This is a genomic window from Streptomyces sp. SN-593 (assembly GCF_016756395.1).
Taxonomy (GTDB): Bacteria; Actinomycetota; Actinomycetes; order Streptomycetales; family Streptomycetaceae; genus Actinacidiphila; species Actinacidiphila reveromycinica.
In genome coordinates, this window is sequence record NZ_AP018365.1 from 1,785,632 (window position 1) to 2,016,317 (window position 230,686).

195 protein-coding genes, 1 tRNA gene, 6 pseudogenes and 2 riboswitches (2 of these 204 cut by a window edge) are annotated in these 230,686 nt (G+C 73.4%); of the genes and pseudogenes, 81 read left to right on the plus strand and 121 right to left on the minus strand.

The window, feature by feature from the left end; all coding sequences use genetic code 11:
• On the minus strand, positions 1-562 hold the 5' portion of the coding sequence (locus RVR_RS07475; RefSeq protein ID WP_237404621.1) for a LuxR C-terminal-related transcriptional regulator. 422 nt of this gene lie to the left of the window's left edge; only the first 562 of its 984 coding nucleotides appear in the window; the start codon lies at positions 560-562; the stop codon falls past the left edge of the window.
• A gap of 214 nt (positions 563-776) precedes the next feature.
• Between RVR_RS07475 and RVR_RS07480 the strand changes: the two genes are divergently transcribed.
• Positions 777-1,286 (plus strand): SDR family oxidoreductase, encoded by a 510-nt coding sequence (locus RVR_RS07480; RefSeq protein ID WP_202233100.1) that lies wholly within the window; start codon positions 777-779, stop codon positions 1,284-1,286.
• Positions 1,287-1,468: 182 nt separating this feature from the next.
• Positions 1,469-4,243: a helix-turn-helix domain-containing protein gene (locus RVR_RS37405; protein WP_237404622.1), complete on the plus strand. Its 2,775-nt coding sequence runs from the start codon at positions 1,469-1,471 to the stop codon at positions 4,241-4,243.
• Between the two features lie 97 nt (positions 4,244-4,340).
• Here the strand turns inward: RVR_RS37405 and RVR_RS07490 are convergent, their stop codons facing one another.
• Positions 4,341-5,090, minus strand: coding sequence for a transcriptional regulator (locus RVR_RS07490; protein ID WP_202233101.1), 750 nt, complete (start codon positions 5,088-5,090; stop codon positions 4,341-4,343).
• A gap of 107 nt (positions 5,091-5,197) precedes the next feature.
• Positions 5,198-5,272, minus strand: a tRNA-Leu gene (locus tag RVR_RS07495).
• Positions 5,273-5,376: 104 nt separating this feature from the next.
• Between RVR_RS07495 and RVR_RS07500 the strand changes: the two genes are divergently transcribed.
• Positions 5,377-6,015 carry an ANTAR domain-containing response regulator gene (locus RVR_RS07500; protein ID WP_202233102.1) on the plus strand — a complete coding sequence of 213 codons (639 nt, stop codon included), beginning with the start codon at positions 5,377-5,379 and terminating at the stop codon, positions 6,013-6,015.
• 162 nt (positions 6,016-6,177) lie between these two features.
• On the opposite strand, the gene RVR_RS07505 is transcribed toward RVR_RS07500, so the two are convergent.
• The 6 genes from RVR_RS07505 to pyk all read right to left on the minus strand — a co-directional run bounded on the left by RVR_RS07505 (position 6,178) and on the right by pyk (position 14,082).
• The gene (locus RVR_RS07505) at positions 6,178-6,894 is read right to left on the minus strand and encodes an ABC transporter ATP-binding protein (protein WP_202233103.1); all 717 of its coding nucleotides are present in this window, start codon (positions 6,892-6,894) and stop codon (positions 6,178-6,180) included.
• On the minus strand, positions 6,891-7,883 hold the full coding sequence (locus tag RVR_RS07510) for an ABC transporter ATP-binding protein (protein WP_202233104.1): 993 nt from the start codon (positions 7,881-7,883) through the stop codon (positions 6,891-6,893). Before RVR_RS07510 ends, RVR_RS07505 begins: the two co-directional genes overlap by 4 nt.
• An 8-nt stretch (positions 7,884-7,891) precedes the next feature.
• Positions 7,892-9,802 carry a branched-chain amino acid ABC transporter permease gene (locus RVR_RS07515; protein ID WP_202233105.1) on the minus strand — a complete coding sequence of 637 codons (1,911 nt, stop codon included), beginning with the start codon at positions 9,800-9,802 and terminating at the stop codon, positions 7,892-7,894.
• Positions 9,803-9,807: 5 nt separating this feature from the next.
• Complete coding sequence (locus tag RVR_RS07520; RefSeq protein ID WP_202233106.1) at positions 9,808-10,737, minus strand: branched-chain amino acid ABC transporter permease; 930 nt, start codon at positions 10,735-10,737, stop codon at positions 9,808-9,810.
• 123 nt (positions 10,738-10,860) lie between these two features.
• A complete protein-coding gene (locus tag RVR_RS07525; RefSeq protein WP_202233107.1) occupies positions 10,861-12,075 on the minus strand; it encodes a branched-chain amino acid ABC transporter substrate-binding protein in 1,215 nt (404 codons plus the stop codon).
• A 570-nt stretch (positions 12,076-12,645) separates the two neighbouring features.
• Positions 12,646-14,082 (minus strand): pyruvate kinase, encoded by a 1,437-nt coding sequence (gene pyk / locus RVR_RS07530; protein ID WP_202233108.1) that lies wholly within the window; start codon positions 14,080-14,082, stop codon positions 12,646-12,648.
• A gap of 314 nt (positions 14,083-14,396) precedes the next feature.
• On the opposite strand from pyk, the gene RVR_RS07535 reads away from it, so the two are divergent.
• A complete protein-coding gene (locus tag RVR_RS07535; protein ID WP_202233109.1) occupies positions 14,397-16,226 on the plus strand; it encodes a bifunctional metallophosphatase/5'-nucleotidase in 1,830 nt (609 codons plus the stop codon).
• Positions 16,227-16,231: 5 nt separating this feature from the next.
• On the opposite strand, the gene RVR_RS07540 is transcribed toward RVR_RS07535, so the two are convergent.
• The 3 genes from RVR_RS07540 to pepN form a co-directional block, all read right to left on the minus strand.
• Positions 16,232-17,668: a lysine N(6)-hydroxylase/L-ornithine N(5)-oxygenase family protein gene (locus RVR_RS07540; RefSeq protein WP_202233110.1), complete on the minus strand. Its 1,437-nt coding sequence runs from the start codon at positions 17,666-17,668 to the stop codon at positions 16,232-16,234.
• Positions 17,665-19,050, minus strand: a complete 1,386-nt coding sequence (locus RVR_RS07545; RefSeq protein WP_202233111.1) for a pyridoxal phosphate-dependent decarboxylase family protein — start codon at positions 19,048-19,050, stop codon at positions 17,665-17,667. Before RVR_RS07545 ends, RVR_RS07540 begins: the two co-directional genes overlap by 4 nt.
• A 356-nt stretch (positions 19,051-19,406) precedes the next feature.
• Positions 19,407-21,911, minus strand: coding sequence for an aminopeptidase N (pepN, locus tag RVR_RS07550; RefSeq protein WP_430393109.1), 2,505 nt, complete (start codon positions 21,909-21,911; stop codon positions 19,407-19,409).
• A gap of 250 nt (positions 21,912-22,161) precedes the next feature.
• On the opposite strand from pepN, the gene RVR_RS07555 reads away from it, so the two are divergent.
• On the plus strand, positions 22,162-23,088 hold the full coding sequence (locus RVR_RS07555; RefSeq protein ID WP_237404624.1) for a hypothetical protein: 927 nt from the start codon (positions 22,162-22,164) through the stop codon (positions 23,086-23,088).
• Between the two features lie 277 nt (positions 23,089-23,365).
• Here the strand turns inward: RVR_RS07555 and RVR_RS07560 are convergent, their stop codons facing one another.
• From RVR_RS07560 to RVR_RS07610, 12 genes are all read right to left on the minus strand, one after another.
• Complete coding sequence (locus tag RVR_RS07560) at positions 23,366-24,829, minus strand: glutamate synthase subunit beta (RefSeq protein WP_202233113.1); 1,464 nt, start codon at positions 24,827-24,829, stop codon at positions 23,366-23,368.
• The gene (gene gltB / locus RVR_RS07565; RefSeq protein ID WP_202233114.1) at positions 24,822-29,384 is read right to left on the minus strand and encodes a glutamate synthase large subunit; all 4,563 of its coding nucleotides are present in this window, start codon (positions 29,382-29,384) and stop codon (positions 24,822-24,824) included. The genes RVR_RS07560 and gltB overlap by 8 nt, the downstream gene beginning before the upstream one ends.
• 451 nt (positions 29,385-29,835) lie before the next feature.
• Positions 29,836-30,573, minus strand: coding sequence for a VIT1/CCC1 transporter family protein (locus tag RVR_RS07570; protein WP_202233115.1), 738 nt, complete (start codon positions 30,571-30,573; stop codon positions 29,836-29,838).
• Positions 30,574-30,752: 179 nt separating this feature from the next.
• On the minus strand, positions 30,753-31,793 hold the full coding sequence (gene lgt, locus RVR_RS07575) for a prolipoprotein diacylglyceryl transferase (protein WP_202233116.1): 1,041 nt from the start codon (positions 31,791-31,793) through the stop codon (positions 30,753-30,755).
• 96 nt (positions 31,794-31,889) lie between these two features.
• Complete coding sequence (locus tag RVR_RS07580) at positions 31,890-32,714, minus strand: DsbA family protein (protein ID WP_202233117.1); 825 nt, start codon at positions 32,712-32,714, stop codon at positions 31,890-31,892.
• A 252-nt stretch (positions 32,715-32,966) separates the two neighbouring features.
• Positions 32,967-33,785 carry a tryptophan synthase subunit alpha gene (gene trpA / locus RVR_RS07585; RefSeq protein ID WP_202233118.1) on the minus strand — a complete coding sequence of 273 codons (819 nt, stop codon included), beginning with the start codon at positions 33,783-33,785 and terminating at the stop codon, positions 32,967-32,969.
• Positions 33,782-35,035: a tryptophan synthase subunit beta gene (trpB, locus tag RVR_RS07590; protein ID WP_202233119.1), complete on the minus strand. Its 1,254-nt coding sequence runs from the start codon at positions 35,033-35,035 to the stop codon at positions 33,782-33,784. Before trpB ends, trpA begins: the two co-directional genes overlap by 4 nt.
• 52 nt (positions 35,036-35,087) lie before the next feature.
• Positions 35,088-35,231: a tryptophan biosynthesis modulator TrpM gene (gene trpM / locus RVR_RS39075; protein ID WP_402445462.1), complete on the minus strand. Its 144-nt coding sequence runs from the start codon at positions 35,229-35,231 to the stop codon at positions 35,088-35,090.
• 69 nt (positions 35,232-35,300) lie between these two features.
• Positions 35,301-36,110, minus strand: a complete 810-nt coding sequence (trpC, locus tag RVR_RS07595) for an indole-3-glycerol phosphate synthase TrpC (protein WP_202233120.1) — start codon at positions 36,108-36,110, stop codon at positions 35,301-35,303.
• A gap of 160 nt (positions 36,111-36,270) precedes the next feature.
• Positions 36,271-36,795, minus strand: a complete 525-nt coding sequence (locus tag RVR_RS07600) for a DUF2752 domain-containing protein (RefSeq protein WP_430393110.1) — start codon at positions 36,793-36,795, stop codon at positions 36,271-36,273.
• A 152-nt stretch (positions 36,796-36,947) separates the two neighbouring features.
• The gene (locus RVR_RS07605) at positions 36,948-37,208 is read right to left on the minus strand and encodes an HGxxPAAW family protein (protein ID WP_202233121.1); all 261 of its coding nucleotides are present in this window, start codon (positions 37,206-37,208) and stop codon (positions 36,948-36,950) included.
• Between the two features lie 130 nt (positions 37,209-37,338).
• Positions 37,339-37,947, minus strand: coding sequence for a TIGR02234 family membrane protein (locus tag RVR_RS07610; RefSeq protein ID WP_202238455.1), 609 nt, complete (start codon positions 37,945-37,947; stop codon positions 37,339-37,341).
• Between the two features lie 417 nt (positions 37,948-38,364).
• Between RVR_RS07610 and RVR_RS07615 the strand changes: the two genes are divergently transcribed.
• Both RVR_RS07615 and RVR_RS07620 read left to right on the plus strand, forming a co-directional pair.
• The gene (locus RVR_RS07615; RefSeq protein ID WP_237404625.1) at positions 38,365-39,606 is read left to right on the plus strand and encodes a S53 family peptidase; all 1,242 of its coding nucleotides are present in this window, start codon (positions 38,365-38,367) and stop codon (positions 39,604-39,606) included.
• A gap of 173 nt (positions 39,607-39,779) precedes the next feature.
• Positions 39,780-42,716 carry a helix-turn-helix transcriptional regulator gene (locus RVR_RS07620; protein ID WP_202233122.1) on the plus strand — a complete coding sequence of 979 codons (2,937 nt, stop codon included), beginning with the start codon at positions 39,780-39,782 and terminating at the stop codon, positions 42,714-42,716.
• A 198-nt stretch (positions 42,717-42,914) separates the two neighbouring features.
• Here the strand turns inward: RVR_RS07620 and RVR_RS07625 are convergent, their stop codons facing one another.
• From RVR_RS07625 to hisI, 3 genes are all read right to left on the minus strand, one after another.
• Entirely contained in the window at positions 42,915-46,793 is a 3,879-nt protein-coding gene (locus RVR_RS07625) for a carboxypeptidase regulatory-like domain-containing protein (RefSeq protein WP_202233123.1), read from the minus strand.
• Positions 46,794-47,100: 307 nt separating this feature from the next.
• Positions 47,101-48,609, minus strand: coding sequence for an anthranilate synthase component I (locus RVR_RS07630; RefSeq protein WP_202233124.1), 1,509 nt, complete (start codon positions 48,607-48,609; stop codon positions 47,101-47,103).
• Positions 48,610-48,716: 107 nt separating this feature from the next.
• Positions 48,717-49,067 (minus strand): phosphoribosyl-AMP cyclohydrolase, encoded by a 351-nt coding sequence (gene hisI / locus RVR_RS07635; protein ID WP_202233125.1) that lies wholly within the window; start codon positions 49,065-49,067, stop codon positions 48,717-48,719.
• A gap of 127 nt (positions 49,068-49,194) precedes the next feature.
• Here hisI and RVR_RS07640 point away from each other — a divergent pair, with 127 nt between their 5' ends.
• Positions 49,195-50,163, plus strand: a complete 969-nt coding sequence (locus tag RVR_RS07640) for a hypothetical protein (protein ID WP_202233126.1) — start codon at positions 49,195-49,197, stop codon at positions 50,161-50,163.
• A 107-nt stretch (positions 50,164-50,270) separates the two neighbouring features.
• The gene (locus RVR_RS07645; protein WP_202233127.1) at positions 50,271-50,903 is read left to right on the plus strand and encodes a TIGR03085 family metal-binding protein; all 633 of its coding nucleotides are present in this window, start codon (positions 50,271-50,273) and stop codon (positions 50,901-50,903) included.
• 264 nt (positions 50,904-51,167) lie between these two features.
• Here the strand turns inward: RVR_RS07645 and RVR_RS07650 are convergent, their stop codons facing one another.
• The 10 genes from RVR_RS07650 to hisD form a co-directional block, all read right to left on the minus strand.
• Entirely contained in the window at positions 51,168-52,445 is a 1,278-nt protein-coding gene (locus tag RVR_RS07650; protein WP_202233128.1) for an MFS transporter, read from the minus strand.
• 268 nt (positions 52,446-52,713) lie between these two features.
• Positions 52,714-53,349, minus strand: a complete 636-nt coding sequence (locus tag RVR_RS07655) for a winged helix-turn-helix domain-containing protein (RefSeq protein ID WP_202233129.1) — start codon at positions 53,347-53,349, stop codon at positions 52,714-52,716.
• Between the two features lie 149 nt (positions 53,350-53,498).
• Positions 53,499-54,254 (minus strand): imidazole glycerol phosphate synthase subunit HisF, encoded by a 756-nt coding sequence (gene hisF, locus RVR_RS07660; protein ID WP_202233130.1) that lies wholly within the window; start codon positions 54,252-54,254, stop codon positions 53,499-53,501.
• Complete coding sequence (locus tag RVR_RS07665) at positions 54,251-54,757, minus strand: Rid family hydrolase (protein ID WP_202233131.1); 507 nt, start codon at positions 54,755-54,757, stop codon at positions 54,251-54,253. Before RVR_RS07665 ends, hisF begins: the two co-directional genes overlap by 4 nt.
• Positions 54,754-55,479, minus strand: coding sequence for a bifunctional 1-(5-phosphoribosyl)-5-((5-phosphoribosylamino)methylideneamino)imidazole-4-carboxamide isomerase/phosphoribosylanthranilate isomerase PriA (gene priA / locus RVR_RS07670; protein WP_202233132.1), 726 nt, complete (start codon positions 55,477-55,479; stop codon positions 54,754-54,756). The genes RVR_RS07665 and priA overlap by 4 nt, the downstream gene beginning before the upstream one ends.
• A 149-nt stretch (positions 55,480-55,628) precedes the next feature.
• The gene (gene hisH, locus RVR_RS07675; RefSeq protein WP_202233133.1) at positions 55,629-56,273 is read right to left on the minus strand and encodes an imidazole glycerol phosphate synthase subunit HisH; all 645 of its coding nucleotides are present in this window, start codon (positions 56,271-56,273) and stop codon (positions 55,629-55,631) included.
• A 12-nt stretch (positions 56,274-56,285) separates the two neighbouring features.
• A complete protein-coding gene (locus RVR_RS07680; RefSeq protein ID WP_202233134.1) occupies positions 56,286-56,438 on the minus strand; it encodes a hypothetical protein in 153 nt (50 codons plus the stop codon).
• Positions 56,435-57,028 (minus strand): imidazoleglycerol-phosphate dehydratase HisB, encoded by a 594-nt coding sequence (hisB, locus tag RVR_RS07685; RefSeq protein ID WP_202233135.1) that lies wholly within the window; start codon positions 57,026-57,028, stop codon positions 56,435-56,437. The genes RVR_RS07680 and hisB overlap by 4 nt, the downstream gene beginning before the upstream one ends.
• Positions 57,025-58,182, minus strand: coding sequence for a histidinol-phosphate transaminase (locus tag RVR_RS07690; RefSeq protein WP_202233136.1), 1,158 nt, complete (start codon positions 58,180-58,182; stop codon positions 57,025-57,027). The genes hisB and RVR_RS07690 overlap by 4 nt, the downstream gene beginning before the upstream one ends.
• Positions 58,179-59,486, minus strand: a complete 1,308-nt coding sequence (gene hisD, locus RVR_RS07695; RefSeq protein WP_202233137.1) for a histidinol dehydrogenase — start codon at positions 59,484-59,486, stop codon at positions 58,179-58,181. The genes RVR_RS07690 and hisD overlap by 4 nt, the downstream gene beginning before the upstream one ends.
• Before the next feature lie 187 nt (positions 59,487-59,673).
• On the opposite strand from hisD, the gene RVR_RS07700 reads away from it, so the two are divergent.
• Complete coding sequence (locus RVR_RS07700) at positions 59,674-60,390, plus strand: LON peptidase substrate-binding domain-containing protein (protein ID WP_202233138.1); 717 nt, start codon at positions 59,674-59,676, stop codon at positions 60,388-60,390.
• A gap of 19 nt (positions 60,391-60,409) precedes the next feature.
• Positions 60,410-60,919, plus strand: coding sequence for a Cys-tRNA(Pro) deacylase (gene ybaK / locus RVR_RS07705; protein WP_202233139.1), 510 nt, complete (start codon positions 60,410-60,412; stop codon positions 60,917-60,919).
• Here the strand turns inward: ybaK and RVR_RS07710 are convergent.
• The 4 genes from RVR_RS07710 to RVR_RS07725 all read right to left on the minus strand — a co-directional run bounded on the left by RVR_RS07710 (position 60,893) and on the right by RVR_RS07725 (position 65,068).
• On the minus strand, positions 60,893-61,630 hold the full coding sequence (locus RVR_RS07710) for a hypothetical protein (protein ID WP_237404626.1): 738 nt from the start codon (positions 61,628-61,630) through the stop codon (positions 60,893-60,895). The two genes, ybaK and RVR_RS07710, sit on opposite strands and share 27 nt — an antisense overlap.
• Positions 61,631-61,675: 45 nt before the next feature.
• Positions 61,676-62,494 carry an ABC transporter permease gene (locus tag RVR_RS07715; protein ID WP_202233140.1) on the minus strand — a complete coding sequence of 273 codons (819 nt, stop codon included), beginning with the start codon at positions 62,492-62,494 and terminating at the stop codon, positions 61,676-61,678.
• Positions 62,491-63,501 (minus strand): ABC transporter ATP-binding protein, encoded by a 1,011-nt coding sequence (locus tag RVR_RS07720; protein ID WP_202233141.1) that lies wholly within the window; start codon positions 63,499-63,501, stop codon positions 62,491-62,493. The genes RVR_RS07715 and RVR_RS07720 overlap by 4 nt, the downstream gene beginning before the upstream one ends.
• A gap of 340 nt (positions 63,502-63,841) precedes the next feature.
• On the minus strand, positions 63,842-65,068 hold the full coding sequence (locus RVR_RS07725; protein WP_202233142.1) for an NYN domain-containing protein: 1,227 nt from the start codon (positions 65,066-65,068) through the stop codon (positions 63,842-63,844).
• 227 nt (positions 65,069-65,295) lie between these two features.
• On the opposite strand from RVR_RS07725, the gene RVR_RS07730 reads away from it, so the two are divergent.
• Positions 65,296-65,469, plus strand: coding sequence for a hypothetical protein (locus RVR_RS07730; RefSeq protein WP_202233143.1), 174 nt, complete (start codon positions 65,296-65,298; stop codon positions 65,467-65,469).
• 79 nt (positions 65,470-65,548) lie between these two features.
• Here the strand turns inward: RVR_RS07730 and dnaE are convergent, their stop codons facing one another.
• Complete coding sequence (dnaE, locus tag RVR_RS07735) at positions 65,549-69,112, minus strand: DNA polymerase III subunit alpha (protein WP_202233144.1); 3,564 nt, start codon at positions 69,110-69,112, stop codon at positions 65,549-65,551.
• Positions 69,113-69,275: 163 nt separating this feature from the next.
• On the opposite strand from dnaE, the gene RVR_RS07740 reads away from it, so the two are divergent.
• Positions 69,276-69,956, plus strand: coding sequence for a hypothetical protein (locus tag RVR_RS07740; RefSeq protein ID WP_202233145.1), 681 nt, complete (start codon positions 69,276-69,278; stop codon positions 69,954-69,956).
• A gap of 81 nt (positions 69,957-70,037) precedes the next feature.
• A complete protein-coding gene (locus RVR_RS07745; protein WP_202233146.1) occupies positions 70,038-70,844 on the plus strand; it encodes a thioredoxin domain-containing protein in 807 nt (268 codons plus the stop codon).
• Between the two features lie 58 nt (positions 70,845-70,902).
• Here the strand turns inward: RVR_RS07745 and RVR_RS07750 are convergent, their stop codons facing one another.
• Positions 70,903-71,478 carry a dienelactone hydrolase family protein gene (locus tag RVR_RS07750; protein ID WP_202233147.1) on the minus strand — a complete coding sequence of 192 codons (576 nt, stop codon included), beginning with the start codon at positions 71,476-71,478 and terminating at the stop codon, positions 70,903-70,905.
• Positions 71,479-71,606: 128 nt separating this feature from the next.
• Between RVR_RS07750 and RVR_RS07755 the strand changes: the two genes are divergently transcribed.
• The gene (locus RVR_RS07755; RefSeq protein WP_202238458.1) at positions 71,607-72,659 is read left to right on the plus strand and encodes a mechanosensitive ion channel family protein; all 1,053 of its coding nucleotides are present in this window, start codon (positions 71,607-71,609) and stop codon (positions 72,657-72,659) included.
• A gap of 36 nt (positions 72,660-72,695) precedes the next feature.
• Here RVR_RS07755 and RVR_RS07760 read toward each other — a convergent pair whose 3' ends face one another.
• The 4 genes from RVR_RS07760 to RVR_RS07775 form a co-directional block, all read right to left on the minus strand.
• The gene (locus tag RVR_RS07760; protein WP_202233148.1) at positions 72,696-74,288 is read right to left on the minus strand and encodes a Na+/H+ antiporter; all 1,593 of its coding nucleotides are present in this window, start codon (positions 74,286-74,288) and stop codon (positions 72,696-72,698) included.
• Between the two features lie 20 nt (positions 74,289-74,308).
• A complete protein-coding gene (locus RVR_RS07765) occupies positions 74,309-75,250 on the minus strand; it encodes an RluA family pseudouridine synthase (protein ID WP_202233149.1) in 942 nt (313 codons plus the stop codon).
• Between the two features lie 44 nt (positions 75,251-75,294).
• The gene (gene lspA, locus RVR_RS07770) at positions 75,295-75,903 is read right to left on the minus strand and encodes a signal peptidase II (RefSeq protein WP_202233150.1); all 609 of its coding nucleotides are present in this window, start codon (positions 75,901-75,903) and stop codon (positions 75,295-75,297) included.
• A gap of 275 nt (positions 75,904-76,178) precedes the next feature.
• Positions 76,179-77,156, minus strand: coding sequence for a TraR/DksA family transcriptional regulator (locus tag RVR_RS07775; protein WP_202233151.1), 978 nt, complete (start codon positions 77,154-77,156; stop codon positions 76,179-76,181).
• Positions 77,157-77,748: 592 nt separating this feature from the next.
• Here RVR_RS07775 and ileS point away from each other — a divergent pair.
• Positions 77,749-80,886 (plus strand): isoleucine--tRNA ligase, encoded by a 3,138-nt coding sequence (gene ileS / locus RVR_RS07780; RefSeq protein ID WP_202233152.1) that lies wholly within the window; start codon positions 77,749-77,751, stop codon positions 80,884-80,886.
• Between the two features lie 162 nt (positions 80,887-81,048).
• Here ileS and RVR_RS07785 read toward each other — a convergent pair whose 3' ends face one another.
• From RVR_RS07785 to mraZ, 17 genes are all read right to left on the minus strand, one after another.
• Positions 81,049-82,332, minus strand: a complete 1,284-nt coding sequence (locus RVR_RS07785; protein ID WP_202233153.1) for a DivIVA domain-containing protein — start codon at positions 82,330-82,332, stop codon at positions 81,049-81,051.
• Positions 82,333-82,378: 46 nt separating this feature from the next.
• Entirely contained in the window at positions 82,379-82,666 is a 288-nt protein-coding gene (locus RVR_RS07790) for a YggT family protein (protein ID WP_202233154.1), read from the minus strand.
• Positions 82,667-82,758: 92 nt separating this feature from the next.
• Complete coding sequence (locus RVR_RS07795) at positions 82,759-83,376, minus strand: cell division protein SepF (RefSeq protein WP_202233155.1); 618 nt, start codon at positions 83,374-83,376, stop codon at positions 82,759-82,761.
• 95 nt (positions 83,377-83,471) lie between these two features.
• Complete coding sequence (locus RVR_RS07800; protein ID WP_202233156.1) at positions 83,472-84,191, minus strand: YggS family pyridoxal phosphate-dependent enzyme; 720 nt, start codon at positions 84,189-84,191, stop codon at positions 83,472-83,474.
• A gap of 6 nt (positions 84,192-84,197) precedes the next feature.
• Positions 84,198-84,965, minus strand: a complete 768-nt coding sequence (gene pgeF / locus RVR_RS07805) for a peptidoglycan editing factor PgeF (protein ID WP_202233157.1) — start codon at positions 84,963-84,965, stop codon at positions 84,198-84,200.
• Between the two features lie 31 nt (positions 84,966-84,996).
• Positions 84,997-86,256, minus strand: coding sequence for a cell division protein FtsZ (ftsZ, locus tag RVR_RS07810; RefSeq protein ID WP_202233158.1), 1,260 nt, complete (start codon positions 86,254-86,256; stop codon positions 84,997-84,999).
• A gap of 261 nt (positions 86,257-86,517) precedes the next feature.
• The gene (locus RVR_RS07815) at positions 86,518-87,309 is read right to left on the minus strand and encodes a cell division protein FtsQ/DivIB (RefSeq protein WP_237404627.1); all 792 of its coding nucleotides are present in this window, start codon (positions 87,307-87,309) and stop codon (positions 86,518-86,520) included.
• A 104-nt stretch (positions 87,310-87,413) separates the two neighbouring features.
• A complete protein-coding gene (murG, locus tag RVR_RS07820) occupies positions 87,414-88,502 on the minus strand; it encodes an undecaprenyldiphospho-muramoylpentapeptide beta-N-acetylglucosaminyltransferase (protein ID WP_202233159.1) in 1,089 nt (362 codons plus the stop codon).
• A gap of 5 nt (positions 88,503-88,507) precedes the next feature.
• On the minus strand, positions 88,508-89,803 hold the full coding sequence (ftsW, locus tag RVR_RS07825; RefSeq protein WP_202238460.1) for a putative lipid II flippase FtsW: 1,296 nt from the start codon (positions 89,801-89,803) through the stop codon (positions 88,508-88,510).
• 583 nt (positions 89,804-90,386) lie between these two features.
• The gene (gene murD, locus RVR_RS07830) at positions 90,387-91,886 is read right to left on the minus strand and encodes a UDP-N-acetylmuramoyl-L-alanine--D-glutamate ligase (RefSeq protein WP_202233160.1); all 1,500 of its coding nucleotides are present in this window, start codon (positions 91,884-91,886) and stop codon (positions 90,387-90,389) included.
• Entirely contained in the window at positions 91,883-92,947 is a 1,065-nt protein-coding gene (gene mraY, locus RVR_RS07835; protein WP_202233161.1) for a phospho-N-acetylmuramoyl-pentapeptide-transferase, read from the minus strand. The genes murD and mraY overlap by 4 nt, the downstream gene beginning before the upstream one ends.
• Positions 92,944-94,392, minus strand: a complete 1,449-nt coding sequence (locus tag RVR_RS07840; protein WP_202233162.1) for a UDP-N-acetylmuramoyl-tripeptide--D-alanyl-D-alanine ligase — start codon at positions 94,390-94,392, stop codon at positions 92,944-92,946. The genes mraY and RVR_RS07840 overlap by 4 nt, the downstream gene beginning before the upstream one ends.
• Positions 94,389-95,963, minus strand: coding sequence for a UDP-N-acetylmuramoyl-L-alanyl-D-glutamate--2,6-diaminopimelate ligase (locus tag RVR_RS07845; protein WP_237404628.1), 1,575 nt, complete (start codon positions 95,961-95,963; stop codon positions 94,389-94,391). The genes RVR_RS07840 and RVR_RS07845 overlap by 4 nt, the downstream gene beginning before the upstream one ends.
• Before the next feature lie 113 nt (positions 95,964-96,076).
• On the minus strand, positions 96,077-98,254 hold the full coding sequence (locus tag RVR_RS07850; protein ID WP_488165666.1) for a peptidoglycan D,D-transpeptidase FtsI family protein: 2,178 nt from the start codon (positions 98,252-98,254) through the stop codon (positions 96,077-96,079).
• A 4-nt stretch (positions 98,255-98,258) separates the two neighbouring features.
• Positions 98,259-98,993 (minus strand): cell division protein FtsL, encoded by a 735-nt coding sequence (gene ftsL, locus RVR_RS07855; RefSeq protein WP_237404629.1) that lies wholly within the window; start codon positions 98,991-98,993, stop codon positions 98,259-98,261.
• Positions 98,990-99,958, minus strand: a complete 969-nt coding sequence (gene rsmH / locus RVR_RS07860; RefSeq protein WP_202233163.1) for a 16S rRNA (cytosine(1402)-N(4))-methyltransferase RsmH — start codon at positions 99,956-99,958, stop codon at positions 98,990-98,992. The genes ftsL and rsmH overlap by 4 nt, the downstream gene beginning before the upstream one ends.
• 344 nt (positions 99,959-100,302) lie before the next feature.
• Entirely contained in the window at positions 100,303-100,743 is a 441-nt protein-coding gene (gene mraZ / locus RVR_RS07865) for a division/cell wall cluster transcriptional repressor MraZ (protein ID WP_346731440.1), read from the minus strand.
• 196 nt (positions 100,744-100,939) lie between these two features.
• On the opposite strand from mraZ, the gene RVR_RS07870 reads away from it, so the two are divergent.
• From RVR_RS07870 to RVR_RS07885, 4 genes are all read left to right on the plus strand, one after another.
• Positions 100,940-101,497: a beta-class carbonic anhydrase gene (locus RVR_RS07870; protein ID WP_202233164.1), complete on the plus strand. Its 558-nt coding sequence runs from the start codon at positions 100,940-100,942 to the stop codon at positions 101,495-101,497.
• Positions 101,498-101,648: 151 nt separating this feature from the next.
• On the plus strand, positions 101,649-102,698 hold the full coding sequence (locus RVR_RS07875; RefSeq protein WP_237404630.1) for an AAA family ATPase: 1,050 nt from the start codon (positions 101,649-101,651) through the stop codon (positions 102,696-102,698).
• On the plus strand, positions 102,698-104,407 hold the full coding sequence (locus RVR_RS07880) for a DUF58 domain-containing protein (RefSeq protein WP_202233165.1): 1,710 nt from the start codon (positions 102,698-102,700) through the stop codon (positions 104,405-104,407). Before RVR_RS07875 ends, RVR_RS07880 begins: the two co-directional genes overlap by 1 nt.
• Positions 104,404-106,797 (plus strand): transglutaminase TgpA family protein, encoded by a 2,394-nt coding sequence (locus RVR_RS07885; RefSeq protein ID WP_202233166.1) that lies wholly within the window; start codon positions 104,404-104,406, stop codon positions 106,795-106,797. Before RVR_RS07880 ends, RVR_RS07885 begins: the two co-directional genes overlap by 4 nt.
• 457 nt (positions 106,798-107,254) lie before the next feature.
• On the opposite strand, the gene RVR_RS07890 is transcribed toward RVR_RS07885, so the two are convergent.
• The 3 genes from RVR_RS07890 to RVR_RS07900 all read right to left on the minus strand — a co-directional run bounded on the left by RVR_RS07890 (position 107,255) and on the right by RVR_RS07900 (position 109,354).
• A complete protein-coding gene (locus RVR_RS07890) occupies positions 107,255-107,671 on the minus strand; it encodes a DUF3040 domain-containing protein (RefSeq protein WP_202233167.1) in 417 nt (138 codons plus the stop codon).
• 247 nt (positions 107,672-107,918) lie between these two features.
• A complete protein-coding gene (locus RVR_RS07895; protein ID WP_202233168.1) occupies positions 107,919-108,701 on the minus strand; it encodes a methyltransferase in 783 nt (260 codons plus the stop codon).
• A gap of 119 nt (positions 108,702-108,820) precedes the next feature.
• Positions 108,821-109,354, minus strand: coding sequence for an SAV_6107 family HEPN domain-containing protein (locus tag RVR_RS07900; protein ID WP_237404631.1), 534 nt, complete (start codon positions 109,352-109,354; stop codon positions 108,821-108,823).
• Between the two features lie 167 nt (positions 109,355-109,521).
• Between RVR_RS07900 and RVR_RS07905 the strand changes: the two genes are divergently transcribed.
• From RVR_RS07905 to RVR_RS07915, 3 genes are all read left to right on the plus strand, one after another.
• Positions 109,522-110,145: a TetR/AcrR family transcriptional regulator gene (locus tag RVR_RS07905; RefSeq protein ID WP_202233169.1), complete on the plus strand. Its 624-nt coding sequence runs from the start codon at positions 109,522-109,524 to the stop codon at positions 110,143-110,145.
• Between the two features lie 207 nt (positions 110,146-110,352).
• A complete protein-coding gene (locus RVR_RS07910; RefSeq protein WP_202233170.1) occupies positions 110,353-111,876 on the plus strand; it encodes a phytoene desaturase family protein in 1,524 nt (507 codons plus the stop codon).
• A 187-nt stretch (positions 111,877-112,063) separates the two neighbouring features.
• Positions 112,064-114,340: a terpene synthase family protein gene (locus RVR_RS07915; protein ID WP_202233171.1), complete on the plus strand. Its 2,277-nt coding sequence runs from the start codon at positions 112,064-112,066 to the stop codon at positions 114,338-114,340.
• On the opposite strand, the gene RVR_RS07920 is transcribed toward RVR_RS07915, so the two are convergent.
• The 5 genes from RVR_RS07920 to RVR_RS07940 form a co-directional block, all read right to left on the minus strand.
• Entirely contained in the window at positions 114,334-115,398 is a 1,065-nt protein-coding gene (locus RVR_RS07920) for a hypothetical protein (protein ID WP_202233172.1), read from the minus strand. The genes RVR_RS07915 and RVR_RS07920 overlap by 7 nt on opposite strands.
• A gap of 23 nt (positions 115,399-115,421) precedes the next feature.
• Positions 115,422-116,342 carry a methylenetetrahydrofolate reductase [NAD(P)H] gene (gene metF / locus RVR_RS07925; protein ID WP_202233173.1) on the minus strand — a complete coding sequence of 307 codons (921 nt, stop codon included), beginning with the start codon at positions 116,340-116,342 and terminating at the stop codon, positions 115,422-115,424.
• 256 nt (positions 116,343-116,598) lie between these two features.
• On the minus strand, positions 116,599-117,264 hold the full coding sequence (thiE, locus tag RVR_RS07930) for a thiamine phosphate synthase (RefSeq protein ID WP_202233174.1): 666 nt from the start codon (positions 117,262-117,264) through the stop codon (positions 116,599-116,601).
• 98 nt (positions 117,265-117,362) lie between these two features.
• On the minus strand, positions 117,363-117,737 hold the full coding sequence (locus tag RVR_RS07935) for an Rv2175c family DNA-binding protein (protein WP_202233175.1): 375 nt from the start codon (positions 117,735-117,737) through the stop codon (positions 117,363-117,365).
• 112 nt (positions 117,738-117,849) lie between these two features.
• On the minus strand, positions 117,850-119,061 hold the full coding sequence (locus tag RVR_RS07940; RefSeq protein WP_272933064.1) for an NAD(P)/FAD-dependent oxidoreductase: 1,212 nt from the start codon (positions 119,059-119,061) through the stop codon (positions 117,850-117,852).
• 98 nt (positions 119,062-119,159) lie between these two features.
• A riboswitch (TPP riboswitch) is annotated at positions 119,160-119,272 on the plus strand.
• On the opposite strand from RVR_RS07940, the gene thiO reads away from it, so the two are divergent.
• The 5 genes from thiO (at position 119,269) to RVR_RS07965 (ending at position 124,880) form a co-directional block, all read left to right on the plus strand.
• Positions 119,269-120,552, plus strand: coding sequence for a glycine oxidase ThiO (thiO, locus tag RVR_RS07945; RefSeq protein ID WP_202233176.1), 1,284 nt, complete (start codon positions 119,269-119,271; stop codon positions 120,550-120,552). (Overlaps the previous riboswitch by 4 nt.)
• The gene (thiS, locus tag RVR_RS07950; RefSeq protein WP_202233177.1) at positions 120,549-120,755 is read left to right on the plus strand and encodes a sulfur carrier protein ThiS; all 207 of its coding nucleotides are present in this window, start codon (positions 120,549-120,551) and stop codon (positions 120,753-120,755) included. The genes thiO and thiS overlap by 4 nt, the downstream gene beginning before the upstream one ends.
• Before the next feature lie 95 nt (positions 120,756-120,850).
• Positions 120,851-121,594: a thiazole synthase gene (locus tag RVR_RS07955; RefSeq protein ID WP_202238467.1), complete on the plus strand. Its 744-nt coding sequence runs from the start codon at positions 120,851-120,853 to the stop codon at positions 121,592-121,594.
• Between the two features lie 360 nt (positions 121,595-121,954).
• Positions 121,955-123,946: a Stk1 family PASTA domain-containing Ser/Thr kinase gene (pknB, locus tag RVR_RS07960; protein ID WP_202233178.1), complete on the plus strand. Its 1,992-nt coding sequence runs from the start codon at positions 121,955-121,957 to the stop codon at positions 123,944-123,946.
• Positions 123,947-123,995: 49 nt separating this feature from the next.
• The gene (locus RVR_RS07965; RefSeq protein WP_202233179.1) at positions 123,996-124,880 is read left to right on the plus strand and encodes a deoxyribonuclease IV; all 885 of its coding nucleotides are present in this window, start codon (positions 123,996-123,998) and stop codon (positions 124,878-124,880) included.
• Between the two features lie 40 nt (positions 124,881-124,920).
• On the opposite strand, the gene RVR_RS07970 is transcribed toward RVR_RS07965, so the two are convergent.
• Complete coding sequence (locus tag RVR_RS07970) at positions 124,921-125,535, minus strand: sulfite oxidase-like oxidoreductase (RefSeq protein WP_202233180.1); 615 nt, start codon at positions 125,533-125,535, stop codon at positions 124,921-124,923.
• A gap of 178 nt (positions 125,536-125,713) precedes the next feature.
• On the opposite strand from RVR_RS07970, the gene bfr reads away from it, so the two are divergent.
• Positions 125,714-126,193: a bacterioferritin gene (bfr, locus tag RVR_RS07975; RefSeq protein WP_202233181.1), complete on the plus strand. Its 480-nt coding sequence runs from the start codon at positions 125,714-125,716 to the stop codon at positions 126,191-126,193.
• A 37-nt stretch (positions 126,194-126,230) separates the two neighbouring features.
• On the opposite strand, the gene RVR_RS07980 is transcribed toward bfr, so the two are convergent.
• Positions 126,231-126,536, minus strand: coding sequence for a (2Fe-2S)-binding protein (locus tag RVR_RS07980; RefSeq protein ID WP_202233182.1), 306 nt, complete (start codon positions 126,534-126,536; stop codon positions 126,231-126,233).
• Between the two features lie 173 nt (positions 126,537-126,709).
• A complete protein-coding gene (locus RVR_RS07985; RefSeq protein ID WP_202233183.1) occupies positions 126,710-128,059 on the minus strand; it encodes a class II 3-deoxy-7-phosphoheptulonate synthase in 1,350 nt (449 codons plus the stop codon).
• 315 nt (positions 128,060-128,374) lie between these two features.
• On the opposite strand from RVR_RS07985, the gene RVR_RS07990 reads away from it, so the two are divergent.
• Entirely contained in the window at positions 128,375-130,429 is a 2,055-nt protein-coding gene (locus tag RVR_RS07990; RefSeq protein WP_202238468.1) for an anthranilate synthase family protein, read from the plus strand.
• Positions 130,430-130,537: 108 nt separating this feature from the next.
• On the opposite strand, the gene RVR_RS07995 is transcribed toward RVR_RS07990, so the two are convergent.
• The 4 genes and pseudogenes from RVR_RS07995 to RVR_RS08010 all read right to left on the minus strand — a co-directional run bounded on the left by RVR_RS07995 (position 130,538) and on the right by RVR_RS08010 (position 134,636).
• On the minus strand, positions 130,538-131,167 hold the full coding sequence (locus RVR_RS07995; protein WP_202233184.1) for a uridine kinase family protein: 630 nt from the start codon (positions 131,165-131,167) through the stop codon (positions 130,538-130,540).
• Between the two features lie 318 nt (positions 131,168-131,485).
• The gene (locus RVR_RS08000; protein ID WP_202233185.1) at positions 131,486-132,226 is read right to left on the minus strand and encodes a response regulator; all 741 of its coding nucleotides are present in this window, start codon (positions 132,224-132,226) and stop codon (positions 131,486-131,488) included.
• A 349-nt stretch (positions 132,227-132,575) separates the two neighbouring features.
• A pseudogene (macS, locus tag RVR_RS08005) lies at positions 132,576-133,703 on the minus strand (MacS family sensor histidine kinase); the annotation flags it as partial.
• A 192-nt stretch (positions 133,704-133,895) separates the two neighbouring features.
• A complete protein-coding gene (locus RVR_RS08010; RefSeq protein ID WP_202233186.1) occupies positions 133,896-134,636 on the minus strand; it encodes a lysophospholipid acyltransferase family protein in 741 nt (246 codons plus the stop codon).
• 138 nt (positions 134,637-134,774) lie between these two features.
• Here RVR_RS08010 and RVR_RS08015 point away from each other — a divergent pair, with 138 nt between their 5' ends.
• Together RVR_RS08015 and RVR_RS08020 are read left to right on the plus strand one after the other, a co-directional pair.
• Entirely contained in the window at positions 134,775-135,554 is a 780-nt protein-coding gene (locus RVR_RS08015) for an alpha/beta hydrolase (RefSeq protein ID WP_202233187.1), read from the plus strand.
• A complete protein-coding gene (locus tag RVR_RS08020) occupies positions 135,547-136,059 on the plus strand; it encodes a hypothetical protein (RefSeq protein WP_202233188.1) in 513 nt (170 codons plus the stop codon). Before RVR_RS08015 ends, RVR_RS08020 begins: the two co-directional genes overlap by 8 nt.
• A gap of 25 nt (positions 136,060-136,084) precedes the next feature.
• On the opposite strand, the gene RVR_RS08025 is transcribed toward RVR_RS08020, so the two are convergent.
• From RVR_RS08025 to RVR_RS08050, 6 genes are all read right to left on the minus strand, one after another.
• Complete coding sequence (locus tag RVR_RS08025) at positions 136,085-136,828, minus strand: endonuclease/exonuclease/phosphatase family protein (protein WP_202233189.1); 744 nt, start codon at positions 136,826-136,828, stop codon at positions 136,085-136,087.
• Positions 136,829-136,991: 163 nt separating this feature from the next.
• Positions 136,992-137,933, minus strand: coding sequence for an ROK family glucokinase (locus RVR_RS08030; RefSeq protein ID WP_202233190.1), 942 nt, complete (start codon positions 137,931-137,933; stop codon positions 136,992-136,994).
• Between the two features lie 54 nt (positions 137,934-137,987).
• Positions 137,988-138,374: a DUF5304 family protein gene (locus tag RVR_RS08035; RefSeq protein ID WP_202233191.1), complete on the minus strand. Its 387-nt coding sequence runs from the start codon at positions 138,372-138,374 to the stop codon at positions 137,988-137,990.
• A gap of 737 nt (positions 138,375-139,111) precedes the next feature.
• Positions 139,112-140,302 (minus strand): ArsA family ATPase, encoded by a 1,191-nt coding sequence (locus RVR_RS08040; RefSeq protein ID WP_202233192.1) that lies wholly within the window; start codon positions 140,300-140,302, stop codon positions 139,112-139,114.
• Between the two features lie 2 nt (positions 140,303-140,304).
• Entirely contained in the window at positions 140,305-140,823 is a 519-nt protein-coding gene (locus RVR_RS08045; RefSeq protein WP_202233193.1) for an SRPBCC family protein, read from the minus strand.
• A gap of 100 nt (positions 140,824-140,923) precedes the next feature.
• On the minus strand, positions 140,924-141,685 hold the full coding sequence (locus tag RVR_RS08050) for a metallophosphoesterase family protein (protein WP_202233194.1): 762 nt from the start codon (positions 141,683-141,685) through the stop codon (positions 140,924-140,926).
• A gap of 142 nt (positions 141,686-141,827) precedes the next feature.
• Here RVR_RS08050 and RVR_RS08055 point away from each other — a divergent pair, with 142 nt between their 5' ends.
• Positions 141,828-143,624: an AMP-dependent synthetase/ligase gene (locus RVR_RS08055; RefSeq protein ID WP_202233195.1), complete on the plus strand. Its 1,797-nt coding sequence runs from the start codon at positions 141,828-141,830 to the stop codon at positions 143,622-143,624.
• 187 nt (positions 143,625-143,811) lie between these two features.
• Here the strand turns inward: RVR_RS08055 and RVR_RS08060 are convergent, their stop codons facing one another.
• Positions 143,812-144,399, minus strand: a complete 588-nt coding sequence (locus RVR_RS08060; protein WP_202233196.1) for a TetR/AcrR family transcriptional regulator — start codon at positions 144,397-144,399, stop codon at positions 143,812-143,814.
• Positions 144,400-144,500: 101 nt separating this feature from the next.
• Between RVR_RS08060 and RVR_RS08065 the strand changes: the two genes are divergently transcribed.
• Positions 144,501-145,460 (plus strand): NmrA family NAD(P)-binding protein, encoded by a 960-nt coding sequence (locus tag RVR_RS08065; protein WP_202233197.1) that lies wholly within the window; start codon positions 144,501-144,503, stop codon positions 145,458-145,460.
• A 165-nt stretch (positions 145,461-145,625) separates the two neighbouring features.
• Here the strand turns inward: RVR_RS08065 and RVR_RS08070 are convergent, their stop codons facing one another.
• The 7 genes from RVR_RS08070 to RVR_RS08100 all read right to left on the minus strand — a co-directional run bounded on the left by RVR_RS08070 (position 145,626) and on the right by RVR_RS08100 (position 154,017).
• Positions 145,626-146,756 carry a glycosyltransferase family 4 protein gene (locus tag RVR_RS08070; RefSeq protein WP_202233198.1) on the minus strand — a complete coding sequence of 377 codons (1,131 nt, stop codon included), beginning with the start codon at positions 146,754-146,756 and terminating at the stop codon, positions 145,626-145,628.
• 220 nt (positions 146,757-146,976) lie between these two features.
• A complete protein-coding gene (locus RVR_RS08075) occupies positions 146,977-148,254 on the minus strand; it encodes a M48 family metalloprotease (RefSeq protein ID WP_237404633.1) in 1,278 nt (425 codons plus the stop codon).
• Positions 148,251-149,507 carry a hypothetical protein gene (locus tag RVR_RS08080; protein ID WP_202233199.1) on the minus strand — a complete coding sequence of 419 codons (1,257 nt, stop codon included), beginning with the start codon at positions 149,505-149,507 and terminating at the stop codon, positions 148,251-148,253. Before RVR_RS08080 ends, RVR_RS08075 begins: the two co-directional genes overlap by 4 nt.
• A 95-nt stretch (positions 149,508-149,602) precedes the next feature.
• On the minus strand, positions 149,603-150,649 hold the full coding sequence (locus RVR_RS08085) for a C40 family peptidase (RefSeq protein ID WP_202233200.1): 1,047 nt from the start codon (positions 150,647-150,649) through the stop codon (positions 149,603-149,605).
• Between the two features lie 255 nt (positions 150,650-150,904).
• Positions 150,905-151,936: a C40 family peptidase gene (locus RVR_RS08090; protein ID WP_202233201.1), complete on the minus strand. Its 1,032-nt coding sequence runs from the start codon at positions 151,934-151,936 to the stop codon at positions 150,905-150,907.
• A gap of 350 nt (positions 151,937-152,286) precedes the next feature.
• Positions 152,287-153,639 carry an NYN domain-containing protein gene (locus RVR_RS08095; RefSeq protein WP_202238470.1) on the minus strand — a complete coding sequence of 451 codons (1,353 nt, stop codon included), beginning with the start codon at positions 153,637-153,639 and terminating at the stop codon, positions 152,287-152,289.
• Between the two features lie 117 nt (positions 153,640-153,756).
• Complete coding sequence (locus RVR_RS08100) at positions 153,757-154,017, minus strand: hypothetical protein (protein WP_202233202.1); 261 nt, start codon at positions 154,015-154,017, stop codon at positions 153,757-153,759.
• Between the two features lie 167 nt (positions 154,018-154,184).
• Here RVR_RS08100 and RVR_RS08105 point away from each other — a divergent pair, with 167 nt between their 5' ends.
• Both RVR_RS08105 and RVR_RS08110 read left to right on the plus strand, forming a co-directional pair.
• A complete protein-coding gene (locus tag RVR_RS08105) occupies positions 154,185-154,964 on the plus strand; it encodes a rhomboid family intramembrane serine protease (protein ID WP_202233203.1) in 780 nt (259 codons plus the stop codon).
• Positions 154,961-155,242, plus strand: a complete 282-nt coding sequence (locus RVR_RS08110) for an Lrp/AsnC family transcriptional regulator (protein WP_202233204.1) — start codon at positions 154,961-154,963, stop codon at positions 155,240-155,242. Before RVR_RS08105 ends, RVR_RS08110 begins: the two co-directional genes overlap by 4 nt.
• Before the next feature lie 71 nt (positions 155,243-155,313).
• Here the strand turns inward: RVR_RS08110 and RVR_RS08115 are convergent, their stop codons facing one another.
• The 6 genes from RVR_RS08115 to ctaE form a co-directional block, all read right to left on the minus strand.
• Complete coding sequence (locus RVR_RS08115) at positions 155,314-156,633, minus strand: aminotransferase class V-fold PLP-dependent enzyme (RefSeq protein WP_237405262.1); 1,320 nt, start codon at positions 156,631-156,633, stop codon at positions 155,314-155,316.
• 302 nt (positions 156,634-156,935) lie between these two features.
• A riboswitch (SAM riboswitch) is annotated at positions 156,936-157,053 on the minus strand.
• Between the two features lie 88 nt (positions 157,054-157,141).
• The gene (gene trpD, locus RVR_RS08120) at positions 157,142-158,209 is read right to left on the minus strand and encodes an anthranilate phosphoribosyltransferase (protein WP_202233206.1); all 1,068 of its coding nucleotides are present in this window, start codon (positions 158,207-158,209) and stop codon (positions 157,142-157,144) included.
• Positions 158,210-158,352: 143 nt separating this feature from the next.
• Positions 158,353-159,993 carry a cytochrome bc1 complex cytochrome b subunit gene (qcrB, locus tag RVR_RS08125; protein WP_202233207.1) on the minus strand — a complete coding sequence of 547 codons (1,641 nt, stop codon included), beginning with the start codon at positions 159,991-159,993 and terminating at the stop codon, positions 158,353-158,355.
• Complete coding sequence (gene qcrA / locus RVR_RS08130) at positions 159,990-161,054, minus strand: cytochrome bc1 complex Rieske iron-sulfur subunit (protein WP_202233208.1); 1,065 nt, start codon at positions 161,052-161,054, stop codon at positions 159,990-159,992. Before qcrA ends, qcrB begins: the two co-directional genes overlap by 4 nt.
• The gene (gene qcrC, locus RVR_RS08135; protein WP_202233209.1) at positions 161,051-161,860 is read right to left on the minus strand and encodes a cytochrome bc1 complex diheme cytochrome c subunit; all 810 of its coding nucleotides are present in this window, start codon (positions 161,858-161,860) and stop codon (positions 161,051-161,053) included. The genes qcrA and qcrC overlap by 4 nt, the downstream gene beginning before the upstream one ends.
• A 108-nt stretch (positions 161,861-161,968) precedes the next feature.
• Positions 161,969-162,589, minus strand: coding sequence for an aa3-type cytochrome oxidase subunit III (gene ctaE, locus RVR_RS08140; protein ID WP_202233210.1), 621 nt, complete (start codon positions 162,587-162,589; stop codon positions 161,969-161,971).
• 177 nt (positions 162,590-162,766) lie between these two features.
• On the opposite strand from ctaE, the gene RVR_RS08145 reads away from it, so the two are divergent.
• Complete coding sequence (locus tag RVR_RS08145) at positions 162,767-163,189, plus strand: response regulator transcription factor (RefSeq protein ID WP_202233211.1); 423 nt, start codon at positions 162,767-162,769, stop codon at positions 163,187-163,189.
• A gap of 67 nt (positions 163,190-163,256) precedes the next feature.
• Here the strand turns inward: RVR_RS08145 and RVR_RS08150 are convergent, their stop codons facing one another.
• From RVR_RS08150 to ctaC, 4 genes are all read right to left on the minus strand, one after another.
• Complete coding sequence (locus RVR_RS08150) at positions 163,257-164,588, minus strand: L,D-transpeptidase (protein WP_202233212.1); 1,332 nt, start codon at positions 164,586-164,588, stop codon at positions 163,257-163,259.
• A gap of 133 nt (positions 164,589-164,721) precedes the next feature.
• Positions 164,722-165,120, minus strand: a complete 399-nt coding sequence (locus tag RVR_RS08155) for a cytochrome c oxidase subunit 4 (RefSeq protein ID WP_202233213.1) — start codon at positions 165,118-165,120, stop codon at positions 164,722-164,724.
• Complete coding sequence (gene ctaD, locus RVR_RS08160) at positions 165,117-166,862, minus strand: aa3-type cytochrome oxidase subunit I (RefSeq protein ID WP_202233214.1); 1,746 nt, start codon at positions 166,860-166,862, stop codon at positions 165,117-165,119. The genes RVR_RS08155 and ctaD overlap by 4 nt, the downstream gene beginning before the upstream one ends.
• On the minus strand, positions 166,859-167,851 hold the full coding sequence (gene ctaC, locus RVR_RS08165) for an aa3-type cytochrome oxidase subunit II (protein ID WP_202233215.1): 993 nt from the start codon (positions 167,849-167,851) through the stop codon (positions 166,859-166,861). Before ctaC ends, ctaD begins: the two co-directional genes overlap by 4 nt.
• 346 nt (positions 167,852-168,197) lie before the next feature.
• Here ctaC and RVR_RS08170 point away from each other — a divergent pair, with 346 nt between their 5' ends.
• Positions 168,198-169,763 (plus strand): cysteine desulfurase/sulfurtransferase TusA family protein, encoded by a 1,566-nt coding sequence (locus RVR_RS08170; RefSeq protein WP_202233216.1) that lies wholly within the window; start codon positions 168,198-168,200, stop codon positions 169,761-169,763.
• Positions 169,764-169,799: 36 nt separating this feature from the next.
• On the opposite strand, the gene RVR_RS08175 is transcribed toward RVR_RS08170, so the two are convergent.
• Positions 169,800-170,777, minus strand: coding sequence for a carbohydrate kinase family protein (locus RVR_RS08175; protein ID WP_202233217.1), 978 nt, complete (start codon positions 170,775-170,777; stop codon positions 169,800-169,802).
• A 195-nt stretch (positions 170,778-170,972) separates the two neighbouring features.
• Here RVR_RS08175 and RVR_RS08180 point away from each other — a divergent pair, with 195 nt between their 5' ends.
• Positions 170,973-171,173 (plus strand): hypothetical protein, encoded by a 201-nt coding sequence (locus RVR_RS08180; RefSeq protein ID WP_202233218.1) that lies wholly within the window; start codon positions 170,973-170,975, stop codon positions 171,171-171,173.
• Positions 171,174-171,307: 134 nt separating this feature from the next.
• A complete protein-coding gene (locus tag RVR_RS08185) occupies positions 171,308-172,786 on the plus strand; it encodes a hypothetical protein (RefSeq protein ID WP_202233219.1) in 1,479 nt (492 codons plus the stop codon).
• Positions 172,787-172,899: 113 nt separating this feature from the next.
• On the opposite strand, the gene RVR_RS08190 is transcribed toward RVR_RS08185, so the two are convergent.
• Positions 172,900-173,253, minus strand: a complete 354-nt coding sequence (locus tag RVR_RS08190) for a HesB/IscA family protein (protein ID WP_202233220.1) — start codon at positions 173,251-173,253, stop codon at positions 172,900-172,902.
• A 269-nt stretch (positions 173,254-173,522) separates the two neighbouring features.
• Between RVR_RS08190 and nadA the strand changes: the two genes are divergently transcribed.
• Complete coding sequence (gene nadA / locus RVR_RS08195) at positions 173,523-174,695, plus strand: quinolinate synthase NadA (RefSeq protein WP_202238471.1); 1,173 nt, start codon at positions 173,523-173,525, stop codon at positions 174,693-174,695.
• A 58-nt stretch (positions 174,696-174,753) separates the two neighbouring features.
• Entirely contained in the window at positions 174,754-175,626 is an 873-nt protein-coding gene (locus tag RVR_RS08200) for a GNAT family N-acetyltransferase (RefSeq protein ID WP_202233221.1), read from the plus strand.
• Positions 175,627-175,711: 85 nt separating this feature from the next.
• Here RVR_RS08200 and RVR_RS08205 read toward each other — a convergent pair whose 3' ends face one another.
• Together RVR_RS08205 and RVR_RS08210 are read right to left on the minus strand one after the other, a co-directional pair.
• Positions 175,712-176,773, minus strand: a complete 1,062-nt coding sequence (locus tag RVR_RS08205; protein ID WP_202233222.1) for a nicotinate-nucleotide--dimethylbenzimidazole phosphoribosyltransferase — start codon at positions 176,771-176,773, stop codon at positions 175,712-175,714.
• A 353-nt stretch (positions 176,774-177,126) separates the two neighbouring features.
• Positions 177,127-178,350, minus strand: a complete 1,224-nt coding sequence (locus RVR_RS08210; protein ID WP_202233223.1) for a bifunctional adenosylcobinamide kinase/adenosylcobinamide-phosphate guanylyltransferase — start codon at positions 178,348-178,350, stop codon at positions 177,127-177,129.
• Positions 178,351-178,574: 224 nt separating this feature from the next.
• On the opposite strand from RVR_RS08210, the gene RVR_RS08215 reads away from it, so the two are divergent.
• Entirely contained in the window at positions 178,575-178,847 is a 273-nt protein-coding gene (locus RVR_RS08215; RefSeq protein ID WP_202233224.1) for a hypothetical protein, read from the plus strand.
• Positions 178,848-178,859: 12 nt separating this feature from the next.
• Here RVR_RS08215 and RVR_RS08220 read toward each other — a convergent pair whose 3' ends face one another.
• The 3 genes from RVR_RS08220 to RVR_RS08230 all read right to left on the minus strand — a co-directional run bounded on the left by RVR_RS08220 (position 178,860) and on the right by RVR_RS08230 (position 181,616).
• Complete coding sequence (locus RVR_RS08220; protein WP_202233225.1) at positions 178,860-179,969, minus strand: S1C family serine protease; 1,110 nt, start codon at positions 179,967-179,969, stop codon at positions 178,860-178,862.
• A 142-nt stretch (positions 179,970-180,111) separates the two neighbouring features.
• Positions 180,112-180,885 carry a class I SAM-dependent methyltransferase gene (locus tag RVR_RS08225; protein ID WP_202238472.1) on the minus strand — a complete coding sequence of 258 codons (774 nt, stop codon included), beginning with the start codon at positions 180,883-180,885 and terminating at the stop codon, positions 180,112-180,114.
• Positions 180,886-181,025: 140 nt separating this feature from the next.
• Entirely contained in the window at positions 181,026-181,616 is a 591-nt protein-coding gene (locus tag RVR_RS08230) for a DUF3043 domain-containing protein (RefSeq protein ID WP_202233226.1), read from the minus strand.
• Positions 181,617-181,811: 195 nt separating this feature from the next.
• Here RVR_RS08230 and RVR_RS08235 point away from each other — a divergent pair, with 195 nt between their 5' ends.
• The 18 genes from RVR_RS08235 to RVR_RS08320 all read left to right on the plus strand — a co-directional run bounded on the left by RVR_RS08235 (position 181,812) and on the right by RVR_RS08320 (position 203,053).
• A complete protein-coding gene (locus RVR_RS08235) occupies positions 181,812-182,603 on the plus strand; it encodes a PspA/IM30 family protein (protein ID WP_202233227.1) in 792 nt (263 codons plus the stop codon).
• A 43-nt stretch (positions 182,604-182,646) separates the two neighbouring features.
• Positions 182,647-182,925 (plus strand): PspA-associated protein PspAA, encoded by a 279-nt coding sequence (pspAA, locus tag RVR_RS08240; RefSeq protein ID WP_202233228.1) that lies wholly within the window; start codon positions 182,647-182,649, stop codon positions 182,923-182,925.
• Positions 182,926-183,170: 245 nt separating this feature from the next.
• The gene (locus RVR_RS08245; protein WP_202233229.1) at positions 183,171-184,670 is read left to right on the plus strand and encodes a sensor histidine kinase; all 1,500 of its coding nucleotides are present in this window, start codon (positions 183,171-183,173) and stop codon (positions 184,668-184,670) included.
• Between the two features lie 9 nt (positions 184,671-184,679).
• Positions 184,680-185,396 carry a response regulator transcription factor gene (locus RVR_RS08250; RefSeq protein WP_202233230.1) on the plus strand — a complete coding sequence of 239 codons (717 nt, stop codon included), beginning with the start codon at positions 184,680-184,682 and terminating at the stop codon, positions 185,394-185,396.
• A 203-nt stretch (positions 185,397-185,599) separates the two neighbouring features.
• Positions 185,600-187,093, plus strand: a complete 1,494-nt coding sequence (locus tag RVR_RS08255; RefSeq protein WP_202233231.1) for an arabinofuranosidase catalytic domain-containing protein — start codon at positions 185,600-185,602, stop codon at positions 187,091-187,093.
• 108 nt (positions 187,094-187,201) lie between these two features.
• Complete coding sequence (locus RVR_RS08260; RefSeq protein WP_202233232.1) at positions 187,202-188,098, plus strand: hypothetical protein; 897 nt, start codon at positions 187,202-187,204, stop codon at positions 188,096-188,098.
• Positions 188,099-188,223: 125 nt separating this feature from the next.
• Positions 188,224-188,457: a hypothetical protein gene (locus RVR_RS08265; protein WP_202233233.1), complete on the plus strand. Its 234-nt coding sequence runs from the start codon at positions 188,224-188,226 to the stop codon at positions 188,455-188,457.
• 125 nt (positions 188,458-188,582) lie between these two features.
• Entirely contained in the window at positions 188,583-188,852 is a 270-nt protein-coding gene (locus tag RVR_RS08270) for a hypothetical protein (RefSeq protein ID WP_202233234.1), read from the plus strand.
• A gap of 91 nt (positions 188,853-188,943) precedes the next feature.
• Positions 188,944-189,738, plus strand: coding sequence for an adenosylcobinamide-GDP ribazoletransferase (locus tag RVR_RS08275; RefSeq protein ID WP_237404634.1), 795 nt, complete (start codon positions 188,944-188,946; stop codon positions 189,736-189,738).
• A 170-nt stretch (positions 189,739-189,908) separates the two neighbouring features.
• The gene (locus RVR_RS08280) at positions 189,909-191,423 is read left to right on the plus strand and encodes a leucyl aminopeptidase (protein WP_202233235.1); all 1,515 of its coding nucleotides are present in this window, start codon (positions 189,909-189,911) and stop codon (positions 191,421-191,423) included.
• Between the two features lie 268 nt (positions 191,424-191,691).
• On the plus strand, positions 191,692-193,080 hold the full coding sequence (gene lpdA / locus RVR_RS08285) for a dihydrolipoyl dehydrogenase (protein ID WP_202233236.1): 1,389 nt from the start codon (positions 191,692-191,694) through the stop codon (positions 193,078-193,080).
• A gap of 50 nt (positions 193,081-193,130) precedes the next feature.
• A complete protein-coding gene (gene sucB, locus RVR_RS08290; RefSeq protein ID WP_202233237.1) occupies positions 193,131-194,930 on the plus strand; it encodes a 2-oxoglutarate dehydrogenase, E2 component, dihydrolipoamide succinyltransferase in 1,800 nt (599 codons plus the stop codon).
• Positions 194,931-195,122: 192 nt separating this feature from the next.
• Positions 195,123-195,761, plus strand: coding sequence for a GntR family transcriptional regulator (locus tag RVR_RS08295; RefSeq protein WP_202233238.1), 639 nt, complete (start codon positions 195,123-195,125; stop codon positions 195,759-195,761).
• Between the two features lie 303 nt (positions 195,762-196,064).
• Positions 196,065-198,749, plus strand: coding sequence for a pyruvate dehydrogenase (acetyl-transferring), homodimeric type (gene aceE / locus RVR_RS08300; RefSeq protein WP_202233239.1), 2,685 nt, complete (start codon positions 196,065-196,067; stop codon positions 198,747-198,749).
• Positions 198,750-198,930: 181 nt separating this feature from the next.
• A complete protein-coding gene (locus tag RVR_RS08305; RefSeq protein ID WP_202233240.1) occupies positions 198,931-199,926 on the plus strand; it encodes a GNAT family N-acetyltransferase in 996 nt (331 codons plus the stop codon).
• A 112-nt stretch (positions 199,927-200,038) separates the two neighbouring features.
• Positions 200,039-200,551, plus strand: coding sequence for a DUF4240 domain-containing protein (locus tag RVR_RS08310; RefSeq protein ID WP_202238474.1), 513 nt, complete (start codon positions 200,039-200,041; stop codon positions 200,549-200,551).
• 31 nt (positions 200,552-200,582) lie between these two features.
• Positions 200,583-201,488 (plus strand): TIGR01777 family oxidoreductase, encoded by a 906-nt coding sequence (locus RVR_RS08315; protein ID WP_202233241.1) that lies wholly within the window; start codon positions 200,583-200,585, stop codon positions 201,486-201,488.
• Between the two features lie 299 nt (positions 201,489-201,787).
• Positions 201,788-203,053, plus strand: a complete 1,266-nt coding sequence (locus tag RVR_RS08320; protein WP_237404635.1) for an FAD-dependent oxidoreductase — start codon at positions 201,788-201,790, stop codon at positions 203,051-203,053.
• A 44-nt stretch (positions 203,054-203,097) separates the two neighbouring features.
• Here RVR_RS08320 and RVR_RS08325 read toward each other — a convergent pair whose 3' ends face one another.
• Positions 203,098-204,744: an NsdA family TPR-like regulatory protein gene (locus tag RVR_RS08325; RefSeq protein WP_237404636.1), complete on the minus strand. Its 1,647-nt coding sequence runs from the start codon at positions 204,742-204,744 to the stop codon at positions 203,098-203,100.
• Between the two features lie 300 nt (positions 204,745-205,044).
• Between RVR_RS08325 and lipB the strand changes: the two genes are divergently transcribed.
• From lipB to RVR_RS08345, 4 genes are all read left to right on the plus strand, one after another.
• Positions 205,045-205,821, plus strand: coding sequence for a lipoyl(octanoyl) transferase LipB (lipB, locus tag RVR_RS08330; RefSeq protein WP_202233243.1), 777 nt, complete (start codon positions 205,045-205,047; stop codon positions 205,819-205,821).
• Positions 205,822-205,984: 163 nt separating this feature from the next.
• A complete protein-coding gene (gene lipA, locus RVR_RS08335; protein WP_202233244.1) occupies positions 205,985-206,968 on the plus strand; it encodes a lipoyl synthase in 984 nt (327 codons plus the stop codon).
• Positions 206,969-207,293: 325 nt separating this feature from the next.
• Positions 207,294-207,476: a hypothetical protein gene (locus tag RVR_RS08340; protein ID WP_202238476.1), complete on the plus strand. Its 183-nt coding sequence runs from the start codon at positions 207,294-207,296 to the stop codon at positions 207,474-207,476.
• A gap of 33 nt (positions 207,477-207,509) precedes the next feature.
• Positions 207,510-208,190 (plus strand): DUF4191 domain-containing protein, encoded by a 681-nt coding sequence (locus RVR_RS08345; RefSeq protein ID WP_202233245.1) that lies wholly within the window; start codon positions 207,510-207,512, stop codon positions 208,188-208,190.
• A gap of 120 nt (positions 208,191-208,310) precedes the next feature.
• On the opposite strand, the gene RVR_RS08350 is transcribed toward RVR_RS08345, so the two are convergent.
• Positions 208,311-208,778 (minus strand): RDD family protein, encoded by a 468-nt coding sequence (locus RVR_RS08350; RefSeq protein WP_202233246.1) that lies wholly within the window; start codon positions 208,776-208,778, stop codon positions 208,311-208,313.
• A gap of 253 nt (positions 208,779-209,031) precedes the next feature.
• Here RVR_RS08350 and glnA point away from each other — a divergent pair, with 253 nt between their 5' ends.
• Positions 209,032-210,441 carry a type I glutamate--ammonia ligase gene (glnA, locus tag RVR_RS08355; RefSeq protein ID WP_202233247.1) on the plus strand — a complete coding sequence of 470 codons (1,410 nt, stop codon included), beginning with the start codon at positions 209,032-209,034 and terminating at the stop codon, positions 210,439-210,441.
• Positions 210,442-210,583: 142 nt separating this feature from the next.
• Here glnA and RVR_RS38865 read toward each other — a convergent pair whose 3' ends face one another.
• From RVR_RS38865 to RVR_RS08365, 3 genes and pseudogenes are all read right to left on the minus strand, one after another.
• On the minus strand, positions 210,584-211,258 hold the full coding sequence (locus RVR_RS38865) for a tyrosine-type recombinase/integrase (protein ID WP_346731441.1): 675 nt from the start codon (positions 211,256-211,258) through the stop codon (positions 210,584-210,586).
• Between the two features lie 189 nt (positions 211,259-211,447).
• A pseudogene (locus RVR_RS38870) lies at positions 211,448-211,831 on the minus strand (tyrosine-type recombinase/integrase); the annotation flags it as partial.
• 54 nt (positions 211,832-211,885) lie between these two features.
• Positions 211,886-212,104: a helix-turn-helix transcriptional regulator gene (locus RVR_RS08365; RefSeq protein ID WP_202233248.1), complete on the minus strand. Its 219-nt coding sequence runs from the start codon at positions 212,102-212,104 to the stop codon at positions 211,886-211,888.
• Between the two features lie 639 nt (positions 212,105-212,743).
• On the opposite strand from RVR_RS08365, the pseudogene RVR_RS08370 reads away from it, so the two are divergent.
• Positions 212,744-213,062: pseudogene (locus RVR_RS08370) on the plus strand (hypothetical protein); the annotation flags it as partial.
• A 189-nt stretch (positions 213,063-213,251) separates the two neighbouring features.
• Here RVR_RS08370 and RVR_RS08375 read toward each other — a convergent pair.
• Positions 213,252-213,574: pseudogene (locus RVR_RS08375) on the minus strand (transposase); the annotation flags it as partial.
• 46 nt (positions 213,575-213,620) lie between these two features.
• On the opposite strand from RVR_RS08375, the gene RVR_RS08380 reads away from it, so the two are divergent.
• Both RVR_RS08380 and RVR_RS08385 read left to right on the plus strand, forming a co-directional pair.
• The gene (locus tag RVR_RS08380) at positions 213,621-214,388 is read left to right on the plus strand and encodes a transposase (protein WP_202233249.1); all 768 of its coding nucleotides are present in this window, start codon (positions 213,621-213,623) and stop codon (positions 214,386-214,388) included.
• A 141-nt stretch (positions 214,389-214,529) separates the two neighbouring features.
• Positions 214,530-215,426: an IS982 family transposase gene (locus tag RVR_RS08385; protein WP_202233250.1), complete on the plus strand. Its 897-nt coding sequence runs from the start codon at positions 214,530-214,532 to the stop codon at positions 215,424-215,426.
• Here RVR_RS08385 and RVR_RS08390 read toward each other — a convergent pair.
• From RVR_RS08390 to RVR_RS08400, 3 genes are read right to left on the minus strand one after another with little or no spacing between them, the layout of a single operon-like run.
• Entirely contained in the window at positions 215,395-216,030 is a 636-nt protein-coding gene (locus RVR_RS08390; protein ID WP_272933138.1) for an IS5 family transposase, read from the minus strand. The genes RVR_RS08385 and RVR_RS08390 overlap by 32 nt on opposite strands.
• Complete coding sequence (locus RVR_RS08395) at positions 216,027-216,887, minus strand: NmrA family NAD(P)-binding protein (RefSeq protein ID WP_202233252.1); 861 nt, start codon at positions 216,885-216,887, stop codon at positions 216,027-216,029. The genes RVR_RS08390 and RVR_RS08395 overlap by 4 nt, the downstream gene beginning before the upstream one ends.
• 53 nt (positions 216,888-216,940) lie before the next feature.
• Positions 216,941-217,564 carry a TetR/AcrR family transcriptional regulator gene (locus RVR_RS08400; RefSeq protein ID WP_237404637.1) on the minus strand — a complete coding sequence of 208 codons (624 nt, stop codon included), beginning with the start codon at positions 217,562-217,564 and terminating at the stop codon, positions 216,941-216,943.
• 374 nt (positions 217,565-217,938) lie between these two features.
• Between RVR_RS08400 and RVR_RS37415 the strand changes: the two are divergent.
• Together RVR_RS37415 and RVR_RS37420 are read left to right on the plus strand one after the other, a co-directional pair.
• Positions 217,939-218,634, plus strand: a pseudogene (locus tag RVR_RS37415) (transposase); the annotation flags it as partial.
• 82 nt (positions 218,635-218,716) lie between these two features.
• A complete protein-coding gene (locus tag RVR_RS37420) occupies positions 218,717-218,965 on the plus strand; it encodes a transposase family protein (protein ID WP_237405483.1) in 249 nt (82 codons plus the stop codon).
• Between the two features lie 90 nt (positions 218,966-219,055).
• Here the strand turns inward: RVR_RS37420 and RVR_RS08410 are convergent, their stop codons facing one another.
• On the minus strand, positions 219,056-219,283 hold the full coding sequence (locus RVR_RS08410; protein ID WP_202233253.1) for a DUF397 domain-containing protein: 228 nt from the start codon (positions 219,281-219,283) through the stop codon (positions 219,056-219,058).
• A complete protein-coding gene (locus RVR_RS08415) occupies positions 219,280-220,152 on the minus strand; it encodes a helix-turn-helix domain-containing protein (protein WP_202233254.1) in 873 nt (290 codons plus the stop codon). The genes RVR_RS08410 and RVR_RS08415 overlap by 4 nt, the downstream gene beginning before the upstream one ends.
• Positions 220,153-220,374: 222 nt before the next feature.
• On the opposite strand from RVR_RS08415, the gene RVR_RS08420 reads away from it, so the two are divergent.
• The 10 genes and pseudogenes from RVR_RS08420 to RVR_RS39080 all read left to right on the plus strand — a co-directional run.
• On the plus strand, positions 220,375-220,863 hold the full coding sequence (locus RVR_RS08420; RefSeq protein WP_237404638.1) for an ATP-binding protein: 489 nt from the start codon (positions 220,375-220,377) through the stop codon (positions 220,861-220,863).
• Complete coding sequence (locus RVR_RS08425; protein WP_202233255.1) at positions 220,860-221,300, plus strand: DUF6302 family protein; 441 nt, start codon at positions 220,860-220,862, stop codon at positions 221,298-221,300. Before RVR_RS08420 ends, RVR_RS08425 begins: the two co-directional genes overlap by 4 nt.
• A gap of 32 nt (positions 221,301-221,332) precedes the next feature.
• Complete coding sequence (locus RVR_RS08430) at positions 221,333-221,521, plus strand: DUF5999 family protein (protein WP_202233256.1); 189 nt, start codon at positions 221,333-221,335, stop codon at positions 221,519-221,521.
• Positions 221,518-222,237, plus strand: coding sequence for a hypothetical protein (locus RVR_RS08435; RefSeq protein ID WP_202233257.1), 720 nt, complete (start codon positions 221,518-221,520; stop codon positions 222,235-222,237). The genes RVR_RS08430 and RVR_RS08435 overlap by 4 nt, the downstream gene beginning before the upstream one ends.
• A gap of 309 nt (positions 222,238-222,546) precedes the next feature.
• Entirely contained in the window at positions 222,547-222,717 is a 171-nt protein-coding gene (locus tag RVR_RS08440; protein WP_202233258.1) for an FxLD family lanthipeptide, read from the plus strand.
• Between the two features lie 79 nt (positions 222,718-222,796).
• The gene (locus RVR_RS08445; RefSeq protein ID WP_237404639.1) at positions 222,797-225,886 is read left to right on the plus strand and encodes a lantibiotic dehydratase; all 3,090 of its coding nucleotides are present in this window, start codon (positions 222,797-222,799) and stop codon (positions 225,884-225,886) included.
• Positions 225,883-227,151, plus strand: coding sequence for a lanthionine synthetase C family protein (locus RVR_RS08450; protein ID WP_202233259.1), 1,269 nt, complete (start codon positions 225,883-225,885; stop codon positions 227,149-227,151). Before RVR_RS08445 ends, RVR_RS08450 begins: the two co-directional genes overlap by 4 nt.
• A gap of 23 nt (positions 227,152-227,174) precedes the next feature.
• Positions 227,175-229,241 carry a methyltransferase, FxLD system gene (fxlM, locus tag RVR_RS08455; protein ID WP_202233260.1) on the plus strand — a complete coding sequence of 689 codons (2,067 nt, stop codon included), beginning with the start codon at positions 227,175-227,177 and terminating at the stop codon, positions 229,239-229,241.
• 85 nt (positions 229,242-229,326) lie between these two features.
• Positions 229,327-230,469: a hypothetical protein gene (locus RVR_RS08460; protein ID WP_202233261.1), complete on the plus strand. Its 1,143-nt coding sequence runs from the start codon at positions 229,327-229,329 to the stop codon at positions 230,467-230,469.
• Positions 230,470-230,647: 178 nt separating this feature from the next.
• Positions 230,648-230,686: pseudogene (locus RVR_RS39080) on the plus strand (helix-turn-helix domain-containing protein); its annotated part runs 147 nt beyond the window's last position; the annotation flags it as partial.

The following is a 230,686-nucleotide window of genomic DNA, read 5'->3' on the forward strand; positions in this document are numbered from 1 at the left end:
ACTCGCGGGTGGTGCGGTCCCGGGCGATGCTGTCCAGGTAGAGGGTACGGAAGCGCACCCCGCGGTCCAGGGCCCGCTCGTTGAGCGGCCGACCGGCCTCGATGGACTCCTCGGTCAGCGCGCCGTCGGGGTGGAAGGCGAGCGACTCCTTGGCGCACCCCATGGCCAGCGACTCCAACCGGGACCGGATCGCGTCGATGCCGACCACCGCCTCGGAACGGTCCAGCCCGCCGCTGCGCGTCTGCGCCGTGTACTCCGCGGCCAGCGACGCCAGCGCCGACCGGCTCTGTTCGATGCGCTGCTGCCGCTCGGCGAGCTCCTGCCGCTCCCGCTGGAGCATCACCCCCAGCCCCACGTCCGGCGAGACCGGCCGCAGCCGGCCCGGCTCCTCCCAGGACGGCGCCAGCAGCGACAGGTCAGCGAGCCGCTCCACCGCCTCGGCGACCCGCTGCTCCGGCAGGTCCATCATCGCGGCGAGACCGGCGGCGTCCGTCCGGTGGTGCAGCAGAACGGCACGGTAGACCGCGAGTGTTTCCTCATCTAATTCCACCTCGTCGGGCAACGGCCGACCACCCCTCTGATCTCTCCGGCGCCGCACGACGGTCCCCAGGGTTCAGCACACACGCATCGTGAATGCTATCCGCGGGCGGCCGGCGATCCCCGGGAATCCCGCACACTTCCCCGGCCGCCCGGGGAAAACTCCGCGGTCAATTCTCCCGTGCACCACAACAACCACTTCCTGACCACCCGTTCGCCCTTCTGGAATCGGAGCCATTGTGTCGGACACCGAAGTTCCCCCGGCCGGCCCGCCGCCCCGCGTCGCCCTCGTGGTGGACGGTGCCGTCGGCGCGGGCCGCACGGTCGGCATCCGGCTCGCCGACGCCGGAACCGCCGTCGCCGTGACCGTGGCGGGCCACGGCACCGGCCGGGCCGCGCTGCTCGCAAAGGAGTTCGCCGACCGGGGACTGACCGCCCTCCCCTACCGCATGGACCCCGACGCCCCGAACGCCCTGGGCCGCGTGGTCGCCGCGGTGATGCGGGACCTCGGCCCCGTCGAACTCCTGGTGTGGGCCCCGCGCCCGGCGCTGCTGCCGCTCCTGGACGGCCACGCGGTGGACCTGCTGGGCAGGTCCGGCCGGCCCGCGCGCGTGGTCGCGGTGACGGCCACGCCCGCCGCCCTCCCCCCGGGCTCCGGCCCCGTCCAGGTGGCCTGGGTCGCCCCCGCCGAGGACGAACACGCGGTGGCCGAGGCCGTTCTGGCCGCCGCGCTGGGCCCTGTGCCGTAGGGCCTGTGCCGTAGGGCCTGCCCGGACGGCGGCGGCCCGGCCCCGTAGCCCTTCCCGTACGCCTCCCCCCGGCCGCCCGGTCCGGCGTCCCCGCCTCGCCCCCACCTCCACCGCACCCCACCCCTCGCACCACCGCACTTCCACTGAACCGTCACGAACACCCTTTTCCCCAGGAGGAGTTCATGATCAGCGACGACGCGGTGCGCCGGCCGGCACAGATCCGGGCCACCGGCTCCGGCGGACCCACGAGCCGGCCCGGGACCGTGACCGGCCCCACCCCCCCAGCGCCTCCCACCGTCCCCACCGGAGCCGTCGCGGACGCCGGAGACACCGGAGCCGGCGGAGGTCCCGGAGCCGGCGGGATCGCCGCGGCCGGCGGAGTCGCCGCGGCCGGCGGAGTCGCCGCGGCCGGCCTCCCGGCCGTCCCCGCCGACGCGGACTCCCGGGGAGGGGCGAACGGCCGGCCGTTCGCGGCACCGCCTCGCCCGGCCGACCCGGAGGAGGACCTGCGCGCGGTCCTGGCGCTGCTCACCTCGCCGGACCTGCGGACCGTGCGGGTGAACGGCGTCGCGGGCACGGGCGCGGGTCGGTCCTGCCCGGCCCGGGCGGTGGCCAAGCGGTTCCCGAGCCGCGTCATGACCTGGCGGCCGCCGCTCCCGCCGGCCACCGGCGCCCTGGTCCCCGGCACCGCCACCGCGTGCGGCACCGGCCCGCGGGAACTCCCCCCGCCCCCCACCCTGGAACGGGACCGCCCCGGCACGGACACGTCCGCCCGGCCGCCGGAACCCCCGGACCCGCCGGGGAGCGGCCGCGGACGGCCGCGGCACCCGCACGGGCTCTCCGCCGACGGCGAGGACGAGGGCGAGGGCCGGGCCGATGACCGCAGCGGCGTCATCGGATGCGGATGCGGATGCGGCATCAGCGTGGACGTGGGCGAGGGTGGGGACGTGGACCACGGCGTCGGCGTCGACTTCGACTTGGGCTTGGGTTTGGGTTTGGGCTTGGGCTTCGGGAGGGGCATCGACGTCAACGGGGGCGCCCTCGCCGGCTTGTGCGGCGCCCACCCCTGCGACGACTGCGACGACTGCGGCGGCGCCGGCGGCTTGGACCGGGCCGGGAACGCGCGGCAGCACCCGGTGCTGCTCGTCCTGGACGGCACGGACCGCCTGGACGCGCAGCACCCGCTGAGCGCCGGCCGCCTCCTCGACCTGCTGCTCGACGCCTCTCCCGCGCACGCCGAGCGCGTCCTGCTGGTGCTGGGGCACCCGGCCACGGACCCGTGCGAGGACCTCGAACGGCCCCGGCCCGTCCCGCGCGACGCGAGCGCCCCGGCCACGGCCGCCTCCGCCCCCATGCCCCTCGTCGCCCCGCGCCACGGCCAACCCGCAGGCCCGCCAACGGACTTCCCCCTCGATACAGCCGGCCGTTATCCCGTCGCCCGGCTCCGCGCCGCCCTCGACGGACCATCCGACGCCCTCACCCGCGCCGCCCGCACGGCCTCTTCCGAGGGCCTGGAGACCTCCTCCGCCGCCCCCGATCCCCTCGACCCCGCCGATCTGCGCGCCCTGCTCGACGTCTCCTCCCGCCGCCCGGCCCCCGCGCCCTCCCCCGCCCCGGGCGCCGGACCGACCGCCGCCACGCGGGGCCGGCGGGACAACCGGTTCCCGAAGCAAGCCCGTTCGCAGGGAACGCCCTCCGTGGCGGTGACGGGGACCGTCGGCGGCACCGCGCTCCGCCCCGTCGGCCAGGCGTACACGGCCACGGTCTCCGCCCCCGCCGACCCGGCCCCCGCCGGCGGGGAGTTGAGCAGCGGCGCCCTGCAACTGCTGCGCGCCGCCGCGGTGTTCTCCGGCGGATGCGGGATGGAGGCGCTGCGCGAGGTGGCCGCCTCCTACGGGGGGCAGCCCGGGCCCGGAGCGGTGGAGGAACTGCGGGCCCGCGGCCTGCTGGTCATGTCCCCCCTGCCGTCGGGCACCCTCGGCGGCATCGCCCGGGTCCGCGGGCATCTGACGTCAGCCGCCCGCACCCTGCTGCGGGCCGACCGCGGCGACCTCGGTCCGGCCCGCGGCGCGCACGCCTGCCACTACGCACGGCTGGCCGCGGCCGCAGCCCGGCGGATCCGGTCGGGCGACCAGTACCACGGGCTGGCCGCCGTCCAGGCCGAGGAGGCCAACCTCGCCGCCGCGCTGGCCACCCTGCTCGCGGCGCCCACCGGCTTCGCGCGGGCGGTCTCCCTCACCGAGGACATGTGCCACTTCTGGCGCGCGATCGGCGCCCCCTTCGCGTGGGCGGACCTCCTGGTGCCGCCGGCCGGCACCTCCGAGCGGGAGCCCGCGGCCGTCCGGGCGGCGCTGATCCGGGCCGAGGACCTGGCCCGGTCGGGCGCGCCGGAGGCAGCGCGCGGGCCGGCCGCCCGGGGCGCGGACGCGGCCAGGCGGGCCGGCGCGCCCCCCGGCGCCGCGGACCTCGCGGCGGGCCGCTCCACCCACCGGGGGCCGCGCGTGCCGGGCGACCAGGACGTCGCCGGTGCCCCGCGCGCGGAAGCCGCCGGCACGCCCTCGACACGGAGGAATCCGTCGGCCGCCCCGCGCACCGTGGAACCGTCCTCCGCCCCGGCGACGCCAGGAGCGACGGCGACGGGAGGGACAGCGCCAGCGGCAACGGCAGGGACCACGGCAGGGATCGGGGCAACCACCGTGACGGGGCGGGGCCACCGGCAGGACCCGCTGCTCCCGTCCGGCCTCGACGGCGTGCTGACGGCACGCCAGTCGGAGGTGTGCGTCCTCGTCAGCGAGGGCCTGAGCAACAAGCAGATAGCCCGCCGGCTGAAGATCTCCGAGTGGACGGTCGTCAACCACATGCGCGAGATCATGCGGCGGCTCCACTGCACCTCCCGCGTGGCGGTGGCCCACCGCGTCCTCACCCTCCGCACCGCCGCAAACCCCCACGCCCTCTGACCGGGCCGCCCCGGTACGGAAGCGGGAGCCCCGCCGACGGGCGCGCCCCGCCGACCGCTCCCGCCCCGGGAAGGGCCGACCCTCCCACCGCGGCCCCTCAGTACTTGGGCCCGACGTGCAGATCCATGAGCGCCACCGCCTCCCGCCGCGCGACGGAGACGTTCCGCGCCGGGCCGCGCCGGCGGCTCTCGGTCCAGGAGACGCCGACGAGGTCGAGCGCGTCGGTGAACAGCCGACGGATGTCGGCCGAGGTGTTGGTGAAGAAGTACCGCGGGTATTCGTAGCGCTTCCGGAACCCGGACACCGTCCGCTCGGTCCAGTTGGTGACCCGACAGCCGTCGGAGTGCACCAGACCGCGGACGAAGTCCCACGGGTGCGCGGCCACCGCCTCCTGCTGCCACTCCTCAAGGGCGATCGCCCGCTCGTGCTTGCGGCCTGGACCGTGCTGCGGGAAGACCACCGGCCACTGCTTGCTGGTCGAGGTGACCTGCACGCAGCCCTGTTGCGGCACGCGGAAGACGGCACCGCCGGGGCGCACCGCACGGATCGCCGTCTCGCAGGCGTCGATGAGCCCCGGCCACGCGGTGCCACAGGCGATACGCAACGCGTAGACGCCCCGGGCGTTGCCGCTGATGTGGCCGTCGCCGAGGTAGAGGCCGAGCAGGTACGGGTAGGCGGCGCCGTCCGTGCGCAGCGGGCTCGCTCCCCGGCTGACCGGCTCGATGCCGTGGTCGCGCCAACTCCTGAGCGCGGCGCGCGATATGCCGGTGGCCCGGCTCACGGAGTTGAGGCTGCGGCCGGCCGCCAGGTGCGCCAGCGCGTGGCGCCGGGTCGCGGAATCGTACATGTGAACCATGATCGGCGCGCGGCTCGATCATGGGAGCGCGCACCGGAAGAGTTCACCCGGTCGGAGCAAAGGGACGATGCGCCCCGACCTTCAATTCAAAGGTAAAGTGCCCCGAGTCGGACTCGAACCGACACTGTATGGGTTTTGAATCCATTGCCTGCTGCCAATTGGGCTACCGGGGCCTTCAAAACAGAGACCAGCATACCACCTCTGTGTTCAAACTCTACCCGAGCTAGGTAGGCTCAGGTAGCAGGATCCGACGCCATGACCCGAGGAGCACCGCACCGTGAGCGCCCCCGACGAGCCCACCCCCGCGCAGGACGACGCCTCCGCGCACGTGCCGCCCGTGACCACGCGTGTCGTCATCGCCGAGGACGAGGCGCTGATCCGCCTGGACCTGAAGGAGATGCTGGAGGAGGAGGGGTACGCCGTGGTCGGGGAGGCCGGCGACGGCGAGACCGCGGTGAAGCTCGCCCAGGAACTCCACCCCGACCTGGTGATCCTGGACGTCAAGATGCCCGTGCTCGACGGCATCAGCGCCGCCGAGCGGATCGCCGGGGAGAAGCTGGCCCCCGTCCTGATGCTCACCGCCTTCTCCCAGCGGGAACTGGTCGAGCGGGCCAGGGACGCGGGCGCGATGGCGTACCTGGTGAAGCCGTTCACCAAGAGCGACCTGGTGCCGGCGATCGAGATGGCGGTGAGCCGCTTCCAGGAGCTGCGTGCCCTGGAGGCGGAGATCGCCGACCTGTCGCTGCGGCTGGAGACCCGCAAGCTGGTGGACCGGGCGAAGAGCGTGCTCCAGACCAAGTACGGGCTGACCGAGCCGGCCGCCTTCCGCTGGATCCAGAAGACGTCGATGGACCGGCGGATGTCGATGCAGGCGGTGGCGCAGGCGGTCATCGACGAGGTGACGGAGAAGGACTGAAGGACCCGGCGCACCCTCCGGTCTGCCGCGCGGCGGACCGGGGGCCCGTGCGCGCGGCTTCCCGCGCGGCTCCGCACGGTCACGGCACCTCGCACGGGTGGGGCCCGCACTCCTTTCCGGAGTGCGGGCCCCACCCGTGTGGTGCGACCGGTCGCGGCGGGGTCAGTCCTCGCCGAGGTAGGTCTTGCGGACGCCCTCGTCGTGCAGGAGGTCCTGGCCGGTGCCGGAGATCTTGATGCTGCCGATCTCCATGACGTGGGCCTGGTCGGCGAGGGAGAGGGCCGCCTGGGCGTTCTGCTCGACGAGCAGGATGGTGGTGCCCTGGGCCTTCAGCTCGACGATGGTGGACATGATCTTCTGCATCATGATCGGCGAGAGCCCCATGGAGGGTTCGTCGAGCATGAGCAGCTTGGGCTGCGACATCAGCGCGCGGCCCATGGCGAGCATCTGCTGCTCACCGCCGGACAGGGTGCCGGCGGCCTGCTTGCGGCGCTCCCCGAGGATGGGGAACAGCTCGTAGGCGCGCTCGACGTCCTTGGCGATGCCGGCGGCGTCCCGGCGGAGGAAGGCGCCGAGCAGCAGGTTCTGCTCGATGCTGAGCCGGGGGAAGATGTGCCGGCCCTCCGGGGAGTGGGCGAGGCCGAGGGAGACGATCTTGTGCGGGGGTACCCGGGTGAGCACCTTGCCGTCGAAGGTCACCCGGCCGCCGACCGGTTTGAGCAGGCCGCTGAGGGTGCGCAGGGTGGTGGTCTTGCCGGCGCCGTTGGTGCCGATGAGCGTGACGACCTGGCCGGCCTCGACCGAGAACGAGATGCCCTTGACGGCCTCGATCTTGCCGTAGGCGACCCGGAGGTCCTCCACTTCGAGCAGTGCGGTCATCGGTCGTTCTCCTGCTCCTGCGCGCCGGTTCCGGTGCCGGTCTCGTTGTCGCCCGCGGCCTCGGGCGCCGGCGTGGCGTCCGCTTCCGGTGCCGCCCCGGCCTCCGCTTCCGCCTCCGGTGCCGCCCCGGCCTCCGCTTCCGGTGCGGCCTCCGGTGCCGGTGCGGCCTCCGCCTCCGGCTCGAACGGCTCGCCCAGGTACGCCGCGACAACGCGCTCGTCGCTCTGGACGACCTCGGCGGTGCCCTCGACCAGTTTCTGGCCCTGGACGAGGACGGCGACGCGGTCGCAGAGGTTGAAGATGAACCGCATGTCGTGCTCGATGACGAGGACGGCGATGCCCTGGTCCCGGATGGCGAAGACCAGTTCCTCGGTGGCGCGGGTCTCCTGCGGGTTCATGCCCGCGGTGGGCTCGTCGAGCAGGAGCAGCCCCGGCTCGCTGGCGAGCGCGCGGGCGATCTCCAGCTTGCGCTGCTCGCCGTAGGGGAGGTTGCGCGCGAGGTGCTCGGCCTTGTGCGCGAGGCCGGTGAACTCCAGCAGTTCCATGGCGCGTTCGCGGGAGCGCGCCTCGGCCTTGTGGTAGCCCGGTCCGCGGATGAGGGCGGAGAGCAGGCCCTCGCGGGTGCGGGTGTGCCGGCCGACCAGGACGTTCTCCAGCACGGTCATGTTGGCGAACAGCCGGATGTTCTGGAAGGTGCGGGCGACGCCTGCCTTGGTGACGAGGTGGGGCTTGGGCGGCAGGACGGTGCCCTTGTAGCTGACGGAGCCCTCGGTGGGGACGTACAGCCCGGTGAGGCAGTTGAAGAAGGTGGTCTTGCCGGCGCCGTTGGGGCCGATCAGGCCGACGATCTCGCCGCTGTTGACGGTGAGGCTGACGTCGCGGACGGCGGTGAGGCCGCCGAAGCGCATGATGACGCCGCTGGCCTGGAGCAGCGGTGTGCGGTCCGGGGCGGCCGCCGGGGCGGCGGAGGTGCTGGTGGTCGTGGTCATGGTGTCCTTCACGCCCCTGCCGCGCCGGCGGCCGCGCCGTCGTCGCCGACGGTCGGCTGTGCGGGGACCAGGGCTTCGTCCTGGGCCGGGGGTTCGTCCTTGTGGAACTCCAGTTGGCGGCGCCGGTTGGCGATGATGCCCTCGGGGCGGAACCGCATGATGAGCACGAGGGTGACGCCGAACGCGAGGAGTTCGTAGCGCTGGAGGAAGCCCAGCTTCTCGGGGATGAGGTAGAGCATGGCCGCGCCGAGGACGGGTCCGGTGACGGTTCCCATGCCGCCGAGGACGACGGCGGCGAGCAGGAACGCGGAGTTGGGCGGTGCGGCGCCGGAGAACTGGTACGGGTTGGGCACCACGCTGTAGGTGACGTGGGCGCTGACGGTGCCGGCCAGGCCCGCCAGCGAGGCGCCGAGCGCGAACGCGATGAGCTTGACCCGGAAGCCGTTGATGCCCATGGCGGTGGCGGCGGTCTCGTCCTCGCGGATGGCGATCCAGGAGCGGCCGATGCGGGAGTCGGAGGCGCGGGTGAAGACGAGCACCACGATGATCGTGATGACGAGCATCAGCAGGTAGTAGTTGGCGAACCGGCCGAGGGTGATGGAGCCCATGGTGTGGGGCTGGCCGAGGTTGTAGCCGAAGACCGACAGGTCGGGGATCTGCGAGATGCCGTTCGGGCCGTTGGTGACCTTGGGGCCGGAGACGCCGTCGAGGTTGTTGACCGCGATGCGGAAGATCTCTCCGAAGCCGAGGGTGACGATGGCCAGGTAGTCGCCGCGCAGCCGCAGGGTCGGGGCGCCGATGAGGACGCCGAAGACCAGGGAGGCGGCCATGCCGGTGAGGGCGGCGGCCCAGAAGGGGAACTGGACGCCGGACCAGATGGAGTACTCGGAGCCGGAGACCAGGGCCGCGGCGTAGGCGCCGACGCCGAGGAAGGCGACGTAGCCGAGGTCGAGCAGGCCGGTGAGGCCGACGACGATGTTCAGGCCGAGGGCGACGGTGCCGAAGATGAGGATGTTGACGCCGAGGTTCGCCCAGTGCTCGTTGTTCTGCACGAACGGGTAGGCGATGGCGGCGAGGATGCCCATCAGGATGGCGAACGGCCGGTGGTCGGCGGTGATCTTGGAGAACTGCCGGGTGAGTCCGGCGGCGTTGAACGACCACAGGGTGAAGGCGACCAGGATGAGGTAGCCGACGAACAGCTCGGTGTAGCCGGTGGCCAGCCCGTAGGTGAGGACCTTCACGCCGGCCGCGGCGACCACGACGATGGTGAGGTACTGCACCCAGGCGGGTGCCCGGGCCGGGTCCGGTACGGACAGCTCGCTGTGGTGGAGGCGGGCCTGGCGCAGCCAGCGGTAGCCGCCGCGGGCGGCGCCGTTCTCGCTCAGCCGGCCGAGTTCGTAGTACTCGGAGTCGGCGGGGTCCAGGGGCTGGCGGTCGATGGGCAGGCCCAGGGTGCCGGCGAACAGGACGAGCGAGGCGACGGCGGCGACGAAGCCGCCGGGGTTGAGGTTGGCCAGGCCGCCGAGTTCCTGCGCGATGGCGATGACGGCGTACCAGGTGGTGGCGAAGGTGCCGGCTGCCAGCAGCAGGACGGCGTTGTTCGAGCGGTTGGGCACCAGCCAGGTCAGGCCCTTGACGCCGAAGGCGCCGAGGGCGAGCAGGCCGGTGAGGACGGCTCCGATCAGGGTGAGGACCTGGAGGCCGCCGGGGTAGCCGTTGACGGTGAGGTCGCCGGGGAAGTCGGAGGTGTAGGTCCACGACATGAAGGTGGAGGCCACGGTGCCGACGGCGCCGACGAGCGTCGCGATGCGGGCGGCGCCGGGCGGCAGGCTGATGTAGGAGTCGGCGCGCGGCGCGTCGGGGTTGGTGGCGCCGAGCGGGGCGGGCTGGAGTGCCTCGGTGGTGGGGATGTCGGTCATGCGACTCACGCCCTGTCCGCTACGCGTTCACCCAGCAGGCCCTGTGGTCGGACCAGGAGGACCACGATGAGCAGTACGAAGGCCCATACGTTGGCCCAGCCCTGTCCGCCGAGCTGGTGCATGCCGGGGATGTTGGCGATGTAGGCGGTGGCGCACGCTTCGGCGATGCCGAGGACGAGTCCGCCGAGCATGGCGCCGTAGATGTTGCCGATGCCGCCGAGTACCGCGGCGGTGAAGGCTTTCAGGCCGGCCTGGAAGCCCATGTTGTAGTTGATCTGGCCGTACTTCAGGCCGAAGGCGACACCGGCGACGGCGGCGAACAGGCCGCCGATGGCGAACGCGATCACGATGATGCGGTTGGTGTCGATGCCCATGAGCTGGGCGGTGTCCGGGTCCTGCGCGGTGGCCTGCATGGCGCGGCCGGTGCGGCTGGTGCGGACGAAGGCGGCCAGGCCGATCATGCAGATCGCGGCGGCGACGACGAGGAAGATGTCGTTGCGCTGCACGCTGATGGAGCCGATGTGGTACGGGTGGGTGCCGAGCTGCGGGAAGTTCTTGGCGTTGTCGGCGCCGGGGTACCAGACGAAGATCGCCTGCTGGAGGGCGAGCGAGAGGCCGATCGCGGTGATGAGCGGCGCGAGGCGGGGGGCGCCGCGCAGCGGCCGGTAGGCGAACCGTTCGGCGCCTACCGCTATGAGCACGGAGACGAGGGCGCCGCCGATGAGCATCAGGGGCAGTGCGGCCCAGATGTTCATGCCGTCGGGCAGCACGTTCCATACGGTGAGCGCGCCGAAGGCGCCGGTCATGAAGATCTCGCCGTGGGCGAAGTTGATGAGCTGGACGATGCCGTACACCATCGTGTAGCCGATGGCGATGAGCCCGTACATCGAGCCGAGGAACAGCCCGTTGGCCAGCTGTTGCGGCAGGGTGTGCACCGCATGGCCTCCATGTCGCTGGGAGCAGGTGGGTCGGGGACGGGTCGAGGGGGGTGGTGCGACAGACGGCGGGCCGCGCGGCCGGGGTGACCGGCCGCGCGGCCCTCGGTGGTGGGGGGTCGGTCAGCCCGTGTAGACGCCGCTCTTCACAGCGGTCCACTTGCCGTTCTTGACCTGGTAGACGGTCAGCTGCTTGTTGGTGGTGTCGCCGTACTGGTCGAAGGCGACGTGGCCGGCGATGCCGTCGAAGTCGGTCTTCTGGACGGCGTCCACGACCTTGGAGCGGGCGTCGTTCATGGACGGCAGCTTGCCGCCGTTGGCGTCCATGACGGCCCCGACGGCCTTGATGATGGCGGTGGCGGCGTCGTAGGAGTAGCCGCCGTAGGTGCCGTAGTCACCGGGGTACTTCTTGGCCTTGTACGCCTTGATGAAGTTCTGGGCGGCCGGGAGGGTGTCGACGGGCACGCCGACGGAGGTGGCGAGGTCGCCGGTGGCGGCGGCGCCCGCGGTCTTGATGTACGTGTCGGAGTACATGCCGTCGCCGCCCATGAGCGGGATGTTCACGCCGCCGGCCTTGAGCTGCTTGGTGATCAGCTCGGACTCGTCGTACTGGCCGCCGTAGTAGAGCATGTCGGCGTGCGACTGCTTGATCTTGGTGACGAGGGCCGAGTAGTCGGTGTCGCCGGTGTTGACGTGGTCGGTGCCGGCGATCTTGCCGCCCAGGGAGGCGAACTTGCTCTTGAAGATCGAGGCCAGGCCGGCGCCGTACGCCTGCTTGTCGTCGACGACGAAGACGTCCTTCTTCTTCAGGGTGTTGTAGGCGTAGTCCGCCGCGAAGCCGCCCTGGTTGGCGTCGGTGGTGGCGGTGCGGAAGTAGGTCTTGAAGGGGCGGACCTTCTTGCCGGTCGCCCAGTCCTTGCCCTGGGTGAGGTCGGGGTTGGTGTTGGCCGGCGAGATCTCCACCATGTTGGCGGTGGCGAAGACCTGCTGCATCGATTCGGCCACACCGGAGTTGAGCGGGCCGACGGCGCCGATGACGTTGCTGTCCTGCACCAGCGCGGTGGCGTTCTGCTGGCCGGTGGCCGGCAGCGCCTTGTCGTCGAGCGCCTTGACCTTGAAGGTCACGCCGGGCACGAGCTTGTTGGCGTTGGCGTCGTCCACCGCGAGCTGCGTGCCGTACTGCAGGCCGAGGCCGGTGGCGGAGTTCTGGCCGGTCAGTGGCGCGTCGACGCCGATGGTGAGCGTGATGTTGCTGCCACCGCCGTCGTCGCCACTGCTCTTCTTGCTGTCGTCGCTGCGCGAGCCGCAAGCGGTCAGTGTGAGGGCTCCTGTGGTCATTACGGACGTGAGCAGCAGCAAAGAGCGGTGTCGCACAAGCGGTCCTTTCCCCTGGCTCGACCGGTCCTCGTGGACGGCCGAAGTCGCGCGCGGAAGTCCGATCGCTAATTCGGAAGCGCGGTGACTGGCCGTGACTCTAGGCGCGTCGTGCGGCGTCGGGGAGCGGTAAGGCGAAGAGTGTGACTGTCTTGTTATGCCAATCGTCCTTTCTTGAGCTTCCCCTGAGGTTTGCCGTGCCGTTTGGGCGCTTTGAGCGGGGTCCGCATGATGAGAACCCGCACTTCCAGTGGGCGCGGCCGGCTGCCGGCGGCGGTACACCGCCATTTCGGACAAGATCACCGGAATGGGAATACGGGGGCGTCCGCCCAGGGCGGCGGCGGGCGCGCCGGGGCCACCGATTGGGTATTGCAGGCAGGTAACAGAGTGTTAATAGCGAGGGTTCGACGTTTCCGCCACTGACCGAAAACCGACGGGCCCCGCGGACGGATCGTCCCGCGGGGCCCGGTAATGGAGAAGGGGGCGCCGACCGCTCCAAGCTGGGAAGTCAGCACCATCGCCGGCAATTACGCGTTACCTCTTCGGGGAGTCGTCCTCGCCGATGTGATGGACCCGGACCATGTTGGTGGTGCCGGGCATTCCGGGCGGCGAGCCGGCCGTGATCACCACGACGTCACCCCTCTTGCAGCGGCCGATCCGCAGCAGTTGCTCGTCCACCTGCTGCACCATCTCGTCGGTGGTCTGCACGGTCGGGCCGAGGAACGTCTCCACGCCCCAGGTGAGGTTGAGCTGGGAGCGGGTGGCCTCCTCCGGGGTGAAGGCGAGCACCGGGATCGGCGAGCGGTAGCGGGACAGCCGGCGCACCGTGTCGCCGGACTGGGTGAAGGCCACCAGGTAGGAGGCGCCGAGGAAGTCGCCCATCTCGGCCGCGGCGCGGGCGACCGCGCCGCCCTGGGTGCGCGGCTTGTTGCTGCCGGTCAGCGGCGGCAGGCCGGCGGCGAGGATGTCCTCCTCGGCGGCGGCCACGATCCGGGACATCACCTTGACCGTCTCGATCGGGTACTTGCCGACGCTCGTCTCGCCGGAGAGCATCACCGCGTCGGTGCCGTCGATCACCGCGTTGGCCACGTCGCTGGCCTCGGCGCGGGTGGGGCGGGAGTTGTCGATCATCGAGTCGAGCATCTGGGTGGCGACGATGACCGGTTTCGCGTTGCGCCGGGCGAGCTTGACCGCGCGCTTCTGGACGATCGGCACGGCCTCCAGCGGCATCTCGACGCCCAGGTCGCCGCGGGCGACCATGATCCCGTCGAAGGCGTCGACGATGTCCTCCAGGTTCTCCACCGCCTGGGGCTTCTCGATCTTGGCGATCACCGGGACCCGGCGCCCCTCCTCCTCCATGATCCGCAGCACGTCGTCCATGTCGCGCCCGCTGCGCACGAAGGACAGCGCGATCACATCGGCGCCGGTGCGCAGTGCCCAGCGCAGGTCGCGGATGTCCTTGTCGGACAGCGCCGGGACGGAGACGGCGACGCCGGGCAGGTTCAGGCCCTTGTGGTCGGAGACCATGCCGCCCTCGATGACCATGGTGTGCACGCGCGGGCCCTCGACGTCGGTCACCTCCAGGGTGACCCGGCCGTCGTCCACGAGGATGCGCTCCCCGCGGGCCACGTCGGCGGTCAGCCCCTTGTAGGTGGTGCCGCAGATCGCCTGGTCACCCTCGATGTCGTCGACGGTGATGGTGAACTCGTCGCCGCGTTCAAGCAGTACCGGACCTTCGGCGAAACGTCCCAGCCTGATCTTCGGACCCTGAAGGTCGGCGAGGATGCCGACGCTGCGCCCGGTCTCGTCGGCGGCCTTGCGGACCCGCCGGTAGCGGTCCTCGTGCTCGGCGTAGCCGCCGTGGCTGAGGTTCAGGCGGGCGACGTCCATTCCTGCCTCGACCAGCGCCTTGATCTGGTCGTAGGACTCGGTGGCAGGACCCAGGGTGCAGACAATCTTGGCTCGACGCATGTATCGAGCGTATGACTTACTCGTTGGTAGGGAGCTTGGTGACGCCAACAGCCCAACGACGTTCGGATTAACGGTTGTTGACAAGTGTCGAAGTGTGCAGCGGCCCGCTCCGATGAGCACTTCGGTCACCCTCGGTGGCGGAGGCGCCGCTCAGCGGCGTGCGCGGCCGCGCGGCCTGGGCGCGCATCGTGTACGAGCGGCGGACCGTTCATCCCCCGGGGGTGTTGCGGGCCCCCTCCCCTGGTCCAGAATCTACGCGCGTCGCCATGGCCACTCCGGCCCGCCGTGCCGCTCGACCCCCAGGGAGAACCCAGATGCCGCTCAACCGCAGGGACTTCATCAACCGATCCGCCGCGACAGGTGCGGGCGTCGCGCTCACCGGCGCGGCCGGCGCGGTGGCGGCGACCCCGGCGCAGGCCTCCGACCACCGCCCCTCCCCCGGCCACGGTCCCCGGCCGAAGACGTACAGCCTGCGCGTGCTGGGCACCACCGACGTGCACGGACACGCCCTGAACTGGGACTACTTCACCAACGCCGAGTACGACGACGCCACCCACAACGACGTCGGCATGGCCAAGCTCGCCACCCTCATCGAGGACGCCCGCGCCGAGAAGGGCCACGACCGCACCCTGCTGGTCGACGCCGGCGACATCATCCAGGGCACCCAGCTCTCGTACTACTTCGCGCGGGTCGAGCCGATCACCGGCGCGAAGAAGGGCCCGAAGCACCCGATGGCGCTGGCGATGAACCACATGCGCTACGACGCCGCCGCGCTCGGCAACCACGAGTTCAACTACGGCATCCCGCTGCTGCGCGCCTTCCAGGACCAGTGCGACTTCCCGCTGCTGGCCGCCAACGCGGTCGACGCCAAGACGCTGCGGCCGGCGTTCCCGCCGTACCTGGTCAAGGAACTGCGGGTGGAGGGCGGCCCGAACATCAAGGTCGGCATCCTGGGACTGACCAACCCCGGCATCGCGGTGTGGGACAAGGCCAACGTGCAGGGGCAGCTCTCCTTCCCCGGACTGGTCGAGCAGGCGAGGCTCTACGTCCCCAAGCTGCGCGCGCTCGGCTGCGACGTGGTCTTCTGCACCGACCACTCCGGCCTGGACGGCAGCACCACCTACGGCGACGCGGTCCCCTACCCGGAGAACGCGTCCTCGCTGGTGGCCGCGCAGGTGCCCGGCATCGACGCGATCCTGGTCGGCCACACCCACGTGGAGCGCCCGCAGACGCTGGTGGTCAACGAGGAGACCGGCCGGACCGTGGTGCTGTCCGAACCGCTGATGTGGGGCATGCGGCTGAGCGTGTTCGACATCGACCTGGAGCTGGAGCACGGCCGCTGGAAGGTGACCTCCGTCCAGGCCGGGGTGCGCAACGCCAACACCGTCGCCGAGGACCCGGTGGTCGCGGCCCTGGTGCGCGCCGAGCACCAGAAGGTCGTCACCTACGTCAACCAGGTCGTCGGCACCTGCACCGAGGCGATGTCCGCGGCGGAGTCCACCTACAAGGACACCCCGATCATCGACTTCGTCAACAAGGTCCAGTCCGACACCGTCACCGCGGCGCTGGCCGGCTCGCAGTACGCCGACGTGCCGGTGCTCTCGCAGGCGTCGCCGTTCTCCCGCACCGCGGCCATCCCCGCCGGGCAGGTCTCGCTGCGCGACGTGGCGGGCCTGTACGTCTACGAGAACACGCTGGACGCCAAGCTGCTGACCGGCGCCCAGGTCAAGGACTACCTGGAGTGGTCCGCGGAGTACTTCGTGCAGACCGCGCCGGACGCCCCGGTCGACGTCACGAAGATCACCAACGCGAACAACACCCCCGACTTCAGCTACGACGTGCTCAGCGGGGTGTCGTACGACATCGACATCGCGCAGCCGGCCGGGTCGCGGATCGCGAACCTCACGCACGGCGGGGCCGCGATCGACCCCGCCGCGCAGTTCGTGCTCGCGGTGAACAACTACCGCTCCAGCGGCGGCAGCAACTACCCGCACATCGCGACCGCGCAGTCGGTGTGGTCGAACTCCGACGAGATCCGCAACACCATCATCGCGTGGGTGCAGGCGCACGGCACGATCGACCCGTCGGACTTCGGCGGCGACCAGTGGCGGCTGACCCGCGACGGGGCGCCGCTGTTCGGCTGACGGTCTCAGCCGCGGGTGCGCAGGTCGGCCGCGGGCGCCGGCGCGCTCCGGCTGTCGGAGGGGACGCCGAGGCCGAAGGTGGTGAAGGCGGTCCGCTCCGGCAGCCGGTAGTGCTCCTGCCCGGTCAGCAGGGCGGTCAGGTCGTTGAGCACCACCGCGGAGCGCCACGCCGCGAGACCCAGGTCCGGGGCGCCCACGCCGTGCGAGTGACGCTCGGCGTTCTGCACGTAGACCCGGCCGGAGACCGACGGGTCCAGCCGCATCCGGTAGCGGGCGTCGATCCTCGGCCGCCCCGCCTCGTCCCGCTCGACGTACGGCGCGAGCGGGTCGAGCAGGCGGTCGAGGGGGCGCTCCTCGTAACCGGTGGCCAGCACCACCGCGTTGGTCACCATCCGGGTGCGGCCGCCCTGCTCGGCGTGTTCCAGGTGCAGTTCGACGCTCTGCGTGCCGAGCCGGCCGGCGGTGCGGACGCTGACGCCGGGGGTGAGCACCGCGTCGGGCCAACCGCCCTCCAGGGAGCGGCGGTAGAGCTCGTCGTGGATCGCGGCGATCGTCTCGGTGTCGATGCCCTTGTGCAACTGCCACTGCTGCGGCACCAACCGGTCCCGGACCGGTTCGGCCAGGCCGTGGAAGTAGCGGGTGTAGTCGGGGGTGAAGTGCTCCAGGCCGAGCTTGCTGTACTCCATGGGCGCGAACGCGGGGGTGCGGGCCAGCCAGGTCAGCCGCTCCCGGCCGACCGGGCGGTTGCGCAGCAGGTCCAGGAAGACCTCCGCGCCGGACTGCCCGGAGCCGATCACCGTGATGTGCTCGGCGTCCAGCAGCCGGGCCCGCTCCTGGAGGTAGCGCGAGGAGTGCACGACCGGCGCCGCCGGCGAGTCCGCCAGCGGCCGCAGCGGCTCGGGGACGTGCGGCCGCGTGCCGACGCCGATCACCAGGTGCCGGGCGTGGGTGCGCGCCAGCGCCTCCGCCTCGCCGTGCGCGTCGACGTGCGTGTGGTCCACCTCGAACAGCGCGCGGGCCGGGTTCCACCGCACGCAGTCGACCTGCTGGCCGAAGTGGGTGGTGGGCAGCGACTCGGCGACCCAGCGGCAGTAGGCGTCGTACTCGGCGCGGTGCACGTGGAAGCGCTCGGCGAAGTAGAACGGGAAGAGCCGGTCGCGGCTGCGCAGCCAGTTCAGGAACGTCCAGTTGCTGGTGGGGTCGGCGAGGGTCACCAGGTCGGCGAGGAAGGGCACCTGGAGGGTGGCGCCCTCGATCAGCAGCCCGGGGTGCCAGCGGAAGTCGGGGCGCTGCTCGTAGAAGGCGGCGGTCAGGCCGGGGACGCCGTCGGCGAGTGCGGCCAGCGACAGGTTGAACGGCCCGATGCCGATGCCGAGCAGGTCGAGGGGTTCCTCCGCGGGCGCGGGCGTGGCGCCGTCGGCGCCGGACGGGGTGGGGTTCATCGTGCCGTGGTGCCTTCCGTGGTGAGGTTCAGCAGCGTGTCGAGGTCGTCGGGGCGCAGGTGCGGGTTGAGCAGGGTGGCCTTGAGCCAGAGCCGGCCGCCGGCGCGGGCCCGGCCCAGCACGGCGCGGCCCTCGTGGAGCAGGCGGCGGCGCAGTTCGGCGGTCTCCTCGTCGGTGGCGGCGGTCGGGCGGAACAGCACGGTGCTGATCGCGGGGGGCGCGTGGAGGGTGAGCGCGGGGTGGCGCTCGATCCGGTCGGCGAGGTCGGCCGCGAGGTCGCAGACGCGGTCGACGAGGTCGGCGACGCCCTCGCGGCCCAGGGCGCGCAGGGTGACGGCGAGTTTGAGGACGTCGGGGCGGCGGGTGGTGCGCAGCGAGCGGCCGAGCAGGTCGGGCAGGCCGGCCTCGGTGTCGTCGGTGGCGTTGAGGTAGTCGGCCTGGTGGGCCAGCGGGCGCAGCGCGGTGCCGTCGGGCACGGCGAGCAGGCCGGCGGCGACGGGCTGCCAGCCGAGCTTGTGCAGGTCGAGGGTGACCGACACCGCGGACTGCAGGCCGTCGAGTTTGGCGGCCTCGCGGCTGCTGAACAGCAGGGGTCCGCCGTAGGCGGCGTCGACGTGGAGTTCGGCGCCGTGCCGCCCGGTGGCGTGGGCGATCGCGGGCAGCGGGTCGATGGCGCCGCTGTCGGTGGTGCCGGCGGTGGCGACCACCAGGGGGCGGCCGGGCAGTTGGTCCAGGGCGGTGGCCACGGCGGCCGGGTCGAGGACGCCTGCGGGGGTGTCCAGCACGATGGGCTGCGGCAGGCCGAGCAGCCAGGCGGCGCGCTGGACGCTGTGGTGGGCGTTCGCGCCGCACACGACCTGGACCCGGGGGCCGCCGGCGGCGCGTTCGCGGGCGAGCAGCAGGGCGAGTTGGTTGGACTCGGTGCCGCCGGTGGTCACCAGGGCGTCGGGGGCGGGCAGGTCGGGGTAGACGAGGGTGGCCAGGGCGGCGGTGACCCGCGCTTCCAGGGCGCTGGCGGCGGGGGCCTGGTCCCAGGAGTCCATCGACGGGTTGAGCGCGGAGGCGGCCAGGTCGGCGGCCGCGGCGACGGCCAGCGGCGGGCAGTGCAGGTGGGCGGCGCACAGCGCGTCGGCCGGGTCGGCGGCGCCGGCGGCCATCAGGTGCACCAGGGTGGCGAGGGCTTCGTGCTCGCCGGTGCCGGCCAGCGGCAGGACGTCCGGGGCGGCCTGGTCGACGAGCCGGGCCACGCCCTCCGGGCCCCCGCGCGGCACCGGTCCGCCGCGGTCGCGCGCGCCCTCCGCCAGCGCGCCGCACACGGTGTCCACCAGGGGCCGCAGCGCCTCGGCGGTTCCGCGTCCACCGGCAAGTCCGGGCATCGGCATGGTCGTTCCTCACTCAGCGGGAATGCGACGCGGTGCGGGCCGGCGCCCGCCGGCACGCACGACTGGGGCACCGTGTCCAACGACCCTTGACCCGAATGGGTACGTCCCCCGACCGCCGACGGCCTGCTGGCAGGCTACCTGGCCGCGTGCGGCCGCGCGGGCGTTCCCGGCCACGTCACGCGCCGTCGCCCCGCGCGCCGGCCGCGCGTCCTTGACGCCCGCCACCCCGGTACCCGGCCGGGCGCCGGCCCACCGCGGCGCGCCCCACCCCGACGGGCGGCCCCGGCCGGGGTGTCGGCAAGGGCCGCGCTGCCGGGCGGTGGGGTCGCCGTGCGGGCGGCGCGGGGCGCTCCGGGTCAGCCGCCGAAGACCTGGCGGACGCGCAGCGCCCGTGCGAGGTCGTCCAGTTGGTCGGCGAAGGAGCGGCGCAGCGCCGGGGTGAGCGCGGGGTCCTCCAGCGCAGCCCGGCCCAACGCCAGTGCCTGCGGGGTGACTTCGGCGACCGGGAAACCGCGCCGGGCGACCGCGTCGGAGACGGCCGGCCCGCGCCGGGCCGCGACCGTGATCGCGTCCGGGTAGTAGCGCGGCAGGTAGTCCGCGAGCAGGTCCCGCTGTTCGGGCTGCCAGAAGCCCTCCGCAGCCGCGCCGAGCAGGTGGTTGGACCGCGACTCGTGGAAGATCGCCTGCCAGGCGGCGGCCTTGGCGTCGGCGTCCGGCAGCGCCGCCCGGCAGCGTGCGGCGGCCTCGTGTCCGGCGGCGCCGGGATCGCGGGCCAGCTCCGCGTCGATGTCGGCGGGGCCGGCCGCGCCCAGCACGGCCAGCCGCCCGAGCAGCAGCCAGCGCAGTTCCTGGTCGGGGGCGCCGTCACCGCCGGGCGAGGCGTCCTTGTCGTACCAGGCGCGCAGTTCGGCCGCGTCCTCGTCGCCCAGCGCCGAGACGACCAGGGCGCGGGTGGCGGTGAGCCGGTTGCCGGCGTGGCCCTCGGCGAGCAGCGCGCGGGCGGTCGCGGCGAGGCCGGCGAGCGCGCCGGGCCGCGCGCGCGGGTCCAGGTAGCGGTCGGCGACGGTCACCCGGGCGAAGGTGAGCACGCCGTGCACGATCGACGGGTCGGACTCGGCCGGCAGGTGCCGGGCGACCAGGTCCAGGTAGTCGGCCGGCGCCAGCCGGGCGTCGCGCACCAGGTCGCGGGCGGCGTTCCAGGCCACCGAGCGGGCCAGCGGGTCGGGGATGCTGCCGAGGGCGTCGCGCAGCGCCTCCCACGAGCGGTCGTCGAACCGGACCTTGACGAAGCTGAGGTCGCCGTCGTTGAGCAGCACCAGGTCGGGGCGGGCGCCGTCGAAGGTGCGGCGCTCGACCGCGGAGGTGGCCGTGATGTCCACGGTGGCGCGCTCGCGCAGCACCAGGCGCGCCGGGTCGTCGGCCGCCCGGTCGTACAGCCCGACGTCGATGCGGTGCGGGCGCTCGCCGCTGTGGCCGATCTCCAGCCGCCAGCCGCCGGGCGCGGGCGAGGCGGACGGGGTGAGGGTGTCCACGCCGGTGGTGCGCAGCCACGCCTGCGCCCAGGCGGGCACGTCGCGTTCGGTGGCGGCGGCCAGCGAGTCGATCAGGTCGGCGAGGCGGGCGTTGCCGAAGCGGTGCCGGGCGAAGTGCGCGTCGAGTCCGGTCAGGAAGTCCTCGCGGCCCATCCACGTGACCAGTTGGCGCAGCGCGGAGCCGCCCTTGGCGTAGGAGATGCCGTCGATGTTGGTCAGCGCGGAGGCGGTGTCGGGGACGTCCTCGGGCAGCGGCGCGACCGGGTGGGTGGAGGGGCGCTGGTCGCTGTCGGACCCGCGGTACTTGCGGTTGGCGCCGTAGTCGGTCCAGGCGCCGGCGAACTCGGGGTCCTCGGAGACCACCTGGTAGCCCATGTACTCGGCGAACGACTCGTTCAGCCAGATGTCGTCCCACCAGCGCAGGGTGACCAGGTCGCCGAACCACATGTGGGCCATCTCGTGCGCGATGACCACCGCGCGGTTGCGCAGTTCGGTGGGGGTGGCGTCGGAGCGGTGGACGTACTCGTCGCGGAGCACCACCAGGCCGGGGTTCTCCATCGCGCCGAAGTTGAACTCGGGCACGAACACCTGGTCGTAGGAGTCGAACGGGTACGGCTCGGCGAACATCTCGCGGTAGCGGTCGAAGCAGCGGAAGGTGAAGGCGAGCAGGTCGGGTGCGGCCCGGTCCAGGTGGGGGGCGAGCGAGCGGCGGGCGTGCAGGGCGAAGGGCAGCCCGGCGTGCTCGGCGCGCACCGCGTGGTACGGGCCGGCGGCGACCGCGACGACGTACGTGGGCAGCGGCGGGGTGGTGGCCATCTGCCAGCGGCCGGGCGCGGTGCGGGTGGCGACGCCGTTGCCGAGCACCGTCCAGTGCTCCGGCGCGGTGACGGCCACGTCGAAGCGCGCCTTCAGGTCGGGCTGGTCGAAGGCGGCGAAGACCCGTCGCACGTCGGCGAGGAACATCTGGGTGTACAGGTACGTCTCGCCGTCGGCGGGGTCGGTGAAGCGGTGCATGCCCTCGCCGGTGCGCGAGTAGCCCATGTCGGCCTCGACCCGCAGCTCGTGCGGGCCCTGCGTGAGCCCGGGCAGCGGCAGCCGGTCGCCGTCGACCAGCGCGGTGTCGATCGGGACGCCGTCGAGCAGCGCGCGGTGCAGGGCGGCCGGCTCGATCTCGGCGAAGCTGTCGCAGTCCCGCAGTGCCGTGAAGCGGATGACGGTGGTCGAGCCGAAGTGTTCCTCACCCTGGGTGAGGTCGAGGTCGACCGCGTAGTGCGCCACGGCCAGGTCACGGGCACGGGTCTCGGCTTCGGCGCGGTTGAGGGCAGGCATGCCCTTCATGCTGCCCCACGAAAGCCGCTGGTGGAACGCCTTCGACGATCATGGATGCGGTGGCGGTGCCCACACCCGGGCCGCACCCGCGCCGCACCCTGGCCGCACCTGCGCCGCACCCGGCCCGCGCCCGGCCCGCGCCCGGCGCCCGCACCCGCGCCCGTGCGCGCCGCCCGGGCCGCTCCCGGCGCGCGGCACGGGCCGGTCGCGCCCCGCAGGGGCTACGCTCGCAGGGGCGGGGAGGTGGTTCATGGGCGAGCCGACCGAAGGCGGCGGGATGGGCGCCGGAGGGCCGATCGTGCACGGTTTCCCGCACCTGGAGACCGTGCACAGCGCGCTGACCGCGCTGTACCGGCGGCTGTCGGCGGACGGGGTGGCCCGGTACGCCGCCAGCGTGCGGCCGGAGCTGGTGGACTTCCCCGACGACGAGGACCCGTACCTGGGCGCGCTGCGGGTGGCCCGGGTGATGGTGGGGCACCTGCGGCTGCCGGACGCCCGGATGGTGGTGGGCTTCCGCGACATGGCGCACGCCGGGAACGTCGAACTGGCCGCGGGCCCGGAGTACTTCGTCGAGCTGCACTCCCGGTTCCGGACCGACCGCAGGGACGTGGGCGCCGTCCTCGCCCACGAGGTGGCGCACGTCTGGCTGCACCGGCTGGGCCTGTCCTTCCCCGGCACCCGCGACAACGAGATCCTCACGGACACCGCGACGGCGTACCTCGGCGCGGGCTGGCTGCTGCTGGACGCCTACCGCCAGGAGCCGGCGATGCGCGGCGAGCGGATCACGACGGCCGCCTACAAGCTGGGATACCTCACACCCGAGGAGTTCGGGTACGTCCTGGCGAAGCGCGCGACGGCGCTGGGCGACGACATCGAGCCGTGGCTGCGCAGCCCGCAGGCCGCCGACGCCTACCGGGCGGGGCTGGACCGGGCCCGCCAGGACCTGCGCCGGCCGCCGCTGGACGCCGCGCCGTGGGCGGCCCGCCGCCTGTACGCGCGGCACCGCCGGGCCGGCGCCGCCCCGGACCCGGCCGGCTACGCGTTCACCGGCTCCCCGACCGACCTGCGGGTCTCCTTCCCCTGCCCGACCTGCTTCCAGCGCATCCGCCTGCCCTGCAAAGGACGTCTGCGCGCCCGGTGCACCCTGTGCGGGACGGAACTGGAGTGCGACACGTAGGGGGAAGGCGCCGCGTGGCGGCCAGGGACGCGGTGTGCGGGGCGGGGGCGCGGTGTGCGGGAGGAGGGCGACGCCGGTCCCGGTCGGCCGCGCACCCGGCCGGTCCCCGGGCGGCCATGCGCCCGGACAGCGCCCCCGTACGGCGTCCCGGCCCGGAAAAGGCGCAACGCCCGCCTCCTTGGTCGGGGAACGGCGAGCGTTGCGGGTGTTGCTGCGTACCGCACCCCTTTGTGCGGGACATCTCGGGGCCGGGCGGGGCCCGGCGCGGGGTGGCCGGTCAGACGGTGAGCGGCCGGTCGGTCGGGCGGATCGGCGCGGGCAGCGCCGAGGGCACCCCGGTGAGGTAGGCGTCCACGGCCTTCGCCGCCGAGCGCCCCTCCGCGATGGCCCAGACGATCAGCGACTGGCCGCGGCCGGCGTCGCCGGCGACGAAGACGCCGTCGACGTTGGTCGCGTAGGAGCCGTCCCGCGCGATGTTGCCGCGCGCGTCCAGCTCCAGGCCGACCTGCTCGATCAGGCCGTTCTTCTGGTCGGTGCCGGTGAAGCCCATCGCGAGGGTGACCAGGTCGGCCGGGATGACCCGCTCGGTGCCCTCCTGCGGCACGAACTTCCCGTCCTGGAAGACCACCTCGACCAGGTGCAGCTCGCGCACGTGGCCGTCGGCGTCGCCGGTGAACCGCACGGTGTTGACCGCGTAGACCCGCTCGCCGCCCTCCTCGTGCGCGGAGGTGACCTTGTAGACCATCGGCATCGTCGGCCAGGGCTGGTGCGAGGGCCGCTCGTCGGACGGCCGCGGCATGATCTCGAGCTGGGTGACCGACAGCGCGCCCTGACGGTGGGCGGTGCCGACGCAGTCCGCGCCGGTGTCGCCGCCGCCGATGACCACGACGTGCTTGCCCTCCGCGGTGATCGGCGGGGCGACGAAGTCGCCCTCCTGCACCTTGTTGGACAGCGGCAGGTACTCCATCGCCTGGTACACGCCGGTCAGTTCGCGGCCCTCGACCGGCAGGTCGCGCCACTGGGTGGCGCCGGCCGCGATGACCACCGCGTCGTAGCGCCGGACCAGCTTCGCGGCGTCGAGGTCGGTGCCGATCTGCACGCCGGTGCGGAACTTGGTGCCCTCCGCCCGCATCTGCTCGATGCGGCGGTTGATGTGCCGCTTCTCCATCTTGAACTCGGGGATGCCGTACCGCAGCAGGCCGCCGATCCGGTCGGCCCGCTCGTAGACCGCGACGGTGTGGCCGGCCCGGGTGAGCTGCTGGGCGGCGGCCAGTCCCGCGGGGCCCGAGCCGATCACGGCGACGGTCTTGCCGGACAGGCGCTCCGGGGGCTGCGGCGTGACGTCGCCGTTGTCCCACGCCTTGTCGATGATGCTGACCTCGACGTTCTTGATCGTCACCGGCGGCTGGTTGATGCCGAGGACGCAGGCGGACTCGCACGGCGCCGGGCACAGCCGCCCGGTGAACTCCGGGAAGTTGTTGGTGGCGTGCAGCCGCTCGGACGCGGCGGTCCAGTCCTCGCGGTAGGCGTAGTCGTTCCACTCCGGGATCAGGTTCCCGAGCGGACAGCCCTGGTGGCAGAACGGGATGCCGCAGTCCATGCAGCGGCCGGCCTGCTTGCTGACGATCGGCAGCAGCCCGCCGGGGACGTAGACCTCTTTCCAGTCCTGGCGGCGCTCCTCGACCGAGCGGGTCGGGTTGTTCTCACGCGGGGTGGTGAGGAAGCCCTTGGGGTCAGCCATTTGCCGCCTCCATCATCTTCGCGGTGGTCTCGGACTCCGAGAGTCCGGCCTGCTCGGCGGCGTTCTTGGCGGCGAGCACTGCCTTGTAGTCCCTCGGCATGACCTTGCCGAAGCGGGTGAGGGCGCCGCCCCAGTCGGCGAGCAGCCGCTCGGCGACGGTGGAGCCGGTCTCCTCGAAGTGGCGGCGCACCACGTCGTGCAGCCACGTGATGTCGTCGGCGGTGAGCTGCTCGACCTCGACCATCCCGGGGTTGACGCGGTCCGGGTCGAGGTCCAGCAGGTAGGCGATGCCGCCGGACATGCCGGCCGCGAAGTTCCGCCCGGTGGCCCCGAGCACCACCGCGCGGCCGCCGGTCATGTACTCGCAGCCGTGGTCGCCCACGCCCTCGGCCACCACGGTCGCGCCGGAGTTGCGCACGCAGAACCGCTCGCCGGTGCGGCCGCGCAGGAACAGCTCGCCGCCGGTGGCGCCGTAGGCGATGGTGTTGCCCGCGATGGTGGACTCCTCCGCGAGGTGGTCCGCGCCGCGGTCCGGGCGGACGATCACGCGGCCGCCGGACAGGCCCTTGCCGACGTAGTCGTTGGCGTCGCCCTCCAGCCGCAGCGTGATGCCCCGCGGCAGGAACGCGCCGAAGGACTGGCCGGCGGACCCGGTGAACGTAATGTCCACGGTGTCCTCGGGCAGGCCGGCGCCGCCGTACTTCTTCGTCACCTCGTGGCCGAGCATGGTGCCCACCGTGCGGTTGACGTTGAGGATCGGCACCTGCGCGCGGACCGGCGCGCCGGACTCCAGCGCGTCGGCGGCCAGCCGGATCAGCTCGTTGTCGAGCGCGCGCTCCAGCCCGTGGTCCTGGCCGGTGGTGCGGTGCAGCGCGGCGCCCTCGGGCAGCTCGGGCACGTACAGCAGCGGGGCCAGGTCCAGGCCCTGCGCCTTCCAGTGGTCCACCGCGCGGCCGGAGTCGATCAGCTCGGCGTGGCCGACGGCCTCCTCGATGCTGCGGAAGCCCAGCTCGGCGAGGATCTCCCGGACCTCCTCCGCGATGAACTCGAAGAAGTTCACCACGAACTCGGGCTTGCCGGAGAACCGGTCGCGCAGCACCGGGTTCTGGGTGGCGACGCCGACCGGGCAGGTGTCCAGGTGGCAGACCCGCATCATGACGCAGCCGGAGACGACCAGCGGCGCGGTGGCGAAGCCGAACTCCTCGGCACCGAGCAGCGCGGCGATCACCACGTCCCGGCCGGTCTTGAGCTGGCCGTCGGTCTGCACCACGATCCGGTCCCGCAGCCCGTTGAGCAGCAGCGTCTGCTGGGTCTCGGCCAGGCCGAGCTCCCAGGGGCCGCCCGCGTGCTTCAGCGAGGTGAGCGGGGAGGCGCCGGTGCCGCCGTCGTGGCCGGAGATCAGCACCACGTCGGCGTGCGCCTTGGACACGCCCGCCGCGACGGTGCCGACGCCGACCTCGGAGACCAGCTTGACGTGCACCCGGGCCCGGGGGTTGGCGTTCTTCAGGTCGTGGATGAGCTGGGCGAGGTCCTCGATGGAGTAGATGTCGTGGTGCGGCGGCGGGGAGATCAGGCCGACGCCCGCGGTGGAGTGCCGGGTGCCGGCGATCCACGGGTAGACCTTGTGGCCGGGAAGCTGGCCGCCCTCGCCGGGCTTGGCGCCCTGGGCCATCTTGATCTGGATGTCGTCGGCGTTGACCAGGTACTCGGAGGTGACGCCGAACCGGCCGGAGGCGACCTGCTTGATCGCGCTGCGCCGGGCCGGGTCGTACAGCCGCTCCGGGTCCTCGCCGCCCTCGCCGGTGTTGGACTTGCCGCCGAGCTGGTTCATCGCGATGGCCAGCGTCTCGTGCGCCTCGCGGGAGATCGAGCCGTACGACATGGCGCCGGTGGAGAACCGCTTGACGATCTCGGCGACCGGCTCGACCTCGTCGATCGGGACGGCCGGGCGGTCCTGCTTGAGGCCGAACAGGCCGCGCAGCGTCATCAGCCGCTCGGACTGCTCGTTCACCCGCGAGGTGTACTGCTTGAAGATGTCGTAGCGCCGGGTGCGGGTGGCGTGCTGGAGCCGGAAGACGGTGTCGGGGTCGAACAGGTGCGGCTCGCCCTCGCGGCGCCACTGGTACTCGCCGCCGATCTCCAGCCGGCGGTGCGCGGCGGGGATGCCGGAGACCGGGTACGCCTTGGCGTGCCGGGCGGCGACCTCCCGCGCGACGACGTCGATGCCCGCCCCGCCGATCTTGGTGTCGGTGAGGTGGAAGTAGGTGTCGACGAACTCCGCGTCCAGGCCGACCGCCTCGAAGACCTGCGCGCCGCGGTAGGAGGCGACGGTGGAGATGCCCATCTTGGACATCACCTTCAGCACGCCCTTGCCGAGCGCCTTGATCAGGTTGCGCATGGCGGTCCCGGCGTCGACGCCGGGCAGGAAGGTGCCGGCCCGGACCAGGTCCTCGACGGACTCCATGGCCAGGTACGGGTTGACGGCCGCGGCGCCGTAGCCGATCAGCAGCGCGACGTGGTGCACCTCGCGCACGTCGCCGGCCTCGACGATCAGGCCGACCTGGGTGCGCTGCTTGGTGCGGATCAGGTGGTGGTGCACCGCGGAGGTGAGCAGCAGCGACGGGATCGGCGCGTGCTCGGCGTCGGAGTGCCGGTCGGAGAGCACGATCAGGCGGGCGCCGTCCTCTATGGCGGCGTCGGCCTCGGCGCAGATCTCCGCCAGGCGCGCGGCGAGCGCGTCGCCGCCGCCGGCCACCCGGTACAGGCCGGAGAGCGTGGCGCCCTTCAGGCCGGGCAGGTCGCCGTCGGCGTTGACGTGGATCAGCTTCGCCAGTTCGTCGTTGTCGATCACCGGGAACGGCAGGGTGATGTTGCGACAGGACGCGGGGCTGGGCTCCAGCAGGTTCCCGGACGGGCCGATGGTGGAGATCAGCGAGGTGACGAGTTCCTCGCGGATGGCGTCCAGCGGCGGGTTGGTGACCTGCGCGAAGAGCTGGGTGAAGTAGTCGAAGAGCAGCCGCGGGCGGTCGGACAGGGCGGCGATCGGCGAGTCGGTGCCCATCGAGCCGATCGGCTCGGCGCCGGTGCGCGCCATCGGCGCGAGCAGGACCCGCAGCTCCTCCTCGGTGTAGCCGAAGGTCTGCTGGCGGCGGGTGACCGAGGCGTGGGTGTGCACGATGTGCTCGCGCTCGGGCAGGTCGGCGAGGTTGATCAGCCCGGCGTCCAGCCAGTCCGCGTACGGGTTCTGGGCGGCCATCTCGGCCTTGATCTCGTCGTCCTCGACGATGCGGTGCGAGGCGGTGTCGACCAGGAACATCCGGCCCGGCTGGAGCCGGCCCTTGCGGACGACCCGCTCGGGGGCGATGTCGTGCAGCACGCCGGACTCGGAGGCGAGCACCACCAGGCCGTCGTCGGTCACCCAGTAGCGGCCCGGGCGCAGCCCGTTGCGGTCCAGGACCGCGCCGGCGACGGTGCCGTCGGTGAAGGTGACGCAGGCCGGGCCGTCCCAGGGCTCCATCAGCGTGGAGTGGTAGCGGTAGAAGGCGCGGCGGGCCGGGTCCATCGAGGTGTGGTTCTCCCACGCCTCGGGGATCATCATCAGCACGCTGTGCGGCAGCGAGCGGCCGCCGAGGTGCAGCAGCTCCAGCACCTCGTCGAAGGACGCGGTGTCGGACGCGCCGGGGGTGCAGATCGGGAAGATCCGCTCCAGGTCGGTGTGGCCGCCGGCGCCCGCGAACAGCTCGCTGGCAAGCTGCGACTCCCGTGCCCGCATCCAGTTGCGGTTGCCCTTGACGGTGTTGATCTCGCCGTTGTGCGCCACGAACCGGTACGGGTGGGCGAGCGGCCAGCTCGGGAAGGTGTTGGTGGAGAAGCGCGAGTGGACCAGCGCGATGGCGGTCGCGAAGCGCTCGTCGGACAGGTCCGGGAAGAACGGTTCGAGCTGGCCGGTGGTGAGCATGCCCTTGTAGACGATGGTCCGGGCGGACAGCGACGGGAAGTACACGTCGGCCTCGCGCTCGGCGCGCTTGCGCAGCACGAACGCCGGCCGGTCCAGGTCGATGCCCGCGCGGCCGGCGGCCTGGTCGGCGACGAAGAGCTGCGCGAAGTACGGCATGGTGGAGCGGGCGGTCGTCCCGAGCAGGTCGGGGTCGATCGGCGTCTCGCGCCAGCCCAGGACGGTCAGCCCCTCCTCGGCGGCGATCCGCTCGATGGCGTCGACGGCCTTGGTGCGGTCGTCGTGCTCGTGCGGGAGGAAGGCGAGGCCGACCGCGTAGCGGCCGGCGGCGGGCAGCTCGAAGTCGACGGCCGTGCGGAGGAACGCGTCCGGGATCTGCAGCAGGATGCCGGCGCCGTCGCCGGTGTCCGGCTCGGCACCGGTGGCGCCGCGGTGTTCCAGGTTGCGCAGGACGGTGAGGGCCTGCTGGACGAGCTGGTGGCTCGCCTCGCCGCTGAGCGTGGCGACAAAGCCGACGCCACAGGCGTCGTGCTCGTGGCGGGGGTCGTACATCCCCTGCGGGGCGGGGCGCCCGTCCATGAACGCGGAACGCGAACGCATGGCTCTCCCGTCGTCGTCATGTGGCTGGTTTGCATCGCCCGTCATGGGCATGCGCAACAGGGACGACGTTGGCCCTCTGCGATTTCGTGCAGGTTACATGATGGACGAATGTTCGAGAAGTGGATACTCGATTCCATCATGTGGACATACGGGGTGGGGTCGTGCGGGGTGGAACGACTACTTCAGGCCAGCGTCGTGCCGCGGGGGGTTCACGGACGATCCGGGCGCCGCGTGCGGGGGTGCCCGCGCGCGACTCGCCGAGCCCTTCGGGAAGGCTCCGCCGGTTGCGTTACCGAGTGATGCCCCGTGCGGCCGGCGCTGAAACGAAGAGGAAACAGAACCTTCTGCGGAACCGTCGGCGCGGTTCCCCTTTCGATGGTAAGGCCGCCCGTCAAGGGGCGGTCGGGCCCGACCGGCCGGGCCCGACCCGGGGGCGCCGCCCCGCGGGCGGTCAGCCCACCGCGGAGCCGATCAGGGCGCCCAGCCCGAAGGTGACGCCGCCGGCGGCCGCACCCAGCGTGAGCTGGCGCAACCCGCCGTACCACCAGGAGCGCGCGGTCACCCCGGCCACCGCGGCGCCGCAGCCGAAGAGCCCGGCCATCACCAGCGCCACCGCCGGCCACAGCGCGGTGGCGCCCAGCAGGTAGGGCAGCACCGGCAGCAGCGCGCCCAGTGCGAAGCACACGAACGAGGAGGCGGCCGCGACCAGCGGCGACGGCAGGTCGCCGGGGTCGACGCCCAGTTCCTCGCGGGCGTGGACCTCCAGGGCCCGCTCCGGGTCGGCGGAGAGCTGCCGGGCCACCTCGTGGGCGAGCCCGGGCTCCACCCCGCGCGCCACGTAGAGCGACGCCAGCTCACGCAGCTCGGCCTCGGGGTGGCGGTCCAGCTCGGCACGTTCGACCGCGAGCTCGGCCCGGACCAGGTCGCGCTGCGAGGCGACCGAGGTGTACTCGCCGGCCGCCATCGAGAAGGCGCCGGCCGCCAGCCCCGCCAGACCGGTCACCGCCACGGTCCGCGCGCCGACGTCACCGCCGGCCACCCCGGTCATCAGCGCGAAGTTCGACACCAGGCCGTCCATCGCGCCGAACACCGCCGGGCGCAGCCACCCGCCGTTGACATCGCGGTGCGTGTGCTCGGGCGCGGGGTACGGAGCCGCCGCACCGGTCGGCTCCACGGTGGCCGTCGTCATGTCCTACCCCTCCCCCGGGCGCCCCAGCGACCCGTGCACGTCTGCCCAACGGTTCGACCGTACGTGGCATTCCGGGTCGCCGCCAGCAAGGGAAGGCTGCCCTGACCTGCGGTTTCGCTGTACAGCTTCGGGGAGGGGGACCAACCGGGGGTGAGGGTCGGGGAACGTTCAGGTGACGGTCAGGAGGACGGCTCGGAGGTCGCTCCGGCCGGCGCGGCGCCCGCGTCGGCGGCCTCGGGCCCGTCGGCCGCCCTGGCCGCCCCGGACGTCGTCGACTCCCCGGCCGCTCCCGGCGCGTCGTCGTCGGCGTCGGCGTCCGCGCCGTCCGCGGACGCGGTGGCGTCACCGGCCGCGCCGGGCCCGGAGCCCTCCGCGGCGTCGCCGTCCGCAACGGCCGGCGCCTCGGCGCCGGGCTCGACCACGGCCTCCCGGCCGGGCCGCATCCGGGACGACAGCACCATGTAGACGACCGCGCAGAGGAAGACGATCATCGCCGTCCAGTCGTTGAGACGCAGTCCCAGGATGTGGTGGGCGTAGTCGGACCGCATGTGCTCGATCCAGCCGCGGCCCACGCAGTACGACGCCACGTAGAGCGCGAAGGCGCGGCCGTGGCCGAGCCGGAAGCGCCGGTCCGCCCAGATCACCACGAACCCGACGGCGATGCACCACAGGCACTCGTACAGGAACGTCGGCTGGTAGATGCCCGGCACCCGGTCGCCCGCGGTGCTGGTGATCTTCAGGCCCCACGGCAGGCTGGTGTGGTTGCCGTACAGCTCCTGGTTGAACCAGTTGCCCCACCGGCCGACGGCCTGGGCGAAGGCGATGCCCGGAGCGATCGCGTCGGCGTAGGCGGGCAGCGCGATGCCGCGCCGGCGGCAGCCGATCCAGGCGCCCAGGGCGCCGAGCGCGATGGCGCCCCAGATGCCCAGACCGCCGTCCCACACCTTGAAGGCGTTCACCCAGTCGTTGCCGCCGGTGAAGTAGAGCTCGTAGTCGGTGATCACGTGGTACAGGCGGCCGCCGACCAGGCCGAACGGCACCGCCCACACCGCGATGTCCGCGACGGTCTCCCGCTTGCCGCCGCGGGCGATCCACCGCTTGTTGCCGAGCCAGACGGCCACGAAGACACCGATGATGATGCAGAACGCGTAGCCCCGCAGCGGGATCGGTCCGAGGTGGACGACGCCGCGCGACGGGCTGGGGATGTATGCGAGTTCCATGGCAGTGCCGACGCTACCTTGCCGGGCGGGTGGTACGGCAACCCGCCCGGCTACGTCTGGATAACGTCCTCGCCCCTGGCCGGCGCCGCGCCGGGGTCAGGACGGGCCGGCCGTCGGGGTGACCTTCCCGGGCTTCTTGCCCTTGTTGGCGGCCTGGACCATCTGCTTGAGCGAGTCGGGGGTCAGCGCCGTGGAGCCGTAGATGTTCTTGCCGTTGAGCAGCACCGTCGGGGTGGAGCCGAAGCCGGCGGAGTCGAACGCCTCGTTCGACTTCTTCACCCACGCGTCGTGGGTGCCGTTGTCCACGCAGGCGGTGAAGGAGGCGTTCTTCAGGCCGGGCACCTTGGCCGCCAGCGTGAGCAGGTTCTTCTTGTCGCCGAACCGGTCGTCCTGCTCGTCGGGCTGGTTGTCGTAGAGCACGTCGTGGTACGGGCGGAACTTCCCCTCGTCCTGGGCGCAGGCAGCGGCGTTCCCGGCGTTCAGCGAGCCGTCGCCGCCGAGGTTGCCGTCGATGAGGGTGACCAGGTGGTACTCGGTGCGCAGCTCGCCGCTGTCCTCCAGGCCGTGGATCGTCGGCGTGAAGGTCTTCTCGAACTCGTCGCAGGCCGGGCAGCGGAAGTCCTCGTACACGGTCAGCGTGGACGGCGCGTCGGCCGCGCCGACCGGGATCACCAGGTCGTCCTTGCCGGCGGCGCCGCGCGGCGCGGTCACCGAGCCCGCGGAGTCGCCCGAGCCGGTCTTGGTGCCGCTGTCGCGGTCGGCCACCGCGATGGAGATGCCGGCCGCCGCGGCCAGCACCACCACCACGGCTCCCGCCACCGTCAGGGTGCGCTTGCGCTTGGCCCTGGCCTTGTCCCGCTCGCGCTGTGCCTGTAGCGCCTGGCGTGCGCTGGTCTTTCCGTTCCGGTTCTTCTCGCTCACGCCGTTCCAACGCGCCACCGCCGCGCGCGGCTCGCGCCCCGGGGGTTTTTCGCCCGCCCGGGTGACGTTTCACCCCCGTGAGGGTGACGGAACCCTCCGGGGTGGGTGGGTGCGCGCTGTTCCCCGCGCCATCGAGGGTGCGCGGCGTCCGTCCGCGGAAGGAGCCGCGCACCTCCAGAGGGCGCGGGGAACGGCGCGCGACCGTCCACCGGGTGGTGGTCCCGGAACCGACGGCACCGGCCCGCCCGGGGGTCAGGGCGCCCGGCGGACACCCTCCGCCAGGTCGGCGGCGAGGGACCGTACGGCGGCCAGGCCGTCGGACAGCTCCTCGTGGTCCAGCAGCCGCTGGACGAAGGCCGAGCCCACGATCACCCCGTCGGCGAAGGACGCCACTTCCGCGGCCTGCTGGGCGTTGGAGACGCCCAGCCCGACGCAGACCGGCAGCGCGGTCGTCGCCCGGGTGCGGGCGACCAGCCCGGCCGCCTGCTCCCCGACGCTCGCCCGGGTGCCGGTGACGCCCATGAGGGAGGCCGCGTAGACGAAGCCGCTGCCGGCCGCGGTGATCCGGGCCAGGCGCTCGTCGCGGCTGGAGGGGGCGACGACGAAGACGGTGGCGAGGCCGTGCGCCTGGGCCGCCTTCCGCCACACATCGGACTCCTCCACGGGCAGGTCGGGCAGGATGCAGCCGGCCCCGCCGGCGTCGGCGAGGTCCGCGGCGAACCGCTCGGCGCCGTACCGGTCGACCGGGTTCCAGTACGTCATCACCAGCACCGGCTTGCCGCTGGCCGCGTGCCCCTCGCGGACGGTGCGCAGCACGTCGGCGATGCGGACGTGGTTCTTGTTGAGCGCGATGTCGTCGGCGGTCTGGATGACCGGTCCGTCCAGCACCGGGTCGCTGTGCGGCAGCCCGACCTCGACGACGTCGGCGCCGCCCTCGAACGCCGCCTTGACCGCCTCGATGCCGCCGTCCACGGTCGGGAACCCGGCCGGCAGGTAGGCGACGAGCGCGGCCCGGTGCTCGGCGCGGGCGTCGGCGATGGTCTGTTCCAGAAGCGTGATGGTGCCGCTCACTTCGCGTCCCCCTCGTCGTAGAGCCCGAAGTAGCGGGCGGCGGTGTCCATGTCCTTGTCGCCGCGGCCGGAGAGGTTGACCAGGACCAGGCCCTCCGGTCCCAGCTCGCGGCCGATCTCCAGGGCGCCGGCGAGCGCGTGCGCGCTCTCGATCGCGGGGATGATGCCCTCGGTGCCGGACAGCAGCCGCAGCGCCTGCATCGCGGCGTCGTCGGTCACGGCGCGGTACTCGGCGCGACCGGTGTCCTTGAGGTAGGAGTGCTCCGGTCCCACGCCCGGGTAGTCCAGGCCGGCCGAGATCGAGTACGGCTCGGTGATCTGGCCCTCGTCGTCCTGGAGGACGTACGACCGGGAGCCGTGCAGGATGCCGGGCTCGCCGACGGTGAGGGTCGCCGCGTGCTCGCCGGTGGCCACGCCGTGCCCGGCCGGCTCGCAGCCGACCAGCCGCACGGAGGCGTCCGGCAGGAACGCGTGGAACAGGCCCATCGCGTTGGAGCCGCCGCCGACGCAGGCTACCGCCACGTCCGGCAGCCGGCCGGCGCGCTCCAGCAGTTGGCGCCGGGCCTCCACGCCGATCACCCGGTGGAAGTCCCGGACGAGCGCGGGGAACGGGTGCGGGCCGGCCACGGTGCCGAACAGGTAGTGGGTGCGGTCGACGTTCGCGACCCAGTCGCGGAACGCCTCGTTGATCGCGTCCTTCAGCGTGCGGCTGCCGGACTTCACCGCGATCACCTCGGCGCCGAGCATCCGCATCCGCGCCACGTTCAGCGCCTGGCGCCGCGTGTCGACCTCGCCCATGTAGATCGTGCACTCCAGGCCGAACAGGGCGCAGGCGGTGGCCGTCGCCACGCCGTGCTGGCCCGCGCCGGTCTCCGCGATCACCCGGGTCTTGCCCATGCGCCTGGTGAGCAGCGTCTGGCCGAGCACGTTGTTGATCTTGTGCGAGCCGGTGTGGTTGAGGTCCTCCCGCTTGAGGAAGACCCGGGCGCCGCCGGCGTGCTCGGCGAAGCGCGGCACCTCCGTCAGGGCGCTGGGGCGGCCGGCGTAGTTGACCATCAGGTCGTTCAGTTCCGCGGCGAAGGCCGGGTCGGCCTTCGCCTTCTCGTACTCCGCGGCGACCTCGTCCACGGCGGCGACCAGCGCCTCCGGGATGAACTTGCCGCCGAAGGGGCCGAAGTAGCCGTCCGCGGAGGGCACGGAGCCCTCCGGGTCGGGCAGGAAGTAGGTGTGTTCGTCGGGCGTGTCGGACATACGTGTCCCCTGGGGGGTGGTGGGGTGGTCGGGCTGACGGCTGCTGCGCGGCTCAGCCGCGGCGCCATCGCCTCCCGTTCACCTGACCCGGCTCGCACCCGATCACGTAGCGCACGCGCCGCCCCAGCACCCGCCGTGCGGGGGCACGGCACCCACGGGGCTTGCACCCGGGTGCGAGACGTTGCGCGATGGCCATGCCCGGAAGTCTAGCGGGCCGCGCGGACCCTCCCGGGCGGGCGGGTCCGGCGGGCCGGCGGGGACGGGGTCAGTCGCGCCCGTGCCGCAGGGCGGGGTGCGCGCCGGCGGCGACCAGGTCGGCGACGGCCGTCCGCGGATCGCGCCCCGTGACCAGCGACTCCCCCACCAGCACCGCGTCGGCGCCGTCGTGGGCGTAGGCGATGAGGTCGTGCGGCCCGCGTACCCCCGACTCCGCGACCTTGACGATGTGGTCGGGGATCTCGGGCGCGACCCGCGCGAAGGTGTCGCGGTCGACCTCCAGCGTCTTCAGGTTGCGCGCGTTGACGCCGATGATCCGGGCTCCCGCGTCGACCGCCCGCACGACCTCCTCCTCGTCGTGGACCTCGACGAGCGGCGTGAGCCCGATGGACTCGGCCCGCTCGACGAGGGAGACGAGCGCGGGCTGGTCGAGCGCGGAGACGATCAGCAGGGCCAGGTCGGCGCCGTACGCGCGGGCCTCCCAGAGCTGGTAGGCGGTGACGATGAAGTCCTTGCGCAGCACCGCGGTGTCGACCTTGGCCCGGACCGCCTCCAGGTCCGCGAGCGACCCGCCGAAGCGCCGCTGCTCGGTGAGCACGCTGATCGCCGCGGCGCCGCCCGCCTCGTAGTCCGCCGCGAGGGCCGCCGGGTCCGCGATCGCGGCGAGCGCGCCCTTGGACGGGCTGGACCGCTTCACCTCGCAGATCACCTTGACGCCCTCGCCGCGCAGGGCGGCCACGCCGTCGCGGGCGTCGCGCGCCTTGGCCGCGCGCTCCTTGAGGTCGTCGAGGGAGACCCGGGCCTGTCGCTCGGCGAGGTCGGCTCGTACTCCGTCGATGATCTCGTCGAGCACACTCACGCGAGAACTTCCCTTCCGGCCGGGTCGAACAGCGAAATGATCAAGCCAGTGGCGGTTGACCGCCGGCACTCCGATGGTATCGGGCGGGGGGCGCACTACCCGAATCGCGCCGCCGGCGATCCCACCACCTGGACGAACGCGGTCGGAGCGGCTTCGCAGGTCACGGGGCGAGCGCCGCGCCGAAGGGCAGGTTCCGGACAACCGTGAAGACGAGTACGAGCCCGCCGGCCGCCCACCGCCACGCCGGCCGCACGGTCGGCTCGAAGGGCCTGCCGCGGACCGCGTGCACCACCCACAGCACCCAGACGACGGCGAAGACGGCGTACCCGGCGACGGCCACCGCGTTGCAGCCGAGCGCGGTGCGCAGATGGCCGTGCGCGAGGGCGTACGCGCCGCGCAGCCCGCCGCAGCCGGGGCAGTACACCCCGGTGTAGTAGAGCAGCGGGCAGGCCGGGTAGTGCCCGGGCGTGCGGGGATCGACGGTGCCGACGTAGGCGAACGCGGTCGCCACGCAGCCGAGCACGCCGAGCGGGACGGCGGCGCGGCGCAGGACGCCGGGGCCGGGACCGGGGCCGGGGTGCGGCGCGCCGGCGAGGTCCCCGGCGCCGCGGGGGGTGCCGGAGATCCCGGCGGTGGCGGCCGGGGCGCCGGGGGTCGTGGCGGTCTCGCGCGCGAGGTGGGTCACGGCGCCGATTCTGCCCGCGGACGCACGAAGGCGCAGCCGCGCGGACCGGGGTCCGGGATGCTGCGCCTTACGGGGTACCGCGTACCGCCCCGGGGGAGCCGTCGGCCGGGCCCGGGAAGGGCGTTCGGCCGGTCGGGGCCCTGGGCGGCGGTTCAGACGCCCGCGTGGGCGCCGGACTGCTCGCCGGAGGTGCTGCCGCCGGTGCGCGCGATGGGCTCGTACGTCTGGCCGAGCCCCATCAGCTTCATGACCCCGCCGACGACGACGCCGACGGCGACGATCGCCATGCCGACCCAGAAACCGGGCGTGTTCGCCGCCACCATGAAGCCGCCGGCCACGCAGCAGCCGATGAACGCGATGATCACGCCGGTCCAGGCGGCGGGGGTGTGTCCGTGGCCGTGCTGTGCCGCCATGAGTGCTCCCTGCTCAGTCGGGTCGGGCGTCCTGCGCCGCCCACTTCGCCCCCCATTGTTGCGCGTGCGGGACATGGGGCGCGCACCGGGGGGTTGTACGGCGCGGCCGGCCCGCCCCGGCGGGGGCACCCTAGGGGGCCGTGGGGTCCTCGCCGCGGTCGAGGGCCTTCCAGAGGTCCTCGGGGCGGTCGGGGTCGATGGCGGGCGGGGCCGCGGCGCGGCCGGTGGGGCGGTCGTAGCGGCTGGACATCGCCGGCCAGCGCGAGCCGTAGCGCAGGGCGGTGAGGCCGGCGATCAGGAGCAGCAGCCCGCCGGCGACGGAGACGTAGGGCCAGCCGGTGGTGCTGGTGTGCGCGGCGGTGGCGTGGGTGAGGCTGGTCGCGGTAGCGGCGGCCGCGTCCAGGGCGCCGTGGTCGCCGCGGCGGGCGAGCGCGGTGGCGGCGGCGCCGAGGCCGCTGAGCGCGAGCAGCGCGGCGACGGTGTAGCGGCCGATCCGGCGCACCGCGAAGATCGCCACCAGCGAGGCGAGCCCGACCAGCGCGAGGGCGCCGGGCAGCGCGGTCATCTGGCTGCCGCCCGCGTGCACCGGCATGGCGTGCCCGGCGGAGGAGGCGGTGCCGCGGGCCCAGGTCTTGCCCGCCGCCAGCAGCACCAGGCTCGCGCCGACGACGCCGCAGCCGAGCGCGACGGCCAGGGCCCGGTAGGCGGTGCGGCGCGCGGGGTCGGTGCGGCGCACCACGCCGGGCGCGGCGGGATCGTCGGGGACCGTGGGATCGCCGGACGCCGCGGGGCCGTCGGGCGCCGCGGGATCGCCGGACGCCGCGGGGTCCGGCCCGGGGGCCGGGGCGGGCGGTTCGGTGGACGTCGCGGAGTGCTCAGGCGCGGCCGGTGACGTGTTCACCCCTCCACTATCCCCTGCCCGCGCGCCGCCTTTGCGGCGGGGGCCGGTCGGGGGCGCGGGGACGGGGGGATCACGCGTGGGTCATGCGGAGCCCGCGCGTCCGCTACGTGAAGGTAAAGCGGAGATCGCCGCGGGCTCCTTGTTGACGTGCGCGGGTCACCCATAGCGTTCCGCACGTCCCAACGATCCCAGAACCGAACAGAAGCAACAGCTTTCCCACACTCCTCAGTTCCCCCCACCACAGGAGGAAGTCGGTTGCGCTTCACCCTCGGCAACTTCACATCCATATCCCTCCGTACCGGCCTCGCCCTCACCGCAGCGGCGGGGCTCGCCGCGTCCGGCCTCGCCCTCGCCTCCTCGGCCGAGGCGGCCCCGGCGGCGAACGGCCTGCGGACCGCCCACTCGTGCGCCGCCGCCACGAAGGCCGGCCAGATGGCCTGTCAGGCCGTCAAGGTCACCAGCGGGGCGAGCACGCTGGCACGCTCCAGCGGCGCCGTGGACCCGGCCGCGGCCCCCTCCGGCTTCGGTCCGGACGACCTGCACGCCGCCTACAACCTGCCCACCACCGGCGGGTCGGACGCGACCGTGGCGATCGTCGACGCCTACGACGACCCCAACGCCGAAGCGGACCTCGCCACGTACCGCTCCACCTACGGCCTGCCGGAGTGCAGCACCGACAACGGCTGCTTCAGCAAGGTCGGCCAGAGCGGCAGCGCCTCCTCGCTGCCGAGCGCCGACGCCGGCTGGGCCGAGGAGATCTCGCTCGACGTCGACATGGTCAGCGCGACCTGCCCGCAGTGCCACATCCTCCTGGTGGAGGCGGACAGCTCGTCCATGAGCGACCTGGGCGCCTCGGTGAACACCGCGGTGTCGCTCGGCGCGAAGTACGTCTCCAACAGCTACGGCGGCGGCGAGTCCTCCTCCGACGCGTCCTACGACAGCTCGTACTTCGACCACCCGGGCGTGGCGATCACGGTCAGCGCGGGCGACTCCGGCTACGGCGTGGAGTACCCGGCCGGCTCGCAGTACGTCACCTCGGTCGGCGGCACCTCGCTGACCGCCGACTCCTCCGCCCGCGGGTGGAGCGAGTCCGCCTGGGACGGCTCCGGCTCGGGCTGCTCGGCCTATGACGCGAAGCCGAGCTGGCAGACGGACAGCGGCTGCGCGAAGCGCACCGTGGCCGACGTCTCGGCGGTGGCCGACCCGAGCACCGGCGTCGCGGTCAACGACACCTACGGCGGCGACGGCGGCTGGGAGGTCTTCGGCGGCACCAGCGTGTCCTCGCCGATCATCGCCTCGGTCTACGCGCTCGCCGGCACCCCGTCGTCCGGCTCCACGCCGGCGTCGTTCCCGTACGGCCACACGTCGGACCTGAACGACGTGACCAGCGGGTCGAACGGCTCCTGCAGCACGTCCTACCTGTGCGGCGGCGCCAGCGGCTACGACGGCCCCACCGGCCTCGGCACCCCGAACGGCCTCGCGGCCTTCACCGGCTGACACCGGACGGGCCCGCCAGGGCGGCACGGTGATCGCGCGGTTCCCCGCACCCCGAAGGCACGGGTGCGGGGAACCGCGCGTTCCGCCGCCCGGACAACCCCTGGCGTACCCGCAGGTCGCGGCGGAGAATTGGCCGGTCGGACGGGGGCGTCGGCTGGAGGGGTGGCTCGGGGGTGGCGGAACGCTGGCTCGGCCGGACGCGGTTCGTGGGACGCGACCGCGAACTCGCACGGGTGGTGGAGGCGTTGGCGCGCCCGCCCGCGCTCGTACTGATCGAGGGCGAGGCGGGCATCGGCAAGAGCCGGCTCGTCCGGGAGGCCGTGGCGGCCACCGACCGCGACGGCGCGCGGACGCTGCTGGCGGTGTGCCCGCCGTTCCTGGAGGCGTTCACCCTCGGGCCCGTGGTGGACGCCGTACGGGAGGCCGCACCCGACGTGGCGGCCCTCGGGCTGACCGCCGTCGCGGGCGCGCTGCGCCCGCTGTTCCCCGAGTGGTCGCAGGACCTGCCGCCCGCGCCCGAACCGCCGGCCGACGCCGGGGTGGCCCGCCACCAGCTCGTCCGGGCGCTGGCCGAACTGCTCGACCGCGCCGGCGTCGAGGTGCTGGTCGTGGAGGACGTGCACTGGGCCGACGCCACCACGCTGGACTTCCTGGTGTACGTCGCCACCCGCCGGCCCCGGCCGCTGACCCTGGTGCTCACCTACCGGCCCGAGGAGGTGGCGGCGGACTCGCCGCTGCTGCGGCTGACCTCGCGCCCGGCGCAGGACGTGTGCCAGGTGCGCGCGACCCTCGGCGGGCTGCCGGTGTCCGACGCGGCCGGCCTCGCGTCGTCGATGCTCGGCGGCGACCGCGTCTCGGCCGGCTTCGCCGCCTTCCTCCACGACCGGACCGAGGGGGTGCCGCTGGCGCTGGAGGAGTGCGTACGCCTGCTGCGCGACCGCGACGACCTCACCTGCCGGGACGGCGAGTGGGCGCGCCGCGGCCTGGACGAGATCGCAGTGCCGCCGACCATCCGCGACTCGGTGACCGAGCGGGTGGCCCGGCTCGGCGCGGACGCCCGGCGGGTGCTGCTGGCCGCGGCGGTGCTCACCGACCCCGTGGACGAGCGCACCCTGGCGGCCGTCACGGGGCTGCCGGTCGGCCGCTGGCCCGCGGCGCTGCGCGCGTCCCTCGGCAGCGGCCTGCTCGGGGAGACCACCGCGCGGCCCGGCGGCGGCCTGCCGGCCGGCCGGACCGGGATCGCCTTCCGGCACGTGCTGGCCGCGCGGGCGGTGTACGACCGGGCGGCGGCCCACGAGCGCGCCGCCGCGCACCGCCGGGCGGGCGAGGCCCTGGAGACCGCGGTACCGCCTCCGGTCGGCCGGCTCGCCCACCACTTCCGGGAGGCGGGGCTGACCCGGCGGTGGTTCGCCTACGCCCGGCAGGCCGCCCTGCTCGCGCTCTCCTCCGGCGACCACCGCACCGCGGCGGGACTGCTGCACGCCCTGATCACCGAGCCGACGCTGCCGCCCACCGAGGTCGCGGCCCTGGCCGGGCAGGTGTCGTCGCACGCGTTCACCGGCGACCCCAGGGCCGGGGAGATCGCGCGGACCCTGCGCGCGGTGGTGGACTCGGGGCGGCTGGGCCGGCGCGACCGGGCGGCCGTGCGCGCGCAGTTGGGCCGGATGCTGCTGACGGTCGGCGAGTACACCGAGGCGGCCGCCGTCCTCGAACAGGCCATCCCCGACCTGGCCGACCACGGCTACCCGGTCGCGTCGGCGATGACCGTGCTGGGGCTGCCGCTGCACGACTCCTGGCCGGTGGCGACGCACCTGCGCTGGCTGGAGCGGGCCGAGGCGGTCGCGTCGTCGTCCGAGATCGGCCCGGTGGACCGGTTCGAGCTGCGGCTGGCCCGGATGACCGCGCTGTTCGAGCTCGGCGAGGAGTCCGGCTGGGAGCTGGCCGGCCGGATCGACGCGGACGAGTCCAGCCCGCAGGCCGCCGTCCTGACCGCGCGGTTCCACCTCAACGCGGGCCACGCCGCGATGAAGTGGGGCCGGTACGCCGACGCCCGCCGGTACCTGGCCGCGGCGGTGGACGTCGCCGGCCGGCACGGCTACCAGCGGTTGCGCGACCTGGCCCTGGTGACCGCGGGCCACCTGGACTGGCTGACCGGCGCGTGGGACGGCCTGGACGAACGGCTGGCGGCCTGGCAGGAGGTGGACGGCGAACCGCTGATCCGCATGGACGCCCTGCTGGTCGGCACCCAGCTACGGGTCGCCCGCGGCGGTCCCGACGAGGAGGCGCGGAAGGTGCTGGCTGCGGTGCGCGAGGAGAGCGTACGGCGGGGCACCACCGACCTGCCCGCGGAGGCCGCCGGCGCCCTGGCCAGGGTCGCGGCGGAGCCCTCGGCGGACCACACCGCCGAACCGGTCGGCCGCCTGGTCCGCAAGGGCGTCTGGCTGTGGGCCGGGGAGGTGCTGCCCGAGCACCTCGCGGCGCTCACCTCGGCCGGCCGCCGGAGCGAGGCGGAGGAACTGGTCGCCGCCTTCGAGGACGGCGCGCGGGGCCGGGACGCGCCGGTGCTCGCCGCCACCCTCGCCTCCTGCCGCGCCCTGCTCGCCGAGGGCCGCGGCCGCCCCGCCGCCGCGGCCGACGCCTGGGAGGCCGCCGCGAGCGCCTGGCGGGCCCTGCCCCGCCCCTACGACGCGGCCAAGGCCGGGGAACGGCGGGCCCGGTGCCTGCTGCGCGACGGGCGCCGCACGGCCGCGCTCGCCGCACTGCGCGCCGCCCACCGCGAGTTCACCTCGCTCGGGGCGCGGTACGACGCGGACCGGGTGCGGCGGGCCCTCGACGCGCAGGGTGCCGGGGCCGAGGGCCCCTGGCGGCCCGGCCGGCGCGGCTACGGCGACCGCCTGTCCCCGCGCGAGCTGGAGGTGGTCCGGCTGGTCGCCACCGGCCTGACCAACCGGGAGATCGCCAAGGCGCTGTCGCGCTCGCCGAAGACGGTGGCGACGCAGCTCAACTCCGCGATGCGCAAGCACGGGGTCTCCTCGCGGACGGCGCTGGCGGTCCGGGTCACCCAGGCGGGGTACGACGCCGGCGCCGAGCCCGGCCCCTCGCCCGCCTGACCCTCGCGCCGATTCGCGCCGCCCCGCCCCGTACCCCGCGCCGCCCCGCGCGGCGCCCACCGGTGGAGCCGGGGTCGCGCCCTTCGGTGCGGACGGGACCGGGGCCGGGTCCGGGTCCGGGCCGGTCGGCCCGCGGCCCCGCGCCCTCGCGTGCGTGCGAGGGGGCGGGGCCGCGGCCTCGGTCGGGTGCCTTCCGGGTCAGTGGTGTCCCTTCTTCGCGGTGACGGTGAAGGCGACGGGGACCGCCGGGCGCACGTAGGGGGAGTCGGTGACCAGGGAGAGGCCGGCGGTGTAGCGGCCGGCCGCGGGGACGTGCGAGGCGTCCGCGGTGACCAGGAGGTCGGCGGAGTGCCCCGGCTTGATGGTGAGGGTGGTGCGCTGCTCGGTCAGCCAGCCCACGTCGTCGCCCCCGCACTGGTCGAAGCCGGGGAGCACGTCGGCGTCGGCGGTGCCCACACCGAACGACAGGCCGTTGGCGTAGGCACCGCCGACCTGGTACATCCCGCATCCGCTGCCGCCGCCGCGCAGGAGCGCCAGCGGGGTGTCCGGCAGGTCCGTCCACCGGTCGGTCACCGGGTCGAACTGGACCGTCCGGTCGGTGGCGCCCGACGTGCTGTAGCCGCCGGCGATCTGCAACTCGCCGTTGGCTCCGCTGGAGGCCATGCCCCAGACCGGGTAGGGCAGGTCCGGCAGCGGGGTCCAGGCGCCGGAGCGGGGGCTGTAGGCGTAGGCGGTCGCCAGCGCCTGGGTGCGCCCGGCGTTCGTGCTCGCTCCGCCGGCGCACACCACCTCGTCGGAGATCCCCGCGCACGCCTCGCGCTGCACGGTCGTCGGGTAGTCGGCGGCCTTGGTCCACCGGCCCGTGGCCGGGGTGTACCGGTAAACGGCGGCCTGGGTCTGGTCGCAGCCGTCCGCGCAGCCGCCGACCACGTAGAGCGCGCCGTCCAGGACCGCGACGGCCCCGGTCTCCTCGGGCGCCGGCAGGCTCGCGAGCGTCGTCCAGGTGTCGGTGGCGGGGTGGTAGGCGTAGACGGAGGACCGGACCTGGACAGTGCCGGCGTCCGCGTCGCCGGTCCAGCCGCCGATCACGTACAGCGTGCCGTCGAGGAAGGCCGCCGAGGCGCCCGCCAGCGGTTCGGGCAGGTCGGCGATGCGCTGCCAGGCCGCGCCCACCGGGTCGTAGACGTACGCCTCGGCCAGCGCGGTGCCGCCGACGACCTGGCGGATGCCGCCGACCGAGTACGCCCGGCCCTGGTAGTCGGCCTCGGCGTTGTCCAGCACCGGTTCCGGCAGCGCGGGCAGGCGCTGCCAGTCGTCGGAGGAGGCACCGGTGGCGGCGGTGTAGCCGCCGCTCTGCTCGCCGACGGTGACGGTGATCGGCGCGCCGCCGGTGTTGGTGAGGGTGAGCTGCCGCACGTCCCGCTTGCCGAGGACCGCGCTCGCGGTGACCTTGCCCGGGGCCACCGTCAGCTCGCCCGCCGCGAGGGCGGTGCGCGCCGTGGTGACGGCGTCCCTGGTGGTGGCGACGGTCCTGGTGGCCGTGACGTAGCGGTTGGCGGCCGCGGTGTAGGTGTGGCGGCCGGCGCCCTTGGCGAACAGCCAGTACCAGCCGTCCGGCAGGGCCGGGTCGTCCGGGGTGGCGGTGGTGGCGGTGGTGGCCTCCGGGTCGGCGGTGTCGGTGACGACGGCGCCGTCGACCGCCTTGCCGGTGTTCGCGTCGGTGACGGTGCCGGTGACGATCCCGCCGGGCACGGTCGCGCAGGTGCCCACGGTCACGTCGTCCAACTGCCAGAGCGTCGTGCCCTGTCCGGTGAAGTGGAAGCGCAGCTCGACGTCGCTGCGGCCGTAGGCGGCGGTGAGCGGCACGCTGACCGCGGTGACGAGGTCGCCGGTGCTCTGGTGCCACACCGAGGTCCAGGTCTTCCCGCCGTCGGTGCTCAGCCCGACGTCGGCGGAGGTGTCGGACGTGCCGAGGTAGGCGGTGTCGAAGTGCAGCGCGGGGTCGGTCTGCCCGCTCAGGTCCATCACCGGAGTGGTCAGGGTGGTGTCCTCGGCGGCGCCGCCGTGGTCGTAGGGATCGGCGGTGGCGAAGTTGCCGCTGCCGCCGGTGAGGTTCCACATGGTGGAGTCGAACTGCCAGGTGTCCCCCGCGGCCGCGCCGGTGACGGCCCATCCGCTCCTCGGCGCGGTGGACCAGTCCTCGAAGTCCGCCGCCGCCGGGTACGCGTAGCCGGGTGCCGCGCACCCGGCGCGGTCCGCGGTGAGCGGGACGTCGTGGCGCACGTCCGACGCGCCCAGGGAGACGGTGGCGTCGGACTGCTCGTAGCCGGGGTAGACCGACGCCACGTGCAGCGTGTAGGCGGCGTCGCGCGGCAGTTCGACGGAGTAGGCACCGGTCTTCGGGTCGGTGTGGATCGCGCCGGACGGGTAGCCGTCGATGGTGATCCTCGCGTACAGCGGGTAGCCGTGGCCGGAGCCGTCGGTGACCTTGCCGCTGAGCGTCCGGGTGGGCTGCTTGGTCAGGGCGAGGTCGGTGGTGGCGGACTGGCCGACGGACACGGTGACGCCGGAGGCGCGGGCGGTGTCGTAGCCGAAGTCGGTGGCGGCGGCGGTGTACGTACCGGCCGGCAGGGTCAGCGCGTAGGCGCCGGAGGTGTCGGCGGTGGCCCGGTAGGTGAGGGTGCCGTCCTCGGCCGTGAAGGTGATCACGGCGCCGGGGAGCCCGGCGCCGCCGGAGGCGTCGGTCAGGCGGCCGGCGACGGTGCCGCCGGGCTGCTGGACCAGCGCGGACACGCCGTCGGGGGTGCCGAGGCCGGTCGGCCCGTCCCAGCCGGCGCCGGCCGTGCACAGCACGCCGCCGCAGCTTCCGTCGCTGCCGGCGGTGACGTCGAAGAGGTGGTTGCCCTGGTCGGCGTAGGGATAGGTGACCGGGTAGGTGCCCGCGGCGGGCGTGCCGGCCAGCGCGTACATGGCGGCCGTCAGCGGGGCGGACAGGCTCGTGCCGCCGACCTGGAGCCAGCCGTCCTGGCCGAGCGTGTCGTAGATGCCCAGTCCCGTCTGGGGGTCGGCGTCGGCGGCGATGTCGGCGGTCGCCCGCCGGGCGCAGCCGGTGGCCAGGCCGCTCTGGTAGCCGGGCTGCGGTTCGTACAGCGAGCAGCCGCTGCCGCCCTCGGACCAGGCGGACTCGCTCCAGCCGCGGTCGCTGCCGGCGTCGGCGGTCAGCGTGGTGCCGCCGACGGCGACCACGTCCGGGTCGGACGCCGGCCAGTTGACGATGTTGCCCTTGTCCCCGGTGGAGGCGGTGACCACGACGCCGGGGTGGTCGTAGTGGGCGGAGTAGGAGGTCTCGATGCTGCTCTCGCCGGACAGGCCGTAGGAGTTCGAGACGAACTTCGCGCCCAGGCTCACCGCGGTGTCCGCGGCGGCGCCGAGGTCGCCGAGGGCCGCCGAGTCGCCCTCGACCAGCAGGATGTGGCACTGGGGGCACGCGGAGGACACCGCGTCCAGGTCCAGCGCCGTCTCCAGGGCCCATCCCGCGTCGTCCGCGGGGTAGCCGGTGCCGCCGCGCTGGTCCACCTTGCGGAAGCAGCCGTCGGAGCTCCCGCACGCCGGGAGGCCGTACTGCGCGCGGAAGGCGGCGAGGTCGGACTCGGCTGCGGTGTAGCCTCCCGCGTCCACCACCGCGACGGTCTGCCCCTTGCCGGCGCCGGCCGGCAGCCGGTACGCCTGCTGGATGTCGGTGGGGGTCAGCGCGGTGGCCGGCGGCCCGGAGGCGTCCGCCCTGACGGTGTGGCTGGTGCCGGTGCTGATCAGGGCGTCGCAGGTCGCGACGGGCTGACCGGCGCCGGCGTCGGCGGCCGCGCAGCCGGCGGGGGTGTAGTGCGGCAGGTCGTCGGCGAGGGCCGGCGGGATGTCGGGCTGTCCGGTGGCGCTCGTGGCCGCGGCGGTGGTGGCGGTGAGCGGGGAGGGCGGAGTGGCGGCGGCGCTGAGGTCCTGGCCGGTGGCCAGCGTGCAGAGCGCCGCGACGGCGGCTATGAGCAGCGGGACTGGCGCGCGCGTGCGCCCGCGTCGGAACATGGCGGAGGTCACCCTTTCGTCGGTCCTGACGACTCGTCGGCCGCGCGCCGGCGCGCCCGCCGTGCGGGTAATCGTCGAGGGAGGCGCGCCCAGTATCGGTATGACCGGGGCGCGTTGACGATCGGGCAGATGACCTAAACAAACCCCCCACCCGCCACTTCCGGCACGCGGCAACCGCCCGCCGGCGGCGCGCGGCGCCGACCCGAGCCGGTGCTGCCGAGCGGCAGGGCAGCGGCGCGGCGGGGCACGGCCGGAAGCGGCGGGGAGCCCGGGGGGCCCGACCCGGCCGCTCCTCCGGGAAGGCGCCTCAGGCGTGGAGGCGGTTGGCGGTGTTCACCGCCCGCAGCACGGCGGCGGCCTTGTTGCGGCACTCCGTGTCCTCCGCGACGGGATCGGAGTCCGCGACGATGCCGGCGCCCGCCTGGACGTAGGCGGTGCCGTCGCGCAGCAGCGCGGTGCGGATCGCGATCGCGGTGTCGGAGTCGCCGGCGAAGTCGAGGTAGCCGACGCAGCCGCCGTACAACCCCCGCCTGGCGGGCTCCAGTTCCTCGATGATCTGCATCGCGCGGGGCTTGGGCGCGCCGGAGAGCGTGCCGGCGGGGAAGCAGGCGGTGAGCACGTCGAAGGCGGTGCGGCCGGGCGCGACGCGGCCGGTGACGGTCGAGACGATGTGCATCACGTGCGAGTACCGCTCGACCGACATGAAGTCGACCACCTCCACGCTGCCGGGCTCGCAGACCCGGCCCAGGTCGTTGCGGCCGAGGTCCACCAGCATCAGGTGCTCGGCGCGCTCCTTGGGGTCGGCGAGGAGTTCCTCGGCGAGCGCCGCGTCGGCCTGCGGGGTGGCGCCGCGCGGGCGGGTGCCGGCGATCGGGTGCACCATGGCGTGCCCGTCCTCGACCTTGACCAGCGCCTCGGGGCTGGACCCGACCACGTCGAAGCCGCCCTCGGCGCCGCCGTCCTCGCCGGGGAAGCGCAGCAGGTACATGTACGGGCTCGGGTTGGTGGCCCGCAGCACCCGGTACACGTCCAGGGCGCTCGCCGCGCACGGCGTCTCGAACCGCTGCGAGGGCACCACCTGGAACGCCTCGCCGGCCCGGATGCGCTCCTTGACGTCCTCCACCGCGTCCCGGAAGTCCTGGCCGCCCCACCGGGTGGTGTACTCCGGCAGCTCCGAGCGCGGCAGCACCACCGGGGGGTGTTCGACCGGGCGGCCGAGGTCGGCCTCCATCGCGTCCAAGCGCGCCACCGCGCCGGCGTACGCCTCGTCCACGCCGGTGTCCCGGTCGTTGTGGTTGATCGCGTTGGCGATCAGCAGCACGCTGCCGTCCCAGTGGTCCAGCACGGCCATGTCCGAGGTGAGCAGCATCGTCAGCTCGGGCAGCCGCAGTTCGTCGCTGCCGTGCTCGCCGATCCGCTCCAGGCGCCGGACGATGTCGTAGCCGAGGTAGCCGACCATGCCGCCGGTGAACGGGGGCATGCCGCCGGCCAGGTCGCGCGGGGTGTGCAGCGCCTCCACGGTGGCCCGCAGCGCGGCCAGCGGGTCGCCGTCCACCGGGACGCCCACCGGGGGCGTGCCGAGCCAGTGCGCCTGCCCGTCGCGCGCGGTCAGGGTCGCGTCCGAGCGGACCCCGACGAAGCTGTAGCGGGACCACGCCTTGCTGTCCTCCGCGGACTCCAGCAGGAAGGTGCCGACGCGCTCGCCGGCGAGCTTCCGGTACAGGCCGACCGGGGTGTCGCCGTCCGCGAGCAGTCTCCTGGTGACCGGGATGACGCGGCGGTCGACGGCGAGCTTGCGGAAGGTAGCGAGGTCCATGGCCGCAGAGACTAGCCGTCCGGGGCGCCCCCGGCGCACCCGGTGCCCGCCGTGCCAGCCGGGGGACCACCTGCCGGCGGGGCGGGGCGCGGCGGCCGGCCGGGCCGCTACCCCTCCAGGAGGACGTCCTGGTCGAAGCAGGTGGGGGCGCCGGTGTGGCAGGCGGCGCCGGTCTGGTCGACGCGGACGAGGATCGTGTCGCCGTCGCAGTCCAGGGCGACGGACCGGACGTGCTGCACGTGGCCGGAGGTGTCGCCCTTGACCCAGTACTCCCGGCGGCTGCGGCTCCAGTAGGTGCAGCGGCCGGTGGTGAGCGTGCGGTGCAGCGCCTCGTCGTCCATCCACCCGAGCATCAGCACCTCACCGGTGTCGTACTGCTGGGCGATGGCCGGAACCAGACCGTCGGGGTTGCGTTTGAGGCGCGCGGCGATCGCGGGGTCGAGCGAGGTCGAGGGCATGGGCCCATTCTGCCGCCGATCCCCCCGTAACGAGAAAAGCCGCATTGTCCGGCAAACGCCGCAAGAGGGCTGTCCGCCATGCGGTAGCAGCTCGCCCAGTGTCACCCGTATGGGGCATCCTTTCGCCATGGGTTTTCCTCCGCCGCCGCAAGATGGTCCACCGCCGCCTCCGGAGCAGGGCGGCGGTTTTGGGCCGCCGCAGGGTTTCGGGCCGCCCCCTCCCCCTCCCCCGCCGGGTGAGGGCGGCTACGGCGCCCCCCAACAGCCGGGCGGCGGCCAGTCGTACGGCTACCCGCAGCAGCCCGACGGCCAGCAGCCGTACGGCTACCCGCAGCAGGGCCAGCAGGGCGGGTACGGCCCGCCCGGGCAGCCCGGCCCGCCGGCGCCGCCCGCCGGGTACGGCTACGGCTACCCGGGCGAGCAGCCGGGCTTCGGCTACCAGCCGCCCCCGCCGCCCCCGAACAACACCAAGCGCAACGTGTGGATCGCGGTCGGCGCGGTCGTGGTGATCGGCGCGATCATCGGCGGAGTCGCGGCGGCCAGCGGCGGTGGCGACGACAAGAAGCAGGCGGACGACAAGCCGACCGGCAGCGTCAGCATCAGCGGACTGCCGAGCGGCCTGCCCACCCCGAGCTTCACCCTGCCGAGCGACCTGCCCACGGACGACCCGTCGCTGGACCTGCCCACCGACCTGCCGACGGGCGACGACGGCCTGCCGACCGACTCGTCCTCGCCGGACGAGAAGCTGGTGCCGTACGTCTCGCTGTCGCCGGGCACCTGCTTCGACGCGCCGTCGCTGACGCCGTCGGTCTCCGAGGTGACGAAGAAGTCGTGCACCACCGCGCACGACGCGCAGGTGGTCGCGAACGAGACGCTGAGCGGCACCTTCGACACCGACGCGGACATCCAGACCAAGGCGCTGTCGCTGTGCCAGACCGACGCGCGCAAGCACCTGCCGCACGACGGCCGGGAGTACTACCCGTACGCGCTGTTCCCGAAGCTGGTCACGTACGAGTTGCAGGGCAAGAAGACGGTCACCTGCTCGCTGACCCGCAACAACGGGACGAACGGCACGAAGCTGTACAGCAAGCTCTGACCGCCGGGGGTGCGCGGCGACGGCGCGGCGCGCCCGTTCGCGGCGACGCGCGGCGATCCGCGCGGCCGGAGGCGGATGAAACCGCCGCCGGTGGTTAGCCTTCCGGTATGACGACCCATGCGCAGCGTGAACGTCTGCTCCTCGCCGATCTGCTGGAGCGTTCGGGGCCCGACGCCCCGACGCTCTGCGCGGGTTGGACCGCCAGGGACCTCGCCGCCCACGTGGTGGTCCGCGAACGCCGCGGCGACGCGGCCGTGGGGGCGCTGGTGCCCCGGCTGGCCGACCGCCTGGAGCGGGTCCGCAACGAGTACGCGGCGAAGCCGTACGCCGAACTGGTCCAGCTGATCAGGACCGGCCCGCCACGGCTGTCCCCCTTCTCCCTCAAGCAGGTTGACGAGGCGTCGAACACGCTGGAGTTCTACGTCCACACCGAGGACGTGCGCCGCGCCGCGCCGGACTGGACGCCGCGGACGATCGACCCGGTCTTCGCGGACGCGCTGTGGGCGCGGCTGGAGCGGGCCGCGCGCCTGCTCGGCCGGCGCAGTCCGGTCGGGCTGGTGCTGCGCTGCCCCGACGGGCGGACCGTCGTCGCGCACAAGGGCACGCCCGTCGTCACCGTGACCGGGGAGCCGGCCGAGCTGACGATGTTCGCCTTCGGCCGGCAGGCCGCGGCGAAGGTCGAGACGGAGGGCCCGGAGGAAGCGGTCACGAAGGTGCGCGAAGCGTCCCTGGGGGTGTAGCCGCCCCCGCCCCGCCCGGTCGCCCCGTCCCGTCGGCCCACCCCGCCCGGTCACCCCGTCCCGCCGACCTGGGTACCGCCTGCCGGTGGAGGCCGCCCGCGCCGTTCGCCGCCACCTCGGGCGGTGCCCTCAGTGATCCTCGCCGGGGTCGCTGCTTCACCGGAGGGAGCCGCACCGCGCGGGGGCGCGGGGGACGGCGCGACAGGCCCACCCGTCCAGCACGGGGTCCCGTGACCGGCGGGCGGGGCACCGCGGCGGGTTCGCTCACCGCGCGGAGCGCACCGCCGGGGAGGCGAGGCCGACCAGGCCCCCCAGCATGCCGACGGCGCTGCTGGCGAGGAAGACGGGGGCGGGGCCGAAGGCGGAGACGGCCGCGCCGAACGCGGGGTAGACGAGGGGCGCGATCCCGAAGCCGGTGAGGCTCATGACCGCGGTGACCCGGCCGAGGTAGGCGGGGTCGGCGGCAGACTGGACCATCGCGACGGCCAGACCGCCGCAGACGCCGCAGACGATCCCGGAGAGCAGGCCGAGTCCGACCGCGGCGCCGAGTACGGGGGCGGTGCCGATGAGCCCTATGGACGCCGAGCCGGCGAAGAGCGTGGCGATCTGGACGACGCCGGGCCGCCGCACCCGGCCGCGCACGGTGAGCAGGAGCGCGCTGGCCGCGGCGCCGGCGCCGAACGCCGCGATGATCCAGCCGTATCCCCCGGAACCCCAGCCGCGCTGCCGGGCGAGCAGCACCATCCCGATGTTGAGCGGGCCGACCAGGCCCAGCTCGCTGAGGGCGCCGGACAGGACGAGCGGCCCGACCAGCCGGTGCCGGCGCACGTAGCGCAGCCCGTCGCGCAGTTCGGCCCAGGTACCGGAGGAGGCGGCGCGGCCGGGCCCGTCCCCGTCGACGTCGGCCTCCGGGCGGCTCCGCTCCAACACGCCGATCCGGGTGGTCAGCAGCAGCGGCACGGACAGCGCGAACAGGCCGCCGGCCACGGCGAAGGCGGCGCCCGCGCCGCCGAGGCCCATCGCGAGCCCGCCGAGCGGCGGCCCCGCGATGTTCCCGGTGCGCACGGCGAGCGCGCGCATGCCCTGGAGCCGGACGAGCTGGTCGCCGGCGACCAGCCGCGGCGGCAGCGCGCCGACCGCGGGCATGAACAGCGCGTCCACGACGCCGAAGACGAGCGAGACGGCCACCAGCAGCCACAGTCCGGGCGCGGCCGTCGCGAGCACCACAGCCGCGGCGAGGATCAGCACGCAGCGCACCGCGTCGCTGCCGATCACCACCCGGCGCGGCCCGAAGCGGTCGGCCACCACTCCCCCGCCGAGCATGAGCAGGGCGCGCGGCACGGCGCCGACGGCCATCACCACGCCCACCTCCGCCGGCGGCACGGTCTTCGCGGCGGCGAAGCCGAGAGCAAGGAAGTAGACGCTGTCGCCGAGCAGGGACGCGGTGTACGCGGCCAGCCAGCGCAGCACGTTCGGGTCCCGGTGGGCGGAGGCGGCGGTGGCGGGTGGAGCGGTGCGAGCGGTGCGAGCGGTGCCGATCATGGCGGGCGGTCCTTTCCGGTGGGCGGATCAGGGAGGCGCACAACAGTTCGAAAAGGCGGAGCGCGGAGTGGCGTGCGGGCGTGCGGGATCTCCCCGCGGGCCCGGAGGCGTCAGGCCGGGAGGCGTCAGGCCGGGGGCGCCAGGCGTCAAGCGTCAGGGCGTACGGCCCCCGCCGACGGGCGGAACCGCGGGCGCGCGGGCCGATCGGCTGTCGGGAACTTCGGGAACGGGGCGGAAGAAGCGCTGGGGCCTGTCCGGCGGACAGGCCCTAATCGCGGTGGGGGAAGCCGTACATGTGGACCGCGACGTGTTCGCGGCCCTCGGTGTCGCCGGCCTCCTCCGCCGCCCTGCCGCGCTCGGTCCAGCGCCACATCAGGTCGCCGATCTCCTCGGCCATCTCCTGGAGTTCGGCCGCGGTCAGGCGCGGCATGTACTCGCTGGAGAACGCCGCCTCCGTCCACCGCCGGGGCCATGCGGCCTGCCCGTCCAGGTACCGCGCGTACCGCTCCGCGCGGGTGGCGAGGAGCTGCCGGGTGACCTCTCCGAGCACCGCGACGCCCTCGGGGCGGTCGTCGAAGTCGGAGTTCCGGAAGCTGAAGCCGCGGTCGGAGGAGAGCTTCCACCAGCGCTCGCGCCCGTCGCCGCCGCGCCCCGGCGCCTCGACGATGAAGCCGTGCGCGGCGAGCTTGCGCAGGTGGTAGCTGACCAGGGAGACCGCCTCGTCGACCTGGTCGGCCAGCCGCGAGGCGGTGGCCTCGCGGCTGGTGAAGAGCGCGCGGTAGATCCGGATGCGCAGCGGGTGCGTGAACACCTTCAGCGCGTCCAGGTCGGTGATGCGCGGTTCGGGGGCGCGCGGTACGGACGCGCTCGGTTCGGGGGACGGTGCCGCCTGTTCGTCTGCCACCCTCCCACCGTAGATAGGAAAGGAAAGTTGCACAATATTATTTGCGCAACTTTCCTTTCCTATCAGGGCGAGCCCCGGGACCCTGGGGGTCCGGCTCGATCCGGCTCGATCCGGCCTGATCCGCAGTGCCGGCGGAGCGCCCGCGGGGCTCAGCGGACGGGGTGTCCCGCCTGTCGCAACGCCGACTTGACCTCGCCGATCCGCAGGTCGCCGAAGTGGAAGACGGACGCGGCCAGTACCGCGTCCGCGCCCGCCTCGACCGCGGGCGCGAAGTCCGCGACCCGGCCGGCCCCGCCGGAGGCGATCACCGGCACGCTCACCCGGGCGCGCACGGCGGCGATCATCTCGGTGTCGTAGCCGTCCTTGGTGCCGTCCGCGTCCATCGAGTTGAGCAGGATCTCGCCGGCCCCGAGGCCGGCCGCGCGCTCGGCCCACTCCACCGCGTCGATGCCGGTGCCGCGCCGCCCGCCGTGCGTGGTGACCTCGAACGTGCCGGCGGGGGTGCGGCGGGCGTCGACGGACAGCACCAGCACCTGGCGGCCGAACCGCTCGGCGATCTCCCGGATCAGCTCCGGCCGGGCGATCGCCGCGGTGTTCACGCCGACCTTGTCCGCGCCGGCCCGCAGCAGCTTGTCCACGTCGTCCGCGCTGCGCACCCCGCCGCCGACGGTGAGCGGGATGAAGACCTGCTCCGCGGTGCGCCGCACCACGTCGTAGGTGGTCTCCCGGTCGCCGGAGGACGCGGTGATGTCCAGGAAGGTCAGCTCGTCGGCGCCCTCGGCGTCGTACAGCTTCGCCATCTCGACGGGGTCGCCGGCGTCGCGCAGGTTCTGGAAGTTGACGCCCTTGACCACCCGCCCGGCGTCCACGTCCAGGCAGGGGATGACTCGGACCGCGAGGCTCATGTGCCCTCTTCTCCTTCACCGGGCTCTTCCGGGCCGCCCCGGGCGTCGCCGCGGTACGCCTCGATCTCCACCTCGACCAGCACCCGGGAGTCCGCGAACCCGGCCACCACGACCATCGTGGCCGCCGGCCGCACAGCGCCGAAGACCTCGCGGTGCGCGCGGCCGACCTCGTCGGCGTCCCGGACGTGGCCGAGGTACGTCCGGGTCCGGATCACGCTGGCCGCGTCCAGCCCGAACGGCTCCAACGCGGACAGCGCGCCGCGGAAGGCGCTCAGCGCCTGTTCGTACGGCTCGGCGTCGCCCGGCACACGGTCGCCGGCCGGAGACCGCGTGCCGGCGACGATGACCCGGTCCCCCGCCGCCACCGCGCGGGAGGAGCCGATCGCCTCCTCCCACGAACTGTCCGCCGAGCGCAGCCGGTGCACCCGCACGGCCTGGTCCTGCTCGTCGGGGTCGGGGGCAGCGGTCGCGGGTGACTTGGGGGACTCCGGGGAACCGGTCATCGGGAAACAGCCTCCAGGGCTTCCTGCAGCGTGAACGCCTCTGCGTACAGCGCCTTCCCGACGATCGCGCCTTCCACGCCCCGCGGCACCAGGGTCGCGATCGCCCGCAGGTCGTCGAGGCTGGAGACGCCGCCCGAGGCGACCACCGGCTTGTCGGTCGCGGCGCACACGTTCTCCAGCAGTTCCAGGTTGGGGCCCTGGAGGGTGCCGTCCTTGGCGATGTCGGTCACGACGTAGCGCGCGCAGCCCTCGGAGTCGAGCCGGGCCAGCGTCTCGTAGAGGTCGCCGCCGTCGCGGGTCCAGCCGCGGCCGCGCAGCGTGGTGCCGCGCACGTCGAGGCCGACCGCGATCCGGTCGCCGTACTCGGCGATCACCTTGGCCACCCACTGCGGGCTCTCCAGCGCCGCGGTGCCGAGGTTGACCCGGGTGCAGCCGGTGGCGAGGGCCGCGGCGAGGCTGTCGTCGTCGCGGATGCCGCCGGACAGCTCGACCTTGATGTCCATGGTGCGCGCCACCCCGGCGATCAGCTCACGGTTGTCGCCGGTGCCGAAGGCCGCGTCGAGGTCGACCAGGTGCAGCCACTCCGCGCCCGCCTGCTGCCAGGCCAGCGCCGCGGCGAGCGGGTCGCCGTAGGAGGTCTCGGAGCCGGACTCGCCGTGCACCAGGCGCACGGCCTGGCCGTCGCGGACGTCGACGGCGGGGAGGAGTTCGAGCGTGCTCATCGGGATGCGGTCCTCGCAGGATCGGTCGGGGTGCGGAGCGGTGGGCCGTACGGCCGCGGGCCGGCGGCGGCTTCGGCGTCGTACGGCTTCGGCGTCGTACGGACGGGGGGTGCGGACGGGCGTGCGGCCGGTGGCGGCGGCACCGGGGGTCAGAGCGTGTCGAGCCAGTTCTCCAGCAGCCGCGCGCCCGCGTCCCCGGACTTCTCCGGATGGAACTGGGTGGCCCACAGCGCGCCGTTCTCCACCGCGGCCACGAACGGCTCGCCATGGGTGGCCCAGGTGACCTCGGGGGCGCGCAGGGCACCGGCGGGCGGCTCCATCTCCCACGCGCGCACCGCGTAGGAGTGCACGAAGTAGAACCGGGCGTCGGCGTTGAGCCCGGCGAACTGCCGCGAGTTCGGCGGCGCCTCGACGGTGTTCCAGCCCATGTGCGGCACCACGGGCGCCCGCAGCGGTTCGACGGTGCCGGGCCACTCGTCCAGGCCGTCGCTCTGCACGCCGTGCTCGATGCCGCGGCTGAAGAGCACCTGCATGCCGACGCAGATGCCCAGCACCGGGCGCCCGCCCGCGAGCCGGCGGCCGACGATCCAGTCGCCGCGGACCTTCCTGATGCCCTCCATGCACGCGGCGAAGGCGCCGACGCCCGGCACGAGCAGCCCGTCGGCGGCCATCGCCCGGTCGTAGTCCGCGGTGATCTCCACGTCGGCGCCGGCCCGGGCCAGCGCCCGTTCGGCGGACCGGACGTTGCCGAAGCCGTAGTCGAGGACGACGACGCTCTTGCCGGTGTTCGTCATGCGCGCGCCCCCTCAGAGCTGGAGCAGGCCGGCGACGAGCGCCATCGCCGAGCCGACCGCGAGCAGCGTGATCAGGCTCCTGGACTGCTTCTGCTTCCAGAACGAGTAGACCCCGCCGGCCAGGAACAGCCCGAGCAGGATGAAGAGGGACGACCCCTTGTTCACAGCGCACCCTTCGTGGACGGCAGGATGCCCGCGGCGCGCGGATCGCGCTCGCTGGCGTAGCGCAGGGCCCGGGCCAGCGCCTTGAACTGGCACTCCACGATGTGGTGCGCGTTGCGCCCGTAGGGCACGTGGACGTGCAGCGCGACCTGGGCCTGGGCGACGAAGGACTCCAGGATGTGCCGGGTCATCGTGGTGTCGTAGGACCCGATCATCGGCGCCATGTGCTCGGGCTCGGTGTGCACCAGGTAGGGGCGGCCGGACAGGTCGACGGTGACCTGGGCGAGCGACTCGTCCAGCGGCACCGTGCAGTTGCCGAAGCGGTAGATCCCGACCTTGTCGCCGAGCGCCTGCCGGAACGCGGCGCCCAGCGCGAGGGCGGTGTCCTCGATCGTGTGGTGGGTGTCGATGTGCAGGTCGCCCTCGGTCTTCACGGTGAGGTCGAACAGGCCGTGCCGGCCGAGCTGGTCGAGCATGTGGTCGTAGAAACCCACGCCGGTCGAGACGGAGACCTGCCCGGTGCCGTCGAGGTCGATCTCGACGACGGTGGACGTCTCCTTGGTGGTGCGCTCCACGCGGCCCGTGCGGGTCATGCGGACTCCTTGTCGGTGCGGCTGTCGCCGCTGTACTCGGTGCTGTGCTCGGTGCTGTGCGTCGTGAACACGGCCTTCGCCGCGTCCAGGAACGCGCTGTTCTCGCCGGGGGTGCCGGTCGTGGCCCGCAGCCAGCCGGGGACGCCGTTGTCACGGATCAGCACGCCGCGGTCGAGGAACGCCTGCCAGGCGCCGTGGCCGTCGGCGAACCGTCCGAACTGGACGAAGTTGGCGTCGGAGTCGGTGACCCGGTAGCCGAAGGCGCGCAGTTCGGTGACCACCCGGTCGCGCTCGGCCTTGAGCTGCTCGACGTAGCCGAGCAGGGTGTCGGTGTACTCCAGCGCCGCGAGCGCGGTCGCCTGGTTGACCGCGGACAGGTGGTAGGGCAGCCGGACCAGTTGGACGGCCTCGACCACGGCCGGGTCGGCCGCCAGGTAGCCCAGCCGCAGCCCCGCGGCGCCGAACGCCTTGGACATGGTGCGGGTGAGCACCAGGTTCGGCCGGCCCTCGATCAGCGGCAGCAGCGACGGCTGGTGCGAGAACTCGCCGTACGCCTCGTCCACCACCACCAGCGACGGCTTGGCGGCCTGGGCCGCGTCGTACAGCGCCAGGACGGTCTCGGCGTCGGTCGCCGTCCCGGTCGGGTTGTTCGGGGAGCAGACGAAGACGACGTCGGGGCGCAGCGCGGCGATCTCGCGGCGGGCCGCGCCGGTGTCGATGGTGAAGTCGGCGTGCCGCGGCCCGGAGACCCACGCGGTGCCGGTGCCGCGGGAGATCAGCGCGTGCATGGAGTACGACGGCTCGAAGCCGATCGCGGTGCGGCCGGGTCCGCCGAACGCCTGCAGGAGCTGCTGGATCACCTCGTTGGAGCCGTTGGCGGCCCAGACCTGGTCGGCGCCGACCAGGTGGCCGGTGGTGCGGCCGAGGTAGCGGGCCAGCTCGGTGCGCAGCTCGACCACGTCCCGGTCCGGGTAGCGGTTGAGCCCGCGCGCGGCCTCGGCGACGCGCTCGGCGATCCGCGCGACCAGCGGCTCGGGCAGCGGGTACGGGTTCTCGTTCGTGTTCAGCCGCACCGCCACGTCGAGCTGCGGGGCGCCGTACGCGGACTGGCCGCGCAGTTCGTCGCGCAGTGGCAGGTCGTCCAGGGAGGTCATGAGCCGGCTCCGAACCGCACGGTGACGGCCGTGCCGTGGGCGGGCAGGTCCTCGGCGGTGGCCAGGGCCACCACGTGGTGGGCGACGTCGGCGAGCGCGTCGCGGGAGTAGTCCACGACGTGGATGCCGCGCAGGAAGGACTGCACCGAAAGGCCCGAGGAGTGGCAGGCGCAGCCGCCGGTGGGCAGCACGTGGTTGGAGCCGGCGCAGTAGTCGCCGAGCGAGACGGGGGCGTGCGGGCCGACGAAGACGGCGCCGGCGTTGCGCACCCGGGCGGCGACGGCGGCGGCGTCCCGGGTCTGGATCTCCAGGTGCTCGGCGGCGTAGGCGTCCACCACCTGGAGGCCCTGCTCCAGGGTGTCGACCAGGACGGTCGCGGACTGGCGGCCGGAGAGCGCGGCGGTGATCCGCTCGCGGTGCCTGGCGGCGGCGACCTGGACGTCGAGCTCCTTGTCGACGGCGTCGGCGAGCTCGGCGGAGGTGGTGACCAGCACGGCGGCGGCCAACGTGTCGTGCTCGGCCTGGCTGATCAGGTCGGCGGCCACGAAACCGGGCTCGGCGGAGTCGTCGGCGAGGACGGCGATCTCGGTCGGGCCGGCCTCGGCGTCGATGCCGACGCGGCCCTTGAGCAGGCGCTTGGCGGCGGCGACGTAGATGTTGCCGGGGCCGGTGACGAGGTCGACCGGGCGGCACTCGTCGGTGCCGTAGGCGAACATGGCGACCGCCTGGGCGCCGCCGGCGGCGTGCACCTCGTCCACGCCGAGCAGGGCGCAGGCGGCGAGCACCGGCGCCGCGGGCAGGCCGGTCTCCCGCTGCGGCGGGGAGGACACCGCGATGCCCTCGACGCCGGCCTCCTGGGCGGGCACCACGTTCATCACAACGGAGGACGCGTAGGCGGCGAGGCCGCCGGGCACGTAGAGCCCGACGCGCCGGACGGGCACCCACCGCTCGGTGACGGTGCCGCCGGGCACCACCTGCGTGGTGGTGTCGGTCCTGCGCTGGTCGCGGTGGACGGCGCGGGCCCGGCGGATGGACTCCTCCAGGGCGGCGCGCACCTGCGGGTCGAGCTGCGCGAGGGCGTCGGCGAGGGCCTGCGCGGGCACCCGCAGCCGCTCCAGCCGCACCCCGTCGAAGCGCTCCCCGTAGTCGATCACCGCAGCGCTGCCGCGATGGCGGACGTCCTCGCAGATCGGCCGCACGGCGTCGAGCGCGGCCTCCACGTCGAACTCGGCCCGGGGCAGCAGGTCGCGGTCGATCCCGCCGTCGGGGAAGGCGGCACCGCGCAGATCGATTCGGGAGATCACGGTGCCAAGTGTAGAGACCCGGCCGGCGGACCCGTTCCGCGGTTCCACTCCGTGATACGCGGCGCGGGGGTCCCGGGGCCGGCGCCGCTCCCGCGCCGGGCCCCCGCGGCACGTGCCGCGCCGCAGGTCGGACGCGGGTGCCGGGAAGGGTGCCGAAGGGGGGCGTACTGCCCGTACGCTGACCGCTGTGACCGATCGCCTTCCGCTCTTCCCGCTCACCTCGCCGCTGTTCCCGGGGCTGGTGCTGCCGCTGAACGTCTTCGAGGAGCGCTACCGCGCCCTCGTGCGTGACCTGCGCGCGCTGCCGGAGGACACGCCGCGGCGGTTCGGGGTGGTGGCGATCAGGAACGGCCAGGAGATCGCGCCGACCGGGCAGGAGGGACGGGCCACCGGTCCGGCCGCCGGCCTGGGCGACGACCCGCTCGCGGCGCTGTACGGCTTCGGCTGCGTCGCGGACGTGGCCGACATCGTGGACAGCGGCGACGGCGGCTTCCGGATGCACGCGACCGGCATCGTGCGGTTCCGGCTGCTGTCGGTGGACGCGTCCGGGGAGTACCTGACCGCGGAGGTCGAGGAGCTGGCGGAGGAGGCGGGCAGCGGCGCGGACGAGCTGGCGCCGCAGGTGACCCGGGCTTTCCGCACCTACCAGAAGCGGCTGGCCGGTTCGCGTGAACGCAGCCTGGCCGCACAGGAGTTCACCGACGATCCGACGGTGCTGTCGTACCTGGTGGCGGCCACGACGATCGCCGAGGCGGCGGCGAAGCAGCGGCTGCTGGAGGCGCCGGACACCGCCGCGCGGCTCGGCGAGGAGCTGCGGCTGCTGCGCCGGGAGGTCGCGGTGATCGAGAAGCTGCCGTCGCTGCCGGCGGTGGAGCTGACCCAGCAGGCGATCTGCGCGAACTGACCTGGCAGGCTGTCGGTCCATGGCGAAGAAGTCACGTACCGGCGGCGGCACCCCGGCGACCGTCGCGCTGGACCGGGCCGGCGTCCCCTACACCCTGCACTCCTACGTGCACGACCCGTCCTGCGGGCTGCCCTACGGCGAGGAGGCCGCCGCGGCGCTCGGCGTCGAGCAGGGGCGGGTGTTCAAGACGCTCGTCGCGGAGGTGGACGGCGCGCTGACGGTCGCGGTGGTGCCGGTGTCCGGCTCGCTCGACCTGAAGGCGCTGGCGGCCGCGGCCGGCGGCAAGCGGGCGGCGATGGCCGACCCGGCCGCGGCCGAGCGCAGCAGCGGCTACGTGCGCGGCGGCATCTCCCCGCTCGGCCAGCGCAGAGCGCTGCCGACGGTGGTGGACGCCTCGGCGCTGTCCCGGCCGACGGTGTTCGTCTCCGCGGGCAGGCGGGGGCTGGAGGTGGAGCTGGCGCCGGCCGCGCTGGTGGAGCTGACCGCGGCGGCCACGGCGCCGCTACTGCGTCCCGCCGCCCTCGGGTGATTCCCGGGGTGAGTCCTCGCGCAGCCCGAACGCGTAGGTGAGCGCGGAGTGCACCAGCATCGCGGCGGCCGGCCAGACCACGATCGCGACCTTGGCGCGCAGCTTCAGCGGGCCGTCGAAGACGACCTTCGGCCCGACCTGCTTGGCGTGCGCGATGATGTCCGTGGTCGGGCCGAGCCACACGCCCAGCCGCCAGCCGATGACGGACGCGACCGCGCCGCCGACCGCCAGGCCGAGGACGACGCCGACGCCGCCCCTGCGGTAGCGCCAGAACACCGCGGCCGCGGTCAGTGCGCCCAGGATCAGCGCGATCACCACGAAGGTGCCGTCGCCGCCGACCGCCTCCTCGCCCTCGGTGTCCTTGAGGTAGACCGCCTGGCCGTCGGAGACCATGGGCACCCGCGGTGACAGCCACAGCCAGAACAGCCCGAGGATGATCCCGCAGACCGCGACGAGGACCGCGACGACCAGTCCGTTCCTCAGCGCGGTGCGCACCGTGTCGCGGCCCGGCCCGGCCGGTTCCGGCGCGAGCACGGCACCCGTGCCGGTCCCGGCGGAGGACGGGGCGGGCCACGGGCCGTCCGAGTCCTGCCGGTCCTGCGGGCCCTGCGGGTGTTGCGGTCCTTCGGGGCGCGGGCCCTCGGACGGCGCGGGCCCGGGCTGCGCGGACCCGGAGTGCGGAGGCTCGGGAGGAGTCAGGGGAGCGGTCACCAGGCCATCGTGCCAGGTGTTCCCGACAGCCGCGCCACCGGCCGGTCAGCGGCGGGCGGCCCGCCGGTAGGCCCAGGTCGCGACGGCCAGCGAGGCCACCCCCACGCCCGCGCACACCGCCAGGTCGCCGGCGACCGCGGCCCATTCCGTGCCGCCGTGCCCGAAGGTCCGGGCGAACGCCTCCACGCCGTACGTGGACGGCAGCAGGTCGCGCGCCCAGCCGACCGGCGCGGGCATGTGGGAGGCGGGCAGCACGCCGAGCAGCAGCGCGGCGGACATGCCGAGCTGCCCCAGCAGCGTGGCGATCTCCGGGCGCGGGGCGAGCAGCCCGCAGGCCGCGCCGAGTCCGGACATCGCGGCCCCGGCCAGCGGGACCACGAGCACCAGCACCCACAGGTTGGCCATGCCGAGGTGGAACAGCACGCACCCGGTGACCGCGGTGACCAGCGTGCCGGGCACCGTGAAGGAGGCGTACGCGCCGGCCGCGCCGAGCACGACCGCCGCCGGCGGCACCGGCAGCGTCGCGTAGTGGTCGAGGCCGCCGGAGGCGCGAAGCTGGCCGAAGTACTGGGCGAGCAGGTTCAGCGCGACGAAGGCGACCACGAGCACGCTGGAGCCGGCCACCACCGCGCGGGCCGCCTCGCCGTCCCCGGCGTGCACCACGCCGCGCAGCATCACCATGATCCCGATGGACTGGAAGGTGGCGACGAACAGCAGCGGGATGCGGGCCACCCGGGCCCGGGAGAGCTGGGCCCGGTAGACCGCGCCGAGCGCCGGCCACAGCCGCGCCCTGGGGGCGAGCGGCGTGATGCCGCCGCCGGTCAGCTCGCCGGGTTCGAGGCCGGCCGGGGCAACCACCGTCATACCTTCACCAGTCCCTCGCTGCTGCCGCCGAGCGCCAGGTAGACGTCCTCCAGGCTGGGCATGGCCAGCGTGAAGTCGTCCAGCGCGGCGAACGCCGGGCCGCCGGTGACCTCGGCGACCGCGGCCCTGGCCCGGTCCTGCGGCAGCCGCAGCGTCCAGCGGCGGCCGGAGACCTCCGCGAGCGGGCGCAGCGCGGCGACCGCGGGCAGGTCGGTCGGCGGTTCGTGCCGCCACACCAGGTCCAGCCGCACCTCGCCCTCGACCAGGGAGCGCAGCCCGGCCGGCGAGTCGCAGGCGATGACCCGTCCGTGGTCGAGCACCGCGACCCGGTCCAGGACCGTCTCGGCCTCGATGACGTTGTGGGTGACCAGCAGGACGGTGACGCCCTGCTGGGTGCGGCGCCGGTCCACCGCGGCCCACACCGCGCGGCGCGCGACCGGGTCCATGCCGGTGGTGGGCTCGTCGAGGACGAGGACCGGGCGGGGGCCGACGAGGGCCGCGGCGAAGCAGGCGAGGCGGCGCTGGCCGCCGGACAGCCGTTTGATGGGGCGCGCGGCGAGCGGGCCGAGGCCCAGCTCGTCCAGGACGGCGTCGCGCGCGGCGCGGGCCGTGGCCGTGTCCATCCCGCGCAGCCGCCCGGTGGTCTCGGCGGCGAGGGCGACGGTCAGCTCGTCCAGCGCGGTGGACTCCTGGCCGAGGTAGCCGATCAGCCGCGCGGCGCGTTCGGGGTGCCGGACCAGGTCGTGGCCGAGCAGGTCGATGGTGCCGGCGTCCGGTCGCAGCAGGCCGGTGAGCTGGCGGACCAGGGTGCTCTTGCCGGCGCCGTTGGGGCCGAGGATGCCGAACAGCTCGCCGGCGTGCACGTCGAGGTCGATGCCGTCGTTCGCCCGGACCGCGGGGATGTCGCCGCCGCGGCGCCCCCGCCCGCCCGGATAGGTCCGCACGAGGCCGCGTACGCGGCAGGCGGATACCGCCGGTCTCGCCCCTGCCTCGGTGCCCGTCCTCACGAGCACCGAGAGTACGCGCTCCACCGCGTTCGTCACGAAACGGGGTCCCCCTCCCGCCCCCGGGGGGCGTTTGCGGAAGACGTCCAGCCGTCAGGGGCGCGAGGAACTGCGCGACCAGCCACCGACCGGCCGAAGGTCCGGGCACACGCTGGGGGGCTGGGCCTGCGGGCCCGGGCGCCGCCGCCCGTGAGGGCACCCCCCACCGCGGGAAGCGGGCGCCGCCGCCCGCGAGGGCGCCCCCCACCGCGGGAAGCGGGCGCCGCCACCCGCCAGGGCACCCCGCTCCCGGGACGGGGCACCCCACCCCCGGGGACAGGGGCACCGCTCTACCGGCGGAGCCCTACTCCGGGGCCGGGACGGCGTCGAACTCCCGCCAGAACCCGGCCCTGATCGCGTAGCGGTCGTTCTCGTCGATCTGGTCGTCCTTGTGCGCCAGCAGCCCGAACCGCGCTGCGTAGCGGAGCAGTTCGCCGTCGAGCCGGTGCGGCACCCTCGGGTAGTGCGTGGTCAGGTGCTGGAGGTGGGTCTGGTCGCCGACCCGGGCGATCCAGCGGCGGGCGAAGACCTGCCCGACCTCGTAGGGATCGCCGCTGACCGCGGTGATGTCGGCCTCGCGGTCGGCCCAGCGCTGCTCGGCGCTGGTCAGCTGCGCCAGCGTCGGCAGCCCGGAGGTGTCGGGCTGGTCGGCGCCCGGCCGGTCGCTCCAGCCCTTGTCGGAGGACCACCGCAGGGTGCTCGGCGCGGGGTGGGCGGGCGGGGCGGGCGGATGGACGGCGTGGGCGCGGCCGAGGTCGGCGAGGTCCTTCGGCGTGGGCACCCCCTTGCCGCCGGAGGCGGCCGCCGCCTCGCCGGAGTGCTCGGCGGGCGCGGAGCCGTTCTTCGCCGGGGCCGGCCCGGGGGGCGGCGCGACGGCGCGGGCGGGCGCGCCGGGTTCCGGCAGCGGCGCGGACAGGATGGCGGCGATCTCCGGCCGTACCCCGGGGCGCGGACCGGGGGCGGGCCCGCACACGCCGGCCCCCTCCTTGGCCTGGATCGCCGCGGTGATCCACGCCCGGTCCAGCACCCGCCGCTCGTCCGCCTCGGCGACCAGGTCCTCGGACTGGTTGTAGTCGCCGTCGGCGGCCTGCACGGCCCACAGGTGGACGGCGACGCCGTGCTCCTTGGCCGACATCATGCCGGGCAGCAGGTCGCCGTCCCCGGTGACCAGCACCACGTCGGAGCAGGCCCGGTTGCGGGCCAGTTCGGACAGCTCGGCGTGCATCGCGGCGTCGACGCCCTTCTGCGCCCACCTGCCGTCCGTCCGGGTGAGGGCGCCGAGCCGGACCGTCACCCTCGGCATCACCCGCAGCCGGCGGTGCTCGGGTTGCGGAACCCGGTCGGGTGCGCCGTCGAACCAGTAGATCCGCAGCAGCGGCTGCCCGGTCTCCGCTTCGGCGCGTTCGCGCAGGCCGGCGACCACGGCGGCATGATCGACGGTGATCCTCGAACGCGACGGTTCGCCGGCCAGCAGGCTCGCCGCTGCGCCCAGCAGATAGCCGGCGTCCACCAGGACGACGCAGCGGTCCATGTTGCACCTCTTCCGGTCGACCCCCGGCACGGATGCCCACTCGAGTTCCCCCGAGTGTGCCCGAATGCTCGGGGGTTATGACCGCGAACGCGATCTTCGGCGTGGCGGTCGGGGGTTTTTCCCGGGCCCCCGCATCCCCAACTGCCCGAAATGCGGCCTTGGTCCCCCCGTGTCAGTCTGATTGCGGCCCATCGGCCGACTCTCCCCCCCACCAGGAAGGCACGATCGTGGCGAAGAACCGCAACCAGAACCGTCCGCAGCGCGACCGCCAGGACGAGCGGTCCCACCCGGCGGGCGAGGCCCAGGAGCAGCACGGCAGGAGCGCCCAGGCCGAGGAGCACATGATGCCCGCGAGCACCCGCGTCGCGCGCAAGCAGCAGAAGAAGTTCGGCCACAACTGATCGCGCCGCACGCGCACTTCACGGACGCGGGGGTGCCCCTCACGGGGGCGCCCCCGCGTCCGTCCGCCCGCCGCCGCGCTCAGGCCACGCCGAGCCAGACCTCCGCGCCGAAGGAGACCTTGATCTCCGAGGCCACCGTGGTGGGATCGACGAGGAACCCCAGTTCGTAGACGGTGGTCTTCTGCGGTCCGGCGACGCGTGCGCGCACCGGGCTCTCACCGGGGTGCGAGGACAGGATGCGGCGCAGCTCGTTGATGGCGTCGTGGCGCAGGATCCGGTGCTCGCGGAAGGCGAGCTGCACCGGGGGCTTCCCGCCGCTCTCCGCCGAGGACACGTCCAGCTCCGCCAGTTCCGAGCCGATGATGTTCATCGTGCCGTCGCGGTCCTGCGCCCGACCGCTGATGGAGACGACGCTGTCGGGGATGAGGGCGTGTCCCACGAGCTGGTAGGTCGCGGGGAAGAAGCAGACCTCGATGCTCGCGTCGCGGTCGGCGAACGTGACCGCGGCCCAGGCGTTGCCCTGCTTGGTCATCTTGCGGTCGACACCGGTGATGAGCCCGGCGACCTTCACCGGCCGCTCCTGGCCGGACGCCAGCAGTTCGGCGAGCGTGGTGTCGCGGTTGCGGGCGAGGATGTGCTCGGTGCCGTCCAGCGGGTGCGCCGAGACGTACAGGCCCAGCATGTCCCGCTCGATGGCCAGCAGTTGCTTGCGCGGCCACTCGGTCTCGGGGATCGCGAAGTCCAGCCCGAAGGTCGGCGTGTCCTGGCCGGGCCCGCCCAGGCTCGCGAACAGGTCGTCCTGGCCGTACGCCTCGGCCTTCTTCACCGGGACGATGGCGTCGACCGCGTCCTCGAAGACGGCGGACAGGCCCATCCGCGTGTGGCCGAGCGAGTCGAACGCGCCCGCCTTGATCAGCGACTCGATGGCCCGCTTGTTCAGGACCGGGATGCTCACCTTGTCCAGGAAGTCGGCGAACGAGGTGAACAGGCCCTTCGACTTGCGCGCGGCGATCAGCGCCTCGATGACGCCCTCGCCCACGTTCCGCACCGACTTCAGGCCGAACCGGACGTCCTCGCCGACGGCGGTGAACTCGGCGACCGACGCGTTCACGTCGGGCGCCAGCACGTTGACGCCGCTCTTGCGGGCGTCGGCGAGGTAGATGGCCGCCTTGTCCTTGTCGTCCCCGACCGAGGTGAGCAGGGCCGCCATGTACTCGGCCGGGTAGTTCGCCTTGAGGTAGGCGGTCCAGAAGGACACCAGTCCGTAGCCGGCGGTGTGGGACTTGTTGAACGCGTACCCGGAGAACGGGAGCATGACGTCCCAGAGGGCCTTGATGGACTCCTCGGAGTACCCGTTGGTCTGCATGCCGCCGTGGAACTTCTCCCACTCGGCCGCCAGCACCTCCGGCTTCTTCTTGCCCATCGCGCGGCGCAGCAGGTCGGCGCCGCCGAGGGTGTAGCCCGCCAACTGGCGGGCGATGGCCATGATCTGCTCCTGGTAGATCAGCAGGTGGAAGGTGTTGCCGAGGATCGGCTCCAGGGCGTCCTTCAGCTCCGGGTGGATCGGCTCGACGGCCTGCCGGCCGGTCTTGCGGCTGGCGTAGTTCATGTGCGCGTTGGCCGCCATCGGACCCGGCCGGTACAGCGCCAGGGCCGCCGCGATGTCCTCGAACCGGCTCGGCTCCATCGCCTTGAGCAGGGTCCGCATGCCGCCGCCGTCGAGTTGGAACACGCCGAAGGTGTCACCGCGGGCCAGCAGCGCGTAGGTGTTCTTGTCGTCCAGCGGGATGTTCTCGGTGCTCAGGTCGACACCGCGGTTCTCCCGCACGTTCTGGATCGCCTGGTCGATCACGCCGAGGTTGCGCAGGCCCAGGAAGTCCATCTTGACCAGGCCCATGGACTCGCACGACGGGTAGTCGAACCCGGTGATCTTCGTGCCGTCCTTGCGCATGTGCAGCGGGATGCGGTTGGTCAGCTTGGTCTTCGACAGGATGACCGCGGCCGCGTGCACACCGGTGTTGCGGATCAGCCCCTCGACGCCCTTGGCGCTGTCCACGACCTTCTGGACGTCGGGCTCGTTCTGGTACAGCGCCCGGATCTCGCCGGCCTCGCCGTAGCGCGGGTGCTCGGGGTTGAAGACGCCGTCGATCGGGATGCTCTTGCCCATCACGTCGGCCGGCAGCGCCTTGGTGATCCGCTCGCCGTGCGCGAAGGGGTAGCCGAGGATCCGCGAGGTGTCCTTGATCGCGTTCTTCGCCTTCAGCTTGCCGAAGGTGTTCACCAGCGCGGTGTACTCGTCGCCGTACTTCTCCACCACGTAGGCGACCATCTGGTCCCGCTTGCGGTCGTCGAAGTCGAGGTCGACGTCCGGCGGGTTGATGCGCTCGGGGTTGAGGAACCGCTCGAAGAGCAGACCGTGCTCCAGCGGGCACAGCTCGGTGATCCGGGTCGCGTAGGCCACGATCGAGCCGGTCGCCGAACCACGGCCCGGCCCGACCGGGATCTTGTTGTCCCGCGCGTGCCGGCAGATGTCCGCGACCACGAGGAAGTAGGAGGAGAAGCCCATCGGACCGATGACCTTCATCTCGGTCTCGAAGCGCTCCAGCACCTCCGCCGGGATCGGGTCGCCGTAGCGCATCGCCAGGCCCTTGAGGACCTCCTGGCGCAGCCACGACTCCTGCGTCTCGCCCTCGGGGACGTCCGGATACTGCGGCATCTCGTCCTCGAGGTCGAAGACCTCGTCGTACGCCTCGATGCGCTCCGCGATCAGCAGCGTGTTGTCGCATGCCTCCGGCAGTTCCCGGAACAGCTCCCGCATCTGCTGCGCGGTCTTGAGGTAGTAGCCGGTGCCGTTGAACTTGAAGCGGTTCGGGTCGTCCTTGTTCTTGCCGACGCCGATGCACAGCAGGTTGTCGTGCGCGTCGGCGTGCTCCTCCAGCACGTAGTGCGCGTCGTTGGTCGCCAGCAGCGGGATGTCCAGTTCCTTCGCCAGCCGCAGCAGGTCGCCCCGGACGTTGCGCTCCAGGTCCAGGCCGTGGTCCATCAGCTCCAGGAAGTAGTTCTCCTTGCCGAGGATGTCCTGGTAGGAGGCCGCGACCTTCTTCGCCTCGTCGTACTGGTTCAGCCGGAGCCGGGTCTGGATGGCGCCCGACGGGCACCCGGTGGTGCCGATGATGCCGCCCGCGTGCTCGGAGATCAGCTCCATGTCCATCCGCGGCTTGCCCGCGGGGAACTGCCCGGTGTAGCTGGCCTCCGTCGACAGGTAGAACAGGTTGCGCAGGCCCTCGACGTTCCGCGCCCACATCGTCATGTGGGTGAAGCGGCCGCCGCCGGAGACGTCCTTGCTCCCCTCGCCGTCGTCCGACATCGCCCGCTGGCCGCCCGGGCCCCAGAACTCCTGCTTCTTGTACCGGCGGTGCGAGGGCGCCACGTACGCCTCGATGCCGATGATCGGCTTCACCGAGTCGAAGCCCTTGGCGACCTGCTGGAACTCGTAGGCCCCGAACATGTTGCCGTGGTCGCTCATGGCGATCGCGGGCATCCCCTGCCGCGCGACCTCGGTGAACATCGGCTTCAGGCGCTGCGCGCCGTCGAGCATCGAGTACTCGGTGTGGTTGTGCAGGTGAACAAAGCTGTCGGCCACCGGGCTGGCACCTCCAGGACGATCGCGGGGGAGGCTCCCACCCTAGTGCGCCCGGCCCCGCACCTCCGCCGCCGCTCCCGCTCCTCCCCCGGCGAGTCCACCTTCGTATTGTTGTCCGACTTTTAGCTCACCCCTACAGGTTCCCGTGGCACACTCTGTGCTCATGGAGACCATGGGCGAGATACGTCCGCGGCTGAGGGCGGCGCGCGCCGCCCTCTTCGCCGCGCTCTGCGTCACGCTCTCCTCCACCTCGCACGTGCTGATGGCCCGCCGGCCGCTGCCGCTGACCGTCGTGCTGGCCGCCTTCGCCGCCGTCTTCGCGCTGGCCTACGCGCTCGGCCGGCGCGAGCGCGGGTTCTGGGCGATCAGCGGGATGATGGTGCCGCTGGAACTGGCCGTGGACACCGTCTTCACCTCCGGCCAGCAGTCCTGCTACGGACCCCGCGGCGGCCCGGTCACCGGTTCGTGGCGGTCGCTGCACGAGGCGGTCGTCTGCCACGGCCAGGTCGGCTCCCGGCTCCCGGCCGTCTCCCCCGCCCAGGCGGCCACCGACCACGCCGGCAGCTCGGCGCTGCCGTGGCTGCTGCTGGCGGTGCACGTCGCCGTCGGCCTGCTCGCGTCCTTCTGGCTGCGGCGCGGCGAGGCCGCGGTGCACCGCGCGCTGCGGGCGGTGGCCGTCGCCGCGTTGCGGCCGCTGCTGTTCGCCGTCACCGCCACCGGCGCCCTGGCCGGCGCCGCCGCCGAGCGGATCCGCCCGGCGGCCCGGCCCGTCGGCCACCTCGCCGCCCGGCCGCTGCTGCACTCCGTGGTACGGCGGGGCCCGCCGCTCGCGCTCGCCGCCTGAACCGGCGGCCGAGCCGAACCGTCGAGTCCCCACCCGTCGTCACGCGCCCCGACGCGCCCTCCCCACGGAGTCATCCCAGTCATGAGCAGCAGGAACAGCAAGCAGAGCAAGGCCGCCGCCCGCGAGCGGCTCCGCGTCCAGCGCGAGAAGGAGGCGAAGCGGGCGAAGGTCCGCCGCCAGGTCCTCGTCGCCGCCGGCGTCGTGGTGGTGCTGGCCGCGGCCGGCGGCATAGCCGTGGCCGTCAACAACTCCAACAAGCCCGGGCACTGGAGCGCCGCGGCGAAGAACCCGCTGGTCAAGCCGGCCAACACGTCCGGCACCAACGGCACCACGATCACCCTCGGCGACGCGAGCAACAAGAACACCGTCGAGGAGTGGGAGGACATGCGCTGCCCCTACTGCGCCGCCTACGAGCAGGAGTCCGGCTCGGCGGTGCTCCAGGGCGTCAAGGACGGCAAGTACAAGATCGTGCTGCACATGGGCACGTTCCTGGACACCAACCTCGGCGGCACCGGCTCCAAGCAGGCACTCAGCGCGCTCGGCGCGGCACTCAACGTGTCCACCGACGCCTTCGAGCAGTTCCACACCCTGCTGTACTCCAAGGCCGTCCACCCCGACGAGACCAAGGACACCTTCGCCAGCCCCACGAAGCTGATCTCGATCGCGCAGAAGGTCCCCGCCCTCAAGGGCAACACCAAGTTCTCCAACGCGGTGAAGAACGGCACCTTCGACAAGTGGGCGCTCGACACCAGCGACGCGTTCGAGAAGTACCTGGACAACAGCTCCATCAGCGGCACCCCCACGGTGCACGTGAACGGCAAGAACGTGGACGTCAACGGCGTGCCGGTGGCGACCGTGACGTCCGGCATCGCCGCCGACCTCACCTAGCCGCCGACCGCGCCCCCGCGGCCGGACACGCTCCGGCCGCGGAGGCGCGCGGCGCCCGCTACAGGTCCCGCAGGAAGTCCAGCGCGACCGACCAGGTGCGCTCGGCCGCCGGCTCGTCGTAGTCGGGCAGGTCGGGGTCGGTGTACAGGTGGCCGGCCCCGCGGTAGCGGAAGACCTCCACGTCGGCGCCCGCCCGCCGCATCCGCAGGTACCACGCGTTGAGCCAGTCCTCCGTCTCGAAGGGGTCCGGCTCGGCCACGTGGAGCTGCACCGGGATGTCGGTGCTCGCCCCGTCCGCGAGGTCGGAGGTGCCGTGCAGGAGCAGCAGTCCGCGGGCCCTCTCGTCGCCGAGGGCGAGGTTCTGCGCGAGCGCGCCGCCCAGCGAGAAACCGGCGTAGACCAGGCCCCGCTCGGAGTGCGGGGCGGCCGCGGCGATCGCCCGGCGCAGCAGCTCGTCGTTGCCGATCCCGTCGCGGATCGCGCCGCCGTCCTCGACGCTGTCCGCCGTCTTCCCCTCGAACAGGTCCGGCACGTGCACCTCGTGCCCGGCCGCGCGCAGCCGCTCGGCCGCGGAGTGTACGGCGGGCCGGAGCCCGTAGGTGGAGTGCAGCAGCAGGATCGTCTGAGATGTCACAAGGGGCCTTCGTTCACGGTCCGTCGGGTACGGGACCCATGGTGCCAGTTGCCAGTGGCCGACCGGACGCCGTACACAGGTGCCCTGTGGGGGCCGTCGACGGACACGAACAGGAGCAGGTGGTGGGCATGGAGAGCACGCTGCGGCCGATCATGGTGATCGGCGCGGCGGTCGTGCTGACGGTACTGCTGGGCTGGATCGGCGACCGGGCGCTGCGCTCGGCCGACGCCCGGCACCCGGAGACCCCGCTGTGGGACCTGCTGCGGCGCTGCCGGCTGCCGTCGCAGGTGGTGCTGTGCACCGCGCTGCTGCGCGGCGCGTACCACACCGCGCACTTCGAGGACGAGCACGCCGTGGCCATCGGCCGGACGCTCACGCTGGTGCTGATCGCCGCGTCCGCCTGGCTGGCGGTGCGGGTCGCGGCGGCCGTCATCGACTCCTCCTACGCCCGCTACGTGGCGACGGCGCACAGCGTGCCGAAGATCCGCCGGCTGCGCACCCAGCTCACCCTGATCCAACGGGTGCTGACCGCGATCGTCGGGGTGATCGCGGTCTCCTCGATGCTGTTCACGTTCCCCGAGATGCGCACCGTCGGCGCCTCCGTACTGGCCTCGGCCGGCATCATCGGCATCGTCGCCGGTGTCGCCGCGCAGTCCACCCTCAGCAACCTCTTCGCCGGGCTGCAGATCGCGTTCGGGGACATGGTGCGGATCGGCGACACGGTGGTGGTCGACGGCGAGTGGGGCGAGGTCGAGGAGATCACGCTCACCTACCTGAGCGTGCGGACCTGGGACGAGCGGCGGATCACCATGCCGGTCTCCTACTTCACCAGCAAGCCGTTCGAGAACTGGTCGCGCGGCGACCCGCGAATGACCGGCGCGGTGCTCTTCCACCTCGACCACTCCGCGCCGATCGACCTCATGCGCAAGCGGCTGCTGGAGATCCTGGAGCAGGCCGCGGAGTGGGACCACCGCGCCTGGAGCCTGGTCGTGCTGGACACCACCCCGACCACCGTCCAGGTCCGCGCCGTGGCCACCGCCAAGGACGCGAGCGACATCTTCGCGCTGCGCTGCCTCATACGGGAGCAACTGATCGACTTCCTCCGCGCCGAGCACCCCTACGCCCTGCCCCGCGTCAGCGTGCGCATGCAGGACGACCTCCCGCCCGACCCGGCCCCCTGATCCCCGGCCGCCGGCGCCTGCGCCCCGGCGGACCCCTCACGCCCCCCGCATGGAGCGGAGGTCGAGGTGGCGCAGGACCCGGTCCACGATCTCCGGGTCGGACCCGGGCTCGCTGCGGGCGGAGAGCACCTCGTGCCGGGCCGCGGAGAGCATGTCGTCCTGGATGCGGCGCAGCGACTTGATCCGCTTGGCCCGGCGCGCGTGGCTCTCGCGCCGCTCCTCGTCGATGACGTCCGGCGAGATACGGGCCCCGAGGTCCACCGCCCGGTGGTAGAGCATCTCGGCCAGCTCCTCGTCGAGGGACTCGCTGGACTCGATCTCCTTCAGCCGCCTGCGGGCCGCCTTCATCGCCCGCAGCGCCAGCGCGCGCTCCTGGTCGTGCTCCTCCTCCACGTCCGCGCCGACCCCGAGCCTTCGCACCAGCCAGGGCAGGGTGAGCCCCTGGAGCACGAGGGTGACCAGGACCACGGAGAAGGCGATGAAGAGCAGTTGGGCGCGGGCGGGGAACGGGTCGCCGTGGTCGGTGGTGAGCGGGATCGCCAGCGCGAGCGCGACGGAGGCCACCCCGCGCATCCCGGCCCACCACATGGTGACCGTCTCGCGCCAGGTCAGCGGGATGTCCTCGTCCATGTCCCGCAGCTTGTGCAGCCGCTTGGCGATGGCCGCGGCGGGCAGCAGGTAGAGCAGCCGGATGCCGACCACGACCGCGACGACCAGCCCGGCGTCGCGCAGCAGCGGCCCCCAGTTGCCGGCGGCCGCGCTGAAGACGTGGTGTATCTCCAGGCCGATCAGCCCGAAGGCGATCCCGGTCACGAGGGTGTCGACGATCTCCCAGAACGTGTTGCCGGCCAGCCGCGCGCTCACGTCGTCGGCCTCGAAGGCGTACTCGGTGAGGAACAGCGCCGCGGTGAGCACCGCCAGCACACCGGATCCGCGCAGGCCCTCGGCGATCGCGTAGGACGCGAAGGGCACCAGCAGCGACAGGCCGATCTGCAAGGTGGCGTCGCCGACCACGCCCATCAGCTTGTTGGCGCCCCAGCCCAGCGCCAGCCCGACGGCGACCGCGACCACCGCGGACAGCACGAACTCCAGGATGGCGTGCGGCAGCGAGAAGTGGCCGGACAGCGCCGCCGCCACCGCCACGTGGTACAGCACGATGGCGGTGACGTCGTTGAAGAGCCCCTCGCCCTCCAGGATGGAGATCATCCGGCGGGGCAGGCCGAGGCTGCCGGCCACCGCGGTCGCCGCGACCGGGTCCGGCGGCGCCACCAGCGCGCCCAGCGTGACGGCGGAGGCCACGGTGATCCCGGAGACCACCGCGTTGGCGACGACCGCGACCGCCGCGGTGGTGAGGAACACCAGCGCGACCGCGAGCAGGAAGATCGCCCGCCGGTTCGCCGCGAACTGCCGCCACGACGTGCGCTGCACCGAGGCGTACAGCAGCGGCGGCAGCACCAGCGGGAGGATCAGGTCGGGGTTGATCTCGATGTTCGGGACCTGCGGGATCAGCGCCAGGACGCCGCCCACCACGGTCATCAGCACCGGTGAGGGCAGCCCGACCCGGTCCGCCACCGGCACCATGACGATCGCGGCCAGCATGATCGCGAAGAACAGCGCGAGTTGATCCACGGCGCTAGGTTGCCACGCCCCTACTGGCTGTCGGCCCTCACCACGTCCAGCGCGGACTGGAGGTCTTGGGGATACGTGCTCTCGAACGCGACCCACTCGCCGTCCGCGGGGTGCTCGAAGCCCAGCCGCACCGCGTGCAGCCACTGCCGGGTCAGCCCCAGCCGCTTGGCGAGCGTCGGGTCGGCCCCGTAGGTGAGGTCGCCCACGCACGGGTGGCGGTGGGCGGACATGTGCACCCGGATCTGGTGGGTGCGGCCGGTCTCCAGCTTGATGTCGAGCAGGCTGGCGGAGCGGAACGCCTCGATCAGGTCGTAGTGCGTCACGGACGGCTTGCCGTCGGCGGTGACCGCCCACTTGTAGTCGTGGGTGGGGTGCCGGCCGATCGGCGCGTCGATGGTGCCGCTCATCGGGTCGGGGTGGCCCTGCACCAGGGCGTGGTAGCGCTTGTCGACCACGCGGTCCCGGAACTGCTGCTTCAGCCGGGTGTACGCCCGCTCGGACTTCGCCACGACCATCAGCCCGGAGGTGCCGACGTCCAGCCGGTGCACGATGCCCTGGCGCTCGGCGGCGCCCGACGTCGAGATGCGGTACCCGGCGGCGGCGAGCCCGCCGATCACGGTGGTCCCGGTCCAGCCGGGGCTGGGGTGCGCGGCCACGCCCACCGGCTTGACGACGACCAGCACGTCGTCGTCGTCGTGGATGATCTCCATGCCCTCGACGGGCTCCGCGACGATCCGCACCGGGGCCGGAGGCGCCGGCATCTCCACCTCGAGCCACGCCCCGCCGTGCACCCGCTCCGACTTGCCGGCCGCGGACCCGTCGATCGAGACCTTCCCCGAGGCGGCCAGCTCGGCCGCCTTCGTCCGGGAGAAGCCGAACATGCGGGCGATGGCGGCGTCGACGCGCTCGCCCTCCAGGCCGTCGGGCACGGGCAGGGAGCGGACCTCGGGAAGCGTACTCACCCGGTCGAGTATGCCGGACTCGGCCGGGCCCGGATGCCGGCCGGTCACTCCTCCCGCTGCTGGCGCCTGCCGTCCGGCTCGATGCCGAGGAAGGAGAGCAGCACGATCAGCACGCCGCCGCAGGTGATCGCGGAGTCGGCGAGGTTGAAGATCGCGAAGTGCTCGGGGGCGATGAAGTCGACCACCCGCCCCTGGAAGCCGCCGGGCGCGCGGAAGACGCGGTCGGTGAGGTTGCCGAAGGCACCGCCGAGCAGCAGGCCGAGCGCGATCGCCCACGGAAGGCTGTACAGGCGGCGGGACAGGCGCGCGATCACCACGATGACGCCGACCGCGATCACCGTGAACACCACGGTCATGCCCTGGCCCATGCCGAAGGCCGCGCCGGCGTTCCGGATGGCGTCCAGCCGCAGGTAGTGGCCGAAGACGTCGATCGGGGCGTGGTGTTCGAGGCTGTGCACGACCCACAGCTTCGAGAGCAGGTCGAGGAGGTACGCCAGTGCCGCGACGCCTATCAGCACCGCGATGCGGCGCCTGCCGCGCGGGGCCGGGGCCGCCTCGGGGGCGCCCTCCGCGGTCCCGCCCGCGGCCTTCTCCGCACCCGCGTCCCCGTCCGGCGTCTCCGGTGTGGTGATGGTGCGCTCCGCTTCCGTCACGTCAGTCCCTCAGCCTTGTGTGCCCGACCCTCCGTGCGAGGGTACCAAGGGGGGCCGACCCCCCGGGGTGCCCGTTCCGCCCGTTCCGGGACCATCTCCCGGTGGTGAGCCGGTCGCGCTGTTCCCCGCGCCCCTTCGGGGCGCGGCCTCCCTCGCGGAGGAGCCGCACGAACCCGGGGGCGCGGGGAACGGCGCGACCGGCCACAGCGGACCGGAAGGTCCCGGAACCGACAGGACGGGGCAGCCCGGGGGTCGGGCCCCGCCGTCCGCAGGGGCTAGCGGCGCTCCTGGCGCTGCTTGTCGTCGAGGCACAGCGTCGCGCGGGGGAACGCCTGCATCCGGGCCTTCCCGATCGGTCGGCCGCAGACCTCGCACAGGCCGTACGTGCCTTCGTCGAGTCTGCGCAGCGCGTGGTCCGCCTGGGTGAGCATCTCCCGGGTGTTCGCGGCGAGCGCGAGTTCCGACTCGCGTGTGATGTTCTTGGACCCGGTGTCGGCCTCGTCCCCGGCGCCGTCCCCGGAGTCGCGCAGCAGCCCGGCCACCGCGGCCTCCGAGGAGGCGATCTCCGTCCCCAGCCGCTCCACCTCGGCGAGCAGTTCCGACCTCGCCTCCTCGATCTCCTCGGGGGTCCACGGCTCCTCCCCGGGCAGCACCGCGAGGGTGCCGGGCTCCGCCGAGATCCGCGCCGCGGGCACCGCGGAGTCGGCCGCCTTGGCCACGGTCTTCTTAGCTGCCACCTTGCGGGCTCCTGTCTTCCTGGTCCCAGCCTCGCCGGCGGTCGCCGTTTCGGCTTCCGGCCGCTGAGCGGCCGAGGTCTTCTGCGGGGCGGTCCCGGTCCCGGCCGCCTTGCCGGCCGCCGCCTTCCTGGCAGACGCCTTCTTCCCGGCCGTCTTCGCGGCAACCGGTTTCCCGCCGGCGGACTTCCCGGCGGCGGACTTCCCGGCCACCGCCTTCTTGGCCGGCGCTTTCTTGGCCACCGCTTTCTTGGCCGGCGCCTTCTTCGCCGCGGCCTTCTTCGCCGGCGCCTTCTTGGCTACGGCCTTCTTGGCTACGGCCTTCTTCGCCGTGGTCTTCTTCGCCGTGGACTTCGCGCTCCTCTTCGCCGCCGGCCGTTCGGCCGAGCGGGCGGACGACGCCGCCGCCTCCTCCTCCGTGCCGGTCGCGCCCTTCTTCCCGGCCGCCGCCTCCGCGGCGGCCGTGCCGGCCGGTTTCCTCGCCACCGCCGCGTCGGCGGCGGGCTTCCTCACGACCATGGCCGCGACCCCTTCACGTCGGTGATCTCGTGCGCGAATCGTGCCGGAAACGGTAAAACGGGCACCGATCCGCGGCAACGGGGCGCGCTGCCGGGCCGACCCGGGCCCTCGGGCGGGGAACCGGTCTGCATCCGTTGTGCCCAGCTCACGGTCAGGTATTCCGCCGTAAGCCGTGAACCATGCCGTATCCCGGGACGAAGGCCGCCATTAGGGTCAGCCGGGACCCGCCGCGCCCCGGGAAAACCGTGCGCGGGCGCGCCGCGCGGGCCCGTACACTGGGCGCAGCGAAAGGCGTGGATGGGACGAGTAGCGCCGCACGCAGCCATGAGCGACCCGGGGACGGTGGAAGCCCGGGGGTGTGCGCGGTGCGAAGATCACCCCGGAGCCGCCGGAAGAAGGCCCACGGGCGCGCCGAGCACGGTGCCCGTCCGCTGGTAGAACCGGCCTCGCGACCCCAATGAGGGGGCGGTGGGTCCCACGGGCCCGTACACCGCCAAGGAGGGTGGTACCGCGGGAGCGCCGGCACGGGTTCTCGTCCCTCCGACGGAAGAACGCGACAAGCGACAAGCGTCCGCCGGAGGAAGAACCCCTGATGAGCCAGCCGCAGTACCGCCAGGTACCCGCCCAGGTCGATCTGCCCGCCCTCGAACACGAGGTGCTCCGACTGTGGAGCGAGCGGAAGACCTTCGCCCGCTCCGTCCAGCAGTCCGAGGGCCGCCCCGACTGGGTCTTCTACGAGGGCCCGCCGACCGCCAACGGCATGCCCGGCGCCCACCACATCGAGGCCCGGGTCTTCAAGGACGTCTTCCCGCGGTTCAAGACCATGCAGGGCCACCACGTGACCCGCAGGGCCGGCTGGGACTGCCACGGGCTGCCGGTCGAGCTGGCGGTGGAGAAGGAGCTGGGCTTCACCGGCAAGCAGGACATCGAGGAGTACGGCATCGCGGAGTTCAACGCGAAGTGCCGCGAGTCGGTGACCCGGCACACCGACGCGTTCGCCGAGCTGACCACGCGCATGGGCTACTGGGTGGACCTCGACGACGCCTACCGCACCATGGACCCGCAGTACATCGAGTCGGTGTGGTGGTCCCTGAAGCAGATCTTCGACAAGGGCCTGCTGGTGCAGGACTACCGGGTCGCCCCCTGGTGCCCGCGCGACCAGACCGGCCTGTCGGACCACGAACTCGCGCAGGGCTACGAGACCGTCGTCGACCCTTCCGTCTACGTGCGCTTCCCGCTCACCTCCGGTCCGCTGGCCGGCGAGGCCGCCCTCCTGGTGTGGACGACCACCCCCTGGACCCTGGTCTCCAACACCGCGGTCGCCGCGCACCCCGAGGTGGCGTACGTGGTGGCCACCGACGGGAACGAGCGGCTGGTCGTCGCCGAGCCGCTGCTCGGCAAGGCGCTGGGCGAGGGGTGGACCGCGACCGGGCAGACCTTCACCGGCGCCGAGATGGAGCGCTGGACCTACCGGCGCCCGTTCGACTACGTCGACATCCCCGACGCGCACTTCGTCGTCAACGCCGGGTACGTCACCACCGAGGACGGCACCGGGCTGGTGCACCAGTCCCCCGCGTTCGGCGAGGACGACCTGAGGACCTGCCGCGCGTACGGTCTGCCGGTGGTCAACCCGGTGCGCCCGGACGGCACCTTCGAGCCGGATGTCCCGCTGGTCGGCGGGGTCTTCTTCAAGAAGGCCGACGAGACGCTGGTCGCGGAACTCGACGCGGCCGGCCGGCTCTTCCGGCACCTGCCCTACGAGCACAGCTACCCGCACTGCTGGCGCTGCCACACCGCGCTGCTGTACTACGCGCAGCCGTCCTGGTACATCCGCACCACGGCGGTCAAGGACGCGCTGCTGCGGGAGAACGAGCGCACCCACTGGTACCCGGGGACCGTCAAGCACGGCCGCTACGGCGACTGGCTGGACAACAACGTGGACTGGGCGCTGTCCCGCAACCGCTACTGGGGCACCCCGCTGCCCATCTGGCGCTGCGCCGACGGCCATCTGACCTGTGTCGGCTCGCGCGCCGAGCTGACCGGGCTGACCGGCACCGACCAGTCGGCCCTGGACCCGCACCGCCCGTACATCGACGCGGTCACCTTCGCCTGCCCGACCTGCGGCGGGACCGCGACCCGGGTGCCGGAGGTGATCGACGCCTGGTACGACTCCGGGTCGATGCCGTTCGCGCAGTGGGGCTACCCGTACCAGGGCAAGGAGGTCTTCGAGCGGACCTACCCCGCGCAGTTCATCTCCGAGGCGATCGACCAGACGCGCGGCTGGTTCTACACGCTGATGGCCGTCGGCACCCTGGTCTTCGACCGGTCGAGCTACGAGAACGTGGTCTGCCTGGGCCACATCCTGGCCGAGGACGGCCGCAAGATGTCCAAGCACCTGGGCAACATCCTCCAGCCGATCCCGCTGATGGACCAGCACGGCGCGGACGCGGTGCGCTGGTTCATGGCGGCCGGCGGCTCCCCGTGGGCGGCCCGCCGGGTCGGGCACGGCACCATCCAGGAGGTGGTGCGCAAGACACTGCTCACCTACTGGAACACCGTCGCCTTCCAGGCGCTCTACGCCCGCACCTCCGGCTGGGCGCCGTCCGCGGCCGACCCGGCGGTGGCGGACCGGCCGCTGCTGGACCGCTGGCTGGTCGGCGAGCTGAACACGCTGGTCCGCGACACGACCGAGGCGCTGGAGGACTTCGACACCCAGCGGGCCGGCAAGCTGCTGTCCGCGTTCGTCGACGACCTGTCCAACTGGTACGTGCGGCGCTCCCGGCGGCGGTTCTGGCAGGGGGACGCGGCGGCGCTGCGCACCCTGCACGACGTGCTGGAGACCTTCACCCGGCTGATGGCGCCGCTGGTGCCGTTCATCACCGAGCGGGTGTGGCAGGACCTGGTCGTCCCGGTCGCGCCCGACGCCCCCGACTCGGTGCACCTCGCGCAGTGGCCGGTGGCCGACGCGGAGCGGATCGACCCGGCGCTGTCGGAGCAGGTGCGGCTGGTGCGCCGGCTGGTCGAACTCGGCCGCGCCACCCGCGCGGAGTCCGGGGTGAAGACCCGGCAGCCGCTGTCCCGGGCGCTGGTCGCGGCGAGCGGGTTCGCCGCGCTGCCGGCCGAACTGCGCGACCAGATCGCGGAGGAGCTGAACGTCTCGTCGCTCGCCTCCCTCTCGGAGGTCGGCGGGTCCCTGGTGGACACCACCGCCAAGGCGAACTTCCGGGCGCTGGGCAAGCGGTTCGGCAAGGGCGTGCAGGCGGTCGCCGCCGCGGTCGCCGCCGCCGACGCGAGTGCCCTCTCGGCGGACCTGCGGGAACGCGGCACGGCGAGCGTGCCGGTGGACGGCGCGAGCGTCGAGCTCTCCCCCGAGGAGGTCATCGTCACCGAGACCCCCCGGGAAGGATGGTCCGTCGCGTCGGACTCCGGCGCGACCGTGGCCCTGGACCTGGCGATCACGCCCGAGCTGCGGCTCGCCGGGCTGGCCCGCGACGCGATCCGGCTCATCCAGGAGGCCCGCAAGCAGTCGGGACTGGACGTGGCCGACCGGATCGCGGTCCGGTGGAGCACGCGGGACTCCGACGTGGCCACCGCGCTCACCACGCACGCGGGCCTGATCTCCGAGGAGGTCCTCGCCCCCGACTTCGCCCAGGGCGACCCGACCTCCGACTTCGGTCCGGCCTTCACCGACGAGGGCCTGTCCCTCACCTTCCACCTGCGGAAGTCCTAGCCGCGGAGGGGCGCGTGGGGGCATCCCACGCGCCCCTCGGGGTGACCGGCGTTCGGGGCCCGCCCTCGTGGGACGGGTGGGCGGACGCGCACAAGGTCCGGGCCCCGCTGGGGAGGATTCCCCGGGGGCCCGGACCTTCGTCGTGCTGGGTGGAGTGACGCCCTAGTTGTCGTCCTCGTCGATCAGGAAGCCGCGCATCGGCGTCGGCGCCTGCTGCAACGGCTGCGGTCCCTGGGGGCGCACCGGTGCCATCGGCTGCGTCATCGCGGGGGACATCTGCTGCTGGCCGCCGTACGTCGGGCCGGGCCCGTGCCCGTTGCCCATGGAGCCGTTCTGCCCGGCACCGCCGCCGTAGGACGGGCCGCCGGAACCGCCGTGCCCCATCGCCGCACCGGCACCCGCGGGCGCCATCCCGCCCATGGAGCCGTTGCCCCCCATCGATCCGCCGCCCATGGAGGGAGCGGACGGCAGCGAGGGCGCGGGCGGGGAGGTCCGCGGCGGGGCGAGCGAGTCGTCCGCCTGGTTCTCCAACTGGCGCAGCTGCGACTCCAGGTAGGACTTCAGCCGGGTGCGGTACTCCCGCTCGAAGCCGCGCAGGTCCTCGACCTTGCGCTCGAGCGTGGCACGCGCGGACTCCAGCGATCCCATCGCGACGCGGTGCTTCTCCTGGGCGTCCCGCTCCAGCGCGTCGGCCTTGGCACGGGCGTCCCGCTCCAGGCCCTCGGCGCGGCTGCGCGCCTCACCGACGATCTTGTTGGCCTCCGACCGCGCCTCGGCGATCGCCTGGTCCGCGGTCTGCTGGGCGAGCGAGAGGACGCGGGCGGCGCTGTCGCCACCGGGGCCCTGCTGCTGCATCGGGTGCTGACCCATCGGGCCGGGGCCGCCGGGGCCCTGCATGCCCGGACCACCCGGACCGCCGGGGCCCTGCATCCCGCCGGGTCCACCCGGCCCCTGCATGCCGCCGGGACCCTGCTGCTGCATGGGGTGGCCCTGCTGCATCGGGTGCTGACCCATCTGCCCCATCGGGCCGGGGCCCTGCTGCTGCATCGGGTGCTGGCCCATCTGCTGCATCGGGCCCGGGCCGTGCTGCTGCTGGCCGCTCGGTCCAGCCGGCAACTGCGGCGCGCCGCCCGGCAGCTGGGGCGGACCCACCTGCTGCTGCGGCATCTGCTGCTGCACCGGCTGGGGTCCGGATATGGCGGCGGGCACCGGACGGTCCTGCTGCTCCGGCTTGCGCATGTTCTGCGACTGCTGCTGCTGGTTGGCAGCGGCGGCACGGGTCGCGGCGGCCAGCTTGGCCCGCAGGTCCTCGTTCTCGCGGAGCAGTCGGGTCAACTCCGCCTCGACCTCGTCGAGGAAGGCGTCGACCTCGTCCTCGTCATAGCCCTCTCGGAGGCGGACGGTCGTGAACTGCTTGTTCCGAACGTCCTCGGGGGTCAGCGGCATCTCTTCACCTCAACGTGATCGTCGACATATCGGGAGCCCGCACCGTTCACATCAGACCCCCTACGACGGAGATCAGGATGTACACGATGATCATCAATACGAAGAAGGACAGGTCGAGCGCCACGCCCCCGAGACGTAGCGGCGGGATGAAACGCCGCAGAAGCTTAAGTGGCGGATCGGTGACAGTGTAGGTGGCTTCCAGGATGACCACCATCGCCTTCCCAGGGTGCCACGAACGGGCGAACTGGAAGACGTAATCCATCACCAAACGGAAGATGAGCACGAACAGGAGGCAGTACAGCGCGATGTACAGCACCTGGAGTGCGACATTCATCGCGCTTCCCTCTCCCCTGCTCATCCATCGGCCTGCCGACCGGGTCCTACATGTCGTGCGGTTGCGTTCTGCCTGGTCAGACCAGGTTCAGGTTAGCTCTGGTTGAAGAACCCACCCTCGGCGATGCGAGCCTTGTCCTCCGCCGTGACATCGACGTTAGCAGGCGAGAGCAGAAAGACCTTCTGCGTCACCCGCTCGATGCTGCCGTGCAGGCCGAAGACCAGACCGGCGGCAAAGTCGACAAGTCGCTTCGCGTCGGTGTCGTCCATCTCCGTCAAGTTCATGATCACCGGGGTGCCTTCGCGGAAGTGTTCCCCGATGGTACGGGCTTCGTTGTAGGTCCGGGGGTGCAGCGTGGTGATCCGGTACGGTTCCCGCTCTGACACGACCTTGGGCATGATCACCGGTGCGTTCTTCTCCAGGTTCTGACGTTCGGGTGTGATGGATGCCACTGGGGCGATCCGCGGTTCGCGCGGTGCCGGGGCATGCACCAGCCGCGGGGGGTCGTCCTGCGGCTGCGGGCTCGGCGGCACGTGCTGGTTGTGCGGCCGGCGGGGGGCGGCGCGCTCGGGCTCCGGTTCGGCGCGGCCGCTGGGCGGCGTGGCCATCTCGGGCTCGAACTCGTCGTCGGGGTCGAAGCCCGGTCCGTCGTATCCGTCGTCCTCCACGAGGCCGAGGTAGACCGCCATCTTGCGCATCGCGCCGGCCATGCTCTGCGTCCTCTCAGCGGGGGTTCGGTCCGCGGCCACCGCTCCCGGCGGCCGCCACACCATATTTATGCTGTGGTCCGACTTGTTTGGTGACGTTACCGGAGCCCGGGACGGACTCCGAGCACCGCCGTACCGACGCGTACATGTGTCGCCCCGGCGGCCACCGCATCGTCCAGATCCCGGCTCATCCCTGCCGAGACCATGTTCGCAGCCGGATGCGTCTCGCGCAGGCGGGATGAGATTTCCGCCAACCGCTCGAAGGCCGCGCGGGGTTGGCCGGCGTACGGGCCGGCCAGCGGAGCGACGGTCATCAGGCCGTCGAGCCGCAGCCCGTCGGCGGCGGCGACGGCGTCGGCGAGCGGACCCACCGCGTCGGGTGCCACCCCGCCGCGCTCGCCCCGGTCGCCGGACTCCGCGTCGAGGGCGACCTGCACCAGGCAGCCGAGCGGTCTGCCCGCGGCGAGGGCCGCGGCGGACAGCGCGGTGACCAGGCGCGGGCGGTCGACCGAGTGCACGTGGTCAGCGTAACGGACCACGGAGCGCACCTTGTTGGTCTGCAACTGCCCGACGAAGTGCCAGCTCAGCGGAAGTTCGGCACAGGCGGCGGCCTTGGGCCCGGCCTCCTGGTCGCGGTTCTCCGCCACCTGCCGGACGCCGAGCCCGGACAGCACCCGCACGTCCTCGGCCGGATAGGTCTTCGTCACCACGATCAGGGTGACCTCGCCGCGGTCCCGGCCGGCCGCGTCGCACGCGCGCGCGATCCGGTCGCGCACCGCCGCGAGGTTCGCGGCGATCTCCTCGGTCCTGCTCGACACGCCCGCTCACCCGTTCCGTTCCGGCGCCGCGGCGGCCGCTTCGCCGGACCCGCGCTCCGGCCGGCCGCCGTCGAGCCAGACGTAGCCGGCCAGTCGGCCGGTGGTGCGGTCGCGGCGGTAGGAGAAGTGGTCGGCGGACTCCCGCGTGCAGACGTCCGGACCGTCGATCACCCGTACGCCGCAGCGCGTGAGTTGTGCGGTCACGCCGGCGCCCACGTCGAGCGCGGGCGTACCCCAGCTCGTCTCGGCGTACGACTCGGGGACGGCGGCGGCGACCTCACTCCGGAGCGCGGCGGGCACTTCATAGCACTTACCGCACACCGAAGGGCCGAGCAGCGCGCTGATCCGCTCCGGCCGCGCGCCGTGCTCGACCATCGCGGCGACCGCGGCCGGCACCACGCCGGCCACCATCCCGGGGCGCCCGGCGTGCGCGGCGGCGACCACGCCGGCCGCGGGGTCGGCGAGCAGCACCGGGACGCAGTCGGCGGTGAGCACCGCGAGGGTCAACTCCGCGCGGGTGGTGACGACGGCGTCGGCCGCGGGCACCGGACGGTCCCCCCACGGCCGGTCGACGGCCACGACCTCGCGGCCGTGCACCTGGTGCATCCACACCACCGTCCCGGGGTCGCGGCCGAGCGCCCGCGCGGCGCGGTCCCGGTTGGCCAGGACCGCGGCCGGGTCGTCGCCCACCGCACCACCGAGGTTGAGGCTGTCATACGGAACGGCGCTCGCCCCGCCCCACCTGTCGGTGAAGGCGAAGCGCGCGCCGCCCACTGCCGTGCTGTGCCCTATCACTGCCGGGCGGTCACTTCAGGAAGTCGGGAACGTCGAGTTCCTCGACGGCCGGGTCCTGGTACGGGCGGGCCGGCGGGACCAGCGGACCGGCCGGCGTCGCCGGGGTCTCGGCGACCGGCTCGTTCTCCGGCTCCGGCTCGCGCTCGGCCGGCGGGGCCGGCACGCTGCCGATGCCCGTGAAGGACGAGGTCAGCCGGCCGGCGTCGGAGCCGGCCGGGCGGCTGCCGGTCGAACCGCCGGTGCCGCCGGAGGTGCCGGCCGCGTCGTCGCGCGAGGTGTAGCCGCCGCCGACCAGCTTCTCCCGGGTGCCCTTGGTGGGCGGCTGGCCGCCGTCGAAGCCGGCCGCGATCACGGTGACCCGCACCTCGTCGCCGAGGGCGTCGTCGATGACCGCGCCGAAGATGATGTTCGCCTCGGGGTGGGCGGCCTCGCTGACGAGCTGGGCGGCCTCGTTGATCTCGAACAGGCCGAGGTCGGAACCGCCGGAGATGGACAGCAGGACGCCGCGGGCGCCGTCGATCGAGGCTTCCAGCAGCGGCGAGGAGATCGCCATCTCCGCGGCCGCCACCGCGCGGTCGTCGCCGCGGGCGGAGCCGATGCCCATGAGCGCGGAACCCGCCTCGGACATCACCGACTTGACGTCGGCGAAGTCGAGGTTGATCAGGCCGGGGGTGGTGATCAGGTCGGTGATGCCCTGCACACCGGACAGCAGCACCTGGTCCGCGGACCGGAAGGCGTCCAGGACGCTCACCTGGCGGTCGGAGATCGACAGCAGCCGGTCGTTGGGGATCACGATGAGGGTGTCGACGTTCTCGCGCAGGCCGGCGATGCCGTCCTCGGCCTGGTTGGCGCGACGCCGGCCCTCGAAGGTGAAGGGTCGGGTCACCACACCGATGGTCAGCGCGCCGAGCGACCGGGCGATGTTGGCCACGACGGGGGCGCCGCCGGTGCCGGTGCCGCCGCCCTCGCCCGCCGTGACGAAGACCATGTCGGCGCCCTTGAGCACCTCTTCGATCTCCTCGCGGTGGTCCTCCGCCGCCTTGCGGCCGACGTCGGGGTTGGCGCCGGCGCCGAGACCCCGGGTCAGTTCGCGGCCGACATCGAGCTTGACGTCGGCGTCGCTCATGAGCAGGGCCTGCGCATCGGTGTTGATCGCGATGAACTCGACGCCCTTGAGACCGACCTCGATCATCCGGTTGATGGCGTTGACGCCACCGCCGCCGATGCCGACGACCTTGATGACTGCGAGATAGTTCTGCGGTGCTGCCACGTCGAAGGCCTCTCGCCTCGAGTTACGAATCGTGTGGGACGGTCGGTACGCTCGTCGATGCCGCGCCGAACCCTGACCCTGAGGTTTAGGGTTAGCCTTAGGCCGGTCCCATGTGTTCCCTTGGGACGAGACACTAAGTCGACAAGCGGTGGCGGTTCAACGAACACGCCGAACCTCCCGTTTTTCTTTTCACCCTATGTGATCACGCCGTCCGCCGCCCAGCCGGGTGGCCGACCCTTGCCGCACCTGGTCCGCGGGGCGTCAACTCCCTGACGCGGCAGGGGCGGTGGGCGCACTGACGTCGTAGTGGGTCGCGTCGGGTTGCGCTTTCATCAGCGCGGTGAGCACGCGCGCCTTGCGTGCGCCGTCTGCCGCACTCCCCCACACCACCTCGCGCCCACCGGAGAGTTCGACGGTGATGCCGTCGTAGGAACGCACCCGGATCGCGGTGGCGTGGCCGTCGAGGGACCTCGGCAGTTCGGCGGAGACCTCGATGGCCCCGCGCAGCAGTTCCCTGGTGCCGAACTGGCGCACGCTGGCCGGCTGCGGGTCGGTCAACTGCACCAGGGGAACTCCCCTCGGCGCCCGGGCCACGGTGGCGAACCGCACACCGTCGCGGTCGACTTCGGTGAACCCGCCGCCCTTTTTGAGCACGGCCGACGGGGTCCGTTCGGTGATCCTCAACGCCACGGTGTGCGGCCAGGAGCGTTCCACGTCGACGTGGTCGATGCGGGGCAGGGCGGCGGTGAGCCGCCTGCTGACCGCGCCGGTGTCCACGGAGAACAGGGCGCCGCCGAGCGGGACTTTCGCCGCACTGACGATCTGATGATCGGTCAATACCGAATTCCCACTGACCTTGACGTGCTCGGCCCGCAGCAGGGAGGAGCCGTACACCAGGTAGCCGCCGCCCCCGCCGAGCACGGTCAGCGCGAGGAGCGCCAGCAGCAGGGCTCTGCGCCTGCGGCGCACGACCGAACTCCCCGGGTCCGTCCGGGGCGACGGGTGCGGCGCGTCCCCCAGGCGCCCCGCGCCGGGCGTTGCGAGTCGGGTCATCTCGGCCTCCGAAGTGGGCGGTAATGCCCCTATCCTGCAACGTCTTCACCGGCGGCCACGGCGACCCGCCGCCGCGGAGGCGGTCGCGTCCCGGCAGCCGCCCCTCACCTGCGCGCGGCGACCGCCTCGTACACCATGCGGACCAGCAGGTCGTCCGCGTCGCGGCGGCCGAACTCCGCGGCGGCGCGGGACATGTCGTACAGGCGGTGCGGGTCGGTGAGCACCGGGAGCACGCTGCCCAGCACCCACTCCGGCGTCAGTTCCGCGTCGTCGACGAGCAGTCCGCCGCCGGCCCTGACCACCGGCTGCGCGTTCAGCCGCTGCTCGCCGTTGCCGATCGGCAGCGGCACGTACGCCGCGGGCAGCCCCACCGCGGACAGTTCGGCCACCGTCATCGCGCCGGCCCGGCACAGCATCATGTCCGCGGCCGCGTAGGCGAGGTCCATCCGGTCCAGGTACGGCACCGGCCGGTACGGCGGCATCCCGGGCATGTTGTCGGACTGCGGCAGTTCGTTCTTCGGGCCGACCGCGTGCAGGATCTGCACCCCGGACTGCTGGAGCCGGGGGGCGACCGTGGCCACCACCTCGTTGAGCCGGCGGGCGCCCTGGGAGCCGCCGGAGACCAGCAGGGTCGGCAGGTTCTGGTCGAGGCCGAAGGCGTGCCGGGCCTCCGGGCGGGCGGCGGCCCGGTCGAGCGTGGCGATGGTGCGGCGCAGCGGGATGCCGATGTAGCGCGCGTCGCGCAGCTTGCTGTCCGGGGTGGAGACGGCCACGCCGTGCGCGTAGCGGGAGCCGATCTTGTTGGCCAGGCCCGGCCGGGCGTTGGCCTCGTGGACCACGATCGGCACGCCCAGGCGCTTGGCGGCGAGGTAGCCGGGCAGCGCGACGTAGCCGCCGAACCCGACGAGGCAGTCGGCCCTGGTGCGTTCGAGCACCTGCTCGGCGGCCTTGATGGTGCCGCGCAGCCGCCCGGGGACGGTGATGAGTTCGGGTGTGGGCCGGCGCGGCAGCGGGACGGCGGGGATGAGGGCGAGTTCGTAGCCCCGCTCGGGCACGAGCCTGGTCTCCAGGCCGCGCTCGGTGCCGAGTGCGGTGATCCCCACGGACGGGTCCTGCCTGCGCAGGGCATCGGCGAGCGCGAGCGCCGGCTCGATGTGGCCGGCGGTCCCCCCGCCGGCGAGTACGACATGCACCGAATTCACCGCTCTCCCGACGGCCGCCTTCCGGTACGCCGTCGCATCGTCCGTCTCACCGCCCCGGCCAGGGAGGCGTGCTCCCGGGTGGCCAGGGCCGCCCGCGCCGCCGGCTCGCTCCTGGCGAAGGAGACCAGCAGCCCCACCGCGTACATGGTCGGCAGGAGGGCCGAGCCCCCGTAGGAGAACAGCGGGAGCGGCACCCCGGCGATCGGCAGCAGGCCGAGCACCGCACCGACGTTGATCACGGCCTGGACCGTGATCCAGGTGGTCACGCCACCCGCTGCGAACCTGACGAAGGGGTCCTCCGTGCGACCGGCCACGCGGATACCCGCGTAGCCTAGTGCCGCGAAGAGGGCGAGCACGGACAGCGTCCCGGCCAGGCCCAGTTCCTCCCCGGTCACGGCGAAGATGAAGTCGGTGTGCGGCTCGGGCAGTTCGCCCCATTTCTCCACGCTCGCGCCCAGCCCGGTGCCGAACCAGCCGCCCGACGCCAGGGCGTAGATGCCGTGCACGGCCTGCCAGCACTGGTCGTTCGCGCCCGGCGAGGTCGCGGCGATGCAGTGCAGCCGGCCCATCCGGTTCGGGCTGGTCAGCACGAAGAGCGCGGCCAGCGCGCCGGCCGCGGCGAGCACGCCGGTGAACAGCCGGGTGGGGGCGCCGGCCAGCCACAGCATGCCGAACAGGACCGCGGTGAGCACCATGGTGGTGCCCATGTCGCCGCCGAGCATGATCAGCCCGAGCAGCAGCACCGCGACCGGGACCAGCGGGACCAGCAGGTGCTTCCACTGGGTGAGCAGCTTCTTCTCGTTCTTGCGGGCGAGCAGGTCCGCGCCCCACATCACGAGCGCGAGCTTGCCGAACTCGCTGGGCTGGAGCTGGAACGGGCCGCCGATGGACAGCCAGTTGGTGTTGCCGTTGACCGTCTGCCCTATCCCCGGCACCTGGACCAGGCACATCAGGAAGACCGCGCCGATCAGCAGCGGGTAGGCCAGCGCCCGGTGCAGCCGGATCGGCATCCGCGCCGCCCCGTACAGCAGCACCGAGCCGATCGCCACGGCCATGAGCTGCTTGCGGAAGTAGTACGTCGAGGGCAGGCCGTAGCGCAGCGCCTGGATCATCGACGCGGAGTAGACCATCACCAGGCCGAGCACGGTGATCAGCAGGCCGGCGCCCACGATCACGTAGTACGCGGTGAGCGGGCGGTCCCACGCGTCGCGGAGTTGCTTCGGCAGCCGTGCCGCGCCGCGCCGGGCGCTGCCGCGGCCGCCGGTGAGGCGGGGGGCCCTGGCGGCGGGCACCTGCCCTCCGCGCGGACGGGCGCCCGCGGCCGCTCCCGCCGGGCGCGCGGCCTGGCGCGCTCCGTCCGCGGCCGAGGTCCCGCGCCCCGCGGCGCCCCCGGGGGCCCATCCGGCCCGCCGCTCCCGGGCCGCCGCCCGGTAGACCCGGCCGGCGGCGGGCGCCTCGCCGGCTCCGGCCGGCTCCCGGCCGGAGCGGCGCCCACCCTCGGGGGCGGCGCCGGCTCCCGCCGGTCGGCCCCCGCCGGAGGCGGGCCGCTGGGACGCGGGCGGCCGGTCCGCGCCGCGGGTGCCGGAGGCGGCCTCGGACCGGGACGGCCGCCCGCGCTCCGGTGCCGGGCCCTCGCCCGGGGTCCGGCCCCGGCCCGGCACTCCGGGCGCGCCCGCGCGGCCGAGGGGCGGCAGCCGGTCGGCACCGTTCGCCCGGCCGGACGGCGGCAGCCGGTCCGCGCCGTCGACCTGGCGGCGGATCGCGCCCGGGGGGCGCTCCTCGCCGCCGCCGGGGGCGGTGAAGCGGTCTCGGGGCATGCGTCCCCTCCTCAGTGCGCGGGCACGGCCGGCCGCCGCCCCGAGCCGGGGCCGCCGGTCAGCGGCCGTGGTCGGCCGGGCCGACCTCCTCCTGCCCGCCGGCGGCGGCGAGGGCACGTACCGCCTCGGCGAACAGGTCACCACGCTGGTTGTAGTTGGTGAACATGTCCATCGACGCGCAGGCCGGGGCCAGCAGGACCGTGTCGCCCGGCCGGGCGAGGTCGCGGGCCGTACCGACGGCGGCGGACATCGCCCCAGTGTCGGTCCGTTCCAGCTCCACCACCGGGACCTGCGGGGCGTGTCGCGCCAGTGCTTCGCGGATCACCGCCCGGTCGGCGCCGAACAGCACCACCGCGCGCAGCCCGGACGCGGCCCGCGCGGCCAGCTCGTCGAACTCCGCGCCCTTGGCCAGCCCGCCGGCCAGCCAGACCACCGACGGGTAGGCCGCGAGCGACGCCGCGGCCGCGTGCGTGTTGGTGGCCTTGGAGTCGTCGACGTAGGTGACGCCGTCGACGACGGCGACCTCGGCGATGCGGTGGGCGTCCGGCCGGAAGGCGCGCAGGCCCTCGCGCACGGCGGCCGGTTCGACCCCGAAGGCCCGGGCGAGCGCGGCCGCGGCCAGCGCGTTGGCGATGTTGTGCGGGGCCGGCGGCCGGACGTCCGCGACCTCGGCCAGTTCCTGCGCCCGGTTCTGCCGGTCCTCGACGAACGCGCGGTCCACGAGGATGCCGTCGACCACGCCGAACTGCGAGGGCGCCGGCGCCTGGAGGGTGAAGCCGATCGCCCGGCAGCCCTCCTCGACGTCGGCCTCGCGCACCAGCCGCTCGGTCTCCCGGTCGGCGGCGTTGTACACGCAGGCGACCTGGTTGCCGGTGTAGATCCGGCCCTTGTCCGCGGCGTACGCGGCCATCGAGCCGTGCCAGTCCAGGTGGTCGGGCGCGAGGTTGAGCACCGCCGCGGAGTGCGGGCGCAGGCTCGGCGCCCAGTGGAGCTGGTAGCTGGACAGTTCGACGGCGAGGACGTCGTAGGGGCCGCCCTCCGGCTCGCCCAGGACGACGTCGAAGAGCGAGACGCCGATGTTGCCCACGGCCGCGGTGCGCAGGCCGGCGGCGGTGAGGATCGCGGCGAGCATGCGGGTGGCGGTGGTCTTGCCGTTGGTCCCGGTGATCGCCAGCCACGGTGCCGCGTCCGGTCCGCGCAGCCGCCAGGCGAGTTCGACGTCGCCCCACACCTGCACGCCCGCCTCCGCGGCGGCCGCGAACAGCGGGCTCGACGGCTTCCACCCGGGGGTGGTGACGACCAGTTCGGTGCCGTCCGGGAGCGTGTCCGCGTCGCCGAGCCGGACCTCGGCGCCGAGCGCCTCCAGTGCGGCCGCCTCGGCCCGCTGCCGGTCGCCGGCCGGTCCGTTGACCACGGTCACCCGCGCCCCGAGCTGGAGCAGGGCCTTCGCGGCGGGCACCCCCGAGACGCCGAGTCCGGCGACGGTGACGCGGGCGTCCTTGAAGTCGGCCGGGTCGTCGAAGCGGGCCGGACCGGGGGCGGGCCGGGCGGCCGTCATGACGCCGCCACCCAGGCCGCGTAGAACAGCCCGAGGCCGACGGCCATGCACATGCCCTGGATGATCCAGAACCGGACCACGATCAGGACCTCGCTCCAGCCCTTGAGTTCGAAGTGGTGCTGGAGCGGCGCCATCCGGAAGACCCGCTTGCCGGTGAGCCGGAAGGAGCCGACCTGGATGACCACGGACATGGTGATCAGGACGAACAGGCCGCCGAGGATGGCCAGCAGCAGTTCGGTGCGCGAGCAGATCGCGAAGCCGGCCAGCGCGCCGCCCAGGGCCAGCGAGCCGGTGTCCCCCATGAAGATCTTCGCCGGCGAGGTGTTCCACCACAGGAAGCCGAAGCAGGCGCCCATCAGCGCGGCGGCCACCACGGCCAGGTCCAGCGGGTCGCGCACCTCGTAGCAGGCGCCGTTGGCGCTGACCGGGGCGCCGCACCACTGGCCGTACTGCCACACGCCGATGACGGTGTAGGCGGCGAAGACCATCACGGACGCGCCGGTGGCCAGGCCGTCGAGGCCGTCGGTGAGGTTCACGCCGTTGGACATCGCCAGGATCATGAACAGCGCCCAGATCACGAAGATCACCGGGCCGATGGACCAGCCGAAGTCCGTGGTGAAGGAGAGCTTCGTGGACGCCGGGGTCTGGCCCCGCGAGTCGTGGAAGTTCAGCGCGAGCACCGCGAAGGCGATGCCGACGATGAGCTGGCCGGCCATCTTCGCCTTGGCCCGCAGACCCAGGCTGCGCTGCTTGACGATCTTGATGTAGTCGTCGAGGAAGCCGACCAGGCCCATCCCGACGGTCAGGAACAGCACCAGGACACCGGACATGCTGGCCTTGTCGCCGGTGGCGAGCTTGGTGATCACGTACGCGAGCACCGTGGCCGAGATGAAGGCGATGCCGCCCATGGTGGGCGTGCCGCGCTTGCTGTGGTGCGCCTTCGGGCCGTCGTCCCGGATCATCTGCCCGTAGCCCTTGCGGGCCAGCAGGCGGATCAGCAGCGGGGTGCCGAACAGCGACAGGAACAGGCCCAGGACGCCGGAGACGAGGATCTGCTTCATCGGGTGGCACCCTCGCGGGCCGCCCCGCCGGCGGCTGCGCCGCCGGCCTCGATCAGCGCGAGGGCGACGGACTCCAGTCCGACCGACCTCGACGCCTTGACCAGCACGACATCTCCCGGCCGCGCCTGAGCGCGCACCAGGTCGACCGCCGCCTCCGCGTCGGACACGTGCACCGACTCCTCACCCCACGAACCCTCGTTGTAAGCGCCCATTTGCAGCCACCCGGCTTCCGTGCCGCCGACGGCCACGAGCTTGCTGACGTTGAGTCGGACGGCCAGCCGCCCCACCGCGTCGTGCTCCGCGAGCGACTGCTCGCCGAGTTCGGCCATCTTCCCCAGCACCGCCCAGGTACGGCCCCCCCGGGCCTGTACGGAGCTGCCCATCGCCGCGAGTGTGCGCAGGGCTGCCCTCATGGATTCCGGGTTCGCGTTGTAGGCGTCGTTGATGACCGTCACGCCGTCGGGAAGCTCGGTGACCTCCATCCGCCAGTGCGAGAGCGAGCCGGCCGCGGAGAGCGCGGTGGCGATCTCCTCGACAGGCATGCCGAGTTCACGGGCGACGGCGGCCGCGGCGAGCGCGTTCGACACGTGATGCTCACCGTACAGGCGCAAGGTCACTTCGGCGCACCCGGAGGGTGTGCGCAGGGTGAAGAACGGCTGCCCGGTGGCGTTGAGCGTCACGTTCTCGGCGCGTACGTCCGCTTCGGGGGCTTCGCCGAAGGTCACCACTTTCGCCGTGGTTCGGGTGCGCATGGCACTCACCAGCGGGTCGTCGGCGTTCAGCACGGCGACGCCGCCCTCGGCCGCGCTCGGCAGGGCCTCGACGAGTTCGCCCTTGGCCTGGGCGATCTGCTCGCGGCCGCCGAACTCGCCGATGTGCGCGCTGCCCACGTTGAGCACCAGGCCGATCCGGGGCGGGGTGAGCCCGGTCAGGTAGGCGATGTGGCCGATGCCGCGGGCGCCCATCTCCAGCACCAGGTGGCGGGTGCCCTCGTCGGCGCTGAGGGCGGTCAGCGGCAGCCCGATCTCGTTGTTGAACGAGCCGGGCGTCCACACGGTGGGTGCCAGGCGCTCCAGGAGCTGTGCGAGCAGGTCCTTGGTGCTGGTCTTGCCGGCCGAGCCGGTCAGCGCCACCACGGTCGCGCCCAGCCGCTCGATGACGTGCCGGGCGAGCGAGCCCAGCGCGGCCTGGACGTCGTCCACCACGACGGCGGGGACGCCGACCGGTCGGGCGGCCAGCACCGCCACCGCGCCGTCGGCGACCGCCTTGGCGGCGAAGTCGTGGCCGTCCGAGCGCTCTCCGGCGAACGCGACGAACAGGGAGCCGGGAACCACCTCGCGGGAGTCCCTGACCACCGGGCCCGTGACGCGTAGCGCACTGTCCGGTATGTCGTGCGTGCTCCCGCCGACCGCGCGTGCGACCTCGGCGAGGGTGAGGGGGATCACTGTTCTTGTCGGTCCTTATCGATCGCGGCGCGCAGCACCTCTCGGTCGTCGAAGGGGCGCACCTCTCCGGCGATGTCCTGGCCCTGCTCATGGCCCTTGCCGGCCACCAGCACGATGTCGCCGGGCCGCGCGAGCGCGACGGCGGCGGCCACCGCGGCGGCCCGGTCGGGTTCGACGATGACGTGTCCGCGCTGCCCGGCCGGCACGTCCGCCGCGCCGGCGAGCATCGCGGTGAGGATCCGCAGCGGGTCCTCCGAGCGGGGGTTGTCGGACGTGAGCACGGCGGTGTCGGCGAGCCGGGCGAGCGCCGCGCCCATCGGGCCGCGCTTGGTGGCGTCCCGGTCACCGCCGCAGCCGAGCACGGCGTGGATACGGCCGTCGGTGGTGGTGCGCAGCGCGCGCAGCACCGACTCGACGGCGTCGGTCTTGTGGGCGTAGTCCACGACCGCGAGGTAGGGCTGGCCCGCGTCGACCCGTTCCAGCCGGCCCGGCACGCCGGGGACGGCGGCGATGCCGTCGGCGGCGGTCTGCGGGTCGAGCCCGGCGGCGGCCAGCGCGGCCAGCGCGGCGAGGGTGTTGGCGACGTTGAACGGGCCGGGCAGCGGTGCCACCGCCCGCACCCGCTCGCCCTTGGGGCCGATCGCGGTGAAGCGGCTGTCCATCGGGCCGGCCTGCACGTCCTCGGCCCGCCAGTCGGCGTCGAGGCTGCCGTCCGCGGAGAACGTGACCAGCGGCACGCCGGCCTCCGCGACGAGCCGGCGGCCGTACTCGTCGTCGAGGTTGACCACGCCCAGACGGCTGCGCGCCGGCGTGAACAGCCGCGCCTTGGCCTGGAAGTAGTCCTCCATGCCGGAGTGGAACTCCATGTGCTCCGGGCTGAGGTTGGTGAAGACCCCGACGTCGAAGACGGTGCCGTCGACGCGGCCGAGGATGAGGGCGTGGCTGGAGACCTCCATGACCGCCGCGTCCACGCCGCGTTCGCTCATCACCGCGAACAGCGCCTGGAGGTCGGTGGCCTCGGGGGTGGTGCGCTCGCTCTTGATCCGCTCGTCGCCGATCCGGGTCTCGACGGTGCCGATCAGCCCGGTGCGGCCGGCGGCGTGGCCGGCGCGCAGCCCCCCTTCGACGAGGTAGGACGTGGTGGTCTTGCCGGAGGTGCCGGTGATGCCGATCCGCAGCATGGCCTCGCCGGGCCGGCCGTAGACGGCGGCGGCGAGCTCGCCCATCTCGGCGCGCGGGTCGGGTGTGACGAGCACGGGCAGGCCGGTCGCGGCGGCGCGCGTGGCGCCGGCCGGGTCGGTCAGCACCGCCACCGCGCCGGCTCCGGCGGCCTGCGCGGCGAAGTCGGCGCCGTGTACGCGGGCGCCGGGCAGGGCCGCGTACAGGTCGCCGGGCCGGACCGCGCGGGAGTCGTGCGTGATGCCGGTGACCCGGGGGCCGCCGTCCGCCGCCGGGTCCGCGGCGGCGTCCGGGTCGAGGCGGCGGGCGAGGTCGGCCAGCGGCGTGGGGCGCACGTGGGCCGGGCGCGGGGCGCCCGGTGGTCTGAGGGTGGGTTGATGAGCTGTGGGCACGGCCGCGAGAGTACCGGGCGAGCCGGGGTCCGGGCCAAAACGGCCGCCGTCACGGCCGGTGCTGTCGCCGGCCGCGGGGGGCGCGGGCGGGAGGGGTCGGCTGCCGATGGTGATCACCCGACTTTCTTGTCGTGGGTGGCCGGGTCCGCCGGGTCCCAGGTGACCGGCAGCTTCGGCGCGGGGGCTCCGGAGGGGGCCACCCCCAGGGACTTGAGGGCGAACTGCATGACCTGCTTGAAGACCGGGCCGCAGATGTCGCCGCCGAAGTAACTGCCCTTCGTCGGGTTCTGGATCACGCACGAGACCGTCACCCGCGGCTTGTCGGCCGGCGCGAAGCCGAGGAAGGAGGAGGTGTAGCCCTTGTAGCGGCCGGTCGTCGGGTCCACCCGGTTGGCCGTACCGGTCTTGCCGGCCACCCGGTAGCCGTCGATGCGGGCGTTGATGCCGGTGCCCTGCTCGCTGCCGACCACCGACTCCAGCATCTGCGAGACGGTCCTGGCGGTCTTCGCCGACACCACCCGGGTCTTCTTCGGGGCGGCGGCCGGCACGTACCGGCCGTCGGGGCCGGTGGTGCCGCGGATCAGGCTGGGCTCGACCCGTACCCCGCCGTTGGCGATGGTGGAGTAGACCGAGGTGGCCTGGAGCGCGTTGACCGACAGGCCCTGCCCGAACGGGATGGTGTACTGCTGGGAGGCGTTCCAGTCCTGGGGTTTGGCGAGGATGCCGGGGGTCTCCCCGGGGAAGCCGATGCCGCTGGGCTGGCCGATGCCGAACTTCCGCAGGTAGGAGTAGAGCACCTGGTTGGCCTGCGCCTGGGTCTTGCCGAGCTGGCCGCTGGCCTCGATCGTGCCGATGTTGCTGGACTTGGCGAGCACCCCGTTGAGGGTCAGGTACCAGGTGCCGTGGTCGACGTCGTCGTGGAAGATCCGGTCGGCGCGCGGCAGGGTGCCGGGCACCGTGACGCGGGTGGTGGGGGTGGCCGTGCCGGTGTCGACGATCGCGGACATCGACATCAGCTTGCTGACGCTGCCCGGTTCGTAGGCGTCCTGCATGGCGGCGTTGCCGAGGGCGGCGCTGTCGGCGTGCGACAGGTCGTTGGGGTCGAAGCCGGGCGCGTCGGCCATCGCCAGCACCTGGCCGGTCCGCGGGTCCTGCACCACGACGTAGCCGCGGTCCGCCTTGGACTTCTGCACCTGCTGGGTGATGGCGCTCTGCGCGGCCCACTGGATGTCGCGGTCGAGGGTGAGCTGCACGTCGGTGCCGGGCACGGCCGGCTGCTCCTGGCTGCCGGCGGTGGGCACCTGGCGGCCGTCGGACTGCGCGTAGCGGATCTTGCCGTTCTTCCCGGCGAGTTCCTTGTCGAGCATGGACTCCAGGCCGCCCGCGCCCTGCCCCTGGCTGTTGACGAAGCCGATGACGCCCGCGGCCAGGTCGCCGGCCGGGTAGACCCGCTTGGAGTGCGGCACGTCGAAGATCCCGGCCAGCACGTCGGCGCCCTGGCCGGCGGCGGCCTTGGCGGCCAGGGTGGACTTGAGGTCCTGGATCTGGTTCCACGCCTGCGGCGACTGCTGCTGGGCGATGATCTGGTAGCGGGACTTGGGGGTGGCGAGCTGCTGGGCGATCTTCGTGGCGTCGCCGCCGACGATCGGCGCGAGAAGCTGGGCGGCCTGCTGCGGCGCGTCCTTCACCTTCGCCTGCGCGGGCGTGAACAGGTACGGGTCGGCGGTGATGTCGAAGGCGTCCACGGTGGTCGCCAGGTCCACCCCGGACCGGTCGGTGATGGTGCCGCGGTCGGCGGTGACCTCGTGGGTGACCCAGCGGTTGACCGCCGCCTTGGCGGCGTACGCGGACGCGTCCACGGCCTGGACCTGGAGCAGCCGCACCACGAACACGGACATCACCAGCGTCAGCACCACCCCGACCAGCCGCAGCCGCGGCCGGACCGCGCCGAGCCGCACCGCCCGCGGGCCGCCGGGCCGGGTCCGGCGCAGCGCGGCGGCCCGGCCGACGGGGCGCACCGGGTCGGCCCGCCAGGTCCCGCCCCGGTCGGCGCGGCCCGCGCCGCCGCCCGGGCGCGGCACGCGGGAGGCGCGCGGCCGGCCGCCGTCCGCGGGGTCGGCGTCGGAGCGGGGGGCCGCCGGACGGGCGGTACGGCGGGGCTGCGGGCGCGGCGCGGCGTCCCGCGGCCCGCCGCGCCGGGCGTCGCGGCCCGCACCGCCGGAGGCGCCGGTCGAGGACGGCCGCCGGGGGCCGTCGCCGCGCGGGCGGTCTGCGTCGTCGCGAGGGGTCACGCGCTCACCTGCCGGAGGTCGGGGTGGTGGGGGCCGGGAAGGTCGTCGCCGTCGCCCCGGACGTCGAGGTGGTCGCCGAGGTCGGGGTGGTCTGCGGCGTCGAGGAGTTCAAGGTGTTCGTGGCGGCCGAGGTGTTCGCGGTCGCGCCGCTCGGGGTGCCGGACGTGCCGGGCACGGACGTGCCGGGGGTACCGGAGGTGGCAGCCGTGTCGGACGTGCCGGCCGCGCCGGAGGTGGCAGCCGTGCCGGAGGGGTCCGGGGTGCCGGTCGGCGCGGCGGGCGTGGTCGGCGCCGCGGGCGTGGTCGGCGGGGGCGCGGGCGGGGCGGTGGCTGGCGAGGGGGTGCCCTGGACCTTGCCGTTCGGGTCGAGGAAGGCCGGGTCGCCGCCGGGCACCATGCCCAGCTCGCGGGCCCGCTTCTCCAGCGAACCGGGCGCGGAGTAGCCGTCGACCTCCTGCTGGAGCTGCTGCTGCTGGTCGGTGTAGTGCGTGGTCTGGTCCTGGAGCTTGTCCAGCTTGAAGGAGTCCCGGTTCAGCGCGGAGTTGAGCATCAGCAGCGAGATGAGTCCCCCGGCGAGCAGCGTCACGACCAGGACGACGAACGGGGTGCGCCGCGCGGTTGCGGACCGCCCGGCACCCAGCCGGGCGCCCAGCCGGGCGCCCAGCGCGCTGCCGCGCACCGCGTCGCGCACGCTGACGCGGCCCGTGCGCCGCCCGCCGTCTCCGGTGCCACCGCTCATCGCACGTCCTCCCGGATGCGTTCGGCGCCGCGCAACCGGGCCGGTGCGGCCCGCCGGTTCCCGGCGATCTCGTCCTCGTCCGGCAGTTCGGCGCCGCGGGTCAGCAGCTTCAGCCGGGGCTGGTACTGCTCGGGCACCACCGGCAGCCCCGGCGGCGCGGAGTGCGCGGCACCGGCCGCGAGGACCTGCTTGACCAGCCGGTCCTCCAGCGACTGGTAGGACAGCACGGCGATCCGGCCGCCGACCGCGAGCGCGGCCACCGCCGCGGGCACGGCCCGCTCCAGCACCGACAGTTCGCCGTTGACCTCGATCCGCAGCGCCTGGAAGGTGCGCTTGGCCGGGTTCCCGCCGGTCCGCTTGGCCGCCTGCGGCAGCGCCTGCCGGATCAGCTCGACCAGCCGCGCGCTGCCGCTGAACGGCTCCCGCTCCCGCTCGCGCACCACCGCGTCCACGATCTTGCGGGCGAACTTCTCCTCGCCGTACGCCCGCAGGATGCGCACCAGTTCGCCGGGCGGGTAGGTGTTCAGCACCTCGGCGGCGCTGATCCCGGTGGACTGGTCCATCCGCATGTCCAGCGGGGCGTCCTGGGCGTAGGCGAAGCCGCGGTCGGCCTCGTCGAGCTGCATCGAGGACACCCCGAGGTCGAAGAGCACGCCCTGCACCCGCGGCACCCCCAGCCGCCGGAGCACCTCGGGCAGCTCGTCGTAGACCGCGTGCACGAGGGTGGCGCGCTCCCCGAACGGCGCGAGCCGCTCGCCGGCGAGCTTCAGCGCGACCGGGTCGCGGTCCACCGCCACCAGCCGGCAGGACGGGAAGGTGGTGAGCAGCGCCTCGCTGTGCCCGCCGAGTCCGAGCGTGGCGTCGACCACGACGGCGCCGGGCAGCGCGAGCGCGGGGGCCAGCAGGTCGAGGCAGCGCCGCAGCATCACCGGAATGTGCCGCGGGGACGGGGACGGGTTGCTCATGGGGCCCTTATCGAACGGTAGGGACGGCGTCGCGCGGTGGGGATCGGGAACGGCGTCGGACGGTGGGACGGTCGAGCGGTGGGACGGTGGAGCGGTCTGACGGTCGGCCGGGGCGTCCGACGATACGGGCGCCGGCTGCCAGACAAGCACGACGGACACGCTACGGCCGGCAACGGCTCGGTGGACGCGGAACCTGGTCCCCGCCCGCTCGAAGGAAGACGCGCCCCTGGCACCGGGGAAGTGGTGCCAGCGGAGCCGGGAGCGGGAGGAGGCCGGGCCGCGCGTCCGCGCCCGGGTGGGGCGGGACGAGGGGGGTGCGCGTCCGCGTCGTGGCGGGGCCGCGCTCACAGTAATCCGGTCGCGACCTCCTGTGACAGGGCCGAAAAGGTGTCTTCCTGGGCGGCCAGGTACCGCTCCCACGCCTCCGCCGACCAGATCTCCACCCGGGTGTTCGCCCCGATCACGGCGCACTCGCGGACCAGGCCCGCGTAGTCCCGCAGCGGCTGCGGGACCGTCACCCGGCCCTGCCTGTCCGGCACTTCGTCGTGTGCGCCCGCGAACAGCACCCGCAGGTAGTCGCGGGCGGCCTTGGAGGTGAGGGGCGCGCCGGACCACCGCTCGGTGGCGGCCCGGAAGCCCTCGACCGGCCACACGTACAGGCAGCGCTCCTGCCCGCGGGTGATCACCAGTCCGTCGGCGAGCTGCTCGCGGAAGCGCGACGGCAGCACCAGCCGGTTCTTGTCGTCCAGCCGCGGCGTGTACGTCCCGAGGAATCCCAGGAACACCGCACACCTCCCGCAGACGGCACCACTTCGCGCCACTTTACTCCACCATGCCCCACCGTCAACGGCGGCCGCGCCCGGGCGCGCCCCCTCATACGCCGTGTGCGCCCCTGTGTACGCCCGGGTCCGCACCCCGCACGCCGCCTGCCGCGGGAGGTGCGCCCGTGCGCGGCCGCGCGGCTCGGATACCGTCATAGACATGTCGATAGATGCCAGCGCCCCCGCGAACCCCCCCGCCCCCGGCACCGCACCGGGCGCCGACGCCCCGGTGACCGACCGGCTGGTCGAGGCCAACCGGCGCTACGCCGAGCAGTTCACCGACCCCGGCATGGGCGCCGCGCCCGTCCTGAGGGTCGCCGTCGTCGCCTGCATGGACGCCCGGCTGGACCTGCACAAGGCCCTCGGCCTGGAGTTGGGCGACTGCCACACCATCCGCAACGCGGGCGGTGTCGTCACCGACGACACCATCCGCTCCCTCGCCATCAGCCAGCGGGCCCTCGGCACCCGCTCCGTCGTACTGATCCACCACACCAACTGCGGCATGCAGACCATCACCGAGGACTTCCGCACCGACCTGGAGCACGAGGTCGGCCAGCGCCCCACCTGGGCGGTCGAGGCGTTCACCGACATCGACCAGGACGTGCGGCAGTCGATGGCCCGCGTCCGCACCTCCCCGTTCCTCGCCCACACCGACGACGTGCGCGGCTTCGTCTTCGACGTGCACACCGGCCTGCTGCGGGAAATCACGAACAAGTAACGGCAGGCGAGTGACGTGGCCCTCCCCGTGAGGGAAGAATGCAGGGTGCGGCACGTCTCGCCTCCGGCGGGCGTTGCGCAGTCGGGGAGGGCCGCGGTCCAGGGACGACCGAGGCCCTGGGGCCCCAATGGAACAGGCCGAGGAGTACCGGGTGACGACCTTTGACGCTCGAGCGGAACTGAGCGATCTGACCACGACCGCGGAGCGGGTGCGCCGGAGCGTGGAGAACGTGATCGAGGGCAAGCCCGACGTCGTACGCATCGCACTGACCGTCCTGCTGGCCGAGGGCCACCTGCTGATCGAGGACGTGCCGGGCGTCGGAAAGACCATGCTGTCCAAGGCGCTGGCGCGGTCCATCGACTGCTCCGTCCGGCGTATCCAGTTCACCCCCGACCTGCTGCCCTCGGACATCACCGGCGTGAGCGTCTACGACCAGCAGCAGCGGGACTTCGAGTTCAAGCCGGGCGCGATCTTCGCCCAGATCGTGGTCGGCGACGAGATCAACCGGGCCTCGCCGAAGACGCAGTCGGCGCTGCTGGAGTCGATGGAGGAGCGCCAGGTCACCATCGACGGCACCACCTACGAACTGCCCAGCCCCTTCATGGTGATCGCCACCCAGAACCCGGTGGAGATGGAGGGCACCTACCCGCTGCCCGAGGCGCAGCGGGACCGCTTCACCGCCCGGGTCTCGATCGGCTACCCGAGCCCCGAGGCCGAGCTGAAGATGCTCGACGTGCACGGCGGGGTCTCCCCGCTGGACGACCTCCAGCCGGTCGCGCACGCGCACGACATCGTGAAGCTGATCGAGGCGGTCCGGCAGGTGCACGTCGCCGATCCGATCCGCCGCTACGCGGTGGCCCTCGTGGGCGCCACCCGCAGCCACCCCGACCTGCGGCTGGGCGCCTCCCCGCGCGCCACCCTGCACCTGGTGCGGGCCGCCCGCGCCTCCGCGGCCCTGGACGGCCGCGAGTACGTCCTGCCCGACGACGTGCAGGCGCTGGCCTCCGCGGTCCTCGCGCACCGGCTGCTGCCGACCGCGCAGGCGCAGCTCAACCGGCGCACGCCGGAGCAGGTGGTGGCCGAGATCGTGCAGCGCGTGCCGGTGCCGGACCCGGCCGCGGGCGGTGCGGCCGGCGTCGCCGGCTGGCCGCAGCGGCCGGCCGGACAGCCCCAGGGCATGCCGGACACGCGGGGCCTGTGATGGGCTCGCCCGCCGGCCCGGTCCCTCCCCCGCCGGGCTCCCGGCCGCCCGGGGCGGCTCCGACCGCACCGCCGCAGCCCGCGGGACCGTACCCCGGACCGCACCCGGGACCGTACGCGGCTCCGCCGCCGGGGCCGTACACGGCGCAGCAGGCCCAGGGGCCGTACACGGGCCGGCCGGCCCCGGGGCCGCACGCCGGGTCGTACGCGCCGCCCGGGTCGTACGCGCCGCCGGGGCCGTACACGGCGCAGCAGGCCCAGGGGCCGTACGCGGGGCAGCAGCGACCGCCGGGCGGGGCCGGGGCCGGGCCCGCCGACGAGCGGCCGCCGGGCGGCTTCCGCCGGGCGCTGGGCGGCCTGACCACGCGCGGCCGGTCGTTCGTCGCCGCCGGGGTGGCCGCGGCCGCCTGCTCCTACGTGCTGGGCCAGTCCGACCTGCTGCGGGTCGGACTGCTGCTGGCCGCGCTGCCGCTGGTGTGCGTGGCCGTGCTGTACCGCACCCGCTACCGGGTGGCCGGCAGCCGCCGGCTGGCGCCCTCCCGGGTCCCGGCGATGTCCGAGGCCCGGGTGCACCTGCGGGTGGACAACGTCTCGCGGATGCACACCGGCCTGCTGATGCTCCAGGACCGGGTGCCCTACGTCCTCGGGCCGCGGCCCCGGTTCGTGCTGGACCGGGTGGAGCCCGGCGGCCACCGCGAGGTGTCCTACCGGGTCCGCTCCGACCTGCGCGGCCGCTACCCGCTCGGGCCGCTCCAGCTCCGGCTGACCGACCCCTTCGGCATGGTCGAGCTGACCCGGTCCTTCAGCGCCTTCGACACCCTCACCGTGGTGCCCAGGGTCGAGCCGCTGCCGCCGGTGCGGCTGGCCGGCGAGTCCTCGGGATACGGCGAGAGCCGCACCCGGGCGCTGGCGCTGGCCGGCGACGACGACGTGATCCCGCGCGGCTACCGGCACGGCGACGACCTGCGCCGGGTGCACTGGCGGTCGACCGCGAAGTACGGCGAGTTGATGGTGCGCCGCGAGGAGCAGCCCCACCGCGCGCACTGCACGGTGCTGCTGGACACCCGCCGGGACGCCTACTTCGGCGCCGGACCCGACTCCGCCTTCGAGTGGGCGGTGTCCGGCGCCGCGTCGGTGGCCACGCACATGCTGGAGCGCGGCTTCGCGGTGCGGCTGCTGACCGACACCGGCAGCAGCGTGCCGGGGCCCGAGGGCAGCTCCGGCTTCGGCGCCGACTCCGGCGACATGGCCGGGCTGCTGCTGGACACCCTCGCGGTGGTCGACCACTCCGACGGCGACGACCTGGCCGGGGCCTACGACGTGCTGCGGACCGGCGGCGAGGGCCTGCTGGTGGGCTTCTTCGGCGACCTCTACCAGGAGCAGGCGGCCACCATCGCGCGGATGCGGCAGCGGGCCGGCGGCGCGGTGGCGTTCGTGCTGGACAGCGACGACTGGCTGGCCCGCGAGCTGGGCGGGCGTCCCGGCCCCGAACTGTCGGCGGTGCAGCCGGGCGCCGACGGCGGGGAGCCGGACAGCACCGAACGCGCGGTGCGAGTGCTGCGCGAGGCGGGGTGGAGCGTGGTGGAGGTGCGGCCGGGTGCCTCACTGCCGGAACTCTGGCAGCAGGCGGACCGTTACCGGTCACGCGAGCAGACGCAGCAGCAGGCGCGGGCCGAGCAGGCGCCGCGGGGAGCGGGAGCGGCGGGATGAGCGGACGCGCACGGCTCACGGTGTGCGCGGTGGTGGCCTCCTTGCTGGCCGCCGCCGCGTTGCTGCCGCTGACCGACAGCAGCACCTGGTACGGCAAGGCGCTGCTGGTGGTCCTCCTCCAGGCGGCGGTGGGTGCCGGATGCCGCCGGGTGCCGCTGGCCAGGCCGCTGACGGTGCTGGTGCAGGCCGTGGTGTCGCTGGTCGTGCTCACGGTGATGTTCGCCTCGCAGCAGGCCCTCGGCGGGGTGCTGCCCGGTCCGCAGGCCCTCCAGCAGCTCGGACAGGTGGTCCAGCAGGGCATCACCGACGTCTCGAACTACTCGATCCCGGCGCCGGTCAGCCCCGGCATCAGGATGCTGCTGGTCGGCGGCGTGACGATCGTGGCGCTCGCGGTCGACGCGATGGCCGTGACCTACAACAGCGCAGCCCCGGCCGGGCTGCCGCTGCTCGCGCTGTACTCCGTCGCCGCCGGTCTGGACAGCGGCAGCGCGGCATGGCTGTACTTCCTGCTGGCCGCCGCCGGCTACCTCCTGCTGCTGCTCGCCGAGGGCCGGGACCGGATGTCCCGCTGGGGCCGGGTGTTCAGCAGCGCGCCGCCGCCCGGCGCGTGGAGCGGCGGCCAGTTCGGCCAGCCCCGGCCCACTCCGGTGCGCGGCGCCCGGCGGATCGGCGTGATGGCGCTGGGCATCGCGCTGATCGCGCCCGCAGCGCTGCCCTCGCTCGGCGACGGCCTGCTGGACACCTCCGGGCACGGCGGCAGCGGGCTCGGCGGCCGCGGCGGTTCGGTCAACCTGATCGCCGCCCTCCAGGACAACCTGAACCAGCCGAGCAACAGCGAGGTGCTCACCTACAGCACCAGCGCGAAGCCCGCCTCGGACATGTACCTGCGGATCGCGGCGCTGGACAAGTTCGACGGCACCCAGTGGGTGCCCTCGGACCTGCCGACCGAGGCCCTGCCGACCGAGCTGCCGCGCCCGCAGGGGATGGCCGCCGACGTGAAGTACACGACCGCCACCACCCGGGTCCAGGTCGACGACAGCTACGTGCAGAGCATGCTGCCGGTGCCGTTCCCCGCGACGAGCGTGCGGACCACCGGCGACTGGAAGTACCAGCCCGAGGGCCGGATGCTCGTCGGCGAGCACGGCCAGACCGCCGCCGGCCAGCGCTACACCGTGACCAGCATGGAGGTCGAGCCGACCGCCCAGCAGCTCGCCCAGGCCCCCGAGGCCACCGGCCGGATCGCCGAGCAGTACGAACAGGTGCCCAGCTCGCTGCCGGCGATCGTCAAGCAGACCGCCCTGCAGGAGACGAAGGGCGCCACGAACGACTACCAGAAGGCCGTCGACCTCCAGAACTACTTCACCTCCGGCCAGTTCGTGTACAACACGCAGGCCAAGGCGGGCACCGGGGTGGACGCGATCGCCCGGTTCCTCCAGACGAAGGAGGGCTTCTGCGTCCACTTCGCCTTCACCATGGCGGCGATGGCCCGCACCCTGCACATTCCGGCCCGGGTCGCGATCGGCTTCACGCCCGGCTCACCCGCCGCCGACGGCGACGGCCTGATGACGGTGGGCCTGAAGGACGCGCACGCCTGGCCCGAGCTGTACTTCGAGGGCATCGGCTGGACCCGGTTCGAGCCGACGCCGTACCGCGGCAGCGCGCCCGACTACACGCAGAGCACGACGCCCACCGGCGGCTCCGGCGACCAGGACGTCGCGCCGCACACCTCGGCGCCCGCCACGACCGACACGCCCGCCCCGACGCAGAGCTGCGCGCCGGGCACCACCGCGGACGGCACCGGCTGCTCGCAGGCGGCGCTGCCGGCGAGCGGCGGATCCGGCGGCGGCTTCGGCGGCGGCCGGGCGGCGCTGATCGCGCTCGCCGCGCTGCTGGTCCTGCTGCTGCCCACCGCGCCGGTGCTGTGGCGCTCGCGGCTGCGCAGACGCCGGCTCGGCGGCGGGGACCGGGTGGAGGGACTCGCGCTGTCCGCGTGGCGGGAAGTCGTCGACACCGGCTGGGACTACGGCATCCCGCCCGACGGTTCGGAGACACCGCGCCGGGCGATGGCCCGGCTGGTGCGGGACGGGCACCTGGAGGGCGAGCCGGCCGAGTCGGCGGCCCGGCTCGCCACGGCGGTGGAGCAGACGCTCTACGCCGCGCGGCCCCGGCCGGCCACCGGGCTCGCGGACGACGTCCAGCGGGTCCGCCGGGGGCTGAAGGCGGGCACGAACCGCCGCGGCCGGCTCCGGGCCGCCCTGCTGCCGCGCTCGGCGGCCAGGGTCGGATGGGCGCTGTCCGCCCGCTGGGCGGCGTTCACCGGGCGCACCCGGGCCGCCGTGCAGCGGTTGGCCGCGCCGCTGCGCCGGAGGGCGGCGCGGGAGGCGTCCTAGGGTCGGTCCGGCCGGACGCGTCACCGCCGCAGCGGGGCGAGCCGTACGAGCCTCAGGGCCGGGCCGGCGCGCCCCGAGGCCGGTGCCGGCCGGGGTCCGCGCAGGGGCAGGGCGGGCTGGCGTCCGCGCAGGTGCGGGGCGGGCCGGCGTCCGCGCAGGGCCGGGGCCGGGTCGTACGGCTTCGAGAGCCGGAGTCCGCGTCGAGGCGCCGGGACCGGCCGCGGACGTGGTGCGGGCGGCCCGCACAGGGGCGGCCGATCAGCGCGGGACCCGGTCGTCACACCGCCGGCCGGCGCGGCGCCTGGCCGTCGTAGGAAGCCGAGTCCTCACCGGGTCGGCTGTGCGGCGCACCGACGGCGCGGGAGGGGACGGGACGGGACGCGCCCGGACCTCCGGAGCCCGGACACCGCGAGGAAGGGCGCGGCCCCCACCGGGGTCGCGCCCTTCCTGCGACGGCTCACTGGCCCTGTTGCTGGTCGCGGCGGCGCTGCCACCGCTCCTCGATGCGGTCCATCACCTTGCCGCGGCGCTGCTGGCGGCGGCGGGCCCCGAAGCGGCGACCGAAGTGGCCGGGGATCGCGGCGGGCCCGGCCTCCGGAGGCCGGTTGGCGCGGCGCCAGGCGGTGACCGCGAGCACGGCACATGCGAGCATCACCAGGAACCCGACGACACCGAGCCAGGACTGCTGCGCGACCATGCCGCCCATGAGCAGCCCGATCCCGCACAGGAAGCCGAGCACGGCCAGGTAGACCCGACGACGGGTGAACGCGCGCACTCCGTTTCCCTCGAGCGCCGACGCGAACTTGGGATCTTCGGCGTACAGCGCTCGCTCCATTTGCTCGAGCATGCGCTGCTCGTGCTCCGAGAGCGGCACGGAGACCTCCTACTCGTCGGTCGCGCGGGGCCGCGACCGGGTCCGACCCTTTCAGGATAGGCGGGAATCCGGTCCGTGAAACCCACCCCACTGCGCCAATCCGACGGGGCACTTCTTCCCCGCCGAGCGTCACGTCATGCCAGCATACGGTGAGGAATGACGCCGTGGGCGGGGCTGTGACGGACTCCGCGACAGGGCCGGCCGGGCTCCGGCGGGCCTTCGCCCGGGGGCGTCCGGCCCCGACGGGTCAGTCGCGCTCGGCGAGGACGTGGAGCTGGGTGGCGACGGAGTGGAAGCCCGGGTCCTCGGCCGCCGCCAGCTCCAGCCGCAGCAGCGCCTCGGCGGCGCCGGGCTCGGTGTCCACCAGCACCCCGGGCACCAGGTCGGCGAAGACCCGCACCCCGTGCACGGAGGCGGTGCGCAGCCCCGCCTCCGTGACCAGGCGGGTCAGGTCGTCGGCGGTGAAGCGGCGGGGCAGGGAGTCCGCCGCGCCGTATCGGCCGTCCGGGTCGAGCAGCGCCTGCTGGGCCTCGGCGAAGTGGCCGGCCAGCGCGCGGGCCAGCACCGCCCCGCCGCGGCCGGCGGCGAGCAGGCTGAGCGAGCCGGCCGGGCGCAGGGCGTCCACCACGTTCCGCACGCCCTCGGCGGGGTCGTCGACGTACTCCAGCACGCCGTGGCACAGCACCATGTCGTACCCCCCGGGGCGGACCACACCGAGCAGGCCGTGCACGTCGCCCTGGACGGCGGAGACGCGGTCGGTGACGCCGGCCTCGGCCGCCCGGCGCTCCAGGGCGAACAGCGCGTCCGGGCTGGGGTCGACGACGGTCACGCGGTGGCCGAGGCGGGCGACCGGCACCGCGAAGTTCCCGGTGCCGCCGCCGGTGTCGAGGACGTCGAGCGCAGGTCGGTCCGCGGCCTTGGCACGCCGTTCCAGGGCCCCCTGGAGGACCTCCCACACCACGGCGGTACGAAGGCTGGCACGGGGTCGGATCGGGTCCACCCCTCCTGGACGGGACCCTGCTCGGGACATGGCGGGCGGCTCTCCTCGCGATGGTGCTGGCTGCTGCGGCGGACGGCGTGGGCGCCGCCCCGTCCCCAACTCTAGGCCGTGTCCGGCGCTCCCCGTCCCGGGTCCGGCGGGCCGCGGCGCTACGTGTCCGACACCGTCCCGGCCGGGGCGGGCCGGAGCAGCAGCATGCGCTCCACCAGGCGCAGGAACATGCCGGCCGCGCGCAGCAGGTCGTCGGCGTCGCGCGGGCCGGCGGCCGCGGGTATGCCGGCGTCGGCGCGCGCCCTGCGCTCGGCGCCGGCCGCGAACAGCGCGCTCCACTCGCCCAGTTCGGGTGCGACCTCGGGCAGCACCTCCCACGCGCTGCGGATGCGGGCGCGCTTGCGGGGGCTCTGCTCGGGCCGGCCGCGGACGGCGAGCACGGCGGCGGCGGTGCGCAGGGCGGCCAGGTGGGCGGTGGCGTACCGCTCGTGCGGGGCGTCGAGGTGGGCGGCCTCGGCGAGCCCGGCGCGGGCCTGGGCGAGCAGGTCGAGTGCGGCGGGCGCCGCGCCGGCGCGGCGCAGCACGGGGTGGATGTCGGCGGGGCTTCCGAGGCCGGCGGGGGCGCCGGAGCTCCCGGGCGGCGGGGGCACGGACGGTGTCGGCGGCATGGACGGCATCGCGGGTAGGGCCATGGCGGCCTCCTTTCTCCGTTGCTTCCTCATCGGCTTCCCATCATCGGTGCCACCACTGACAATCGGCTCTGACCTGCGCGGATTGCGGACGCTACGCGCGTATCCGGGTGCGCGCGGCCGTGACGCGGTGGAAACACGGGCGTCACGGTGCGGGCAGAATCGGGGCCATGACCTCCGCACGACGCCGGGCGACCCGGCGAAAGCTCTTCGAGGCCGCCGTCACCCTCATCGCCGAGCAGGGCTTCTCCGCCACCACGGTCGACGAGATCGCCGAGCGCGCCGGCGTCGCGAAGGGGACCGTCTACTACAACTTCGCCAGCAAGAACGTGCTGTTCGAGGAGCTGCTGCGGCACGGTGTCGGGCTGTTGACGGCGTCGCTGCGGCGGGCCGCGGACGAGACCGCGGCCCGCGGCGACAGCCGGGTCGACGCGCTGGACGCGATGATCCGGTCCGGCCTGGCGTTCATCGTGCGCTACCCGTCCTTCACGCAGCTTTACGTGGCGGAGCTGTGGCGTACCAACCGCACGTGGCAGGACACGCTCATGGCGGTCCGGCAGGAGGCCGTCGCCGTGGTCGAGAAGGTGCTCGGGGAGGCGGTGGAGCGCGGCGAGGTGAGCGGGGAGATCGACGTGCCGCTCACCGCGTCCGCGCTCTTCGGGATGGTGCTGGTCGCCGCGCTGGACTGGCAGGCGTTCCAGCCCGAGCGGAGTCTCGACGACGTGCACGAGACGCTGTCGCGGTTGCTCCAGGGACGGGTGGGCGGCTCCGCGGCCCACCGATGTGCTCGGTGATCCGCGGGCCAACCCCCGTTGCGGACGGTGCCCGCACGCCCGGTTCCGCCGCCCCGTGCCGGCGGGTTCGGGGTGCGCCCCGTCCGCGTGCTCCACTCTTCCGGCCGCGCCGGGCCCCGCCATCCGTACAGGTACTCATCCGCGCGGCTAGGTATGCGGGCGGGGCCGGGGGGACGGCCGGGCGCGCGGCGTGGATACGCTCGCGGGATGGGACGGATTGCGGTGGTGGGCGCGGGGATGGCCGCGATGGCGGTGGCGGCGCGGCTGGCGACGGGCGGGCACGAGGTCGTGGTGCACGAGCGTGCGGAGACCTACGGCGGGGCCGTGGGGCGGTACACGCGGGACGGGTTCGCCTTCGACACCGGCCCGGGCCTGCTGGTGCTGCCCGCGGTCTACCGCGACCTGTTCGTGAAGACCGGCCGCGAGCCCCTGGAGGAGTGCGTCGGGCTGGCGCAGGTGGACCCCGCCGGCCGCCACCTGTTCGCCGACGGCACCGGCGTGTCGCTGCCCAACGCCTCCCGCTCGGGGGTGATCGGGGCGCTGGACGCGGCGTTCGGCCCGGGCGGCGGCGAGCGCTGGAGCGACGTGCTGGTCCGGGCCCGCGAGGTCTGGGAGGGGGTGCGCAGGCCGCTGCTGGAGGAGCCGGCCGGCGACCCGGGGCCGCTCGCACGGGACCCGTACCCGGGCCGCCGCAGGGGCCTGCGGCGGCGGCCGCCGTACCTGGCGGAGGTGGCCGCCGACGAGCTGGGCGGCGACCCGCGGGCGGCCGCGCTGCTGGAGTGGTACGCCCTGGCGTACGGGCTCGACCCGCGGACGGCGCCGGCCGCGGCGGCGGTGCTGCCGTACCTGGAGCAGTCGTTCGGCCTGTGGTACGTCCGCGGCGGGATGCGGGCCCTGGCGGACGCGCTGCACGCCCGCTGCCGCGCCCGGAAGGTGGAGTTCCGCTTCGGCTCCGAGGTGGCGGGCGTGGAGGTGCGCGGCGGCGAGGTGCAAGGGCTGCGGTTCACCGACGGCTCGACCGCCGCCGCCGACGTGGTGGCCGCCTCGGTACCGCTGCCGTACCTGCCGCAGGAGACCCTCCCGGCGGCCACCGGCGACCCGCTGACCGGGGCCCGGGACGAGCCGGGGCGCTGCACCGTGCACGTGGCGCTGCGCGGCTCCCGCCCGGCCGGCACGGCGCACCGTACGGTCGTGCACGCCGCGGACCGCGGGGCCGCGCTGGACTGGGTGTTCGGGCGCGGCCGGGCGGAGGTGCCCGCGGCGGACGCGCTGACCGTCGGCGTGCTGCGGCCCGACGACCCGGCGGGCCGGCCGGACGACGGGCACGAGGCGGTCACCGTGACGGCGACGGTGCCGCGGCACGCCACCGCGGGCGCGCGCCACGGCGCCGGACGGGACTGGTCCGCCGACCGCTTCGCGGACGCCTTCGCCGAGCGGATGCTCCAGGTCGCGGAGCGGGCCGTGCCGGGCCTGCGGGAGCGGGAGTTGTGGCGCGAGGTCCGCACCCCGCTGGACGTCGAGCGGGAGACGGGGGCGGCCGGCGGCAGCGTGCCGGTCCCGTCGCTGCCCGGTGCCGGCGGCGCCCTTCTGCGCCCGCCCAACCGGACGGCGCTCAAGGGCCTGTACTTCCTGGGGGGTTGGGCCCATCCGGGCGGCGGGCTCCCGCACGCGGGGATGTCGGCGGCGATCGTGGCCGACCTGGTCGCCGGCGGCCCGGGCGGCAGCCGCTGACGGCTCCCGGGGCCGCGCCGCCGGCGCCGCGCCGCACCGCGGACCCGGGACCAAGATCGTTAATCGTCGAGCGGCGGAATTCAACTCATCGGGCGGAAAAGGGCGTTGCCGGCCCACGACGCCGGCGGGCGCCGACCTAGCGTGAGCGCTGTACAGGTCATCGGTTGAGCGGAAGGTCTTAACGGAGATGCCGCAGCCCTTCGAACTGCCCGCGTTCTACGTGCCGTACCCGGCGCGGCTGAACCCCCACCTCGAACGCGCCCGCGGGCACTCGAAGGACTGGGCCCGGCAGATGGGGATGATCGAGGGCTCCGGCATCTGGGCCGAGTCGGACTTCGACTCGCACGACTACGCCCTGCTGTGCGCGTACACCCACCCGGACGCCTCGGGGCCGGAGTTGGACCTGGTCACGGACTGGTACGTGTGGGTGTTCTTCTTCGACGACCACTTCCTGGACATCTTCAAGCGCACCCCGGACATGGCGGGCGCGAAGGCGTACCTGGACCGGCTGCCGGCGTTCATGCCGGTGGACCTCGCGCAGGAGGTCCCGGAGCCGGCGAACCAGGTCGAGGCGGGGCTGGCCGACCTGTGGCGGCGGACGGTGCCGCGGATGTCGCACGGCTACCGGCGGCGGTTCCACGAGAGCACCCGGCACCTGCTGGAGGAGTCGCTCTGGGAGCTGTCCAACATCAGCACCGGGCGGGTGTCGAACCCGATCGAGTACATCGAGATGCGCCGCAAGGTGGGCGGCGCGCCGTGGTCGGCGAACCTGATCGAGCACGCGGCGGGCGCCGAGGTGCCCGACGCGATCGCCGCGAGCCGTCCGATGCGGGTGCTGCGCGACTGCTTCGCGGACGCCGTGCACCTGCGCAACGACCTGTTCTCCTACCAGCGCGAGATCGAGGACGAGGGCGAACTGTCCAACGCCGTACTGGTGCTGGAACGCTTCCTCGACCTGGCCCCCCAGGAGGCCGCGGAGGCCGTGAACGACCTGCTGACCTCGCGCCTCCAGCAGTTCGAGCACACGGCGTTCACCGAGGTGGAGCCGCTCTTCGAGGAGTTCGGGCTCGACCCGGCGCAGCGGCTGGCCGTGTTCGGCTACGTCAAGGGGCTCCAGGACTGGCAGTCCGGCGGCCACGAGTGGCACCTGCGCTCCAGCCGCTACATGAACGGCGCGGACGACCGCGCGCGGGCGGTGGGCGTGCTCGCCGGGCCGAACGGCATCGGCACCTCGGCCGCGCAGATCGCCGGCTCGCTCGCCGCGACGCTGCCGCAGCGCGCCCGCGCCTACGGCCACGCGCCGTTCCAGCGGGTCGGCTGGGTGCGGCGGGCGCCGGTGCCCATGCCGTTCCCCACGACGCTCAGCCCGCACCTGGACGCCTCCCGCGCGCACAACGCGGACTGGAGCGGACGGATGGGCCTGCTGGACGCCGAGCCGGGCTTCCCGGTGCCGGGCGGCCTGTGGAACGGGAGGAAGCTCGCCGCCTACGACTTCGCGCTGTGCGCGGCGGGCATCCACCCGGCCGCGTCGAGGGAGGAGTTGGACCTCACGACCGACTGGCTGACCTGGGGCACCTACGGCGACGACTACTACCCGCTCGTCTTCGGCCGGGCCGGCGACATGGCGGCGGCCCGGATCACCACCGAGCGCTTCAAGCTGTTCATGCCGCTGGACGCGGGCGCGGTGCCGCCGCCACTGACGGCGCTGGAGCGCTCGCTCGCCGACCTGTGGCGGCGCACCGCGGGTCCGATGACGCCGGCCGAGCGGCGGCGGTTCCGCACCTCGATCGAGGAGATGTGCGAGAGCTGGCTGTGGGAGCTGGCCAACCAGAAGCTCAACCGGGTGCCGGACCCGGTGGACTACATCGAGATGCGCCGCAGGACCTTCGGCTCGGACCTGACGATGAGCCTGTCCCGGATCGGCCACGGCGACGCGCTGCCGGACGAGGTCTACCGCTCCCGGCCGGTGCGCGGCATGGAGGTGGCCGCCCAGGACTTCGCCTGCCTGCTCAACGACGTGTTCTCCTACCGCAAGGAGATCGAGTTCGAGGGCGAGATCCACAACGCGGTGCTGGTGGTGCAGAACTTCCTGGACTGCGGGCCGCAGCAGGCGATGGACGTCGTCGGGGACCTGATGGCCGCCCGGATGGCGGAGTTCCAGCACATCACCGAGACCCAACTGCCCACGCTGCTGACGGAGTTCGACCTCGACGAGAAGGCCGGCGAGGTCCTGCTCGGCTACGTCCAGGAGTTGCGGGACTGGATGGCCGGCATCCTCACCTGGCACGAGGGCTGCGCGCGCTACACGGAGGAGACACTGCTGGAGCACTACCCTCACGTGGCGGCCGCGCCGGCGTCGCGGCACCCGTGGGCCACCCCGTCGGGCCTGGGCCTGTCCGCGGCGCGGCTGCCCGCCCTGCTGGGCGACCGCCGGGGCCGTCCGGCGGCGGACGCCGGTCAGTAGCGGTACGGGTCGTACGGGTCGGCGTACTCCTCCTGCTGCTGCGGCTGTTGGCCGTGCTGCTGCTCGTACGGCGGCTGGTGCGGCTGCTGCGGGATGTACGCCTGCTGCTGGTCGTACACCTGCTGGTCGTAGCCGTAGCCGCCGTACGGCTCGGCCGCGGGCTGCTGCGGGTAGGGCTGCGGGAACCGCCAGTCCCCGCCGGCGTCCTGGCCGCCGTACCCGCCGCCGGTGTCCTGGCCACCGAACCCGCCCCCGGTGTCCTGGCCACCGAACCCGCCCCCGGTGTCCTGGCCGCCGAACGCGCTGCCCTCCGTGCCGCGGGAGTTGCCGAACACGTCGTACTCGTCCGGGTCGTAGCCGTAGGACGCGGCGGCCGCGGCGGCCGCCGCGGGCTGCTCCTGGTAGCCGCCGCCCTGGCCGCCCTGGTGCTGGCCCTGCTCCCAGGACGGCTGCTGCTCGTACCCGGTCCAGCTCTGGTAGCCCTGCGCGCCGTACCCCTCGTAGCCGCCGCTGGTGTACGGGTCGGGGGTGTACGTCGACTGGCCGTCGTAGAGCGGGTACTCGCCGCTGTCGTCGAGCATGGGCATCGGCTGGTACACCGCCTGCTCGGCGCCGTACCCGTCCTGGCCGTCACCGGGCAGGGCGGAGAAGTCGTGCACCGCGGTGGCGCCGACGCCCGCCAACTCCTCGGCGGACTGCTGCGGCCCGGCCGGGTCGTCGGCGTCCGGCTCGATCGGGCCGACCTCCAGCACCGGTTCGGCCGGGCGCGTGCCCGCCGCCCTGCGGCGGCGGCTGGAGCCGGGGCGGCCGCCTATCGACCACCCCGTGGAGAACCCGCGCTTGTAGGAGAGCGTGACCATGCTCTGCCCGGTGCCGAAGGCCACCGCGCCCAGCAGGATGAGCACGACGCTGCGCTCGGCGACCCCGACCACCAGGCCGAGGAACCCGGCGAAGGCGAGCACCCGCCAGCGCAGCCGGGCCTTGTACTGCAACAGCACCTCGCCCAGCAGCCACAGCGCGACGATGCCGAACGCGATGTAGAGCACCGAGTAACCCATGTGCCCACTTCCTCACCTAGGGGTCACGCCGCCTGCTGGTGCAGCCCGAGGTTCTCGTAGATCTCCAGCGATGCGGTGGAGTGGTTAAGGGTAATGAAGTGGAGCCCCGGAATGTCCTCGGCCAGCAGCCGCCGGCACATCTCGGTGGTGAACTCGATGCCGATCGCCCGCACCGCCGCCGGGTCGTCCTGCACCGCGAGGAGGCGTTCGGCCAGGTCGGGCGGGAACGGGGCGTTGCCGAGCTGCGAGAACCGCTCGATCTGCCGGACGTTGGTGACCGGCATCACCTCGGGGATGATCGGCACGGTGCAGCCCGCCCGGTCCACCCGGTCCCGCAGCCGCAGGTACGCGTCCGGGTCGAAGAACATCTGGGTGATCGCGAAGTCGGCGCCGGCCCGGCACTTGTCGAGGAAGTGGCGGGTGTCCTCGGCCGGGTCGGTGGAGCGCGGGTGCATCTCGGTGAACGCCGCGACGCCCACGCAGAAGTCGCCCGACTCCTTGACCAGTCGCACCAGCTCGGCCGCGTAGGTCAGCCCCTGCGGGTGGGCCACCCACTCGCCCATCGGGTCGCCGGGCGGGTCGCCGCGCACCGCGAGGATGTTGCGGATGCCGGCGTCGGCGTACTGGCCGATGATGTTGCGCAGCTCGGCGACCGAGTGGTTCACCGCGGTCAGGTGGGCGCACGGGGTGAGGGTGGTGTCCGACACGATGCGGTCGGTGGCGCGCACGGTGCCCTCCCGGGAGGAGCCGCCCGCGCCGTAGGTGACCGACACGAAGGTCGGGCGTACCGCTTCGATCCGCCGGATCGCGTTCCACAGCGTGCGCTCGCCCTTCTCCGTCCGCGGCGCGGCGAACTCGAAGGAGTAGGAGCGGTGGCCGGACGCGAGCAGCTCACGGATCGTGGTCGCGCGGTCCGTACGTGTGGATGAAGTCCCCAGGGCCATGCAAGCAGGCTAACGTGTGGCGGCCACCACACGTTAGCGCGTCCCGCCGTCCCCGGGGGTGCCCCGCGCCCCTTTCCCGAGGTGCCCCGCCCCCGCCCCGGGGTGCCCGCTGCCGCGGAGGTCCGGCCGGCGGCCCGGGTGCGCCGGCGACAGCCCCTCGGGGCCGGTGGGACCCGCCCCGGCGTGGCGGGCTGGTCGCGCCGTTCCCCCGCGCCCCTCGGGGGCACCGCCTTCCGTGGGAGCGGGAGGGGCGCCGTCAGGCCGGCGAGGGCTCCGCGCGGCGGATCGTACGGGCCAGTGCGGCAGCGGCTTCGTAGGGGTCGGGGGCCTCCGTGATCGCGCGGACGACGACGATGCGGCGGGCGCCGGCGGCGAGGACCTCGGGAAGGTTGCCGAGGTCGATCCCGCCGATCGCGAACCAGGGCCGCGGGGTGCCGAGCGCGGCGGCGTGGCGCACCAGGTCCAGCCCGGGCGCGGGCCGCCCCGGCTTCGTCGGGGTCGGCCACACCGGACCGGTGCAGAAGTAGTCCGCCCCGGGCTCGACCGCCGCCGCGTCCACCTCCGCCTCGGCGTGGCAGGAGCGTCCGATCAGCACATCGGGCCCGAGCAGGGCGCGGGCCGCGGGCACCGGCAGGTCGTCCTGGCCCAGGTGGAGCACGTCCGCGCCGGCCGCGTGCGCGACGTCGGCGCGGTCGTTGACCGCGAGCAGCCTGCCATGGCGTTCGCACGCCTCGGCGAGCACGTCGAGCGCGGCCAGCTCCTGGCGGGCCTCGATCCCCTTGTCCCGGAGCTGGATGACGTCCACGCCGCCGCTCAGCGCCGCGTCCGCGAACGCGGCGAGGTCGCCGCGGGTGGTGCGCGCGTCCGTGCAGAGGTACAGCCGCGCGTCGGCGAGGCGGGCGGACGCAGTCGGGGTGGGCATCACGGGCTCCCGGGGTCGGTGCGCCCCGGGGCGGGCCGCCGCCGCGCGCGGACCCGGACGGGGTACGGGCGCGGCGGGCGGCCCGCGGCGGGCGCGGGCTACACGGCGAGCGCCTGCGCGCGGCGCTTCACCTCGGTCCCGCGATTCTCGCGCAGCGCGTTCGCCGGGGTGCCGGGCAGGGTCGGGTCGGGCGTGAAGAGCCACTCCAGGGCCTCGTCGTCCGTGAACCCGTCGTCCTTCAGGAGCGTCAGCGTGCCCGGCAGCCCCTTGACGATCTTCCCGTCCCCGATGAAGTCGCCCGGCACCATCAGGACCTTGTTCTCCCCGCGCCGGACCGCGATGAGCTGCCCTTCCTTGATCAGCGGCCGGATCCGGGTCACTTCCAGACCGAGACGCTCGGCGACCTCGGGCAGGGTGAGCCAGGAGGGGACGAGAGCGTCAATGCGTGCGTCAACCGACGAGTAAACAGTCACGGGACAAGCGTGCCACCTACGGCCGACAACCGCTCCCAGCGCTGAGCCGTCACGGTGCCGTGTACCGCCGGCCGCTCCGGACGGGCGGGACCACCGGCGGGGCCGGCGGCCGTCAGCGCGGCACGGCGGACTTCAGCGGCACCGCCGGGTCCGCGGCGAGCACCGGGTCCGGCGCGGAGCCCGCGGCGATCAGCTTCCGGGCCTGCGCCATGTCCCGCGGCCGGCCCACCGCCAGCACCGCCACCAGCACGCCGCGGCGCAGCCAGAGCACTGACCAGGAGCCGTCGGAGGGGTCCCCCCGGGAGATCAGCGTGTCCTCCTCCCGGTGGAACCCGGCGTACTGCACGAACCGCCCGAACTGCTCGGACCAGAAGTACGGCACCGGGTCGTACGCCTCCTCGCCGCCGAGCAGGTTCGCGGCGGCGGTGCGCGGGCCCTGGACCGCGTTGTCCCAGTGGTGGACGAGCAGCCGCCGGTTGTAGCGGGCCGAGGGGAAGGACGCGCAGTCGCCGACCGCGAACACGTCGGGCGCGGTGGTCCGCAGCCGCTCGTCCGCGCGCACGGCGCCCTGGGGGTCCAGGGTCACCCCGGAGCCGGCCAGCCAGCCGGTGGCGGGGCGGGCGCCGATCCCGACCACCACGGCGCCGGCCGCCAGCCGGCTGCCGTCGGCGAGCACCACCCCGCCGGCCTCGACCCCGGCCACGGTGGTGCCGGTCCGCAGGGTCACCCCCGCCTCGCCGTACCAGCCGGTCATGTGCGCGGTGACGGACGCGGGCAGCACACCGGCCAGCGGGCGGTCGGCGGCCTCCACCACCGTCACCTCGCAGCCGGCCTGCCGGGCCGCCGTCGCGAACTCCGCGCCGATCCAGCCGGCGCCGACCACCACGACGTGCTCGCGCCGTTCGAGCACGGGGCGCAGCGCGGCGGCGTCGTCCAGGGTGCGCAGCGGGTGCACGCCGGCCAGGCCGGCGGTGCCGGGCAGCACCACCGGGTAGGCGCCGGTGGCCAGGACGAGCGCGTCGTAGGCCACCAGGCCGGCGTCGGTGACCAGGTGGTGCTGTTCGGCGCGCAGCGCCTGCGCGTGCACCCCGAGCCGCAACTCCACGCCGAGCGCACGGAAGTCGACGTCGAAGCGCACGTCGGCCAGGGCGCCGCCCTCCGCGCCGAGGAGCACCGCCTTCGACAACGGCGGGCGGTCGTACGGCGGGTGCGGCTCGTCCCCGAGCAGGGTGACGGGGCCGCGCCAGCCCTGCTGGCGCAGTTCCACGGCCGTCTGCACGCCGGCCATGCCGGCCCCCACGATCACTGCGCGACGCTCGTCCACCGGGACACGTTAGCGCGTTGGCGCCGCGCCGGGGCGGGGTCCGCACGGCAGCCGAAGGCGGCGGCCGCCGGGAAGGGGCCCTCGGCTAAGCTGGCGGCAAGCGAATTCGCGGGAGCCCGGGCGCACCGGGCTGAGAGGGCGGCTGGCCGGCCGCCGACCGTACGAACCTGATCCGGGTCATGCCGGCGAAGGGAGCAGCGAAGACTCATGCGTACCCGAACAGCGGACGTCCTCGTCGTGGGGGGCGGCATCATCGGCCTGGTGACGGCGTGGCGCGCCGCCCAGCGCGGGCTGTCCACGGTGGTGGCCGACCCCTCGCCGGGCGGCGGCGCCGCCCACGTCGCGGCGGGGATGCTCGCCGCGGTCACCGAGTTGCAGTACGGCGAGCAGACACTGCTCGACCTCAACCTGGCGTCGGCGGCGCGGTATCCGGACCTCGTCGCGGAACTGGCCTCGGACACCGGCATGGACGCCGGGTACCGGCCGTGCGGCACCCTCGCGGTGGCGCTGGACGCGGACGACCGGGCGGACCTGCGCGACCTGCACGCCTTCCAGACCTCGCTGGGCCTGGCCGCGCAGTGGCTGAGCGGGCGGGAGTGCCGCCGGCTGGAGCCGCTGCTCGCCCCCGGGGTGCGCGGCGGGCTGCGGGTGGACGGCGACCACCAGGTCGACCCGCGCCGGCTGGCCGCGGCACTGCTGCGGGCCGCGGACGCGGCGGGCGCGGAGTTCGTCCGGGCGAAGGCGGCCCGGCTCCGATGCGCCGGCGACCGGGTCACGGGTGCCGAACTCGCGGACGGCACCCGGGTGTCGGCGGGCCGCACCGTGCTGGCCGCGGGCTGCGAGAGCGGCCGGATGCCGGGGCTGCCGCAGGACGCGCTGCCGCCGGTGCGGCCGGTGAAGGGGCAGATCCTGCGGTTGCGGATGCCGGCGGGGCAGGCGCCCTTCCTGTCCCGGACGGTGCGCGCGGTGGTCCGCGGCAGCCATGTCTACCTGGTGCCGCGGGAGAACGGCGAACTGGTCCTGGGCGCGACCAGCGAGGAGTTCGGCTGGGACACGGCGGTGACCGCGGGCGGGGTCTACCAGTTGCTGCGCGACGCGCACGACCTGGTGCCGGGCATCACCGAACTCCCGCTCACCGAGACGCTCGCGGGGCTGCGGCCGGGCTCCCCCGACAACGCGCCGCTGCTGGGCCCCTCGCCCCTGGACGGCCTGCTGCTGGCCACCGGGCACCACCGCAACGGCGTGCTGCTCACCCCGATCACCGGGGACGTGCTCGGCCATGTCCTGGACACCGGTGGACTCCCCGACTACGCCGCCCCGTTCGCGGTCGGACGGTTCGCCGCCGGAGCGGCGGGAACCGGGACGGCGGCGCCCGGCGCGGCGGGAAGCGGACGGCCCGGAACGCCGCCGGGCGGGACACCGCCGGGCGCGACGCCCCCGCTCGGCGCCGGACACGTCGGGGCGTCGGCCCGTGAGGAGCAGTCGGTATGACGATCACCGTGCTCGTCAACGGGGAGCGGCGCGCCCTGGAGGACCCGGTCGAACTCGGCGCTCTCGTCGCCCGGTTCACCTCGGCGCCCTCCGGGGTGGCCGCCGCGCTCAACGAGACCGTCGTGCCGCGCTCGCGCTGGGCGGCGACCCGGCTGGCCGAGGGCGACCGGGTGGAGATCCTCACCGCGGTCCAGGGAGGCTGAGCGTGGACACCACACGAACCGCGCCCTCCGAGGCGCCCGCGGGCGCCGGCGATCCGCTGCGCATCGGCGGCGTAGTCTTCGGGTCCCGCCTGATCATGGGCACCGGAGGGGCGCCGAGCCTCGACGTGCTGGAGCACGCGCTGCGCGCGTCCGGCACGGAGCTGACGACGGTCGCGATGCGGCGGATGGACCCGACCGCCAAGGGCTCGGTGCTCTCCGTGCTGGACCGGCTGGGCATCCGGGTGCTGCCGAACACGGCCGGGTGCTTCACCGCGGGCGAGGCGGTGCTCACCGCCCGGCTCGCCCGGGAGGCGCTGGGCACCGACTGGGTCAAGCTCGAAGTGATCGCCGACGAGCGGACGTTGCTGCCGGACCCGGTCGAACTCCTCGACGCGGCCGAGACGCTGGTGGACGACGGGTTCACGGTCCTCCCGTACACCAGTGACGACCCGGTGCTCGCCCGCAAGTTGGAGGACGTCGGGTGCGCCGCGGTCATGCCGCTCGGCTCGCCGATCGGGTCGGGGCTCGGCATCCGCAACCCGCACAACTTCCAGCTCATCGTGGAGCAGGCGTCCGTGCCGGTCGTCCTCGACGCCGGCGCCGGCACCGCGTCCGACGCCGCGCTCGCGATGGAGCTCGGGTGCGACGCGGTCATGCTCGCGTCCGCGGTGACCCGGGCGCAGCGGCCCGACCTGATGGCCGCGGCCATGCGGGACGCCGTCAACGCCGGCCGCCTCGCCCACCGGGCCGGCCGCATCCCCCGCAGGTACGGTGCCCTCGCCTCGTCCCCGGTCGACGGTGCGGCTTCCCTGGGGGCGCCCCCAGTCCCCCGCGCTTAGGGCGCCGCGCTCCCCCGCGCCCCGGCGGCCTGCTGAGCGCGCGGTTCCCCGCGCCCCTGGTCAGGAGCGCGGCGGGGATACCTCCCCGGCGAAGCTCTGGGGGGAGGAACCGCGCGCGCAACCGGCCGTCCGGGCGCGGGCCGGGGACGAGAGGGCAACCCCCGCGGCGGGGAGCCGCACCCCACGGGCACGAGAGAGCAACCGTCGCAGCGGGGAGCCGTGGGCCCGCGCCGGCGGGGGCCCACCCCGGAAGGAGGGCGCCCCCGGACGGTCACAACCGCGTAGCGAATCCGCACGGGTGGGACACATTGCGATCCACCCGCGCCGAACCGCACGAAGTGCCTCGTAGAATCGGTGGCCGTGGACACCAGCGTGCAGGACCCGCTTGTCGGGCAGGTGCTCGACGGGCGCTACCTGGTCGAGGGGCGTATCGCCGTCGGGGGGATGGCGACGGTCTACCGCGCCACGGACACCCGTCTGGACCGGGAACTCGCGCTGAAGGTGATGCACCCCAGCCTCGCCGACGACGCCGTGTTCGTGGAGCGCTTCATCCGCGAGGCGAAGGCGGTCGCGAAGCTGGCGCACCCGAACGTGGTGGGCGTCTTCGACCAGGGCACCGACGGCACGTACGTGTACCTCGCGATGGAGTACGTGGCCGGCTGCACGCTCCGCGACGTCCTGCGCGAGCGCGGCGCACTCCAGGTGCACGCCGCCCTGGACATCCTGGAACCGGTGCTCGCGGCGCTCGGCGCGGCCCACCGCGCGGGCCTGGTGCACCGCGACATGAAACCCGAGAACGTGCTGATCGGCGACGACGGCCGGGTGAAGGTCGCCGACTTCGGCCTGGTCCGGGTGATCGACACGAAGACGAGCGCGTCGACCGGCGCGGTGCTCGGCACCGTGTCGTACCTGGCACCGGAGCAGATCGGCCACGGCACCGTGGACCAGCGCGCCGACGTGTACGCCTGCGGCGTGGTGTTGTACGAGATGCTGGCCGGCCGCAAGCCGTACGACGGCGACACCCCGGTGAAGGTGATGTACCAGCACGTCAACGAGGACGTGCCGGCCCCCTCCGCTGCCGTGCCGACCGTGCCGCCGCTGCTGGACGCCCTGGTGGCGCGGGCCTGCGCCCGCCCGCAGCAGGAGCGCCCGGCGGACGCGGTGGAACTGCTCGCGGAGGTCCGCACGGCACGGGCCGCGCTGTCCGCGGAGGAACTGGACGCGCTGCCGGGCGGCCCGGCGGCCCGGCCGTCCGGGCCCGTGGCGGTGCCGGGGGCCGAGCCGTCGGACACGGTGCCCGCGGCCGGGACCACCGGGACTGCCGGGACCGCCGGGACGCCGCCGCCCGGCTCCGAGGAGCCCACCAGCGTCGTGGCGCTCCCCGAGGACGCCCTCACCGACCGCACCGCCCGCCTGATGCCGCCCGCCCCGGCGCCCGACGACCCTCCCGCCGCCCCGGCGGCCGGGTGGTTCCGCTCGCGCCGCGGCCCGCTCGCCGTGCTCGTCGCCCTCCTGGTCGTGCTCGGCGTCGGCGCCGGCGTCTGGTACATCAACGACGGCCAGTTCACGACCGTCCCCGGTGTGCTGTCGCTGCCGCAGGCGAAGGCGGAGCAGAAGCTGGACCGGGCCGGCCTGGACAGCAAGGTGAAGCAGGGCTTCTCGCTGACGGTGCCGCGCGGCAGCGTGATCGCCACCGACCCCTCCCCCGGCCGGCGCATCCGCGGCAACGGCACGGTGACGCTGACGGTCTCCAAGGGCCCCCAGCACGTCCGGGTGCCCGACGTCGCCGGGCGCGACCTGGCCACCGCCCGCAAGGAGATCAAGGAAGCGAGCCTGGTGCCGAGCACGGTCACCGAGTCGTTCAGCGACGACGTGCCGCGCGGCAGGGTGGTCGCCACCGATCCGGCGGGCACCACCCAGCTCGACCCGGGCACCCGCGTCGCGATCACCGTCTCGCGCGGCAGGCCGGTCGACGTCCCGGACGTGGTCGGCGAGTCGGTCACCGACGCGCAGCAGGACCTGGAGGCGGCCGGGCTGAAGGTGGTGCTCGCGCCGGGCAAGGTCTTCTCCGACGTGGCCGACAAGGACAAGGTCGCGCTGGTGTCCCCGGGCAAGGGCAGCCAGGTCGCCCGGGGCGACTCGGTGACGATCACCGTCTCCAAGGGCCAGCAGCAGTTCCCGGTGCCGGACGTGACCGGGAAGAGCTCGGGCGACGCGAAGAAGATCCTCCAGGCCGCGGGCTTCGACGTCCGCGTGATCAACGTCTTCTTCGGCAGCACCGTCTTCAGCCAGTCGCCCGACGGCGGCAGCCAGGCGCCGAAGGGCGCCACGATCACCCTCTGGGTGCGCTGAGACCGGTGGCGGACCCGCACGGACACGAGCACGGACGAGTGACGCACCAGTGAACGACCAGACGACGGCTCCCGGCCGCCTGCGCAACCCGGTCGGCGCCCACGTGCCGGTGGCGGGCGGCCTGGCCGCCAAGGGCCTGGCCTACGCCGAGCAGCTCGGCGCGGAGGCGGTGCAGGTCTTCGTGGCGAACCCGCGGGGCTGGGCGACCGGCCCGGGCGAACCGGCGCAGGACGAGGAGTTCCGCGCCCGCTGCGCCGAGGCGGGGCTGCCCGCGTACGTCCACGCGCCCTACCTGATCAACTTCGGCTCGCACACCCCGGAGACCGTCGACCGCTCGGTGGCGTCGCTGCGGCACTCGCTGCGCCGCGGGCGGCGGATCGGCGCGCTCGGGGTCGTGGTGCACACCGGTTCGGCCACCGGCGGGCGCGACCGCGGCACGGCGCTGGCGCAGGTACGGGAGCGGATGCGGCCGCTGCTGGACGAGCTGACGCACGACGACGACCCGTGGCTGCTGCTGGAGTCGACCGCCGGGCAGGGCTCCTCGCTGTGCTCCCTCGCCGAGGACCTGGGGCCGTACCTCGACGCGCTGGACCGGCATCCGCGGGTCGGGCTGTGCCTGGACACCTGCCACGTGTTCGCGGCCGGGCACGACCTCGCGGCTCCCGGCGGGGTGGGCCGCGCGTTCGCGGAGATCGAGCAGGCGGCGGGGGCCGGGCGGCTCCGGCTGATCCACGCGAACGACTCGAAGGCGGGGTGCGGAGCGCACCTGGACCGCCACGAGAACATCGGTGCCGGGCGGATCGGGGCCGCCGCCTTCCGCGAGATCCTGGCCCATCCGGCGACCGCCGGGGTGCCCCTGGTCATCGAGACCCCGGGCGGGGTGGAGGGCCACGCCTCGGACGTGAAGCTGCTGAAGTCGCTGCGACCGGAGTAGGGCCTCCCGTCCGGATCTGCGCGGCCTCGCGTCCGGCCGCTCAGAGCTCGGGGCCGTCGCCCGGGGCCTCCTGGAAGGAGTAGCGCTGCTCGCTCCAGGGGTCGCCGAGGTTGTGGTAGCCGCGCTCCTCCCAGAAGCCGCGGCGGTCGGCCGTCATGTACTCGATGCCGCGCACCCACTTGGGCCCCTTCCAGGCGTAGCGCCGGGGCACGACCAGGCGGACGGGGAAGCCGTGCTCCGCGGTGAGCGGCTGGCCGCCCGCGTGGGTGGCGAAGATGGTGAGGTCGTCGAGGAAGTCCTCGATGCGCAGGTTGGAGCTGAAGCCGTATTCGGCCCAGACCATGACGTGGGTGACGTCCTCGGCCGGCGGCGCGAGCCGGGCGATCGTGGCGGCCGCGACCCCGCCCCACTCCATCCCGGTCATCGAGAACTTGGTGACGCAGTGGAAGTCGGCGACCACGGTGGTGTAGGGGAGCGCGGAGAACTCGTCGTGGTTCCACACCGGCCGGGCGCCGTGCGCGGTGGCGCCGAAGACCCGGAAGTCCCAGCGCTCGGGGCGGAAGCGCGGCACGGGGCCGTAGTGGGTGACGGGCCAGCCCCGCTGGAGCCGCTGCCCCGGGGGGAGCTGCCCCTCCGGATGCTCGTGCCGACCCATGCCTCCATGGTGACAGACCGGGCGGCATGTTCTCGCCATCTGCCGCCGCCGCCCGCCCCGACCAGCGCTTTCACCCCCGCGGGCGGCGACACCGTAAGCGTGCACTTACTGGATCGGATCGCTGTGCGGTGCAAGGATGCGCGGACCCAAAGGGCCCGAGCGGAAGGACGGCGTTGCCATGCAGGGCGACCCCGAGGTCATCGAGTTCCTCAACGAGCAGTTGACGGCCGAGCTGACCGCGATCAACCAGTACTTCCTGCACGCGAAGATGCAGGACAACTTCGGGTGGACGAAGCTCGCCAAGAACACCCGCGCCGAGTCCTTCGACGAGATGCGGCACGCGGAGATCATCACCGACCGCATCCTGCTGCTGGAGGGGCTGCCGAACTACCAGCGGCTCTTCCACGTGCGGGTGGGGCAGACGGTGACGGAGATGTTCCAGGCCGACCGGTTGGTCGAGGTGGAGGCGATCGACCGGCTGCGGCGCGGCATCGATCTGATGCGCTCGAAGTCCGACGTCACCTCGGCGCGGCTGTTCGAGGACATCCTCAAGGACGAGGAGCACCACATCGACTACCTGGACACGCAGCTCGGGCTGATCGAGAAGCTGGGCGAACCGCTCTACCTCGCGCAGCAGATCGAGCAGCCGGAGAGCTGACCGGTCCGCCGCGCACCCGGGGGGTGCGGCCGGACGCTCAGGCGGCGCGGCGCAGCGGCGCGGGCAGGTCGGGCGGCACCGGCGCGGGGGCGGCCGCGGGCTGGAGCGGAAGGGCGGGGGCCGGCGGCGCCGCGGCCGGTCCGGCCGGGGCCTTCGGCTCCAGCCGGGTCCGGGTCGCGCAGCCGTCACCGCGTCCCAGGACCGCCTGGATGCGCTTGACGCAGGAGCCGCAGTCGGTGCCGGCCTTGCAGGCGGAGGCGATCTGGCGCGGTGTGCACCGGCCCTCTTCGGCGTGCTGCTTGACCTGCTGCTCGGTGATGCCGAAGCAGGAGCAGACGTACACGCGGTCACCGCCGATCGAGGGCCAGGAGCTGAGGTAATCCTTACCTTACCCAGAGGGCCGAGCGGAAGAAAAGGCGGAAGGGGCGCGTATCGGTGTGACACGCGCCCCTTCCGGCTCTGCCCGGTCGGCCACGACGGGCCCCCGGGCCCGGCGGGCGGCCGCCGGACGGGCGCCTACTGGCCCCGGTACATCTCGGCGACCAGGAACGCCAGGTCCAGCGACTGGCTGCGGTTGAGCCGCGGGTCGCACGCCGTTTCGTACCGCTGGTGCAGGTCGTCGACGAAGATCTCGTCGCCGCCGCCGACGCACTCGGTGACGTCGTCGCCGGTGAGCTCCACGTGGATGCCGCCGGGGTGGGTGCCCAGGCCGTGGTGGACCTCGAAGAAGCCCTTGACCTCGTCCAGGACGTCGTCGAAGCGGCGCGTCTTGTGGCCGGAGGCGGCCTCGAAGGTGTTGCCGTGCATCGGGTCGCTGACCCACACCACCTTCGCGCCGGAGGCGGTGACCTTCTCCACCAGCGTCGGCAGCTTGTCGCGGACCTTGTCCGCGCCCATCCGCACCACGAAGGTGAGGCGGCCCGGCACCCGGTCCGGGTCGAGCCGGTCGATGTAGGAGAGCGCCTCCTCCGGGGTGGTGCCCGGGCCGAGCTTCACGCCGATCGGGTTGCCGATCCGCGAGGCGAACTCGATGTGCGCCCCGTCGAGCTGCCGGGTCCGCTCGCCGATCCAGAGCATGTGCCCGGACACGTCGTAGAGCTTGCCGGTGCGCGAGTCGGTACGGGTCAGCGCCGTCTCGTAGTCGAGCAGCAGCGCCTCGTGGGAGGCGTAGAACTCGACCGTGCGGAACTCCGCCGGGTCGGTGCCGCAGGCGGCCATGAAGGTCAGCGCGCGGTCGATCTCGCGGGCCAGCGCTTCGTACCGCTGGCCGGACGGGGAGGACTTCACGAAGTCCTGGTTCCAGGCGTGCACCTGGCGCAGGTCGGCGTAGCCGCCGGTGGTGAAGGCGCGCACCAGGTTCAGCGTGGAGGCGGAGGTGTGGTACATCCGCTTCAGCCGCTGCGGGTCCGGGACGCGGGCCTCGGCGGTGAACTCGAAGCCGTTCACCGAGTCGCCGCGGTAGGTCGGCAGCGTGACGCCGTCGCGGGTCTCGGTCGGCTTGGAGCGCGGCTTGCTGTACTGCCCGGCGATCCGGCCGACCTTCACCACCGGCACCGACGCGGCGTAGGTGAGCACCGCTCCCATCTGGAGCAGCGTCTTGAGCTTGTTGCGGATCTGGTCCGCGCCCACGGCGTCGAACGCCTCGGCGCAGTCGCCGCCCTGGAGGAGGAACGCCTTGCCCTCGGCCACGTCGGCCATCCGGGCGCGCAGCTGGTCGCACTCGCCGGCGAAGACCAGCGGCGGATACGAGGCGAGTTCGGCGATCACGTCGCGCAGAGCCTCGGGGTCCGGCCATTCGGGCTGCTGCGCCGCGGGAAGAGACTGCCAGGTGTTGGTCCCGGCATGGGTTTCGGCATTCACGGTCACGGGTCCCACACTACGGGGTCGGGTGCGCCCCGGATCGGTCCGCTCAGTGGATGAGACGTCCCGCCGTCCGCCGCGGACGGCCGGCGCCGCGGTGCGATAGGGTCGGTGCCATGACCGCGATGATCACTCGCACCACCCAGCACTCCTGCTGGCGGACCGCTTCTCCGGCGGCCCGCTAGACATCGCGCGCAGAACCACTTCGCGAAGGCCGCCCCGAGGGCGGCCTTCGGTGTTTCCGGGTCCGGCCGCCCTTCCCGTCCGTCGCCCGCCGAGAACGTCGAGGACGTCATGGATGCCATGGACGCCATGGACGCCATGGACGTCGAGACCGTCGAGGAAGGAAGACCCGCCGTGCCCCTCTCCGCCCCGCCACCCAGCGCCGCCGAGCTCGTGGAGCGCCTGCTCAGCCCCGGTTGCCCGCCGTTCGCCCTGCTGCACCGCCGCACCCCCGGCCGCCCGCAGGACGTGGTGGAGGTGCTGCTCGGCCCGGTCGAGCACGCCGACACCCTCGCCGACATCCCGCTGCCCTCAGGCGCGCCCGGCGCTCCCGTCACCGACGCGCTGGCCCTGGTGCCCTACCGGCAGATCCGCGAGCGGGGCTTCGACGTCCACGACGACGGCACCCCGCTGGCCGTGCTGCGCCCGCGGGAGGCGTACGAACTCCCGCTCGCCGACGTGCTCGCGGCGCTGCGGACGCTGCCGTCCGGGAGCGCGGTGCGGGTGGAGGGCGGCGCGTTCGACGTGGACGACGACGCGTACGCGCGGATCGTGCGGCGGGTGATCGACGACGAGATCGGGCGCGGCGAGGGCGCCAACTTCGTGATCCGGCGCACCTTCCGCGGCTTCGTCCCGGACTTCGGGCCGGCGGCGGTGCTGGAGCTGTTCGGCCGGCTGCTGCACGGCGAGCGGGGCGCGTACTGGACGTACACCGTGCACACCCCCGAGCGGACGCTGGTCGGCGCCAGTCCCGAGGTCCACGTGCGGGTGGCGGGCGGCACCGTGGTGATGAACCCGATCAGCGGCACCTACCGCTACCCGGCGCAGGGGCCGACCGCCGAGGGGCTGCTGGAGTTCCTGCACGACCCGAAGGAGGTGGAGGAGCTGACCATGGTGGTGGACGAGGAGCTGAAGATGATGTGCACGGTCGGCGACCTCGGCGGGGTCGTGATCGGGCCGCGGCTGAAGGAGATGGCGCACCTCGCGCACACCGAGTACGAACTGCGCGGGCGCTCCAGCATGGACGTCCGGGAGGTGCTGCGCGAGACGATGTTCGCCGCCACCGTCACCGGGTCGCCGGTGCAGAACGCCTGCCGGGTCATCGAGCGGTACGAACCGCGCGGCCGCGACGGCGCCGGGCGGGGCTACTACGCCGGCGCGCTCGCGCTGGTCGGACGGGACGCGGGCGGCGCGCAGACGCTGGACTCGCCGATCCTGATCCGCACCGCCGACATCTCCCCCGGCGGCGAGCTGAAGGTGCCGGTCGGGGCCACCCTGGTACGGCACTCCGACCCGTACGCCGAGGTCGCCGAGACGCACGCGAAGGCCGCCGGGGTGCTCACCGCCCTCGGGGTGCTGGCCCCGTCCGCCGGAGCCCGGCGGCCGGAGCCCGCGCCGGGGTCCGACCCGGGCACGGCCGCGCCCCGGCTGGCCGACGACATCCGGGTCCGGGCGGCGCTGGACGCCCGGCGCTCCCGCCTCGCCCCCTTCTGGCTGCGGATGCGGACCGGCGCCCCGGTGCCCGCGGAGGCCGCGGCCGGCGGGCCGGTGCTGGTGGTGGACGCCGAGGACACCTTCACCGCGATGCTCGCGCACGTGCTGCGCTCCTCCGGCCGGACGGTGGCCGTACGGCGCTACGACGAGCCCGGCTTGCGGGAGGCGGCGCTCGCCCACCACGGGCCCGTGGTGCTCGGGCCCGGCCCCGGCGACCCGGCGGACACCGCCGACGCCAAGATGCGGTTCCTGCGCGCGCTGACCGCCGACCTGGTGCGCGACCACGCGCACGGACTGCTCGGGGTGTGCCTGGGCCACGAGCTGATCGCGGCCGAACTGGGACTGGACCTGGCCCGCAAGGACCACCCGGCGCAGGGCGCGCAGGAGGTGGTCGACTTCTTCGGCCGCCGGACGACGGTCGGCTTCTACAACACCTTCACGGCGCGCTGCGACGCCGACGCCGCGGAGGAACTGGCCATGCACGGCATCGAGTTGAGCCGGGACCCGGGCAGCGGGGACATCCACGCGCTGCGCGGCCCGGGCTTCGCGGGCATCCAGTTCCACCCCGAGTCGGTGCTCTCGCTCGACGGCGCCTCCCTGGTCGCCGGGCTGCTCGACCACGTCGGCGCCACGTCCCGCGCGGTGCGGCCGCCGGTGTAGGTGCGGCGGCGGGCGTTCCGGGCCGCCCCGCGCACGTCGGCGGGGCGGTTCGGAGCCGACCGCCGGGATCCCGGAGACCTGGAAACCCGGAACGCCGGAACGCCGGGATCAGACGGCCAGCGGACGGGCGTGCGGGGCGCGGTCGGGGGCGAACGCGAGCACGTCGCCGACCAGGTGCGCGACGCCGCTGAGCAGGCCCTCCTCCGAGGTGGTGCCGTCCAGCACCAGGTCGGCCCGGTCCCGCGCGGGGGCGACGTACTCCGCGTGCCGTTCCCGCCCGCTGAGCAGGTAGTTGCGCAACGACACCCCCGGGTCCTGGCCGAACACCTCGATCTTGCGGAGGATCTTGCGGGCCAGCCGGATGTCGTCGGGCGTGTCCACGTAGACCCGCCAGGTGGCCCGCTCGGCGACCGCGCGCAGCGTCAGCGCGAACAGGCCCTCCACGACCACGAGGCGGTACCGCCCGCAGGAGGCCGCCGCGTCGATCGCGACGGCGACGGCGTCCTCGTCGATCGAGCCGGGATGGTTCCAGTCGAGCGTCTCCGCCCCGGTCGCGCTCAGCGTGCGCACCCCGCGGTGCGGGTCGTGCGCGGGCACGTAGAAGTCGTCGAGGTGGACGAGACCGACGGTCTCGGGATGATGCCGCGCCAGCGCCTCGGCAAGGGTCGACTTACCGGAAGCGGTGCCGCCTGCGACCGCGAGTACGGGCACCGGGTGCCCTCCCACAACACCCGTCATACCGGGCGCTCCTCAAGGTGCTCAGAAAGGTGGGGACGAAGACGAGAAAGGGACAGCCAAAGCGGCCGGACATGCCGGGTGGAGGGATCGTAGGGCGCACGAGCGGCCTTCGGCAAGCGCCCTCCCGCGCCGCGCCGCCGCGTGCGCGACACGCCCGCCGACCTGCCCGTCCGCGGGGCTCGCGCCGACGGGCGCCATGGGCGGTGTGTACCGGTTCCGGCGGGGCCGGACGGGCCGGGAAGCCGCTCGGCGCCGGGGCGGCGCGGCGCCGGGCGTCGGGCCCCCGGGCCCCGCGGGTCGGCCCCCGGTGCCCGATGGTCAGGCGCCGCCGTCCCCGCGGGCACCGGTCCCGGCGCCGTCCGCGTCCCCGTCGTCGAGCCCGCGGGCGATCGCGTAGCGGACCAGCTCCACCCGGTTGTGCAGTTGGAGCTTGCCGAGGGTGTTCTGCACGTGGTTCTGCACGGTGCGGTGCGAGATGACCAGCCGCTGGGCGATCTGCTTGTAGCTCAGGCCCTTCGCGACCAGCCGCAGCACCTCCGTCTCCCGCTCGGTCAGCCGCGGGGCGGCCGGCTCGTCGGCCTCGGCCGGCGGCGGCTCGGTGGCGAGCCTGCGGTACTCCCCCAGCACCAGCCCGGCCAGGCCGGGGGTGAAGACCGGGTCGCCGGCCGAGGTGCGGCGCACCGCGTCCACCAGTTCGGTCCGCCCGGCGGACTTCAACAGGTACCCCGTCGCACCGGACTTGACCGCCTCCAGCACGTCGGTGTGCTCGCCGCTGGCCGACAGCACGAGCACCCGCAGCGCCGCGTCGTGCGCCATCGCCTCCTTGCACACCTGCACGCCGGACGCGCCGGGCAGGTTCAGGTCCAGGACGAGCACCTGCGGGCGGGCCGCGCGGGCCCGGCGGATCGCCTCGGGTCCGTCGCCCGCGGTGGCGACCACCTCGAAGCCGGCCTCGGCGAGGTCGCGGGCGACCGCGTCCCGCCACATCGGATGGTCGTCGACGACCATCACCGTCACGGGCCGGTCGGGTCCGGTGTGCTCGGCGGTGCCGAGGGTCATGGCGTGGGTCCTCCCCCGTCGGTCCGGCCGGCGCGGGCACCGGCCGGTTCGGTGCGTACGGCCGAGGCTACCGGGCCGGCGGGGGGACGCCCCGGCCCGGACGCCCGCCGGGCACGACGCCGGCACGGGCGCCGTCCCCACCGGAAGCGGCCTGACCGGGCCCCGCCCCCGGCTCGGCGCCGTCCGGCCGCGAGTCGGCCGGGTCCGCCGGCGAAACCGCGGCACCCGCACGCACATCCCCGTCGTCCGCCCCCGGTTCGGCGCCGTCCGGCCGCGGAGGCGCGGCATCCGCGAGGGCCGGCCGCCGGGGCGCGGGAGTCCGGGGCGGGGCGGGATGGCGGGGGCGTGCCGCCTTCGGCAGGCGCAGTTCCACCTCCGTGCCCTGGCCGGGCACGGAGAGCAGCTCGGCGTCGCCGCCCAGGTCGCGCAGCCGGCCCCGGATCGACTGGGCGACGCCCAACCGCCCCTCCTCCGCCGCGGCGGCGAGCCGCCCCGCCGGGATGCCCGGGCCGTCGTCCCGCACGGTCACCAGCACCGCGTCCGGCTCGTCCTCCAGCAGGATCCACGCGTGCGCCCGCTCGCCGGCGTGGCGGCGCACGTTGTCCAGTGCCGCGCCGACCGCCGCGGCCAGCTCGGCCGCCGCCGGCGGGTCCAGCGGCACCGGCGTGCCCGGCGCCGAGACCGTGACGCGCCCGGAGGCGTACCGGGACAGCAGCGGCCGCAGGTCGGCGGGGCCGCAGGGGGCGGACGGGCCGCCGCCACCCGCCGGCTCCGGCGGTGGCGTGCCCGAGACCAGCGAGCGCAGCGCCACCTCCTGCTCCCCGGCCAGCCGGCCGAGTTCCGCGGCCTCGCCACCCGCCTGGTCGCCGCGGCGCTGCACCATCGCCAGCACCTGGAGGACGTTGTCGTGGATGTCGCGGGCCAGCCGTTCCCGCTCGCGGGTGGCCGCCTCGATCTGGAGTGCCCGCGCGAGGGTGCGCTCGCTCGCCCGGGCCACCTCCACGACGTAGCCGATGGCGATCGCCGCGATCCACACCAGCACCAGGTTGTGCAGGGTCTCCGGGCTGGCGGTGCCGCGCTCGACCAGGTCGGCGGCGGCGACCACGGACGCGGCGGGCGCGGCCCAGCGCCAGCCGCCCTTGATCGCCCACGCCAGCACCGCGCCGGCGGTCCAGATCGACGGCAGCGTGAAGGCCCCGGACTCTATCCGCGCGGGCGCGTCCACCACGGACGTCAGCAGCACCCCGGTCACCGCGACCACGAGGTCGGCCACCAGGAACGGCGGGGTGCAGCGCTCCGCGTTCCTCAGCAGGCCCAGCGTGGCGAAGGTCCACACCACCAGGACGCCCATGTACACGCCGCCCGGCAGCGGGTGGCGCAGCCCGCCGTACGCGTGGACGTACAGCGCGACGGCGTAGCCGCACGTCAGTACCCGGTACGCGGCCAGCGCCCGCCACAGCGGCAGCTCCACCGACATCTTCACGGCCACGGAATCCTCTCCCCCGGTCCGCCAAGTCTGCACGGTCCCGGCGGACTTCCCGACCACGGACCACGGACCACGGACCACGCGCCGGCGCGACGGCCCGGCACCGGGCCCGAGCGCGGAGCACCGTACACCGAGCCGTACACCGTGCCCGGAGCGCCGCCGCGCCCGGTCCCGGCCGCCGCCCTACGAGCGCGGGCCGCCGTGCTCGGTCTTCGCCGCCTCTGCCTGCGCCTTCGCCGCCTCGGCGATCTGCCGCTTCGCGGCCGTCGCGTAGATGTCCACGTACTCCTGCCCGGACAGCTTCATGATCTCGTACATCACCTCGTCGGTGACCGAGCGGAGGATGAACCGGTCCTGCTCCATGCCCTGGTAGCGGGAGAAGTCCAGCGGGCGGCCGATCCTGATGCCCGGGCGGATGGAGAGCTTCGGCCTGACCTGGCCCACCGGCTGGACCTTCTCGGTGTCGATCATGGCCACCGGGATGACGGGCGCGCCGGTGGCGAGCGCGACGCGGGCCAGGCCGCCCGGTTTGCCGCGGTAGAGCCGCCCGTCGGGCGAGCGGGTGCCCTCGGGGTAGATCCCGAACAGCTCGCCGCGCTCCAGTACCGCTATCCCGCTGTTGATCGCGGCCTCGCCGGCGCCGCGCGCTCCCGAGCGGTCCACCGGGAGCTGCCCGACGCCCTTGAAGAACGCGGCCGTCAGCTTCCCCTTCACCCCGGGCGTGGTGAAGTACTCCGCCTTGGCGATGAACGTGACCTGCCGGTCGAGCACCGAGGGCAGGAAGAAGGAGTCCGAGAAGGACAGGTGGTTGCTGGCGAGGATCGCCGGACCCTCCGCCGGGATGTTCTCCAACCCCTCCACCCACGGGCGGAAGACAGCCTTGATCGGCTTGCCGAGAACGATCTTCATCGCACCGTAGAACAACGGGGCCTCCTGTAGCCGTCGCGATGACCTTAACCCGCGCGGGGCCCGGTGGGGCTTACCCCTGGGGATCGGGTCCGCGTACGCTGAACGTCCGACTCCCGTGTACCCGGGTACGCGTCGTTGAACAGGAGATGGCCGATGCCGCTCATGCCCGGAGCCGAACCGTATCGCCACGAAGGCGGCGAGACCGGCGTCCTGATCTGCCACGGTTTCACCGGAAGCCCCCAGTCGATGCGGCCGTGGGCCGAGTACCTGGCGGACCGCGGGCTGACCGTCTCGGTGCCACTGCTGCCCGGACACGGCACCCGCTGGCAGGACATGCAGGCCACCGGCTGGCCGGACTGGTACGCCGAGGTGGACCGCGAGCTGCGGTCGCTGCTCGCCTCCTGTTCCCGGGTGTTCGTGTGCGGCCTGTCCATGGGCAGCACCCTGGCGCTGCGGCTCGCCGAGAAGCACGGTTCCGCGCTCAGCGGGATCGTGCTGGTCAACCCGTCGGTGAAGGCCGACGGGCTGCCGATCAAGGCGACACCGCTGCTGCGCCACGTCCTGCCGTCGGTACCGGGCATCGCCAGCGACATCGCCCGCGAGGGCTCCGAGGAACTCGGCTACGCCCGGGTCCCGACGCGCGCCCTGCACTCGCTGACCAGGTTCTGGCCGGTGGTGCGGGCGGCGCTGCCCCAGGTCACCCAGCCGGTGCTGCTGCTGCACAGCCGGCAGGACCACGTGGTGCACCCGTCCAACTCGGCGCTGGTGCTGGCGAGGATCTCCTCGACCGACGTCACCGAGCACGTCCTGGAGCGCAGTTACCACGTCGCCACGCTCGACCACGACGCCGAGCGGATCTTCGACGCGTCGTACGCGTTCATCCGGCGGCTGTCCGCGGCCACGGCGGCCGAGGAGGTCACCGCAGGTGGCTGACGCCGATCGCGAGGACGAGGGCGCGGCACCGCTCGACGAGGAGGCCGTCTGGGCGGCCCTGATCGCCGGATACGACGAGGAGCCCGAACCCGGCGCCCGGTCCTGGCCCGAGGCCGAGAACGTGCCGCAGGAGCCGCCGAAGGCGCCGCCGGCCGAGGACCCCGCGGCCGTCACCCCGCCGCAGACCCGCAGCATCGTCATCCACCCGGTGATCTCCGGCCCGCGGGACTACGGCGTGGACGACGAGGACGACGAGGACGCGCACTACGTCCCGCCGGAGCCGCCGCCGCTGCCCGAGGCCGACGTCACCACCAAGTTCGCCTGGATCGCGGTGGTCGGCGGGCCGCTGCTGCTGTTCGCTTTCGTCCTGCTCCAGCTCGACCTGGCGTGGTGGGTGGTCCTGGTCGGGGCCGGCGGGTTCGTCGGCGGGTTCGCCACGCTCGTGGCACGCATGCGCACCGGCGACGAGGACGACGACCGCCCGGACGGCGGCGCGGTCGTCTGACCGCCCGCCGGCGCGGGCCGGCGGGTCAGGCCGGGACGCGCAGGGCCGCGAGCACCGGCAGGTGGTCGGTGGCCGAGGCGAGGTCGGTGCGCAGGACGCCCGGGAGGTCCAGCGGGACGCCGGCCCCGAGCACCTGGACCCCGGGCGAGGCGAAGACCGCGTCGATCCGCTTCCGCGGGCCGCTCGCCGGGGAGGTGGACTCGCCGCCCCACGGCTCGGTGGCCCAGGCGTCCTGGAGCGCGCCGGCGACCCGGTCGAAGGCGCGGCCGCCCGGCGCGTCGTTGAGGTCCCCGCCGGCCACCCGGTGCTCCTCGCCGAGGGCGTCGAGGTGGCGCAGCAGCAGGTCGGCCTGCGCGACGCGCTCGTCGGCGCGCAGACTGAGGTGGGCGCTGAGCACGGACAGCCGGGTGCCGCCGAAGCCCAGGACGGCGGTGGCGAAGCCGCGCTGGTGCAGCCCGGGGGTACGCGGCAGCAGGATGTCCTGGGTGCGGATCACCCGCGCCCGCAGGGACGCGAGGATCATCGGTCCGGCGGCCGGGGCGCCGCCGGTGACGTAGACGAGCCCGGTCGACTCGGCGAGGCGGGCCGCGGCCTTGCGCCACCGGAAGAACCGCGGGGCCTCCTGGACGAGGACCACGTCGGGGGCGCAGGCGCGGATCACCCGGGCCAGCGCCTCCGTGTCGTCGCGCAGCGAGCGGACGTTGTAGCTCAGCACGCGGATGACCGCCGAGCCCCCTGACTCCGTCGCGGAACTCGGCAGATCTTCCACTCGCGCTGCGCCCTCGTCGTGTTCGTCGTCGTGTTCGTCGTCGTGTTCGGACGGTGCCCGGGCCGGCCGGTCGGACGGACCCGGTCCGCCGGGACGGCCGGCCGCGGTGCGGGGTCGGGGCGGGGCCGGCCGGTCCGCGCGGAGCCGGGCCGGACCCCCGCGGTCAGCCCTGGCGGGCCAGGTCCGCCGCTCCGACCAGCCCGGCCTTGCCGCCGAGTTGGGCGGCGAGGACCTGGGCGTGCGGGCGCCACTCGCCCCCGATCAGCCACCGCCGGAAGGACTTGCGGATCGGGTCGAGGACGAGTTCGCCCTCGTCCGAGACGCCGCCGCCGACGATGAACGCGGACGGGTCGAAGAGCGAGGCCAGGTCGGCAAGGCCGGCGCCGGCCCAACGGGCCAGCTCCCGGAAGGAGTCGATCGCCACCGGGTCGCCCTGCCGGGCGGCGGCGCTGATGTGCCGGCCCTCGATGCTGTCCGGGGTGCCGTCGCCCAGCGCGAGGAGCACCTGCGCGTTCTCCGGGGTGGCGTTGGCACGCTGCTTCGCGTAGCGGACCAGGGCGCGGCCGGAGGCGTACTGCTCCCAGCAGCCCTGGCTGCCGCAGCCGCAGAGCAGCCCGTCCGGCACCACCCGGACGTGGCCGAACTCCGCGGCGACGCCGAACCGGCCGCGGCGCAGCTTGTTGCCGATGATGATGCCGCCGCCGAGGCCGGTGCCGAGCGTGATGCAGATCACATCGGAGTGGCCCTGTCCGGCGCCGAAGCGGTACTCGCCCCACGCCGCCGCGTTGGCGTCGTTCTCCACCACGACGGGCAGGCCGACGCGCTGCTCGACCTTGTCCTTGAGCGCTTCGTGCCGCCAGTTGATGTTCGGCGCGAAGAGCACGGTGGCGCGCTTGTCGTCGACGTAGCCGGCGGCGCCGATGCCGACGGCCTCGATCTGGTGACCGGTGCTGACCTGGCGTACCGCCGCCACGATCGCGTCGACGACGCCTTCGGGAGACGGCGGAGTCGGCACCTTGACGGTCTCGAGAATCGAGCCTTCCTCGTCGACCACTCCGGCCGCGATCTTGGTGCCGCCGATGTCGACGCCGATGGTGAGTCCCATGTGTCCCTCAGTTTTCGGTCGATCCCCGCTAAGAGAACCGTACCGGAGAGGGGGTCAATCGAGGTCGATGTGTTCAGCCGTTGAACGCGAGGAGGGTTCACCTGAGGTCCAGCGGGCCTCCGCGCCGGCCACGGCGGAGCGGTAGGCCGCCAGGAGTTCGGCTCCGGCGGTGCTCAGGTGATCGAACAGGTCCGGGTTGCGTTCCTTGATGGGTTCGACAACGGAACGCACTTGGGACAGGACGCCCTGCGCGGCGATCTGCACCGCGGGGCTGCGGAGGGTGGCCAGCCGCTCCGTGACGACCTCCCCCACGGCCTCGGCCAGCCGCCTCAGTTCGTCGGCCGCGGAGCCCGGCGCCTCGCCCGCCCGGGCTTTGCGCCGTGCCTGTTCCGCCGCGATGTCTTCCGCGCTCGCCTTCGCCCACGCATCCGCTTCGCTCATGCTTCGACGGTACCTGAGGGCCCGGGTTTTCCGGGGGTGCGGAACCCCCCGGGGTTCCCCGTCCTGTCGGCCCCGGGACCACCCGCCGGTGGGGGGCTCGTCGCGCAGTTCCCCGCGCCCCTGGATTGCCTCGGCTCCTCCGCGGTGCGGGCCCGCCCGCCCTGCCCCACCCGTCCGCCCCCGGACCACCCGCCGGTGGGGGCTTGTCGCGCAGTTCCCCGCGCCCCTGGGCTGCTTCTGGTCTTCCGCAAAACGGGGCTGGGGCGTGCGGTCGGCCGCGGCGGGCAAGTGCCACCAGGGGCGCGAGGAACGGCGCGACAAGCCCACACCCGGGGAAGATCCGGGAGCCGTGCCGCAGGGGCACCCTGGGCGGTCACCCGGCGCGGCAACGCGACGGAGCAGGACAAGCGCCCCCGGGCGCACCGCCAGGAGCAAGCTTCCTCCGAAGGAGGAGCCGAGCACTCCCAGGGGCGCGAGGAACGGCGCGACAAGCCCACGCCCGGGGAAGATCCGGGAGCCGTGCCGCAGGGGCACCCTGGGCGGTCACCCGGCGCGGCAACGCGACGGAGCAGGACGAACGCCCCCGGGCGCACCGGCAAGAGCAAGCTTCCTCCGAAGGAGGAGCCGAAGCAGTCCAGGGGCGCGGGGAACGGCGCGACAAGCCACACTCCGGCGGGTGGTCCCGGGGCCGACGGGACGGGGAACCCCGGGGGGTCCGCTCGGCCACTCCGCAGGAGTCAGCTCGGCCAGACCGTCGGGTCCGGGACGAATCGCACGCGCAGGGCGCCGTCGCGGAGGGCGGCACCCTGGACGGTGCAGCGCCGCAGGGCGGACGGCAGCGGGAGGATCCTGCGGAACCCCCCTGCGTCGACGACGAGTTCGTCCCCCCGCCGCACCAGGTCGAGCCCTTCCCGGTCGGCCCCGGGCAGCGGAAGCACCCAGAGGAAGTGCCCCTCGGTGTCGAGCAGGTCCTCCACCCCCCACGGCTCGGCCCGGCGCGGCGCCCCGCCGGACAGGGGCACGGCGCCCAGCTCCGCGAGGTCGGCCGGCGTGCTCGGCACCCTCCCGAGGTGCGCGGCCTCGACCAGGGGCACCCCGTCGGCGGCGCAGTCCTCCGCGACACCCGCGAGTTCGGCCCGCTGCTGCCCGGACAGCCCCGCCAGGAACGCGTCGGCCGAGCCGGTCGGCAGCAGCCGGTTGGCGACGACGGCCGCGAGCCGGTGCCCGAACAGCGCCAGCCCGGTCCGCGCGGCACGCAGCGCCTCCCGGCCCCGGGCACCGGGTTCGACGACGACGGCCACGGCCGTGGCCGGGTCCTCGATCACCGCCTGCACGGCGGCGAGTTCGCGGTCCGCGCGGGCCGCGGCGGCGTACGCCCACTCCGCGGGCATCGGCACGCCCGCGAGTTGCGCGAGGACCGGGCGCAGCGCCCGGGCGGCCTGCCGGTCGGCGGGCAGCAACCGCCAGATGTAGCGGCGCAACTGCTCCGGCAGCGCGAGCATCCGCAGCGCGTCCCGCACCGCGGGCAGGTCCACGACCACCAGGTCCCACGGCGACGGTTCGGCGTCCGCCGCCGGGTCGTCCTGGTCCGGCAGCACCCGGGCGTGCCGCAGCGCCCGCAGCAGCGCGAGCGGGTCGGCGCCGGGGAGTTCGGTCAGCTCCTCCGGGTCCAGCGGGGCCGCGCCGAGCAGCGTCAGCAACGCGCCGATCCGGCTCTGCGCGTCGAGCGCGCCCTCGCGGAAGGCCGCGGCCGGGTCGACCCGGCCGACGGTCAGGCCCGGCACCGCGGCCACGGCGGTGAGCCGGTCGGCGGTGAGCAGCAGGGTACGGCGGCCGTCACCGGCCGCCGCGGTGGCGACGGCCGCCGCGACGGTGGTGCGGCCGGCGCCGGCGGCGCCGGTGACCAGCAGCGTGCGGACCTCGGCCACGCTCAGACCGACGTGCCGGGCTCGGCGTCCGCGGCGGCGCCCTCCGCGCCGTCGGCCGCTCCCGGCGCGGGCCGGTCGGCGTCGCCGGACTCCACCCGCTGCTTCAGCCCGGCCAGCGCCCGGTCGATGATGACCTTCTCGGCCTTCCGCTTGATCATCCCGAGCATCGGGATCTTCACGTCGACCGTGAGCTGGTAGGTGACCTCCGTCCGGCTCCCGCCGTCCAGCGGCCGCAGCGCGTAGGAGCCGTCGAGGGTGCGCAGCATCTGGGACTTCACCAGCGACCACCGCACCTCGTCGGCGCCGACCCACTCGTACGCCAGCGTGTGGTCGTCCTTGATCGCGCCCGCGTCCAGCACCAGCCGGACCTGGGCGGCGCGCCCGGCGTCGTCGGTGGCCAGCACCTCCGCCTGCTTGACCTCGCCGGTCCACTCCGGATAGCGGTCGAAGTCGGCGATGACCCCCATGACCGCGGCCGGCGCCGCCTCGATGGTGATGCTCGACCTCGTGTGTTCCGCCATCGCCGTGGCCCTCCGGACTACTGGTGCATCTGGTGAAAGCGCTGATAGCGCTCGTGGTGCTCGATGGGGGGAAGGCTATCGCGCCGGCCCGCGCGCCCGGTCACCACTGGAGCGCCCACGGGGTGCGGGTGTGGTTGAAGTGGCCCACGTTGACGCATTCGGTGCGGCCGACCCGGGTGCGGCGCACCAGCGGCTGGTGCACGTGCCCGAAGAGCGCGTACCTCGGCTGCACCGAGCGCACCGCGTCGAGCAGCGCCTGGCTGCCGCGCTCGAACCGCCGCGCCGACGTGTCGTAGCACAGCTCCGGGATCGCCGGCGGGATGTGCGAGCACAGCACGTCCACCCGGCCGAGCGCGGCGACCTTCGCGGCGTACGCCTCCTCCTCGACCTCGTACGGGGTGCGCATGGGGGTGCGCAGGCCGCCGCCGACGAAGCCGAAGACCAGTCCGCCGATCTCGGCCGTGCCGCCGTCCAGCACGGTGGTGCCGGGCCGGGCGTACTCCGGCCACAGGCCGGGCACGTCGACGTTGCCGTAGGTGGCGTAGGTCGGGGTGGGGAAGGCGGCGAAGAGTTCGGCGTACTGCTTGCGGACGGCCTGCTCGATGAGCGCCTGGCGGTCCAGGTCCGCCCACAGCTCGCGGTCGAGGGCGCGGGCCTCCTCGAAGCGGCGGGCGGTGCGCAGCGCCACCATCCGGTCCGCGTTGTCCCGGCCGAACAGGTCGGGGAAGATGCCGCGGGAGTGGTCGGCGTAGTCGAGGAAGAGGACCAGGTCGCCGAGGCACACCAGCGCGTCGGCGCCCTCCCCCGCGCGCGCCAGCGCGTCGGCCGCGCCGTGTACGTCACTGACCACGTGAACCCGCATGCCATCACCCTATGCTCGGGTGTGTGACGCTGGGAACATCCGCCTCGCGTCCCCCTACCCCGACGCTTTACCGCTGGGTAACGTGTCGGCAGTCCCTACCATCCCTCCGGGTGCGACGCGGCACCGATGAGGAGCAGCAGCCTTGCGTGAGTTCAGCCTTCCGGCCCTGTACGAATTCCCCGCGGACGGCAACCTGACGGACCTGATCCGCCGCAACGCCGCGCAGCATCCGGACACCCCCGTCATCGGCCGCAAGGACAGCACCGGGCACTGGCAGGACATCACGGCGGCCCGTTTCCTCACCGAGGTGCGGGAGGTGGCCAGGGGCCTGATCGCCTCCGGTGTGGAGCCCGGCGACCGCGTCGCGGTGATGTCCCGGACCCGGTACGAGTGGACGCTGCTGGACTTCGCGATCTGGACCTCCGGCGCGGTCACCGTGCCCGTCTACGAGACCTCGTCCGCGTCGCAGGTGGAGTGGATCCTCGCCGACTCCGGCGCGGTCGCGGTGGTGGTGGAGTCACAGCCGCACGAGGCGGCGGTGGAGTCCGTACGGGAGGGGCTGCCGCAGCTCAAGCACGTGTGGCGGATCGACGGGGGCGGGGTGCGGGCCCTGGTCGAGGCCGGCAGCGACGTCTCCGAGGCGGTGGTGGACGAGCGCTCCACGGCGGCGGGCGCGGACGCCCCGGCCACGATCGTCTACACCTCGGGCACCACCGGCCGCCCCAAGGGCTGCGTGCTCAGCCACCGCAGCTTCTTCGCCGAGTGCGGCAACGTGGTGGAGCGGCTGGGTCCGCTCTTCCGCACCGGGCACTCCTCGGTGCTGCTCTTCCTGCCGCTGGCGCACGTGCTCGGCCGCCTGGTGGAGGTGGGCAGCGTGATGGCGCCGATCCGGCTGGGGCACGTGCCCGACGTCAAGCACCTCACCGACGACCTCCAGGGGTTCCGGCCGACCCTCATCCTCGGGGTGCCGCGGGTCTTCGAGAAGGTCTACAACACCGCCCGGGCGACCGCGCAGGCCGGCGGCAAGGGCCGGGTCTTCGACCGCGCCGCGGACGTCGCGGTCGAGTACAGCAAGGCGCTGGACACCCCGCGCGGCCCCTCGCTGAAGCTGCGGCTGACCCACCGCGTCTTCGACCGGCTCGTCTACGGCAAGCTGCGCGCGGTGCTCGGCGGGCGGGCCACCCACGCGATCTCCGGCGGCGCCCCGCTGGGCGAGCGGCTCGGCCACTTCTACCGCGGCCTCGGCTTCACCGTCCTGGAGGGCTACGGCCTCACCGAGTCGTGCGCGGCCACCGCCTTCAACCCGTGGGACCGGACGAAGATCGGCACGGTCGGCCAGCCGCTGCCCGGCTCCACCGTGCGGATCGCCGACGACGGCGAGGTGCTGCTCTACGGCGAGCACCTGTTCACCGGCTACTGGAACAACGACGCGGCCACCGCCGAGGCGGTCTCGGACGGGTGGTTCCACACCGGGGACCTCGGCACCCTCGACAGCGACGGCTACCTGACGATCACCGGCCGCAAGAAGGAGATCATCGTCACCGCCGGCGGGAAGAACGTCGCGCCGGCGGTGATCGAGGACCGCGTCCGGGCGGACGCGCTCGTCGCCGAGTGCATGGTGGTCGGGGACGAGCGGCCCTTCGTCGGGGCGCTGATCACGCTCGACGAGGAGTTCCTGCCGCGCTGGGCCGAGCAGCACCACAAGGCGGGGCGGACCGCGGCGGAGCTGGCGTCCGACCCCGACCTGCTGGCCGCCGTCCAGCACGCCGTGGACGAGGGCAACGCGGCGGTGTCCAAGGCCGAGTCGGTGCGCAGGTTCCGCATCCTGCCGGGCCAGTTCACGGAGGCGTCCGGCCACCTCACGCCGTCGCTGAAGCTGAAGCGGAACGTGGTGGCCGCGGACTTCGCGGCGGACATCGAGGCGATCTACTCGGCGTAGCGCGGGCGCCGTCCGCCCGGCGCCGCGCGGGAGGACCGCCACCGGTGCGCGTGGGGCGCCGGTCGTCGCGGCCGCCGGCCCGGGCGCGAGCCTGCACGGGCGCCGGCCCCGACAAGGCCGCCGGTCCGGCGCCGCCCCTGACAGGCGCGGGTCCCCCGCGAGCGCGCGTCTCCCGCGGAATCCTTCCTCATCGGTCGCCCGGCGCCGGCGCGGGGCTCAGTCCCCCGATCGCGAGGCGCAGCAGGCGCGCGGCCTGCGCGGCGGGGTCGCGGTGGTGTTCGGTGGCCAGCGCGATGCCGACCGCGAGGGTGACCAGGTCGTGCGCCGTGACGTCCGGCCCGACCGCCCCGTCACGGGCCGCGGGCCGGAGCAGCAGCGCGGCCGCCGCTTCGAGGTCGCCCCCGCAGGAGTGCCGGTCGGGCGCGTCGGCGGGCACGTCGGTGGGCGGCTCGTACGTGAGCGCGTCGGCGAGGCCGCGGGCGGAGACGGCGTAGTCCACGAGGGCGCGGACCCACTCCAGGAGCGCGGCCCGGCTGTCGTCGGCCCCGGCGAGTTCGCGGGCGCGCCCGCACAGGTGCTCCACACGTTCCGTGAACACGGCCGCGAGCAGCGCCTGCCGGGTCGGGAAGTGGCGGCGCACGGTGGCGGAGCCGACGCCCGCGGTGCGCGCGATCTGCTCCAGCGAGGCGTCCGCCCCCCGCGCGGCGACCTCCGCCTCGGCGACGGCGAGGATGCGCTGGTGGTTGCGGCGCGCGTCCGAGCGCTGACCGGTCATGACGTCCTCACTTGCTAAACGGCGGGGCCCGCCATATGTTAGCCGACGGAAAACGGCGGGCCCCGCCGTTTTGCCGTTCGGCCCTGTGAGGAGCGAGAACCATGACCGCAGACGACGCACCCGTACTGGTCATCGGCGCCACCGGCCACCAGGGCGGGGCCGCGGCCCGCGCACTGCTGGCCGCCGGCACACCGGTCCGCGCGCTCGTCCGCGACCCTCACAAGGACGCCGCCCGGGCCGTCCGCGCGCTGGGGGCGGAGCTGGTGACGGCCGACCTGTCCGTCCGGTCCTCGTTGGACGCGGCCGTCGACGGCGTCCGGGCGGTGTTCTCCGTGCAGATGCCGCCGATGAGCGAGACCGGCGTCGACTTCGCGGCGGAGCTGGCGCAGGCCACCCACCTCATCGAGGCGGCACGCGCCGCGGGGGTACGGCAGTTCGTGCAGTCCTCGACCAGCGGGGTCGGCGAGCACACGCGGGCGCCCGGCTGGGCGGAGGGCCGCTGGGCGGCGATGGCGGGGTACTTCGACACCAAGCAGGCCATCCTGGAGCAGGTCAGGAGCGCCGGCTTCGCGCGCTGGACGGTCGTCAAGCCGGCGTTCTTCATGGAGAACCTGCCGAAGCTGGCCCCCCGCGGGCTGCGCGGCGGCCTGCTGACGGTGCTGCGGCCCGACACCGAGGTGCCGCTCGTGGCGGGCGCGGACATCGGGGCGGCAGTCGCCCACGCCGTCGCCGACCCGGACCGGTTCCACGAGGTCGAGTTGGAGCTGGCGGGCGACCGGCTCACCATGACGGAGATCGCGCGCACGCTGTCCGCCGTGTCGGGGGTCCCGGTCACGGCGCCGTCGATGAGCGTGGCGGAGGCCCTCGCGGCGGGCATGCCGTCCTGGGGTGCCGGCCACGTGTGGACCGACCAGGTCGGCCAGCCGGCCCGCCCGGAGTTCGCCCGGGCGCTGGGCATCCCCGTGACCACCTTCGCGGAGTGGGCTCGCGCCCACGTGGCCCCGGAGTCCCGCCGAGCCGCCGCCGCGACGGCTCCCCGCGACACGACCGGACCCGCGTGACGGAGCCCACGACCGGGCCGAACTCGTGGCGCTCATCGCCCGGTTGCGCACCCGCACCGACTACCTCGACCACCACGTCCGCCCCGTCTTCAGCGCCGTCCGCGAGGACTGGGACACCCACCACCGCGAGGCGGCGGAGACGGTCGCACAGACGCGCGGCGGCGGCTACAGCAGGGAGCGGAGGCGGGCCGCCAGGAGGTCCCAGGTCCAGGACTCGTGCACCCAGGCCCTGCCGCGGGCGCCCATCGCGCGCCGCAGCTCCGGGTCGCGCAGGAGCGCGAGGACACGGGCGGCGGCCTGCGCGGGCGAACCGCCGGGCACGACGTATCCGGTCTCGCCGTCGAGCACCGCGTCCGGCGCGCCCCCGGAGTCGCCGGCGACGACCGGCAGCCCCATCGCGGACGCCTCCAGGTAGACGATGCCGAGCCCCTCGACGTCGAGCCCGCCGCGCCGGGTCCGGCAGGGCATCGCGAAGACGTCACCGGCCCCGAAGTGCGCGGGGAGTTCGGCCCAGGGCACGCTGCCGGTGAAGCGGACGGCCGCGGCGACCCCGGTTCGCGCGGCGAGCTTCTCCAGTTCGCCGCGGTACGGCCCGCCGCCGACCACGAGCAGGACCGCGTCGGGGATCTCGCGCAGGATGCGCGGCATCGCGAGGACGAGCGTGTCCTGCCCCTTGCGCGGCACCAGCCGCGACACGCAGACGACGACCGGCCGGTCCGCGAGCCCGAGCCGCGCCCGCAGCACCGATCCGTCCGCCCCCGGGTGGAAGACCTTCTCGTCGACCCCGGGCGGCAGGTGCACCATCCGCGCGGCCGCCTCCGCGGTGAGCGCGCCCGCGATCCGCGAGCGGGTGTACTCCCCCAGGTAGGTCAGCACGTCGGTACCCTCGCCGATCCGGCGCAGCAACCGGCGGCTGGCCGGGAGCTGGGCCCAGGCCGCCTCGTGGCCGTGCGTGGTGCCCACGATCCGCCGCGCGCCGGCCGCGCGCAGCGCGGGCCCCATCAGGCCGAGCGGCGCCGCCGCCCCGAACCACACCGAGGAGCAGCCGTGTTCCCGCAGGAGCTGGACCGCGCGCCGGGTGACCCGCGGGGTCGGCACCATCATCTTCGTCCGGTCCCGCACCACCGTGAACGGCTGCTCGGCGTCGAACCGCGCGACCTCGCTCCCGTCCCGCCAGGTCGAGGCGTAGACCACGACCTGCTCGGGGTCCATCCGCAGGGCCATGCTGTGCACGAACGCCTGGATGCCGCCGGGCCGCGGCGGGAAGTCGTTGGTCACGACGAGGGTCTTGTCCATCGCCGCCGACAGTACCGCCTCGCCGCGCCCGGCGGCGCGCGGTGCGCCGTGGTGCCGCACGCTGCGGCGGCGCGGTACGGGGGCGCCGGCCGCGCGGCGGCACGGGCCCACGGCGGTACGGCGGTACGGGCCTACGTCGGCACCGCGTCACCGCAGCCCCGGCGGCACCGGCGGCACCGGCGGCACCGGCGGCGTGGAACGCTCACGGCGGCGGCGCGGCTCAGCCGGCGGCGGCCCACGCGCGGGCCGCCGCGATCCGCTCCGCGGCGGTCGGGTGGCTGCCGAGGAGCGCGTGCGCGACGCGGGGCGGCGCCGGATCGGCGACGTTGGCCACGGTCAGCCGGCGCTGCATGGCGATGAACGTGGCCGGGTCGCCGGTGGTGTCGAGGGCGTGCTGGTCGGCCCGGCGCTCGATTCGGCGGCTGAGGACGGCCGTCAGCGGACCGGCGAGGGCGCCCCCGACCGCGGCAGCGGCGGCGAGCAGCCACGCCGAGCGCGGGTCGGCGAAGTGCCGTACCCCGGCGGCGTGCAGCAGCGGCTCCCAGGTGACGACGGCGGCCAGCACGCACACCCCGGCCGCGGCGCCGAGCGCGCCGAGCAGGGTGCCGCGCGCCACGTCGTGGTGGACGACGTGGCCGAGTTCGTGGGCGACCACGAGTTCGACCTCGCGCGGGTCGGCGGTGGCGAGCAGGGTGTCGTGGACGACGATCCGCCGGGTGCGGCCGAGCCCGGACACGTAGGCGTTGAGCGCGGTGGTGCGGCGGGAGGCGTCGGCGACGAGCACGTCCCGTACGGCGACGCCGTCGCGGGCGGCCAGGGCGAGCAGGTCGGTGCGCAGCGGGCCCGGCTCCATGGGGGTGAAGCGGTTGAAGAGCGGTTCGAGGACAAGCGGGGCGAGGAAGGAGAGCAGCACGGCCAGCGCGGCCGCGCCCAGGGCCGCCCACACCCACCACCGGCCGGTCACGCCGGCGAGCGCGTAGACCGCGAAGAGCGCGCCGAGCGCCAGGGGCAGGGAGACCGCCAGCCCGCGCACCCGGTCCACCGCCCAGCCGCCCCAGCCCTGGGTGACCAGGCCGTAACGGACCCTGACCACCCTCCCCCGCGCGGCGAACGGCAGGCCGACGGCCTCCCCGAGCACCACCAGGGTGACCGCGGCGCCCACCACCCGCGGCGCCCAGCCGGTGCCGAACGCGCCGACCAGCCGCGCCCCGCCGGAGGTCAGGCCGAGCGCGAGCGGCAGCGCGAGGGAGGCGGCCGCGGAGGCCAGCGACAGCGGCAGCACCTGCCGCCGCAGCGCGCGCCCCCGGGCGACCTGCTCGGCGGTGAAGTCGGGCCCCTCGCCGACGGGTTCGGGAGTCCGCCCGCCGCCGCCCCGCCCGCCGGGACCGCCGCCCCGCCCGTGGCCGTCCTGGCCGCCGGGACCGTATTGGGCGCCGTGCGGCCCCTCCACGGCTCCCGCTCCGTCCGGGTCCCGGCCGCTCACGTCCTCCCCGCTCACCCCAGCTCCTCCTTGACGTAGGCCCGCCACTTCGCGGTGAAGTCCGCCAGCCCGATGCCGAGCGCGGCGCGCAGGTGCGCGTCGAGCGTGCCACCCTTCGCCACCGCGCGGTAGAACGCCGTCAGCGTGTCCGGCGACCACTGGTCGGCGATCATCCGGCAGGCCAGCCAGCCGCCTTCGTACGCCTGGGCGAGGCCCTTCGCGGTGGAGCCGAAGTCGGCGGCCGAGGGGAGCGCGGCGGGGGTGCGGCCGGCTCCGACGTCCGCGGCGAGTTCGGGCGCGATCTCGCGGGCGGTCCGCCCGGAGTCGCGGTAGGCCACCCAGTCCGCGACGCCCTCGGACAGCCACAGCGGGGTGGACACGGTGGTGGACAGCCGCGTGGCCACGTGGGTGGTCTCGTGGGTGAGCACCACCTGCCGCCCGAACGCGGACAGCTCCCCGAACGCCGCCGGGTTGAGGATCACCCGGTCCGCGGGCGCCGCCTCGTTGCCGCCGCCCTCGCCGGTGGTGACGGCGGCGATGTCGCGGTAGTCGGCGGGGTCGCCCGACAGCAGCGCGGCCATCTGGTCGAGGGTGGACGGCGCCTCGACCACCACGTCGCCGGGCCAGCCCGAGCCGAACGCGTGCCGCACCGCGGGGACGGCCGCGTCGGCGTCGGCGGCGTACCCGCGCAGCGCCGCGACGGTGCCGAGCCCGAGCACCAGGCTGTGCGCGCCGCGTACCACCCGCACCGGCCCCTGGTCCCAGATCTGCGTCGCGGTGCGGTGGCCGCTCGCGTTCCCGTCGTCGTCGCCCGCCAGGTACCAGCGGCCGCCGTGCCGGGCGAGCGTCAGGTAGGCCGTGGAGACCACCGGGCGGCTGTCGTAGCCGCGCAGCCGGTAGCTCAGCCGCACCTCCGCGGCGGTGCGGGCGGTGCCGTCCGCGGCCGGCGGCAGCGCGAACGCGCCCGTACGGACAAGCTGGTACGACCACGCGGCGAGCGGGACGTCGGCGAGGTCGGCGAAGACCTTCGCCTGCCGGGCCCGGAAACGGGTGGCGGCCGGGTCGATCCCGGCGAGGAAGGCGGTGCGGTCGCGGTGCAGCACCGCGGTGGAGTGCCGGGCGAGCAGGGTCCGCGCGGCCGCGTCGACCGAGGCCGTCGCGCTTCCCTTCCCGGTGCCCGCGCCCCCGCCGCACCCCGCCACGAGCAGCGCCCCGCACACCGCGGCCACGCCCCCGCGCCGCACCCTCGACGACCACGCCCGACCCGCCATCCCGTGATCGTACGTGTCCCGCTCCGGCCCGCCGCCGCGGCCTCCCGCCCGGCACAGGGGCCCCGGACGCTCCGCCGCGCCCCCGAGGGCCGTCCTCAGGGGCGCGTGATCGCCGTGATCGGCATCATGCCGACCGGGTCGTAGCGGACCCTGGCGCCCGGGTAGGGCGCGTGGATGACCTGCCCGCCCCCGACGTACATCGCCACGTGGCTGGCGTCGGACCGGTAGATCACCAGGTCTCCCGGGCGCGCCTGGCTGAGCGGCACGTGCCGTCCGGCGTTCATCTGCGCCTGCGAGGTCCGCGGCAGCGCCACCCCCGCCTGCGCGTACGCGTACTGCATGAGCCCCGAGCAGTCGAAGGCGCGCGGCCCGGTGGCCCCCCAGACGTAGGGCGCCCCGAGCATGCGCCGGGCCGCCGCGAGGGCGACCGCGGCGCGTCCGGAGGACGCCGGCAGGTCCAGCAGCGGCGGCAGCGCCTGGTCCCGGGAGGAGCGGGTGCCGCCGTCGCGGTAGGCGGCCTGCGCGGCGGCGGGCATCGAGTGCAGCACGGCCTGAGCGCCGGCCAGCGCCCGCTGGACGTCCTCCTTGCGCCTGCGCAGCTGCGCGCTGGTGCTCCGCAGCTCCGCGAGCTTCCCCGTCGCCTGGTCCCGCTCCTGCCGCAACACCCGCTCGGCCTCCTGGAGTTCGCCGAGCCGGGCGGCCTGCCGGGCACCGAGCCGGTCGAGGGCGGACGCCTGGTCGAGGTACTGCGACGGACGGTCGGACAGCAGCAGCGCCAGCGTCGGGTCCACCGCGCCTTCGCGGTACTGCGAGGCGGCGACCGCGCCCAGGTCGTCGCGCAGCGCGTTGACCCGCTTCTGGCCGCGCGCGGCGCGGTCCTGGAGGTCGGCCACCTCGCCGCGCAGCCGCTCGGCGGTCTCCTGCGCGGCGTCGTACCGCTGGGTGTCCTGCTCGGCCTGCTGGTAGAGCTGGTCCAGCCGGGTCGAGGCGTCGGGGGCGCTGTCGCCGGAGGGGTCGGCCGCCGCGAGCTGGGCGGCGCCGCCGGACAGCGCGGCCGCCGCCGCGGCCGCCGCCGACAGCACGGTGACCCTGGAGGTGCGGGAGGCGGGCCCCGGCTTCGGGGTGCGTCGATGGGAAGCCACGAACGCCGACAGTAACCGCGCCGTTGCGCGGCGTTCAAAGATCCCGCGGGTCCCCGCCGCGCGCCTCACCCGCGAAGCGCAGGTCAGGCGCCCGCCGCCGGCCCGCTCGCCAGGGTGTTCATCACCCGTCCGCCGTACGGGGGTCGGGCGCGTCGCCGCCGCACCGGCGGTTCTGCGCGCGTACGCGCCGAGCGGCCGGCTCCGGTGTCGGAGCCGGCCGCTCGGGAGGACCGGGTGGAGCGGGCGGCGGGTGCGTCAGATGCGCACGCCGAACTCGAACGGCATGTCGCTCATGGCCTCGTACCGCACCACCGCGCCCGGCTTCGGCGCGTGCAGCACCATGCCGTTGCCGGCGTACAGGCCGACGTGGTGGAAGTCGCCGTAGAAGATGACCAGGTCGCCGACCTCGAGCTGCGAGGAGTTGTAGATGCGGGTGCCGGCGTTCGCCTGCTCCTCCGAGGTGCGGGGTATCGAGACCCCGGCCTGGGCGTAGGCCCAGGAGGTCAGGCCCGAGCAGTCGAACTCGCTGGGCCCGGTGGCGCCGTAGTAGTACGGGTCGCCGATCCTGGTCACGGCGGCGTCGAACGCGGCCTGGGCGCGGGCGCTGGACGCCTTGGCGTCGCCGAGGTCCACCCGGGTGCTGGCGCGGCTGGCGGCGGCCGCGTCCTGCTGCGCGATCTGCGCGCGCTGGGCGGCGGTCAGGCTGTTGAGCACCGTCTGCGCCTTGGCGAGCTTGGTCTGCGCGTCCTTCTTGTTCTTCGCCAGGTCGGTGCGGGTGCTCTGCACCTCCGCGAGTTTCGCCGCCGCCTCGGCCCGCTCCTGGTCCAGGGTCTGCTTCGCGTTCTCCAACTGCGTGAGCGCGCCGGCCTGGAGCGAGGTGATCTGGTCGAGCGAACTCGCCTGGTCCAGGTAGTCGTCCGGGTTGGAGGACAGGAAGAGCTGGAGCGACGGGTCGATGCCCCCGCTGCGGTACTGCGAGGCCGCGATCGCGCCGATGTTGTCGCGCAGCTTGTTCAGGTGCTCCTGCTGGCGGGCGACCTGGTCCTGGAGGCTCGACGCGTCCTTCTGGAGCGAGGCGAGCTTCTCGTTGGCCGCGTCGTACTTCTGCGTGGCCTGCTCGGCCTGGTCGTACAGCGCGTCGACCTTGGACTTGGCGTCCTTGACGGACTCCTTGGCGGGCGCTGCGTTGGCGGCCTGCGAGGACAGCGCGACCGCTGCCGCCGCGGTGGCGGTCAGGACGGTGACGCGCATGCGGCTTGCCGGCTTGGGACGACGGTGGGACGCCACGAAGGCGGTCTCCTTCTTCCTTCAGCCGCCTACCGGTTCACTGGCGGGCGGCCTCCGAGCGCCACCCGGGTTGGATGATCGACTGCGCGGAGGTACGAGCCCAGACCCTAGTGACCGAACTGTGATCGGTTCAAATCCTTGTAGGCAAAATCTCGACCGCTTCGCCTATTCTTTACACGCCCTGTACCCGGGGTGAGGGTTGCCGGACGCAGCGTTGGCGGTCGTGCGCAAGTGAACGGGGCCGCCGCCGAACGGCCGGAAAACGCCGGTGCGTTCACGCCTCGGCGCCCACACGCGGCAGCGCCTCAGGGCCTCCGCGGCGGCGTGTCCCTCTCCCACCCGGGCGCGTCTCACACCCGGGCGAGCCGTTTGAGCAGCAGCACCGACGCCACCGGGCGGGCCCCGGCCTTCGCCACGCCGTCGGCCACCTCGCGGTCCGCGGAGACCACCACGATCTGCCGGCCGGGGGGTTCGGCGCGCACCAGCCGCCGGATCAACTCGTCGGCGGTCTCGCCGGCCTTGGAGAACAGCACCCGCACCCCGCGCGGCGGCGCGAGCAGCACCGGCATGTCCAGGTCCGCGCCGTCGAAGACGCACGTCACCTCCGCGCCGCTCTGGGCCGCCAGCGCCGCCAGGCCGCCCAGCAGCCGTAGCCGCTGCTTCTCCAACGGCAGCGCCGGATAACCGGTCTTGGTGACGTTGTAGCCGTCGACCACCAGGTGCGCCTGCGGCAGCGCGAGGAGCTGGTCCAGCAGGGCCGGGTCGGTGTCGGACAGCGCCCGGGTGGCGATGTCGCGGGCGCTGAACTCGCCGGGCGCCACCGCGTCCACGGTGTCCGCCGGCCGCACCCCGAGCGTGTCGCGCGGCGGCAGCGCCAGTTCCCGCCGCAGCCCGGCGGCCGCGTCCAGCACCGTGTCCAGCAGCAGCCGCAGCCGGACCTCCTCCACGCTGCGGCCCTCGCGGACCGCCCGCCGGCCGGCCTCCACCGCCGCCTCGGCCTCGGCGATCCGGGTCCGCAGCCGGCGCGCCTCGCCCTCGGCGGCGGCACGCTCCCGCGCGGCCGCCGCCCGGGTCTCGTCCAGTTCGGCCTGGAGCTTGCGCTGCGCGGACTCCGCCCGCTTCACGTCGCTGTGCGCGGCGCGCAGCTTGCGGTGCAGCGCGTCGCCCTCCTTGCGCACCGCGTCCAGTTCGCCGCGGGCGCGGGCGGCGTCGGCGCGTGCCTGGGCCTGGAGCGCGGCCACCTCCTCGCGCAGCCGGGCGAGTTCCCGCGCCGCCTCCTCGTCGGCCCGCTCGGCGTCGGCCCGCTCGACCTCCTCGCCCGCGGTCGCCACGAGCTTGGCCCACCCCTCCGGGCGCAGCAGGTACGCGGCCGCGGCCACGTCCAGCGGATCGGCGGCCGGCGGCGCGCTGCCGGAGTCCAGCGCGCCGGTCAGCTCCGGCTGGGCCTCCCGCAGCCGCCCGGCGACCTTCTGCCGGAAGGCGGCGTCCGACTCCAGCGCGGCGGCCAGCGCGGTCGCGGCGTACTTCACCCGCCGGGAGGGCGTGAAACGCGCGTACGGACGCAGCGAGACCGGCAGTTCGGGGTAGGTGAACCCGCCGAACGCGTCGGCGGCGATGGCGACCACCCGGTGGCGCACGCCCTCGGGCAGCGGCCGGTCGAGCGCGGGCCCGCCGGCGCCCGGGCCGCTCTCCTCGTCGGGCAGCGGTCGGCCGCCGTTACCATCCACCAGTCACTCCCTGTCGGGTTCCTCGGCGCCCTCCCGGCCCCCTTCGATCCTCCCGGCCGCCGCCTGCTGCTTCCATTGTCCCCGCAACAGAGCTCAACCCCGTGCGGAACCGTCCATCACGTCCGTGCCGGGACGGTCCACCAGTTCGACCTGGTCCACCGCGTTGCACCACCGGCACCGCACGGACTCCACGGTCTCGCTGAGCACCTCGGTCTCCTCGGTGCGCGGCTCGCCGCCCAGGTCGAGGTGCACGTACTCCACCACGCGGGTCGAGCGGGTGACGTCGAACCTGGTCAGGTTGCCGCACAGGGTGCAGCGCCAGCGGGTGGTCGCGGTCGGCAGGGGAACCGTCATCGGCTCCGCACCTCTTCTCGTGTCGGTGCGTGTACTGGGCGGACTACGGCTCACCCCTACCCATCCGGCGGGCGGTATGTGCCCCGGTCACCCTACGGCCTCGGAGGTCCACCGCGCTGCGGCGAGGCGTTCCGCGCCGGTTGGTCCGCTTCCGTCATGATCGGTGCATGGTCATCCCGGTGTACGACAAGAACCCGGTCCGCCGCCGTCCGGTGGTGACCTACACGCTGATCGCCCTGTGCACCGTGGTGTTCCTGCTCGGCCCGGTCTCCGGCTTCGTGCGGCCCGACGGCAGCGGGCACGCGCTCCAGTGCGCGCAGGCGGTCTACTTCGACCGGTGGGGTGTCATCCCCAGCGAGCTGTTCCACGGCCGGATGCCGGTCGGCGCGCTGGACCTGCCGGCCGGCTGCCGCGGCCCGGGCGCGTTCCCGAAGGTGCCGTTCCTGTCCGTGCTGACCTCGATGTTCGTGCACGGCGGCTGGCTGCACCTGATCGGCAACATGCTCTTCCTCTACGTCTTCGGCGACAACGTGGAGAACCGGATGGGCCGGGCGCGCTTCGCGCTCTTCTACCTCGCGGCGGGCTACCTGGCCACGTACGGCTTCGCACTCGCCAACGCCGACGACACGCAGAGCCTGGTCGGCGCGTCCGGGGCGATCTCCGGTGCCCTCGGCGCCTACCTCTACCTCTATCCCAGGGCCCGGGTCACCAGCCTCTTCCCGTTCCTGTTCTTCGTGCCGCTGCGCTTCCCCGCCTGGGTCGTGCTCGGCTTCTGGTTCGTGCTCCAGTGGCTGGCCGCGCAGACCGCGCAGGGCGGCCCGGGCGTCGCCTACCTCGCCCACGTCGTCGGCTTCGCCTTCGGCTTCCTGTGCGCGTGGGCCTGCTACCGGCCACGGCGTAAGGTGAGCGTCGTCATCGCACCCACCCGAGGAGACGTCCAGCCGTGATCACCGCGATCGTGCTCATCAAGACCTCCGTGGACCAGATCCCCGAGATCGCCGAGTCGATCGCCGCGCTGGACCACGTCAGCGAGGTGTACTCCGTGACCGGCACCTACGACCTGGTCGCGCTGGTGCGGGTGGCCCGCCACGACGACCTCGCGGACATCATCCCCGGGAAGATCTCCAAGATCCCGGGGGTCGAGGTGACCGACACCCACGTGGCGTTCCGGACCTACTCCCAGCACGACCTGGAGGCCGCGTTCTCCATCGGGCTGGACTCCTGAGGAACCCCGTGCCGCGCCGGGTGCCTGCCGGGTGAGGCTCCCGGCCCCGTGCCCCCGTACGGCACCGCACCTCAGCGGACCGGCACGCAACGCCCCTCTTCCGTGCGGTAGCGCCAGGCGGCGCCGTCCCGGACCAGGGTGCGCACCGCCCCGAGGAACCGCTCGACGTGCTCCTGCGGCGTGCCCGCCCCGAAGCTGACCCGCACGGCGTTCAGGGACCGCTCGCCGGGCGCGGCGTCCGGCGCGCCGCACTCCCCCGGCTCGTCCGGCTCGGTGTCCAGCAGGGTCCGCACCAGCGGGTGCGCGCAGAACAGCCCGTCCCGCACGCCGATGCCGTACTCCGCGGAGAGCGCGGCGGCGAAGTGCGAGGAGTTCCAGCCGCGGACCACGAAGGACAGCACCCCGACCCGGGCGGAGCCGGCGCCGAACAGCGAGAGCACCCGCACCTCGGGGATCTCGGCGAGCCCGTCCCGCAGCCGGGCGAGCAGTTCACGCTCACGAGTGACAAGGGAGTCGAAGCCCGCCTCGGTGAGCGCCTTGCAGGCGGACGCGATGGCGTACGCGCCGATCACGTTCGGCGAGCCGGCCTCGTGCCGCGCGGTGCCGGAGTGCCACTCCACGGACAGCGCGTCACCGGAGCGCGCGACCTTGCGGGTGGCGCCGCCGCCGGCGAGGTACGGCTCGGCCTCCCGCAGCCAGTCGGCCCGGCCGGCCAGCACCCCGGCGCCGAAGGGCGCGTAGAGCTTGTGCCCGGACAGCGCCACCCAGTCCACGTCCAGCGCGGTGATGTCCACCGGGTGGTGCGGGGCGAGCTGGGCGGCGTCGAGCACGATCCGCGCGCCGTGCCGGTGCGCGGCCGCGGCCAGCTCGCGCACCGGCCAGATCTCGCCGGTGACGTTGGAGGCGCCCGTCACGCAGACCAGCTTGGGGCCCTTCGGGGCGCCGTGCAGGGCCACGTCCAGCGAGGCGACGGCCTGCTCGGGGGTGCGCGGGGCGGGCAGGTACTCGACCTGGGCGCGGTCGGCCCGCTGCCAGGGCAGCAGGGCCGCGTGGTGCTCGGTGTCGAAGACGTAGACGCGGGTGCCGGCCGGGAGGGCGGACGCCAGCAGGTTCAGCGAGTCGGTGGTGGAGCGGGTGAAGATCAGCTCGTCGTCCGGGCGGCAGCCCAGGAACTCCGCGACCGTCTCACGGCTCTGCTCGAACAGGTCGGTGGAAAGCTGCGACAGGTAGCCGGCACCGCGGTGCACGCTGCCGTAGTAGGGCGCGTAGGCGGCGACGTCGTCCCACACCCGCTGGAGGGCGGGGGCGCTGGCGGCGTAGTCCAGGGCGGCGTACCCCACTTCCCCGCCGGTGACGAGCGGCACCCGCACGTCCCGGCCGAGCACGGGCAGCGGGGCGCGGCTACAGGCGGCGCACTCCGCGTCGGCGGTGTCGGCGGAAGTGGAAGCGGCAGCGACGGTGGTGGCGGTGGCGCGGGGGGCGGTGGCGCGGGGGGCGGCGGCGCTGGTGCCCGTGGTGCTGGTGGTGACGGTCAAGGCGAACTCCCGGCGGAAGGCAGGCGAAAGCACCACGAAGCGGCGGCCTGGAGCGGCCGCGCGGACGGCGCGGTGCACGGTGATCGGGCGGAATTGCTGGTTGCAGAGACCGGGGCCGACAGGCCCTAACGCATTCGCTTGCTCATGAAAGAACTCCCCAGTCCGGCTTGCTGTGAGCCTCGCTGCGTCACAGCCTGGTCATCACCCGGGGCACCCCGCCTCGGACGGAGGGTTGCCGGACAGCGAGCCGGGGCCTTTGCGCTGTCACTCGTGACCTGGAACAAGATTGTGCCATACCGCGACGCGGGCGCAAGATGCCGTCCGCACCATGGACGGCGCCGTACGCCCGCGTCGGTCCGTGCCGCTACCCGCGGGTGGCCGCCACCCAGCGCTCCAGCACCGCCGCCGCCGCACCCGAGTCGATCGACTCCGCCGCCCGCACCAGCCCCTCGGCGATCCGCTCCTCCAGCGTCCGGCCGTCCGCCGGCGCCAGCGCGGTCAGCGCCGCCGCGGAGTTGAGCAGCACCGCGTCCCGCACCGGCCCGCGCTCGCCGGCGAGCAGCCGCCGGGCCACCTCCGCGTTGTAGGCGGCCTCGCCGCCGCGCAGCGCCTCCACCGGCACCAGCTCCAGGCCCACGTCCCGCGGGTCGAAGCCGGTGTGCTCGACCTTGCCGTCCCGGACCACCCACACCTGCGAGGTCGCCGTGGTGGTCAGCTCGTCCAGGCCGTCGTCACCGCGGAAGACCAGCGCGGACGAGCCTCGTTCGGCGAGCACCCCGGCGAGGATCGGCGCCATCCGCAGGTCCGCGACACCGGTGGCCTGGGCCCGCACCCGGGCCGGGTTGGTCAGCGGGCCGAGGAAGTTGAACGGCGTCGCCACCCCCAACTCGGCCCGGGCGGTGGCCACGTGGCGCAGCGCGGGGTGGAACCTGACGGCGAAGCAGAAGGTGATGCCCACCTCCAGCGCGACCTGCGCGACCCGCTGCGGCGGCAGGTCGAGGTCGACGCCGAGCGCCGCCAGCACGTCGGAGGCGCCGCTCTTCGACGACGCCGACCTGCTGCCGTGCTTGACCACCCGCGTGCCGGTGCCGGCCACCACGATCGCCGACATCGTGGAGATGTTCACCGAGTTCGACCGGTCGCCGCCGGTGCCGACCACGTCCACGGCCGGGCCCGGCACCTCGATCGTCGTCGCGTGCGCGTACATCGCCTCGACCAGCCCGGCGATCTCCGCGACCGTCTCGCCCTTGCTGCGCAGCGCCACCGCGAAGCCGGCGATCTGCGCGTCGGTGGCCTCGCCGCTCATGATCGAGTCCATCGCCCACGCGGTCTCCTCGGAGCTGAGGTCGTCGCGGCGGATCAGGGCGCCCAGTACGTCCGGCCAGGCGCGCGCGGCCCCGGGTTCGCCTCCGGCGGGGTGCACAACGCTCATGGCTTCACGCTCCTGGGATCACGTCGATGCGTCTGCCCGCACCCTACCGGTGGGGGTGTCCGGGAAACGGTCCGGGCCGGACCGGGCACCCGTGGCGGGGTGCCCGGTCCGGCCCGGGTGCGCTGCTTCGCCAGGACGGCCGCCTAGTGGTGGCCGTGCCCGCTGGTGATCTCCTCGTACTCCTCCGCCGTCGGCTTCGGGATCTGGCTGTGCTCGCCGTAGAACCCCTGCGACAGCTTCGCCTGGACCTTCGCGATCGGGCTGGCCTTGCGGGCGACCCCGTTCTCGTCGGTCTCCGGGCCGAGGTCGATCGGCCGCGGCTGCTGGTGGGCGGTGAGGACGTGCAACTGCTGCTGCGACAGCGGCTCGTGCACCTCGATGAACTCGCCGTGCGGCAGCCGCTTGATGATGCCGCTCTCCCGCCCGTGCAGCACCTTGTCGCGGTCCCGCCGCTGGAGTCCCAGGCAGATCCGCTTGGTGATCCAGAACGTGATCACCGGCGCGACGAAGAAGCCGACCCGCACGAACCAGGTGATCGCGTTGATCGACAGGTGGAAGTGCGTGGCCCACAGGTCGTTGCCGCCGCCGATGAGCAGCACGAAGTACTCGGTCAGCCAGGCGACGCCGAGCCCGGTGCGCACCGGGCGGTTGCGCGGCCGGTCGAGCAGGTGGTGCTCGTTCTTGTCACCGGTGATCCAGGACTCGATGAACGGGTAGACCGCGATCGAGACCATCACCAGCGGGAAGATCAGCAGCGGGATGAAGACGCCGAGCACCAGGGTGTGGCCCCAGGCCCTGATCTCCCAGCCGGGCATCACACGGATCAGGCCCTCGGAGAAGCCCATGTACCAGTCGGGCTGGGCTCCGGTGGACACCTGGTCGGGCCGGTAGGGGCCCATCGTCCAGATCGGGTTGATGGTGGCGATCGCCGCGATCGCGGCGATGACACCGAAGACCAGGAAGAAGAAGCCGCCGGCCTTGGCCATGTAGATCGGCATCAGCGGCGCGCCGACGACGTTCTTCTCGGTCTTGCCCGCACCCGGGAACTGGGTGTGCTTGTGGAAGAAAACCAGGATCAGGTGCGCGACCAGCAGGCCGGCCATCAGGCCCGGCAGCAGCAGGATGTGCACCGAGTAGAACCGGCCCACGAAGTCGTGCCCGGGGAACTCCCCGCCGAACAGGAACATCGACAGGTACGTGCCGACGATCGGCACGGACAGGACCGCGCCCTCCATGAACCGCACACCGGTGCCGGACAGCAGGTCGTCCGGGAGCGAGTAGCCGGTGAAGCCGGTGAACATGCCCAGGAAGAGCAGGGTCCAGCCGAACAGCCAGTTCAGCTCGCGCGGCTTGCGGAACGCGCCGGTGAAGAAGACGCGCATCATGTGCACGATCATCGCGGCGATGAAGATCAGCGCCGCCCAGTGGTGGATCTGCCGGACCAGCAGGCCGCCGCGCACCTCGAAGCTGATGTGCATCGTCGAGGCGTACGCCTCGGACATCTGCACACCGTCCAGCGGCGCGTACGGGCCGTGGTAGACGACCTCGTTCATGCTCGGGTGGAAGAACAGCGTCAGATACACACCCGTGAGGATGAGGATCACGAAGCTGTAGAGGCAGACCTCGCCGAGCATGAAGGACCAGTGGTCCGGGAAGATCTTGCGCAGGTTGGACTTGGCGAGCTTGTAGAGCCCGAGCCGGCCGTCGGTCCACTCCGCGACCCGTTCACCGGGGTTCGTGGGGCGGCCACGCCGGGTCGGGGCGTCGTCGGTCGTGGTGCTCATGAGCGCTCCCAGAATGCCGGGCCGACGGGCTCCTCGAAGTCGCCGAGGGCGATGAGGTTGCCCTCACTGTTGACGCTGATCCGAAGCTGCGGCAGCGGGTGGCCGGCGGGGCCGAAGAGCACCCGCGCCCCGTCGGAGAGGTCGAACGTCGACTGGTGGCACGGGCAGAGCACGTGGTGCGTCTGCTGCTCGTACAGGCTGATCGGGCAGCCGACGTGGGTGCAGATCTTGGAGAACGCGACGATGCCCTGGTGGCTCCAGTCGAGCTCGCGCTTGTCCTTGATGTCGTCCGGCTTGAGCCGGATGATCATCAGGGCCGCCTTGGCGAGCTGCTCCTGGAAGTCGTCCTGGCTCTCCTCCAGCCCGTCGGGCTGGGCGAAGGTCAGGGAGCCGACGAGGACGTCCTCGGGGCGCAGCGGCTGGTTGGTGTTGGTGTTGATCAGCTGCTTGCCCTTGGCCCACATGGTGTGGTCGAGCTTCTTCTCCGGCAGCGGCCCGAGGTCGCGCAGGATGACGAGGCCGGCCAGCGGCACCATGGTGAGCGCGCCCATCATGGTGTTGCGGATCAGCTTGCGGCGGCCGAAGCCGCTCTCCTTGGCGCCGGTGATCCACTGCTGCCGGACGTTCTCCCGCAGCTCGTCGTCGGCGTCGATCCGGTGCCGGTCGTCGGCGACCTCCTCGTCCGCCATCAGCGTGCGGGCCCAGTGCACGGCGCCCGCGCCGATGCTGAACAGCGCCACGGCCAGCGTCAGGCCGAGCGAGAAGTTCAGCGCGCTGACGTGGCCGAACGGGAAGATGTAGACGATCTTGTCGACCGGGAAGATCACGAAGCAGGCGATGAAGGCGATCGTGCCCAGCATCGACAGCGTGAACAGGCCCGCCACCACCCGCTCGGAGTGCCGGGCCGCCTTCTCGTCGATGTCCTGGCGCCGGTGCTCGTGTGGCGGCAGTCCGGGGTCGGCGAACGGGTCGGTCCGGGCGATGGTGTCGCCGTGGTGACCGTCCTGCGCGCTCGGCAGGTTCTCAGGCACGTCGGTGTGCGATCCCGTCTCGTCGCTCATGATTTCTTGGCCTTAGTCGTCCGGGCTGCGAGCCAGACCGCGATGCCGAGCAGCGTGCCGAGACCGAAGACCCAGGCGAACAGGCCCTCGGAGACCGGGCCGATGGAGCCGAGCGTGAAGCCGCCGGGGTTGGGGCTATCCGCGCTGTCCACGGCCTTCAGGTAGGCGATGATGTTCGCCTTCGCGTCGGAGGGCATCGTGCTGTCCGGGAAGGACGGCATGTTCTGCGGGCCGGTCTGCATGGCCTCGTAGATGTCCTTGGACGAGACGCTCTTCAGGCTCGGCGCGAACTTGCCGTGCGTCAGCGCGCCGCCCTTGCCCACGAAGTTGTGGCACTGCGAGCAGTTGGTCCGGAACAGCTCGCCGCCCTTGGCGACGTCGGCGGAGGCCGGGCTGTACTGGTCCTTCGTCGGGGTCGCCGGGCCGGGGCCGAGCGACGCGACGTACGCGGCGAGCTGGTCGATCTCGGACTGGCTGTAGGTGTTCTTCTTCGCCTCGATCTGCGGGCCCGGCTGCTTGGCCGGCATGCGGCCGGTGCCGACCTGGAAGTCCACCGCGGCCGAGCCGACGCCGACGAGGCTGGGCCCGTCGGAGCTGCCCTGCCCCGAGGTGCCGTGGCAGCTCGCGCAGCCGACGTCGTAGAGCTTCTTGCCCTGCTCGATGGCGAGGGAGGACTGCGAGGTGTCAGCCTGCGCCTTCGGCGCCGGCGCGAGCGCGGCGTACAGCCCCCCGGTGGCCGCGAGCGCGAAGAGTAGGACGACAAGCGCCGCCAGCGGATGGCGTCGTCGTACGGAGAGCTTTTTCACGGATTACCCCGGTGTCAGGATCTCTTGTGTCGATGCTTCTGGCTGTGCCGCCGGCGGGTCGCGTCCTCCGTCCGGAGTGCGACGCGGCGCCGGACGGCGCGGTACCGGCTACTTGATCAGGTAGATCGTGGCGAACAGGCCGATCCAGACGACATCGACGAAGTGCCAGTAGTAGGACACGACGATGGCTGCGGTGGCCTGCTGATGGGTGAACCGCTTGGCCGCGTAGGTGCGGCCCAGCACCATCAGGAACGCGATCAGACCACCCGTCACGTGCAGCCCGTGGAACCCGGTCGTCAGGTAGAACACCGAGCCGTACGGGTCGGAACTGAGCGAGATCCCGTCCTTCCTGACCAGGTTCGTGTACTCGAAGATCTGCCCGCCGATGAAGATGGCGCCCATCACGAACGTCACGATGAACCAGGAGCGCAGCTTCTTCACGTCACCGCGCTCGGCGGCGAAGACGCCCATCTGGCACGTGAAGGAGGAGAGCACGAGGATCGTCGTGTTCGTCGCGGAGAACGGCACGTTCAGCGCGTCGGCGTGGGCCTTCCAGAAGGTCTCACCAGTGACCGACCGAAGAGTGAAGTACATCGCGAAGAGGGCCGCGAAGAACATCAGCTCGGAACTCAGCCAGATGATGGTCCCGACGCTGGTGAGGTTCGGCCGGTTGACCGACGGGTGCGCGTGCCCGGTTTCTACTGCTGTTGCTGTCGCCACGTCCGACATTATGTCGGTCGCTTATCCGGCGCTGACTCCGGGGGTCCCCCTTCGGTGTGTCAAGCCCGGTCGGCGACCCGCACGGCCTAGTTGGCCGTCCTTCGATCGGGCGACCCCTCCTCGGAAACCCCCTGGCGGGAGTAGCATCCGAGCCACTTGAGAAATCCTTCACGAGGAGGAGCCACGATGCAGGCGACCGCCACCGTGCTGGTCTACAGCGACGACGCCAACACCCGGGAGCAGGTCCGGCTCGCCGTCGGCCGCCGGCCCTCCGCCGACCTCCCCCCGGTGCGGTACCTGGAGTGCGCGACACTCCCGGCCGTGCTCAGCGAGTTGGAGAAGGGCGGCGTCGACGCCGTGGTGCTGGACGGGGAGGCCAACCCGGCCGGCGGCATGGGCGTGTGCCGCCAGGTGAAGGACGAGATCTTCCACTGCCCCCCGGCGCTGGTGCTGATCGGCCGCCCGCAGGACGCGTGGCTGGCCACCTGGAGCCGTGCCGACGCCGCGATCACCCATCCGGTGGACCCGGTGGCGCTCTCCGAAGCCCTGGCGGTCCTGCTGCGCCGCCGGCTGGAGCCCGCCACCACCAAGGCCGTCGCCCACCGGTAGACCCGGTGGACGACGGCTGTCCGGCACGCCCCGCCCGGACGTGGCGAAGACGCGGTAGGAGGGGCCCTCAGGCGGTCTGGGGGCTGAGACGGGCCGGGGTGCCGGCCGGGACGTCGACCGGAGTGGTCTGGTCCTGGTCGGTGCCGCTGTCCTGGGAACTGCTGCCGGTGCTGCCGCCGGCGCCCGCCGAACCGCCGTTCAGCGCGCTGCCCTTCTGCCACTGGGCCCAGCTCAGGTTCCAGTCGCCGAAGCCGTTGTCGAACGGCGTCATCGTCGGGCCCTGGCTGTTGACGACCTGCACGACGTCCCCGACCCGGACGTGGTCGAAGAACCACTCCGCGTCCGCGGTGCTCATGCCGGTGCAGCCGTGGCTGACGTTGGCGTACCCCTGGGAGCCCACCGACCACGGCGCGGCGTGCACGTACTCGCCGCTCCAGGTCACCCGGGTGGCCCAGTAGACCGGCAGGTCGTACGAGTCCGAGCTGCCGGCGGCGATACCGACCGTGGAGCTCTTCATCTGGACGAACGACTCCTTGTCCAGCACCACCTTGATGCCGTTGCGGGTGTCGAAGCCCGGCTTGCCGGTGGTGACCGGGAGGGTCCGGACCACCTTGCCGTCGTCCTTGAAGGTCATCTGGTCGCTGGAGGCGTCGGTGAGCGCCTCGATGCGGTCGCCGGTGTGGACCGTCAGCGGCTTGTCCGCCCCGCCGTAGAGCTTCTTGGCGATCTGCACGCCGCTGAGGGTGCTGCGGGCGGTGATCGTGGCGTGGGCGGGCCAGTACGTGCTGGGCCGGTAGTGCAGCGTCCTGTCGTCCACCCAGTACCAGGAGCCCTGCGCGGCCCGCGGGCTACTGACGACCTGGAGGTGGGACTCCACCACCGCGCGGGACTGCTTGTCCTTGACCGGGGCGCTGAGCGACGCGGTGATCGGCTGGCCGACGCCGTAGGTACCGGCTTCCGGGCCGAAGGTGACGTGGAATCCGGCCGTCGCGCCGGTGGTGTCGAAGCTGAGGGTCTTGCGGCCGGGGTGGCCGCCGGAGTCCTCGGTGCTCACCCGGACGGTGTAGTGGGCGCCGGCGGCGAGCGGAGTGGTGGAGTGCCAGCTCCGGCTGTCGGCGCTGAGCTGGCCGCTGACGTACCGGCCGGTCGAGTCGGTCGCGGTGACGTCGGTGATCTGCGAGCCGTTGTGCACGGAGACCTTGAGAGGCTTGGCCGGATTGGCCTTGCCGCCGCCGGCGGAACCGAAGGTGACCTTGGCCGCGGCGTCGTGGGGGGAGGATGCCAGCGGGTTGCCACCACCGCCGCAGGCGGCGAGTCCTATCGCGAGGGGCGCCGCGAGGATCGCGCGGCGCACGGTTATCAGCCGGCGGGGACGGGGGCGCTCGGGGAGGTGGTTCATGCGACTCACGCTAGGAACGGCCGCCGGATTCCGCGCGGTGGACGCCTGCAAAACGGTGAGGGCGGGCCCTGAGCACCGTGTCGGTGCTCCGGACCCGCCCCTCGGTCGGCGGCCGTCGCGGCCGCCCGTGCGCCTACTGGGTGCGGTTCTCACCGTGGTAGTACTCGAACACCCATCCCCACACGCCGACCAGGATCACCGGCAGGGAGAAGAAGAGCAGCCACCAGCCGAAGATGATGCCGAGGAAGGCCAGGCTGCCGCCGATCGCCAGGGCGAGCGGCTGCCAGCTGTGCGGGCTGAAGAAGCCCAGCTCGCCCGCGTCGTCGGCGACGTCCGCGTCCTCCCGGTCCTGCGCGCCGGTGTCGGCCCGCCGGGCGGTGAACGCCAGGTAGAAGCCGACCATGGTGCACAGCGCGAAGGCCATGAACAGCGCCGTGGTGCCGGCCGCTTCCTTCGACCACAGTCCGTAGACGATCGCCGACGCCAGGATGAAGGCGGCGAAGCCCAGGAACATCTTGCCTTGGACCTTCACTTGCCGGCCTCCGTCTCGTCCGAGCCGGACAGCACGGGCGCCGCCGGGGCTCCGCTGTGGGCCAGCGCGTCCAGGGCCGCGATCTCCGGGTGGTGCAGGTCGAACGCCGGGGATTCGGAGCGGATCCGGGGCAGCGTGAGGAAGTTGTGCCGCGGCGGCGGGCAGGAGGTCGCCCACTCCAGCGAACGGCCGTAGCCCCACGGGTCGTCGACCTCGACCTTCTTGCCGTACTTCGCCGTCTTCCAGACGTTGTAGAGGAACGGCAGGATCGACAGGCCGAGCAGGAACGAGCTGATCGTGGACACCGTGTTCAGCGTGGTGAACCCGTCCGCCGCGAGGTAGTCCGCGTAGCGGCGGGGCATGCCCTCGACACCCAGCCAGTGCTGGACGAGGAAGGTGCCGTGGAAGCCGAAGAACAGCGTCCAGAAGGTGATCTTGCCCAGTCGCTCGTCGAGCATCTTCCCGGTCATCTTGGGCCACCAGAAGTGGAAGCCCGCGAACATCGCGAACACCACGGTGCCGAAGACGACGTAGTGGAAGTGCGCGACCACGAAGTACGAGTCCGAGACGTGGAAGTCCAGCGGCGGCGCCGCCAGGATGACACCGGTCAGACCACCGAAGGTGAAGGTGATCAGGAAGCCGATGGACCACAGCATCGGTGTCTCGAAACTGAGCGAGCCCTTCCACATGGTGCCGATCCAGTTGAAGAACTTCACACCGGTCGGTACCGCGATCAGGAAGGTCATGAACGAGAAGAACGGCAGCAGCACGCCGCCGGTGACGTACATGTGGTGCGCCCACACCGTGACCGACAGGCCGGCGATGGAGATCGTCGCGGCGACCAGGCCGATGTAGCCGAACATCGGCTTGCGGCTGAAGACCGGGATGACCTCGGAGATGATGCCGAAGAACGGCAGCGCGATGATGTACACCTCTGGGTGGCCGAAGAACCAGAAGAGGTGCTGCCACAGCAGTGCGCCGCCGTTGGCCGCGTCGAAGACGTGCGCGCCGAACTTCCGGTCCGCTTCCAGACACAGCAGCGCGGCCGCCAGCACCGGGAAGGCGAGCAGCACGAGCACCGCGGTCAGCAGCACGTTCCAGCAGAAGATCGGCATCCGGAACATCGTCATGCCCGGGGCGCGCATGCAGATGATCGTGGTGATGAAGTTGACCGCGCCGAGGATCGTGCCGAAGCCGGACAGCGCCAGACCCATGATCCACATGTCGGCGCCGACACCGGGCGAGTTCACCGCGTTGGACAGCGGCGAGTACGCGAACCAGCCGAAGTCGGCCGCACCCTGCGGGGTGACGAAGCCGCCCACCGCGATCAGCGAGCCGAACAGGTAGAGCCAGTAGGCGAACATGTTCAGCCGCGGGAACGCCACGTCGGGCGCGCCGATCTGCAGCGGCATGATCCAGTTGGTGAAGCCCGCGAACAGCGGCGTCGCGAACATCAGCAGCATCACGGTGCCGTGCATCGTGAACGCCTGGTTGAACTGCTCGTTGGACAGGATCTGGTTGCCCGGACGCGCCAGCTCGGCCCGCATCAGCAGCGCCAGGACGCCGCCGATCAGGAAGAACGCGAACGACGTCACCAGGTACATGGTGCCGATGGTCTTGTGGTCGGTGGTGGTGAGCCACGACACGGACATCGAACCGGGCTTCCTGACCCGGGCCGGGATTTCGTCCTCGTAGGAGTCGTCGGCCTCCGCCGCACCCTGAGGTTCGTTGAGAATGCTCATGTGGTCTTGGGCTCCGAGTTCTTCGCGTTGCCCGTGGTGGCGATGCCCGACGGCAGGAAACCGGTCTGACCCTTCGCCGCCAGGTCCTTGAGGTGCTGCTCGTACTGCGCCGGCGTGACCACCTTCACGTTGAACAGCATCCGCGAGTGGTCGACACCGCAGAGTTCGGCGCACTTGCCCTTGAAGTCGCCGAGGCGGCTCGGGGTGACCTGGAAGTCGTTGGTCTGGCCGGGCACGACGTCCATCTTCATCAGGAAGGGGACGACCCAGAAGTCGTGGATGACGTCACGCGAGGTCAGCACGAACCGGACGGTCTCGCCCTTGGGCAGCCACAGCGTGGGCCCGGGCAGCCCGGTGTCCGGGTCCTTGCTGGCCGCGGTGCCGACGTCGTAGACGCCCTCCTCGCCCTTCTGCCAGTCGAGCTTGTTCTGCGGGATCTCGGAGATCTCCGACGGCACCTTCTTGGGTGTCGCCGCGTTGCCGTCCACGTTCTCCAGGTAGTTGAAGCCCCAGCTCCACTGGAACCCGACCACGTTGATCACGTGCTGCGGCTTCTTCGAGGTGTCCAGCAGCTTCGTCTCGTCCCGGGCGGTGAAGTAGAACAGCACCGCGATCACGAGGATCGGGACGATCGTGTAGAAGGCCTCGATCGGCATGTTGTAACGGGTCTGCGGAGGGACCTCGACCTTGGTCCGGCTGCGCCGGTGGAAGATCACGCTCCACAGGATCAGGCCCCAGACCAGTACGCCGGTCGCCAGTGCGGCGGCCCAGGAGCCCTGCCAGAGGGAGAGGATTCGCGGTGCCTGTTCCGTCGCCGGGGTGGGCATACCGAGGCGGGGATAGTCCTTGTAGGAGCAACCGGTAGCGGTTACCAGGACCAGGCCCGCGGCCAGCGCCCGCGGCAGCCATCGCCGCACCGGGCGCCGCGACAATGGGGTACCTCCCACGCCGTCCTGGCCGTGGGGGAGGTCGGAGCCGTTGGGACTCACGTAGCGCCTTCCCGAGAGTCTCGCCCGCGCGTCCCGAGTGTTCCGGCCGTCTGCTGGTCGGTCGGCCCGAGCGCGGGCGCGTAGGTGTGGATGTTTATGCGGCACAAACCCTACTGGACGCTATTTGGAGTCTCGCGGGGAGGGGGGCCAACGCGCCGGGGCGCTCCCCGAAAGGTTGGATCACGTGCGGATCGCCTGCGTGCCGGGGGGCCGTCGGGTGCCGCTCGGCTGTCTCTCGGCTGTCTCTCGGGTGCCGCGCCCGCCCGGAATGCCGCACGCCGCCGACGTTCTGACGCCGCGCCGAACGGCGCCGCCGGGCGGCGGACCGGGGTTGTAGCGTGCTGAGGTGCCCTACTTCGACGCGGCGTCCGCCGCTCCCCTGCACCCGGTGGCGCGCGAGGCGCTGCTCGCCGCGCTCGACGAGGGATGGGCCGACCCGGCCCGGCTGTACCGCGAGGGGCGGCGGGCGCGGCTGCTGTTGGACGCGGCGCGCGAGGCCGCCGCGGAGGCGGTCGGCTGCCGCGCCGACGAGTTGGTGTTCACTCCTTCGGGGACGCGCGCGCTGCACTCGGCGGTGTCGGGGGTGGCCGCGGCGCGGCGCCGGGCCGGCCGCCGGCTGGTGGTGTCGGCGGTGGAGCACTCCGCGGTGCTGCACGCCGCCGAGGCGGTCGCGGGGGGCGGGACCGTACAGGTCGGGGTGGATCGGACCGGGCGGGTGGCGCCGGCGGACTTCGCGGCGGCGCTCGCGGGCGGCGCGGAGCCGGGGACCGGGGCAGAGCAGACGACAGGGGAGGAACCGGCGGCCGGGGAGGGCACCGCGCTGGCCGCGCTCCAGTCGGCGAACCACGAGGTGGGCACCGTCCAACCGGTCGCGGAGGTGGCCGACCTGTGCCGCGCGGCCGGGGTGCCGCTGCTGGTGGACGCGGCCCAGTCGCTGGCGTGGGGACCGGTGGAGGGCGCCTGGTCGCTGCTGGCGGCGAGCGCGCACAAGTGGGGCGGCCCACCCGGAGTGGGGCTGCTGGCGGTGCGCAAGGGCACCCGGTACGCCCCCCAGGAGCCCGCGGACGAGCGGGAGTCGGGCCGCTCCCCCGGTTTCCAGAACCTGCCCGCGATCGTGGCGGCGGCCGCGTCGCTGCGGGCGGTCCGCGCGCAGGCCGCGTCGGAGGCAGCCCGGCTCTCGGCCCTGGTGGACCGGATCAGGACGGAGGTGCCCCGGCTGGTGCCGGACGTCGAGGTGGTCGGCCACGACCGGCTGCGGCTGCCGCACCTGGTCACCTTCTCCTGCCTGTACGTCGACGGGGAGGCGCTGCTGGCCGGTCTGGACCTGGCGGGCTTCTCGGTCTCCTCGGGGTCGTCCTGCACCTCCAGCACCCTCACGCCGAGCCATGTGCTCAGGGCCATGGGAGTGCTGTCGGAGGGGAACATCCGGGTGTCGCTGCCCGCCGGCGCCACGGCGGCCGACGTCGACCGCTTCCTGGACACGCTGCCCGGGGTGGTGGCGAGGGTGCGCGCCCACCTCGACGCACCGGCGGCCGTACGCGGAGCGGAGGACGAACCCGCTGCCCGGGCGCACGCCGACGCCCCGGAGCCCGGGCACGAGGACCGGAACGGGGGCCGGGACCGGAACGGGCACGAGGACCGGAACGGCGACGGCAGCCAGGGCGGCGGGCGGAACGAGGGCGGGGACGCGGGCCTGGTGGTCGACTCGCTCGGCAAGCGCTGCCCGATCCCGGTCATCGAACTCGCCCGGGTGATCGGCCGGGTGCCGGTCGGCGGCCTCGTCACGGTGCTGTCCGACGACGAGGCCGCGCGCCTGGACATCCCCGCGTGGTGCGAGATGCGCGCCCAGGAGTACGTCGGTGAACGCCCCGCCGAGCGCGGCGCCGCCTACGTGGTGCGGCGCCGCGGCTGAGCGGGGCGGACGGGTGCGGTGCGGGTGCGGGTGCGGTCAGGCGCCGATGTGGCCGCGCACCTCGTCGGCGGCGGTGTCGCCGTACGCCTTCGCGAAGCGCTCCATGAAGTGGCCGCGGCGCAGTTCGTACTCCTGGGTGCCGAGGGTCTCGATCACCAGGGTGGCGAGCATGCAGCCGATCTGGGCGGCGCGCTCCAGGCCGACGCCCCAGGCGAGGCCGGACAGGAAGCCGGCGCGGAAGCCGTCGCCGACGCCCGTCGGGTCGACCTTCGCCTCCTCCTGCGCGCAGCCGACGACGATGTCCGGCTCGCCCTTGCGCTCGATCCGGACGCCCTTGGCGCCGAGGGTGGTCACCCGGTTCTCCACCCGGTCCAGGATCTCCGCCGCGCTCCAGCCCGTCTTGGACTCGATCAGCCCGGCCTCGTACTCGTTGTTGAACAGGTACGCGGCGCCCTCGACGAGCACCCGGATGTCGTCGCCGTCCATACGGGCGATCTGCTGGGAGAAGTCCGCGGCGAACGGGATGGAGCGGGCCCGGCACTCCTGGGTGTGGCGGATCATCGCCTCGGGGTCGTCGGCGCCGATGGAGACCAGGTCCAGGCCGCCGATCCGCTCGGCGACGTGCTGCAACTCGATCAGCCGCGCCTCGCTCATCGCACCGGTGTAGAAGGAGCCGATCTGGTTGTGCTCCGAGTCGGTGGTGCAGATGAAGCGGGCGGTGTGCAGCACGTCGGAGATCCGCACCGAGTCGGTGTCCACGCCGTGGCGCTCGAGCCAGGCCCGGTACTCCGCGAAGTCGGTGCCCGCCGCGCCGACCAGGATCGGCTTGGTGCCGAGCTGGCCCATGCCGAAGCAGATGTTGGCCGCGACGCCGCCGCGCCGCACGTCCAGCGCGTCGACGAGGAACGACAGCGACACCGTGTGGAGTTGGTCCGCGACCAGCTGATCGGCGAACCGCCCGGGGAAGTTCATCAGGTGGTCGGTGGCAATGGATCCAGTTACGGCGATGCGCACGGCGGCGGCTCCCTGGAAACGGTATTGGGGGACGCCTAACGCTACAGGGGCCGGGCGCCCGACCGGCCCCGGCGGCCCCGTCCCGCCGCCACCGGACCGGCCCTGGCGGCGGGGCGGCCCGCGGCGCCCGCTCCCTCCCGAAACTACCGGTTGGTAGGACTTTGTCCGAGCCGCGAAGGTGCCTAGGGTCGAAGTATGAGCACTCCCCGCACCGCTGCGTACACGGAGAATCCCGAGAGCATGGCCGAACTGCTCGGCGACTGCCGCCGCACCGCGGAGCACTGGCGCGCCGCGGCGCCGGCGAAGCCGCAGGCGGGAGGCGTGCGTCCGCCGGGCATCCACGTCCCGGCGACGTCGGTCGCGGCCGTGCGGGGCATGGCGGAGTACGGCGCCTGACGGCGCGGGGCCCGGGCCGCCCGGGCCCCTCCCCCTCGCCCTCCCCCGCCCTCCTCACCCGAACGGTGGAACCGCTTCGGGCCCCGCCACGTCACATGTGCACCTGACGGTCGACAGAGCCGAAGGAGCACACAGTGAGCAACGAACGCGACGACGGCGCCACCGAAGGCACCGCCCCGGGCCCGCTGGACGCGGAGCGCGCGGTGGGCGCCGAGAGCCCGGACCACGAGAACCGGCCCACCCGCAGGCCCCGGTGGGCCGTGGGGGCGGTGGTGGCGGCCGTCCTGGTGGCCGGAGGCGGGGGCGCCTGGTGGGCGTCCGCGGCGAGCGGCGGAGGAGGAGACGACGGGGTGCGGCCGCTGCGCATGGACGCGCCCGTGAACGGGGTGGCCGCGGCCCCCTCGGCCCCCTCCGACGGCGGCACCGACCGCTACCACCTGACCGGCACCCTGCCGAAGGGCCCGCAGAAGGCGGCGGTGTACGAGGCGTCCGGCACCGTGACGGCCTCGGACGTCCAGCACCTGGCGCGGCTGCTCGGCGTGCCCGGCGGCGTGCGCACGGAGGACGGCTCCTGGCGGGCGGGTGCGGAGGCGGGCGCCGACGCGCCGTCGCTGGTGGTGGGCAAGGCCGCGCCGGGCACCTGGTCGTACACCTCGGGCGGTGCGCCGGCGACCGGTGCCCGCACCGACGGCTCGGGTACCTCCCCGGTCCCGGCGGCGAAGGCGCTGGCCGTGGCCGCGCCGGTGCTGAAGGGCCTCGGGCTGTCCGGCGCGAAGGTGGACGCCTCGACCGCGGTGGGCGCGATCCGGACGGTGAGCGCCGACCCGCGGGTGGGCGGGACGGCCACGCACGGCTGGACCACCTCCCTCCAGGTCGGCGCGGACGGCCGGATCCGCGACGGCTTCGGCCGACTGGCGGACCTGGAGAAGGGTGACACCTACCCGGTGGTCGGCGCGGCCACCGCGCTGAAGGAGCTGAACTCCCCGACCACGGTCATGCACCCGGGCGCGGTGAACGGCGGCGTGGTGCCCGGCGGGTCGGGGAGCGTGCCCGGCAGCGGCGCCGGGCAGTCGACGGAGGTGCGCGGCGCGTCCTTCGGGCTCGCGCTGGAGTACGTGGCGGGCGTCCAGACGCTGGTGCCCGCCTGGCTGTTCGAGACCGCGCCGACCGGGACGGCCGCCACCTCCGTGGTGGCGCAGACCGCGGTGGACCCGCGCTACATCACCAGCGGTACCACCGGCGACGCCTCGGGCACGCCGCCCACCGGGACGCCGTCCTCCCCGCCGCCGCCGAACCCGGGCGGGCCGATCCTGCCCGCCCCGACGGGTTCGTCGGACGGGCGGACCGTGCACCGGGTGCCGGTCGACTCGTACACCACCTCGGGCCGCACCCTCACGCTCGTCTACGAGGGCGGGCAGTGCGACGCCTACAAGGCGTCGGCGAGCGCGAGCGGCGACCAGGTGCGGGTCTCGGTGGTCGCCACGCCCAAGCCGAAGGGCACGGTGTGCCCGATGATCATCGGGCAACTGCACCAGACGGTGACGCTGGCGGCGCCGCTGGGCGACCGCACGGTGGTGGACGCCTCGAACGACCGGACGCTCGCGGGCCGCTGACCGCCCCGACCGGTCCGGACACGACGAAGCGGCGGCGCCCATGGGGGGTGCCGCCGCTTCCTCCCGGCCCGACCGCGGAGCCCGGCGGGCTCGCGTTCGGGCTCGGGGAGGTGTCAGTGGAAGGAGTCGCCGCAGGCGCAGGAGCCGGTGGCGTTCGGGTTGTCGATCGTGAAGCCCTGCTTCTCGATGGTGTCCACGAAGTCGATGGAGGCGCCGCCCAGGTACGGGGCGCTCATACGGTCCGTGACGACCTTGACGCCGTCGAAGTCCTTGACGACGTCGCCGTCGAGGGCGCGCTCGTCGAAGAAGAGCTGGTAGCGCAGGCCCGAGCAGCCGCCGGGCTGGACGGCGACCCGCAGCGCGAGGTCCTCACGGCCCTCCTGCTCCAGCAGGCTCTTCACCTTGGCGGCGGCAGCGTCGGACAGGAGGATGCCGTCCGTCGTGGTGGTCTCGTCCTGAACCGTCATGTGCTTCACTCCCGGGTTGTACGGACTGCTGGCTGTCGATGACTAACCGATGCCTCTTCGGATTCATTCCGGGTCCGCGGCGACTTATTCCTGACTCGTCCTCCATGGTCGCACACGCCCGGGTGTTGCCCAGCGGTGTGCGTCACAGTGACGAATCCGGCATCGTCAATCTGACGCGAACGGGATATGATAGATAGTGTCAAGTAGACGAGAAGGTCTGCGCGCTGCGAAGAAAGGGCTACGGGCCCGTGACCACCACACACACCCCGATGGACCCGACGGCTCCGCTGGACGTCCGGCCCACGCCGCTCGCCCTGCTGCTGCTCGGCCGCGAGTCCGACCCGCGCAGCGAGCGCGGCGTCGAGTGCCCCGGCGACCTGCCCGCGCCGTCCGACCCCGACCTGGTGGCCCGCGCCCGGGCGGCCAAGGCGCGGCTGGGCGAGCGGGTCTTCGTCCTCGGCCACCACTACCAGCGCGACGAGGTCATCGAGTTCGCCGACGTCACCGGCGACTCCTTCAAGCTCGCCCGCGACGCGGCCGCCCGGCCCGACGCGGAGTACATCGTCTTCTGCGGCGTGCACTTCATGGCCGAGTCCGCGGACATCCTCACCTCGGACGCCCAGCAGGTGATCCTCCCCGACCTCGCGGCCGGCTGCTCGATGGCCGACATGGCCAGCGCGGAGCAGGTCGCCGAGTGCTGGGACGTGCTGGCCGACGCCGGCGTCGCCGACGTCACCGTCCCGGTGTCGTACATGAACTCCTCGGCCGACATCAAGGCGTTCACCGGCCGGCACGGCGGCACCATCTGCACCTCGTCCAACGCGCGGCGCGCGCTGGAGTGGGCGTTCGAGCAGGGCGAGAAGGTGCTCTTCCTCCCCGACCAGCACCTCGGCCGCAACACCGCGGTGCGCGAGATGGGCCTGTCGCTCGACGACTGCGTGGTCTACAACCCGCACAAGCCCGGGGGCGGCCTGACGCCCGAGCGGCTGCGCGCCGCGAAGATGATCCTGTGGCGCGGGCACTGCTCGGTGCACGGGCGCTTCTCGCTGGAGTCGGTCGAGGACGTGCGCGCCCGCGTCCCCGGGATCAACGTGCTGGTGCACCCCGAGTGCAAGCACGAGGTCGTCACCGCCGCCGACCACGTCGGCTCCACCGAGCACATCATCAAGATGCTCGACGAGGCACCCGCGGGCTCGGCGTGGGCGCTGGGCACCGAACTCAACCTCGTCCGCCGCCTGGCCGCGGCCCACCCCGACAAGCAGATCGTCTTCCTCGACCGGACCGTCTGCTTCTGCTCCACGATGAACCGCATCGACCTGCCCCACCTGGTGTGGACGCTGGAGTCGCTGGCCGACGGCAAGCCGGTCAACCGCATCCGGGTCGACGCCGAGACCGAGCACTACGCCAAGCTGGCGCTGGAGCAGATGCTCGCCCTGCCGTAACGAGCCGTCCCCGCGAGGAGGTTGTACCGCCGCCTGCTCGCCGTCGCATGATGGAACGGTGATTCTTCGCCCCGTACGCGACGACGAGCAGGACGCCGGGGTCGTACGGGAGATCGCGGCGGCCGCGTTCGGCGTGCCGCGGTCCCTGGACGGCGGGCAGGGAACGGACGACGCCGAGCGGACCGCCCGGCAGCACGGCCGGACGCGGCACCTGGCCCGGAGCGACCCCGGCGGGTGCTGGATCATGGAGGACGAGACCGCCGGCCCGGTCGGCGCGGTGCTGTCCGCGCGGCGCGAGGGAACCTGGTCGCTGTCGCTGCTCGCGGTGGTGCCCGGAGCGCAGGGCAAGGAGGTCGGCAAGGCGCTGCTGGCGCGGGCCCTGCACTACGGCCGGGCCTGCCTGCGCGGGATCGCGTGCGCGCCGGGCGACCCGGTGGCCGCGCGGACGCTGCGCCGCGCCGGCCTGACCCTGCATCCGACGCTGCGGCTGTCGGGCCGGGTGGACACCGGCGGCCTCGATCCGCTGGACGGCGCCGTGCACCAGGGCAACGCCCGGCACCGCGACCTGATGGACTCCGTGGACCGGCGCACCCGCGGCGGGGCGCACGGGCCGGACCACGACGAACTGCTGTGCCACAACGCGCTGTTCGTCGTGGACGACCTGGCCGGCAGCGGCTACTGCTACGCCCGGGCCGGGCACGTCGAGGCGCTCGCGGCGACCTCCCGCCGGCTGGCGACCCGGCTGCTCACCGCCGCGCTGGTGGCCACGCCCCCGGGGGAGGCGGCCCGCGTCACCCACGTCAGCGCGGAGTCGCAGTGGGCCCTCGACGTCGCGGTGGCCGCGGGGCTCGACATCGCGAACGACGGCTTCCTGTGCCTGCGCGGCCTGCGTCCCCCCGAACTGTCCATCCCCTCGCGCACGTTGCCGTGAGGGCCGCCGCCGGCCCTCCCTCCCGGACGCCCGCGGCGGGCCTTCGCGGAACGCGGAGGCCCGCCGCGGGCGGGGCTCTGCCGGCTCAACCGGCGGGCGGGGCCACCTGCTCGGGTGCGAGGCCGGCCGAGAGGGCCGCCGCGGCCTGGAGGAGCGGGAGTGCCAGGAGCGCCCCGGCGCCGCCGCCGACGGCGACGGCGCGTTCGAGCAGCGGTTCGAGGGACACCCGGTCGAGTGCCTTGGCCTGCCCGGCCTCGCCCGTGCCGGCGCCGGCCACCCACCAGTCGGGCGCGCGGAAGGCCACGCGCTGGGCGACCAGCGCGCAGGCCGCGCTGACCACCCCGTCGAGCACGACGGGCAGCTTGCGCACCGCGGCCTGGAGCAGGAACCCGGTGATCGCGGCGAGGTCGGCCCCGCCGACCGCCCCGAGCAGCGCGAGCTGGTCGCCGAGCACCGGGCGGGCCCGGCGCAGCCCGTCCCGGATCGCCGCGCACTTGCGCATCCAGGCGAGGTCGTCGATGCCGGACCCCCGCCCGGTCACCACGGAGGCGTCGGTGCCGCACAGCGCGGCGATGAGCACGCCCGCGGCCGTGGTGCCGCCGACGCTGAGGTCGCCCAGCAGCACCAGGTCCGTCCCGGAGTCGGCCTCCTCGTCGGCCAGCGCCAGCCCGGTGCGGAACGCCTTCTCCGTCTCCTCCGGGCTCAGCGCGTCCTCGACGTCGAGCCGGCCGGAGCCGCGCCGCACCCGGTGCGCGGTGACCGCGGCGGGCAGGTCCGCCGGGTCGCAGTCGACCGCCACGTCGATGACGCGCAGCTCCGCGCCGTACTGGCGGGCCAGGATCGCGGCGGGCGAGGTGCCGTCGAGGGCGGCCCGCACCAGGTCGACGGTGCTGCCCGCGGGCCTGGTGGAGACCTCCAGCCGCGCCACCCCGTGGTCGGCGGCGAAGACCAGGGCCCTCGGGCGGACGATCGGCCGCGCCACCGCCTGACCCTGCACCGCGGCGAGCCAGTCGGCCAGTTCGGCCACCCGCCCGAGCCCGCCGGACGGCCGTACCAGGCCGCTCCAACGTTCCTGCGAGTCCCGACGCACGCCCGCGTCCGGCCGCTCCACCAGGGCCCCGAAGTCGTCCAACTCAATGCCACTCACCCGCCGAACAGTACCGGGCCGCCGCGCTCGGCCGCGCGGACCCTCCAGGGTGCGATGTTCCGCCGGTCCGGGGCCCCTTGCCGGTGCGGGGCGACGGTGCCGCGCCGTGGCCGCGGACCGCGCCCCGGCCGCGACCGGCGGACCGCAGGGTCCCGGCACCCGCGGGACGGCCCCCTCGGCCCGAGGCCCCCGAGCCGACGGGCCCGCGCGCGGGGGCCCGTCCCTGCTGGCCGTGCGGGCGTCGCAGGGGCAGGGCGACGGCCCCGCGCGGGGGCCGTCCGCAGTCCGGGGCGGGGAACGCGGGCGGGGAAGGGGGGCCCGGCTGCCGGGACGGACACGCGCGGGAGACCGTCCTACCGCAGCGGCAGCGACAGCCCGGCGACCGTGAGGAGGACGTGCTCGGACTCGGCGGCGACGGCCGCGTTGAGCCGGCCGAGCGCGTCGCGGAAGCGACGCCCCGCCGGAGTCGCGGGGACCACCCCGGAACCGACCTCGTTGGAGACGCCGACCACCGTACGGCGGGTGGCGCGCCACGCCGCGCCCAGCGCGTCGATCCCGGCCTCGACCGCGGCCGCCCCACCGCCGCGCCAGGTCGCGTCCTCCCACGCACCGGCCGCGTCCATGACGTGGGTCAGCCACAGGGACAGGCAGTCGACGAGCAGCGGCGGCCCCGAGGCGTCGGCGAGCAGGGGGACGAGGTCGCAGGTCTCGACGGTGCGCCAGGAGGCCGGCCGCCGTTCCCGGTGCGCGCTGACGCGCGCCGCCCACTCCGCGTCGCCCTCGCGGGTGCCGCCGGTGGCGACGTAGAGGACGTCGGGGAAGGCGGCGAGGCGGCGTTCGGCCTCGGCCGACTTGCCGGACCGGGCACCGCCCAGGACGAGGGTGCGCCGCGGCAGGTCGGGGACGTCGCGGTAGTCGCCGACGGCCAGGGTGGTGCCGTCGGGCACCGCGCGGGCGCCGAGGGCGGCGAGGCGGCGGCCCAGTTCCGGCCCGGGCGGGGCGTCGTGGCCGAGGTGCACCGCCACGACGTCCGTCGTCCCGGCCACCGCGCCGGCCGCGCGCAGCCGGGCCAGCGCGTCCGGCCGCCCGACCAGGTCGAGCAGCACCAGGTCGTACGGCGCGACCGCCCGGTCCGCGGCGTGGTTGCCGTTGTCGGCGAGGCCCGCCGGGGCGCATCCCGGCGGCAGGTAGAGCGCGCGCAGCCCCTCCGGCGACTCGACCTCGTAGCCGGTGCCAAGGGCGTCGGTCGCCACCGCCCGCACCCGGTGCCCGGTCAGCACCGACAGCTCCCGCCCGTCGGGCACCCGGGCCGGTGCAGGCAGCCCTGGCGGGATCTCGACCGGCGGGCCGTCGTGCGGATGGGACAGCAGCACCAGCCGCAGCCCGCCCAGGGTCCGGCCGGCACGGGCGGCGGCGAGCGCGGCGCCGGGGACCAGGTCGAGCAGCACCACGCCGTCCACGAGCACCGACGTGGCGCCGCGCGCGCCGGCCCCGGTGGCGAGGGCGCAGGCGGCGCAGGGGCAGTCGGGCACCGGCAGGCCCTCGGGGCCGCCGGTGCCGAGCAGAGTCAGTTCCACAAGGCGATCGTCTCGCGCCGGCCGGACCCGGGCGCGCGGGGACCGCCCAAGCGGCTGCCGGGCGGCGCGGCGGGCACCACCGCGGGCGCCGGGCGCCGCGCCGACTTCGGGGCGCCCTCTCGACGGCTCCGGGGCGCGCTGGAAGGATCATCGATGCCCCGGCGAATCGTGCCTATACGCTTCCCGGGCACTGTCGTCCGTTTTCCCGGCCCGAGGAGAAGCACATGGCGTGGACGTGGCGGTTCGAGGCGGCTGACGGCACCGAGGTGGAGCCCTCGGTGCCACCGGAGGAGTTCCCGACCCAGGGCGACGCCGAGTCCTGGATCGGCGAGGTCTGGAAGGAGCTGGCGGCCGGCGGCGCCGACCAGGTCACCCTCTTCGAGGACGACACCCGCGTCTACGGCCCCATGAGCCTGGCGGCGGCCGACCCCGAGCCCGCGGCCGAGTCCGAGCCGGCCGCCGAGCCCGAGCCCGGGCCGGCTCCGGAGGAGTCCTGACCGGCGCGGGGATCAGTTCAGCGATCCGAGCGTGACCTGGGCGGTCCTGGTGGCCGAGTCCCGCACGTAGGCGACCTCGACCTTGTCGCCCGGCTGGAGCCCGGCCAGGGCCTCGGTCAGCGACTGGACCGTGGTGATCGACGCCGACCCGACCTTGGTGATCACGTCGCCCGCCCGGAGTCCGGCCTTCGCCGCCGCGCCGCCCCGGGTCACGCTGACGATCGCGGCGCCGGACGGCTGGAAGTCGGAGCCGACGACGCCGCGGACGGTCACGTCGAGCGCCGCCCGCCCGGAGTCGGTGACCTTGCCGTCCTTGATGATCTGGTCGGCGATCCGCTTCACCGTGGAGGAGGGGATGGCGAACCCGATCCCCGGCGCCGCGCCGCTGCCGAGCTGCGGGTCGGTGGCGGCGAGAGTGGGGATGCCGACCACCTTGTCGTCGAGGTCGACCAGCGCGCCGCCGCTGTTGCCGGGGTTGATCGCCGCGGACGTCTGGACCATGTCGGGAATGGTGGCCCCGGTGCCGCCGCCGCTGTCGGAGCCACCCTCGCTCACGGTGCGCCCGGTGGCGGAGACGATGCCCTGGGTCACGCTGCTGGACAGGCCCAGCGGGTTGCCCATGGCGAGCACGATCTCGCCGACGGCGGCGGTGTCGCCACTCGCGAAGGCGGCCGGCTTGAGACCGCCGGGCACCGAGGTGAGCCGGATGACGGCGAGGTCGCTGGCGGGGTAGGACGACACGAGCTTGGCGGCCAGCGGGCTGCCGCCGGTGGCCAGGGACACCTGGAAGGAGGTCTCGTCGCCGACGACGTGCGCGTTGGTGACGATGTCGCCCTTGTCGTCGTAGACGACGCCCGACCCGAGGTCCTGCTTGGTGGTGATCTGAACGACCGAGGGCAGCACGTTCCTGACCGTGCTCTGGTACGCGCTTTGCAGGTCGTCGGCGGAGTCGGCCCGCTGCGCGGCGGTCCTGGCGGCGGGCGCCCCGGCGTCCGTGTCGGACGCGGAGCCGGAGGAGGGGCCGCAGCCGGCGGCGAGCAGGACCGCGGCGCACGCCGCGGCGGTGCCGGCGACGGTCGGCAGGAGACGGTGGCGGGGGCGGTCGTTGCGCGATCGACTCATGCCGGAATTGTCGCTTTCGCGGTGCCGCGGGGCTCGGCCCGGACCGCCAATCGGGTCCTCACCCGACCGGTCGGCCGCGCCCCGTGCGCCCGGATGCGGGCGGGTACGCCCGAGCGGCGCCGGTCCGTCCGGGGCGGGCGGATCAGCCGCGCACCCCGCACAGGTGCAGCAGCGCCGCCACCGCGCGGTACGGGTCGGTGCGGCCGGCCTGTTCCTCCGCCGCGAGCAGCAGGCCCAGCTCGTGCGGGTCGGACGGGCTCAGCGCCTGGTCGGGCGCGGTGTCGGTGAAGACCCGCACGCCGTACCAGGCCCGCAGCGGGACCCCGATGCCGTCGAGCACCGCGGTCAGCGCCGCGCGGCGGTCGGCACGGGTGGCCAGGCCCAGGCGGTTGGTGTAGGAGTCGGAGCCGAAGGCGCCCAGCGCCGCCGTCCAGTCGCCGAACAGGCCCGGGCGCATGGCGAGCGCGTCGCCGTTGCGCACCAGCAGGGACAGCATCCCGCCGGGGGTGAGCACCCGGGCCAGCGCGGCGAGCAGCGGCTCGGGGTCGGGGACGTACATGAGCACGCCGTGGCAGAGCACCACGTCGAAACAGGCCGGGCCGAAGTGCCGGCCGGTCTCGCGGCCGTCGCCGCGCAGCACCACGAAGCGCTCACGGACGTCGGCGGGCTCGGCCGCCACCGCCTGCCGCAGCGTGGCGAGCATGGCCGGGTCGGACTCCAGCCCGGTGACGAGGTGGCCGAGCCGGGCGAGCCGCAGCGACTGGGTGCCCTGGCCGGGACCGATGTCCAGCACCCGCAGCCGCCGCCGGGCGTGCGCGCCGGCCGGCTGCGGGAAGCACGCGTCCAGTTGCTCGTCGAGCTGGCGGGCGACCAACTCCTGGCGGACGGTGTTCCGCAGTCCGCCGAGCCCGGCCAGCCAGCCGCCCGCGCCGCCGGTGAAGCCGCCGGCGCCGGGCCCGCCGCCCCGGGCGTCCGGCCCGCCCACCGCGGGCAGGCCGCCGGACGCGGCACCGCCGTAGCCGTACTCGTACCCCGCCGGGCCCCCGTGCCCTCCGGTCAGAGTTTGGTGCCGCGGCTGACCTGCGGCTTCGGCAGCCGCAGCCGCCGCATCTGGAGCGTGCGCATCAGCGCGTAGGCCACCGCGCCCTTGGTGTCCTTGCCCTCGAAACGCCTGCGCAACTGGCGGCGCAGCAGCACGGTGGTGACCACCGAGTCGATCACGATCGCCACGATCACGACCAGCCACAGCAGCAGCGACAGGTCCTGCATCGAACCGGCGACGCTCAGCACCAGGATCACGACCGCGAGCGGCAGGAAGAACTCCGCGACGCGGTAGCGGGAGTCGACGTAGTCCCGGACGAACTTGCGCACCGGGCCCTTGTCGCGGGGCGGCAGATAGCGCTCGTCACCCCCGGCCAGCGCCTGGCGCTGCTTGGCCATGTCCGCCCTGCGCGCGTCGCGGGCCTGTTTCGCCGCCGACTTGCGGTCGGTGGGCGTGCTCACGGCCTTGCGGCGCTGGCTCTGGGCCTCGCTGCGCTTGGGCGTGGGGCGACCCTTGGGAGCCTGCGGGTCGCGGGGCTGGTCCTCCAGCAGCGCCGTGGTACTGGCGCTCTGGGCCTGCTCATCTTGGGAACGACGTCGGAACACGTCTCCAAGGTTACGTGCTTCCGGCGCCGGGCCCCAGCCCCTCACCTACTCCTTGGGCGCTAGGTCGCCGAACCGTGATCGTCCCTACGGATGACCGCATCCGCTCCCGAACAGTGCGGTAATGGAACCAGGGCCCGTAGGCTGGGGTCTGTAGAGGTGCTGGAGCAGTTGCCGAGAAGGGGGCGCGCGAGGCCCATGAGCGGTGTCATGAAGCGGATGGGAATGATCTTCCGCGCGAAGGCCAACAAGGCCCTGGACCGGGCCGAGGACCCGCGCGAGACCCTCGACTACTCGTACCAGAAGCAGCTTGAACTGCTGCAGAAGGTACGCCGAGGGGTCGCCGACGTGGCCACGTCCCGCAAGCGGCTCGAACTGCAGCTCAACGATCTGCAGAAGAAGTCGTCGACCTACGAGGACCAGGGCCGCAAGGCGCTCGCGCTCGGCCGGGAGGACCTGGCCCGCGAGGCGCTGTCGCGCCGGGCCGCGCTCCAGCAGCAGGTGACCGACCTGGAGGCGCAGCACACGCAGCTCCAGGGCGAGGAGGAGAAGCTCACGCTCGCCTCCCAGCGGCTGCAGGCCAAGGTGGACGCCTTCCGCACGAAGAAGGAGACCATCAAGGCCACCTACACCGCCGCCCAGGCGCAGACGCAGATCGGCGAGGCGTTCTCCGGCATCTCCGAGGAGATGGGCGACGTCGGCATGGCGATCCAGCGTGCCGAGGACAAGACCGAGCAGTTGCGCGCGCGGGCCGGTGCCCTCGACGAGCTGATGGCCTCCGGTGCCCTGGACGACCCGAGCGGCCTCGGCAAGGACGACCTCCAGGCGGAGCTGGACCGGCTCTCCGGCGGCAGCGACGTCGAGCTGGAACTCCAGCGCATGAAGGCGGAGCTGTCCGGCGGCAGCAGCACCCCGGCGATCGAGGGCGGCCAGAACGGCCAGGACGCCCAGGCGCAGCCCCAGGACAGGCCCCGGTTCGACAAGCAGTGACCCGCCCGACCGAGCCCTACGCAGCCTTACGGAGGAGGCCGTCATGATCGTACGGATCATGGGGGAGGGCCAGGTGCGGGTGGACGAGTCCCACCTCACCGCGCTCAACACGCTCGACACCGAACTGCTCGCCGCCGTCCAGTCCGGCGACGAGCCCGCGTTCCGCCGCACCCTGGCCGCCCTCCTGGACGGCGTCCGCGGCTTCGGCGAACCGCTCCCCGACGACGCCCTGCTGCCGTCGGAACTGATCCTCCCCGCCCCGGACGCCACCCTGGAGACCGTCCGCGCCATGCTCGACGACGACGGGCTCATCCCCGGGTAGCTCTTCCGGGGGTGGGCCGTCCACGACGGTGCCGCGTCCCGCCCGGCCGCCGCCCGGCGGACGGCTCGTCGGGCAGGGCACGGCTCGTCGGGGCAGGGGACGGCCCGTCCGCGCGGCGGCCCGCGGTGCGCGGCCGCCGGCCCGCCGCCTCTTGCCCGGGAACGGCCGGGACCCGGCTGTTTGCGGGAGGACCCGGAGCCTCGACCACGGCCCGGCGCCCCGCGAGGGGGTTACCGTTGCTTACCGTGCAGTACCCATCCGGAGTCCTCGCTCCGTGGCAATGGCTGCGGGCCCACCGCGCCACGGCCGACGCCGCTCTCGCGTCGGCCGTGTTCGTGCTGATCCTGCTGAGCAGCGTCCTGGGCTCGGACACCTACCGGCTGACCCCGGTGGACATCGGCCTCGCCGCTCCCGCCTGCGCGTCGCTCGGCCTGCGCCGGCGCGCCCCGTGGTCGGTGCTCGCCTTCACCTGCGGGCTGTCCGCCGTGTTCATCGCGCTGCGCCCCGCCGACGGCCGGGTGCCGGTGATCCTCGCCGCGGCGATGGCGCTGTACACGGTCGCGGCCCGCACCGACCGGCACACCACGTGGCTGACGGGGCTCGCGGTCTGCGTCGGGCTGACCGCCCTGGCGATGTCCTTCGGCAACGGCCCCTGGTACGGCCAGGCCAACTTCGCGGTCTTCGCCTGGACCGGGATGGCGGCCGCGGCCGGTGACGCCGTGCGCAGCCGCCGCGCGTACATCGCGGCGGTCGAGGAGCGCGCCGAGCGGGCCGAGCGCAGCCGGGAGCAGGAGGCGAGGCGGCGCGTGGCGGAGGAGCGGATGCGGATCGCCCGCGAGCTGCACGACGTCGTCGCCCACCACATCGCGCTGGTCAACGTCCAGGCGGGCGTGGCCGCGCACGTCATGGACTCCCGCCCGGACCAGGCCAAGCAGGCCCTCGCGCACGTCCGTGAGGCAAGCCGGACCGCGCTGGCCGAACTGCGCACCACCGTGGGGCTGCTGCGGCAGTCCGGGGAGCCCGAGGCGCCGATGGAGCCGGCACCGGGGCTGGCGGTGCTCGACCAGTTGCTGGACGGCTTCCGGCGGGCGGGGCTGCGCGTCACCGTCGAGTGCGACGACCCCGAGCCGGGCGGGCCCGAGGGCGCGGAGCCCGCCGCGCTGCCCGCGTCCGTGGACCTGACCGCGTACCGGGTGATCCAGGAGTCGCTGACCAACGTGCAGAAGCACGCCGGTCCGCGGGCCGGCGCGGTGGTGCGGATCAGCCGGGTGGACGGAGAGCTGCGGGTGGTGGTCGACGACGACGGCGCGCCCGGGCGTGCGGCCGGTGCGCCGCCGCCGCTGTTCGGCGGGCTGCCGCCGCAGGCGGGGGGCGAGGCGCGCGGGCGCACGGACCGGGAGCGCACCGACCGGGAGCGGACGTCCCGGGAGCAGCGCGCGGCAGCGGGCGAGCCCCGCGCGGCGGCCGGCGCGCACGGTACCGGTGGGGGCGGGGGCCGGCCCGGCGCGGGTTCCGGCGCCGGCACCGGTGGAGGGGACGCGGCCGGTCCGGACGCAGCCGGTCCGGGCGGCGCCGCTCCGGACGGGGGCGCAGGCGGCGGGCACGGGTTGCTCGGCATGCACGAACGCGCCTCCGCGCTCGGCGGGGTCTGCCGCACCGGCGCCCGGCCCGGTGGCGGTTTCCGGGTCTCGGTGCGGCTTCCGCTGACGGTGCCCCCGCACGGCGCGGCGGCCCCGTCCCCGTAATCTGACCGTATGGCGATCCCACCCGGTCACGTAGCGCAGTCCCCGCCCGCCGTGGTGACGGTGCTGCTCGCGGACGACCAGGCGCTGCTGCGCGGCGCGTTGCGGGTGCTGGTGGAGTCCGAGCCGGACATGGCCGTGGTGGGCGAGGCGGTGGACGGCGCCGAGGCCGTCGCCCTGGTGCGGGCCGAGCGGCCGGACGTGGTGCTGATGGACATCCGGATGCCGGGGACCGACGGGATCGCGGCCACCCGGGAGATCGTCGCCGACCCCGAGCTGGCCGGCACCGCGGTCCTGGTGCTGACCACCTTCGAGGCGGACGAGTACGTGGTGCGGGCGATCCTGGCGGGCGCCTCCGGGTTCCTCGGCAAGGGCGCCGAGCCGGACGAGCTGCTGTCGGCGATCCGCACCGTGGCGGGCGGCGAGGCGCTGCTGTCCCCCGCCGCCACGAAGAGCCTGATCTCCCGGTTCGTCGCCCAGCAGCAGGGTGCCGACGGCGAGCCGCGCACCGTGCCGGGCATGGACACCCTGACCTCCCGCGAGCGGGAGGTGCTCGTCGAGGTCGCCGGCGGCCTGCCGAACAACGCGATCGCCGCCCGGCTCGGGGTCAGCCCGCTCACCGTGAAGACGCACATCAACCACACGATGGCCAAGCTCGCGGCCCACGACCGCGCGCAACTCGTCGTGGCCGCCTACGAGTCGGGGCTGGTCCGCCCCCAACGCCCCTGAACCGTACGACGGGTACGACGGAAACCCACAGATTCGGACAGGTGAACGCGCTCTCAGAAAAATGAAAGCAACAAATATTGACCGAACCCACCAGCGCGCGTACCTTCCCAGCGAGCCGTCTCACGGCGGGCCGCGAACGAACTCGCCTGCCATGGCGGCATGTTGAAGCAAGCTCCCTCACCCCCCACCTTCAGGAGCGCGCCATGCAAAGATCCCTCACCGCGAGCACGGGACGCGGCCGCGTCCCGCGGCTGCGCGGCATCCTGATGTCGGCCGTCGCGGCGCTCGCGCTCGTACTCGGCGCGTTCATCAGCCTGCCGGGTACGGCGGCGCACGCCGCCGGCTCGCTGCCGTGCGACATCTACGCCGCCGCGGGCACCCCCTGCGTCGCCGCGCACAGCACCACCCGTGCGCTGTACGCCTCGTACAACGGCCCGCTGTACCAGGTGACCCGGGCCTCCGACGGCGCAAAGACGGACATCGGGCTGCTCGCGCAGGGCGGCTACGCCAACGCGGCCGCGCAGGACTCGTTCTGCGCGGACACCACGTGCAGCATCAGCAAGGTCTACGACCAGTCCCCCCGCCACAACGACCTCAACCCGGGCCCGGCCGGGACCGCCGGCAGCGCCGACCGCGGCGCCGACGCGAGCGAGCTGTCCGTCACGGCGGGCGGCCACAAGGTCTACGGCATCTGGATCTCGCCGGGTGTCGGCTACCGCTCCAACGGCGCCGCGTCCGGCACCGCGGTCAACGGCCAGGCCGAGGGCGCCTACATGGTGGCCAGCGGCACCCACGTCGGCTCCGACTGCTGCTTCGACTACGGCAACGCCGAGTCCACCGCGTCCGACACCGGCAACGGCCACATGGACGCGGTGTCCATCGCCACCACGTGCTACTTCTCGCCGTGCACCGGCTCGGGCCCCTGGGTCGAGGCCGACATGGAGAACGGCATGTTCCAGGGCGACAACGGCTCCAACACCGCGAACGCCGGGAACAAGAGCGCCTTCGTCACCGCGGTGCTGAAGAACAACGGGCAGACCACCTACGCGCTCAAGGGCGGCAACTCCCAGTCCGGCGGACTGTCGACATGGTGGAACGGATCACTGCCGACCAGAGGCGGCTACATGCCGATGCACCAGGAGGGCGGCATCATCCTGGGCACCGGCGGTGACAACAGCAACCGCAACATGGGCACCTTCTTCGAGGGCGTGATGGTCTCCGGCTACCCGACCGACGCGGCCGAGAACGCGGTGCAGGCGAACGTGGTGTCGGTGGGCTACTCCGGCGAGACCAACATCCCCAACGGACCCCAGGGCACCATCACCGGCCCCGGCGGCCAGTGCGTGGACGTCGCGGCCGACGACACCGGCACGGACGGCGCCGCGGTCCAGCTCTGGAACTGCCAGTCCTACGCCGAGGACCAGTACTGGACCCACCACACCAACGGCTCCCTCAGCACGATCGGCCGCTGCCTCGACATCAACGGCAACGGCACCGCCGCGGGCACCAAGGTCGAGCTGTGGGACTGCAACGGCGTCGGCGGCCAGGTCTGGCAGCAGCGCTCCGACGGCTCCCTGTACAACCCGCAGTCCGGCCGCTGCCTCGACTCCCCCAGCGGCGCCACGGCCAACGGCACGCGGTTGCAGATCTGGGACTGCAACGGCACCGCGGCCCAGAAGTTCACGCTCCACTCCTGACCGCCGGGTCCCGGACACCGGAAATCCTGATATCCGTTCACTCGTGCGGGTGAATACGTCGATGGGTGATCGTTTCTGCACAGAAACGGACATCTACGGTCCATAGCTATGGTCACCTCATCACATGAGGCGATGCACCGGATCTTCCAAGAGGACCCCGGCATCTTCGCCCGGACCTTCGACCGGCTCGGCCTCCCCTTCGCCGAGCCGGTCGCGGTCTCCCTTCTGTCCCCCGACGCCACCGAACTCGTACCGGTCGAGCGCCGCATCGACACGCTGCTCCAGATCGAGGGCGCGGACGGCGTGAGCTACCTGCTCGCCATCGAGTCGCAGGGCCGCAAGGACCCCGACAAATGCGCCAGTTGGGCGTACTACCTCGCCTACCTGCACGCGAAGTACGGCAAGCAGGTGATCCTCCTGGTCACGTGCCAGGACGTCGGTACGGCCCGCTGGGCCGAGGGCCCCTTCCACTACGGGATATCCCAGTGGCGCTGCATGACGGTGCGCCCCCTGGTCCTCGGCCCGCACAACGTCCCCGTCATCACCGACCCCGAGGAGGCCGCCCGGGACCTCCCGCTGGCCGTCTTCTCCGCGATCACCCATGGTCACCGGCGTGACGCGGATACCCTGTTGAAGGCACTGAACTCCGCGCTCCAGACGGTCGACGACCTCACCGCCGCGATCTTCAGGGAGCTCACCGAACTCGGCCTGGGCAGCGGGCCGGCAGCAGACATCTGGAAGGGCCTCATGGTCGTCGACACCTCCTTCTTCCGCTCCGAGACCTCCCAAAAACTCCGCGCGGAAGGCCGCGAAGAGGGTCTGGCGCAGGGCCTCACGAAGGGCCTGCTCCTCGTGATCGCCTCCCGCGGCATCACCCTGGACGACGAACTGCGCACCCGGGTCGCCGAGTGCGAGGAAGCCGACCAGTTGGGCAAGTGGCTGGAACGCACGGCGACCGCGACGACCGCCGAGGAGATCTTCGCCCAGGACCCCGAAGACAACTGAACCCGCCGACCCCCACTCCCACCGGCGGCCGACTTCCCCCGCGGGAGGCGGCCGCCGGCTGTACGGACATACGCACCGAACTCGGCCTGGGCAGCGGGCCGGCAGCAGACATCTGGAAGGGCCTCATGGTCGTCGACACCTCCTTCTTCCGCTCCGAGACCTCCCAGAAACTCCGCGCGGAAGGGGCCGCCAAGGCCCTGCTCGTCGTCATCGAGTCCCGCGGGCTGATCCTCAGCGAGGAACTGCGCGCTCTGATCACCGATGGTCAGAGCCTCGATCGCCTCGACGAGTGGACCCGGCGCGCGGCGACCGCGACGACCGCCGAGGAGATCTTCGCCCAGGACCCCGAAGACAACTGAACCCGCCGACCCCCACTCCCACCGGCGGCCGACTTCCCCCGCGGGAGGCGGCCGCCGGCTGTACGGACATACGCACCGAACTCGGCCTGGGCAGCGGGCCGGCAGCAGACATCTGGAAGGGCCTCATGGTCGTCGACACCTCCTTCTTCCGCTCCGAGACCTCCCAAAAACTCCGCGCGGAAGGCCACCAGAAGGGCCGCGAAGAGGGTCTGGCGCAGGGCCTCGCGAAGGGCCTGCTCCTCGTGATCGCCTCCCGCGGCATCACCCTGGACGACGAACTGCGCACCCGGGTCGCCGAGTGCGAGGAAGCCGACCAGTTGGGCAAGTGGCTGGAACGCACGGCGACCGCGACGACCGCCGAGGAGATCTTCGCCCAGGACCCCGAAGACAACTGAACCCGCCGACCCCCACTCCCACCGGCGGCCGTCTTCCCCCGCGGGAGGCGGCCGCCGCGGGGTCGCGGGCGGGGGGAGGTAGCCTCGCGGGGTGGCTGGTGGGGAGACGCGGGTGCGGGTGGGGGACGGGCTGAGGTTCGCGTTCGGGACGTTGACCGTGGTCCCCGTACGAGTGACCCGCTGGGACCGGGCCGCCGCACGCGGCGGGATGGCGGCGGCACCGCTGGTGGGCGCCGCGGTGGGCGTGGCCTCGGGCGCCGTCGGTGCCGGACTGCACGCCGCGGGAGCGTCCCCGCTGCTCGCCGCGGTGGGCGCGGTGGCCGTACCCGCCGTGATGACCCGGGGCCTGCACCTGGACGGACTCGCGGACACCGCCGACGGGTTGGGCAGCGGCAAGCCCCCCGAGCAGGCGTTGGACATCATGAAGCGCTCGGACATCGGACCGTTCGGCGTGGTGGCCCTGGCGCTGGTGCTGCTGGCCCAGGTCGCCGCGTTGGCGGCGTGCTACGGGCACGGATGGGTCTACGGCGCCGCCTGCGCGGTGGCCGGCGCGGTCGCGGGGCGCGTCGCGATGACGCTCGCGGCCCGGCGCGGGGTGCCGGCGGCCCGCCCGGGCGGCCTCGGCGCCGCCGTCGCCGGGGTGCTGTCCCCCCGGGCGGCGTGGACCGTCGCCGCGGGGTGCGCCGCCCTCGCCGCCCTCGCCGGCTCGGCCTTCCCCGGCCTGACCTGGCTGCGCTTCCTCGTGGCCGCGGCCCTCGCCGGGGCCGCCGCCGAGGCACTGCTGCACCGCTGCCGTACCCGGTTCGGCGGGGTGACCGGCGACGTGTTCGGGGCGCTGTGCGAGACCGCCGCGACCGGTGCCCTCCTGGTGCTGTCACTGCGCTGACCCGCGCCCCGCCGCCGGCCGGCCGCGGGCGCCCGGCCCGCCGTCCGCGGGCCGCGGACACGTCCCGCCGCCCGCCCGCTGACCGGCAACTGGGCAGCGTAGGCTCGACCGAGGGCCGCTCCGGCGTCGTGGCGGCCCGCACCCCTTCGACCGTTAGGACCCCACCCACCGTGACTGCTCTGACACTAAGCGCCTCCTCCGCCGCAGCGCTGCGCGCGGATGCCGTCGTCGTAGGCGTGACCAAGGGCCCGAAAGGCCCGCGCCTGGCGCCGGGAGCGGACGCCGTGGACGACGCGTTCGGCGGCAAGCTGGCCGCCGTCCTTGAGACCCTGGGCGCGTCCGGCGCCGAGGGCGAGTCGACCAAGCTGCCCGCGCCCGACGGCGTGAAGGCACCCGTGGTGCTCGCGGTCGGCCTCGGCGAGCCCGCCGGAAACGGCGGTGCGAACGACGCGGAGGCCCTGCGCAAGGCCGCGGGCGTCGCCGCACGCGCCCTGGCGGGCGCCAAGAAGGCCGCCTTCGCCCTGCCCGCGGCCACCCCCGTCGAGGTGGAGGCCGTCGCCACCGGCGCCCTGCTGGGCGCGTACTCCTTCACCGCGTACCGGTCCGACACCCGGAAGGACGCACGCCTCCCGCTCGGCGAGGTCGCCGTGCTCGGCGCGAAGCCGCGCGACAAGGAGCACAAGGCCGCCGCCGCGCGCGCCGTCGCGGTCGCCGCGGAGGTCAACCGGGCCCGCGACCTGATCAACACCCCGCCGAACGACCTCACCCCGACCGCCTTCGCCGCACTCGCCCAGCAGGCGGGCAAGGAGCACGGCCTGAAGGTCGAGGTGCTCGACGAGAAGGCCCTCGCCAAGGGCGGCTACGGCGGCCTGATCGGTGTCGGCCGCGGTTCGGCGACGCCGCCCCGCCTGGTGAAGGTCGCCTACACGCACCCGGACGCGACCGTCTCGCTCGCCTTCGTCGGCAAGGGCATCACCTACGACTCCGGCGGCATCTCGCTGAAGCCCCCGGGGCACAACGAGACGATGAAGTGCGACATGAGCGGCGCGGCCGCCGTGTTCGGCGCGGTGCTGGCGACCGCGAAGCTCGGCCTGGCGGTGAACGTGACCGGCTGGCTGGCGCTGGCCGAGAACATGCCCGGCGGCAACGCCACCCGCCCGGGCGACGTGCTGAAGATGTACAGCGGCAAGACCGTCGAGGTGCTGAACACCGACGCCGAGGGCCGCCTGGTGCTCGCCGACGCGATCGCCCGCGCCTCCGAGGAGTCCCCCGACGCGATCGTGGACGTGGCGACGCTGACCGGGGCGATGGTGCTCGCACTCGGCGACGGCCGGTTCGGGATCATGGCCAACGACGACGACTTCCGCTCGACGGTGCACTCCGTCGCGCTCGCCGAGGGCGAGGACTCCTGGCCGCTGCCGCTGCCGCAGCAGCTTCGCAAGACCTTCGACTCGCCGGTCGCGGACATCGCGAACATGGGCGTGCGGCCCGGCGGCGGCCTGATCGCCGGACTGTTCCTGCGGGAGTTCGTCGGCGAGGGCATCACCTGGGCCCACCTGGACATCGCGGGCCCGGCCTTCCACGAGGGCGCGCCGTTCGGCTACACCCCCAAGGGCGGCACCGGCAGCGCGGTGCGCACCCTGGTCGGCCTGGCCCGCACCGCCGCCGAGGGCGACCTCTTCTGACCGGCGGCCCCTGCCCGCGCCGGGCGGGGCCGCGGCGAGATCCGTCGCGTGAGTTACCTCACACGCGGCCCCGGGTGGAGCACCCGGGGCCGCACGTCGTCGTACCTGCTACGTCACACCGCCCGGCCCGATGCCTCACCGGCCGCCGACAAGTGCGAAGATGTGGGTCGGCACGACAGGGCCCCCTTTGAGACAAAGCGGCCGAACCAAAGCCGCCGTCCGGTCTAGGTGGACCGGCTCCGGCGAACCCATGCATGGAGGACGTGACGTGGCGAACGACGCCAGCACTGTTTTCGACCTAGTGATCCTCGGCGGTGGCAGTGGCGGTTACGCGGCTGCCCTGCGTGCCGCACAGCTTGGACTCGACGTCGCCCTGATCGAGAAGAACAAGCTCGGGGGCACCTGTCTGCACCAGGGTTGCATCCCCACCAAGGCGCTGCTGCACGCGGGGGAGATCGCCGACCAGGCCCGCGAGAGCGAGCAGTTCGGTGTGCGCGCGACCTTCGAGGGCATCGACATCGCGGCCGTCCACAAGTACAAGGACGACGTGATCTCCGGCCTCTACAAGGGCCTGCAGGGCCTCGTGGCCTCGCGCAAGGTGACGTACATCGAGGGTGAGGGCCGGCTGTCCTCCCCCACCTCCGTCGACGTGAACGGCCAGCGCATCCAGGGCCGGCACATCGTGCTGGCCACCGGGTCCGTACCGCGCTCGCTGCCGGGCCTGACCATCGACGGCAACCGGATCATCTCCTCCGACCACGCCCTGGTCCTGGACCGGGTGCCGCAGTCGGCGATCATCCTGGGCGGCGGCGTGATCGGCGTCGAGTTCGCCTCGGCGTGGAAGTCCTTCGGCACCGACGTGACGATCGTCGAGGGCCTGCCCCACCTCGTGCCGGTCGAGGACGAGAACAGCTCGAAGCTGCTGGAGCGGGCCTTCCGCAAGCGCGGCATCAAGTTCAACCTGGGCACCTTCTTCCAGGGCGCCGAGTACACCGACAACGGCGTCAAGGTCACCCTGGCCGACGGCAAGACCTTCGAGGCGGAGGTGCTGCTGGTCGCCATCGGCCGCGGCCCGGTCTCGCAGAACCTCGGCTACGAGGAGCAGGGCGTCGCGATGGACCGCGGCTTCGTGCTGGTCGACGAGTACATGCGCACCAACGTGCCGACCGTCTCCGCGGTCGGCGACCTGGTGCCCACCCTCCAGCTCGCGCACGTCGGCTTCGCCGAGGGCATCCTCGTCGCCGAGCGGGTGGCCGGCCTCAAGCCGGTGCCGATCGACTACGACGGCGTGCCGCGCGTGACCTACTGCCACCCCGAGGTCGCCTCCATGGGCCTCAGCGAGGCGAAGGCCAAGGAGGTGTACGGCGCGGACAAGGTCGTCACGCTCAAGTACAACCTGGCCGGCAACGGCAAGAGCAAAATCCTCAAGACCTCGGGCGAGGTCAAGCTCGTCCAGGTGCGCGACGGCGCCGTCGTGGGTGTCCACATGGTCGGCGACCGGATGGGCGAGCAGGTCGGCGAGGCGCAGCTCATCTACAACTGGGAGGCGCTGCCCGCCGAGGTCGCGCAGCTCATCCACGCCCACCCGACGCAGAGCGAGGCTCTCGGCGAGGCGCACCTGGCGCTCGCCGGCAAGCCCCTGCACTCGCACGACTGACCCTCGAACACGCCACCCATCCGCACAGATCGTTAGGAGCAACCGCAACCATGGCGGTTTCCGTAACCCTGCCGGCGCTCGGCGAGAGCGTGACCGAGGGCACCGTCACCCGCTGGCTGAAGGCCGAGGGCGAGCGGGTCGAGGCCGACGAGCCCCTGCTCGAGGTGTCGACCGACAAGGTCGACACCGAGATCCCCTCCCCCGTGTCCGGCGTGCTGGCCTCCATCAAGGTCGCCGAGGACGAGACGGTCGAGGTCGGCGCCGAGCTGGCGCTGATCGACGACGGCTCGGGTGCCCCCGCCGCGCCGGCGGCCCCCGCGGCCCAGCCCGAGCCCACCCCGGAGCCGGCGCCCGCGCCCGCCCCGGCCGCGGCCCCCTCCACCGAGGCGGCCGCTCCCGCCCCCGCCCCGACCGCGCAGGCGGCCGCGGGCGGTTCCGGCGCGTCCGGCACCGACGTGGTGCTGCCCGCGCTCGGCGAGTCCGTCACCGAGGGCACCGTCACCCGCTGGCTGAAGGCGGTCGGCGACAGCGTGGAGGCCGACGAGCCCCTGCTCGAGGTCTCCACGGACAAGGTCGACACCGAGATCCCGTCGCCCGCGTCCGGCACCCTGCTGGAGATCCTGGTCCAGGAGGACGAGACGGCCGAGGTCGGCGCGAAGCTGGCGGTCATCGGTGCGGCCGGTGCCGCTCCGGCCGCCGCACCCGCGCCCGCCGCTCCCGCCCCGGCCCCCGCGGCTCCGGCGCCCGCGCCGGCCGCACCCGCCCCGGCTCCGGCGGCTCCGGCCCCCCAGGCCGCGGCTCCGGCTCCGGCTCCGGCCGCACCCGCTCCCGCGGCTCCGGCTCCGGCGCCTGCCCCGGCTCCGGCTCCGGCGGCCCCCGCGGCCCAGCCCGCGCCGGCCGCGCCCGCCGCGGCACCGGCCGCCCCGGGTGCCGGCGACGGCGCCTACGTCACCCCGCTGGTCCGCAAGCTCGCCGCCGAGAGCGGCGTGGACCTCGGCTCGGTGCGCGGCACCGGCGTCGGCGGCCGCATCCGCAAGCAGGACGTGCTCAGCGCCGCGGAGGCCGCCAAGGCCGCCGCGGCACCGGCCGCCGCCGCGCCCAAGGCGGCGAAGGCCGTCGAGGTCTCGCCGCTGCGCGGCCAGACGGTCAAGATGACCCGGATGCGCAAGGTCATCGGCGACAACATGATGAAGGCCCTGCACTCGCAGGCGCAGCTGACCAGCGTGGTCGAGGTGGACGTCACCCGGGTCATGCGGCTGCGCGGGCTGGCCAAGGAGTCCTTCGCGGCGCGCGAGGGCGTGAAGCTCTCGCCGATGCCGTTCTTCGTCAAGGCCGCCGCCCAGGCGCTCAAGGCCCACCCGGTGATCAACGCCCGCATCAACGAGGACGAGGGCACGATCACCTACTTCGACTCCGAGAACATCGGGATCGCGGTGGACTCCGAGAAGGGCCTGATGACCCCGGTCATCAAGGGCGCCGGCGACCTGAACATCGCGGGCATCGCCAAGAAGACGGCGGAGCTGGCGGCCAACGTCCGGGCCAGCAAGATCACCCCGGACGACCTGGCGGGCGCGACCTTCACGATCAGCAACACCGGCTCGCGCGGCGCGCTGTTCGACACGGTCATCGTGCCGCCGAACCAGGCCGCGATCCTCGGCATCGGCGCGACCGTCAAGCGCCCGGTGGTCGTGGAGACCGCCGAGGGCACGGTCATCGGCGTCCGGGACATGACGTACCTGTCGCTCTCCTACGACCACCGGCTGGTGGACGGTGCCGACGCGGCCCGCTACCTGACCGCGGTCAAGGAGATCCTGGAGGCCGGCGAGTTCGAGGTCGAGCTCGGCCTGTGAGGGCGTCGACCGCCTGAGCAGCAGCGTCACCGCGGCGCCCCCGCCCCGTCCACCGGGTGCGGGGGCGCCGCCGCGTCCGTCCCCGGGCAGGCCCGGTGCCGACGGCCCGCGGGTTTGCGCGTCCCGGCCGGCGGCAGGTCGGCCGCCGCGTCGTATCGTCGTAGACACGCAACAGCGAAGGAGCGCGCTCCCATGGCCCAAGCCGCCGCCCCTCATCTGGTCGTGCACAGCCTGCGCGAGCAGATCCGCGAGCACATCCTCGACGGCATCGTCAGCGGACGCTGGAAGCCCGGCGAGCGGATCGTGGAACGGCGGATCGCGGTCGAGCTGCAGGTCAGCCAGACGCCGGTCCGGGAGGCGCTGCGCGAGCTGGAGACGCTGCGGCTGATCGAGTCCGCGCCGAACAAGGGCGTGCGGGTGCGCGGCCTGACGGCGGTCGACGTCAAGGAGAGCTACCCGGTGCGCGCCGGCCTGGAGCAGGTCGCGGCGGAACTGGCGGCCGCCGCGCTGGCCGAGGACCCGGGCCCGCTGGAGCGGGAGGTGGCCGCGCTGCGGGCGGCCGACGCCGCGCTCGACGACGAGGCGCAGGTCCGGCACACCGTCGGCTTCCACCACGAACTCGTGCGCGCGGCCGCCAACGGCGTGCTGCTGCACGTGTGGGAGTCACTGGGCATCGAGGTGTGGACCACGCTGTCCATGCGGTGGCTGAGCCCGGCGCCGCGCGCCTACGCCGACGAGCACCAGGAACTGGTCGACGCGTTCGTCGCCCGCGACCCGCGGATCGGCGAGTTGATCAAGTCGCACGTGCTGAGCTGCGCCCCCCAGGTGTAGGGCGGCCCCGCGGCGGCGCTCCGGGCCCGGGCGGGTCCGGAGCCTGCCGAAGGGCGGGCCAAGGGCGCGTGTCCCTTCGGTAGGCTCCCGCACGAGGGGGCGACGCCGTGGTTTCCCAGGCGAAGCCCGTCTGTCACTGGGTGCCTCAAAGGCTGGCACCCGGTGCCGACCTGTGGTTACTTCCCGGCAACCCATTGATCGATCATCGATCGAGGCGTAGCGTCGATCGGCGGGGAGCATCCTGTCGTGCCCGACTCACTTCCCACCATCCTCCCTCCGTTGTCTGGAAGGCGGCACACACCCATGCCTGACGCCGTAGGCCGTACCCGGCCCAGTCAGCTCGACCAGATCCCCGACATCGACCCGGAGGAGACCGCGGAATGGCGCGCGTCCCTGGACGCGGTCGCGAAGGCCGCGGGTCCGCACAGGGCGGCGTACCTGATGCGCCGCACCCTGGAGAGCGGTAGCGAGAGCGGGCTGAGCCTGCCGACGCCGCTGGAGACCGAGTACATCAACACCATCCCCACCGCCGCCGAGCCCGCCTACCCGGGCGACGAGGCGCTGGAGGCGCGGATCACCGCGTGGAACCGCTGGAACGCGGCGGCGATGGTCACCCGCGGCAGCAAGCTCGGCCTCGGCGGCCACATCGCCACCTTCGCCTCGGCGGCCTGGCTGTACGAAACCGGGTTCCAGCACTTCTTCCACGGCAAGGAGGGCGCCGGCAGCGGCGACCAGCTCTACATCCAGGGCCACGCCTCGCCCGGCGTCTACGCCCGCGCGTTCCTCGACGGCCGGCTCACCGAGGCCCACCTGGACCGGTTCCGCCAGGAGGCCGGCGGCGACGGGCTGCCGTCGTACCCGCACCCGCGGCGGCTGCCGTGGCTGTGGGAGTTCCCGACGGTGTCGATGGGCCTCGGCCCGCTCTCGGCGATCTACCAGGCGCGCTTCAACCGCTACCTGGAGCACCGCGGCATCAAGGACACCTCCGGCTCCCACGTGTGGGCCTTCCTCGGCGACGGCGAGATGGACGAGCCGGAGTCGACCGCCGCCCTGGCGCTGGCCTCCCGCGAGGGCCTGGACAACCTGACCTACGTCATCAACTGCAACCTCCAGCGGCTGGACGGCCCGGTCCGCCCGAACTTCAAGATCGTGCAGGAGCTGGAGGCGCAGTTCCGCGCCGCCGGCTGGAACGTGGTCAAGGCGCTGTGGGGCGCGGCCTGGGACGAGGTGCTCGCCCAGGACACCGACGGCGCGCTGGTCCGGCGGCTGCGGGAGACCCCGGACGCGCAGTTCCAGACCTACGCCACCCGGGACGCGGCCTACCTGCGCGAGCACTTCTTCGGCGCGGACGCCTCGCTGCGCGCGCTCGGCGGCCGGCTGACCGACGCGAAGCTGCTGGAGCTCTTCCAGACCTCGCGCGCCGGCCACGAGCCGCGCAAGGTGTACGCGGCCTACCGCGCGGCCCTGGAGCACAAGGGCGCCCCGACGGTGATCCTCGCCCAGACCGTCAAGGGCTACACGCTCGGCGCGGGCTTCGAGTCCCGCAACGCCAACCACCAGATGAAGAAGCTCACCGGCGCGCAGTTCCGCACCATGCGCGACCTGCTGGAGCTGCCCATCCCGGACAGCGCGCTGGACGCGGACGTGGTGCCGTACTGGCACCCCGGGGAGAACTCCCCCGAGATCCGGTACCTGCGCGAGCGCCGGGCGGCCCTGGGCGGGCCGGCGCCGGCCCGCAAGGTCGTGGCGGCGCCGCTGCCGCTGCCGCCGGAGAAGGCGTACAAGGCTCTGGAGAAGGGTTCCGGCACCCAGGAGATCGCCACCACCATGGCGTTCGTCCGGCTGGTGAAGGACCTGATGCGGGAGAAGGAGACCGGTCGGCGCTGGGTGCCGGTGGTGCCCGACGAGGCCCGCACCTTCGGCATGGAGTCGCTCTTCCCGTCCGCCGGGCTGTACTCGCCCAAGGGGCAGACCTACGACCCGGTCGACCGCGACCAGCTCCTGTACTACAAGGAGGCGAAGGACGGCCAGATCCTCAACGAGGGGATCACCGAGGCCGGTTCGCTCGCCGACTTCACCGCCGCGGCCACGTCGTACGCCACCCACGGCGAGCCGATGATCCCGTTCTACATCTTCTACTCGATGTTCGGGTTCCAGCGCACCGCCGACCAGTTCTGGGCGCTCGCCGACCAGCTCGGCCGCGGCTTCGTGATCGGTGCCACCGCCGGCCGCACCACCATGACCGGCGAGGGCCTCCAGCACGCCGACGGCCACTCCCACCTGCTCGCCTCCACCAACCCGGCGGCGCTGTCCTACGACCCGGCGTTCGCGTACGAGGTCGCGGTCATCGTCCGCGAGGGCCTGCGGCGGATGTACGGTCCGGCCGTCGAGGGCGAGGACCAGGACGTCTTCTACTACCTGACGGTGTACAACGAGCCGAAGGTGCAGCCCGCCATGCCCGAGGGCGTGGAGGAGGGCATCATCAAGGGCCTGTACCGCTACCGGCAGGCCGACGCGGCGGCCGCCGACGCGCCGCGCGCGCAGGTGCTGGCGTCGGGCACCGCGATCCACTGGGCGCTGGAGGCGCAGCGGCTGCTGGCCGAGGACTGGGGCGTGGCCGCCGACGTGTGGTCCGCGCCCTCCTGGACCGAGCTGCGGCGCGAGGCGCTGGAGTGCGACCGGGCGCGGCTGCGCGGCGAGGACCGGGTGCCGTACGTGACGCGGGCGCTGGCCGGTGCGCAGGGCCCGGTGGTGGCCGTCAGCGACTGGATGCGGGCGGTGCCGGACCAGATCGCGCCGTGGGTGGAGCAGGACTGGACGTCGGTGGGCACCGACGGGTTCGGGCTCTCCGACACGCGGGAGGCGGCCCGCCGGCACTTCGGCGTGGACCCGCAGTCGCTCACCGTGCAGACGCTGGCGGCGCTCGCCCGGCGCGGCGAGGTGAAGCCGGAGGCGGTGAAGGAGGCCGCGGAGCGCTACGGGCTCTGAGGCACCGCGTGCCGTCGGGTCGGCGGCGGGTCCCCGTCGGGGGTCCGCCGCCGACCCGTGCCCGCTCGCGGGCGGCCGCCGCACGCGGGTGGGGGTCCGCGCGTCGCGGCCGCCGTGACGTGCGAATCCACCGGGTGGAAGGGATTGCGGGCGCCTACACCAACCGGTTAAGTTCCCCCGGATGCCTACCAAACACCGGCGGCTGACCGCACCCACCGCCGACGACGTCCGCGCGTGGCACCGGGTGCGGTCCGCGGCGCTCGCGCACGACCGCCCGGGTGAGCCGCTGCCGACCCTGGCCGACGTGCGCACCGCGCTGACCACCGTCGGCCCCGGCAGCCGCTTAGCCCTGTGGCTGGTGCACGGCGCGAACGGCGAGGGCGTGGCCACGGCGAAGCTCCGGCTGCCGGCCGCCGAGGGCGGCGGCCGGCTCGCGTCGGTGCAGCTCACCGTCCATCCCGCGCACCGCAGGATGGGTACCGGCTCCCGGCTGCTGGCCACGGTGGTGGCCGCCGCGGCCGAGGAGGACTGCCGCCGGCTGTCGACGGAGGTGCTGGCCGGCACGCCGGGCGAGAGCTTCCTGGCCACCCGGGACTTCGTGCCCGCGCTCCGGCTGACCTGGCAGCGGCTGCTGCTGGCCGAGACCCCGGAGCGGATCGTGAAGCTGCCGGACGTGCCGCACCCCGGCTACCGGTTGGCGGCCTGGGAGGGCACGCCGCCGGACGCGCTCGCGGAGTCCTTCGCGGCGGCCCGGGCGGGCCTGGCGGCCCTGCCGACCGGCAGCCTGGGGGTCACCCGGGCCGGGTGGGACGCCGAGCGGGTGCGCAGGTCCGCGGAGTTGGCGGCCCGCCGCGGCGAGCGGCTGCTCAACCACGCGGCGGTCAGCGTCGCCGACGGCTCGGTGGCCGGCTACACGAAGCTGACGCTGCCCGCCGAGGTCGAGACCGGAGCGCGCGCGAAGCAGCTCGACACCGCCGTGGTGCCCGCGCACCGCGGCCACGGGCTCGGCCTGTGGCTGAAGTCCGCGATGCTGCGGCACCTGAGGGACGCCCACCCCGAGGTGACCGAGGTGGTCACGAACACCGCGGACGACAACCGGCACATGCTCGCGGTCAACGCGGCGCTCGGCTTCCGCCCCCTGCGCCGCACCGTGGCCTACCAGCTACGCCTGACGTGACCCGATCGGGGTGGTCGCCCCCGCCGGCGGCCGGTCCCGCGATCGTATCCGCCGCCCGCCGCGGGGGGGTCGCGTTGCACCGGGCCCCCTCGCACGGGAAGCTGTACGCGTGATGGACGAGACGGAGTTCTGGGAGATCGTCGACAGCACCCGCGAAGCCGCGGACGACGATCCGGAGGAACACGCCGACCTGCTGGTGGAACGGCTCGCCGGACTCGACCCGGACGCCGTGCTGGACTTCGCGCGGCACTTCGAGACCCGCTTCCACCGGGCCTTCGCCTGGGACCTGTGGGGCGCCGCCGACATCATGCTGGGCGGTGCCGACGACGACGCGTTCGACTTCTTCCGCTGCTGGCTGATCGGCCGGGGCCGGCACGTCTTCGAGGGCGCCCTGCACTCCCCGGACGACCTGGCCGTCCTCGCCCCGGAGTTCGACCCGGAGACCGACGGCGACGCCGAGGACCTGGGGTACGCCGCCGACGAGGCGTATGAGCGGCTCACCGGTGTGCGGCTGCCGGACCTGGAACTGACGCCGCCCGAGGAGCCGGAGGGCGTGCGCCCCGACTTCGACGACGACCGGGCGATGGCCGACCGCTTCCCCCACCTGTGGGCGCGCTTCGGGTAGCCCGGCGGGCGGACCGGGCACAATGGCCCCCATGCGTATCGCAGTCACCGGCGCCTCCGGTCTGATCGGCTCCGCCCTCACCGCCTCGCTCACGGCCGACGGCCACGAGGTGGTCACGCTGGTACGGCGTCCCCCGCGCAACCGCGGAGAGGCCCGCTGGGACCCGCGGGCGGGCACCGTGGACGCACAGGCGCTGGCCGGCTGCGAGGCGGTCGTGCACCTGGCGGGCGCGCCGGTCGCGGCGCGGCGGTGGAGCGCGCGGCGCAAGAAGGTCCTGCTCGACAGCCGGGTGGACGGCACCGCCACGATCGCGCGGGCGATGGCCGCGCTCGACCCGAAGCCGCGGGTGCTGGTCGCCGGCAGCGCGATCGGCTACTACGGCGACACCGGCGACCGCTTCGTGGACGAGGACAGCCCGGCCGGCACCGGCTTCCTGGCCGACCTGGTCCAGGCCTGGGAGGCGGCGGCCGATCCGGCGCGCGCGGCCGGCATCCGCACGGTGCACGCGCGCACCGGCCTGGTGGTCTCCCCCCAGGGCGGCGCGTGGGGCGCGCTGTTCCCGTTCTTCCGCGCCGGGCTGGGCGGACGGCTGGGCAGCGGGCGGCAGTACTGGAGCTTCATCTCGCTGGAGGACGAGGTGGCGGCGCTGCGGTTCGCCGTCGACCACGAGGAGCTGTCCGGCCCGGTGAACCTGACCGCGCCCGAGCCGCGCACCAACAGCGAGGTGACGGAGGCGATGGGGCGGGTGCTGCACCGCCCGACGGCGCTGCCGGTGCCGTCGTTCGCGCTGCGCGCGGTGCTCGGCGAGTTCGCCGGGGACGTGACGGGCAGTCAGCGGGTGCGCCCGCAGCGGCTGCTGGACGCCGGGTTCTCCTTCGCGCACCCGGACATCGACGACGCGATCAAGGCCGCGCTGCCGCCCCCCAACCGGGTCTGAGCGGGCGCCGCCGCGCCCGTCGCACCCGTACGGGTTCCGTACGGCCCGGCACCGGGAGGGCACGGCCGGAAAACGTGCCGGAAAGGGCCGGATCGGACCGGTCCGCCCCGCATCCTTTCTCTTTGATGAGGGCATGACCTTTAGCAGCGTTTCGCGCGAGCCGACGCCAACGGCCGACCACCGGGCGGAAGCGGGTACTTGGCGGTGCGTCAGCGGGTCAGGGCCGCTCGCCGCGCCTGCCCGCCATGTCCGTCGCGCAGGCGCCAGCGGGGACCGGACCCGAACTCGGGAGGGGCATCGTGCTCGCACCAGCACGCCCGCAAGGCGTGGCCTCCGCCACGGATGTGATCGTCATCGGCGCCGGCCCGGCCGGCCTGGCCGCCGCGCACCACCTGACCGAAGGGGGCATGCGCGTCACCGTCCTGGAGGCCACCGAACGCGTCGGCGGGCGGATGGCCACCGACACCGTGGACGGCTTCCGGCTCGACCACGGGCCCCAACTGCTCAACACCGCCTACCCCGAACTGCACCGCGCCGGCGGGCTGCGCGGCCTGCCGCTGGCCCCGCTCGCGCCCGGGGCGCTGGTCCGCTCCGGCGGCCGCGCCTACCGGGTCGGCGGTCCGAGCGGCACCCGCGCACCGCTCGGCTCGGCCCGCGACCGCGCCCGGCTCGGTACCGCGCTCGACCGGCTCGCCGCCACCCCCACCCGGCGCATCACCGCCCGTCCCGAGAGCACCGCCGCGCTCGCGCTGGCCGGCCGCGGGTTCGCGCCCCGCACCGTCGAGCACTTCCTGCGGCCGCTGCTCGCCGCGCTGCTGTGCGACGCCGAACTCGGCACGTCCAGCCGGGTGGCCGACATCGTGCTGCGCGGGTTCGCGCGCGGCCGGGCCTGCCTGCCGGTGGGCGGCGCCGCCCGGCTGCCCGAACGGCTGGCCGCCACCCTCCCGCCGGGCACCATACGGTTCGGGGTGCGCGCCGCCCACGTCGCCGCCAACGCGGTGCACACCGTCGACGGCGCCGAACTCCCCTGCCGCGGCGTGGTCGTCGCCACCGACGCGCACGCGGCCGCCGCCCTCCTGCCGGGACTGCGCGTGCCCGGCTTCCACCCGGTCACCGTGGTCCACCACGCCGCGCCGGCCGCGCCCCTGCGCGAGCCCGTGCTCGTCCTCGACGCCGACCGCCTCGGGCCGGTCTCCCACACCTACCCGGCCACCGCCATCGACCCCACCCGCGCGCCCACCGGCCGGGCCCTGGTCACCTCGGTCGTCCTCGGGCCGCCGCCGGACGGCTCCGACGACAAGACCATCCGCGCCCACCTCGCGGACCTGTACGACACCTCGACCGACCGCTGGGACCTGCTCTCCCTGCGCACCACGGCGCACTGCGTCCCCGCCATGCCCCCGCCGCACGACCTGCGCCGGCCGGTCCGCCTGCTGGCCGGGCTGTACGTCTGCGGCGACCACCGCGACACCTCCACCATCCAGGGCGCCCTGTTCTCCGGCCGCCGCGCCGCGGCCGCCGCCCTGCGCGACCTGAGCGCGGACGTCCCCCCGCGGGCCGCGTAGAGCCCCTCCGGCTCCGCCCCGGGTACGCGCCCGGGGCGGAGCGCTCACCGGGGCAGCGCGGCGACACGGTCGAGGAACGCCCGCACGGCGACGGTGTCCCGGAACGGCTCCAGCCGCTGCCGGAACTCCCGGACGTACTCCCCCGCGCGGACCGACCGCATCTCGCTCGCACCGCGCACCACCTCCACCCCGTGGGCGCACGCCACCTCCACCTCGCCCAGTCCGAGCCGGGCCGACGCCAGGACGGTGCGGCAGAACAGCCGGCTGCGCGCGTACCCGGCCGCGCGTAGCTGGAGCGACCGCTCGGCGTACTGCACCGCCGCCCGGTACTGCCGCAGGTCCCGGTGGCAGTGCGCGAACTCGTCCGCGAGCTGAGCCTCGTCGAAGAAGCGCGCCCACCCGGGCACCTCGTCCCCGCCGCGGGCCGCGCTCAGCGCCCGCTCCGCCCGCGCCAGCGCCGCCGCGCACGCCCGCGCCTCGCCGAGCAGCCCGTGCCCGCGCGCCTCGGCCGCGTGCAGCAGCGCGTGCACCACCGCGGGCGCGGCCGTGCCGACCCCCTGCTGGGCCACCCGGGCCAGTTGCACCGCCTCCCGCCCGTGCCCGAGGTACACGGCCTGGCGGCTCATCGTGACCAGCACGTAGCTGCCGTAGGCCCGGTCCCCGGCCGCCTGCGCCAGCCGCAGCGCCTGCACGAAGTAGCGCTGCGCGAGGCCGTGCGCCCCGATGTCGTACGAGGTCCACCCGGCCAGCCGGGTGAGGTCGGCGACCGAGGCGAACAGCCGGCGGCCGAGCGCGTCGCCGTAGGACCCGCGCAGCAGCGGCTCGGCCTCGTGCTCCAGGTAGCGGACGAGGGCCTGCCGGGCGTGCCCGCCGCCGTAGGCGTGGTCGAGGGAGCGGAAGAGGTCGCCGACGGCCCGCACCGCCGCGACGTCGCCGGCGCCGACCCGCCCGGACCCGCCGCCCGCCGGACCCGTACCGGTGCCGAGCAGCACCACGGGCTCGGCGCCGCCCGGGCCGCGGCTCTGGGCCGGCACCCGCGCGCCCCAGGCCGCCCACGGCCCCGGCAGCGGCACCCCGCCGCCCACGCGCTCCCCCGTGCCGCCCGCCGCGTGCGGCTCCGGCTCAGGGGGCCCGGCCGACGCCGGCGCCACCGGGGGCACCCCCGGCTGCGCCTGCCCGACCCGCTCGTCGGCCCGCCCGATCAGCCAGTCCCGGCTGGGCACCACCAGCCCCGCCGGGGTGAAGGCGATCTTCCGCAGCTCGGCCTGGTTCCCGGTGTCCTTGCGCCACAGCCCGCTGACGATGTCCACCGCCTCCTCGGGGGTGGCCGCGTACTCCAGCCCGGCGTAGACCGGCGCGCACGCGTCGAGCCCGAGATCGGGCGCGGCCAGCCGGCGGCCGAGCCGCTGCGTGAAGACCTCGGCGATCAGCGCCGGGGTGGTGCCGCGCGGCTGCTGGCCACGCAGCCAGCGGGTGATCGAGGTCTTGTCGTAGCGCAGGTCGAGTCCGTGTTCCACGCCGAGCTGGTTCACCCGGCGGGCGAGTCCCGCGTGCGAGAAGCCTGCCTCCGCGATGATCTCGGCGAGTTTGGTGTTGGCCCGGTTCTGCCGGTCGGTGCGTTCGGTACGCGCCTGGCGGGGCGCCGCGCTGGTCGGAGGGTTCGGCGTTCGCTGCGTGGGGCGGTCCGTCATCGGCAGTACGGTCCACTTCCTCTGGGCGGTCTCAGGATCGGCGCGAATGTAACGGTCAGTGCCGGGAAGCTCACCGTAAGAGCCGTGTATTCGCCCGAATGGGCTACAACCAATGGCATTCCGGACAGGGGCCGCGCGGCCGGAATCCGCCGCCGCCGGCCGTTGTCCACAGGCGGGCGGGGCCCGCGGCACGCCCGTCCCGCGCGCCGCCGTACAGTGGCTGGGGTGCGTCCGGCCGCACCACCCACCGCGGCCGGCGGCGCGCCGCCGTCGCGCCACCGCAGAGGAGTAGGAGTAGCCGTGAGCGAACTGCGCTTCGTCCACCTGGGGTTCGGCGCCGAAGCCGTCGAGTACGAAGCGGCGTGGCAGGAGCAGCGCCGCGTGCACGCGGCCCGGTTCCTCGACGAGGTGCCCGACACCTGCCTGCTGCTCGAACACCCGCCGGTCTACACCGCCGGCCGCCGCACCGCCGACAGCGAGCGCCCGCTGGACGGCACCCCGGTGATCGACGTCGACCGCGGCGGCAAGATCACGTGGCACGGCCCGGGCCAGATCGTCGGGTACCCGATCATGAAGCTCCCCCGCCCGGTCGACGTGGTCGCCCACGTCCGCCGGCTGGAGGACGCGCTGATCCGGGTGGCCGCGGACTTCGGCGTCGAGACCTCCCGGGTCGAGGGGCGCAGCGGCGTGTGGGTGCTGGGCGACCCCCTCCCGCGGCAGCAGGGCGGCCTGACCCTCGACTTCGACCCGCGGCTGGCCGACGAGGAGTTCGACCCGCGGCTGAACGGGCCGGAGTATGCCCCCTCCAACGCCGGCCAGCGCCGGGAGGACCGCAAGCTCGCGGCGATCGGCATCCGGGTCGCGAAGGGCGTCACGATGCACGGCTTCGCGCTCAACTGCGACCCGGACAACACCTGGTACGACCGGATCGTGCCCTGCGGCATCCGCGACGCGGGCGTCACCTCGCTCTCCGCCGAGCTCGGGCGGGACGTGCCGGTCCCCGAGGTGCTGCCGGTGGTCGAGAAGCACCTGGCCGCGGTGCTCGGCAGCGCGGTGCCGCTGCCCCGCGCGGTGTGAGGCGGCCGGTCCGGCGGCGCCCCGGCCCGGGGCGGCGCGGGCGTCGCCCCGCGGCGCCGGGAATGCCCCGCCCATGCCGCAGGTTGCACGGTTGAGGGGCCATGGGAAGTACGGGCGTACGCTGGTGTTCGCCGTAGAATCGAAGCTTTAGAGGGAGCCGGTCGTGTCTGCAGTCGCACCCGACGGACGCAAGATGCTGCGCCTTGAGGTCCGAAACAGCCAGACCCCCATCGAGCGCAAGCCCGAGTGGATCAAGACCCGGGCGAAGATGGGTCCCGAGTACACGCAGATGCAGAAACTCGTGAAGAGCGAGGGTCTGCACACCGTGTGCCAGGAGGCGGGCTGCCCCAACATCTACGAGTGCTGGGAGGACCGCGAGGCGACCTTCCTCATCGGCGGCGACCAGTGCACGCGGCGCTGCGACTTCTGCCAGATCGACACCGGCCGGCCCCAGGCGCTCGACCGGGACGAGCCGCGCCGGGTCGGCGAGTCCGTGCTCACCATGGACCTGAACTACGCCACCATCACCGGCGTCGCCCGCGACGACCTGGAGGACGGCGGCGCCTGGCTCTACGCGGAGACGGTCCGCCGCATCCACGCGATGACCGCGGACCGCGCGGGCGGCCGCACCAAGGTCGAACTGCTCATCCCCGACTTCAACGCCGAGCCCGCCCAGCTCGCCGAGGTCTTCGGCTCCCGCCCCGAGGTGCTGGCGCACAACGTGGAGACGGTGCCGCGGATCTTCAAGCGCATCCGCCCCGGCTTCCGCTACGAGCGCTCGCTGGAGGTCATCACCCGCGCCCGCGAGGCCGGGCTGGTCACCAAGTCCAACCTGATCCTGGGAATGGGCGAGGAGCGTGAGGAGATCAGCCAGGCCCTGCACGACCTGCACGACGCGGGCTGCGAGCTGATCACCATCACGCAGTACCTGCGCCCCTCGGCACGGCACCACCCGGTGGAGCGCTGGGTGAAGCCGGCGGAGTTCGTCGAGCTGAAGGAGGAGGCGGAGGAGATCGGCTATGCGGGTGTGATGTCCGGGCCGCTCGTCCGCTCTTCATACCGCGCCGGACGCCTCTTCCAGCAGGCCATCGACCGCCGCGCGGGCCAGGAGCCAGCGGTACGGGCCGAGGGTGCGGCTTTCATGTGAGATTGACCCGGTGGTCACCGGCTGGTAACACGGTGTGGCGAGGCTTGGACTCGCCGCACCGTCGCCGTGTCGGGGCCCGGCGGCCGCCCACTCCGGCCGCACCTCCCCGCACTTCCGCACGTCTCGCACCGCACAACACCGCGCCCCGCCCTCCCCGCTCCACCCGCCGCCTTCCTCCTTCCTCCCGAGGGGAACCATGCCGTCGTCGTCCGAGCAGGTGCACGTTCCCGGCCGCCTCCTGACCGGCCTGCCGCCCCGTCTGCGGCTCCAGCCGCGCTTCCGGCTCCAGCCGGCGGCCGGCCGCTCACCGTCGGGCGACCGTTCGGTGACGGGCGCGCTGCGCGCCGTGGAGACCTTCCTGCTGGGCGGCGGGCAGCAGACCGCCCGCAGGAACGCCTGGGCGGCGGTCGTGGCGGACCGGCAGCGCGCGAAGGACCGGCGGGAGGCCGAGCACGAGATCGCGGCGCTCGGGGGCACGCAGCGGGGCGCAGCGGCCCGACCGCGGTGACGGCGTACCGACAGGCCACGTATCCTTTGCCCCATGGCGAGGAAGGAAACATCCGAGAGCAGTTCTGGGCGGCTGGCACAGATCGTCCAGACATACAAGATGACCAGGCAGGCCGACTCTAAGATCGGTCTTGTCCTTGCGGCGGTGGGAATCGTCACCTTCGGTGTCATCCTCGCCCTCGGCTTCTTGATCAACCACCCCATCTACGCGGGCATCCTGGGCTTCCTGGTGGCCCTGCTGGCGACCGCCGTGATCTTCGGCCGCCGCGCCGAGCGGGCCGCCTTCGGGCAGCTCGACGGCAAGCCGGGCGCGGCCGCCGCCGTGCTCCAGAACGTGCGGGGCTGGACCGTCACCCCCGCGGTGGCGATGAACAAGAGCCAGGACGTCGTGCACCGCGCGGTCGGCAAGGCCGGCATCGTGCTGGTGGGCGAGGGCAACCCGAACCGGGTGAAGGGCCTGCTGGCCGCCGAGAAGAAGAAGGTCTCCCGGGTCGTCTTCGACGTTCCGGTGCACGACTACATCGTCGGCGACGACGAGGGCCAACTGCCGCTGAAGAAGATCCGTACGACGCTGCTGCGGCTGCCTCGGACGCTGAGCGGTCCGAAGACCACCGAGGTGAACGACCGGCTGCGGGCGCTCGGGGACCTGATGAGCAACATGCCGATCCCGAAGGGCCCGATGCCCAAGGGCATGCGGATGCCGCGCGGGCGCTGAGCGCCGGGGCCGCGGCGGGGCACGCCAGGGCGCCCACCGAAGCGGAGCACCGAAGGGGTGCCGGGGAGACCCCCGGCACCCCTTCGCGCCTTCCACCACGGCGCAGGAGAGCTTCCGCGGTCAGATCCGGACCTGGACCGCCTTGGCCGCCTTGTCGTGCAGGCCCCGGGTGTCGCGGTCCCAGACCAGCGCGGGGATGACGAGCAGCAGCAGCACCGTACGGATCACGGCGGCGAGCGGGCTGAGCCGGCGGCCGTCGAGGCCGATCACCCGCAGCCGGAAGATCATCTTCCCCGGGGTGCCGCCGACCAGCGCCAGACCGATCAGGCTGACCACGCCGAAGACGGCGAGCGCCCAGTTGTTCGCGGAGTGCACGTCACGGTGCGCGATCAGACCGTATGCGATCACCACGCACAGCACCCAGTCGACGAAGATCGCCGCGACCCGGCGGCCGATGGACGCGACGGAGCCCGGTCCGTCCTCGGGCAGGCCCAGCCGCTCACCGCGGTAGCCGAACTCCACGCCCATCTGTTCCGCGGTCGCCCGGGGCCCGGAGAGCCACGAACCCACTACTTCCCTGTTGTCCACGGCATCCACGGTAACCCCGGGCCGCCGGCGCCCACCGAGCGGGCAGGGTGCGCCGTACGCCGCCGCCCTTGCGGGCACTGGGCGGCGGGCCATCGGGGGCGATTTGGGGACATCGCGGTTAACCTCTGCGAAACAAATGAGTCATGCTGGAGAAATCCCTGATCCCTATCGTCAGGGCAGCGTGGGTCACCGCACTGGCCGCGCTTCTCGATCGCCGACCCCGACCCGCGGGGCCGGGCCTAGGAGGAGTTGGATGTTCCAGAACGCCGACGACGTCAACAAGTTCATCAAGGACGAGGACGTCAAGTTCGTCGACGTCCGGTTCTGCGACCTGCCCGGCGTGATGCAGCACTTCACGGTCCCGGTCTCGACGTTCGACCCGACCGAGGAACTGGCCTTCGACGGCTCCTCGATCCGCGGGTTCCAGGCGATCCACGAGTCCGACATGGCCCTCCGGGCGGACCTGTCGACCGCGCGCGTCGACCCGTTCCGGCGGGACAAGACGCTGAACATCAACTTCTTCATCCACGACCCGATCACCGGCGAGCAGTACAGCCGCGACCCGCGGAACGTGGCGAAGAAGGCCGAGGCGTACCTCGCCTCCACCGGCATCGCCGACACCGCGTACTTCGGCCCCGAGGCCGAGTTCTACGTGTTCGACAGCGCGCGCTTCCAGACCTCCGCGAACGAGTCCTTCTACCACATCGACTCCGAGGCCGCCGCGTGGAACACCGGCGCCGTCGAGGACAACCGCGGCTACAAGGTCCGCTACAAGGGCGGCTACTTCCCCGCCCCGCCGGTCGACCACTTCGCCGACCTGCGCGCCGAGATCTCCCTCGAACTCGAGGGCGCCGGCCTCCAGGTGGAGCGCCAGCACCACGAGGTCGGCACCGCCGGCCAGGCGGAGATCAACTACCGGTTCAACACGCTGCTCGCCGCCGCCGACGACCTGATGCTGTTCAAGTACATCGTCAAGAACGTGGCGTGGCGCAACAACAAGACCGCGACCTTCATGCCCAAGCCGATCTTCGGCGACAACGGCTCCGGTATGCACGTCCACCAGTCGCTGTGGCAGGGCGGCTCCCCGCTCTTCTACGACGAGCAGGGCTACGCGGGCCTGTCCGACACCGCCCGCTTCTACATCGGCGGCATCCTCAAGCACGCGCCCTCGCTGCTCGCCTTCACCAACCCGACGGTGAACTCCTACCACCGCCTGGTGCCGGGCTTCGAGGCGCCGGTGAACCTGGTGTACTCCCAGCGCAACCGCTCCGCCGCGATGCGCATCCCGATCACCGGGTCGAACCCGAAGGCCAAGCGCGTCGAGTTCCGGGCCCCGGACCCGTCGTCCAACCCCTACCTGGCGTTCTCCGCGCTGCTCCTGGCGGGCCTGGACGGCGTGAAGAACAAGATCGAGCCGGCCGAGCCGATCGACAAGGACCTCTACGAGCTGGCTCCCGAGGAGCACGCGAGCGTCCCGCAGGTCCCGACCTCCCTGCCCGCCGTCCTCGACGCCCTTGAGGCGGACAACGAGTACCTCCAGGCCGGCGGGGTCTTCACCTCCGACCTGATCGAGACCTGGATCGACTACAAGCGCACGAACGAGATCGCCCCGCTCCAGTTGCGCCCGCACCCGCACGAGTTCGAGCTGTACTTCGACATCTAAGAGGCGAATGCCGTCGCTCCCTGCCTGACCTGCTCCTTAGCGGGTCGGACAGGGAGCGACGGCGTCTCTGGGATTTCTCTGGGACTTTGGGCCTGCTACGGGCTACCGGCCACGCTCCACAGCCAGTGCGGATCGGCCGCGGCTATGCGAAGATCGCATCGATGGCGGCGGTGCCACGTGCGCCGGCGCGTGGCAGGAAGTGGGAGTACTTCCGCAACGTGAACCCGGGGTAGGAGTGCCCCAGCCAGCGCGCCAGGGAGACGACCGACTCTCCGGCCTCCAGTTCCTCGGAGGCGTAGAAGTGTCGCAGGGCGTGGAATCCGTGCTCCCGTGACGGCTCCCACACGCGAGTCCCGTTGGCGCCGCCCTTGTCCAGTGGGGCGATCACACCTGCCTTGGCCAGAGCGGGCTTCCACACGTAGGAGTTGAAGTAGTTCCGGTTGATGGCCTTCCGCTCGCGCCCCGCCACCAAGAGTCGGTAGGTCCTCGGCCGCCGGTGCTTTGCCTCCACCGATGTCTGGGCCGGAGTCGGGTCATCCCAGGGCAGCGTGACCGGCACCGGCGCGAACTGCTCCATGTGCTGCCGGATGGACCGGGCCACGCTGGCCGGCAATGGGACGTCCCGGACCTTGCGTCCCTTCGGGAGCGCAAAACACAGCTTCGCCCGCACCACTTTGACCTGACGCCGGACATGGACGACTTCCTTCTCGAAGTCGATGTCGTCGGCCGAGAGGCCGAGCGCCTCTCCTTGGCGGAGCCCGAGTCCTGCTCCGATCACGAGGAGGATCCGGTAGCGATCCGCCAGTGCCTCCCGCACCGCCAGGACCCTTTCGGGCGGCCACGCCTCAACCCTGCCGGGTGGGGCGGCCGGAGGAACAACCGTGCTGGAGCGGCATGGGTTTCGTCCGAGACGACGGTCCTCGACAGCGGCTTGGAGGACGCTGGAGAGTGTCGCCCAGACGAGACGGATCGAGGTCGGACCGATGTCCTTTTCCAGCCGCTTCTTCCAGTGCCGCAGGACTTCCGTGCCGATGGCTTTCAGCGGCTGCGCACCCAGGTGGGGAAGGATGTGTCGGCGTATCCTGTGCTCGATCGCCTCGATCGTGGACGGGTCACCGCTCTGGGTGGGCCACCAGTGGGTGGCAATGTAGTCCTTGAGGGAGATGCCGCCATCGCGTGGATCGACGAACTCCCCTCGGCGTGCGTCGGTCTGGGCCTGGGCTAGCCAGGTCTTGGCATCCTGGAGGGCGTCGAAGGAACGGTCCTTGACTCCGGGAATTCCTTTGACTCGGTAGCGGGTACACTTGCCGTAAAGCGCGGTTCTCTCCCGCTTTCCGGTTTCCTTGCTAGGACGCTTCTTCAGCCAGCGATCCTCTATGTAGCCAGCTATCTTCTCTACCTTTCTCTATGGATCCTCGCTCGCCGCGAGTATCACCCAGTGGACTCAGTTGAACCCCTTGTCATGGCGTTCCAGAGGACTCAGAGTGATGTTCGACCGGGAGTCTGACACCTCCTGCTCGTTCAGCCAACCTTCCAGGGCGGAACGCCGGTACACGACCCTTCCACGGGGGCCAAGCCGAAAGCTGGGCGGTCCGATTCTTCTATGCCGCCAGACGTACAGAGTGCTTTCCGATATTCCCAAGTAGGTTGCAGCGTCTCTCACAGTGAGAAGGGCCGGAACGACATGCGTTTCAACTGTCCGGGGCTGACTATGGATACGAGGCAAGCCGGTCGTCCTTTCGGGTTCACATGTTGTCTGGCTCGCAGGGCCACCGAGGGCCCTACATGCTCAGGGGTTGGACAGAGCGCATCGGATGCACCCCTGCCCCCTCCGGACCCACCGCCAAGCAACCGGTGGGGGACGACAACTATGATCCTCAGAAAACGCGTTTTGCCTGACGGCACTTTCTGCGCTATAAGGCTTGTCACGGCGAACCACCATGGCGTGACGTCACACCTCAGCAGCGAGGATCCTTACGAAGAGGGGATCGCCGACGCGCCCACCCGGCTTCACGACACCACCCCGCCAGACCACACCGCAGACGATCCAACCGATTTGCTTCCTTTCGCAACGAGAGAATGTACAGCTTGACATAGATGCATGGAATGGATCCACCCACCTATCATGAAAAACGTCCGCCCTTGGCGAACTTGCGCGGATCGACGCATTGACAGGGAACGTCAATCTACGTTTCCGCCTCTCAATCCCGGTGGCCCAGCTTCGCGTCTGGAAGGATCCGGGGCCCGAGAAATACAACGGCTAACACATTTGGATGGATCGGACCTGGTGACAGTGTCGGACATGTGCGCCGCGCGTTGCGCAGGTTGGGGGGCCTCGCCGTGGATCGTGTCGGATGAGCTGTGGGAGTTGTTGTGCGGGACCCTGTTCGTGCTGCACACCGGCATCCAGTGGGAGCGCCTGCCGCAGGAACTCCCTCGCTCGTCGACCGGGGCTATCCAGGCTCGAAACACCACCTGATTGCCGACGGCCACGGGGCACACCCATCGGCATCATCCTCGCCGACGGTATCCGCGACGACGTTACCCAGCTGCTACCGCTGATCGACGCGATCCCGGCCACCATCCGCCTCGATCCGCCGGTCCCACACAGGACGCCGGACCGGGCGACTGGGGTCAGGACGGGCGGGGGAAGACAGACGCGAGGGACGCTCATCATCGCTGACGCAGCCCGTGCGATCCCGCACACGCTGTGGGCGCTCTCCAGCGAGAACGAGACGGTCACTGAACTGAAGGTTCTCGTTGGGTTCGCTGGCCTGGCCGACGAGACCACCTAGGGCCTGTCTCCTCGATCATGAACGTAGCCAGATGAGGAGGTTAGCGGCGGTGACTGAACCGAGATAGACGTATCCGCGTTTGTCGTAGCGAGTTGCGACAGCTCTGAACTGTTTGATCTTGTCGATCGCGCGCTCGACGGCGTTGCGGGCCTGGTACCTGGTGGGGTCGAAGCCGGGTGGGCGACCGCCGCGTGAACCTCGCCGTAATCGGGCAGACTCGGTGTCGGACTTTTCCGGGATGCTGTGCCGGATTCCGCGGCGACGGAGGTAAGCGCGGATCAGACTGTGCTGTATGCCCTGTCGGCACTGACAGTGTCCGGCAGTCTTCGCGGCCGGCCTAAGGGTTGTCCCGTAACTGCCGTCCGCGGGTGGGATGATCTTGGTGTGGCTGGTGTGCTCACGGCGTCGGAGTCGTCCTGGATAGCCCCGTTCACTGGGCTGAGCCCGCGCGCCTTCGGGAAGCTGGTGACAGTGTTGCGGCGCGAGGGTGCGGACGCGGTCCGCAAGGGTCGGCCGTGGGGCCTTCCGCTGGAGGACCGGGCTCTGCTGGTCGCGGCGTACTGGCGCACGAACCTGACGATGCGGCAGCTCGCCCCGCTGTTCGGGGTGTCGAAGTCTGCGGCGGACCGGATCATCGATCACCTCGGGCCGATGCTCGCGCTCCAGCCCCGCAAGCGGTTCGCGAAGGACGCCGTGCTCATCGTGGACGGCACCCTGGTCCCCACCCGCGACCACACGGTGGCCGAGCCGTCGAAGAACTACCGGTACTCCACCAACCATCAGGTCGTCATCGACGCCGACACCCGCCTGGTCGTCGTGGTCGGCCGGCCGCTCGCCGGAAACCGCAACGACTGCAAGGCATGGGAGGAGTCCGGTGCCAAAGCCGCTGTCGGCAACACGCTGACGATCTCCGACGGCGGCTACCCGGGCACCGGACTCGTCATGCCCCACCGCCGACGCAACGGCGAAGACCTGCCCGAGTGGAAGCAGGCGCACAACACGTCCCACAAGCAGGTCCGCGCCCGCGTCGAGCACGTCTTCGCTCGCATGAAGACCTGGAAGATCCTCCGAGACTGCCGCCTCAAGGGCGACGGCGTCCACCACGCCATGCTCGGCATCGCCCGGATGCACAACCTCGCCCTCGCCGGATAGGCCAGCGAGCCGTACGTCAGCCCGCCCTACCCGAAACGACTCGAAGATCATTTACGGGACGGCCCTTAGACGAGTAGTTCCGATGTCTCGGGATCCGCGGTTTCGGCCCCGGGCAGCAGGAAGGGTGTTCAGCATCGGGTTGTGACGACCGAAAAACTGAACACCCTTCTGACGGCACTGTACGTGCTGGTCGATGATCATCTGCCGAAAACTCGGCGGCTGGGCCGTCCTCCACGCCTGTCCGACGCGGAACTCGTGTGCCTGGCCGTTGCCCAGGTACTGCTCGGCTTCCACTCCGAGGCCCGCTGGATCCGCTTCGCCCACGCCCACCTGCGGCCGATGTTCCCCGGCCTGCCCCAACGCCCGGCCTACAACAAACGCCTCCGCGCAGCCCGACCACACATACAGCAGGCAATCCGCACCCTGGCCCAGCACAGCGACCTGTGGCCCGACCCGGTATGGATCACCGACTCCACCCCCGTGGAGTGCGGCCGCTCCCGCGACACCGCCCGCCGCTCCGCCCTGGCCGGATGGGCCGGCTACGGCTACTGCGCCTCCCACTCCCGCTGGTTTTGGGGACTGCGCCTGCACCTGGTCTGCACACCCGCCGGACTGCCCATCACCTGGGCCCTGGCCACCCCGAAAGTCGACGAGCGAGAGGTCCTGGCCGCACTGATCGAGACCGAACCCGACCTGGCCCACGACCGGCCCGGCCTGCTGATCCTCGCCGACAAGGGCTACGTCTCCGCCGAACTGGACCGCTTCCTGGACCAGTACGGCATCACCCTCCTGCGGCCCTCCTACCGCAACCACCAGCCCCGACCCGGACAAACCCTCCTCAAACCGATCCGGCAACTGATCGAATCGGTCAACGACACCCTCAAGGGCCAACTCGGCCTCGAACAGCACGGCGGCCGCACCATCGAGGGCGCCGCTACCCGGGTCAGCCAGCGGATCCTCGCAATGACCTGCGCAATCTGGCACAACCGCACCACCGGCCAACCCATCACCCACTCACTGATCGCCTACGACCACTGAACAACCCACATCGGAACAACTCATCTAGGTCGAGGCGAGGGACACGGATCTTGTCCATGACGGCCTCGAATTGAGTGCAGTCCGCCCGCTGTCCGGACGTGATGATCAGTGAGAGCGGCCGGCACTTGCCGTCTGCGCTCAGATGGATCTTGGTAGTGAACCCGCCGCGCGAACGCCCGAGTGCTTCGTGCAGCATGCCGGTCTGCGGGTGCCCCTTTTCGCTGCTTGCACAGACCGGCATGGCCGGGGCTCCGGCAGCGTGCTGGTGGGCGCGGATGGAGGTGGGGTCGATGTTGATGTCCCAGTCGATACCGCCTCCGGCGTCGGCGACGGCCTGCACGTGCTGGAGCAGTCGTTCCCAGGTGCCGTCGGCGGACCACAGCATGTGGCGCTTGTGGATGGTCTGCCACGGGCCGTAGCGGGCGGGCAGCTGACGCCATTGGCAACCAGTGCCAAGCCGGTGGATGATCCCGTTGATCACTTGGCGGTGATCTCTCCACCGGCCGCAGCAGCCGGTACTCGTGGGGAGCAGTGGCTCCAGCACGCTCCATTCGTCATCGGTGAGATCCCCCCTGCTGAGAACGCCGTCAGCTCCTCTGTTCAGGCAGCGTCGATGTCTGCTGCGAGCTGGTCGGCCACGGTCCGCGGTTCGCGGCCGAGGAGTTCGCCGAGCAGGGGGCCGACTCCGGCGAAGCGGCCCTCGCGGGCGGCCTGGAAGGTGGTGAGCGTCATCCGGGCCATGGCTTCGGGAGTACCGGCGGCCACCTTGGCTGCAATCCACGCCTCGTCGTCCAGCACGATGCGCTCGACCTCACGGCCGGTGGTCTTCGAGGCCAGGGCGGCGACATCGTCGAAGGTGACGGCCTGGCGGGCAGTGAGGGTGACCGGGCCGCCGAAGGCCCGGCCACCGGTGAGGATGGCCGCCGCGGCTTCGGCGGCATCCGAGCGGTCGGTCCAGGAGACGGGGCCGTCGGCCGGGGCGGTGATGGTGCCGCTCTGCTGCCAGTCGCCCAGCAGCCAGCCCAGGCTGTGGGCGTAGAAGCCGTTGCGCAGCGCGGTCCAGGCGACGCCGGAGTTGGCGAGGCACTGTTCGGTGGCGGCGTGGTCGCGGGCGGGGTGGAAGGGGCTGTCCACTCCAGCGCCCTGGTGGCTGGTGTAGAGGATGCGCCGGGCGCCTGCGGCGACGGCGGCGTCGATGCCGACGCGGTGCAGGGCGACAGCGTCGGCGTGCGGGTCGTTGGAGGACACGAGCAGGACCTGCTCGGCGCCCTCGAAGGAGTGCCGCAGTGCGGCCGGGTCCTCGTAGGAGCCCTTGCGCACCCGCACCCCGCGGTCGGCGAAGTGCCGCGCCTTGGCGGTGTTGCGGACGCTGACCCCGATCTGCTCGGCGGGCATGCGCTTGAGGAGGTGCTCGACGGTGGCGCCGTTGAGCGCGCCGGTCGCACCGGTGATGACGATCATGGGATTCCTTTCATTGCCGCCCGCGTGCTCAACGCACGCGGTGCGGGCTTGGGTCAGCGGCTGCGCAGGAGCGGCAGCAGGATGTCGTCGACCAGGTGCGCGACGAACGGCCCGTCGCACGGCTCGCCCGCGATCATGATGCGGTGCACGATGACGGCCGGGGCGATCTCGGCGAACAGCGCCGGGGCTCCGGGGGCCAGATGTTCCCCGTGCCGGATCGCCTTGCGCAGCGGCTCGTCGGTCATCGCGGCCTCGTCACGGCGCAGGATGCGCCGCATCTCCTCCGCGAGCCGTACATCACTGCGCATGCCGGCGAACAGCGCCCCGAGCAGGCCGATCTCCTGCTCGGCGATCTGCCGGGCCAACCAGGAGACCAGGCTGAGCAGGTTCTCCCGGAGATCGTCCGAGACGGGCTCGGGAGGCGTGGCTTGGGCGCGGTGCTCGACGGCTGCGGCCACGAGCGCGGCCTTATCGCGGTACCGGCGGTAGATCGTGGTCTTCGCTGATCCGGACCGGCTCGCGACCGCCTCCATCGACAGCTGCTCGTAGCCCACCTCGGACAGCAGCGACAGTGTCGCCTCCAAGATGGCCAGGCCGCGGCCGGTGTCGCGCGGCCTCCCCATCGCCGACCGGGCGTCGGCGCCTCGGACCTGCGGGCCACCTGGTTCGCTTCCCACTCCAGTTACCACTTTCGCTACGCTACGGTTGCGTATCGAAAGTAACTCGTAACGCAGCCAGCGGCAACTCGAACCGCTATGGCCGCGTGACAGTGATCGAGGAGACAGGCCCTAGGTCGCGAACCGGCTGCACGGCATGCTCGTCCTAGCTCCATCCGTTATCGGCACGAATGCTGGGCCTGAGGGTTCCGGCATTCGTGCCCAGGTACTCAGGGCCGGCAGGCGGCGGCTGGCCAGTCGCGTTCACACCCGGCAGGCGGTATGGAGTCCGGAGCGGAGCGCCGAACTACGCGACATGAGCTTCGAACGCGCCTGGAATCTGCAGCCAGGCGGATACCGACGGCAGCCAAGAACTCCACGACAGAAGGTGGACCATGTATGGAGCCGACCACCTTCGTCTCCCTAACGAGCTCGTGCATGGTTGGCGGTGGCGCGTCGAGACCTTGATCGTTGATCATGTTCTGGTGGTGGGGAACCGGGCTCGTGCAGCGATCATCCGTAGCCAGCGGATCACAGGGCTGACGCCGGCTGTGATTACCGAACTCGTCGCGAAGATTGGTCCGTTGTGGCACGAGCGCCACCGGACGGTACTCGCTGCGCGTCCTCGGCGCAGGGCCGTGGGCGCCGGGGCCAAGCACAAACTGGTCTTCGTGGACCGGCTGCTGGCCACGCTGGTGCACCTGCGGCACGGCGTCACGCACGACGTGCTGGCCTCCTGGTTCGGCGTTGACCGCTCGACCATTACGCGTGCGATCGGTGAAGTGCGCCCGTTGCTGGCCGAACGCGGCTGCACCGTCGCCACCGGCCAGCGGCTGCGCACCGTCGCCGACGTCATCGACTACCTCGGCGCCGAAGGGCGCACCGGGATCATCGACGGCACCGAGATCCGGGTGCGCCGCCCGGCCGCCGGGCGCAAGGACCGGGAGAAGTTCATCTCCGGGAAGACCAAGCAGAACGCCGTGAAGTCCATGGTCGTCACGGACGCCGAGGGACGGCTGCTGTTCTGCAGCCCGGCCGAGCCGGCCAGCTGCGCAGACATCACACACGCCCGGAAGTTGGGCCTGGTCAAGCTCCTGTCCGACGGCCCTCCAGTGGAGATCTTGGCCGACGCCGGGTACCAGGGGCTGGGGCGCCCAGACGGGCGGTCGTGTGGTGACGCCCCCGCACCGGAAGTTCAAGAAGAACCCGCCCGGGTGGTACGAGGAGATGCACGAACGCCAGCGCAAGGCCCACTCCTCACGGCGCATCCGGGTCGAACACGGGATCGGCCACCTCAAGAACTGGCGATCCCTCGCTCGACACCACGGCCGCCGCGAGCACATGAGCGACATCATCCAAGCCGTCGCCGGGCTGCTCTCCCACCAACAAGCTGCCACGACGGCGAGCCGTACGCGAACGTGAACCCTACGGCCCCTCTGCGGCCTGCGACGCGCCACCGCCAACCATGCACGAGCTCGTTAGGATCATCTCAGGCGGGCCACCCAGGCGCTTCTAGCTGTCGAACTGCCGCGTGTTCACCTTCGCCAGGAACTCGGTGAAGGCTGCCGGGGTGAACAGCAGCGCCGGTCCGTTCGGATCCTTCGAGTCACGGATGGCGATGCCGCGGCGGGTCTGCGCCACCTCGACGCACTGCTCGCCACCGTTGCTGAAGGACGACTTCCGCCACTTGGCGTTGGGCAGGTCCGTCGCGTACAGCTCTATCTTCTGGTTGGGATTCACGCCCCGGTTCCTTCCATGATGTCCTTGATCTTCGCTCGCGAGTCGTCCACGGAGAGCGCTGAAGCCACCACGCGCTCGAAGGCGTTCTCGAACGCCTTCACGTCGTCGGTGCCTTCGACGAAGGATCCGCCGCGGAGGTTCTCCAGGTTGACGACCGTCGGCCACGGCGCCGGGAAGCGGACGACCTCGAAGAGGCCGAGCATCCCGGGGTGCGCCGTGGCGTGTAGGTCCATCACCTGAATCGTGACGTTGGGTAGTTCGGTCATGTCCAGCAGGTGTCGCAACTGGTCCTTCATCAGCGTCGGTTGGGACGCCGACCGTAGGCCGAGGGCCGCCTCGTGGATAACGGCCCACAGCTTGAGCGGCCCTTCCGCCCTGGTGGTGAGGATAGCTTGGCGCGTCTTGCGCACCTCGGCCAGCGCGGTGACCTCGGCGGCCGTCCGCGTGATGGCGGTGGCGGCGATGATCTCGCGCGCGTACGCACCGGTCTGCAGCAGGCCGGGGATGAGGCTCGGGGTGTAGACGTGCACGCTCTCGGCATCGGACTCCAGGGTCAGGTAGTCCGTGTAGCTGAGCGGGACGACATCGCCGTACGTCTGCCACCAGCCCTGCTTGCCGGCGTCCCGGGCAAGGCTCTCCAGCGCGGCGACGGCATCGACATCCTCAACGCCGTACGCCTTGAGGAGCGCTGCGACGTCTCCCGGTGGCATCCGCGCCCTCGCGTTCTCGATCCGGCTGATCTTGCTCTCGTCCCATCCCATCGCGGCGCCGGCCACCTCCCCGCTGAGGGACGCCGCCAAGCGGTAGGCCCGCAGGGCATTTCCAAGGCGCCGGCGGCGGAGGGTCGGAACTGCTCTCACGTTCGGCATCGGGTGTCGGACGCTCCCTTCAGGGTGAGCTAGGGGCATGTGCAGGTGCATTTTGGCACCCCCTGGTGCACAAGTCGACGGACCGCATATGCCAACTTCTGCCAACTCGGGTTCCAAGCTTGCAGATTCGAGGTCCAGAAAGTCAGACTCGACAGGCAAGCCGCGGCAATGACCCACACGTACGGCAGACCGAGAAGTTCACCAAGCTGTGGAGGACTGGGCATGACGACGTACCGAAGCACGGTCGACTCGCCCCTGGTGAACGCATCCCCGGCGCCGACTGTCCCAGCCTCCGAGCACGTCCGCGACGAGATGGTCCTTCGGATACCGGACCGACCTGCTGAAGCGACGCCCGACCACGCTCCGCACGGTCGGTGGGTCGGCCTGCTGCGCCACATCACCGCTGCGAAGGCGCGCCAGTGGGCACTGTCGTCACTGGTCGACGACGCCGCCCTCGTGGTCAGCGAGCTGGTCACCAACGCGATGCGATACGGCGGCGGCGAGTTCGAGTTCCGCCTCACGCTCGCCGAGGGACAGGTCGTCATCGCGGTAACCGACAGCTGCACCCGTCCTCCGAAACTCAGCCTTGTCGGCCCCGACAGCGAGACAGGTCGCGGCCTCCTCATCGTGGCGGCACTTGCCGACATGTGGGGTGTCAGTCCGGACGGTAGGACCACGTGGTGCTCCCTCAGCCCTCGGGGAGAGTCGTGAACGCCGCGGCCGGCATCCTCCCGCGTCTGGTACCCGCCTACCTGGCCTACGACTTCGAGCACTTCGCCCGTCTGCTCGCCGATCCCGAGCTGCTCCGTGGCGCCGTTGGCGTCCGCGTCCACCGGGCGCCGCTTCTGGCGGTGCCCATCGGCGGTACGCGCCTGGGTGGATCGATGTCCATCGACCTGATCGTTCTCGCGGAAAAGGTGCACGATCTCCTGCTGGGCCTGCGGGGCTTTCCGGACCTGCGCGTCCTCCCCTCGCCCTACCGGTCGGGCGGTCAAGTGGTCGAGTGGGGCGCACGGCCGCCGTCCAGCCCCCACGACGACGCGGCGCGAAGCCGGTTCTACGGATACAGCGAGGCAGCCATCGAGCGTCGCGCCGAGCTGGCCGCGCGGCGTTCGTCCTCCACGGTGCCCCAGCGGTCACCTCGTTGATCCTCTGTCTCTTTCCGAAAGGACAAGGCCCCATGTGCCGACACCAGCCGCCCTGCCCCGATGCGCAAGCTCCCGACCGTGAAGCCGCCGCGGTCACGGCGCGCGCCTTCGTCCAGGGCTGGAGCCTGTTGTGCAACGGTGTGCTGATCTTCGAGGACACCGGTGCCCTGCTGCCGACCAGCGAGGTCATCGAACCGCACGCGCGGGCGATCTCGGCATGAGCGGGCCGGAGTGGGCAGTCCCGTACATCGTGATGCGTGATGGTGAAGAGCCCGTGCCGGAGACGATGATCAGCATCCGGTACGGCCGCGGAGGTAAGCCGGTCGGGCTGTGCTACCGGGACGAGATGACCGGGGACAGGGACGACCGTGGCGTGCTGTGGGCGCGCACGTCACAGAACCGGTCGCTCGACAACCGACTCGTGGGGAAGCCGTACTTCGCGAAGATGCACCCTGCACGGCAGCGGGAGACGATGTCGATGCTGCGCTGCCAGGTGTGCCACGCTCCGGCGTCGCGCACCGAGCACGGCTACCTCTTCGTGGCGAGGAAACCCGCCCCCGGAACCGAGGTTGAAGGCATGCTGACCGGCCAGCCCCCGGTGTGCCTGCCACACGCCGTCGCGGCGATCGAGCGGTGCAGCTTCCTCGCCGAGCAGGGCTACGTGCTCCTGCGGTCGAGAGTCCCGCGGTTGTACGGCGTGCTGGCAGCAACGTACGGGATCCGTGACGACCACGCCCTGGCGCCGCTGCCGACGCCGATCGGTCCGAACGGTGAGGATGCCCCCGTCCCCTACACCAGGCGCGACGTCACTCCGTGGTTGCTCGCCTCCCAACTCGTGCGCCGCCTGACCGATGTCACGACCGTCGACATCGACCGCGAACTGGCCGATCACACCGTTACGGCCGGTCCGGTAGAGGCACGAGGAAGGCACGCATGATCCTCGTTTCCTTCGACCGCTCTGACGAGTTGACTGGGCTGCTCCCTGTCGAACTGCGCGCACTGTCTCACGCCGCGTTATCAGCGTCGCGCGGCGCATGCGTGTCGGACACGTCATCAGGGAGCCAGGTTGATGGCGCCCATGCTGACCCTGGCACGACATCGGACCAGCTCGCGTTCCACCTCCAAGATCTTCCCAGCTCGTCCACCGACCTGGGATGGCCAGGGTTGACCCGAGGCGCGCCATAGCAGCGTTCCGGCGGCCAGCTCCGGCAGGCACCACCTGTCCACCACATCAACTGGAGTTGCCATGACGCAAAAGGTCAGCACGAGCATCACCCGGACTGAGGAGCAGCCCCCGTCGGACGGGTTCGACTTGAACGTCTCGCTGCTGGAAGTCTCCGACGCCGCGAGCCTGACCAGCCTGACCGACGACAACTGCGGCAGCACCTGCGGCGCCTGCACGACCAACGTCGCCTGACTCAGCTCTGAACGGCGGTGTCGGCGCGCTGGCTGGCGTGGCGACACCGCCTCCCCATCCCTGGTGCCCGGAGGTACATGTGACACGCCCGTCGTTCCAGGCCAGCGTGACCGCCCTGGTGCGTGCCGTCGCCCGCCCGGCTGTGGCTCAGCTTCCCTGGCCGGACTTCGATGACCGGTCCTTCAAGGCCGAGGAACTGACGGACGTCACCACCGGGCGCCTCACCTGGATCGGCAGCGTCTGGCGCAGCCCGAACATCGTGCAGGCGCTGCGCCATGCCAGCCCGGTCCTCGCCCACGAAACCGAGGCCCTGATCAGGGCCGCTGCCCCATCCCCGCGCGATGTTCGCCGCGTCGGGCTGTCGGTGGCGCGCTATCTGCTGCGCACGCTGCGGCCCACGCCGTTCGGGCTGTTCGCCGGGGTGGCCTCAGCCGCTTTCGGCACCGATCCGCGCGCCCGCTGGGGCGAGGACCACGCGGTCGTGGCCCGCGCCGGGGCGGAGTGGCTGGCGAAGCTGATCGAGCAGTTGGAGAGGAGCGGGGAACTGCTGCCGCTCCTGTCGGTCGTCAGCAACAACACGGCCTTCGAGCGTGACGGGAGCCTCGTTGTTCCCTATCAGGACGATGGCCCGGCCGGTCGCCGCCGCGTTGTCGAGGCATCCGTCGACCTGTCGCCGCCGGTGCGGAGTGTTCTGCGCGCGGCCGGCGCGCCGGTCCGGGTCGGGCAACTGGCCGAGAAGCTGGCGGCCGAGTTCCCGGCCGTGGCGCCCGAGCGCGTCCATGGACTGCTGGCGGGCCTGGTTCGGCGGCGTGTTCTGATCACCAACCTCCACGCGCCGGCTACCGAGACCGACGCACTCCGCCACCTCATCGCGCAGCTCGACGCGGTCGGCGCCGGATCCATCCCCCTCCTCGCGGACACGGTTCGGGAACTTCGCGCTGTCCACGCCGGGCTGGAGCAGGGCGGCACCGCGGAGACGCGGGACGACGTGGCGGCGCGGATGCGAGAAGTGGTGCCGGGGCTTCGCCGTCACCCGCTCGCCCTCGACCTGCGTCTGCAGGCCGACGTGGTACTTCCGGACGTGGTTGCCCGCGAGGTGGAGCGCGCCGCTGCCGTCCTCACCCGGGTCTGTGCCCGCCCGTACGGCACGGAGGCGTGGACCGAGTACCACAGGCGGTTCTACGAGCGGTTCGGTATCGGCACGATGGTGCCGCTGCTGGAGGTCGTCGCGGACAGCGGCGTCGGCTACCCCGACGGGTACCCGGGCGCCGCGGCGGGCGCGCGCCGCCGGCGCCTGTCGCCCCGGGACGACGTCCTGGTCCGGCTCGCCCAAGCCGCGGCACTCGACGGCCGCGACGAGGTCGTGCTGACCGATGAGATCCTGGCCGCCCTGGAGAGGGGACCGCAGGAGCCGCGGGTGCCGGCCCACCTGGAGGTTGGCGTACGGCTGCACGCGGCCAGCCTCGGGGAGGCCAGACGTGGGCAGTTCACCGTGGAGGTCACGAGCGTTTCCCGCGGGGCCGGAGTGTCCACCGGCCGCTTCCTCAACGTCCTGGAGCCAGACCAACGCGAACTGTTACAGGGCGAGTTGGCTGACCTTCCCACCGCCGACGTGGGCACCGTAGCAGCACAGCTTTCCTTCCCCCCGCTGCTGCCCGACACCGCCCACGTCACCCGGACTCCGCGCGTGCTGCCGCTGGTGGTCAGCCTGCAAGAGCACCGGGCCCCCGACTCTGCGGTGCTCACGCCGTCGGATCTGGCGGTGGCCTGCGACGGGCGCCGGATGTACCTGGCTGCTCCCGGCCTCGGGGTACGCATTGAGGCTACCGGGATGCACGCGCTGAACCTCGCCGAGCACACCCCGCCCTTGGCTCGGCTTATCACGGAGGTGGCACGGGCCCAGAGCGCCCAGGTCACGGTTTTCGACTGGGGCGCCGCCGCGGCGATGCCGTTCCTACCGCGCCTGCGGCACGGCCGCATCGTGCTGGCCCCGGCCCGCTGGCGGCTGGAAGCGGACGATTTCCCCGACCGCCGCCGTCCCGGCGGGGAGTGGAGCGCGGCACTGACCGGCTGGTGGGAGCGCAGGCGGCTCCCACAGCACGTACACCTGGTCGAGGACGACCGGCGACTGCCGCTCGACCTCGACCAGGCCGGCCACCGCAGCCTGCTGCGCCAACACCTCGACCGCACCCGAACGGCAGTCCTAGCGGAAGCCGGCTCGCCCGAAGCGAACGGCTGGAGCGGAGGCCGGGCGCACGAGATCGTGGTGCCCCTCAAGGCGGTCCAGCCTCCGGCCTGGCCAGCGCTGCCCACACCGACCACTGCCCGCACGCTGTCCCCGGCCCAGCTCCAGCCGCCGGCGACCTCACCGTTGCTGCTCGCCGCCCTGTACGGCGACCCGCGACGCCAGGATTCGATCCTTTCCCGCCACGTGCCCGACCTGATGCGGCGTCTCGGCTCGCCGCAGTGGTGGTTCATCCGTTTCCGCGACCCCGCCCAGCACCTGCGCCTGCGCATCACGTTGCACGACCCGGACGGCTTCGCCGACACCGCCCGCACCGTCAGCGCGTGGGCGGACGAGCTGCGCTCCGCCGGGCTGCTGTCGGACCTGCGGTACCCCACCTCCTACCGTGAGATGGGCCGGTGGGGCTCCGGCCCGGCCTGGAATGCGGCCGAGGCCGTGTTCAACGCGGACTCCCGAGCCCTGGTGGCACAGCTCGGGCAGCCCGTCCGGCCGGGGCAGCGCTCGCTGGCGGCCGCGCACTTCTTCGCCATCGCCTCCGCGTTCCTCGGCAGCCCGAACGCCGGGGCACGCTGGCTGATCGACCACATCCCCGCCACCGCGCCCGAACAGGTCCCCCGTCCGCAGTTCAAGGAGAGCGTCACGCTGGCGGATCCGAGCGGCGACTGGGCGGCCCTGCGGTCGTCGCCGGGCGGAACGACGATCGTGGACGCCTGGGCCGAGCGCACCGCCGCGCTTGCCGCCTACCGGCCGCACCTGCTGGGGCCGCACACCGAGGGCATCGACGTGGACGACGTGCTGACCTCCCTACTCCACACGCACTTCGTGCGGCACGTCGCTGTGAACTTCCCCGAGGAAGAGCTCTGCCTGTACCTCGCCCGTGCCGCTGCCCTGGCCTTCACCGCCCGCGCCCGGAGACGACCGTGACCGACCGCTCCGCGCACGCCGTGGCGACCGCCGTAGCCAACCGCCTCGCCGACCCAGCTCGGGCGCCGGCGGCGGCCACCGCCAACGCCAGCAGGCAGCATCTCGCCTTCGGTCCGACCGGCATCGCCCTGCTGCACATCGAGCGTGCCGCCGCTGGACTCGGCCCGTGGCAGCGCGCCCACGACTGGCTGGCCGCCGCGACCCGACAGCCCTTCACCAGCGGACCCGACAGCCACCCCTTCTACGGAGCCCCGGCGCTCGCCCACGCCCTGGCCTGCGCCGCCGACCACCTCCCCGGCTCCTACCGGCGCAGCCTCAGCCTGCTGGACCAGCAGATGACCGCAGACACCCGGCGACGGCTGGACGCCGCGCACCGCCGCATCGACACCGGGCAGCTCCCGGCCCTCCGTGAGTTCGACGCCCTTCGGGGACTTGCCGGCTACGGCACCTACCTCCTGCGCCGAGACCCAACCGGCCCGGTGACGCGGGCCATCCTCGACTACTGCGTGCGCCTGACCGAGCCGATTACCCGCGGCATTGAGCACCTGCCGGGCTGGTGGGCACCGACCGGGCCATCCGGCCGACCGGACGGCCAATTCCCCGGCGGGCACGCCAACCACGGCATGGCGCACGGTGTCGGCGCGGTCCTCGCGCTGCTCGCGCTCAGCGCCCGCCGGGGCACCACCGTCACCGGCCACCACCCGGCGATGCGCGCCATCCTCGCCTGGCTGGAGAAGTGGAAGACGACCAGCGGACGCGGCACAGCCTGGCCGTACTGGATCACCCGCGACGAACTGCGCTCCGGCCAGCTCCCAGCGTCCGTGCCCCGGCGACCAAGCTGGTGCTACGGCACCGCGGGACTGGCTCGCGCCCAGCAGCTCGCCGCGCTCGCCCTCGCCGACACCGACCTCCAGAGGGAAGCGGAGGCCGCCTTGCTGAACGCGCTCACCGACCCCGCGCAGCTTCGCGCCACCACGGACAGCGGCCTGTGCCACGGCATCGCAGGTCTGATCCACCTCACCGCCCGCACCGCTGCCGATGCAGCCCCGGCCACCGCCGACCAGTTCCGCGCCATCATCCCCGCCCTTCTCGCCGTGCTGCTCCCTCTAGGAACTGCTCCGGACGAGGCGGCCACCCGGCTCTTGGAGGACGAGGCAGGTGCCGGCCTGCTCGACGGCGCCGCCGGAACTGCGCTCGGACTACTCGCCATCGACAGCTCGGCCCCACCCCACACCGCCTGGGATGCCTGCCTGCTCACCGCCTGAACCGCCGACCGAAGGACACCTCTATGGGCTGGCAACAGCACAACATCACCTTCCCCGACCGGGATACCGCGCGGCTCGCCATCACCGACCGCCTCGCCCCGGCACTGATCGCTGCCGAAGACGACGGGCAGCTCAGCGGCTGGTGGTTCATGAACAAGCAGCCCTGGCCCCTGCGGTACGTCGCCGATCGCCCCTCGCCGACCGTGGGAGCCCTGCTGGACGACCTGGTCGCCGACGGCACCGCGCGGTCCTGCACGCTCGGGATCTACGAGCCGGAGACCGAGGCGTTCGGCGGCGCGGGAGCCATGAGGGCCGCACACAACCTCTTCCACGAGGACAGCCACCACCTCCTCAACTATCGGGATGAACGAGGGCACTTGGGACGCAGTGAGACCGCCGTACTGCTGATGAGCAGTCTGATGCGCGCCGCGAGCCTTGACTGGTTCGAGCAGGGCGACGTGTGGGCGAAGGTCGCCGAACTGCGCCCCGGCACCCTCGCGCCCGAGCGCTCCGCCGCGCTCGTCCCGGCGATGCACACCCTGATGACCACCGAGGCCCACAGCCTGTGCCGCCCGGGTGGTCCGCTCGACGGGCGCGCCGAATGGGTCGCCGCCTTCGAGCGCGCCGGAACCACCCTCGCGTACCTGGCCGCCCACGGTGACCTGACCCGCGGGCTGCGCGCCGTCATCGCGCACCACGTGATTTTCCACCTCAACCGCGCCGGTCTGCCGTCCGACGACCAGCACGCCCTGTCCGACATCGCACGAAAGGCAGTCATGGGAACGAGTGACACCCCCACGTCAGGACCAGAAACAGGCTCCGCGGCCGATAGCGTCAGCGCTGTGAACACCGACACACTCACCGATCCCGAGGCCGACGCCGAACAGCTCCGCACCGCCCTGGTGGACCAGATTCGGACCGACGGCCGCGCCCGCGTCCCTGCGGTCGAAGCGGCCCTGCGTGCCGTCCCGCGGCACCTGTTCGTCCCCAACGCCTCGCTGGCCGACGCCTACGCCAACGCGCCGGTCAACATCAAGTACGACACCAACGGCACGTCGATCTCCTGCGCCTCCCAGCCCCTCGTCGTCGCGCTCATGCTTGACCAACTCGAAGCCCAGTCCGGGGAGCGCATCCTCGAACTCGGCGCCGGGACCGGCTACAACGCCGCCCTGCTCGGTCACCTCGTCGGGCCAACCGGCCACGTCACCACCATCGACGTCGATGACGACCTGGTCGAAGGCACCCGTGCCCACCTCGCCGCCGCCGGCGTCACCAACGTCGAGGCGCTGACCCGCGACGGCGCCCTGGGCCACGCCGAAGGCGGCCCGTACGACCGGATCATCGCCACCGTCGGCGCGCACGGCATCCCCCACGCCTGGCTCGACCAACTCGCCGATGGCGGGCGCCTCGTCACCCCGCAGCGGCTCACCGGCAGCGTGTCGCGCTCCATCGTCTACCAGAAGCGCGAGGGCCGTTGGCTCTCGCTCGGCTCGGAGATGAACACGTTCATGCCGCTGCGCCGGGGCATCGCCGACGACGACCGCCGCGTCGTCCCCCTCAGCGCGGACGGCACCGTACGCCTCCAGGCACCGGCCGGACAGGCCATCGATGCCGACGCCCTTGCCGGTGTCCTGGACCAGCCGCGCGTCGAGGAGTGGAGCGGGATGACGGTCCGCGCCATGGAGAGCCCCGAGTGGATGGAGCTGTTCGTCTCCTGCTCCATGCCCAGCGGCCTGATCCGGATGCTCTTCCCGCAGACCGCCAAAGGCACGGTGCTCACCGCCGACCCCTACCCCTCGGCCACAGCCGCCGTCGAGAAGGGAGCGGTCACCTACCTCGCCCGCCGCCTCTCCGAGCAGAAGACCCCCGAGGGCGACCGGCTCTGGGAGTTCGGCGTCATCGGCCACGGTCCCGGCAGCGACGAGCTGGCCGTCACGGTCGCCGACGCCATCCGCACCTGGGACCGCGACTACCGCAGTCGCGAGGCCGTCTTCGAGATCCTGCCGGTCGACGGCCCCGCGGTCGAGCAGCGGCCTGGTGTCTTCGTCCTCGACACCCCCTTGAACCGCATCCTCGTCACCTGGCAGTAGCCACGGCCGTGGGGTGCTCGCCGGTCGGCGAACACCCCACGCGGCCCCGTATGCTCCGCGTCTTCCTCATCTCCCGGGGAACCTCATGGACCCGCACGGACCCATAGCCCAGCGCTTTCCGCTCATCTCCCGATTCCGGCCTGCCTGCCTGCCCCTCCCTCGGCGCGTTCACAGCCTGGTCGAACTCGCCGACGCCGCAGCCGCCCGGGTGGACCAGGGCCTCGCATCCGCCGTCTACAACCAGGCCGCGCTCCTTGCCTCCGACCTCGGACTGCCGGCCCTCGCCCGGGAGATGTGCTGCCAACACGCCGCTGCCTACCTCCACGTAGTTCCCCTGCCGGGGATGACTGCGATCCGCGCCCTCGAACCCGTCGTGAACCTCGCGCGACTACAGATCCGCGCAGGCAGCAAGGACGACGGTCGACACCACCTGCTCATCCTCTACAACGCGGTCACCACCGGCGCCAGCGCTCAAGTCGAGGGCGTCCACGTGCCGGCCGGCCTCACCTTCAACCACACCGACCGCCACGAGGTGAGGTCTTGGCTGTGGCGCGTCATCCTGGCCGACGGGACCCGCACCCTGACCACGGCCGGCCGCTGGGCAGAGGCTCTGGCGCACATTGAGGAGCACCGAGGAGTCGGGCAGCGTATGCTCGACGGCCGCCAGGTCGCCGTCCTCGCCACGCTCTGCCGAAACCCCACCGACGCCGCCGCGCTCGTCGCCGAGACGACGCCCGGTGACCCCTGGGAGAACGCCGTCACCAGTTGCCTCCACGTGATGTGCGACCGTTCCCTGCACCGGCCCGTCAACTCTCTCCTTGACGCGTTGGTGGACGACTACGTCGAGCAGCAACCCAACCCCGGTGCCGGCACCACCGTCTTCGACACTCGGCTCGACCTCACGATCCTCGACCTTCTCGACCCGCGCCAGGACGAAGCGGCTCACCAGATGACCGAGGAACTGCACCGGCGAACCATCACGACGGCCGACGGCTACGCCGCCCGCGAGTGCCTGGCCACACCCCGCTTCGCATCCCACCTCACACTGGGTCAGGACCGAGCGATCCGCGAACTCGTCCACGCATGCGCATTACAGCGCGGTAGCCTCCCCGAACTTCGGACTGCACAGATCACAAAGGCCCTACGCATCAGCGACGAAGTCATCCGGAAGACCGTCACTGGCCCGCAAGGGCAACCAGGAGCGACGACTACGAAACCTGACGCGTAAAGCCGCATCTGGAAGAGACGATCACCCGGCGCGGAGTCGCCTTGCCCCAGGAAGGCGCACAGTGCGCGCCTGGTGGGGACGTTGTGACGTAGGAGGTGAGTCGGACTGCCTCCACGCGGCGCGACGGCCGAGGACCGCGAGTACCGTTCTGAATGTCTAGGTCAGAACGGAGCCCAGCATGCCGTACCCCGCAGACGCCGCGGGAGGCGTCCCCGGC

Coding starts and splice junctions, on each gene's coding strand:
- hisH (WP_202233133.1), bottom strand. CDS start 56,273: ATGACGAACACCGGCAAGAGCGTCGTCGTCCTCGACTACGGCTTCGGC.
- RVR_RS08220 (WP_202233225.1), bottom strand. CDS start 179,969: ATGAGTCGATCGCGCAACGACCGCCCCCGCCACCGTCTCCTGCCGACC.
- RVR_RS37405 (WP_237404622.1), top strand. CDS start 1,469: ATGATCAGCGACGACGCGGTGCGCCGGCCGGCACAGATCCGGGCCACC.
- RVR_RS08440 (WP_202233258.1), top strand. CDS start 222,547: ATGACGCAAAAGGTCAGCACGAGCATCACCCGGACTGAGGAGCAGCCC.
- thiE (WP_202233174.1), bottom strand. CDS start 117,264: ATGCCCACCCCGACTGCGTCCGCCCGCCTCGCCGACGCGCGGCTGTAC.
- RVR_RS08265 (WP_202233233.1), top strand. CDS start 188,224: ATGGTCGTCGACACCTCCTTCTTCCGCTCCGAGACCTCCCAGAAACTC.
- RVR_RS08145 (WP_202233211.1), top strand. CDS start 162,767: ATGCAGGCGACCGCCACCGTGCTGGTCTACAGCGACGACGCCAACACC.
- RVR_RS08460 (WP_202233261.1), top strand. CDS start 229,327: ATGGACCCGCACGGACCCATAGCCCAGCGCTTTCCGCTCATCTCCCGA.
- RVR_RS08150 (WP_202233212.1), bottom strand. CDS start 164,588: ATGAACCACCTCCCCGAGCGCCCCCGTCCCCGCCGGCTGATAACCGTG.
- murD (WP_202233160.1), bottom strand. CDS start 91,886: ATGACGGCCGCCCGGCCCGCCCCCGGTCCGGCCCGCTTCGACGACCCG.
- lgt (WP_202233116.1), bottom strand. CDS start 31,793: ATGGAACTCGCATACATCCCCAGCCCGTCGCGCGGCGTCGTCCACCTC.
- RVR_RS07560 (WP_202233113.1), bottom strand. CDS start 24,829: ATGGCTGACCCCAAGGGCTTCCTCACCACCCCGCGTGAGAACAACCCG.
- RVR_RS08060 (WP_202233196.1), bottom strand. CDS start 144,399: ATGACCGGTCAGCGCTCGGACGCGCGCCGCAACCACCAGCGCATCCTC.
- hisB (WP_202233135.1), bottom strand. CDS start 57,028: ATGACCCGCACGGGCCGCGTGGAGCGCACCACCAAGGAGACGTCCACC.
- RVR_RS07775 (WP_202233151.1), bottom strand. CDS start 77,156: ATGGTCGTGAGGAAGCCCGCCGCCGACGCGGCGGTGGCGAGGAAACCG.
- RVR_RS07625 (WP_202233123.1), bottom strand. CDS start 46,793: ATGTTCCGACGCGGGCGCACGCGCGCGCCAGTCCCGCTGCTCATAGCC.
- RVR_RS08080 (WP_202233199.1), bottom strand. CDS start 149,507: ATGGCGGGTCGGGCGTGGTCGTCGAGGGTGCGGCGCGGGGGCGTGGCC.
- RVR_RS08050 (WP_202233194.1), bottom strand. CDS start 141,685: ATGCGGGTTCACGTGGTCAGTGACGTACACGGCGCGGCCGACGCGCTG.
- RVR_RS07920 (WP_202233172.1), bottom strand. CDS start 115,398: ATGGGTTACTCGGTGCTCTACATCGCGTTCGGCATCGTCGCGCTGTGG.
- RVR_RS08395 (WP_202233252.1), bottom strand. CDS start 216,887: ATGATCGTCATCACCGGTGCGACCGGCGCGCTCAACGGCGCCACCGTC.
- ileS (WP_202233152.1), top strand. CDS start 77,749: ATGAGCCAGCCGCAGTACCGCCAGGTACCCGCCCAGGTCGATCTGCCC.
- RVR_RS08065 (WP_202233197.1), top strand. CDS start 144,501: ATGACCGCAGACGACGCACCCGTACTGGTCATCGGCGCCACCGGCCAC.
- RVR_RS07900 (WP_237404631.1), bottom strand. CDS start 109,354: ATGGCCCTACCCGCGATGCCGTCCATGCCGCCGACACCGTCCGTGCCC.
- RVR_RS07555 (WP_237404624.1), top strand. CDS start 22,162: ATGGGCGAGCCGACCGAAGGCGGCGGGATGGGCGCCGGAGGGCCGATC.
- RVR_RS07955 (WP_202238467.1), top strand. CDS start 120,851: ATGGGCACCGGAGGGGCGCCGAGCCTCGACGTGCTGGAGCACGCGCTG.
- RVR_RS07870 (WP_202233164.1), top strand. CDS start 100,940: ATGTCGATAGATGCCAGCGCCCCCGCGAACCCCCCCGCCCCCGGCACC.
- RVR_RS08255 (WP_202233231.1), top strand. CDS start 185,600: ATGCAAAGATCCCTCACCGCGAGCACGGGACGCGGCCGCGTCCCGCGG.
- ctaE (WP_202233210.1), bottom strand. CDS start 162,589: ATGTCGGACGTGGCGACAGCAACAGCAGTAGAAACCGGGCACGCGCAC.
- ctaD (WP_202233214.1), bottom strand. CDS start 166,862: ATGAGCATTCTCAACGAACCTCAGGGTGCGGCGGAGGCCGACGACTCC.
- RVR_RS08180 (WP_202233218.1), top strand. CDS start 170,973: ATGAGCACTCCCCGCACCGCTGCGTACACGGAGAATCCCGAGAGCATG.
- RVR_RS08045 (WP_202233193.1), bottom strand. CDS start 140,823: ATGGCGGAACACACGAGGTCGAGCATCACCATCGAGGCGGCGCCGGCC.
- RVR_RS08305 (WP_202233240.1), top strand. CDS start 198,931: ATGCCTACCAAACACCGGCGGCTGACCGCACCCACCGCCGACGACGTC.
- RVR_RS08250 (WP_202233230.1), top strand. CDS start 184,680: ATGGCGATCCCACCCGGTCACGTAGCGCAGTCCCCGCCCGCCGTGGTG.
- RVR_RS07905 (WP_202233169.1), top strand. CDS start 109,522: ATGACCTCCGCACGACGCCGGGCGACCCGGCGAAAGCTCTTCGAGGCC.
- RVR_RS07895 (WP_202233168.1), bottom strand. CDS start 108,701: ATGTCCCGAGCAGGGTCCCGTCCAGGAGGGGTGGACCCGATCCGACCC.
- rsmH (WP_202233163.1), bottom strand. CDS start 99,958: ATGAGCAACCCGTCCCCGTCCCCGCGGCACATTCCGGTGATGCTGCGG.
- RVR_RS07650 (WP_202233128.1), bottom strand. CDS start 52,445: ATGATCGGCACCGCTCGCACCGCTCGCACCGCTCCACCCGCCACCGCC.
- aceE (WP_202233239.1), top strand. CDS start 196,065: ATGCCTGACGCCGTAGGCCGTACCCGGCCCAGTCAGCTCGACCAGATC.
- RVR_RS07535 (WP_202233109.1), top strand. CDS start 14,397: ATGCCGCTCAACCGCAGGGACTTCATCAACCGATCCGCCGCGACAGGT.
- RVR_RS07640 (WP_202233126.1), top strand. CDS start 49,195: ATGGGTTTTCCTCCGCCGCCGCAAGATGGTCCACCGCCGCCTCCGGAG.
- RVR_RS07915 (WP_202233171.1), top strand. CDS start 112,064: ATGCCGCAGCCCTTCGAACTGCCCGCGTTCTACGTGCCGTACCCGGCG.
- RVR_RS08345 (WP_202233245.1), top strand. CDS start 207,510: ATGGCGAGGAAGGAAACATCCGAGAGCAGTTCTGGGCGGCTGGCACAG.
- RVR_RS07510 (WP_202233104.1), bottom strand. CDS start 7,883: ATGACCACGACCACCAGCACCTCCGCCGCCCCGGCGGCCGCCCCGGAC.
- glnA (WP_202233247.1), top strand. CDS start 209,032: ATGTTCCAGAACGCCGACGACGTCAACAAGTTCATCAAGGACGAGGAC.
- RVR_RS07630 (WP_202233124.1), bottom strand. CDS start 48,609: ATGGACCTCGCTACCTTCCGCAAGCTCGCCGTCGACCGCCGCGTCATC.
- RVR_RS07755 (WP_202238458.1), top strand. CDS start 71,607: ATGGAGAGCACGCTGCGGCCGATCATGGTGATCGGCGCGGCGGTCGTG.
- RVR_RS07525 (WP_202233107.1), bottom strand. CDS start 12,075: ATGACCACAGGAGCCCTCACACTGACCGCTTGCGGCTCGCGCAGCGAC.
- RVR_RS07880 (WP_202233165.1), top strand. CDS start 102,698: ATGGGCTCGCCCGCCGGCCCGGTCCCTCCCCCGCCGGGCTCCCGGCCG.
- RVR_RS08235 (WP_202233227.1), top strand. CDS start 181,812: ATGAGCGGTGTCATGAAGCGGATGGGAATGATCTTCCGCGCGAAGGCC.
- mraY (WP_202233161.1), bottom strand. CDS start 92,947: ATGAAGCAGATCCTCGTCTCCGGCGTCCTGGGCCTGTTCCTGTCGCTG.
- pyk (WP_202233108.1), bottom strand. CDS start 14,082: ATGCGTCGAGCCAAGATTGTCTGCACCCTGGGTCCTGCCACCGAGTCC.
- RVR_RS07690 (WP_202233136.1), bottom strand. CDS start 58,182: ATGACCTCCCTGGACGACCTGCCACTGCGCGACGAACTGCGCGGCCAG.
- hisF (WP_202233130.1), bottom strand. CDS start 54,254: ATGAGCCTCGCGGTCCGAGTCATCCCCTGCCTGGACGTGGACGCCGGG.
- RVR_RS07515 (WP_202233105.1), bottom strand. CDS start 9,802: ATGACCGACATCCCCACCACCGAGGCACTCCAGCCCGCCCCGCTCGGC.
- qcrB (WP_202233207.1), bottom strand. CDS start 159,993: ATGAGCACCACGACCGACGACGCCCCGACCCGGCGTGGCCGCCCCACG.
- RVR_RS08260 (WP_202233232.1), top strand. CDS start 187,202: ATGGTCACCTCATCACATGAGGCGATGCACCGGATCTTCCAAGAGGAC.
- ybaK (WP_202233139.1), top strand. CDS start 60,410: ATGGCGAAGAAGTCACGTACCGGCGGCGGCACCCCGGCGACCGTCGCG.
- nadA (WP_202238471.1), top strand. CDS start 173,523: ATGGACCCGACGGCTCCGCTGGACGTCCGGCCCACGCCGCTCGCCCTG.
- RVR_RS07505 (WP_202233103.1), bottom strand. CDS start 6,894: ATGACCGCACTGCTCGAAGTGGAGGACCTCCGGGTCGCCTACGGCAAG.
- RVR_RS08415 (WP_202233254.1), bottom strand. CDS start 220,152: ATGCCGAACGTGAGAGCAGTTCCGACCCTCCGCCGCCGGCGCCTTGGA.
- RVR_RS07545 (WP_202233111.1), bottom strand. CDS start 19,050: ATGCCGATGCCCGGACTTGCCGGTGGACGCGGAACCGCCGAGGCGCTG.
- trpB (WP_202233119.1), bottom strand. CDS start 35,035: ATGTCCGACACGCCCGACGAACACACCTACTTCCTGCCCGACCCGGAG.
- RVR_RS07605 (WP_202233121.1), bottom strand. CDS start 37,208: ATGGCGGCACAGCACGGCCACGGACACACCCCCGCCGCCTGGACCGGC.
- hisI (WP_202233125.1), bottom strand. CDS start 49,067: ATGCCCTCGACCTCGCTCGACCCCGCGATCGCCGCGCGCCTCAAACGC.
- RVR_RS08295 (WP_202233238.1), top strand. CDS start 195,123: ATGGCCCAAGCCGCCGCCCCTCATCTGGTCGTGCACAGCCTGCGCGAG.
- RVR_RS07665 (WP_202233131.1), bottom strand. CDS start 54,757: ATGACCGGTTCCCCGGAGTCCCCCAAGTCACCCGCGACCGCTGCCCCC.
- thiO (WP_202233176.1), top strand. CDS start 119,269: ATGCGTACCCGAACAGCGGACGTCCTCGTCGTGGGGGGCGGCATCATC.
- RVR_RS08420 (WP_237404638.1), top strand. CDS start 220,375: ATGACGACGTACCGAAGCACGGTCGACTCGCCCCTGGTGAACGCATCC.
- RVR_RS07785 (WP_202233153.1), bottom strand. CDS start 82,332: ATGCCGCTGACCCCCGAGGACGTTCGGAACAAGCAGTTCACGACCGTC.
- RVR_RS07490 (WP_202233101.1), bottom strand. CDS start 5,090: ATGTACGATTCCGCGACCCGGCGCCACGCGCTGGCGCACCTGGCGGCC.
- RVR_RS07570 (WP_202233115.1), bottom strand. CDS start 30,573: ATGACGACGGCCACCGTGGAGCCGACCGGTGCGGCGGCTCCGTACCCC.
- RVR_RS08430 (WP_202233256.1), top strand. CDS start 221,333: ATGTGCCGACACCAGCCGCCCTGCCCCGATGCGCAAGCTCCCGACCGT.
- RVR_RS08215 (WP_202233224.1), top strand. CDS start 178,575: ATGGCGTGGACGTGGCGGTTCGAGGCGGCTGACGGCACCGAGGTGGAG.
- fxlM (WP_202233260.1), top strand. CDS start 227,175: ATGGGCTGGCAACAGCACAACATCACCTTCCCCGACCGGGATACCGCG.
- RVR_RS08030 (WP_202233190.1), bottom strand. CDS start 137,933: ATGGGACTCACCATCGGCGTCGACATCGGCGGCACCAAGATCGCGGCC.
- RVR_RS07715 (WP_202233140.1), bottom strand. CDS start 62,494: ATGACGGTGGTTGCCCCGGCCGGCCTCGAACCCGGCGAGCTGACCGGC.
- RVR_RS07745 (WP_202233146.1), top strand. CDS start 70,038: ATGAGCAGCAGGAACAGCAAGCAGAGCAAGGCCGCCGCCCGCGAGCGG.
- RVR_RS08325 (WP_237404636.1), bottom strand. CDS start 204,744: ATGACGGACCGCCCCACGCAGCGAACGCCGAACCCTCCGACCAGCGCG.
- RVR_RS08310 (WP_202238474.1), top strand. CDS start 200,039: ATGGACGAGACGGAGTTCTGGGAGATCGTCGACAGCACCCGCGAAGCC.
- RVR_RS07540 (WP_202233110.1), bottom strand. CDS start 17,668: ATGAACCCCACCCCGTCCGGCGCCGACGGCGCCACGCCCGCGCCCGCG.
- RVR_RS07740 (WP_202233145.1), top strand. CDS start 69,276: ATGGAGACCATGGGCGAGATACGTCCGCGGCTGAGGGCGGCGCGCGCC.
- bfr (WP_202233181.1), top strand. CDS start 125,714: ATGCAGGGCGACCCCGAGGTCATCGAGTTCCTCAACGAGCAGTTGACG.
- RVR_RS07795 (WP_202233155.1), bottom strand. CDS start 83,376: ATGGCCGGCGCGATGCGCAAGATGGCGGTCTACCTCGGCCTCGTGGAG.
- RVR_RS08015 (WP_202233187.1), top strand. CDS start 134,775: ATGCCGCTCATGCCCGGAGCCGAACCGTATCGCCACGAAGGCGGCGAG.
- pspAA (WP_202233228.1), top strand. CDS start 182,647: ATGATCGTACGGATCATGGGGGAGGGCCAGGTGCGGGTGGACGAGTCC.
- pepN (WP_430393109.1), bottom strand. CDS start 21,911: ATGCCTGCCCTCAACCGCGCCGAAGCCGAGACCCGTGCCCGTGACCTG.
- trpD (WP_202233206.1), bottom strand. CDS start 158,209: ATGAGCGTTGTGCACCCCGCCGGAGGCGAACCCGGGGCCGCGCGCGCC.
- RVR_RS08315 (WP_202233241.1), top strand. CDS start 200,583: ATGCGTATCGCAGTCACCGGCGCCTCCGGTCTGATCGGCTCCGCCCTC.
- gltB (WP_202233114.1), bottom strand. CDS start 29,384: ATGCGTTCGCGTTCCGCGTTCATGGACGGGCGCCCCGCCCCGCAGGGG.
- RVR_RS08435 (WP_202233257.1), top strand. CDS start 221,518: ATGAGCGGGCCGGAGTGGGCAGTCCCGTACATCGTGATGCGTGATGGT.
- RVR_RS07990 (WP_202238468.1), top strand. CDS start 128,375: ATGGACGTCGAGACCGTCGAGGAAGGAAGACCCGCCGTGCCCCTCTCC.
- RVR_RS07790 (WP_202233154.1), bottom strand. CDS start 82,666: ATGAATGTCGCACTCCAGGTGCTGTACATCGCGCTGTACTGCCTCCTG.
- RVR_RS07885 (WP_202233166.1), top strand. CDS start 104,404: ATGAGCGGACGCGCACGGCTCACGGTGTGCGCGGTGGTGGCCTCCTTG.
- sucB (WP_202233237.1), top strand. CDS start 193,131: ATGGCGGTTTCCGTAACCCTGCCGGCGCTCGGCGAGAGCGTGACCGAG.
- RVR_RS07645 (WP_202233127.1), top strand. CDS start 50,271: ATGACGACCCATGCGCAGCGTGAACGTCTGCTCCTCGCCGATCTGCTG.
- RVR_RS08035 (WP_202233191.1), bottom strand. CDS start 138,374: ATGAGCGAAGCGGATGCGTGGGCGAAGGCGAGCGCGGAAGACATCGCG.
- RVR_RS08270 (WP_202233234.1), top strand. CDS start 188,583: ATGGTCGTCGACACCTCCTTCTTCCGCTCCGAGACCTCCCAAAAACTC.
- RVR_RS07910 (WP_202233170.1), top strand. CDS start 110,353: ATGGGACGGATTGCGGTGGTGGGCGCGGGGATGGCCGCGATGGCGGTG.
- priA (WP_202233132.1), bottom strand. CDS start 55,479: ATGAGCACGCTCGAACTCCTCCCCGCCGTCGACGTCCGCGACGGCCAG.
- RVR_RS08105 (WP_202233203.1), top strand. CDS start 154,185: ATGGTCATCCCGGTGTACGACAAGAACCCGGTCCGCCGCCGTCCGGTG.
- RVR_RS08000 (WP_202233185.1), bottom strand. CDS start 132,226: ATGACCCTCGGCACCGCCGAGCACACCGGACCCGACCGGCCCGTGACG.
- trpM (WP_402445462.1), bottom strand. CDS start 35,231: ATGGCCATCGCGCAACGTCTCGCACCCGGGTGCAAGCCCCGTGGGTGC.
- RVR_RS08070 (WP_202233198.1), bottom strand. CDS start 146,756: ATGGACAAGACCCTCGTCGTGACCAACGACTTCCCGCCGCGGCCCGGC.
- RVR_RS08100 (WP_202233202.1), bottom strand. CDS start 154,017: ATGACGGTTCCCCTGCCGACCGCGACCACCCGCTGGCGCTGCACCCTG.
- RVR_RS07815 (WP_237404627.1), bottom strand. CDS start 87,309: ATGACCCGACTCGCAACGCCCGGCGCGGGGCGCCTGGGGGACGCGCCG.
- thiS (WP_202233177.1), top strand. CDS start 120,549: ATGACGATCACCGTGCTCGTCAACGGGGAGCGGCGCGCCCTGGAGGAC.
- RVR_RS08190 (WP_202233220.1), bottom strand. CDS start 173,253: ATGACGGTTCAGGACGAGACCACCACGACGGACGGCATCCTCCTGTCC.
- RVR_RS07995 (WP_202233184.1), bottom strand. CDS start 131,167: ATGACGGGTGTTGTGGGAGGGCACCCGGTGCCCGTACTCGCGGTCGCA.
- qcrA (WP_202233208.1), bottom strand. CDS start 161,054: ATGAGCGACGAGACGGGATCGCACACCGACGTGCCTGAGAACCTGCCG.
- ftsL (WP_237404629.1), bottom strand. CDS start 98,993: ATGAGCGGTGGCACCGGAGACGGCGGGCGGCGCACGGGCCGCGTCAGC.
- metF (WP_202233173.1), bottom strand. CDS start 116,342: ATGGCCCTGGGGACTTCATCCACACGTACGGACCGCGCGACCACGATC.
- RVR_RS07725 (WP_202233142.1), bottom strand. CDS start 65,068: ATGGACCGCTGCGTCGTCCTGGTGGACGCCGGCTATCTGCTGGGCGCA.
- RVR_RS07970 (WP_202233180.1), bottom strand. CDS start 125,535: ATGGGTCGGCACGAGCATCCGGAGGGGCAGCTCCCCCCGGGGCAGCGG.